Genomic DNA, 228,535 nt, shown 5'->3' with positions numbered 1-228,535 from the left:
TCCAGGCACGCGCGCCGGTGGGCGCGGAGGCCTCCGCCGTGTCCGCGGGCGCGGGCTGCGGCTTCGTACGCGTCACGCTCATGCGATGCGCTCCATGTCGCGGGACCTGCCGTCGCGGACGATGATCTCGCGGTCCGAGTAGGCGGCGACGCGGGCCTCGTGGGTGACGAGGACGACGGCGGCGTGGGTCGAGCGGGCGGCTTCGGTGAGCAGCTCCATGACGCGCTCGCCGTTGAGGGAGTCCAGGGCGCCGGTGGGTTCGTCGGCGAACAGGACGCGGGGGCCGGTGGCCAGGGCACGGGCGACGGCGACGCGCTGGCCCTGTCCGCCGGAGACCTCGCCGGGGCGCTGGCCGGTGAGGTCGTCGACCTCCAGGCGCTCCATCCAGGCACGGGCGGTGGCCTCGGCGGCCTTGCGCTTGGCGCCGTTGAGGCGCAGGGGCAGGGCGACGTTCTCCAGGCAGGTGAGTTCGGGGACGAGCTGGCCGAACTGGAAGACGAAGCCGAAGTCGCTGCGGCGCAGGGAGCTGCGGGCGGCGTCGGACAGGGTGGCGAGGTTCTGTCCCGCGTAGGTGATGGTGCCTTCGTCGGGCGTGACGATGCCGGCGAGGCAGTGCAGGAGGGTCGATTTGCCGGAGCCGGAGGGGCCCATGACGGCGACGACCTCGCCGGGGTGGACGGAGAACTCGGCGCCGTCGAGTGCCTTGGTGGCGCCGTACGTCTTGTGCAGACCGTGGGCGGTCAGGAGGGAGCCGGCGGGGGTCATGGCTTGCGCACCTCCGCGGCGAGCTTGTCCAGGCGGGCGGCGGTGAGTTCGAGCCAGCGCAGGTCCGCTTCGAGGTGGAACAGGGCGTGGTCGCAGATGAGCTGGTCGGCGAGGTCGCCCTTGCGCTTGCGGTCGGTGAGGATGCGCATCATGCGCAGGTGCTCGGCGCGCTGGGTGTCCAGGACCGTGGCGGCGTCGCGCTCGGTGAGCAGCGCGAGAACGACCTTGGTGTAGAGGACGGAATGGAGGTACGGCTCGGGTGCCTCGGGGGTGGCGAGCCAGCGCTGGACATCGGTGACGCCGGCGTCGGTGATGGCGTAGCGCTTGCGTTCCGGGCCGCCGCCGGCCTCGATCCCGTCGACCTCGACCAGGCCGTTCTTCAGGAGCCGGGACATGGTCGAGTAGACCTGTCCGTAGTGCAGCGGCTTGTCGTGCCCGAAGGTGGCGTCGAAGGTGCGCTTGAGGTCGTAGCCGTGCCGTGGGCCGGCCTCGAGAAGTCCCAGAAGGGTGTGACCGATGGACATGCCGGCCACTATACATAGCGGGTATACGTCGTGTGTATAGCCGCTCAGGGGTGGGGTTCCGGGAGGGCTTCGGGGAAAGCGTGAACGGTCCGGGGCGTGTGCCCCGGACCGTTCACTCCGCGTCGCCGCCCGTGGGTCCCTTGGGCGGCCGCCCCCGCCGCGGCAGCGGTCCCGCCGAGCCGGGCAGCCGCCCGGCCTCCGCGAGAGCGCGCCGCAGCAGGAACTCGATCTGCGCGTTCGCCGACCGCAGGTCGTCCCCGGCCCACCGCGCGAGCGCGTCGTACACGAGCGGGTCGAGCCGCAGCAGTACCTGCTTGCGCTGCGGCCGCGACCGGCGTGCGGGCCCCTGAGGTGGCTCCTCGTGCCCCTCGTGCGCCTCGTCGGAGGGGCTCACTGGTAGAGCGTTCCCGTGTTCAGGACCGGCTGGGCGGCGCGGTCCCCGCACAGGACCACGAGCAGATTGCTGACCATGGCCGCCTTGCGCTCCTCGTCGAGCGCCACGAAGTCCTGCTCCGTGATCCGGGCGAGCGCGTCCTCGACCATGCCGACCGCGCCGTCCACGATGAGCCGCCGCGCCGCGACCACGGCGCCCGCCTGCTGGCGCTGGAGCATGGCCGAGGCGATCTCGGGGGCGTACGCGAGGTGCGTGAACCGGGACTCGATGATCTGCACGCCCGCGGTCTCCACGCGCGCGTGGAGCTCGACGGCGAGCTTCTCGGTGATCTCCTCGGCGTTGCCGCGCAGCGAGAGGCCGGCCTCGTCGTGCGCGTCGTAGGGGTACTCGATGGCGATGTGCCGCACGGCGGCCTCGGTCTGCGTGGCGACGAACTCCAGGAAGTTGTCCACCTCGAAGGTGGCCTGCGCCGTGTCCTCGACGCGCCACACGACGACGGCGGCCAGCTCGATCGGGTTGCCATAGGCGTCGTTGACCTTGAGGACGGCCGTCTCGTGGTTGCGTACGCGGGTCGAGATCTTGGTGCGGGACGTCAGTGGGTTCACCCAGCGCAGGCCGTCCTCGCGGATCGTGCCCCGGTAGCGGCCGAAGAGCTGGACGACGCGGGCCTCGCCCGGCGCCACCATGTTCAGCCCGCACATCGCGAAGAACGCGGCTATCGCGACCACGACGCCGAGGACGATCAGCCCCGCCTTCGCGCCGGCCGAGGACAGCGAAGCGCCGGCCGCGATGAGGGCGACGCCCGCGATGAGCCCGATGAGGCCGAGCAGCAGGGCGAGCCCGCCGCCGATGCTGTGGGCGACGACCTCCTTGACGCGCGGCTTGGGCATCTCGGGTACGTCGGCTGTGGTGTCCGTCTCGGACATGAGGGTCCCCGTCCTGTGAGCTGGCGGTTCTCGCGAACCAGGTCTAGCAAAGTGATATCACTTTATCGCGTGCGGCAACCATCTGCACCTCTCGGTCGTCGGTTCCCATGAGACAGGTGCTGATTGTCACGTCCGGAAATGCCCGGATCGGCAGTCTTTTGCCCTTAGGTGCGGTGTTAGCTTCATGAGCTGATTCAGCACCGATGAGTGTGAAGTGCGCACTGTGCGCGCGGACGTGTCAGCGACTAGAAGCGGAGTACCGGGAGCCATGGGTCGAGCGGACGAGAGACGAGCACGGACGCGCGGCGGCGCGCGCCGGGCGGCGCGCGGGGGCTCGTCCACCCGGCGGACGGGTATACGCCGCTTCTTCACCTGGAAGAAGATCGTCGGCACGTTCCTCGGCCTGTGCCTGCTCGGCATGGGCGCGTTCATCGTGCTGTACCTGGTGATCGACGTGCCCGAGGGCAACCCGGACGCGATGCGGCAGAGCAACGTCTACAAGTACAGCGACGGCAAGACCATGGCCCGTGTCGGCCAGGTCAACCGCGAGATCGTCGATCTCTCCGAGGTGCCCCCGGGTGTGCAGCACACCTTCGTCGCCGCTGAGAACAAGACGTTCTACAAGGACAAGGGCATCGACCTGAAGGGCACCGCCCGCGGCGTGATCAACACGGTCACCGGCAAGGGCAAGCAGGGTGGTTCGACGATCACCCAGCAGTACGTGAAGAACTACTACCTCACGCAGGACCAGACCGTCACGCGCAAGCTGAAGGAACTGGTCATCTCGCTGAAGGTGGACCGCAAGAAGTCCAAGGAAGACATCCTCGCGGGCTACATCAACACCAGCTTCTACGGCCGCAGTTCGTGGGGCATCCAGGCCGCCGCCCAGGCCTACTACGGCGTCGATGCCAAGGATCTGAACGTGGAGCAGGGCGCGTATCTGGCTGCGCTCCTCCAGGCCCCGAACCAGTACGACTGGGGCATCGCCTCGGACACCGGCAAGAAGCTCGCCAAGGAGCGCTGGAACTACGTCCTGGACAACATGGTCGACATGCACTGGCTCAGCGCCAGCGAGCGCGAGGGCATGACGTTCCCCAAGCCGAAGGCGCCGAAGGCCGCCGCCGGGCTCGAGGGCCAGGAAGGCTACCTCTACACCGCCGCCAAGGCCGAGGTGATGAAGGACCTGAACCTCACCGAGGCGCAGTTCGACGCGGGCGGCTACACGGTCACCCTCAACATCGACCGCAAGAAGCAGAAGCAGCTGGAGAAGTCGGTCAGGCAGCAGTTGACCGACAACCTGAACCCGAAGAGCAAGAAGGCCGACTCCCGGGTGCAGGCCGGTGCCGCCTCGGTCGACCCGAAGACCGGCAAGGTCCTCGCGCTGTACGGCGGTGAAGGGCTCAGCAAGCACTACGTCAACAACGCGACCCGCCCCGACTACCAGCCGGCCTCCACCTTCAAGCCGCTGATCCTCGCGGCCGCCCTGGAGAACAACGCCACGACGCAGAACGGGCAGTCGATCAAGGCGAGCACGATCTACGACGGCACCAACAGGCGGCCCGTCGTCAGCGATGGGCAGAAGGTCGGCTTCGCCCCGCCGAACGAGGACGACCACAGCTACGGCCCGGTCACCGTGCAGACCGCCATGAACAAGTCCATCAACTCCGTCTTCGCGCAGATGGGCGTCGATGTCGGCATGGACCAGGTCATGGCGACCGCAAAGAAGCTCGGCATGGACGACGCCGACCTCAAGCCGTACCCGGCGCAGACCCTGGGCACCATGGGCGCGAGCCCAATGGAGATGGCCGGTGTCTACGCGACGCTCGACAACCATGGCAAGCAGGTCACTCCGCAGATCGTGAAGTCCGTGTCCAAGCAGGGCCAGGACATCCCGCTGCCGGACGCGATCGGCAACCAGGTGATCAGCCGAGGCGCCGCGGACTCGGTCACCTCGGTCCTGACCGGCGTGGTCGACGACGGTACGGCGAAGACCTCGGTGCGCGACAACCCGGCCCGCGACGGTCAGAAGGTGGCCGGCAAGACCGGTACCTCCGACGACAACAAGTCGGCCTGGTTCACCGGCTACACGCCGGATCTGGTCACCTCGGTGGGCCTGTTCGGCGAGGGTGCGCTGAAGACCTCGGAGGCGGGCGCGCATGTCTCGATGAAGGGCGCCGGCGGTCTGCCCCGCGTCGACGGCGGCAGCTTCCCGGCCCGTATCTGGGCCCAGTACACCTTCAACTCGACCAGCCCCACGGCCGAGTTCGACCTCGACACCGACATGGGTGCGGCCGTCGAGGTGCCGTCCACCCCGCAGGACACCCCGAGTGCCCCGGAGTCCACCCCCGAGGACACCCCGAGCGCCCCGGAGTCCACCCCAGAGGACACTCCGAGTGCCCCGGAGTCGACCCCCGAGTCCACCCCGCCGACCGACGACCCGTCAGGCGGCGTCACGCCCCCGACCGCCCCGTCGTCGCCGACCTTCGGCGTCCCGGAGGACCCGGCCGACTCGGGCAGCAACAAGCCACGCGGCCTGACCGGCTGACTGTGACGCACGCGAGTGGGGCCCGGAACCGTACGGTTCCGGGCCCCACTCGCATGTCCGGGTTCAGGCGGTGCCGTTCCCGTGCGGCAGCTCGAACCACACGACCTTGCCGGTGCTCAGCCGCGTCGCACCCCAGCGCCGCGCCAGCCTGTTCACCAGGTACAGGCCGCGCCCGCCCTCGTCCGTGGCGCGGGCCTGGCGCAGCCGCGGCAGCTGCGGCACGTCGTCGCCGACCTCGCAGCGCAGCACGTCGGTCCGCAGCAGGCGCAGCGTGACGGGCCGGGACGCGTACCGCACGGCGTTCGTCACGACCTCGCTGACAAGGAGCTCCACCGAGTCCGTCAGCTCCTCCAGACCCCACCGGGCGAGCGCGCTGCGCGCCAGACGGCGGGCCCGGCCCGGCGCCGCGTCCTCGGGGTCGAGGAGCCAGTAGGCGACGTCGCTCGGCGCGATCCCGTCGAACCGGGCCGCGAGCAGCGCGATGTCGTCGTCCCGGTCGCCCGGACCGAGCATGTCGAGGACCTCGTCGCACAGCGCCTCGAGCGGCGGCGGATGGTCGGGGCCCGTCAGCTGGGCCGTCGCGGCGAGCCGCTCCCGCAGCTGCTCTATCCCGGTCCACACGTCCCGCAGCCGCGACTCGACCAGACCGTCCGTGTAGAGGAGGAGCGTCGCGCCCGCCGGGGCGTCCAGCTCGACCGCCTCGAAGTCGACGCCGCCGACACCGATGGGGGCGCCCGGCGGGACCCGGAGCACCTCGGCGCGGCCTCCCAGGTGCAGCAGGACCGGCGGCGGGTGGCCCGCGTTGGCGATGGTGATGCGGTGCGAGACCGGGTCGTAGACCGCGTACAGGCAGGTCGCCATGCGGTCGCTGCCGAGGCGCTGGGCCTGCTCGTCCAGATGGTGCAGGACCTCCTGCGGCGGCAGGTCGAGACCGGCGAGGGTCTGCGCGGTCGTGCGCAGCTGACCCATGATCGCGGCGGAGGTCATGGAGTGGCCCATGACGTCGCCCACGACCAGGGCGACGCGGCTGCCGGGCAGCGGGATCGCGTCGTACCAGTCGCCGCCCACGCGCGCGGTCTCCGCGGCCGGCAGATACCGGGACGCGAGGCGCACGCCCGTCGGCCGCGGCAGCGTCTCGGGCAGCATCGTGCGCTGGAGCTCGTCGGCGATGTACGCCTCGCGGCCGTACAGGACGGCCTTGTCGATGCCGAGCGCGCTGTGCGTGGCGAGCTGCCCCGCGACCAGGAGGTCGTCGTTCTCGAACGCGTGGCGCTCGGGGCGGCGCAGGAAGACGACCGCGCCGATCACCCGGCGGCGCCCGCGCAGCGGCGCGAGGATCGCCCGCTGCCCGGTGGGCAGGGCGAGGTCCGGGTCGTCGCCGAGCAGCTCCGGCAGCGCGGCCAGGGCGGCGGGCGAGTCCGCGAAAACGGGCCGTACGCCCCTCAGCACCTCGGCCAGCGCGCCGCCGGTCCGCACCTCGCACAGCTCGGCGGTGACGGGGTCGCCCTGGGCGGTGCCGCCCGCCATCGTGAGGAGTCCGCCGCCGTCGGTGTCCGGGTCCTCGGCGCCCTCCTCGATGAGCCGCAGCCGGTCCGTCCTGCGCAGCCGCAGCACGACGGGCCCGGTGGGCCGCTCGTCGCCGACCGGCAGCGGGTCCCGCAGATACACCAGGATCACGTCGGAGAACGTGGGCACGGAGGCGCGGCACAGACCCATGACGATCTCGTCGAGGTCAATCCCGCGGGCGATCCGCCGGGTCGCGGCACCCACGAAGCGCAGCCGGTCCCCGTCCCGCCGCATCGGGACGGGTGTCCCCGGCGGGCGCGGCTGTCCGCTGCGCCGGTCGGGCGCGGGCCTCGGCCGGTGGGGATCGTCCGGTCCGGCGTCCGACAGGGCGTGTTCGGGCGCGCTCCCACCCGCCCCGGAAGCGGAGCCGGGCTTGCGCCGCCCGGGCACGCCACCGCCACCGCTCTCACGGCGCGGGGGCTCGGGTACGGGTGCCGCGCCGGAGTGCTCGGGCGCGGCGCCGCGCGGTGCGGAGGCACCGGAGGCGGGCGCGCGGCGCGCGGGATCGGCGTCGTCGGCGGACGCGGTCGGTCCGGGGCGCCCCTGAGCGGGGAACGCGTCGGAGGCGCGCCTCAGAGCCCCGCGGGGGTCCGCGGGGGCGGCGGGGCGGGCGGCCGGCCGGCGGCCCTCGTGGGAGGTGGGGTGCTCCGTCACGCGTTTCGAATCCGTCCGTCCTGGGCTGCGCGCCTAACGACGTGCCGCTTCACTTTCCGGCGCGCCGGCAGTTGAAGAACAGCTGGTGTTCGGGTGGTACATCGGTGCTTGCCGGAGCGTACGCGTACGTGTGCTCGCCGGTGATCTCCAGTCCCGCGTCGCGTACGACCTGGCGCAGCTCGTCCCGCAGAAAACCCGATACCCGGATTGTGTGCCCCAGGAACGGAATCTCGGCGTCGTCCAGATCGGCCTCGACCATCGACAGGGCGAGCAGCCCGCCGGGCCGGAGCATCGAGCGCAGCAGCCGCAGCGCCGCGGGGATCTCCGGGCGCGGCAGCATCAGCAGCGTGAAGAAGCAGGTGACGGCGTCGAATTCGCCCAACTCGCCCGCTTCCTGGCCTCGTTCGGGTCTCAGTGACGCGAGGTCCAGCTGGTGGAACTCGGCCTCGGGGACGTTCTTGCGGGCGAGTTCCAGCATGCCGGCCGACAGGTCCACGCCGACCACCGAGTGCCCCGCGTCCGCCAGTTGACGGCTCGTAGGAACTCCCGTGCCGCAGCCCACCTCGAGTATGCGCGAGCCGGGCGCGAGGCCCGCGAGCAGTGTGTCCACCGCGGCCAACTGGCCTTCCTTGTGCGGAAAGGCGTCGTCGTAGCGGGCGCCGATCGCGTCGAAGGCCTCGGCCTGGCCCGTACGGTCGGGCGCCGGGGTCCGGCGGCCATTCCCGTACGTCTCGTAACCCTCGCTGCCGTGACTCACGGTCCCGCCGCCCCTCGATGACCTCGTTGACATCGTGTCAGACCTGCTGCAAGCGCGAAGAGTTGTATGTGTGTGCACTTGCGGAGGACGATCCTACGTTTGAACCACGGGGGCGCATCAAGGGTCTCATGAGGACACATGCGCGGGCGTACGGTCCCAGTCACCCGGAAGGGCGGGAACCGGCCACGACGGATCAGGCCGCCAGTGCTGCCAGCCGTCGGGGAACGGGTGCCCCCAGTCCTCGATCACCTCCACCGCGGCGCGCCCCGCTCTGCGTACGGATTCCGCCTGCGCCGCGCTCATCAGGCCCGCGATCTGCGCCTGCGCGAACTCGTCCTCGTCGTGCCAGCGCCAGGTGCGGTCCGCGTAGACCGACAGGTCGAGGAAGTGGTCCTCGGAGTCCACGCCGCCGGCCCAGCGCACCTGCGGCTGCTCCAGGTTCACGTACCAGTTCCTGAATTGCCAGCCCGGCTCCCAGAACAGCCACACCGACCAGGGCTCGCCGGGGCGCGCCAGCTTCAGGACGCCGGTGCCGAACCACCGGTCGCGCAGCACGGTGCGCGGCTTCGTGTACCGGGTGGCCAGCGGCTCCTCGTGCACCGGCGTGCCGTCGGCCAGGACCGGTTTCACGCACTCGGTGCCGGGTGCCAGCCACACGGCGAGAAGCTCGGCGCTGTCCTCGACGACCGTGACGGGGCGGCAGATGTGGAAGCCGTCCCCGCCGTTCGTCCGGTAACGCCACAGAATCCGGCTGCCGGGCGCCCAGCGCCCGACGCCGCCCTCGGTCTCACCCACCAGAATGCTCGTCCGGTCCGTCATGGACAGATATTAGGTGCACCCGGCATGTGCCGCCGCGGTGCGCGCCACGAATTCGGTCAGTCGCCGAGCGCTGTTACGGGTGCGTCATCCGCAGGACATCCAACGCCTCGTCGAGCTGCTCGACCGTGAGATCGCCGCGCTCCACGTAGCCGCCCTCCAGGACGACCTCGCGGATGGTCCTGCGCTCGGCCAGCGACTTCTTGGCCACCTTCGCGGCCTCCTCGTAGCCGATGTACTTGTTCAGGGGGGTCACCACGGACGGTGACGACTCGGCGTACTCGAGGGCGCGCTCGCGGTTCGCGGTGATGCCGTCGACGGTCCGGTCGGCGAGCAGGCGCGTGACGTTGGCGAGAAGCCTGATCGACTCCAGGACGTTCCTGGCGATGACCGGCAGCATGACGTTGAGCTCGAAGTTCCCCGCGGCGCCCGCGGCGGCGACCGTCGCGTCGTTCCCCGTGACCTGGGCGGCGACCATGAGGACCGCCTCGGGAATGACCGGATTCACCTTGCCCGGCATGATCGACGAGCCCGGCTGGAGGTCGGGCAGGGTGATCTCGGCCAGTCCGGTGCGGGGGCCCGACGCCATCCAGCGCAGATCGTTGGCGATCTTCGTCAGGCCGACGGCGATGGTCCGCAGCTGCCCGCTGGTCTCCACGATGCCGTCGCGCGCGCCCTGTGCCTCGAAGTGGTTGCGCGCCTCGGTCAGCGGCAGACCGGTGGTCCGCGCGACCTCCTCGATGACGGCGGCCGAGAACCCGGGCGGAGTGTTGATCCCCGTGCCCACCGCCGTTCCCCCGAGCGGCAGTTCGGCCAGGCGCGGCAGCGAGGCCCGAAGACGTTCGATGCCGTACGCGACCTGCGCCGCGTATCCGCCGAACTCCTGCCCGAGCGTCACCGGCGTCGCGTCCATGAGGTGCGTACGCCCCGACTTCACGACGTCGGCGAACTCCTCGGCCTTGCGCTCCAGGGCCGCCCGCAGATGGCCGAGCGCCGGGATCAGGTCATGGGTGACGGCGGCGGTGGCCGCGATGTGGATCGACGAGGGGAAGACGTCGTTCGACGACTGGGACGCGTTCACATGGTCGTTCGGGTGGACGTCGCGGCCGAGGCGCTCCGTGGCGAGGGTCGCGAGCACCTCGTTGGTGTTCATGTTGGACGACGTGCCCGAGCCGGTCTGGAAGACGTCCACCGGGAACTGGTCGTCCCAGCGCCCGTCGGCGACCTCGCCTGCCGACTCCGCGATGGCCTGCGCGATGTCCTTGTCCACGACCCCGAGCTCGGCGTTCACATGGGCCGCGGCCGCCTTGATACGGGCGAGCGCCTCGATGTGGGCGCGCTCCAGGCGCTGGCCGGAGACGGGGAAGTTCTCCACCGCCCGCTGCGTCTGGGCCCGCCATTTGGCGTCCGCGGGGACCCGCACCTCGCCCATGGAGTCGTGCTCGATCCGGTATCGGCCGCTGTCGTCGCCGCCGTCATTCATCGCCGTCGTCATCGTCATCCCTTCCGTAAAACGTGAGCACTTGTCTTGTTCTGGCTATTCCCAAGTCTCTTACCCGCCAGTAAATACCTCGGGTAACACCCAAACCGGGGAGGCGTCATGAACGTCCTGCACCGCACCAGACCCAGCATCAGATGCGCCGTCGCCGTTGTCGCGGCGACGGCCGCCGCACTCGTCGGCCTGACCGCGCCGACCGCGTCCGCGGCACCCGCCGCCGCGGCCACCACCCCACTCCCGCCCGACCTCGAGAAGATCCGCGCCGCCGAGGCCACCAAGCTCTACGGGGACCCGGCCGAGCGGCCCCTCGCCGACCGCAGGACCGCCCTCATCTCGCTCGGGGACAGCGAGATCTCGGGGGAGGGCGTCGGGACCTACGAGGCCGGCACGAACGGCCCGGACAACTGGTGTCACCGCTCGCCCGACTCCGCCATCCACCGCACCGGGATCCCGGCCGACGTGACGTACAACGTGTCCTGCTCGGGCGCGTACACCGGCAACATCCGCATCGGCGGCAGCAAGCAGTACGCCGACGAGCTGGTGCAGAGCGACGCTCTCGCCGTCAAGGCGCGCAACACGAAGATAAAGATGATCGTGCTCGTCGCGGGCGCCAACGACGACCTCCAGTTCGGTCCCGTCATGACCGACTGCGTGACCCGCTACCTCACCCTCCAGGGCGCGTGCGAGCCCAAGTACGCGCCGGGCTGGCAGGCCAGAGTCGACGGGCTCGTGCCCAAGGTCGAGTCGACCGTCGCCGACCTGAAGACCGTGATGCGCGGCGCGGGCTACGCCGACAGCGACTACAAGCTCGTCCTCATGGGTTACCCCAGCCCCATCGGCCCCGACATCCACGACAACCCCAACTTCCCCGGCAAGCTGCCCGGCGGCTGTCTCGGCTACGACTCCGACGCCGCCTGGGGCCGCAACGCGGCCGTGCCCGCCTTCGAGCGCGGCATGCGCAGGGCCGCCCAGGAGTCCGGCGCCTTCTACCTCGACAACTCCCGCCTCTTCCAGGGCCACGAGGTCTGCATGGAGGACGCCTGGGCCCGCGGCCTCTACGTGGACGTCTCCAACCCGTTCCCGCCCGACTCCAACTCCGTGCGCCAGTCCTTCCACCCGAACGCACGCGGCCACGGCGCCTTCGCCTCCTGCCTCACCCAGCTCTACAACTCCGGCTACCGGGAAGCAGGTTGCGCCGATTCGGCCGACACCGGCACCCCCAAGCTCTACCAAGGCGGCTGGGACGACGCGTACCGGCCACTCAAGAACGCGGGCACCGGCACATGCGCCGACGCCAAGGGGGGAAGCAGCGCGAACGGCACGGCCGTCATCGGCTGGGACTGCGCGGGGACCCGTAACCAGGGCTGGTGGTACGACACGGCCGGCCGGTCCCTGCACTCCGAACTCACCCAGGACCGCTGCGTGGACGTCCCCGACAGCTCCTACAAGGCGGGCACGGCCCTCATCCTGTGGAACTGCCACGGCGGCGCCAACCAGCAGTTCGTCCGCCAGGGCGACACCCTGCGCCCGGCCGCCTCGACGGGCCTGTGCCTGACCCTCGCCTCGGCGAAGGACAACGTGCGGCTCCAGAACTGCGACGGCTCGGCGGGCCAGCGGTTCGCCTGACCTTTTCGTGGACAGCACAAAGGCCGCCCGTCGCCGTGACGGCGACGGGCGGCCCTACCGGCGTGCGCCAGGTGTCACGCGAGGCCGGGGCCGCGCACGGGGATGCTGGTGAACGTGGGCGCCGGGGCCGGGTCCTTGAAGAAGTCGTTGCCCTTGTCGTCCACGACGACGAACGCCGGGAAGTCCTCGACCTCGATCTTCCAGACCGCCTCCATGCCGAGCTCCTCGTACTCGACGACCTCGACCTTCTTGATGCAGTCCTGCGCCAGACGGGCGGCCGGGCCGCCGATCGAGCCGAGGTAGAAGCCGCCGTGCGCGTTGCACGCGTCGGTGACCTGCTGCGAGCGGTTGCCCTTGGCCAGCATGACCTTCGAGCCGCCCGCCGCCTGGAACTGCTCGACGTAGGAGTCCATGCGGCCGGCCGTCGTCGGACCGAAGGAACCGGACGCGTAACCCTCCGGGGTCTTCGCCGGACCCGCGTAGTACACCGGGTGGTCCTTCAGGTACTGCGGCATGTCCTCGCCCGCGTCCAGGCGCTCCTTGATCTTGGCGTGCGCGATGTCGCGGGCCACGACCAGCGGGCCGGTCAGGGAGAGGCGGGTCTTGACCGGGTACTTCGTCAGCGCGGCGAGGATGTCGTCCATCGGCTGGTTCAGGTCGATCTTCACGACGTCGCCGGCCTCGTCGAGATGCTCGTCCGTCGTGTCCGGCAGGAAGCGCGCCGGGTCCGTCTCCAGCTGCTCCAGGAACACGCCCTCGGCGGTGATCTTCGCGACGGCCTGGCGGTCGGCCGAACAGGACACGGCGATGGCGACCGGGCAGGACGCGCCGTGCCGCGGCAGACGCACCACGCGCACGTCGTGGCAGAAGTACTTGCCGCCGAACTGTGCGCCGATGCCGATCTTCTGCGTCAGCTCGAAGACCTTCTCCTCCAGCTCCTTGTCACGGAAGCCGTGGCCGAGCTCGGAGCCCTCGGCGGGGATCTCGTCCAGGTAGTGCGCGGAGGCGTACTTCGCGGTCTTCAGCGCGTACTCGGCGGACGTGCCGCCGACGACGATCGCCAGGTGGTACGGCGGGCAGGCCGCCGTGCCGAGCGAACGGATCTTCTCCTCCAGGAACTTCATCATCGAGCCCTCGTTGAGGACCGCCTTCGTCTCCTGGTAGAGGAAGGACTTGTTGGCCGAGCCGCCGCCCTTGGCCATGATCAGGAACTTGTAGGCGCCGCCGTCGGTCGCGTACAGCTCGATCTGCGCCGGCAGGTTCGAGCCGGTGTTCTTCTCGTCCCACATGTTCAGCGGGGCCATCTGCGAGTAGCGCAGGTTCAGGTTCTTGTACGCGTCGTAGATGCCGCGCGAGAGGGCCGCCTCGTCGCCGCCCTCCGTGAGCACGTTCTGGCCGCGCTTGCCCATGACGATCGCGGTGCCGGTGTCCTGGCACATCGGGAGCACGCCGGCCGCCGCGATGTTCGCGTTCTTCAGCAGGTCGAGCGCGACGAACTTGTCGTTGCCCGACGCCTCCGGGTCGTCGATGATGCGGCGCAGCTGGGCGAGGTGGGCCGGGCGCAGGTAGTGCTGGATGTCGTGGATCGCCTCTTCGGCGAGCTTGCGCAGCGCCTCCGGCTCGACCTTCAGGAACGTACGGCCGTCCGGCCCCTCGGCGGTCGAGACACCCTCCGTGGTCACCAGGCGATAGGGGGTGGTGTCCTCGCCCTGGGGGAGCAGATCGGTGTACGCGAACTCAGGCATCTCGCCCATTCCTCTTTCGGCCGTTAGCAGCTGGCATCCATTGGCAGCGCCAACCAGCGTAGGACCTGACGGCACGGGCGAACCTGTGAGGTAAGGCTCAGTTCCCGGGGACGCCCCCTAGTCGCGATCTATCGCGTTTGGGTACGCTGGCCCGGTGGACCTTGAGAAGCGCCCCGAGCAGCCCGCGCCGCAGACCGATCTGCGCGCCTCCGACGCCGACCGCGACCGCACCGCGGACATCCTGCGCGAGGCCCTGGCGGAGGGCCGGCTCACGGCGGATGAGCACGCCGAGCGGATCGACGGGGTGTACCGGGCCAAGACCCACGCCGAGCTCGAGCCGCTCGTCAGGGACCTGCCCGGCGCCCTCACCCGGCGCCGCCCAGGGGCTTCCTCGCCGGCTCCGAACCGCCCCGGCACGGGCGCGGTCCCGGCGGTCGCCGACGAGAACCTGGTCGCCGTCTTCAGCACCTCGGCCCGCAAGGGCCGCTGGCGCGTGGGCCGCAGGACTCACGCGTACGCCGTCTTCGGCAACATCGAGATCGACCTCAGCGAGGCGATCTTCGAGTACCAGCAGGTCGTGATCAAGGCGGTCTCCGTCTTCGGGAACGTGGAGGTCCGCGTCCCGGAGAACATCTCGCTGCGCGGCAGCGGCGGCGGCGTCCTCGGCAACTTCGAGGTGGACACCCTCGACTCGGCCGACCCGGACGCGCCCGTGGTCTACGTCGACGGCATCGCGGTCCTCGGCAACATCGAGGCCAAGCCGAAGCGCGGCAAGCGCCTGCGCGATCTGCACGACCGCATGCGCAAACACCTCGACGGCTGACCCGCGCTCGGGGCGACGGACGCACGGCGCAGGCGCGGAGGCCCGGGGCCCGGGAACTCCCGTCCTTCGGAACTCAGTGCATAGGCACGCACACAGCGGGTAGAGGTTGCTGCATCGTCGCTCGCTCGCGAAGCCGTCGTCAGGAGTAGACCGTGCTGCATCCGCCGCATCAGTCCCTGCAGGTCGCCGCCGTCCCCCCGCAGCGGGGGCCAGTGCGAGATCGGGACCAGGACGCCCCGTGGCACACGGAGGCCGTGTGCAGGCGCGACGAAGCCGGCCTTTTCTTCGCCCCTTCCAAGGAGCCGACGGCGGCCCGCCTGTCCCGCGAGGAGGCGGCCAAGCGCGTCTGCGCCCGCTGTCCCGTGATGGTCGAATGCCGCGAGCACGCGCTCCTTCAGCCCGAGCCCTACGGGGTGTGGGGCGGCCTCACCGCCGCCGAGCGCCGTGTGGTCCTCGCCCGCAGGCGCCGACGCGAGGTCGAGCTCCAGAAGGCGACGAGCGCGGTCGACCAGATCCGCGCGGCCGGCTGACGACCCGCCCTCCCGACACGCGAACGGGGCGCCCCTCCGCACAAAGGGGCGCCCCGAACGCGTAAGGGGAAAGAACCTGCCTGGCGCGACCTGCCGGGCGCGACCTACTTGGCGCGGTCGAAGTCGATCGCGCTGTATGCGCGCAGCTTCGACAGCCGGTGCTGCGAGTCGATCTGACGGATCGTGCCCGACTTGGAGCGCATCACCAGCGAGGACGTCGTGGCGCTCTCGGCGCGGTAGCGGACGCCGCGCAGCAGCTCGCCGTCCGTGATGCCGGTGGCGACGAAGAACACGTTCTCGCCCGAGACCAGGTCGTTGGTCGACAGGACCCGGTCCAGGTCGTGGCCCGCGTCGATCGCGCGCTGGCGCTCGGCGTCGTCCTTGGGCCACAGCTTGCCCTGGATGACACCGCCCAGGCACTTGATGGCGCACGCCGAGATGATGCCCTCGGGGGTGCCGCCGATGCCCAGGAGCAGGTCGACGCCGCTGTCCTCGCGCACCGCGAGCACGGAGCCCGCGACATCGCCGTCGGAGATCAGCTTGATCCGGGCGCCGGCCTCGCGGACCTCCTTGATGATGCCCTCGTGGCGCGGCCGGTCCAGGATGACGACCGTGACGTCCTCGGGAGCGGCCCGCTTGGCCTTGGCGATACGGCGGATGTTCACCGCCACCGGGGCGTTGATGTCCACGTAGTCGGCGGCCTCGGGGCCCGCGACCAGCTTGTCCATGTAGAAGACGGCGGACGGGTCGAACATGGTGCCGCGGTCGGCGGCGGCCAGGACCGCGATGGCGTTCGGCATGCCCTTGGCGCAGAGCGTCGTGCCGTCGATCGGGTCCACGGCGATGTCGACCTCGGCGCTCGTGCCGTCGCCGACGCGCTCCCCGTTGTAGAGCATCGGGGCTTCGTCCTTCTCGCCCTCACCGATGACGACGACGCCGTTCATCGAGACGGTGGAGACGAGGGTGCGCATGGCGCGCACGGCGGCGCCGTCCGCCCCGTTCTTGTCGCCGCGGCCGACCCAGCGGCCGGCAGCCATGGCCGCGGCCTCGGTGACGCGGACGAGCTCCAGGGCGAGGTTCCGGTCGGGAGCCTCCGCGGGGACTTCGAGTTCGGACGGCAACTGGTGATGCTCGGTCATCGAGACGCACCTTTCTGATACGACGACGGCCGGATGAGGGTGATGGCCCCGACTCTATCGTCAGGCCGACAAAATGAGCAGAGGGCCCCACGTATGAGCAGACCGGGCCCACGTGCGGTGATCGCTCACGTACCTGCGACGATGGGGGCGTGGCAGGTACCAAAGGCAAGAAGACCGTGGGCAGTCTGGTCCTCTCGATGGGCGCGACCGTCATCGCAGCGGCAGGCATCTACGTGTTCGTCCCGCACGACGACTCCGGCACCCCGCCGGTCAAGCGCGTGGACTATCGCGTGGAGCTGCTGACGGCGCGACGCGCCGCTCCGTACCCGGTGGCGGCGCCCGAGGGGCTCGCGAAGTCCTGGAAGGCGACATCGGTGCGGTTCCAGGGCTCGAACTCCGACGCCTGGCACCTCGGCTTCCACGACGCCGACGGCCAGTACGTGGGCATCGAGCAGTCCACCGAGAAGGCGTCGGCCTTCATCGACCGGACGAGCCAGGGCGCCACGGAGACCAGCGCGACGCAGCGCATCGGCGGCGAGACCTGGCGGCGCTACAAGGGCGACCAGTACGACGCCCTGGTGCTCAAGGCCGACAAGTCGACAACCGTCGTGACCGGTACGGCGTCGTTCGCGCAGCTGGCGAAGATGGCCGAGGCGCTGCGGACGAAGTAGGTGCTTCCGGGATTTCCGTGCAGGGCATCTCGGGCATCCAGAGGATTTCGGCGCATGGGAAAGGCCCCCCGGCTGTTGCCGGGGGGCCTTTCCTTTCGCGTGAAGCGTGCGGGAGCACTCAGACCGTGGTGATGACCTGGTCGTGCTCCAGGCGCGGGGAGCGCGGGAACCAGGCGTCCTCGCCCGGCTTGCCGATGTTGATGACCATCAGCGGGGTGTGGTCGTCGTCCAGGAACTCCTTCTGGACACCGGCGAAGTCGAGGCCGGTCATCGGGCCCGCGGCCAGGCCGGCGGCGCGGACGCCGATGATGAAGTACGCGGCCTGGAGGGTGGCGTTCAGGGCGGCGGCACCCTCACGGGTGGGGCGCTCCGCGAAGAAGACGTCCTTGGCCTGCGGGAAGTGCGGGAACAGCGCCGGGAGCTCCTCGTGGAACTCGTTGTCCGCGGAGAGGATCGCGACCAGCGGGGCGGACGCCGTCTTCGGGCGGTTGCCCTCGGCCATGTGCTGCACGAGGCGCTCGCGGGCCTCGGGGGAGCGGACCAGCGTGATGCGCAGCGGCGACTGGTTGAACGCCGTCGGGCCGAACTTGACCAGGTCGTAGATCGCCTGGACCTGCTCGTCGGTCACCGGCTCGTCGGTGAAGGTGTTCGCGGTGCGGGCCTCGCGGAACAGCAGGTCCTGGGCGGCGGGGTCAAGAACGAGAGACATGGATCAACCTTCTCGATACGTACGTGCTGGGGGTGCGGGCGGTCCGTCGCGACGCTGCGAACGGATCACCCGATGCACACGACAGTACGTCAGCACCGTTTAACTTTCAACCAAAACCGGAACCTCGTGACCTGCTTCACAAAGTCACGATCGCTCCCGCTCGGCTGATCACTGCTTCCCGCCCGCTGATCGTCCGCAGGTCCCGCGGCTCACCCCTCCTCGTCGGCGCCCCCGCCCGGACCGGACTCCGCCAGCGCCGCGTCCAGGCGCGCCCGCGCCCCGTCCAGCCAGCGCCGGCACACCTTCGCCAGCTCCTCGCCGCGCTCCCACAGGGCGAGCGACTCCTCGAGCGACGTGCCGCCCGCCTCGAGCCGCCGGACGACCTCGATCAGCTCGTCCCGCGCCTGCTCGTAGCCGAGCGCGGCCTCGTCGGTCTTCGTGGTCATGCGTTCTCCTGGTTCCCGGTCTCGACCCGTACGTTCCCGTCCTCGGCCCGTACGTGCCCGTTCTCGACCCGTACGGTGAATTCGCCCTCGGCGACCCGCGCCCGCAGTGTCTCGTCCGCCGCCACGTCGTCCGCGGCGCGCACGACGTCGCCGTCGGCCTTCTGCAGCACCGCGTAACCCCGCTTGAGGGTCGCGGCGGGGGACAGGGCCACCACGCGCGCGTGCGTGTGCGACAGCTCCGACTCGGCACGGTCGAGGAGATGTCCGAGCGTGCGCCGGCCGCGCTCGGCCAGCGACGTCACCTGCTCCTCGCGCACCTCGATCATGCGGTGCGGGTCCTCCATGACGGGCCGGGCGAGGGCCTGTCTGAGCCCGCGCTCCTCCCGGTCCACGAACGACTCGACGCTGCGCCGCGCCCGGTCCCGCAGCCACTGCACCCGCTCGTACTCCTCGCCGACGTCCGGCACGACCTTCTTCGCCGCGTCGGTCGGAGTGGAGGCGCGCAGGTCCGCCACGTGGTCGAGGAGCGGGTTGTCCGGCTCGTGGCCGATCGCCGAGACGACCGGCGTACGGCAGGCGGCGACCGCCCGGACCAGCTGCTCGTCCGAGAACGGCAGGAGGTCCTCGACGCTGCCGCCGCCGCGCGCCACGATGATCACGTCGACGTCGTCGAGCGCGTCCAGCTCCTTGACCGCCTGCACCACCTGCGGCACGGCGTGCACGCCCTGGACCGGCACATTGCGCACCTCGAAGCGGACGGCGGGCCAGCGGTGCCGCGCGTTCTCCAGGACGTCCCGCTCGGCGGCCGACGCGCGCCCGCACACGAGCCCGATGAGCTGCGGCAGGAACGGCAGCGCCTTCTTGCGCTCGGGCGCGAAGAGCCCCTCTCCGGCGAGGGTCTTCTTCAACTGCTCCAGTCTGGCCAGCAGTTCACCGACGCCGACCGGTCTGATCTCGGAGGCCCGCAGCGACAGCTGGCCGCGCGGCGCGTACCACTCCGGCTTCGCCTGGACGACGACGCGCGCGCCCTCGCTGACGACGTCCGCGACCGCGTCGAACACCTGCCGGTAGCAGGTGACGCCGACCGAGATGTCGTGCGACGGATCGCGCAGCGTCAGGAACACGACGCCGGCGCCGGGGCGCCGGGACAGCTGGGTGATCTGCCCCTCGACCCACACGGCGCCGAGCCGGTCGATCCACCGCCCGATGAGCCGCGACACTTCCCCGACGGGCAGCGGGGCGTCCGCGGACGTATTCACAGCCATGCCGGTGAGCGTAGCCGCACCCACCGACAACGCTCCGTGACACGAAGGGGTACGCGAAGGGTGTGCGGACTCGGGGCGGGCGCCGGTGCGTGTGCCGTGGCCGGACGCCCCGTCAGGCCACCCGCCCGCCCCGCAGTCCCCTCTGCGCCACCAGCACCACGAGCCCCACCGCCAGCCAGATCGCGCCCACCACCTGGGCCGTGCCCGACGCCTCCACGATCACCGCGACCGTGATGGCCGCGCCGAGCACCGGCACGAGCAGATGCCGCCACCAGCTGAACGTCCCCCCGCCGCGCCGCACCACGAACCAGCCCACCACGCTCGCGTGCAGCAGCACGAACGCCGTGAGAGCGCCGATGTCCACCACGGAGACCAGATGGTCCAGGCCGTCGTCCCTGCGGGCGGCCCAGACCGCCGCGACCAGCGTCACCGCCGCCGCGCACAGCAGCGCGACCCGCGGCACCCCGGAGTCCGTCCGCGCCAGCGCCTTCGGCAGCCGCCGCTCGCGGGCCATCGCGAACAGCAGCCGCCCGGCCGCCGCCTGCCCGGCCAGCGCCGCGAACGCCGCGCCGATCGCCTTGCTGACCGCCACCAGGTCGTGCAGCCACCCGCCGACCGACACGTCGATCGCGTCGTAGAAGGCGGACCCCTGCCTGGCCGGGTCCGCGGCGAGGTCCGCCGACGACACCGGTTCGAGGAGCGCCACGAGATACGTCTGCGCGATGAACAGCACACCCGCGAGCGCCAGACAGAAGAGCACCGCCCGCGCCACCTTCGCCGAGCCGCCCGTGACCTCCTCCGCGAACGACACGATCGCGTCGAAGCCGAGATACGAGAGCACGGCCACGGACACCGCGCCGACGACCGCCGACAGCGCGAACGCGCCCTGTGACCCGTCCCCGGTCAGCGGCGACAGCCAGCCGCGCTCCGCCCCGTCGCGTACGAGTACGACGATCGCCGACCCGAGGAACACGAGCAGCACGACGATCTCCATCGTCAGGACCGCGAAGCCGACCCGGGCCGCCGCCCGCACCCCCCACAGGTTCAGGAGCGTCGTGATGATCACGGCCAGCGCCGTCCACACCCAGCGCGACACCGACGGCACCAGGGCGTTCATCGCGATCCCGGAGAAGAGATAGGCGACCGCCGGGATGAGGAGGTAGTCGAGCATCGCCATCCACCCGGCGACGAACCCCGGCGCCTCACCGAGCCCCACGCGCGCGTAGGTGAAGACAGAGCCGGCCTGCGGGGCGACCCGCACCATCTGCGCGTAGCTGAACGCGGTGAACGCCATCGCGACCGTCGCGACGACGTACACCAGTGCGACGGCGCCGTGCGACCTGGCGTCGAGCGTGCCGAAGATGCCGACCGGGGCCATGGGGGCGATGAACAGGAGCCCGTAGACGACGAGGTCCCGGAATCCGAGGCTGCGCCGCAGCGTCGCTTCCCCGACGGGCGGCGGCCCGTCTTCCCCGGCCGGTGGAGCGGTGTGGGCGGACATCGGGCCTCCCTTTGCCGCGCACGGGGTCGCGCACGGGGTCGCGCACGGGCCTTCAGTCTCGCCAAGCCGTGGATCTTTGACCCGCTGGACACGGCCTTACGATGGTGGACATGACTGCTACGACTGGCCCCCGCCGCGTCCTGCTCGCCGCCCCCCGGGGCTACTGCGCCGGTGTGGACCGTGCCGTGATTGCCGTCGAGAAGGCCCTCGAGCAGTACGGGGCCCCGATCTATGTCCGCCACGAGATCGTCCACAACAAGTACGTCGTGCAGACCCTGGAGAAGAAGGGCGCGATCTTCGTCGAGCGGACCCAGGAGGTCCCCGAGGGCTCCATCGTGATGTTCTCGGCGCACGGCGTCGCGCCCGTCGTCCACGACGAGGCCGCGGCCGGCAAGCTCGCCACCATCGACGCGACCTGCCCGCTCGTCACCAAGGTCCACAAGGAGGCCGTCCGCTTCGCCAAGGAGGACTACGACATCCTCCTGATCGGCCACGAGGGCCACGAAGAGGTCATCGGCACCTCGGGCGAGGCCCCCGACCACATCACGCTGGTCGACGGCCCCGAGGATGTGGCGAACGTGGAGGTGCGGGACGAGTCGAAGGTCGTCTGGCTCTCCCAGACCACGCTCTCCGTGGACGAGACCATGGAGACGGTCGACGCCCTCAAGAGCAAGTTCCCGAACCTGCTCTCGCCGCCCAGCGACGACATCTGCTACGCCACGCAGAACCGCCAGGTCGCGGTGAAGAAGCTGGCCGAGGACGCCGAGCTCGTCATCGTCGTCGGCTCCAAGAACTCCTCCAACTCGATCCGCATGGTCGAGGTCGCCCTGGACGCCGGCGCGCCCGCCGCCCACCTGGTGGACTTCGCCGCCGAGATCGACGAGGCCTGGCTCGAGGGCGTCACGACGGTCGGCCTCACCTCCGGCGCCTCGGTCCCCGACGTACTGGTGGACGGCGTCCTGGAGTGGCTGGCCGAGCGCGGTTACGGCGATGTGGAGACCGTGAAGACCGCCGACGAGTCGATCACCTTCTCCCTGCCGAAGGAACTCCGCCGTGACCTGCGCGCGGAGGCCGCGGCGCTCGCGCAGGACGACTCTTCCGGGAAGTGACGCTGAGCCACTCGTCGTAACGTGGTGCCCATGCAGATCTTCGGCGTGGACATCGGCGGATCAGGGATCAAGGGCGCACCCGTTGACCTGGACCGCGGCGACCTGGCACAGGAACGGTTCAAGGTCCTGACCCCGCACCCGGCCACGCCCGACGGCGTGGCCGACGGGGTGAGGCAGGTCGTGGAGCAGTTCGGCACGCGGCCCGACCGGGTCGGCATCACCTTCCCCGGCGTCGTCACGGGCGGCGCCATGATCCGTACGGCCGCCAACGTCGACAAGTCGTGGATCGACGTCGACGCCCGCGCCCTCCTCGGCGAGCGGCTCGACGGGCTCCCCGTGACGGTCCTTAACGACGCGGACGCGGCCGGCGTCGCCGAGATGCACTTCGGCGCGGGCCGCGGCCGCAAGGGCGTGGTGCTGCTCCTCACCTTCGGCACCGGCATCGGCAGCGCCCTGTTCATCGACGGACAGCTCGTCCCGAACACCGAGCTCGGCCATCTAGAGCTGCACGGCCACGACGCCGAGAAGCACGCCTCGACGAAGGCGAAGGAAGACCACGACCTGAGCTGGGAACACTGGGCACACCGGGTCCGGAAGTACCTGGCGCACGTCGAGATGCTGTTCTCCCCCGAACTGTTCATCATCGGCGGCGGCGTCAGCCGCAAGGCCGACAAGTTCCTGCCCCTGATCAAGGGCATCAAGGCGGAGATCGTCCCGGCGCAGCTGCAGAACAACGCGGGGATCGTGGGGGCGGCGATGGCGGCGGCGCAGCAGAAGTAGCGGGGGTGGCGGGCGCCGGGGACGGGCCGTGCGGCGCCGGGGGACGCGTCTGCCGTAGGCCGGCGGGGGCGGACCGTGGGGCGCCGGGGGACGGGCCAGGCCGTGTGCCGCCGGGGGACGCGTCTGCCGTAGGCCGGCGGGGACGGACCGTGGGGCGCCCGCGGACGCGCTAGGCCGTACGCCGCCTGGGGCGCGGGGCCGACGTCACCTGTCGTCCTGCCGTGCCCGGGGAGCCGGCGCGGGCCTGCGCGAGGGCTCGTCGGCGTGCCGCGCGCCGGGTCATGTGGCGGATGCCGCGCACGGTCACGACGAGTCCGGCGACGAGCGTGCCGCCGTAGAGCCAGCCGGCGTGCATCGCGAGGGCCGTCACCAGCCCCATCACCTGCCCGCCGAACCCGCCCGAGCCGTCGGCCACCGGCAGGATCCCGACGGCGAAGCCGATCGGCACGGCGACGGGGGCGCTCACCAGGTCGGCGCGCCGCACCCACATCGCCGTGAGCGTGCTGACCAGCAGGAACAGCACCCCGTACACGGTGACCGAGCCGCCGAACAGCAGCGCGTCCAGGCAGGCGAGCGTGAACATCGTGGCCGTGCAGAACAGCCCGCTGCCCAGGCCGGTGAGGCGCGGATCGGGGAAGCGGCGCAGCGCGAGGACGAGCGGCGCCGCGGGGCGCGGTGCCGTGCCGCCGCCCTTGCCCGACGCCCGGTACACCGTGCCGGAACCGGACCCGGCGGGGCCGTTGCGTCCGTCGCTGCCGCCCTGCGCCTGCGGGGGGAGCGGGGGCGTGCGGCGGGGCCGGTTCTGCGGCGGAGTGCGACTGGGTTGATCCACCACACCAACTTAGGTCGGGTTATGTGTGGAATCCGCTCCGGGACACGCGGTTTCGCCGACCTTGCCCAAGCGTTCGATACGACGCCGGGGGGTGGCGCGGCACGCCGTAGACTGGGGTGTCCTCCATCCTCACGTACGGGAAGTCGCAACGTGTCGCTCACGATCGGAATCGTCGGCCTGCCGAATGTCGGCAAGTCGACCCTGTTCAACGCCCTGACCAAGAACGACGTGCTGGCGGCCAACTACCCGTTCGCCACGATCGAGCCGAACGTGGGCGTGGTCGGCGTCCCCGACCCCCGCCTCGGCAAGCTCGCGGAGGTCTTCAGCTCCCAGAAGATCCTCCCGGCGACGGTCGACTTCGTCGACATCGCGGGCATCGTGCGCGGCGCTTCCGAGGGTGAGGGCCTGGGCAACAAGTTCCTCGCGAACATCCGCGAGTCGGACGCGATCTGCCAGGTCATCCGCGCCTTCAAGGACGAGAACGTCGTCCACGTCGACGGCAAGGTCTCGCCCAAGGACGACATCGAGACGATCAACACGGAGCTGATCCTCGCGGACCTGCAGTCCGTCGAGAAGCAGGTCCCGCGCCTCCAGAAGGAGTCCCGCCTCCAGAAGGAGAAGGTCGCGGTGCTCGCCGCGGTCGAGGAGGCGCAGAAGATCCTCGAGTCCGGCACGACGCTCTTCGCCGCGGGCATCACCGCCGGCACGGAGAAGGGCCGCCTGCTCCACGAGCTGCACCTCCTCACCACCAAGCCCTTCCTCTACGTGTTCAACGTGGACGAGGACGAGCTGGTCGACGAGGACTTCAAGAACGAGCAGCGCGCCCTGGTCGCCCCCGCCGAGGCCATCTTCCTGAACGCCAAGATCGAGTCGGAGCTGATCGAGCTCGACGACGACGAGGCGCTCGAACTGCTCCAGTCGATGGGCCAGGAAGAGCCCGGCCTGGCCACGCTCGGCCGCGTCGGCTTCGACACCCTCGGCCTCCAGACGTACCTGACGGCGGGCCCGAAGGAAACGCGCGCCTGGACCATCAAGAAGGGCGCCACGGCCCCCGAGGCGGCCGGCGTCATCCACACCGACTTCCAGAAGGGCTTCATCAAGGCGGAGGTCATCTCCTTCGGCGACCTGATGGAGACGGGCTCGGTGGCCGAGGCCCGCGCCAAGGGCAAGGCGCGCATGGAGGGCAAGGACTATGTGATGCAGGACGGGGACGTGGTGGAGTTCCGCTTCAACGTCTGAGCGGGTGAGGTAACACCACCTTGATGACCTGGCAGACATACAGGTCACATGGGGTCGGCTCTTCCGGGAGTCGGCCCCTTGCTGTTTCCCGTGCTGGGACGGTGCTGAGTTCTCTGATGGATCGTCATCCATTGGGCTTTGCCGGAAGCGCTGCGAGCGAAGCCGCAAGGCGCTCTTTCCGCTGATCAAGAAGGCCGGCGAGAGTGGCCGTTCCCAAGGGCATTCTCGTCGTACCTCTTCGGCGTCCGGTGGCGCTGTGCGGTCACCAACTTGCCGGAGCAGCTCGGGCTCAGCCCGGTGAACAGCGGTCTACGGCGGCTCCGATGCCGTACCACGCAGCCGCATCAAGGCCCCCGCCTGGCCTCGACCTGGCGACCAGGTCGCGGCACTTCGTACGGCTCGCCGAGTGCGGTGGCGGTAGCAGGTCGGGGTGGCCGCACTGAGGAACTGTCTCAGACGCGTCCAGCGGCTCACCCAGGGCATAGGTGACGCGATCGGTGAGCTGAAGGAGAAAATACGGGCGCCGGTACGGCGTCGAGCCGGTGATCGACACGACTCCGCTGGAGTGAGGGCATGTACGAGTTCCATGGTTGGTTCGGTATCTCCGAGGACCCGTACGAGGACGACGCGCGGTCTCTGAGGTCGGGCGTCGAGGAGCTGCGCGCACGGATCGGCACGGTCCAGTGGTCCTCCAGCTGCAAGGTCGTGCTCGACGTCTTCAACGGTCTGCCCGTCGTCACCGCCGCCGGACAGACCAACCACAAGGGCTACGAAGCCGAGCAGCTGGACGAACTGGTGGCGTACATCGCGCGCCGCTTCCCCGGCTCGTGGGGGCTGCTCCACGACCGCTCCGACGAAGGCGACCTCCCGAACGCCGACAACGCGTTCCGGGTGCGCGTCATGCGCAGGGGGGGAGTCGAGGAGCGCCTCGATCCCTTCCTCTCGCCGTGCAATCCGGTGATCGAGGACTGAGCCCTACGAGGCCCGCCGGGAGCTCCTCGGGCGAGGGGCCGGACCATGACATGACGCACTGTCCGGCCCCTCGCCCTTCTCCGGCGTCCGCGCCTCCTCCGACGGACGGTCCGCCAATGGTCCGCTCTGCCGTCTCAAGACCGTCGGCGCTCACGGGACCCGGTCCCGGCCCGCTCCGCCAGCCCCGCTCGTTAGGGTCGGTCCTGTGACGCACCCAGTACCGGCCGCCCCGCCCGCCCCCGCGCCCCTGGATCCCCTCGACCGGCGCATCGTTGCCGCCCTGCAGATCGACGGGCGGGCGTCGTGGCGGCGCATCGCGGCCGCGATCGGGGAGCCCGAGCGGAAGGTGGCGCGGCGGGGGCTGCGGTTGCTGGAGAGCGGGGACGTGGCCGTGCGGGGGCTCGTCGTGCGGGGCGAGACCGTGATCCTGCGGATGACCTGCCGGCCGGGGTCGGTGCGGGACGTGGCCGTGGCGGCCGCCCGGCGAGCGGACTGCATCTTCTCGTACGCGCTCGCGGGACCGGTCGACTGTGTGGCCGAACTCCAGTTCCCGCAGGGTCAGTTGGGGCCGCTGATGCTCGACGAGGTGCCCGCGCTGCCCGGCCTCTTCTCGCAGAGCGTGTCGCCGGTGCTGCGGTACTTCAGGACCGTGCACGAGTGGTCGCCGGGGATCCTCGACGCCGGGGAGATCGAGGCGCTCGGCGGGCCGTCCGGGATCGTCGACGAGATCGGGCTGCCGGAGGTGGAGGTGGGGCCCGAGGAGCGGGCGATCCTGGGGGCGCTCGCCGAGGACGGGCGGCGCACCCACGAGGACCTGGCCGCCGTCGCCGGCGTCTCCGTGGCGACCGCCCGCCGCCGCGTCGAGACGCTGACCCGCGAGGGGCATGTGAGCATCCGGGCCGCCGTCGAGCCCGCGCTGCTCGGCCTCCCGGTCGAGGCGCTCCTGTGGATCAGGACCCGGCCCGACGAGGTGGAGAAGGTGGGCAGGCTGCTCGTCGAGTCGCCGCTCGTGCGGTACGCCGCGGTGGTCATGGGCGAACACCAGCTCCTGGTCGACGTGACGCAGCCGTCGAAGGCCGCGCTGTACGAGTTCCTGACCGCCTCGCCCTGGGTGCGGCATGTGGAGGCCGTGCAGTCGCATCTGGTCGTCGAGGCGTTCAAGCGCAGCGGGGTGGAGTTCCCGACGTCCCGCCGCCGACCTTCGTAATGCGACTGAAATATTCACAGTGATGAGACTGGCGTCTTAAAAGTTCATACAGTTTTAGGTGTTGACTGAAAACGTCAGCGCCTTCAGTGTGGTGCAGCACACGCGTCGCCGACTCCGCCCTTGGCCGGCCGCGCCTCTCTGCCCGCTGCCCTAGGACTGCCATGCCCGTTTCCACCGGTTCCGCCGACTCCGGTTCCGCCGCCACCGGCGCCGTCGATTCCGCTCCCGTGCAGGACGAACTCTGCGTACTCGACGCCGTCGACCTCGCGGCGCGCGTCCACCGTGGTGAGCTGTCGGCCCGCGAGATCGTCCAGGCCCACCTCGACCGCATCGAACGCCTCAACCCCGCCGTCAACGCGATCGTCACCCTGGACCCCGAGGGCGCACTCGCCGCGGCCGCCGCCGCCGACGAGCGCCAGGCGCGCGGCGAGGACCTCGGACCGCTGCACGGCCTGCCCATCGCGTTCAAGGACACCCACCTCACCCGCGGCATGCGCACCACGCACGGCTCGCCCCTCTTCGCCGAGCACGTCCCCGACGAGGACGAGCTGCTCGTGCGGCGCATCCAGGACGCGGGCGCCATCCGCATCGGCAAGACCAACGTCCCCGAGTTCGCGGCCGGTTCGCACACGTTCAACCCCGTCTTCGGCGCGACCAGGAACCCGTACGACACGAAGAGGTCGGCGGGCGGCAGCAGCGGCGGGGCCGCGGCCGCGCTCGCCGCCGGGTTCCAGCCGCTCGCCGACGGCAGTGACATGGGCGGCTCCCTGCGCAACCCGGCGTCCTTCTGCAACGTCGTCGGCCTGCGCCCCACCCCCGGCCGCGTCCCCTCGCACCCGGCGGGCAACCTGTGGGAGACCCTCGCCGTCGCCGGGCCGATGGGGCGCACCGTCGCCGACACCGCGCTGCTGCTGTCCGTCATGGCCGGGCCCGACCCGCGTGTCCCGATCTCCCTGGAGGGGCCGGGCGCCGCCTTCCGCGCACCGCTCGGGCGGGACGTGACCGGGCTACGGGTGGCGTTCACGCCCGACCTCGGCGGGCGGGTCGCCGTCGACCGTGACGTGCGCGACGTGTTCGAGCAGCAGGCCGAGGTCTTCGAGGGCCTCGGCTGCGTCGTCGCCGAGGACTGCCCGGACCTGGACGGCGCGGAGGACGTCTTCCGCACGCTGCGCGCCCAGGAGTTCAACCAGGGCCTCGGCGCGCTCCTCGACAGCGACCGCGCCTCCCTGAAGGACAGCCTCGTCTGGAACATCGAGGAGGGGCGGCGCCTGACCGGCGCCGACCTCGCCCGCGCGACCGCCGAGCACGCCCGCATCCACCTCGCGGCCGTCGGATTCTTCGAGCGCTACGACGTCCTGGTCGCGCCCGTCAGCCAGGTCACCCCCTTCGACGTGGAGGCGGAGTACCCGACCGTCATCGAAGGGCAGCCGCAGCACACCTATCTCGACTGGATGCGCTCGGCGTACTTCCTCTCCGTCCTGGGCGCACCCGCCCTCTCCGTACCGGCCGGCTTCACCGGAGCCGGGCTCCCCGTCGGGCTCCAGATCGTCGGCCCGCCCCGCGCCGAGCGGACCGTGCTCGAGGTCGGCGCCGCCTACGAGGCCGCCACCGGGCACGGACGCCGTCGCCCCTCCCTCCCGTAGCCGTACCTTCCGCAGCCGTATGGAGCCCTGATGAGAAAACCGCACGTGATCTGGGCCTTCGTGCCCGTACTGGCTTTCCTCAGCACCCCGTTCCTGCCCTTCGTCAACGGCCCGTACCTCTGGTTCGGCATCCCCTCCGTCCTGGCCTGGTGCCTGCTGTGGACGGCCGGTACGACGGCGTCGCTCGCCCTCGTCGAGCACTTTGCGCACGCCGACAACGAACGCGCCGACCGCGACGACGCCGAGGAGGCCGCCGCATGAACACCACCATGACCATCACTCTCATCGGCATGGTCTCCATCGCCGTCGTCGGGGTGAGCGGGCGCAGACCGCGCAGCGGGGAACTCGGCGAATGGACGGTGGGGAAACGGAAGTTCTCCACCTTCACCACCTGGTTCCTCCAGGCGGGCGAGGCCTTCACGACCTTCAGCTTCCTCGGTCTGGCCGGTATCGCCTTCGGCGGAGGCGTCGCCGCCGCGTTCGCCCTGTGCTACCTCGCGATCAACTTCATCCTCCAGTACTTCACCGCGCCCCGGATGCGTGAACTCGGCCGCAAGGGCGGTTACCTGACGCAGGCGGACTTCTTCGCCGACCGCTACCGCAGCCCCCTGCTCGGCAAGGTCGTCGCCGTCGTCGGCGCGGTCTTCCTGCTGCCGTACCTCCAGCTCCAGATCACCGGGCTCGGGATGATCGTCCAGCTCGCCACCGGCAGCCGCACGGGCGGCAACCTCAGCATGGTTCTCGCGACCGTCCTCACCGTCGCCTTCGTCCTGTGGTCCGGGATCCGCGGCATCGCCCGCGTCGCCTACCTCAAGGACGCCCTGATGATCACCGGGCTCGTGGTGCTGCTCATCGGTGTCGCGGTCTCCGTGCAGGGCGGCATCGGCGGCCTCTTCGAGACCGTACGGGACAGCCACCCGCAACTCCTGACGCTCCATCAGGAGGGTTATGACGCCACGTTCTTCGTCACCGCCGTCATCATCTCCGGCATCGGCGGCGGACTCGGCACCATGGCCCATCTGTGGCCGCCGGTCCTCGCCGCCGTCAGCGGGCGCGCCCTGCGCAAGAACGCCGTCTGGCTGCCGCTCTACCAGATAGCGCTCGGTATCCCGATCATCGTCGGCTTCGCGGGAATCCTCATGGTGAAGCCGGGCTCGCCCGCGAACTCCGTCGCCCTCACCCTCGCGGGCCAGACCCTGCCCGGCTGGCTCGTCGGCGTCGTCGCGGTCGCCGCGGCCTCGGCCGCCATGGTCCCCTCGGCGGCCATCGTCGTGGGCATCTCCAGTCTGCTGTCGCGCAACCTGCTGAGCGCGCGCAACGAACGTACGCAGCTGCGCACCAACCACCTCTGCGTGGTCGCGGCCGCCGCGCTCGCCCTCGTGCTGGGTCTGACCAGGCCCGGACTCCTGTCCGACCTGCTGCTGCTCACCTACGGAGGTCTCACCCAGCTCGCGCCGGCGATCGTCATGGGCCTGGCCAGGAAGGTGCGTCTGGAAGCCGTGCCCGCACTGCTCGGCATCCTGACCGGCGTCGGCGTCCTGATCTGGCTCACCTTCGGGAGCGTGGACGTCGGCACGGTCGACACGGGGCTCATTGCGCTCGTCCCGAACCTGGTGGTGACGACGGTCGCCCAACTCGTGGTGCGGTCCCGCTCCCTGGCCGCCGTGCCGGCCGAGGCCAACTGACCGGCCGCCGGGTGCCGTTGCGCGGTGTGGGGCCGCGCGCGGCGCCCGGCGGTCCAGGGCCTGCCGGTCGGGCGGCAGGCCCTACCTGACCCTCAACTCCTCGACGGGCTCGGGCCTTTCGCCTTTCTCGGTGATACGGACGTAGCGGGCCGCTCGCCCCGGTGCGAAGGCCCGCCAGGACGCCCCGTCGGCCGACGTCGTCACCGCGTACGCGCGCGTGCCCGTGACGTCCACCCCAGAGACCTTCCCCGTCCGGCCGAGGTCGACCGTGAGGGAGGCGTGCGCGGTCGCCGGCTGCCAGGGGGTGACCGGATTGCCGTCCACCGCCGCCTCCGCGTACAGGCCCGGCTCCTCGGACGTCGCCGTCGCGGTGCGGCAGCGGGCCAGGTCGGAGGTGGGTTCGAGGTCGGGGCGCCGGGTGCGCAGGACGAGCCCGCCTCGGTCGACCGTGGCGCGCCCGGTGGGCGTGACGACGGGGAACGGGTCGCCGGCGGTCAGCCTGACCGTCGTACGCTCCGGCCCGATCGCGATGTCGTACGTGCGTCCGCGCCAGGTCAGCCCCCGCAGTGTCACGCCCCTGCCGAGCTGCGGCGGCAGCGACGGGTCCAGGCGCAGGGCGTCCTCCTCCAGGCGCAGACCGGTCAGGCCGTTTGTGAACACCTGGAGGAAGCCGCCCTTCCCGGTCAGGAAGTCCTGAGCGGGCGTGCCCGCGAGCGGGTCACTGGATCCCGCCTTCGTGCCGCGCGCCTCCGAGAACAGCCCGAACGGCTCCCGGAAGAACGGCTTCGAGGCACGCCGCAGGAACGTGTACGTGGCGCAGCCCGGCTCCCCGGCCGACGCGGCGGCCACCGCGTTCACGGAGTCCGTCATCGCGGGCCCGTCCGGGTCGGTGTGCGCGACGTAGTAGTCCAGAGTCGCCGCCGCCGCGCCCTTCGGCATCGGCTTCCAGTCCAGCGGGTACAGCAGCAGGACTGCGTCGGCCTGCTTGATCGTCGAGCCGTTGTAGCCCTCGTACTGGAGGAAGATCTTGCGCTTGGGGTCGTACGGGATGCGGAGCCCGTCGGCGATCGTCGTCCACGCGGCCGGGGGCGCGGAGCCCACGAGGCGGGCGGCGCGGGCGGCGGAGCGCAGGGCCGTGGCCGCGACGGCGTTCGTGTAGACCCCGTCGTCGACGCCGTTGCTGTACTCGTCGGGGCCCGCGACGTCCTTGATGGAGTACGAGCCGTCGGCGTTCTTCGTGACGCGTGAAGTCCAGTACTGGGCAAGTCCCTTGAGCAGCGGCCAGCCGCGCGAGCGCAGCCAGGCGCGGTCGCCCGTGGCCAGGTAGTACTGCCAGGCGGCGAGCGCGATGTCGCCCTGGAGGTGGTTCTGGGTGACGCAGTGCGGCGGGAACCAGCTCTGGCACTCCGTCCACAGGGCGCCGCGGCTCGCGCTGGTCCACGGGTACATGAGGCCCTTGACCGACGTCTTGAGGGCGTTGTCGGCTGCCGCCTCACGCGTGCGGTAGCGGTATTCGAGGACGGGGCGCGCCAGTTCGGGCCGGTCGGCGAGCAGTGCGGGGAACATCCACGTCTCGGCGTCCCAGAAGATCATGCCCGCGTAGGCGTCGCTGGTGAGCCCGGCCGGCGCGACGCTGTCGCGACCGCCGGCGCGCACCGCGGTGAGGAGCCCGTACCGCGCGGCCCGCACCTGCTGCTGGAGCTCGGGCCGGTCCGGCACCTCGATGTCCGACCTCCACAACTTCCGCCAGGCGGCCGTGTGGTGGCGGACGACCTCGTCCCATCCGGCGGTGGCCGCCTGCTGCGAGGCGCGGACGGCCGAGTCGTGCGGGGTGCGGGAGGTGAGAGCCGTGTCCACGCCGACGTATTTGGTGACGGTGTAGGTGCGGCCGGTGCCGACGGGGAAGGTGGCGGACTGATGGTTCGTCAACGTCTCGGTGAGGCTCGCCGTGTGGGTGCGGCCGGGGGCGTCCACAGTGGAGGCGACGACGCCGTTCTCGCGGGTGCCGTCCGTGCGGAAGCCCACCGCCATCGTGCGCTTGCCCGCGGCGCCGCCGCCGGTGGGCGCGATCCGGCGGGCACCGCGGCCGTCGATCCGGTCGGTGACGGTCGCCTCACCGTTCCAGTGCGGCGTGACGCGCAGTCGCACGGCTCCGGTGTGCGGGTGGGCGCGGTCGGTCAGCACGTCGTACGTCAGGTCGGTGCGCCGGCCGTCCTTGTGCGTCCAGGTCAGCGACGTGCGGACGAATCCGCAGCGCAGGCTGAGGGTCTGCCGGTAGTGCGAGACGCGGCTGTCGGGGCCGTACGTCTCGTCGCCCACGGTCAGGTCGAGCGCCGTCCAGTTCGGCAGCGCGGCGATGGCCTCGCGGTGCGCGGTGTTCTCGGGGCCGCGCGCGTAGAGCCCGGCGGCGAACGCCCCGTCGTAGCGCGGCGTGTAGAGCGGCCAGCCGGTCTTGTCGCCGGGCTCGGCGTAGCCCGCGCCGGACGGCGGGACGCGCACGCCGAGATATCCGTTGCCGGTGTACGCGTGATAGGTGTTCGCGGGGTCGATACGGGTGGTGGCCGGGGTCCAGGCGGGGTCACCGGTGCAGGCTGCGGAGGCCCGGGAGGGGGAGCCCGCGGGCACGGGGGCGCGTGCGGGGGCGAGTTGGGCGGGCAGCGGGCCGGGGCCGGGCGTCGCCAGGGCCGCACCCGGTGAGGCGCCGAGCACCGCGAGCGCGAGGAGGACGGTGAGGCGGGCGGGGGATCGGCGGGGTCGGGTCACGCATCCGACGATGCGGGCGGTTGCGGACGGGAGTCGGGCAACCCGCGCCGGAGGTCCCACGGATGGCGGGGGTGTCGCCGCCGCCACCGGTCCCGAGGGTCAGGCGTAAGGATCCCCTTACCCGGAGAAACTCCCTGCGTAAAGGGCTGCGCGCCCGCATGTCATCACTTCGAGTGTTTCTTTGGCCTTCGCTTGCGGCGCACAACCCAGGGTTGCGACGCTGTTGCTGTCTGTCAATCTGACGGGTCGCCATGGGTCTTAGGGAGTGCAGCCAGTGACATTCGGTGAGCAGCCGGCGTATCTGCGCGTCGCGGGTGATCTTCGCAAGAAGATCGTCAATGGATCGCTGCCACCGCACACCCGGCTCCCGTCACAGGCCAGGATCCGCGAGGAGTACGGCGTCTCGGACACCGTCGCCCTCGAAGCCCGCAAGGTGCTGATGGCCGAGGGCCTCGTCGAGGGGCGCTCGGGCTCGGGCACGTACGTGCGCGAGACACCGGTCCCGCGCCGCGTCGCGCGCTCCGGGTACCGGCCGAGCAGCGGCTCCACCCCTTTCAAGCAGGAGCAGGCAGACGAGACGGCGCGCGGCACGTGGGACTCCCGCAGTGAGCAGGTCGAGGCGAGCAGCGCCATCGCCGAGCGCCTCGGTGTCCGCGCCGGTGACCGCGTGATGTGCACGAAGTACGTCTACCGGGACGCGGGGGAGGCCATGATGCTCTCCACTTCCTGGGAACCTCTCACGGTCACGGGACGCACCCCCGTGATGCTCCCCGAGGAGGGCCCTCTCGGCGGCTGCGGCGTCGTCGAGCGCATGGCCGCCATCGACGTGATCGTGGACAACGTGACGGAGGAGGTCGGCGCCCGCCCCGGCCTCGCCGAGGAGCTCATGGCGCTCGGCGGAGTGCCCGGCCACGTCGTTCTCGTCATCCAGCGCACGTACTTCGCGTCGGGCAGACCGGTCGAGACGGCGGACGTCGTCGTCCCCGCCGACCGGTACCGGATCGCATACCACCTGCCGGTGAAGTGACCGATACGCGAACGCCCTGTCCGGGGCGCGTGACGGCGACTTAACCCGCGGCCGCCTGCCGTAACGCCGGGGCAATCACCGGCCGCCCCGCATCGTCATGCGCGGCTCCTAACTTCCGTCCGTACCCGCAATCGGCCGGATGACAGGAACCCTCATGACGGACACGGTCACCCGTGACACAGAGGCAGCCCCGCCGCGGCGCAGCTACGCCAGGCTCGCCGCGGACGAGAGCCGCGAGGACTTCTCGCTGCGCTACGCGCCCCACTCCTACCGGCGTTGGTCCCCGACCATGGTCGCGTCCACCGCGCTCGGCGGCATCGCCTACCTCGCCGACTTCGCGATCGGCGCCTCCATCGTCTTCACGTACGGCTTCACGAGCGGGCTCGCCTCGATCCTGTGCGCGGCGACGATCATCTTCCTGACCGGCATTCCCATCGCCCGCGCCTGCGCCACGTACGGCCTGGACATGGACCTCATCACCCGGGGCGCGGGCTTCGGTTACTTCGGCTCGACGCTCACGTCCCTCATCTACGCCTCGTTCACCTTCATCTTCTTCGCCCTCGAAGGCTCGATCATGGCGCAGGCCATGCACGAGGTCGTCGGACTGCCGCTGCCCGTCGGCTACTTGCTGACCACGCTCATCGTCATCCCGATCGTCTTCCGCGGCATGGGCGCCCTCGCCAAGGTGCAGGCGTGGACGCAGCCGGTCTGGCTCATCGGGCTCGTGCTGCCCTTCGTGATCCTGGCCGTCCACTCGCCGGGCTCCTTCGGCGACTTCACCCGCTTCGGCGGCACGGAGGGCGCGGGCAGCGGCTTCTCCTGGCTCGGCTTCGGTCTCGGCACCGGTGTCGCGCTCTCCCTCATCGCGCAGATCGGCGAGCAGGCCGACTACCTGCGCTTCATGCCGGCCAGGACCGAGCAGAACAGGAAGCGGTGGAATCTGGCCGTTCTCGCGGCCGGACCCGGCTGGGTGATCATCGGCGCCGCCAAGCAACTCGGCGGCGCGCTCCTCGCCTTCGTCGCCCTCGAAGCCGTCGGCAGGACCCACGCGCTGGAACCCGTCGCGCCGCAGGTCGAGGCGCTCAAGCCGTGGCTCGGCTCGGTCGCCCTGCCCGCCGCCGCGCTCTTCGTGGTCGTTTCCCAGATCAAGATCAACGTGACCAACGCCTACAGCGGTTCGCTGTCCTGGTCGAACTTCTTCTCCCGCATCACCCACCGTCACCCGGGCCGCGTCTGGTACATCTTCCTCAACCTCGCCATCGCGCTGACGCTGATGGAGATGAACATGTTCGCGGCCCTGAACAAGCTGCTGGGCTTCTACTCGAACGTGGGCATCGCCTGGATCGCGGCCGTGGCCGCCGACCTCGTCATCAACAAGCGCGTCGGCTGGAGCCCCCGGTACATCGAGTTCAAGCGGGCCTATCTGTATGCCGTGAACCCGGCCGGCTTCGGTGCCATGGCGATCGCGTCGGCCGTCTCGATCCTCGCGTTCTTCGGGGTGTTCGGTGAGTACGCGGAGGCCTTCTCGACGTTCATCGCGGCCGGACTCGCCCTGACCCTCTGCCCGTTGATCGCCTGGGCCACCAAGGGCAGGTACTACCTGGCCAGGCCCAACCCGGTGAACGGCCCCGACGTCGAGGTCGCCGACATCACGGCGACCCACACGTGCAGCGTCTGCGAGACGGCGTACGAACTCCCGGACACCGCGGACTGCCCCGTCCGGTCGGGCCCGATCTGCTCGCTGTGCTGCTCGCTCGACGCGGAGTGCGGCGACGCCTGCCGCAAGGAGCCGCAGGCGGGCCCGGTGCCGATGCCCATGCCGACGGTGCGTACCGGCTGACCGCACGAGCTGTGGAACGTCCAGGGGGCGCACTCTTCGGAGTGCGCCCCCTGCGGATTGGCTGGTTGCGTATCTCTTTGTGCCAATGCGTATCCGCTGTGTGAAGGTCAGGCGTACGCTCGGGCATATGCGGAGTGGGGTTTCCTCAGAAAGCGGGGCGCTGTGCGAGCCGGGGTCGGGGAGTGGAGGGGCGCGATGAACGAGGGCACGACCACGCTTGTGTGGCTCGTCATACGCCAGGACGACAACGGCAACCGCTATCGCGTCGGCCGGTACGCGACCAGGGCGGAAGCCCAGAAGATCGCCGACAGTCTCGACGACCGCGGCCACAAGCAGCTCTACTGGGTCGAGCGCCTCGGTCAGACGCAGAACGGCACCGCGCGCTGACGTTCCCGCCCGCGGCCGTAGGCTCCGGCACATGACTGAACCGACCGTCGTCGTCGCGGCGGCCCTCCAGGAGAGTGGCCGTCTGCTCGCCGCGCGACGCAGTGCGCCCCCCGAGCTCGCGGGCCGCTGGGAACTCCCCGGCGGCAAGGTCGAACCCGGCGAGGACCCGAAGCGGGCTCTCGTGCGGGAATTGCGCGAGGAGCTCGGGATCGCCGCGGAGCTCGTGGCGCCCGTCCCGGGGGAGTGGCCCCTGAAGCCTGGATATGTGCTGCGGGTGTGGACCGCGCGCCTGCTGTCCGGCCGCCCCCGCCCGCTGGAGGACCACGACGAGCTGCGCTGGCTCGGGCCCGACGAGATCTGGTCCGTGGACTGGCTCGATCAGGACGTACCGGCGGTGAAGGCGGTGCTCGCGGCGCGGCGGCCGTGATCCGTCCGGCGGCAGTCCTGTACGTGGTCCCGGTCCTCGTGCCGTCGGCCGCCACCGCCGTGCTGCCGGTTGTGTCAGCCGTCGTACCGTCCGAAATGCTCCGTTGGTGCCGCCCTTCGCGGAGTGTTGGCGTGAGACGGTAGCGCGCACGGTCACCCGGGTATATATCGATTAACCCTATGAAATCGGACGCGATTCGAAGGGGTGGACGGGGTTCTACTGCTGCCTGGGAAGTGATCGGCGTGTTCGACACCGACGGCGACGGGGAGTGCGCCGAGTGGGTCTTCCCCGAGGAACCGGGCACAGTCCGTTCCGCCCGTGCCGCGGTCCGCGGGCAGCTCGGCGACTGGGGCCTCGGTTCGCTCGGCGATGTCACCGAACTGCTCGTCAGTGAGCTGGTGACCAACGCGCTCCGGCACGCTTCCGGCCCCATCGGTGTACGTCTCCTGCGGTCGGCCGAGCCGGCCCACACGCTGCGGGTGGAGGTCTCCGATCCCCTTCCGGATCCGCCGTTGGAGCGCGCCGCGGGGCCGGAGGAGGAAAGCGGGCGGGGGCTCCAGTTGGTCGCGGGGGCGGCGCGCCGGTGGGGGACACGGCCCGCTGACGCGGGCAAGGCTGTCTGGTTCGAACTGTCGCTGCCCGGCCGGCACTGACCGCGGCTGTCGCCGGTGGCCGGAACCTGCGGCCGGAACCGGTGGCGTCGCGCCGATTAAGAGGAACCCTCCCTGGTTAGGAGACAGGGAGCATGCTGATCGGCGAAGGGCCGGCCAGGAAGAAGACACGGGACAGCCGCGGATCTGGTTGTCGTCCTGTTATGTCGGGACGGGCCAAAAAGCGTCGGGACCGTGGTGTGATCGTGAACACCGTGTTGCGCGGCTCCGTAGTGCTGGATACTGCGGGCAGCCGCCCCGGTGACCGGTGCCGGACGCGGTGAGCTGGAGGGGACGGTTCGCGTGAGCGAGATACCAGCGAAGGCCACGTCGTCCGAGGACACCTCGGGCGGGACGGCCGCGCGCGATGCGGCAGGCCCGCTCGGGGCCGGGACGTGGCAGAGCAGTCCGCCCGGCTCCATGTACGACTACATCAAGGTCGCCTCCTTCTCCATCGGCCCGGACGGGCTGATCGACCAGTGGAGCCGGCGCGCGGCGCAGCTCTTCGGCGTCAGTGCGCAGGAAGCCGTGGGCAAGGACCCCATCGAGGCCTTCGTCTCCACGGAGCTGCGCGAGCGCGGCCACCGCAAGATGGCGGAGATTCTCGACGGCGGCGAGTGGACCGGCGTCGTCCCCTTCCGGATGCCCAGGAACCGGACGGCGGGCGCGGGCGGACCGGCGTCCGGCGCGCGCGGTCCGCACGTCCCCGATCCGCATGTGCCCGGTCAGTACGGCCCCGCCCCGTATACGGAGGGGATAGCCGAGGTCTATGTGATGCCGACCGAGACGGAGTCCGGCGAGCACGCCGCCGTCTGCATCGTCGTCGACGTCCGCGCCCTGCGCCGCATCGAGACGGACCTTGCCGCGTCGCAGGCCATTTTCGGCCAATCTCCTTTCGGCTTCCTGCTGTTCGGCACCGACCTGAAGGTGCAGCGGGCCAACCGGCCCTTCGCCGCCGTCTTCGGCGGCCGGGCCGACGACCACCGCGGCCGCACCGTCCACGACTATCTGCCGCGCGGCGAGGCCGACCGCGTCCAGGCCGCGCTGCGCCGCGTGCTGGAGAGCGGCGAGTCCGTCACCGACATGCAGCTCGTCGGGCCCGCGCCCGACTCCGCCGAGCGCCGGCACTGGTCGATCAACCTCTACCGCGTGCACAGCGGGAGCGGCCGGCCCATCGGAGTCGCCGGGCTCGCCACCGACGTCACCCGGCGCCACGCCGCCGCCCGCGAGGCCGCCCACGCCCGCCGCAACCTCGCCCTCCTCAACGAAGCGGGTGCCCGTATCGGCAACTCGCTCGACCTGGAGACCACCGCCCGCGAGCTCCTCGATGTCGTCGTCCCCGGCTTCTGCGACCTCGCCTCCGTCGACCTCTACCAAGGGCTCCTCGCGGGCGACGAGTCGGCGCTCAACAGCCGCAGCCTCGCCGACGGCAGCGCCGAACTGCGCAGGGTCGCCGCCGCGAGCGCCGTCGCCGACGTGCCGTACCTCGAAGCGTCCGGTGGCGACGGCGTCGTCGAGGTCGGGGCCGTCCACCGCTACGCCTTCAACTCGCCCTGCGCGGACGCCCTGCGCACCGCCCGCCCCCAGTTCGTCCCCGCCGCGTCCGGCGGCCTCATCCAGTCCACGCTGGCCGTGCCGATGGTCGCCCACGACACCGTCGTCGGCCTCGCGCGCTTCGCCCGTACGAAGGGCAGCGAGCCCTTCAACGACCGCGACCGCGCCCTCGCCGTCGAACTCGCCGCCCGCGCCGCCGTCTGCATCGACAACGCCCGTCTCTACCGGCGCGAGCACGAGCGGGCCCTGATACTGCAGCGGTCGCTGCTCCCGCCGGACGACCCCGAGGCGTCCGGCCTCGACATCGCCTGCCGTTACCTGCCGGGCAACGCGGCCACCGAGGTCGGCGGTGACTGGTTCGACGTCATCGAGCTGCCGGGGCACAGAACCGCGCTCGTCGTCGGCGACGTCATGGGCCGCGGCCTGCGCGCCGCCGTCGCCATGGGCGAACTGCGCACCGCCGTACGGACCCTGGCCCTCCTCGACCTCGAACCCGCGGAGGTACTCTCCGCGCTCGACGAGATCGCCCGCGGACTCGGCACGCCGGGCAGCCCGTCGTCACCGGCCCCCGGCCCCGGCGGCGGCGTCCAGCAGGCCACCCGCGCCGCCCGAAGAGCCGGCGACGCCGACCTCTCCGAGGTCTACCTCGCCACCTGCGTGTACGCGGTCTACGACGCGGTGACCCGGCGCTGCACCTTCGCCAACGCGGGCCATCTGCCGCCCGTCCTGGTCGAGCCCGGCGAAGGGGCGCTCATGCTCGACGTACCCCCGGGCATGCCGCTCGGCGTCGGCGGGGAGCCCTTCGAGGAGGTCGAGGTCGAACTGCCCGAGGGCTCACTCCTCGCCCTCTACACCGACGGGCTCGTCGAGTCCCGCGACCATCCCCTCGACGAGGGACTCTCCGCGTTCCGCAGCGCCCTGGACGATCCCTCGCCCGCGCTCGAGGACGTCTGCGACCATGTGCTGACCACGCTCGACACCCACCACGGCGAGGACGACATCGCGCTGCTGATGGCTCGCGTACAGGGTCTGCCGGCCGACGCCGTGGGCGACTGGACGCTGCCGCGCGAGCCGCGCTCGGTGGGCCGCGCCCGCGAGTTCACCCGTGCCCAGCTGACCCAGTGGGACCTGGAGCCGCTCGTCGACACGACGGAACTGCTGGTCAGTGAGCTGGTCACCAATGCCCTGCGGTACGGCGAGGGCGAGATCAGGCTGCGCCTCCTGCTCGACCGCACCCTCGTGTGCGAGGTGTGGGACGCGGGCCTCGTCCAGCCGCGCCGCCGCCGGGCGCGCGACACGGACGAGGGCGGCCGCGGGCTTCAGCTCGTCGGTCTGCTCAGCGCCTCCTGGGGCTCGCGCAGGACGCCGCGCGGCAAGACCGTCTGGTTCGAACTCCCGCTGCCGGACGGCGACTCGGCGGCCGTGGACCCGACGGAGGCGCTGCTCAGCCTGTACTGACCGGGCGCGCCGCCTCCCCGTCTCTACGCGGACGTCTTGAGCGCCGCCAGGCGCGCCTCGATCTCGGCCGCGTCGCCGAGGCCCTCCAGCTGCTCGAACTGCGCGTCGAGCGACGAGTCGGCGAGCTCCTGCTTTCCCAGCGCCCTGGCCTCCTCACGGCGCACCTTCTCCTCGAACCGGCTCAGCTCGCTCGTCGGGTCGAGGACGTTGATGTTCCCGGCGGCGTCCATCATCTGGTTCTGGGCCTGCGCCGTCTTCGCGCGCGCCACCAACTGGTCCCGCTTCGACCGGAGTTCGACCAGCTTCGTCTTCATCTGGTCGAGGCCGGACTTCAGCTTTCCGACGACCTCGCTCTGCGCGGCGATCGTCGGTTCGGCGTCCTTCGCCCCCTTCTCCGAGCTCAGCTGCCGCCCGAGCGCCACCTTGGCGAGGTTGTCGAACTTGTCGGCCTCCGCGGCACTGCCCGCCGCCCGCAGTTCGTCGGCCTTCCTGCTCGCGGCGAGCGCCTTGCCGCCCCACTCGGCGGCCGCCTCGACGTCCTCCTTGTGGTCCTGCTCCATCATCCGCAGATTGCCGATGGTCGCCGCGACGGCCTGCTCGGCCTCGGTGATGTTGTCCGAGTAGTCGCGGATCAGCTGGTCGAGCATCTTCTGCGGGTCCTCGGCGCCGTCCAGAAGGGCGTTGATGTTCGCCTTCGCCAGCTGGGTGACGCGGCCGAGAACGGTCTGCTTGGTCATGAGGGTGCTCCTTGTACGAGGGAGATACGTGGGGAACTGGGTGAATGCCGCCGGGTCAGAACCGTCCGCCGCCGCCCCTGCGGCCACGGGTCCCGCCCCCGCCGAAACTCCCCGGACCGCCGCCGCCGAACCCGCCCCCGAAGCCGCCGCCCGTGCCGGACCGCCCGCCGAACCCTCCGCCGGACCGCCCGCCGCCCAGGAGTTCGCCGAGGATGATCCCGCCGAGCACCGCGCCGCCCATGCCCCCTCCGCCGCGCCCGCCCCCACCGCCGTACGGATTCCCGAAGGACCGCACGTCCTGCTCGGCGAGCTGCTGTGCCTGCCGGGCCAGCGCGTCGGCCCGCTGGGCGCCGGCCAGGGCGGCGGCGGGATCCGCCTGCGCCGCCGTCCGTACGTACTCCAGGTGCCGCTGCGCCTCGGCCAGTCGCGTACGGGCCTCGCTGCCCACCGCACCGCGGTGCGTGGTGATGAAGTCCGACGCGGCGCCGACGCTGCTGCGGGCCGTGAGTTCCGCCTGGTCGAGCAGGGAGCGCGCGCGGGCGGTGCCGGACTCGCGTGCGCGGGCCTCGTCCAGGGACGCGTCGAGCGCAGAGTCGGCCTCCTCCACGCGGCGCAGCGCGTCGATCGGGTCGTAGGGGCCGGCGGCCATCTCCTTGCGCACGCGCGCGGCGACGGTCTTCACGCGCGCGACGCGCCCGCGCAGATCGGCCGTGGAGGCGCCCTCGGTCATGCCTTCCAGGATTCCGTGCGCGTCGGCGAGGTCGGTGTCGGACTCGGTGAGCGCGGCCGGCAGCTTCCCGGCGGCCTCGGCCAGTTCCCGGCCCAGCCGGTCGACGGCGTCCACGAAGGTGCCTGCCTGGTCGACGGCCGACTCGGCGGCCCGCAGGAACACCGCGGCCCTGCCGTTGTGGCCCGCGTCGACGCAGCTCCGTGCCTGTCCGAGGTTCGTCGTGGCGAACACCAGCCGGTCCTTGGCCTGCTCGATGTGGCCCGCCACGGAAATCAGTGCGGACGGCGCGTAGCGGGAGCCGAGCGCCGCCAGCGTCTCCTCGGTGGTCGCCGTGCGGGCGGCGAGGTCGCGGGAGGTGAGCTCCGCGTGCGCGAGGGCCTCGGGCGCGGTGCGCTCCAGGGCCCGCAGCCGGTCGAAGTCCGCGGCCTCGGCGTCGAGCCTGCGCCCCGCCTCGGTGCAGCGGCTGATGATCTCGTCCAGCATCTGCCGCTTCGTCGCGTCGTCCTCGGGGTGCGCGTCGTCGAGCTGCTGGCGCAGCCGGAAGGCCGCCGTCACCTCCGACTGGGCATACGCCACCGCCTCGGTGAACGGCTTGACGGCCTCGTCGCCGAACTGCGCGGTGGCGAAGCCGAGTTCCTCCGTGCTCGTGCGGATCGAGTCGTCGCTCTCCACCAGCATCTGCCGGGCCTGCTTGTCCAGCTCGGGCAGCGGCGTGACCTTGGGTCCCGTGCCCCCGCCCCGGCCGCCGCCGGGCGTGGTGCGGGTACGCGTACGCCTCTTGCGGCGGGTGTACGTGAACGCCGCGAGGGCGCCCGCGCCGCCGACCGCGATGAGGGGCAGGGCGAGGTCGGCCGCGCTGGGTTCGGTGTCCGAGCCGGCGGGGTCGGCCGGACCCGGGGTGATCGTGGGGACGGGGACGGGGCGGCCCGCGAGGGTGGCGGAGATGCCGTGGGCCGCGCCGATCGCGGCGCCCGCCCAGTCGTTCCTGCGCAGCGCCGGTTCGATCGCGGTGCGGGCGACATCCTTGAGCTGCGCGTCGGTGAGCCGGGAGTCCGGGTCGACGGAGTAGGCATACTGCCGGTCGTGCGTGGCGACGGTGAGGAGCACGTCGTCGAGGCCGAGGCCGTTCTTGGCGGCCGTGGCGTCGGCCCAGTCCTGGGCGGAGCGGCCGGAGAAGTCGCGTACGTAGACGACGAAGAGCTGGGTGCTGTGCTCGCGGTCGAGCGAGTCGAGGGCCGAGGCGACGCCGGACTCACGGTCGCGGAGGGCGTCCACCTTGTCGGTGATCTGGCCGGTTCTCGACAGGGTGACGGGGTCGTCGGCGCGGGCGGTCGTGGCGGGCAGGAGCGCCCAGCAGAGCGCGAGCACGGCGGCCACGGCCGACCGCGCGGCTATCCGTACCGGACGGGGGCGACTCGGAGGCGGCGTCACAGTTGGGAGCGTATGACCGGATCTGGGGTACCGCGACCGGGATCGGCACGATCCGGTTGTGCCGAATCTGCATTGTTATCGCCGGACCTTCCGGTAAAACCGCTGCTCAACATAGGTTTCCGGCATGGAGAACGGACCCTGGGCCGCGGGCGGCGCGATCAGCGAACCGGAGCTTGTCGTGTCCGGACCGCCGGCCCTCGCGAGCCGCCCCGAGCTCCTGACTGCCTCACGGCGGCGGCGCCCCCTCGGCGCGCTGCTCGTCGGCGCGCTCGCCGCGTCCGCCGTCTGGGGCGCCGGCCTGTACGCGTTCGGCGCGCAGGGCCCCGACCTGAGGGGCTACCGGGTCAGTGACCGCCTCTGCTCCCTCCTCGCGATGCCTCATCTCGCCACGGCCTTCGACCGCGGATCGCGCTGGGAGTCCACGCGGAGCAGCAGCGGGGCGGTGGACACGGCGGACTGCTCGGGGGAGCTGGAACGCAAGGAGGGCACGGGGCGGGCCGCCACCGTCACGGCGTCCATGGTCCTGCACAAGCGGACGGACCCCGGCGCGGAGTTCGACGCGGCGCGCACGACGGCCGCCGAGCGGATCCCGGGCCGGACCGAGGTGCGGACGGCGAAGGGCCTGGGCGACCGGGCGTACACGGTCGTCCATGGCCGCACGGCCACGGTCCACGTCCTGGACGGCGACGCGGAGTTCACCCTGAGCGTCAGCACCGCACCGGCCGGCGGGCGCGTCACCCCGGAGCGGCTGCGGCCGCTCGTGGCGGGCGACATAGGCGCGCTGATGCGCCGGGTGAGCACTCCGTAGCGCCGCGCGGCCTTACGAGGACGACCTCCGCCGGATCTTGTTCCCCAGCCACACCACCGGGTCGTACTTGCGGTCGACCGCTCGTTCCTTCAAGGGGATCAGGGCGTTGTCCGTGATGTGGATGCCCTCCGGGCAGACCTCCGTGCAGCACTTCGTGATGTTGCAGTAGCCGAGGCCGTGGTCCTCCTGGGCCGTGCGCTTGCGGTCGAGGCCGGAGTCCGACGCCGCGTCGAGCGGGTGCATGTCCAGCTCGGCGACCCGCATCAGGAAGCGCGGGCCCGCGAACGCCGCCTTGTTCTCCTCGTGGTCGCGCACCGCATGACAGGTGTCCTGGCACAGGAAGCACTCGATGCACTTACGGAACTCCTGCGAGCGGTCCACGTCCTCCTGCTGCATGCGGTACTCGCCCGGGCCGACCCCGGCGGGCGGGACGAACGCGGGGATCTCGCGGGCCTTCGCGTAGTTGAAGCCGACGTCCGTGACCAGGTCGCGGACCACGGGGAAGGCGCGCAGCGGCGTCACCGTGATGACGTCCTCGCGGTCGAAGACCGACATGCGGGTCATGCACATCAGACGGGGCCGGCCGTTGATCTCCGCCGAGCACGAACCGCACTTGCCCGCCTTGCAGTTCCAGCGGACCGCGAGGTCGGACGCCTGGGTCGCCTGGATCCTGTGGATGATGTCGAGGACGACCTCGCCGTCGTTCACCTCCACGGAGAAGTCCGTCAGGTCGCCGCCCTCGGCGTCCCCGCGCCAGACCCTGAATCGCGCATCGTACGAACTCACTCGTACAGCTCCTCTTCGGCGAGGTACTTGACCAGCTCTTCCTTCTCGAAGAGGGCGAGCAGGTCCGGGCGGATGGGCTCGGTGGTTTCGCGCACGAGGTCGATCTGGCCCCGGACCGGGTCGGTGGCCGCGAGGCCGCCGGTCGGATCGACGAGGCGGCACAGCAGGTTCGTGCGGCGCCAGCGGCGGTCCATCGTCGGGTGGTCCTCGCGGGTGTGGCCGCCGCGCGACTCCGTGCGCTCCAGGGCGGCCCGCGCGATGCACTCGCTGACGAGCAGCATGTTGCGCAGGTCGAGCGAGAGATGCCAGCCGGGGTTGAACTGGCGGTGCCCCTCCACCCCGGCCCGCCGCGCCCGCATCCGCAGCCCGGCGAGCCGGTCGAGCGCCTCGGCCATCTCCTCCTCGCGGCGGATGATGCCGACCAGGTCGTTCATCGCCTGCTGGAGCTCCTGATGGAGCGTGTACGGGTTCTCGGCGACGCCCCCGTCCGCGGGACCCTCCGCGGAGAACGGGCGCAGTGCCTCCGCCGCCGCCGTGTCGACCTGGTCCGCGTCGATGGCCGGGCGCTCGTCGAGCCCGGCCGCGTACTCGGCCGCGTGCAGCCCGGCGCGGCGGCCGAAGACGAGGAGGTCGGAGAGCGAGTTGCCGCCGAGGCGGTTCGAGCCGTGCATGCCGCCCGCCACCTCGCCGGCCGCGAACAGGCCGGGGACGCCGCGCGCCGCCGCCGTGTCCGAGTCGACGGCGATGCCGCCCATCACGTAGTGACAGGTCGGACCGACCTCCATCGGCTCGGCCGTGATGTCGACGTCCGCCAGCTCCTTGAACTGGTGGTACATCGACGGCAGCCGGCGCCGGATGCGGTCGGCCGGCATACGGGTGGAGACGTCGAGGAAGACGCCGCCGTGCGGGGAGCCGCGGCCCGCCTTCACCTCGGAGTTGATGGCGCGCGCCACCTCGTCGCGGGGCAGCAGCTCGGGCGGGCGCCGGTTGTGGTCGGGGTCGTCGTACCAGCGGTCGCCCTCGTCCTCCGACTCGGCGTACTTCTCCTTGAAGACGTCGGGGACGTAGTCGAACATGAACCGCTTGCCCTCGGAGTTGCGCAGGACCCCGCCGTCGCCGCGCACCGACTCCGTGACGAGGATGCCCTTCACCGACGGCGGCCAGACCATGCCCGTCGGATGGAACTGCACGAACTCCATGTTCAGCAGCGGCGCCCCGGCGAGCAGCGCCAGCGCGTGGCCGTCGCCCGTGTACTCCCACGAGTTCGACGTCACCTTGAACGACTTGCCGATCCCGCCCGTCGCCAGCACCACGCTCGGCGCCTCCAGGACGAAGAAGCGGCCGCTCTCGCGCTCGTAGCAGAACGCGCCGGACACGCGGTCGCCCGCGGCGGATCCGCTGTCGGACACAGCCTTGAGCACGCGGGTGACCGTGCACTCCTGGAAGACCTTGAGGCGTGCCTCGTAGTCGCCGAACTCCTTGAAGTCCTCCTGCTGGAGCGCCACGATCTTCTGCTGGAGCGTGCGGATCAGCTCCAGGCCCGTGCGGTCACCGACGTGCGCGAGGCGCGGGTACTCGTGGCCGCCGAAGTTGCGCTGCGAGATCCGGCCGTCCGCCGTCCGGTCGAACAGGGCGCCCCAGGTCTCCAGCTCCCATACGCGGTCCGGTGCTTCGCGCGCGTGCAGCTCGGCCATCCGCCACTGGTTGAGGAACTTGCCGCCGCGCAGTGTGTCGCGGAAGTGGACCTGCCAGCTGTCGCCGGAGTTCACGTTCCCCATGGCCGCGGCGATGCCGCCCTCGGCCATCACGGTGTGCGCCTTGCCGAAGAGGGACTTGCAGATCACGGCCGTACGCGCGCCGCGCTCGCGCGCCTCGATCGCCGCGCGCAGGCCCGCACCGCCCGCCCCCACCACGACGACGTCCCACTGCTGCCGCTCCACTTGAGACATCAGAAGTGCCACCCCATCTAGAAGAAGCGCGGATCGTCGAAGGCGCCGGACGACAGCAGGAACACGTAGAAGTCGGCGAGCGCGACACTGATCAACGACGCCCAGGCGAGCAGCATGTGACGGTCATTCAGCTTCCCGACCCACTGCCACATCCGGTAGCGCACCGGGTGCTTGGAGAAGTGCTTGAGCTTGCCGCCGACGATGTGCCGGCACGAGTGGCAGGACAGGGTGTACGCCCAGATCAGCGTGATGTTCAGGAGGAAGACGAGCGTGCCGAGACCCATGTGGCCCCACGCGTACGTCTCGTCGCGGAACGACAGCACGGTGTCGTACGTGAGGATGCCCGCCACGAGGATCGCCGCGTAGAAGAAGTAGCGGTGGATGTTCTGCAGGATCAGCGGGAAGCGGGTCTCGCCCGTGTACTTCTTGTGCGGCTCGGCGACCGCGCAGGCGGGCGGTGACGCCCAGAACCCGCGGTAGTAGGCCTTCCGGTAGTAGTAGCAGGTCAGCCGGAAGCCGAGCGGGAAGATCAGGATGAGCAGCGCGGGGGACAGGCCCCACCAGCCGCCGAATATCTCCCAGTTGGGGCCCGCGTGCATCGGCCTGCAGTTCTCCGAGATGCACGGGGAGTAGAACGGCGAGACGTACGGCGCGTGGTAGTAGTCCGTGTTCGAGAAGGCCCGCCACGTCGAGTAGACGATGAAGGCGAGCAGTCCCGCGGCGGTACTGGCGGGCGCCAGCCACCAGCGGTCGGTGCGCAGGTGCCCGGACGCGATCGCGGCGCGCGTCCTGTCCCGGACGCCGTGCGCGCCCGCTTGGGGATGGGGTTCCGTGCCGGTGGCCAACGAAGCCTCCGCTCAGAGGGTCAGGGGGCGTGCCGGTCCCGGGCGCCGAGTCCTTCGTCGTCCGAGTCGGTCCAGAGCGAGCTGTCGTACGGGGTGTCGGGGACGGGCACGAGCTCGGGCCGGCGCGGTGGCGGCGGAGCGGCGGCGGCCGCCCGCAGCAGCGCGACGCTCTCGCGCAGATGGTCGGCGTCGGTGCGTACGCGCCGTACGTCGAGGCCGCCGTCGAGCTGCCGCTCCAGGCGCCCCACGGTCCGGCACAGTTCGTCGAGGCAGCGCTCGGCTGCCGCCAAGTCGTCGTTCAGGGTCATGACTTGCCCTCGCTTCCGCTGGTGCGGCGGAGATGCTCATGCGCCTGCGAGTGTCGCGCGTCACATCACGCCTTGTGAAGGGATCTGCGCGGATTGCTGGAGTGCGGGGCTTCGTGCGCCCCCTTCGGGAGTGGCGCTTCGGGCACGGGGCGGTGGGGTTTCGCCGGCGGGCGCGGGGCTGTGGGGGCCTGTCGCTCGGTTCCCCGCGCCCCTGACGGGGCCGTCATTGGGCCGCACGAGTGGGGTTCCGGCACCGCAGCGCCGTGTCGCCGACCGCCTGCGCGACCGGTCCCCTTCAGTGGGGCGATAGATGTGATCAGCTCCATATACCGCCAAACGTGATCAAACCCGGCCCGGTCCTGGCAAGCGGGCGGCCGGGCTAGCCCCGGAGGTACCCGTGATGTCCCATGACGGCGCCACATCTCGCCCCGCCAGGCGTCCCGCGCGGCGTCCCGTCCTGCGCTCGGCCGCGTTCCTCGTGTCGGGGGCGCTCGCGGTGACGGCCCTGGCCGGCTGCAGCTCGGGCGGCGACGAATCAGAGTCCAGCAGTCCGGCCGCCGCCCAGGACATCGCGCCCGCGGCCCGCGGCGACATCGCCGACGGCGGCACCCTGCGCTGGGCGGTCGACGCCCTGCCGGGGACCCTCAATTCCTTCCAGTCCGACGCCGACGCGAGCACGTCCCGCGTCGCCGGGGCCGTGCTGCCCTCGATGTACCGGCTCGACAACCAGGGCAGGGCGGTGCGCGACCCGGACTTCCTGGAGAAGGCCGAGGTCGTCGAGCAAGAGCCCAAGCAGGTCGTCGTGTACAAGCTCAACCAGCAGGCGGTGTGGAGCGACGGCCGCGAGATCGGCGCCGCCGACTTCGCGGCCCAGTGGCGCGCCCTGTCCGGCAAGGACTCCGCGTACTGGACCGCCCACAACGCGGGCTACGACCGCATCGAGAAGATCGAGCGCGGCAAGAACAACCTGGAGGTGCGGGTCACCTTCGCGAAGCCTTACGCGGACTGGCGCTCGCTGTTCTCGCCGCTGTACCCCAAGGACGTCATGGGGACCCCGAACGCCTTCAACGAGGAAGCCCGGCGCACGCTCAAGGTCACCGCCGGCCCCTTCTCGATCAAGGGGATCGACCGCGGCGCCAAGGACATCACGCTGGTGCGCAACCCGCGCTGGTGGGGCCGCCAGGCCAAGCTGGAGCAGCTCGTCCTGCGGGCCGTACCCCTCAAGGACCGCGCCGACGCGCTCGTCGCGGGGAAGGTCGACCTCGCCGCCGTCGACCCGGAGGACGCCTCCCGCATCTCCCTCGCCGACCGCGACAAGGGCACCTCGGGCCCGCTCGCCCACGGCCCCGGCGCGCTCACGCCCGCCCAGGCGATGCGGTCCTGGGCCGTCGCGCACGGCGACGACGAGGACGCGGCCGATGCGGAACTCGACACCCGTGCGAAGACCCGCAAGGTCGTCGACAAGTACAGGAAGGAACAGTCGCGCCTGGGGGACTACGTCGTCCGCAAGTCCCTCGAACCCGCCTTCACGCAGCTCGCGCTCAACGGCTCCGTGGGCCCCCTCGCCGATGAGCGGGTGCGTCGCGCCGTCGCCCGCGCGATCGACCGCAAGAAGCTCGCCGAGGTCGTCCTCAAGCCGCTCGGCCTGCCCGCGCAGCCCGTCGGCAGCCACCTCGCCCTCGCCGGGCAGCAGGCGTACACCGACAGCAGCGGCGCGCTCGGCAGCCAGGACACCAACGAGGCCCGGGCACTGCTCGCGGACGCGGGCTGGGTGTCGGGCGGTCCCGTGAAGAAGGAGGCCGCGACGAGCAAGCCGAAGACGGCCGGCAACGTCTCCGGCAGCGAGGGCAAGAAGAGCAAGGCGGGGCCGGAGGACAAGAAGGGTGCCGCCTCCGACTCGGACGACGGCACGTACATCGTCGGCGAGAGCGACCAGAAGCCGGGCGACCGGCAGCCCCCGCTGCTCGACCCCGGGCGCATCGCCGCCCACCAGTACGCCGCGCTCGTGCGCCAGGCCGACGCGCGGCAGCTGCGCGCGGCCGACAAGGAGAGGAAGCACGCGGATCAGTACGCGAAGGAGGCCGCCCAGGGTGGCGCTCCTGGCGCGTACGCCCCGAAGGGGACGCCCGCGCCCGCCGGTGCTCCCGCCGGGCAGCTCGCCAAGGACGGCAAGCCGCTGACGCTGCGCTTCGTGCTCCCGTCGGGCCCCGGCTCGGACTCGCTGCGCGCGGTCGCCGACCGGATCTCGCAGATGCTGGAGAAGATCGGTATCCGCACGGAGACGTCGAAGGTCGCCGACGCCAGCTACTTCAAGGACCACATCGCGTCCGGGCAGTACGACCTGGCGCTCTACTCGTGGCCCGCGTCGGCCTTCCCGGCCACCGACGCCCGCCCGATCTACGCCAAGCCGGTGCCCGCGGCCGACGGCACGCTCACGGTCGAGCAGAACTACACCCGGGTCGGTACGGACCACATCGACCAGCTCTTCGACCAGGCGATCGGTGAGCTCGACGAGGGGGAGGAGCGCTCCCTGGTCCAGCAGGCCGACGCCCGTATCTGGGCCGCAGCAGGATCGATTCCTCTCTACCAGCGCCCGGAACTCGTGGCCGCCCGTCGCGGCATCGCCAACGCGGGGGCCTTCGGCTTCCAGGAGCCCGACTACGAGGACATCGGCTTCCTGAAGGCGGGTGCGCGGCCGGGTGCCGAGCCGAACGCCTCCGGCAAGGCGAGCTCCTCCGCGAGCCCGGCCGGGAAGCCGTCCGAGTAGCCGTCCGAGAAGTGACGCACATCGCACCCTGAGGGGTCCTGAGGTCCCCTGGGTGATCGTCCCGAAGATCACACAGCTCAGATCTCGCTCAAGTCCCTTGCCCGCCGGTCCCTCCGGCGGGCAAGGTTCGTATCACCACTGACCTGCGGTTTCTCCGGGGCGCCCCCCACGCCTCTCCGCGACGTTCACTCACTGTGCATCCTTGACCCCATGGCCCCAGAAGGCCTCCCCGGCCGAAGCCACGTACGATGGGGTGAGGCCGTGGCGTGTCCAGCCCGGCAGGGCGCGCGTACGAAGAGACGTACGCGCAGCCGTCCACTCACTCCGGGAGTACGCCGCAATATGGCCACGCGCCACGACATCCGTAACGTCGCCATCGTCGCCCACGTCGACCACGGCAAGACCACGCTGGTCGACGCCATGCTCAAGCAGGCAGGCGCCTTCGCGGCGCACGCCGCCGAGTCGCTCGACGACCGCATGATGGACTCGAACGACCTGGAGCGTGAGAAGGGCATCACGATCCTGGCCAAGAACACGGCGGTCAAGTACCACCCGAAGGATGGCGGCGACGCCATCACGATCAACATCATCGACACCCCCGGCCACGCCGACTTCGGTGGTGAGGTCGAGCGCGGCCTGTCGATGGTCGATGCGGTCGTGCTGCTCGTCGACGCGTCCGAGGGCCCGCTGCCGCAGACCCGCTTCGTGCTGCGCAAGGCGCTCTCGGCCAAGATGCCGGTCATCCTGTGCATCAACAAGACGGACCGCCCCGACTCCCGGATCGCCGAGGTCGTCGACGAGACGTACGACCTGTTCCTGGACCTGGACGCGGACGAGGACCAGATCGAGTTCCCGATCGTCTACGCCTGCGCCCGTGACGGCGTCGCCTCGCTGACCAAGCCCGAGGACGGCACCGTCCCGCAGGACAGCGAGAACCTCGAGCCGTTCTTCAACACGATCCTGGCGCACGTCCCGGCCCCGGAGTACGACGAGGAAGCCCCCCTCCAGGCGCACGTCACGAACCTGGACGCCGACAACTTCCTCGGCCGTATCGCGCTCTGCCGTGTCGAGCAGGGCGAGCTGCGCAAGGGACAGACGGTCACGTGGATCAAGCGCGACGGCACCATGTCCAACGTGCGCGTCACCGAGCTCCTCATGACCGAGGCCCTCACCCGCAAGCCGGCCGAGAAGGCGGGCCCGGGCGACATCTGCGCCGTCGCCGGTTTCCCGGACATCATGATCGGCGAGACCCTGGCCGACCCCGAGAACCCGATCGCGCTGCCGCTCATCACGGTCGACGAGCCGGCCATCTCGATGACCATCGGCACCAACACCTCGCCGCTCGTCGGCAAGGGCGGCAAGGGCCACAAGGTCACCGCCCGCCAGGTGAAGGACCGCCTCGACCGCGAGCTGATCGGTAACGTCTCGCTCCGTGTCCTCGACACCGAGCGCCCCGACGCCTGGGAGGTCCAGGGCCGTGGTGAGCTCGCGCTCGCCATCCTGGTCGAGCAGATGCGCCGCGAGGGCTTCGAGCTGACCGTCGGCAAGCCCGAGGTCGTCACCAAGCAGGTCGACGGCAAGACGCACGAGCCGATCGAGCGCATGACGATCGACTCCCCCGAGGAGCACCTCGGCGCGATCACTCAGCTCATGGCGACCCGCAAGGGCCGTATGGAGACCATGACGAACCACGGTTCGGGCTGGATCCGCATGGAGTGGATCGTCCCGTCCCGCGGCCTCATCGGCTTCCGTACGGAGTTCCTCACGCAGACTCGCGGTACCGGTATCGCGCACTCCATCTTCGAGGGCCACGAGCCGTGGTTCGGCGAGCTGCGCACCCGTCACAACGGTTCGCTCGTCGCGGACCGCTCGGGCTCGGTGACCCCCTTCGCGATGGTCAACCTCCAGGAGCGCGGTGTCATCTTCACCGAGGCCGGCACCGAGGTCTACGAAGGCATGATCATCGGCGAGAACTCGCGCGCCGACGACATGGACGTGAACATCACCAAGGAGAAGAAGCTCACCAACATGCGTGCGGCTTCCGCGGACACCACGGAGAACGTGGTGCCCGCCCGCAAGCTCTCGCTCGAGCAGTCCCTGGAGTTCTGCCGCGACGACGAGTGCATCGAGGTGACCCCGGAGACGGTCCGTATCCGTAAGGTCGTCCTGGACCAGAAGCTGCGCGGCCGCGCGGCCTCGAAGGCCAAGAACGGCTGATCCCGAGACAGCCGGGCCCGGGTCCCCTTCGGGGGGCCCGGGCCTTTGTCGTATGTCCTGCGCCAGGAGGTCCGCGCAGGATTTTTTGCAGGATCATCGCCCGCGCCAGGTGGTACTTCACTACCCTCGTGGCATCCTGGACGCGTTCCCGCGCGATCCACGCGCGTTGATTCGCCCGCTGAGAGTCTTCCCACAGCCCTGCGCAAGGGCTCGTGATGTGCAACTCGTTTTCCAGGGCGACCGTCCGGAATCCGGACGTCATTGACCGATAGATGTGTAACGAGTCCGTTTCGCAGGGATCTATCTAGGATCAGTTTGTCCGGATTTTGGGCTAAGTACGCATCAGGTGTGATCGAACCGAGACCAAAACACTGTGGTCGGCCCGATTCTGATGCCAGATAGTTGAGCGCGTAGAGCTCGGGTCAATGGGTCACGCACTGTGGGGAGTGCCGACTCGCGAGCACACTGAGGCACTTTCAATCCTCGCCGTCAGGGGTGTCGGTCAGGTGGCATGTGCCTCCACTTGTAGTGAACAAAAGTGGACTCATGAGGAGGAACCCATGCGAGGTGCCACAAGCGCCATATGGGTCGCGTCGTCCCCGATGGCAGGTACAGGACTCGCGGGCAGTAGTTCCGTGGTCGGCACGGCGCTCAAGCGCCGCGACAGTCTCTGACGGCACGGCCTGCCCGGTCGGGTCAGGTTCCCCCGGGGTGAGTTCACCCCAGTCGTAGCTCAACCGCGCGCATCCGGCCTTGGGTTGCCGTGTACCGCCCGTAGGTCGTCGTACCCCCTGGTGGCAAATCCAGCTGGAGTGGCGTACGCCGTGCGACGGCCGTCGGTCCGGTGCTCCGTCCCACAGGGAGGAGCCCGCCGTGTGCCGACGACCTCCAACACCTGTGAAATGGACGAATCATGACGAGTCCAATCGAGATTGAGGGCGCCGAGACCTCTTCCGCCTTGGACAAGGACAGCGCGCCTCAGGCTGACGCGAAGGAGCCCAAGAAGCTCGAGGGGCGCAGCCCCGGACAGCTGATGTGGCGTCGCTTCAAACGGGACAAGACGGGCGTCATCTCCGCCTTCATCGTTCTGTTCTTCTTCCTGATAGCCGCGCTCGCGCCGGTCATCGCGAAGGTGTACGGCAAGGACCCGTACACCTTCTACGGGCAGGACGACCCCACACTCCTCAACGAGTTCAACCTGCCGGCCGGTCCCAACGGCGGTATCTCGCCCGAGCATTGGTTCGGCATCGACCCGAACTACGGCCGCGACGTGTTCTCGTACCTGCTCTACGGCATGCGTACGTCGCTCTACACGGCGCTGCTCGCCACGATCGGCATCGTCATCGTGGGCGTGCTCATCGGTCTCGTTTCCGGGTACTTCGGCGGCAAGATCGACTACTGGCTCGGGCGGCTGACCGACTTCATGCTCGCCCTGCCCAGCCAGCTGTTCATGGTCGCGGTGATGCCCGTCGTCGTCACGGTGTTCGTGGCGCCCGACGAGGAGACCCCGGTCTACATCCGCTTCCTCGCCATCCTCGGCGTGATGTGGCTCCTCACCTGGATGAGCCTGTCCCGCCTGGTGCGCGCCGTCACGCTCTCCCTGCGTGAGCGCGAGTTCGTGGAGGCGGCGAAGGTCGCGGGCGCCTCGCCCTGGCGGATCATCCGCAAGGAGCTGCTGCCCAACCTGATCACGCCGATCATCGTGCAGGGCACGTACCTGCTCCCCAGCACCATCCTCTCGGTCGCCTTCCTGTCCTTCGTCGGCGTCGGGTATCAGGACCCGACCCCCGACTGGGGCCTGATGTTCGCCACCGGCGCGAACATCTACGAGCAGGACCCGACCTACATGTTCTTCCCGGGTGTCGCCATGGTCGTCTTCTTCGTGGCGTTCAACCTCCTCGGGGACTCCGTCCGGGATGCGTTCGATCCCAAGACGGGCCGCTGAACCCAGCTAATCCCGAGGGGGAGCTGCCACCCGGGCGCCGGCCCACACCGGATGCGCCAGGCAGCACCAAAGGATCACTACTCACAGGCAGGTGGATCTAACTCCATGAGCATCCTTCGTACGCGCACGGCGCAGGCAACGGTCGTCGCGGTGACCGCCGGCGCGCTGGCACTCACCGGCTGCAGCAGTGGCAGCAAGAGCTCCGACAAGCCCGCGGGCAAGTCCCAGAAGGACGCCCTCGCGCAGGCCAAGCCGGTCATCATGGGCACCGCCCAGCAGTCGGTCGGCCCCGCCAAGGAGGTCCCGGGCGCCCGTAAGGGCGGCACCGTGCAGGTCTACCAGGAGACGGACTTCTCCCACCTGGACCCGGGTCAGATCTACGTCTCCGACGGCGGTCTCCTCTCCAAGCTCCTCTACCGTGGCCTGACCACGTACGTCGAGGACGACAAGGGCAACTCCACGGTCGTCGGTGACCTCGCCACCGACGCCGGCAAGTCCTCGGACGGCGGCAAGACCTGGACCTACACGCTGAAGGACGGCGTGAAGGACCAGAACGGCAACGTCATCACGTCGGGCGACATCCGCCACACGTTCGAGCGCCTGTACGCCTCCTTCGAGACGGACGGCCCGAGCTACGTCCAGCAGTGGCTGTCCGGCACGGGCACCAAGTACCGCAAGGCGTACGCCGGTCCGTACAAGGGCAAGCACCTGCCCGACTCGGTCCTCGCGACGCCGGACGACAAGACGATCGTCTTCCACTTCCTGACGCCGCAGACGGACACTCCGCAGGCGATGGCGATGGCCGCCTACTCGGTCGTTCCCGAGAAGACGGACACCAAGGAGAAGTACGACCAGGCGCCCGTCGCCACCGGTCCGTACAAGATCTCGGACTACAAGTCCGGCAAGAGCATGAAGCTGGTCCGCAACACCAACTGGGACGCCAAGACGGACCCGATGCGCCACCAGTACGTCGATGGCTTCAACATCGACTACAACCAGGACAAGGCCACGCAGACCAAGACGATCCTGGCCGACCGTGCCGAGGCCAAGAACGCCATCATGTTCACCGGCCAGATCGACGCCACCCAGCTGCAGAAGATCACCACCGACAAGGCGGTCATGAAGCGCACGGTGCAGGGCTACGCCCCGTACGTGTGGCAGCTGAACTTCAACATGGACCGCGTGAAGGACAAGCGCATCCGTGACGCCATCGCTCTGGCGATGCCGGCCACCGCGGCCGGCCGCGCCGACGGTGGTGCCTACGGCGGCGAGCCCGCGACCAGCCTGATGTCGCCCACCACGCCGGGCTACGACAAGACCTTCGACCCGTTCAACCGGGTGAAGAAGCCGAACGGTGACATCGCCGCGGCGAAGAAGCTGATCGACGAGGCCGGCGCCAAGGGCAAGAAGCTCGTCTACGCGTACGCCAACACCCCGGTGCGTACCACCCAGGCGAACCTCATCATCAACAACCTGAAGAAGATCGGCCTCGACATCCAGAAGAAGGAAGTCGACGCCGCGACCTGGTACGAGCAGATGGGCAAGGTCAAGAACGGCTTTGACCTCTACATGACCGGCTGGGGTCAGGACTGGGCGTCCGGCAACACCGTCTTCCCGCCGTCCTTCGACGGTGCGCAGATCCAGGACGGCGCGTCGAACTACTCGCACACGAACGACAAGCACGTGAACGACGAGATCGCGCGCATCCAGAAGATCACGGACACGGCTGAGGCCGCCAAGGAGTGGGAGAAGCTCTCCCAGTACATCTCCACCAAGATCAACCCGGCTGCCCCGATCTACTACACCAAGGTGTTCCAGATCGCCGGCTCCAACGTCGGTGGCCTGCGGTACTCGACGGTGACGAGCTACACCGACCCGACCGCGGTCTACCTCAAGAAGTAGTCAGTACAAGGCAGTTCCCGGGGATGAGGGCGCGGCGGTGCCCTCATCCCCGGGTCGCCGGCTCCCTCCTGGCCTCCCACCGCCGCCGTCCTGAGAGCAGCTCATTGCCATGCTTCGATTTCTCATACGCCGGACGCTCGGCGCAGCACTCATCCTTTTGCTGATCAGCGCCTTCACGTACTTCATGTACTTCGCCATCCCACAGGACCCGGCGACGCTCGCATGTGGCAAGAACTGCACTCCGGATGCGCTGGCGCTCATTCACAAGAACCTCGGCCTCGACAAGCCGGTCCCCGTGCAGTACTGGGACTACCTCTCCGGCATCTTCGTCGGACGTGACTTCGCGGTGGGCCACTGCTCCGCGCCCTGCTTCGGCGTCTCGTTCCGTAACAACCAGATGGTGTGGGACACCATGATGGACCGTCTCCCGCTGACGGTTTCCCTCACCTTCGGCTCCCTCATCGTCTTCCTGTTCGCCGGTCTCGGCGCCGGCCTGATGGCCGCCCGCTTCCGCGGCACCTGGCTCGACAAGACCTTCAGCGGCGCCTCGCTGGTCACCAGCTCGTTCCAGATCTACTTCATCGGCCCGGTCGTCATGGGTCTCCTGGTCTTCAGCACCGGCTGGCTGGACAAGCCCAAGTACGTGCCGCCGACCCAGGACCCGTGGGGCTGGTTCATGGGCCTGCTGATCCCCTGGATCGTCATGGCCACCATCTTCACGGCCAACTACACCCGTATGGCCCGCTCCTCGATGATCGAGCAGTTGCAGGAAGAGCACGTCCGAGCCGCCAAGGCCAAGGGCATGAGCGCCCGTTATGCCTTCTTCCGCTACGCCTGGCGCGGCTCGCTCATCCCGATCATCACCATCCTGGGCATGGACATCGGCGGTCTGCTCAGCGGTGGCATGGTCACCGAGCTGACCTTCGGCCTCGCCGGCATCGGCCGTCTCGCCCGTGACTCGGTCATCGGCAAGGACCTCCCCGTCCTCATGGGCGTCATGATCCTCAGTGCCGCCTTCATCATCGTCTGCAACATCGTCGTGGACGCTCTGTACGCCGTCGTCGACCCGCGCGTGCGTCTGTCCTAGGAGAACGACCGTGACCACAATCACCAAGACCGAGGACGTCCCGGCCCCCACCGGCGGCGACGCGTTCCTCTCGGTACGCGACCTGAAGGTGCAGTTCTCCACCGAGGACGGCATCGTCAAGGCTGTGGACGGGCTCTCCTTCGACATCGAGCGCGGCAAGACGCTCGGCATCGTCGGTGAGTCGGGCTCCGGCAAGTCGGTGACGAACCTGACCGTGCTCGGCCTGCACAACCGCAAGAGCACCCACGTCGAGGGCGAGATCCTCCTCGAGGGCAAGGAACTGATCACCGCCACCGAGCCCGAGCTCGAAAAGCTCCGCGGCAACAAGATGGCGATGATCTTCCAGGACTCGCTGACCGCCCTGTCCCCGTACTACACGGTGGGCCGGCAGATCTCCGAGCCGTTCCGCAAGCACACCGGGGCCAGCAAGAAGGAGGCCCGGGACCGGGCCATCCAGATGCTGGAGAAGGTGGGCATCCCCCACCCCAAGCAGCGGGTGGACGACTACCCGCACCAGTTCTCCGGCGGTATGCGCCAGCGCGCCATGATCGCCATGTCCCTGGTCTGCAACCCCGACCTGCTGATCGCCGACGAGCCGACCACCGCGCTCGACGTGACCGTCCAGGCGCAGATCCTCGACCTGCTCAAGGACCTCCAGCAGGAGTTCGGCTCCGCGATCATCATGATCACCCACGACCTCGGCGTCGTGGCGAACATGGCCGACGACCTGCTCGTGATGTACGCGGGCCGGGCCGTGGAGCGCGGCTCCGTGCGCGAGGTGCTCAAGTCGCCCGAACACCCCTACACCTGGGGGCTGCTCGGCTCCATGCCGCGCCTCAACTCGGACGTCGACGAACCGCTGCTGCCGATCCCCGGCTCGCCGCCGTCGCTGCTGAACCCGCCGAGCGGCTGCCCCTTCCACCCCCGGTGTGCGTTCACCGACAAGGTGGAAGGCGGCAAGTGCAAGGGCGAAAGGCCCACGCTGCCGGCCGACCGCGGCTCTGCCTGCCACCTGACGGCAGATCAGAAGCAGCAGGTGTTCATCGAGACGATTCAGCCCCGGCTGGGCTGAGCTGAAACCGGCGACTGGGGCATGACCATGAGCGAGAACAACCAGACCACCACGGCGGTCGCGGAAGCGATCCCGCAGCAGCGGGACGCGGACAGCGCACCGCTCCTCCAGGTCAAGGACCTGAAGAAGCACTTCCCGATCAAGGGCGGCTTCCCGATCCGGCGGACCATCGGCGCCGTCAAGGCCGTCGACGGCGTCTCCTTCGACGTCTTCAAGGGCGAGGCCCTGGGTCTCGTCGGCGAGTCCGGCTGCGGCAAGTCGACGACGGGCCGTCTGCTGACCCGCCTGTACGAGCCGACCCACGGCTCGATCACGTACAACGGCCAGGACATCAGCACGGCCAACCGCAAGCAGCTGGCGCCCATCAGGTCCGAGATCCAGATGATCTTCCAGGACCCGTACGCGTCGCTGAACCCGCGTCAGACGGTCGGCTCGATCATCTCCGGGCCGATGGAGATCAACGGCATCAACCCGCCCGGCGGCCGCGAGGCGCGCGTGAGGGAGCTGCTGGAGATCGTCGGCCTGAACCCGGAGCACTACAACCGCTTCCCGCACGAGTTCTCGGGCGGCCAGCGGCAGCGCATCGGCGTGGCCAGGGCCGTGGCCCTCGAGCCGAAGCTGATCGTCGCGGACGAGCCGGTCTCCGCGCTCGACGTGTCGATCCAGGCCCAGGTCGTCAACCTGCTGCAGAAGGTGCAGCGGGAGATGGGCATCGCGTTCGTCTTCATCGCCCACGACCTGGCCATCGTGCGGCACTTCTCGCAGCGCGTCGCGGTGATGTACCTGGGCAAGATCGTGGAGATCGCCGACCGCGACTCGCTCTACAACCGCCCCCGTCACCCGTACACGCACGCGCTGATGTCGGCCGTGCCGGACGCGGACATCGACGCGGTGAAGAAGGAGCGGATCCGCCTGGAGGGCGACGTCCCCTCGCCGATCTCGCCGCCGTCCGGCTGCCGCTTCCGCACCCGGTGCTGGAAGGCGCAGGACAAGTGCGCCACGGAGGAGCCGCCGCTCGTCCAGATCTCCGGGAGCCGCGAGGGTCACCTCACGGCCTGTCACTTCCCGGAGGACCCGACGACGGCGGACCGCGGCGAGGACATCGTGCTCGACCCGGCCCTCGCGGCCCTCGAGGGCGAGTCCGACCAGGACGCCTGACCGTCCACGCCTTGGACCGAGCACGGCCCGTCACCGGTGACCCACCGGTGACGGGCCGTCGGCGTATCCGGGGCCGGCGGTCGTGGCGGCCACGGTGTGGACGATGATCCAGGAACGAGCGGGCGAGGGAGAGGGGCGGCACATGCTGGACGACCTCGGGGCGCGGTGCGCGCGGGCGATGGCGGAGCACGGGTGCCCGTCCGTCTCGGTCGCGGTCGCGGTGCACGGCGAGGTGGCCCTGGCCGAGGCGTACGGGTTCGCGGACACCGGTGCGGGGATCCCGGCCACGACGCGGACCCCGTACGCCCTCGCCTCCGCCACCAAGCCGGTCACGGCCGCGGCGGTCTGCGTGGCGGCCGACGACGGGCTGCTCGACCTGGACGCGCCCGGCCCGCTCGGCGCGACCCCGCGTCAGCTCCTGCGGCACCGGGGCGGGCTCGGCGCGCACTACGACTTCCACTACGGCGAGGAGGGCGAGCCGGCCGTGGACGCGGAGCCGTACACGCGGCTCCTCCGCGCGCCCGGCTCCGGTTTCGAGTACGCGAACCTCGGCTACCGGCTCCTCGGCCGGCTCCTGGAGGAAGCCACCGGGCGGGACCTCGCCGGATACGCCCGGGAGCGGGTCCTCGGGCCGCTGGGGCTCGACGGCTTCCGTATCGCCACGGCCTGCCCGGGAGCCGCGACCCGCTACACCCCCGACGGGCGCCCTTACCCGGAAGGCCTGCGTACCAGCCATCCCGGCGCCACGCTCGGCTGGGCGACGGCCTCCCAGCTCGCCCTCTTCGCCCAGTCCTGGCCGCGGCTCCTGAAGCCGCAGACGGCCGCCGCGGTCCTCGACGCCGTCCCGATCGGCGAGCACCTCGGCTACGGCCTCGGCTGGTGCGTCTCGCGCGGCGAAGGACCCCTTCTGGTGAGCCACGGCGGCGGCATGGGCGGCGTGGCCGCGATGGCGGTGTCAGCGCCGGAACTCGGCCTGTCCGTGGCGGTCCTGACGAACACGACGGCGAAGGCGGCCCGCGACGCGGTCGTCAACCACGTCCTCGGCGAGCTCGTGCCCGGCTTCGCTCCCGAACTGATCTCACCGGTGTTCTCCGTGCCCGCGCACGCCTTCACCCTGAAGGAGGGGGAGTGGGCGGGCCACGCCTCGACACCGGAGGGCGAGGTCCCGCTGCGGCTGCGGATCCTGCCGGGCGCCCGCGCCGAGGTCACCACCGGCGGCGAGACCGCCACCGCCCCCGTCGACGCCACGGCCACCCTCGCGCTGCGCGGCTCCTTCCCCGTACAACTGCCGACCGCCGACGCGAGGGTCAGCAGTCCGGTGCTCGGTCTGGAACTGCGTCCGGACGAGGGGCGGCTGACCGGGGTGGCCCGTGTGTACAAGGAGGGCGACCGGGAGGGGCTGATCGGCAACCTGCTGACCCACCCGTGCGAACTGCGGCTCGTACGGCCCGACTGAGAGTGCGTTACGTGCCTTTACGGACGATATTTGGGCCTAAGTGCCGTAAGGCGCCGACCCAGAAGCACTCCGAGGAGGCAGTCCATGCGTGGAGCCACGCACGCCAAGTGGGCCGTATGCGCGGTGGCCGTCGCTCTCGCTGCGACGGCCTGTGGTGGTGGGGGCAACAGCGGCGGCAGTGGCGGCGACGGCTCAGGGGTCGTCCGTTCGTCCTGGGGTGACCCGCAGAACCCGCTGGAGCCCGCGAACACGAACGAGGTCCAGGGCGGCAAGGTCATGGACATGCTCTTCCGTGGTCTGAAGCGCTACAACTCGAAGACGGGCGCCGCCGAGGACATGCTCGCGGACAAGATCGAGACGACGGACTCGATCAACTTCAAGATCACGGTCAAGGACGGCTGGACGTTCTCCAACGGGGAGAAGGTCACCGCGCAGTCCTTCGTGGACGCCTGGAACTACGGCGCGGACCTGAGGAACAACCAGAAGAACGCCTACTTCTTCGGCCAGATCGACGGCTACGACAAGGTCCACCCCGACTCCGGCACCCCGAGCGCCACCAACCTGTCCGGGCTCAAGGTCACCGGCCCCCTGACCTTCTCGGTCAAGCTCAACCAGAAGTTCTCGCTGTGGCCCGACACCCTCGGCTACGCGGCCTTCGCCCCGCTCCCCAAGGCCTTCTTCGACAACCACGCCGCGTGGGTGAGCAAGCCGATCGGCAACGGCCCGTACACGATCGAGAGCTACACCAAGGGCTCCCAGATGTCCCTGCGCAAGTGGGACGCCTACCCGGGCACCGACAAGGCGCAGAACGGCGGTGTGGACCTGAAGGTCTACACCGACAACAACACGGCGTACACCGACCTGACGGCCGGCAACCTCGACCTCGTCGACGACGTCCCGGCCTCGCAGCTCAAGAACGTCAACGCCGACCTCAACGGCCGGTACATCAACACCCCCGCCGGCATCATCCAGACGCTCGCCTTCCCCTTCTACGACCCCGCGTGGAACAAGGCGGACAGCGACAAGGTCCGCAAGGGCCTGTCGATGGCGATCAACCGCAAGCAGATCACCGAGACGATCTTCCAGAAGACGCGCACCCCGGCCACGGACTGGACCTCGCCGGTCCTCGGCAAGGACGGCGGCTTCCAGGACGGGCTGTGCGGCGACAGCTGCGACTACAACCCCGGCGAGGCCAAGAAGCTGGTCCAGGAGGGCGGCGGCATCCCCGGCGGCCAGGTGAAGATCGGCTACAACGCCGACACCGGCAGCCACAAGGAGTGGGTCGACGCCGTCTGCAACAGCATCAACAACGCGCTGGGCAACGACAAGGCCTGCGTGGGCCTGCCCACCGGCACCTTCGCCGACTTCCGCAACAAGATCACGCAGAAGAAGATGTCGGGCCCGTTCCGCGCCGGATGGCAGATGGACTACCCGCTCATCCAGAACTTCCTGCAGCCGCTGTACTACACCAACGCCTCGTCCAACGACGGCAAGTGGTCCAACAAGGAGTTCGACAAGCTCGTCGACCAGGCCAACGCCGAGTCCGACCGCGCCAAGGCCGTCAAGATCTTCCAGCAGGCCGAGGGCGTCGTCAGGGACAACATGGCGGCCATCCCGCTCTGGTACCAGAACGGCAGCGCCGGCTACTCCGACAAGGTCTCCAACGTCGCCCTCAACCCGTTCAGCGTTCCCGTCTACAACGAGATCAAGGTCAGCTGACGCCCGGGGAGCGGCAGTCCGGTCCTGAAGGGCGGCCGCTCCCCCCGATTCGGGAGCCCGTATGGGTCGTTATGTGATCAGGCGTCTGCTGCAGATGATCCCGGTCTTCTTCGGCGCGACGCTGCTCATCTTCCTGATGGTCAACGTGATGGGCGACCCCATCGCGGGACTGTGCGGCGAAAAGCAGTGCGACCCCGCCACGGCCGCTCAGCTGGAGAAGGAGTTCGGCCTCGACAAGCCCGTCTGGCAGCAATATCTGACGTACATGGGGAACGTCTTCACCGGCGACTTCGGCACCGCGTTCAACGGCCAGAAGGTCACCGAACTGATGGCGGCCGCCTTCCCCGTGACGATCCGCCTGACCATCGTGGCGATCCTCTTCGAGATCGTCATCGGCATCTCGCTCGGCGTCGTCACCGGCCTGCGCCGCGGACGTCCCGTCGACACCACCGTGCTGCTGCTCACCCTGGTCGTCATCTCCGTCCCGACCTTCGTCACCGGTCTGCTCCTCCAGCTCCTGCTCGGCGTCGAGTGGGGGATCATCAAACCCGCGGTGTCCACGGAGGCGACGTTCTCCGAACTGATCGTCCCCGGCCTCGTGCTCGCCTCGGTCTCCCTCGCGTACGTCACCCGGCTCACCAGGACCTCGATCGCCGAGAACCGCCGCGCCGACTACGTCCGTACGGCCATCGCCAAGGGCCTGCCGCGCCGTCGCGTCATCGTCCGGCACCTGCTGCGCAACTCCCTGATCCCCGTCGTCACCTTCATCGGCACCGACATCGGGGCCCTGATGGGCGGCGCCATCGTCACGGAGCGGATCTTCAACATCCACGGCGTCGGCTACCAGCTCTACCAGGGCATCGTCCGGCAGAACACCCAGACCGTCGTCGGCTTCGTGACCGTCCTCGTCCTCGTCTTCCTGACGGCCAACCTGATCGTCGACCTCCTGTACGCCGTACTCGACCCGAGGATCCGCTATGCCTGAACCCGAGCCGCCGGAGCCCTACTCGTCGGGCGGCGGCCTCGTCCCGGAGGACGGAGGAGCCATCGCCGCGACGGGCGCGGGCGGCGCCATGGACCTCGCCACGAGCGAGGGGACGACCCTGGAGCAGCGGCCATCGGCCGCTGCCGGCGGCCCCCTGGGCACGGGACCCGCGGGCAAGCCGAGAAGCCTCTGGTCGGACGCCTGGCGCGATCTGCGCCGCAACCCGATCTTCATCATCTCGGGCCTCGTCATCGTCTTCCTCGTGATCATCTCGATCTGGCCCTCGCTGATCGCCTCCGGCAACCCGCTCTCCTGCAACCTCGCCAAGGCCCAGGAGGGCTCCCAGCCCGGCCACCCCTTCGGCTTCGACGGCCAGGGCTGCGACGTCTACACGCGCACGGTGTACGGCGCCCGCACCTCCGTCACCGTCGGCGTCTGCGCCACCGTCGGCGTCGCCCTGCTCGGCAGCGTCCTCGGCGGACTCGCCGGGTTCTTCGGCGGGGCGTGGGACGCGATCCTGTCCCGCGTCACCGACGTCTTCTTCGCCATCCCCGTCGTGCTCGGCGGCCTGGTGCTCCTGTCCGTGGTCACCAGCTCCACCGTCTGGCCGGTCATCGGGTTCATGGTGCTGCTCGGCTGGCCGCAGCTCTCCCGCATCGCCCGCGGCTCCGTCATCACGGCCAAGCAGAACGACTACGTGCAGGCGGCGCGGGCGCTCGGCGCCTCCAACTCCCGGATGATGCTGCGGCACATCCTGCCCAACGCGATCGCGCCGGTCATCGTCGTCGCCACCATCGCGCTCGGCACGTACATCTCCCTCGAGGCGACGCTCTCGTACCTCGGCGTCGGCCTGAAGCCGCCCACCGTGAGCTGGGGCATCGACATCTCCGCGGCGTCGCAGTACATCCGCAACGCCCCGCACATGCTGCTCTGGCCCGCCGGCGCCCTCGCGATCACCGTGCTCGCGTTCATCATGCTCGGCGACGCGGTGCGCGACGCCCTCGACCCCAAGCTGAGGTAGGCGCCCATGCTGCTCGAAGTGCGCGATCTGCACGTGGAGTTCCGGACGCGCGAAGGGACCGCCAACGCCGTCAACGGCGTCAGTTACACCGTCGACGAGGGCGAGACCCTGGCCGTGCTTGGCGAGTCGGGGTCCGGCAAGTCCGTGACCGCCCAGGCGATCATGGGCATCCTCGACGTCCCGCCCGGCAAGATCAGCGGCGGCGAGATCCTCTTCCAGGGCGCGGACCTCCTCAAGCTCAAGGAGGACGAGCGGCGCAAGATCCGCGGCGCGAAGATGGCGATGATCTTCCAGGACGCGCTCAGCTCCCTCAACCCCGTGCTGTCCGTGGGCGAGCAGCTGGGCGAGATGTTCACCGTCCACAGGGGAATGTCCCGCAAGGACGCCAAGGCCAAGGCCATCGAGCTGATGGACCGCGTCAGGATCCCCGCCGCCAAGGAGCGGGTCGGCCAGTACCCGCACCAGTTCAGCGGCGGCATGCGCCAGCGCATCATGATCGCGATGGCGCTCGCCCTGGAACCGGACCTGATCATCGCCGACGAGCCCACCACCGCCCTCGACGTCACCGTCCAGGCCCAGGTCATGGAGCTGCTCGCCGAACTCCAGCGCGAGCTCAGGATGGGCCTCATCCTCATCACGCACGACCTCGGCGTGGTCGCCGACGTGGCCGACAAGATCGCCGTCATGTACGCGGGCCGCATCGTCGAGACGGCGCCCGTGCGCGAGATCTACAAGGCGCCCGCTCACCCGTACACCAAGGGCCTGCTCGAATCGATCCCGCGCCTGGACCAGAAGGGCCAGGAGCTGTACGCGATCAAGGGCCTGCCGCCCAACCTGATGCGCATCCCGCCGGGCTGCGCCTTCAACCCGCGCTGCCCGATGGCCCAGGACGTGTGCCGCGCGGACGTGCCCCCGCTCTTCGAGGTGAGCCCGACGCGCCGGAGCGCCTGCTACTTCTGGAAGGAGACGCTCGATGGCTGACCTGGCGAAAGAGGCGCACGTCGCCGCCGTGCCGGCCGGTGAGCCGATCCTGGAGGTCAGCGGGCTGGTCAAGCACTATCCGCTCACCCAGGGGATCCTGTTCAAGAAGCAGATCGGCGCGGTCAAGGCCGTCGACGGCGTCGACTTCGTGCTCGGCCGGGGCGAGACCCTCGGCATCGTCGGCGAGTCCGGCTGCGGCAAGTCGACCGTCGCCAAGATGCTGGTCAACCTGGAGCGGCCGACCGCCGGGCAGATCAAGTACAGGGGCGAGGACATCACCAAGCTGTCCGGGCGTGCCCTCAAGGCCGTACGCCGCAACATCCAGATGGTGTTCCAGGACCCGTACACGTCTCTCAACCCGCGCATGACGGTCGGCGACATCATCGGGGAGCCGTACGAGATCCACCCCGAGGTCGCGCCCAAGGGCGACCGGCGCCGCAAGGTGCAGGACCTCCTGGACGTCGTCGGGCTCAACCCGGAGTACATCAACCGGTACCCGCACCAGTTCTCCGGCGGCCAGCGCCAGCGCATCGGCATCGCCCGCGGCCTCGCACTGCGCCCCGAGATCATCGTCGCCGACGAGCCGGTCTCCGCGCTCGACGTCTCCGTGCAGGCGCAGGTCATCAACCTGCTCGACAGCCTCCAGAACGAATTCGACCTCTCGTACGTCTTCATCGCCCACGACCTGTCGATCGTGCGGCACATCTCCGACCGGGTCGGCGTCATGTACCTCGGGCGCATCGTCGAGATCGGGACCGACGAGCAGATCTACGAACACCCCACGCACCCCTACACGCAGGCGCTCCTGTCCGCCGTGCCCGTCCCCGACCCGGAGGCGCGCGAGCACCGCGAGCGGATCATCCTCACCGGCGACGTGCCGTCCCCGGCCAACGTGCCCTCGGGCTGCCGTTTCCGCACCCGCTGCTGGAAGGCGCAGGAGCGGTGCGAACTGGAGGTGCCGGCGCTCGCGGTGCCCGCCGTGTTCCGCATCGGGGACTCGCCGGCGAAGCACGACTCGGCCTGCCACTTCGCCGAGGAGAAACACGTCGTCCCCACCGAGTAGGCGTACGTGTCGCGACAAATGCGCATCAACTTCGTTAACACACAGGCAACTTGACCGTCGCGGCACCGATATACGAACGCGTCAGGCTGAACAGCGTACGGCCGTGCGGGTGCCGTGGACCGGCCGGGGCGCGCCATGTCGCCCCGGCCGGTCGCTTTTCTAGACCAGCCCCAGCGAGCGCTTCAGGAAGTCCACCTGGAGCAGGAGCAGGTTCTCCGCGACCTGCTCCTGCGGCGTCATGTGCGTCACGCCCGACAGCGGCAGCACCTCGTGCGGGCGGCCCGCGGCGAGCAGCGCCGACGACAGCCGCAGGCTGTGCGCCACCACGACGTTGTCGTCGGCCAGGCCGTGCACGATCATCAGCGGCCGGTGCTGCCCCGCCGCCGCGGCCAGACCGTCGTCGGTGACCAGCGAGTTCTTCGCGTACACCTGCGGCGAGGCCTTCGGGTCGCCCAGGTAGCGCTCCGTGTAGTGGGTGTCGTAGAGCCGCCAGTCCGTGACCGGGGCGCCCGCGATGCCCGCGTGGAAGACGTCCGGGCGGCGCAGGACCGCGAGCCCCGCCAGATACCCGCCGTACGACCAGCCGCGGATCGCCACCCGGTTCAGGTCGAACGGGAAGGCGTCGGCCAGCGCGTGCAGCGCCGTGATCTGGTCGTCGAGCGTGAGCGTGAGGTCGTCGCGGACCGCCTTCTCCCGGGCGGGGGAGTGGCCGGGGGTGCCGCGGCCGTCCGCGACGACCACCGCGAAGCCCTGGTCGGCGAACCACTGCGACGTCAGATGCGGATTGTGCGCGGCGAGCACCCGCTGCCCGTGCGGGCCGCCGTACGGGTCGAGCAGCACCGGCAGCGGCCCGTCCCCCTGCTCGTACGAGGAAGGGAGCAGGACGGCGCACGGGATGCCCGCCGCCTCCGTGAGCGTCAGGCGGGGGCTCAGCGAGGGGCGCTCGGCGTGCGAGGTGACCGTCGCGATCTGCTTGCCGTCCCGCATCACCCGCACCCGGGTGCCCGGCTCGTCGGTGCGGGCGGACGCCAGGACGGTCACGCCGCCCGCGCGCACCGCGGAGTGCACGCCCGGCTCGTCCGAGACGCGCTCCACACCCAGCTCGTTGACCCGGTACACATGCACCTCGCCGGTCTCCCGGTCCGGCGCCGCCGAGCCCGCCGACGCCGAGATGAGCACGTCGCTCTCACCCACGTCCAGGACCGCCCGCACATGCAACTGCGGGCCGGTCAGGGGCCGTTCACCGACCGCGAGGACCCGCGCCCCGCCCTCGTCCGCGACCCGCACGAGCTGCCCGCTCGGCGACCACGACGGCACGCCCTGGAACAGCTCCAGCCACTGCCCGTCCTCGTCGGCGTGCACCATCCGCGTCGAACCGTCCTCGACGTTCACCGCGAGATACAGCTCACTGAGCTGGTCACGGGCCTGCACGAGGATCAGCGGCGCCCCGTTGGCCGACCAGTGCACCCGCGCCAGATACGGGTACCTCGCCCGGTCCCACGACACCTCGGTGCGCGAGCCGTCCAGGCCGACGACGAAGAGCCGCACCTCCGCGTTGGGCGTGCCCGCCGCCGGATACGCGTTGCGGGCGGGCTTGCGGTCCGGGTGCGCCGGATCCGCGATCCACCAGCGCCGCACCGCCGCGTCGTCCGCCCGGGCCACCAGGAGCCGGTCCGAGTCGGGCGACCACCAGAAGCCCCGCGAGCGGCCCATCTCCTCGGCCGCGATGAACTCCGCGAGCCCGTACGTGACGGTCGACGTCTCGCCCTCGCCCGGCTCGGCGAGGGCCCGGTCGCCCTCGCCGTCGGCGCCGACGACGCGCAGGGCGCCCCCGGACACGTACGCGACATGGCGGCCGTCCGGCGAGGGGCGCGGGTCGATCAGCGGACCATGACGTGCGGGCTCGCGCAGTTCACGGGTCGTGCCCGCGCGCAGCTCCGCGGTGAACAGCCGCCCCGACAGTGCGAACGCGGCCAGCTCCACGGCCGCGTCCGTCGCGTAGGAGACGATGCCCGCGGCGCCCTCGCGGCTGCGTTCGCGGCGCGAGCGCTCCTCGTCCGACAGGTTCTCCTCGGCGCCGCCGAGCAGGACCCGCGGATCGGCGGCGATCCGCTCCTCGCCGGACGTCACGTCCAGCACCCACAGCGCGTTCGCCCGATCGGTGCCGGACCCGGACCGCAGGAAGGCGACGCGCTCGCCGTCGGGCGCCACCGTGAACGCCCGTGGTGCGCCGAGCGTGAAGCGCTGGGTGCGGGCGTGCTGGCGCGGAAAGGAGAGAGGCTCGGTGGTCATCCCCCGACCCTATGGGGCCGTGCCGTCGTGCGCCCCCCTTGCTGCCATGCACCGACTCATGCGTCGGGACGGATAGTTATGATCCATAGCGCTGCGTGGGTAAGAAACGCTCGGCTACCGCGTGGCGTACGGCAGTTGGACTCGGATCAAGGGAGGTGGACCGCTGTGGCACTCTCGATTTCGGCAGTGGTGCTGTTCGCGATCATCGTCTTCATTCTGATCAGGAAGTCAGGTCTGAAGGCCGGACACGCGATCGTCTGCGTCCTGCTCGGGTTCTACCTCGCCAGCTCCTCGATCGCCCCCACCATCAGCGAGCTCACGACGAACGTCGCGGGCATGATCGGCGGGATCAAGTTCTAGTCGCGCCGTCGGGAGTCCTAGGCTGGGACGCATGACGGAACTGCCCGACCGGCGTCTGCTCCTCGTGCACGCGCACCCCGACGACGAGTCGATCAACAATGGCGCCACCATGGCCAAGTACGCGGCCGACGGTGCCCACGTCACCCTGGTGACCTGCACCCTCGGCGAGGAGGGCGAGGTCATCCCGGACGTTCTCGCGCACCTCGCCCCGGACCGCGAGGACATCCTCGGTCCGCACCGCATCGGCGAGCTCACCGCCGCCATGAAGGAGCTCGGGGTCACCGACCACCGCTTCCTCGGCGGCCCCGGACGCTTCCGCGACTCCGGGATGATGGGCGCCGGGCAGAACGACCGGCCGGGCGCCTTCTGGTCCGCCGACCTGGACGAGGCCGCCGCGTATCTCGTCGAGGTGATCCGCGAGGTCCGTCCCCAGGTCCTCGTCACCTACGACCCGGACGGCGGCTACGGCCACCCCGACCACATCCAGGCCCACCGCGTCGCCATGCGCGCCGCCGAACTCGCGGCCGAGCCCGCGTTCCGCCGGGACCTGGGCGACGTCCACACCGTCGCGAAGATCTACTGGAACCGTGTGCCCAGGTCCGTGGCCGAGGAGCGCTTCCGGTGGCTGGCCGGTGTCCTCGGCTCGACCCCGTACGGGAGCGCGGCCGGGATCGGCGACGTGCCGGGCGTCGTCGACGACGAGCGGGTCACCGCCGAGATCGACGGCCGGGCCTTCGTCGCGGCCAAGACCGCCGCGATGCGCGCCCACGCCACCCAGGTGGAGATCGCACCCGGCGGCGAGCCGGTCTTCGCCCTGTCGAACGGGCTCGCCCAGCCCGTCTTCGACGTGGAGTATTACGAGTTGGCGCGCGGCGAGGCAGAGACGCCGTACGAGACGGACCTGTTCGCGGGAGTGGTGGCGTGATGAGTGGCGCAGACAAGTCGGGCAACCCGGCCAAGTCCGGCCGCCCGCGGGCGTCGAGCGGCACCGCGACGCCCGCGGGCGGCCCGCCCGTCCGGCCGGCGGCGACCGGCCTCGACGGCGGGCACATCGCCGTGCTGGCCGGGCTCCTCGTGCTCGGCGCGCTCGTCGGTGTGGCCGGATCCCTCGTCCAAGGCGGCCTGTTCCCGGGCGGGTTGCTGCTCGCGCTGCTCGGCGCGGCCGGCGCGTTCCTCGGCGGGGCACGGGCGACGGGCACCAGGGGAGGGGCCGTCGCACCCGCCGTGGGCTGGGCCGTCGCGGTCATCCTGCTCACGGCGAGCCGGCCCGAGGGCGACTTCCTCTTCGGCGCGGGAACCGGCTCCTACCTGTTCCTTCTCGGCGGGATGGCCGTCGCTGTGATGTGCGCCACCCTTGGTCTGTCGCGGCAACCACCGGGGCCCGCCGCCCGACTTGGGAAGTGACGTACCACTTCGGCCTGTGCCCCGCACAGGTTTCGTCGGCGGTCACCGGATGCGTTCCGGCCGCGGCCAGTATGGTGGTGCGCGCCGCCGAGCAGCCCGCGTGAGGTCGAGACGGGCGGCGGAGCCAACCGGGAGAACCTGCTTTGAGCCGTGAAACTGACAGTTCGTCCTCCGGGCCCCAGGGGCGCGGCGGTGCCGCGTACCCCTCGGGGACGCCTCCGTACGGCACCCCCGCCCAGGGCGCCGGTCCCGGCGACGGCGCGCCCGGCGATGCCGGGCAGCCCGCCGAAGGCCGGCCGGTCCCCGAGGAACGCAAGACGGAGACCACGCTGACGACGCGGATCCGGATCAACATCCCCGGATCGCGCCCCATCCCGCCCGTCGTGATGCGCACGCCCATGAGCGACGTGGACGCGGGACCCGCCACCCCGGACCCGGCCGCCGCGCCGGCCCCGGCACCTCAGCCCCCCGCCGCCCCCGCTCCCCGGACCCCTCCTTCGGGTGACGGCCAGGGCGCACCGGCAGCGGAGGAGAAGACGAGCAGCTGGTTCGCGCCGCGCAAGTCGGGCGCCCCCCAGGGGAGCGCGTCCGCCTCCGGCAGTCCGGCCCCGGGCAACTCCGGCGCGGTGCCAGGCCAGTCGGGCGGCTCCGGCGCCTTCGACGTGTCCGGCGCGGTCGCGGCCGGGCCGCTCGGCGACACCGCGTCGCACGGCCGCCCGCCACAGCCCGGGAACCCCGGCGACCCGCACCGCGGCGACCTGCCGTACTTCGCCGGGAACGCCGACGGCTCGGGCCCCGGCGTCCCCCCGCGCGGCCCTTCGGGCCCGACCACGGGACCCGCCGGCGGCGACAGCCCCATGGCGCGTCCCGGCGGACCTGTCGGTGGCCCTCCCGGCGGTCAGCGGCCGCCGCAGATGAGCGACGACACCGCGATCCTCACGCCGCAGAAGCCCGCGCCCGAGCCGGGCCAGGGCGGCCATGTCTCGGGCGAGACGCTCACCAGCGGTATCCCGGTCGTCCCGCCGGGCCTCGGTGGACCGAACGCGCCGTTCGCCCCCGGCGGCCCGCGTCCCGAAGGACCGCTGCCGCACACCCCGCCGAAGCTCCCCGACCCGGTCGGCCAGAGCGCCCCGGCCGCGCCCCGCAAGAAGAAGGGCCGCAACAAGCTCGTCCTCGCCGGCGCGGGCGTCGTGGGCCTCGCGGGTGTCGCGTACGGCGCCGGTCTGCTGATGAACCACTCGGACGTGCCCAAGAACACGACCGTGCTCGGCGTCGACATCGGCGGCGGCACCCGTGACGAGGCCGCGGCCAAGCTCGACACCGCGTTCGGCAAGCGCACCACCGACCCGCTCCAGCTCTCGGTCGACGGCAAGTCCGTGCCGCTCAGGCCGGACCAGGCGGGTCTGAGCCTGGACAGCACGGCGACGGTGGCGGCGGCCGCGGGCAGCGACTACAACCCGGTCTCCGTGATCGGCTCGCTGTTCGGCAACGAGCGCGTCGTGGAGCCGGTCATGCCCGTCGACGAGGAGAAGCTGCAGGCCGCCCTCGATCGGGCCGCCGGCGGCGCCGAGTCCGGCGACGGCACGATCAAGTTCGTCCCCGGCAAGGCCATCGCCGTGTACGGCAAAACGGGCAAGGGCATCGACGTCGCCCGGTCCTCCTCGTCCGTGGAGGAGGCGTACCGCACCCATGTGGAGACGGGCGCCTCGCGGCCCGTGCCGATGGCGACGACGACCCGCAAGCCGACCGTCCCGAACGCCGAGGTCGACCGGATGATGAAGGAGTTCGCGGAGCCGGCCATGTCCGCGAACGTCGTCATCAAGGCGGGCAACGCACAGATCCCGTTCGGCCCCGCCAAGTCACTGCCGCAGATCCTCAGCGTCAAGGCCATCGACGGCAAGCTCGTCGACTACTACGACAAGGACGCCCTGAAGAAGCTCTACGGCAACACGTTCGACGGCATCCTCATCACGCGCGGCACCGGCAAGAAGACGCCGGTGACGCCCGAGGACGTCATCGGCGTGATGCGGCAGGCCCTCAAGGGCAAGACGCCCGCCGAGCGCACCGGGGTCATCGAGACCAACCCGGGATAACCGGCACGCACGTCACACACCGGGCGGGTCCCTTCACGGGGGCCCGCCCGCCGTGCTGCCGCCCGCGGACATGACATCTGTCATCCCGGACTCCGGCCTCCCGACACTGCCGGGCACCCGACCCCGCCCGCCACCATGGGTTCCATGACAACGACAGCACAGGCCACCGGGGTGGTCAGCTTCGAGCGGGTGAGCAAGAGCTACGGGGACGTCAGGGCCGTGGACGGGCTCACCCTCGATCTGCACCCGGGCGAGACCGTCGCCCTCCTCGGCCCGAACGGCGCGGGCAAGTCGACCACCCTCGACCTCCTCCTCGGCCTGCGCCCGGCCGACACCGGCACCGTCCGTGTCTTCGGCACCAGCCCCCGCGACGCGATCGTCCAGGGCCGCGTCGGCGCCATGCTGCAGAGCGGCGGCCTGATGGACGAGGTCACCGTGGCCGAGCTCGTGAAGCTCGCCTGCGCCCTGCACCCCAAGCCGTACAAGCCGGGCGAGGTGATGTCCCGGGCGGGCATCGCGCAGATCGCCGACCGCAAGGTCAACAAGCTCTCCGGCGGCCAGGAGCAGCGCGTGCGCTTCGCCCTCGCCACCGCCGGGGCCAACGACCTCATCGTGCTCGACGAGCCGACCACCGGCATGGACGTCTCGGCCCGCCAGGCGTTCTGGGCCACGATGCGCGAACAGGCCGACCAGGGCCGCACGGTCCTCTTCGCCACGCACTACCTGGAGGAGGCCGACGCGATCGCCGACCGCGTCCTCGTCCTGCACCGCGGCCGCCTCCTCGCCGACGGCACCGCCGCCGAGATCAAGGCCAGGGCGGGTGCCCGCAAGGTCGCCTTCGACCTGGAGGGCTACATCGACGAACAGGCCCTGCGCGCCCTGCCGTTCCTCACCACCCTCGACGTGTCGGGCCGCACCGTCCGCCTCCAGTCGAGCGACGCCGACGCCACCGTGCACGCCCTGTACGGACTCGGTGTCTACCCCCGCAACCTGGAGGTCGCGGGCCTCGGCCTGGAGCAGGCCTTCGTAGCCATCACCACGGCCGAGGAGGCCAGGACGTCATGAACAGCCTGATCAAGCTCGAGATCACCCGAGCCCTGCGCAACAAGAAGTTCCTGTTCTTCTCCGTCGTCTACCCGTCGGTCCTGTTCCTGCTCATCGCGGGCAGCTCCGACAGCTCGACCATGGTCGACGGCACCGGCCTGAACCTCGCCGCGTTCATGATGGTGTCGATGGCGTCCTTCGGCGCCCTGACGGCCGTCCTCATGGGCAACAGCGAGCGCATCGCCAAGGAGCGCGAGAGCGGCTGGGTGCGCCAGCTGCGCCTGACGACGCTCCCCGGGCGCGGCTACGTCCTCGCCAAGACCGCCGGCGCCGCCGTGGTCAGCCTGCCGTCCATCGTCGTCGTCTTCGTCGTGGCGGCCGTCACCAAGGGCGTACGGCTCGACGCCTGGCAGTGGCTCGCCCTCGTCGTCGCGATCTGGGCCGGCAGCCTGTGCTTCGCCGCGCTCGGCGTCGCCATCGGCTACCTCGCGACCGGCGACGCCGTCCGCCCCATCACGATGATCGTCTACTTCGGCCTGTCGATCCTGGGCGGCCTGTGGTTCCCCTCGACCGGCTTCCCGCAGTGGCTCAGCGACATCGCGTCCTGGCTGCCCACACACGCGTACGCTGCCCTCGGCCAGGCCATCGAGCTGGGCAACGCCCCGCACGGCAAGGACGTCACGCTGATCGTCGCCTACTTCCTGGTCTTCGCCGGCGGCGCGGCCTGGCTGTACCGGAAGGACACCCTGAAGGCGTGAACGCCATGACGTCGGACGAGATCAGGCTCACCGGCATGGGGCAGCCGCCCCGCAACCACCGTGAGGCCCTGCGCAAGCTGCTGTGGATCGGCATCTGGCTGGTCTTCATGGCGGATCCGATCGACGACCTCGTCAACGGCGGCCACACGGCCTGGGCCACCGCGCTCGGCTGGCTCGGCCTGGTCGCCTTCATCGGTGTCTACCTGGCGCTCGTCTTCCGCCACACGGCCCGCGCCATGCGCCTGGGGCGGCTGGCCGCGATCCTCGGGGCACTCGCCGCGGTCGCCGTCGTCATGTCCCTCACGCTCGGCGCCCCCTGGCTCGTCCTGTTCGTGTACGTCTCCGTGTCCTGCGGGGCGGTGCTGCCCATGCGGTACGCCCGCTGGACGATCGTCGCGGTCACGGCCGCGATGGTCCTCCTCGGGGTCCCGCTCGGCCGCGGCTGGGACCTCGGCCTGGTCGTCCCCGCCCTCCTCGGCGGCTTCGCGATGACGGGCGTACGGCAGCTCGTGCGCACGACCGTCGAACTGCGCAGGGCGCGCGCCACCGTCGCCCAGCTCGCGGCCAACGAGGAGCGCCTGCGCCTCGCCCGGGACCTGCACGACCTCCTCGGCCACTCGCTCTCCCTGATCACGCTCAAGAGCGAGCTCGCCGGGCGCATGCTCCCCGAGCACCCCGAGAAGGCGGCCCAGCAGGTCGCCGACATCGAGCAGGTCAGCCGCCAGGCACTCGTCGACGTCCGGGAGGCCGTCACCGGCTACCGGCGCGCCCGCCTCGGCGCCGAACTGGCCGGAGCGCGCGCCGCGCTGGCCGCCGCCGGCATCGAGGCCGAGGTCCCCGCGGACGCGCCCGACGACCTGCCCGCCGAACAGGAGGCCGCCCTCGCCTGGACCCTGCGCGAGGCCGTCACCAACGCCGTACGGCACAGCGGCGCCCACCGCTGCACGGTCGGCATCGCCCGCCGCCAGACCCTGGACGGCCCCGTCATGGAGCTCAGGGTGGAGGACGACGGGGCCGGCGCCGCGGCGGGCGGCAGCGGCGTACCCGGCAACGGCCTGACGGGCCTGCGCGAACGCGTGGAGGGCGTCGGCGGCACCCTGGAGGCGGCGCCCGTACGGGACCGCGGGTTCCTGCTGGTGGCCCGGGTGCCCGTCGGCTCCGTAGGATCCGCCGCATGAGCGCTCAGATCAAGGTCCTGCTCGCGGAGGACCAGTCGATGGTGCGGGAGGCCCTCGCGGCGCTCCTCGGCCTCGAACCCGACATCGAGGTCGTCGCCCAGGTGGCGCGCGGCGACGAGGTGCTGGAGGCGGCCCGCGCACACGCCCCCGACGTGGCGCTCCTGGACATCGAGATGCCCGGCATGACCGGCATCGAGGCCGCCGCCCAGCTCAGCGAGCACCTGCCCGCCCTCAAGGTCGTCGTCCTCACCACGTTCGGCCGCCCCGGCTATCTCCGTACGGCGATGGAGTCCGGCGCCCATGCGTTCCTCGTCAAGGACGCCCCCGCGGCCCAACTCGCCGAAGCCGTACGCAAGGTGCTCGCCGGCGAGCGTGTCATCGACCCCACCCTCGCGGCCGCCGCGCTCGCCGGGGGCGCCAACCCGCTGACCGACCGCGAACGCGAGATCCTGCGCGCGGCGGCCGACGGCTCGACCAACGCCGAGCTGGCGGCGGCCCTGCACCTGTCGCAGGGCACGGTCCGCAACTACCTCTCGACGGCCATCCAGAAGCTCGCCGTGCGCAACAGGGCGGAGGCGGTACGGATCGCCCGCGAGAAGGGCTGGCTGTAGCCGGTCAGTTGAGCATCGCCCGGGCCGCCCGCGCCTGCGCGCGCACCGTTTTGGCGGCGGTGGCGTCCACGGCGCCCACCACATCCGCGTACGCGTCCAGCTCCGCCGCCCCCGCGAGGAAGTCCCCGCTGCGGACGAGGAGTTGGGCCCGCTCGTAGCGCAGCCGGGCCGGGTGCGCGGGCAGCAGCAGCGACAGCTCGACCGCCCACAGCGCCACGTCCGACCGCTCCGGCCGCGCGGCCGCCCACGCGCCGATGTTGTTCAGGATCCGCAGCACGACATCCAGCGGATCGGCCGGTTGCAGCATCGCCGCGTTCAGCGGCGCCCCCGTCGCACCGGCCACGAGCAGCTCCGCGTCCGCGCCGGTCAGCACCCGGCCCCCGTCGAACGGGTCGGCGAGCACCTGATCCTGCGCGGGCCCGAAGCCGACCACGAAGTGCCCCGGCAGCGCCACCCCGTACACCGGCGCCCCCGCCCGCCGCGCGACCTCCATCCACACCACCGACAACAGGATCGGCAGGCCCCGCCTGCGCCGCACCACCTCGTGCAGGAGCGACGACTCCAGACGCTCGTAGTCGCCCGGCGTGCCACGGAAACCACAGCGGGCACCCAGCAGCTCGGCCAGCGCCGTCGCCCACGCCAGCGGCCCGCCGGGCCGGAACGGCACCTGCCCGGCGAGCCGGTCGAGGTCCATCTGGACCGCGTCCATACCGGCCTCGTCGAGCGAGCCGTCCGCCTCGGCGGCCACCAGCAGGCACAGCTGCGACAGATCGGGCCGCTCCGCCCGCGCCTCCTCGGCGAACCGCCGGCGCAGCTCCTCGGAGCGGGGTGAGATGTGGGGGGACATACGTGCCTCGCTCAGTGTCCGGCCGGGTTCGGGTCCCGGTCCGGGTCCGGGTGCGGTTCCGGTGCGCGGTAGTGGTGGTACGCGTGGTGCGCGGCGAATCCCAGCCGCCCGTACAGCGCCTGAGCCCCCCCGTTGTCCGCCTCCACCTGGAGCCAGGCCGCCGACGCGCCCTCCTCCAGTGCGCGCCGCGAGAGCGCCGTCATCACGGCGGACGCCAGGCCCTGGCGCCGCCGTGACGGAGCCACCTCGACCGCCGCGAAACCGGCCCACCGCCCGTCCACGACGCACCGCCCGATCGCGTCGGGCTCCCCGCCCTCGCCCGGCACGGTCGCGAACCACACGGAAGGCCCGGCGGTCAGCACCTTCAGGGCCACCTCGCTCGCGCCCTTGCGCTGGTACCGGCCGAGCCACGCCTCGCCCGGCTCCCGCGTCAGCTCGACCCCGGCGCCCAGGTCCACGCCGTCCGCGACCGGCGCGAGCCCGCCGACCCACATCTCCGCGCTGACCTCACGCACCCACGCCCGCGCCTCCAGCTCCGCGCACAGCAGCTCCTGCGTGCCCTCGGCGCCGGTCGCGGTCTGGATGTACGCGGGCAGTCCGCGCCGCTCGTACCAGGCACGGACACGGGAGAGCGCCTCGTCGAGGGGGAGCCCCGGATCACCCAGTGGCAGCACCGAATTGGCCCGCCGGGTGAACCCGGAGGCGGCCCGCAGCTCCCAGTCGCCGAGCCGCTCGCTCTCCACCGGCTGCCACGCGCGCGCGGCCACCCGCGCCAGCTCCTCGTACGACGCGGCGGGCCCCCGGCGCCGGGCGGGCGCGGCCGGCACGACCTTCCCCGCGACCAGTGACGATTCCGGAATCCGGACCTGCTCGCCACCCCGCTTTGTGATGAGCAGCACACCCGCGTTCCACGATGTGAGAACTCCGACCGTGTCGGTGAACTTCCCACCCTGCGAGCCGCCCTCGGTCAGCCGCCGCACAGACACACGTTTTCCCACGTCAGAGGCCGTCAAGCGAACCTCGAGCCGTCCGCCCGCAGTGAATTCCACAGCTCCGTCCACCCCTCCTGTTCGGATCATGCCCAGGAACGGAGATACTAGGTGCGGGCATCGACGACGCCGCGCTCCCGCGCGCCACGCGGACGGAGCCGCAGATCGGCCCGCCGCGCCCTATCGAGGAGGAACGACAGCGTGACCTACGTCATCGCGCAGCCTTGTGTCGACGTGAAGGACAAGGCGTGCATCGAGGAGTGCCCGGTCGACTGCATCTACGAGGGCTCCCGGTCCTTGTACATCCACCCGGACGAATGCGTCGACTGTGGAGCCTGTGAGCCGGTCTGCCCGGTCGAGGCGATCTTCTACGAGGACGACACTCCCGAAGAGTGGAAGGACTACTACAAGGCGAACGTCGAGTTCTTCGACGAGCTCGGTTCGCCCGGCGGCGCCAGCAAGCTCGGCCTGATCGAGCGCGACCACGCCTTCATCGCCGCGCTTCCGCCGCAGAACCAGTAAGCGGGCCGCATATCGCGCCGCCCCGGTCCCGTACGGCACGCCCGCCGTACGGGACCGAGGCGTTTGCCCAAGTGCGCAGCATGTACGAAAGAAGTGAGCCAGGTGTCCGCAGTCTCCGACCGCCTTCCCACGTTCCCCTGGGACAAGCTCGAGCCGTACAAGAAGACGGCCGCCGCCCATGAGGGCGGGATCGTCGACCTCTCCGTCGGCACACCGGTCGACCCGGTGCCCGAGCTGATCCAGAAAGCGCTGATCGCGGCCGCGGACTCGCCGGGCTATCCCACGGTGTGGGGCACGCCCGAGCTGCGGGACGCCCTCGTGGGCTGGAGCGAGCGGCGCCTCGGCGCGCGCGGGTTCACCCACCACAACGTCCTGCCGATCGTCGGCTCCAAGGAGCTCGTGGCCTGGCTCCCGACGCAGCTGGGCCTCGGCCCCGGAGACAAGGTCGCCTACCCGCGCCTGGCCTACCCGACGTACGAGGTCGGCGCCCGCCTCGCCCGCGCGGACCACGTCGCGTACGACGACCCCACGGAGCTCGACCCGACCGGGATCAAGCTCCTGTGGCTCAACTCGCCCTCGAACCCGACCGGTCGCGTCCTGTCCAAGGACGAACTGACCCGGATCGTCGCCTGGGCACGCGAGCACGGCATCCTCATCTTCTCCGACGAGTGCTACATCGAGCTGGGCTGGGAGGCAGACCCGGTATCGGTCCTGCACCCGGACGTCTGCGGCGGCTCGTACGAGGGGATCGTGTCGGTCCACTCGCTCTCGAAGCGGTCGAACCTCGCCGGCTACCGGGCCGCCTTCCTGGCCGGTGACGCCGCCGTCCTCGGCGACCTGCTCCAGATCCGCAAGCACGGCGGCATGATGACGTCCGCCCCGACGCAGGCAGCCGTCGTCGCGGCGCTCGGCGACGACGAGCACGTACAGGAGCAGCGCGGGCGCTACGCGGCCCGCCGCGCGGCCCTGCGCGACGCCCTGGTCGAGCACGGCTTCCGTATCGAGCACAGCGAGGCGAGCCTCTACCTGTGGGCCACGCGCGACGAGTCCTGCTGGGACACCGTGGCGCATCTGGCGGAGCTGGGGATCCTGGTCGCGCCCGGCGACTTCTACGGTCCCGCGGGCGACCGGTTCGTCCGCGTGGCGCTGACGGCGAGCGACGAGCGCGTGGCCGCGGCGGTCGAGCGCCTGAGTCAGGGCGCCTGAGCCACGGCGTCTGAGTCAGGGCGGCTGAGCTGGGTGTCCGAGTCACTGCTCACGGCACAGCGAAGGGGGCGGGGAGCCTGTCGTCACAGGCTCCCCGCCCCCTTTCACTCTTGCTGCCTGCCGGATGCTCAGCCGAGCGGCAGGCCCTGCGTCGGCAGCTCGCCCGTGGCGGGGAGAGCGCCGGTGGGCAGGCCGCTGCCGAGGGAGTCGGTCGGGATGCCGCTGTGGGTGGCCGCGCCCGTGGTCTTGCCGACCACGTCACCGGCGCTGCCCGCGACGTCACCGGCCGCCTTCTGGGCGGCGGGGGTGACCGTCTTGGCGCTCCGGCCCACGGCCTTGCCCGCGGTCGGCACGGCCTTCTTCACGGCCTTGCTGCCCGCGTCACCGGCGAGGCCGCTGACGTTCTTGGCGGCGCCGTCGACGGTGTTGCCGACGTTCGCGCCGTCGAGCGCGGTGAGGCCGCCCACGTTCGGGGTGGCCGGGAGGTCTACGGCGCTCGCGGATCCGGCCGCTCCGACCACGGGAGCCGCTCCCGCTGCGATCAGCAGCGCGGCACGGGCGATCCGGCGGGTCAGGGGGAGGGACATTGATGCTCCTTAGACGGGAGAGAACGGTGGTGTCAGGCGCCGGGTGCCCGGCGCTCGGACGCAGTGACTACCGCTCGAAGGTCGCGAAGGTTTCGCTCCCGTAACGTAAAGAGTTGGCAATGTGTCGCATTATCATCTGCGGCGAAAAACGGGCAAACGGCACGCACTCCGCGAGGTCGTAAAGCGCCTACGTCCCTTTGCCCGCAAGGGATTTCCGCATATGCCCACGGGGTCTGCGAAGAACCGTGCGGGACGTCGCCCCCGGATGACGTACATCGCCCGATCGAGCTATCAACCGCACTACTGCGCGGTGACGATCCGGACCTCTCGGAGGCCCTTGCCGGCCCCCGCCGCGGCCTGCGCCGCCGCCCCGCTCCACGTGCCGCCGGCGTCGCCCGCGGTCCAGTCGCGGCCCGCGTAGGACACCCGCTCGATGTGCAGGGCCGACGAGTTGGCCACCGCCCAGTGCGCCAGCTCCCAGCCGCGCTGCTGCTCCCCGCCCTCGGCCGAGTCCATCGTGGCGGGCACCGGTACGGTCACGTCGTGCCTGCCCGCGCCGGCCGCCGACGACAGCTCGCGCCCGAAGTCACGCACCAGCGCCGCCCGCACCTTCGCCGGATCGCCCGGCTTCCTGATCTCCGTGCCGCTCGGCCGGCCCTCGCAGGTCAGCGACGCACCCGCCCGGCCGGTCAGCGCCGCGGCGAGCAGCGTGGCGTCCGGCTCGTGCTTCGCGTACGCCTGCGGATAGCCGCTGCGCTGGACCCGTTGCGCGGCGACGGTCAGGGGCAGCCGCGAATAGCCCGGGATCTTGTCCAGATGCTCGTAGAACCGCCCCGCCGCGTACACCGGGTCCATGATCTGTGCCTGCGTGCCCCAGCCCTCCGACGGGCGCTGCTGGAACAGGCCCAGCGAGTCGCGGTCGCCGTGATGGATGTTCCGCAGGCCCGACTCCTGGAGCGCGGTCGCGAGGGCGATCGTGACGGCGCGCTCGGGCATGCCGCGCGAGGTGCCGACGGCCGAGATCGTCGCCGCGTTCACCGCCTGCTCGGAGGTGAACTCGTAGGACGCGCCGTCGCCGTTCCCCGACACGACCGTGCAGCGCGGGGCCGGTCTGCCGCCCGAGACGTACTGGACCACCAGATACGCGGCGACAGCGAGCAGCACCACGACGGCCGCTCCGATACGGAGGAGACGGCCGCGCCGGACGAGGGTGGGGGGCTCAGGCACGCGTCAAAGGTACTGGAGGCCACCGACAGGGCCCGCGGCCGCCGGGCATTAGGGTCGACGCCATGGACCTCACCGCCCTTGACCTCACGCGGGACGCCGCGCTGCTCACCGCCCAGCTGGTCGACTTCGCGTCGCCGAGCGGGCAGGAGAAGCCCCTCGCCGACGCCATCGAGACGGCCCTGCGCGCCCTGCCGCACCTCACGGTCGACCGGTACGGCAACAACATCGTCGCGCGGACGAACCTGGGGCGCGCCGAGCGCGTCATTCTCGCCGGGCACATCGACACGGTCCCGATCGCCGACAACGTCCCCTCGCGCCTCGACGAGGACGGCGTCCTGTGGGGCTGCGGCACCAGCGACATGAAGTCGGGCGTCGCGGTCCAGCTGCGCATCGCGCAGACCGTCACCGAGCCCAACCGCGACCTCACGTTCGTCTTCTACGACAACGAAGAGGTCGCCGCCCACCTCAACGGTCTGGGACATGTGGCCGAGGCCCACCCCGACTGGCTGGAGGGCGACTTCGCGATCCTCCTGGAGGGCACCGACGGCGAGGTCGAGGGCGGCTGCCAGGGCACCCTGCGCGTCATCCTGACGACCAAGGGCGAGCGGGCGCACTCCGCGCGCGCGTGGATGGGCTCCAACGCCGTCCACAAGGCCGCCCCCATCCTCGAACGCCTCGCCGCGTACGAGCCCCGCAAGCCCGTCGTCGACGGACTCCGGTTCCACGAGGGCCTCAACGCCGTGCGCATCGAGGGCGGCGTCGCCACCAACGTCATCCCCGACGCCTGCTCCGTCACCGTCAACTTCCGCTACGCGCCCGACCGCAGCCCCGAGGAGGCCGAGGCCTTCGTCCGGGACTTCTTCGCCGGCTGCGACATCGACGACTACGTGGTCGACGACCACACCGGCGGCGCGCGCCCCGGCCTCGACCACCCGGCCGCCGCCGCCTTCATGGCGGCCGTCGGCGGCAAGGCCCGCCCCAAGTTCGGCTGGACGGACGTCTCCCGGTTCAGCGCGCTCGGCGTCCCCGCCGTGAACTACGGCCCCGGCGACCCGATCTTCGCCCACAAGAGGGACGAGCACGTGGACACCCGCAAGATCCTCGCCGCCGAGGAACGCCTGCGCTCCTGGCTCACGGCCTGACACTCCGAGGTCCCCCGCGCGTAACCCGCGTAGACCTACCCTTGCTGCACGTACGCAGTGGAGGGAGCAGCGAATGAGCAACCCCGAGGGCAGGAAGCGTCCCAAGGAGCAGCGGCTCGGCCCGGTGATCCGTCGCCGCGACCAGGTCCAGCCGGGCACCACCGACCAGCGCCTCCTCGACTCCGAAGGTCCCTCCGAGTGGGTGCACACCGACCCCTGGCGGGTCCTGCGCATCCAGTCGGAGTTCATCGAGGGTTTCGGCACGCTCGCCGAACTCCCGCCCGCCATCAGCGTGTTCGGCTCGGCCCGTACGCAGACGGACTCGCCGGAGTACGCGGCCGGAGTCGCCATCGGCAAGGCGCTCGTCGAGGCCGGGTTCGCGGTCATCACGGGCGGCGGCCCCGGCGCGATGCAGGCCGCGAACCAGGGCGCCGTCGAGGCCAAGGGCATCTCCGTGGGCCTCGGCATCGAGCTGCCCTTCGAACAGGGCCTCAACCAGTACGTCGACCTCGGCCTGAACTTCCGCTACTTCTTCGTCCGCAAGACGATGTTCGTGAAGTACGCACAGGGCTTCGTGGTCCTGCCGGGCGGCCTCGGCACCCTGGACGAGCTGTTCGAGGCACTCACTCTCGTCCAGACCACGAAGGTCACGCGCTTCCCGATCGTCCTCTTCGGAACGCAGTACTGGAGCGGCCTGGTCGACTGGCTGAAGAACACCGTCATCGCCCAGGGCAAGGCCTCCGAGGCCGACCTGCTCCTGTTCCACGTCACGGACGACGTGGAAGAGGCGATCTCCCTCGTGACCAAGGAAGTCGGCAAGTAAGGCCCTGAGGACAGGCGCCTACGCGAGCCCTCGGCGGGCGACCGCCGGGGGCCGGTGGCCGGCGATGGTGGCCACCATGTCGAGCACCTGCCTGGTCTCGGCCACCTCGTGGACCCGGTACACCTGAGCGCCCAGCCACGCCGACACCGCCGTCGTCGCCAGGGTCCCGATCACGCGCTCCTTGACCGGCCTGTCGAGCGTCTCGCCGACGAAGTCCTTGTTCGACAGGGACACCAGGACCGGCCAGCCCGTCTCCACCATCTCGCCCAGCCTGCGCGTCGCCTCCAGGCTGTGCCGGGTGTTCTTGCCGAAGTCGTGCCCCGGGTCGATGAGCACCGACTCGCGCGGCACCCCCAGCGCCACGGCCCGCTCGGCGAGCCCCACCGTCACGTCGAGGATGTCCGCCATCACGTCGTCGTAGGCGACCCGGTGCGGGCGCGTACGCGGCTCGGCGCCGCCCGCGTGCGTGCAGACCAGGCCCTTCCCGTAACGTGCCGCGACCTCCGCCAGCTTGGGGTCGACGCCGCCCCATGCGTCGTTCAGGACATCGGCGCCGGCCTCGCAGACCGCCTCGCCCACGTCGTGCCGCCAGGTGTCGACGCTGATGACGACGTCCGGGAAGCGGCGGCGCACCTCGGCCACGAAGCCGACCGTGCGGCGCGCCTCCTCCTGCGCGCTCACCTCGTCGCCGGGGCCCGCCTTGACCCCGCCGATGTCGATGATCGCGGCGCCCTCCGCCACGGCCTGTTCGACCCGGGTGAGCGCGGGCTCGTCGTGGAACGTCGAGCCCTGGTCGTAGAACGAGTCAGGGGTCCGGTTGACGATCGCCATGATCACCGGCTCGTGTGCGCCGAACTCGCGCGGGCCAAGCCTGAGCATCCCCTGTGACTCTCCTTGTGGCAGCTGTGAAACCTGTCGACCGGTCGCCTGCGACCTTAACTGTCACACCCTCATGGCACGATCGGACCCTGACAGTTTCCGGACCGGGATCGGGACCGGATCCGGGCTCCGAGCCAGGGGACAGCGAAGATGGTCATGTTCTTGTTTCTGGTCGTCGCGCTCGTCGTGGTCGTCGGCGCGGTGACGCTCGCCGTGCTCGGCGGCGGCGAGAGCGGGGCGCTCCCGGAGGCGCCGCCCGAGCAGTTCGCCGACCCGCTGCCCTACGACCGGCCGGTCGGCCGCGCCGACGTGGAGGCCCTGCGCCTGCCCGTCGCGCTGCGTGGCTACCGCATGGCGGAGGTGGACGACGCCCTCGGACGGCTCGGCGCCGAGCTCGCCGAGCGGGACCAGCGCATCGCCGACCTGGAGACCGCCCTGTCGGGGGCGCGGGCCCAGCTGCGACCCCAGGGACCCGGTTTCGGCCGATACCCCGGAGAGGACCACCAGTGAGCGACGAGATCGCAGGCGGCGCCGTACCGGGCCCGGACGGGGCGCTGCGCTGCCCGTGGGGCCTGTCCACCGAGGACTACGTGACGTATCACGACGAGGAGTGGGGCCGCCCCGTCCACGGCGACGACGCGCTGTTCGAGCGGGTCTCCCTGGAGGCGTTCCAGTCCGGCCTGTCCTGGATCACGATCCTGCGTCGCCGCGAGGGCTTCCGCGCCGCGTTCGCCGGGTTCAAGATCTCCGACGTGGCCGCGTTCACGGACACCGACCGCGAGCGGCTCCTCGCCGACGAGGGCATCATCCGCAACCGCGCCAAGATCGACGCGACGCTGGCCAACGCGCGCGTGCTCGCCGACTGGCCCGAGGGCGAGCTGGACACCCTGATCTGGTCGCACGCCCCTGACCCGGCCGCCCGCCCGGCGCCGCGCGTCATCGGCGACGTCCCCGCGATCACGGACGAGTCGACGGCTCTGTCCAAGGCGCTCAAGAAGCGCGGCCTGCGCTTCGTCGGCCCGACGACGGCGTACGCGCTCATGCAGGCCTGCGGCCTGGTCAACGACCACCTGGTGGACTGCGTGGCCCGCAAGCGCTGAGGGCGGGCCTCAGGCACGCTGCGGGCCGCGCACGCGTCCTACCGGCCCAGGTACTTGGGCTTCTCCTTGGCGATGAACGCCTGGACCGCGATGGCGTGGTCCTCCGACGCGCCCGCCCTCGACTGGAGTTCGTCCTCCTTGTCGAGGGACTCGTCCAGGGTGTGACCCGCCGCGAAGGCGAGGGACTCCTTCAGCGCCGCGTACGCCAGCGTCGGACCCTCGGCCAGCGAAAGCGCCAGCTTCCGTGCCTCCTCGGCCAGTTCGGCGGCGGGCACGACCCGGTTCGCGATCCCGAGTTCGTACGCCTCCTGCGCCTTCACCGTGCGCGGGAACAGCAGCAGGTCGGCGGCGCGCCCGGGGCCCACGACGCGCGGCAGTGTCCAGGAGACACCCGAGTCCGCGGTCAGGGCGACGCCCGCGAAGGACGTGTTGAAGGCCGCCGTGTCCGAGACGATCCGGTAGTCGGCGGCGAGCGCGAAGCCGAAACCGGCCCCGGCGGCCACACCGTTGACCGCGGCCACGACGGGCTTGGGCATCTGCGTCAGGGCCCGCAGGATCGGGTTGTAGTGCTCGCGCACGGTGTTCATGGTGCTGCCCGTGCCCGCCTCGCGGTCGGCCATCAGGGAGCCCACGTGCTCCTTCAGGTCCTGGCCCACACAGAACGCCCGGTCACCGGCGGCGGTGAGCAGCACGGCCCGTACCGCACCGTCCGCCGCGGCCGCCTGCGCCGCGTCCCGGAAGGCGACCTTGGACTCGGTGTTCATCGCGTTCATCGCCTCGGGGCGATTGAGCGTGATGGTCGCGAGCCCGTCGCTCACCTCGTAGAGAACGCTGTCGGCCATGGATTCCCTCCAACTGATGCGGCTCGGTCGTCGTCAGTGCTCAGCATGACGGAGATCACGGTCCTCGACGGGGCCCGCGCATGTGACCTGCGTCAAAGAAATTTGTCCCGAGGGAGTCGTGAAGGAGGCGCAGTATCGCAGCCACATCGCCGAATTGAGTGGTTTTGCACAAGCGCGTTGTGCAAGCGATGCGGACCGAAGTTGGTCATCGGGTCCCGCGATGCGGGATAATGGCCAAGAAGCAATGTGTTCGATGCCGGTGACACCTGGGTTGTCGGCTGCGATGAGCTGGTTTCAGGAAGGGGAACGAGCATGGCGGCCATGAAGCCGCGGACGGGCGACGGCCCGCTCGAGGTGACCAAGGAGGGGCGGGGCATCGTCATGCGCGTTCCGCTCGAAGGCGGCGGTCGGCTTGTCGTCGAGCTGACTCCGGACGAGGCCGATGCACTCGGCGATGCCCTCAAGAAGGTCGTCGGCTGACGCGGAAGCGACCATACCTGTCGACTGCCCCGGTACCGCCAGCGGTACCGGGGCAGTCGTATATCCGCAGGTCAGATAGCGTTCGGAAGCATTTTTCCAAGGGGCTCGGTACGCGGCGTCAGCGCTTGACGGCGCAGAGCAGCCCGTCGCCGACCGGGAGCAGCGAGGGCACCAGATCCTGCGCCTCGCGCACCGCCCGCAGCAGCTCCCGCATCCGCAGGACCTCTACCGGCTGGGGGCCCGAATCGACCGTCCGGCCGTCGGCGAAGACGCCCTCGAAACAGACGAGCCCGCCAGGTCGCAACAGGCGCAACGATTCAGCGAGGTAGTCGAGGCACTCGGTGCGGTCGCCGTCGCAGAAGACGAGGTCGTACCCGCTGTCAGCGAGCCGGGGCAGCACGTCGAGGGCACGTCCGGGGATGAAACGCGCCCGATTGCTCGCGAATCCTGCGGCGCGGAACGCCTGCCGGGCGAACTGCTGCCGCTCCGGCTCCGGATCCACCGTGGTCAGGACGCCGTCGGGCCGCATGCCGTGCAGCAGGTGGATTCCGGACACCCCGGTTCCCGTGCCGATCTCGGCCACCGCCTTGGCGCCCACGGTGGCAGCGAGCATCCGCAGCGCGGCGCCCGCGCCGGGTGACACCGGGCGGGTGCCGGCCTCACGGGCCCGGTCCCGGGCCCAGCGCAGCGCGTCGTCCTCGGCGACAAAGGCGTCGGCGAACGCCCAGCTCGTCTGCCGGTTGCCGGTAATGGCCCTCTCCTGTCCCCGTGGTTGCCTGCGCGTGACTGTATCCGTTGGTGGCGGGAACTCGCAGATGGGACCGGGCGTTTAAGGGGGCAGGGGAAAACGGAGTGGGGAAGAGCGCGGGGGTGGCCGGTGGACCGACAGAGCAATCAGCGCAGGCGAGGCGCCCGGCGCCCTCAGGCAAATCTCAGTAAAAACACTTATCCGGAGCTAACGGGCGAGGTGGCTATGGTAGGGGCTCCACTGGACACCACCAGAGCCGATAGGGGAGGTGCGGCTGCGCCTGTGGATCGGGGAGGAGTGCTGCGGCGCTTTCTCAGGTCGGCGGGTGAGCCGAAATCCGTGACCAACACTGCTGACCGTTCCAACGCCGCCCGCTCCGCGCAGACCGCGACCTTCGCCGCTGATGCGGAATCGCAGGCGTGGACTCCCCCGACCTGGGAGGAGATCGTCAGCACGCACAGCGGCCGGGTCTACCGCCTCGCCTACCGCCTGACGGGTAACCAGCACGACGCCGAGGACCTCACACAGGAAGTCTTCGTCCGCGTCTTCCGCTCGCTGTCGACGTACACGCCCGGCACCTTCGAGGGCTGGCTGCACCGCATCACCACGAACCTCTTCCTCGACATGGTGCGCCGCAAGCAGCGCATCCGCTTCGACGCCCTCGGCGACGACGCGGCCGAGCGCCTGCCGAGCCGCGAGCCGTCGCCGCAGCAGGTCTTCCACGACACGCATTTCGACGCGGACGTCCAGCAGGCGCTGGACACCCTCGCGCCCGAGTTCCGCGCGGCCGTCGTCCTGTGCGACATCGAGGGCCTCTCGTACGAGGAGATCGCCGCGACCCTGGGCGTCAAGCTCGGCACGGTCCGCAGCCGGATCCACCGCGGTCGCTCACAGCTGCGCAAGGCCCTGCAGCACCGGTCGCCGGAGGCCCGCGCCGAGCGTCGCTCGCTCGCGACCACGGGCGTTCCCGCGCTTGGAGGAGGGGGCGCGACCGCGTGAGTGGATCACGTCCGGACCCCGCCGAGCGGCTGCTCTCCGAGCATCATCTGGGAGACCGGCTCGCCGCCCTCGTCGACGGCGAGCTGGGACATGACGCCCGCGAGCGGGGACTCGCCCATCTGGCCACCTGTCCGAAGTGCAAGGCCGAGGCCGACGCGCAGCGGCGGCTGAAGAGTGTCTTCGCCGAGGCGGCACCGCCGCCCCCCAGCGAGAGTTTCCTGGCACGCCTCCAGGGGCTCCCCGGAGGAGGTGACGACTCACACGGCGGCGGCACCCCGTTCGGCGGGGGAGGACTCGGCGGCAGAGGCTTCGGGAACGGAGTCTTCGGAGTAGACCCCGAACCCTTCGGCTACGCCCCGGCCGGCCGCCACAACGCACTGCTCGCCAGTGCCCCGGCCGCGGAGCGCGGCTTCCGCATCCATGAGGTCGGCCGCGGTGACAGCGACCGCGCGGCCTCGCGCGGGCGCCGTTTCGCGTTCGCCGCCGCCGGTGCGGTGTCGTTGGCCGCGATCGCGCTCGGCGGCGTCTCCACCGGCGTTCCCGCCGACTCGGGCGGTGACGTCCGGGGCGGCGGTTCGGGCAGCAACGCGACACCGCTGCGCACCCAGAGCGCCGGCGTGGCCGCAGCGGCCGAGTCGCAGCGCCGCCGGAACCTGTCACCGATGCTCGGACAGCGGGCGGGCGGCGCGCTGAACGCGCCGGTCGCCGCCACCGAGTCGGGCGCCCCCCTGCTGTCCGGCATGGCCACGCAGCCGGGTGCGCAGAGCGCCGTCTACCCGCTCGCGGCCCCGCTCCTCAGCGGGCCGCGGACGCTGTCTCCACTGATACGTCCCGTCGCATCCGTCCCCGCCGTGCCCCGGTCCGGCGTCGGCACCGCTTTCGAAAGCCCTGGGCCGGGCCCGGAGTCCAGCCCTGGGTCAAGTCTCGCGGCGGCCCCCGCGGCGTCGTCCTCCGGCACGCCCACGGCCTCCGCCCGCTGACCCTGCCCTCTGCGCGCCGGTCCGCGAACCTGGTTGAATCCATGGTGAGCGGCCGCGCCCGCCGGGCGATCCCGGGGTGCGGCGCGGAGGGGCGGTCCGACTGGGGCGATCGCCGTGTGGCTGCCCGCGGGTCGTTGCCGCGGGCCAGGTGTGGGGAGAGCGGCGGAACATGGACGAGGGGAAGCCCACGAAGGCGAAGTGGTGGAGCCGCCCCCGGCCGACCGGGGGCGCTCCGCGCGACGACGGGGACTTCGAGCTGGCCGAGCCGGCGCCCGCGCCCGTGGTGCCGGCCTCAGGAGACGTGCCCGACGCCGCAGAGCTCCTCGCCGGGAACGGTGAGGGCGCGGCTGACGGGGCGTCGGTTGCGGGCACGGGCGCCGATGAGCGTTCCCGTGACAGCTCCGCCGTTGCCGATGTGGTGACGACTGAACCTCCCGGTGGTCCCGCGCAGGCGGCCGGTGCCGTGGCGGGCGGAGCTGAACCGGAGCAGGTGGCTGGTGCCGTGGTGGGCGGGGCCGCATCTGCGCAGGATGCCGGTGCCCTTGTCGCCGAGGGATCCGCTGGGGCACCCGGTGAAGTCGTGACGGTTGATCAGGGATCCGTGCAGCAGACGCGGCCGCGCCCTCTGCATGCGCCGGACCCCTACGGCACGCCGCCTTACGGTGAGCCCGGGCCCTGGGCGCCCGCGCCGCCGGTCCAGCATCCGGCCGCCGCCACGCCCGCGCAGGGCACGGCCATGCCGTCCCCGGCCCACGGCACGGCCATGCCGCCGGAGCACGGCACCCCGCCGCCGTACGCCGGCGGACCGATGACCCACGCCGCCCCGTACGCCCCGCACCCGGCGGATCAGGCACCGGTGCCCGTCGAACAGCAGGCCCACCACGCGGCCCCGCCGCTCGCGGGCGGCTCGGCGGGGCCCGGGACGGCACCGGGCGGACCCGGCTTCAACCCGCCCCCGCCCGGAGGGCCCTGGCAGCGGTACGACCCCTGGAACGCGCCCGCGCCCGCGGGCGAGCAGCGGCGCGGGACCAAGAGGGGGCGGCGCCTGCTCGTTGCCTGGACCGCCGTGGTCGCGCTCGTCGCGGGCGGGATCGGCGGCCTCGTCGGCACGTATCTGGAGCGCGACGGCTCGTCCGCCGACGTGGAACTGCCGCAGGCCGGCGCCGAGTCCGTGAAGCGCGACCCCGGCAGCATCGCCGGTATCGCGGCCCGGGCCCTGCCCGGCGTCGTCACGATCCACGTCAGCGGTTCCGACGCCCAGGACACCGGCACCGGCTTCGTCCTCGACTCCCAGGGCCACATCCTCACCAACAACCACGTGGTCGAACCGGCCGGCAGCAGCGGCGACATATCGGTCACCTTCAGCGGAGGTGAGACCGCCAAGGCCGAGGTGATCGGCCGCGACTCCGGCTACGACCTCGCCGTCGTCAAGGTCACCGGCGTACGCGGGCTCAAGCCCCTCGCCCTCGGCAACTCGGAGAACGTCCAAGTCGGAGACCCCGTCGTGGCCATAGGCGCGCCCTTCGACCTGGCCAACACGGTGACCTCCGGGATCATCAGCGCCAAGGAGCGGCCCATCACGGCCGGCGGCGAGAAGGGCGACGGCAGCGACGTCAGCTACGTCGACGCGCTCCAGACCGACGCGCCCATCAACCCGGGCAACTCGGGCGGCCCGCTGGTCGATGCGCAGGGCCGCGTCATCGGGATCAACAGCGCCATCCGGTCTGCCGACAGCGGCTCGGGCCTGGAGGGCGGCCAGGCAGGCTCGATCGGCCTCGGTTTCGCCATCCCCATCAACCAGGGCAAGCGCGTCGCCGAGGAGCTGATCAACACGGGCCGCGCTACCCACCCTGTGATCGGCGTCACGCTCGACATGGACTACGCGGGTGATGGAGCCCGTGTCGCGACGAAGGGCAACAACGGCGGTTCGCCGGTGAATCCGGGCGGTCCCGGTGCCAAGGCCGGGATCGAGGGCGGCGACGTCGTCACCGCGGTGGACGGGGCGCGTGTCCACTCCGCCGAGGAACTCATCGTCAAGATCCGGTCCCACCGGCCCGAGGACCACCTGGCCCTGACCGTGGAACGGGACGGCAAGGAGCGCGAGGTCACCCTCGTCCTGGGCTCGGCGGACGGCAGCTGACCGTGCGACCGGCGGTGCGCGACAGCGTCCCGCCGCGGTCCCGCCCCGCCCCGAGGGGGCCGGGGCGGGACCTTGGTGGGACGACCGGCGGCAAGCGCTTGTGCGACGGCTGAGCCCAGACGTAGCCCAGTGGCTACCGGACGGACAGCAACGCCGGGTACCGTGGACCCGGTCCGGAACCCGGAAGACCTGCCACGGAGACCAGCTGCGGGCCTGAGGACACGCTAGGAGCGCAAGGTGTTCAACGACATAGGCCCACTCGAGCTGCTGACGCTCGTCGTCCTCGCGGTGCTCGTCTTCGGCCCGGACAAGCTGCCGAAGGTCATCCAGGACGTGACGCGCACGATCCGTAAGATCCGCGAGTTCTCGGACAGCGCCAAGCGGGACATCCGCGAGGAACTGGGCCCGGAGTTCAAGGACTTCGATTTCGAGGACCTCAACCCGAAGACGTTCATCCGCAAGCAGCTGGACAACGACGAACTCGGGCTCAAGGAGATCCGCAACGGCTTCGACCTGAAGAAGGAGATGGCCGAGGTCACGGAGGCGGTGCAGAGCGCGGACGAGGCACCGTCCGGCTCCGGGGCCGTCGCCGCGTCGTCCGGTTCGGCTCCCGCCAAGATCGACATGCAGAAGAAGCCGGAGAAGCCGGCGGCGGACGACCACCCGCCGTACGACGCCGACGCGACCTGAGGCGTTCCGGCTCGCTGCACCGCGCCCCGGCGACCCGCCCCGCGCACCTGCCGTAACCCGGGGTCGTGTACCCGGGTGTGGCATCCTGCCTTGTTGTTGCGCGGATCGGTGGCGAGACGCCCGAGGGGGGTGGGCCGCCGCGGTCCGACTGAGCGAGGAGGCGGCCGGGTACATGGAGACGACGAGTCGGGTAGGCGCGCAGGCGCCCGCGGCGGAAGGGACCCCCGAGGTCCTGACGGCCCGGCGCACGGTCGACGGCTACCTGCTGGCGCCCTTCCCCTGGTACGGCCTCGACGAGGCATACACGGGGCCGCGGCGGCTGATGCAGGTCGGCACCTCGGCGGAGGGCGCCGTGGAGCACGGTTCCATCGGGCACGGCGACGAGCCCACCTTGCGGAGCGAGGGCACGGAGGACAAGGAGCGGTTCGCGGTCGTCGTGACCGTGGCGGCCAGCCCCGTCCGGCGCAGCGCCGACGGCACGGGTGTCCTGGAGGCGACCTCGGTCTCCTCGGCGGCCTGGCTCGCCGGGGTCGGCCTGCTCAACGTCACGTGGCCGGGGCAGATGGACCACACCCTGCGCGACGACTGGCTGGACCAGCAGACCGAGACGGCGTGGGTCCTCGCGGACGATCTCGAGGGCGCGGACTGGACGATGCTGTCCCTGCCGGTGGACGGCGTCCCGACGCCGTTCCACTACCGGGAGTCGGAGTTCGGCTGGGTCCTCGCCGGGTCGACGCAGGAGGGCGTGCACCTGGGGGCGTACGGGCGCGGCATGAGTGCGTACGGTCTGGGCTTCTCGATGATCAAGGACATCGGCGCCTACGAGGCGTAGAGGGTTCCGGATACGCCGATGGGGCACGGTCGCGATGACCGTGCCCCATCGGCGTGATCCCTGAGGGTCAGAACTTGTTGCGCGGGGTGATTCCCAGCGACATGCCCGACAGGCCGCGCTGGCGGCCGCCCAGCTTGCCGGCGATGGCGCGCAGGGCCGAGCCCGCGGGGGAGTCGGGGTCGGAGAGGACCACCGGCTTGCCCTCGTCGCCGCCCTCGCGCAGCCGGACGTCGATCGGGATGGAGCCGAGCACCGGCACGTTCGCCCCGGTCGTCCTCGTGAGGCCCTCGGCGACGCGCTCGCCGCCGCCCGTGCCGAACACGTCGACCATCTCGTCGCAGTGCGGGCAGGGCAGGCCCGCCATGTTCTCGACGACGCCGACGATCTTCTGGTGGGTCTGGACGGCGATGGAGCCGGCGCGCTCGGCGACCTCGGCCGCCGCCTGCTGAGGCGTCGTGACGACGAGGATCTCCGCGTTCGGGACGAGCTGAGCGACGGAGATCGCGATGTCGCCCGTGCCCGGCGGCAGGTCGAGGAGCAGGACGTCCAGGTCGCCCCAGAAGACGTCGGCGAGGAACTGCTGGAGCGCGCGGTGCAGCATCGGGCCGCGCCACACGACCGGCGCGTTGCCCGGGGTGAACATGCCGATCGAGATGACCTTCACGCCGTTCGCGGACGGCGGCATGATCATGTTCTCGACCTGGGTGGGACGTCCCTCGGCGCCCAGCATGCGCGGCACGCTGTGGCCGTAGATGTCGGCGTCCACGACGCCGACCTTCAGGCCGTCGGCGGCCATCGCGGCCGCGAGGTTCACCGTCACCGAGGACTTGCCGACGCCGCCCTTGCCGGACGCCACCGCGTACACCCGGGTCAGTGAGCCGGGCTTGGCGAAGGGCACCTCACGCTCGGCCGTGCCGCCGCGCAGCGCCGCGGCGAGCTCCTTGCGCTGCTCGTCGCCCATCACGTCCAGCGTGACGTCGACGCGCGTGACGCCCTCGACGGCAGCGACCGCGTCGGTCACGTTCTTCGTGATGGTCTCGCGCATGGGGCAGCCGGAGACGGTGAGGTACACGGTGACCGCGACCGTGCCATCCGCGCCGATCTCCACCGATTTGACCATCCCCAGCTCGGTGATGGGTCGCTGGATCTCGGGGTCGTTCACCGTCGCCAGTGCTTCGCGCACCGCGTCTTCCGTAGCCATACGCCGATAGTACGGCGCGGTAACCCTTGTCCGGAAAGCCCTGTCAGCGGTCGTCTACGTCACGTCTGTGACCTGCGTCGGACGCGGAGCGGGCCGGGAAGGTGACCCGCTGGTCCTCCAGCTCCTTGAGCAGGTCCTGGAGCTCGGAGCGGATCCAGTCGCGGGTGGCGACCTCTCCGAGGCCCATCCGCAGGGCGGCGACCTCGCGGCTGAGGTACTCGGTGTCGGCGATGGAGCGCTCGTTCTGCTTGCGGTCCTGTTCGAGGTTGACCTTGTCCCGGTCGTCCTGCCGGTTCTGCGCGAGCAGGATGAGCGGAGCGGCGTACGAGGCCTGGAGCGAGAGCATCAGGGTCAGGAAGATGAACGGGTATTGGTCGAAGCGCAGGCTGCTCGGCGCGGAGACGTTCCACACCACCCACGCGATGATGATCACCGTCATCCAGACGATGAACCGGCCCGTCCCCAGGAAGCGGGCGATCCGTTCCGAGAGCCGCCCGAAGGCCTCCGGGTCGTAGTCGGGCAGCAGCTTGCGGCGCGGGGGGCGCGGCACGTCGAGCCGGAAGCGCGGCGCCCGCGCGCCCTCGGGGCGGCCGTCCCGCTCGCGCTCAGCGGGCGCCATGGTCCACCTCCGCGTCGGCCAGGTGGAACTCCTGCTCGCGCCAGTCCTCCGGCAGCATGTGGTCGAGGACGTCGTCCACGGTGACCGCGCCGAGCAGCGAACCGCTCTCGTCGACGACGGGCGCCGCCACCATGTCGTACGTCGCGAAGAACCCGGCGACGACCGGGAGCGCGGCGGACGGCGCGAGGGTCTGGAGGTCCTCGTCGAGCATCGAGGACACCAGCGTGTACGGGGGGTCGCGCAGCAGCCGCTGGAAGTGCACCGTGCCGAGGTACTTGCCGGTGGGCGTCTCGTCGGGCGGCCGGCACACGTACACCTGCGCGGCCAGCGCGGGGGAGAGGTCGGGGTTGCGGACCCGGGCCAGCGCGTCGGCGACGGTCGCGTCGGGCCGCAGCACGATCGGTTCGGTCGTCATCAGACCGCCCGCGGTGTTGTCCTCGTACGCCATCAGCCGCCGCACGTCGGCCGCGTCCGAGGGCTGCATCAGCGCGAGCAGCCGCTCCTTGTCGTCCTCGGGCAGCTCGCCGAGCAGGTCGGCGGCGTCGTCCGGGTCCATCTCCTCCAGGACGTCGGCGGCGCGCTCCTCCTTCAGCTTGCCGAGGATCTCGATCTGGTCGTCCTCGGGCAGCTCCTCGAGGACGTCCGCGAGGCGCTCGTTCGTGAGGGCCGACGCGACCTCGGCCCGGCGCTTGGGGGAGAGGTGGTGCAGGACGTTGGCGAGGTCGGCCGGGCGCAGCTGCTCGAACGTGGCGAGGAGGTTCTCGGCGCCCTGCCCGTGCTCCTCCAGCGAGAACCCGTCGACGGCCGACCAGTCGACGGTGAGCGTCTCCCCCTTGGCGCGGCGGAACGCGCCGGCGCTCTTGCCCTTGCGTACGAAGACCCGGTCGATCTCCCAGTCCCTGCGGGCCGGCAGCTGCTGCACGGAGACGTCCAGGACCGTCACCTCCTCACCGGACCCGACGAGCCGCACCCGCCGGTCGAGCATCTCGCCGAGGACGAGCCGCTCGGTGGGCCGCTGCTCGAAGCGCCGCACGTTCAGTACGCCGGTGGTGATGACCTGGCCGGACTCGATGCCGGTCACGCGGGTCATCGGCAGGAAGATGCGGCGCCGGGTGGAGAGCTCCACGACGAGCCCGAGCAGCCGGGGCGGGCGGCGGCCGACGCGCAGCATGGCGACGAGATCGCGGACGCGCCCCACCATGTCGCCGTTGGGGTCGAAGACGGCGATGCCGGAGAGATGCGAGACGAAGATCCGGGGGGCGCCTGCCGCCATGCGCCGCGCCTCCTTTACATCCTCATGTGTCCTGAAGGTGTGCTTCAGGCTAGCCCGTCCCGGTCCCGTGCGCCTTTGCGCTGCGTCCGGACGGACTGGCTCCGTTCACCGCAGGTGACACGGGTACGCTGCCGTTCTGCCGCCGAGCAAGACGTCGTACGAGAGGTAGCGCGAGCCGTGACCGTACTTCCCCTGGCCCGCCGTTCCCCTGGGATCTTTCTGGTGGGAGTGATGTGCCTCGGGCTCGCGGCATGCGGCGGCGAGGATCCGGACGCGGGCACGAACGGCGTCGCCAAACTGACCGCCCCGAAGATCCAGGGCCGCACCGTCAAGGCCGCCCAGGGAGCCGGGGCCGTCCACCTGTCCGGCACGGTCGTCAGCAGCGGGCACACGTACAAGATCGACATGCGGCTCAAGGACGAGGGCGGCACGGGATCCGTCACGACGGGCGGCCGGACCTTCCAGTTGCTGCGGGTCAAGGAACATCTGTTCCTGAAGGCCGACGCGGACTTCTGGACGCACCAGGACAGCAAGGGCTCGGGCGGCACCGCGCACGGGGGCACGGCCGCCGCGGCGGACAAGCTCGACGGCAAGTACGTCAAGGTCCCGCAGGGCGACCCGGCCTACAAACGTCTGAGCGGCTTCACCGTCAAGGGCGCGCTCCTGGACGGACTGCTCACCCTGCACGGCAAGGTGGAGAAGGGTGACCGGGGTTCGGCGGGCGGCGTACGCACGGTCGAACTCACCGGCGACAAGGGCGCCGGCGGCACCCTCGACGTCTCCCTCGAGGGAACCCCGTACCCGCTGCGCCTGGAGCGCGCGGGCGGCGCCGGCACACTCCAACTCACCGACTGGGGCAAGGACTTCACGCTCCGCGAGCCGGGCAAGGGCGACACGGTGGACTACGGGGCCCAGCTCCCGGCGTCCTGAGTCACCGAGGGCCGGCTCGCCCTACTTCCCGCGCCGCTTGCGGCGGAGCAGGAGGTGGGGGAGCGCCGCGGGGGCCTCGCGACGGGTGGTCGCGGTCGTGGCGAGGGGCGCCGCGGCAAGCGCCTCGGACGACGGCGCGACCGTGGTCCCCGTCGGCTCCAGGCGGAGCACCCGGCACTCGTGTGCCCAGCGCTCCGGCATCGCCTCGCCGTCCGGCGCGTTCAGGCGCTTGCCCTTCAGCTCGGCGACGGCCGCCTCCCACCCCTCGGAGTGCGGGGCGAGCTCGACGACCCTGGCCGTCCAGCCCACGAGGCGCCCGCCCTTGTCCTTGCTGCGCACGGTGACGGTCGCCGCCCCGCCGTCGGTGAGGCCGGGCAGCGGCTGCTCACCGGGCCCGTCGCCGACCAGGTTCGCCGCGCCCTCGTGCCACACGTGCCACAGGGCGCGCTCGGGGCCCGAGGCGCCCCGTACCCAGATGAGGCCGGACTTCTTGGTGGCCTCCTCGACGAGGGCTCGGTCCATCAACGCGGAGCCCGTCGAGGGGTGGTCGGGAGAGGGGCTGGCCTGATCCGTCATGGGCGCCAGCCTAGAGCCTGTCCTTCGGCCGTTCAGAGCCACCCGTTCCGCTTCAGGATGCGGTGGATCGCGAAACAGGCGCCCACCGTGACGCCGAGGACGAGCGGGTAGCCGAACCGCCAGTGGAGCTCCGGCATGTGCTCGAAGTTCATGCCGTACACGCCACAGACCATCGTCGGTACGGCGATGATCGCCGCCCAGGACGTGATCTTGCGCATGTCCTCGTTCTGCGCGACGGACGCCTGCGCGAGGTTGGCCTGGAGGATGGAGTTGAGCAGTTCGTCGAAGCCGACGACCTGCTCCTGCACGCGCGCGAGGTGGTCGGCGACGTCACGGAAGTACTTCTGGATGTCCGGGTCGACGAGCCGCATCGGCCGCTCGCTCAGCAGCTGCATGGGCCGCTGGAGCGGAGCCACCGCCCGCTTGAACTCGAGGACCTCACGCTTGAGCTGGTAGATCCGCCCGGCGTCCGTGCCCCGCGGAGCGCCCTTGCCCGTCTGCGAGAAGACGTCCGTCTCGACCTCGTCGATGTCGTCCTGCATCGCGTCGGCGACGGCGAGATATCCGTCGACGACGTGGTCCGCGATGGCGTGCAGAACGGCGGACGGGCCCTTGGCGAGCAGCTCGGGGTCGTCCTGGAGCCGGTGCCGCAGCGCCCGCAGCGAGCCCTGGCCGCCGTGCCGGACGGTGATGAAGAAGTCCCGGCCGGTGAAGCACATCACCTCGCCGGTTTCCACGACCTCGCTCGTCGCGGTGAGTTCGGCGTGCTCCACGTAGTGGATGGTCTTGAAGACGGTGAACAGGGTGTCGTCGTAGCGCTCCAGCTTGGGGCGCTGGTGGGCGTGCACGGCGTCCTCGACGGCGAGGGGGTGGAGCCCGAACTCGGCGGCGATACCCGCGAATTCGGACTCGGTCGGCTCGTGCAGACCGATCCAGGCGAAGCCGCCGTCGCGGCGCGCCTTGAGGATCGCGCCGCCGGGCGTCAGGCAGTCGCTGTCGTGGACGCGGGCGCCGTCGCGGTAGACGGCGCAGTCGACGACGGCGGTGGACGTCGACGGGTCGCGGGTCGTGTCGTACGGGGCTGACGTGCTGCCGGTCTCGCGCGGCGCGGGGCGGACGGCGGCACGCAGGTCACGGATCATCGACATGGGCAGGCTCCTTCGCGGGAGGGAGCCGCCGGTGGCCATACGGGTCGGCGCTAACCGGAATGAGGACGTCCTGACTGCGGATCCTGTGTGCACGTCCACAAAGCGGGGAGCACCGCACCGGCGCGGTGGCGGCTTCGCTACTGATTCAGATCAGGCGGAAACGAAGTGCTCTTCCGTGGTGCGCAGACAGACTCGAGCGTGCGCGGAAAGCCGGAAAAATACGGCTCAGTGGCCGGAAGAGCGGGTGGTACTGCACGGTCGACTTCGGTCCATTGCAGCCCCACCTCCTCCAGCCGGTCCCCCGTGAGGGACGACGTCTCATCCCTCGCAGGGGACGCATGTAGGTCACGGGCTCGAAAGCAACGCTTGGCGTGCTGCCCCGACCAGCGGCCAAGACTATCAGCCGACTGAAGAAGCGAGCCCACCCTTTACCCATTGGATGCGAGTTCTATGCTCGCGGCATGGGAGATGTTCTTGCTCTGGTCGAGGCCCGGCTGCGTACGGCCCTCGGTGAACCGGACGCGCGCGCCGCGGTCACGTTCCTCGGCACCGACCGCATCGAGGTACTGCGCTTCACTGACGTGGCGGACACCGGCCTCGTGCGCTACGCCACGCTCGGTATGTCGGCCGCCCCCATGGCCGACCCGACGTCCGCGCTCGCCGACCCGCTCAAGGGCCCGCGCGCGGAACTCGTGCTGTCGGTGCGTCCCGGTCGCGCCGACACCGACAAGGTGCTGCGCCCGCTCGCCGTGCTCGCCGCGTCACCGCAGGTCGAGGGGGTCGTTGTGGCCGCGGGCGCCTCGCTCGACGTGGGTGAACCCCTGTGGCCCGGCGCCCCGTTCACGTCGGTGCTCGTCGCGGAGTCCGGGGGCCTCGTGGAGGATCTGGAACTGGACGATCCGCTGGATCCCGTACGGTTCCTGCCGCTGCTGCCGATGACGCAGAACGAAGCGGCGTGGAAGCGGGTGCACGGCGCGGCCGCCCTGCAGGAGAAGTGGCTGGACAGCGGAACGGACCTGCGCGATCCGCTGCGCAGGTCCGTGTCCCTGGATCCGTAGGGGTCAGTTCGCGAAGACGGAGATCCCGTCCTCGCCGGCGTGCTGCGGCGCCAGTTCCTCGGCCTCGTGGGTGAGCGCGCTCCTGCGCACCCACACGACGCCCGCGCCGAGCAGCGCCGTGACCGCGGCGACCACGAAGGGGATGTGGATGTCGGTCCACTCCTCGATCTTCGGCGCGAAGTACGGGGCGGCCGCGGCGGCGAACCAGCGCACGAAGTTGTAGCCGGCGCTCGCCACGGGCCGCGGCGCGTCCGAGACGCCGAGCGCGAGCTCCGTGTACACGGTGTTGTTCACGCCGATGAAGGCGCCGGAGACGATCGTGCAGACGATGGCGGCGGTGTGGCCTCCGTACCCGAGGACCAGCACGTCGGCGGCGAGCAGGACCAGCGAGCCGCCGAGCACCTTGAGCGACCCGAAGCGGGCCTGCATGCGCGGCGCGACGATCACCGAGAAGAACGCGAGCAGCACGCCCCAGGCGAAGAAGACCGCGCCCGACTTGTACGGGGTCATGTTCAGGACGAACGGCGTGAAGGCCAGCATCGTGAAGAACGTGTAGTTGTAGAAGAAGGCGGAGGCGGCGGCCGAGGCGAGCCCGCCGTGGCCGAGCGCCTTGATCGGGTCGAGGATCGAGGTCTTCCTCGCGGGCCTGGGCTGTTCCTTCAGGAAGGCCGTGATGCAGAGGAAGCCGATGGCCATCAGGACCGCGGTGCCGAAGAACGGGTAGCGCCAGCTGGCGTTGCCCAGCAGCGCGCCGACCAGCGGGCCGCAGGCCATGCCGAGGCCGAGCGCGGACTCGTAGAGCAGGATCGCGGCGGCCGAGCCGCCGGCCGCGGCGCCGACGATGACGGCGAGGGCCGTCGAGACGAACAGCGCGTTGCCGAGGCCCCATCCTGCGCGGAATCCGACGAGCTCACCGACGGAGCCCGAGGTGCCGGCCAGCGCGGCGAAGACCACGACGAGAGCGAGCCCCGCGAGGAGCGTCTTCTTGCCGCCGATCCGGCTGGAGACGAACCCGGTCACGAGCATCGCGACGGCGGTGATCAGGAAGTACGAGGTGAAGAGCAGGGAGACCTGGCCGGGCGTCGCCTCGAGGCCCTTGGCGATGGAGGGCAGGATCGGGTCGACGAGGCCGATGCCCATGAAGGCGACGACGGATGCCCCGGCGGTCGCCCAGACCGCCTTCGGCTGACGCAGCAGGCTGGTGGCCCCCGCGTCCGATGTGTCCCCTTCGGCGGGACCTCCCGCACTTCCGGTACTGCTGTGGCTCATGCCGGTTCCTCGCATTCGTGTGTCGTTCGCGCGGTGCCGTTCGGGTGGCGCCGTTCGCGCGGAGACCGCTCGTGATCGCCGGCGACCGTGAGCGATCGTTGGCGTATGCACATAATAAATTAGCTCGGCTAACTAATGCAAGATACATCTAGTTTTTCCGGGGAGGTCCCGCAAGACCCCGCCCTCGGACGGGTGATCGTCCTTGACGGACCGGGAGACGGGGAGGACCGTTGGTCCCTATGAGGGGCGAACCCAGTTGCCCGAAGTGTGGTGGCCGGGTCAGGGCTCCCGGCCTTTTCTCCGACTCCTGGCAGTGCGACGTGCACGGGACGGTGCATCCGCTGCAGCCCGTGATCCCGCCCAGCGTCGAGGCGCTCAGCGTCGTCGCGCACCGCGCCCAGGTGCCGGTGTGGATGCCCTGGCCGCTGCCTGTCGGCTGGCTGTTCACCGGAGTGGCCAGCGCGGGTGACGACCGCACGGGCGGCAAGGCGACCGCGGTGGCGTGCTCGGGTCCCGGGCCGCTCGGCGGCGTGGGGGAGATGCTGCTCGTCGCGGAGGAGCTCGGCGTAGGCCTCGGCGCCCGGTACGCGGGCATCGGCGGCCCCGACCCCGGCCCGCACATGAACGTCGAGAAGCCACCCCAGGCCAAGGTCCTGGCCGCCGGGCGCCCGACCCCGATGTGGCACGTCTCCGGCACCCCCGACGACCGCGCGGTCTTCGCGGGCGAGGCGCGCGGCCTGTGGGTGTGGGCGATCGTGTGGCCCGAGCAGACCGGGCTCCTGATGTACGACGAGCTGGTCCTGACCGACCTGCGCGACGTGGGCGCCGAGGTCGACATGGTGCCCTGCGGCGCGCTGTCGCCGCGCATCTTGACGTAAGGGGTCATCCGGGGAGACGACGGTGACGGGATCGCTCCGGATCGCCGTTATCCTTGAGCGTCCCCTTCCGTCCGTTCAGAGCCTGGAGTACGCGCGTGCGCATCGATCTGCACACCCACTCCACCGCTTCCGACGGCACGGACACCCCGGCCGAGCTGGTCCGTAACGCGGCCGCCGCCGGTCTGGACGTCGTCGCGCTCACCGACCACGACACGAGCCGCGGGTACGCGGAGGCCGTCGCCGCACTGCCGGCCGGACTCACGCTCGTCACCGGCGCCGAACTCTCCTGCCGCCTCGACGGCGTGGGCCTGCACATGCTGGCCTACCTCTTCGACCCCGACGAGCCCGAGCTGCTGAGCGAGCGCGAGCTCGTACGGGACGACCGGGTGCCGCGCGCGCAGGGCATGGTCACCAAGCTCCAGGACCTCGGCGTGCCCGTGACCTGGGAGCAGGTCGCCCGCATCGCCGGCGACGGGTCCGTCGGCCGCCCGCACGTCGCGGAGGCCCTCGTCGAACTCGGCGTCGTCGGATCCGTCTCCGACGCCTTCACGCCCGACTGGCTCGCCGACGGCGGCCGTGCGTATGTCGGCAAGCACGAGCTCGACCCCTTCGACGCGATCCGCCTCGTCAAGGCCGCGGGCGGGGTCACCGTCTTCGCGCACCCGGCGGCCGCCAAGCGCGGGCAGGTCGTGCCCGAGTCGGCGATCGCCGACCTCGCCGCGGCCGGACTCGACGGCATCGAGACCGACCACATGGACCACGAACCGGCCACGCGGGCCCGCCTGCGCGGTCTCGCCGCCGACCTCGGCCTCCTGGTCACGGGCTCCTCCGACTACCACGGCAGCCGGAAGACCTGCGTGCTCGGCGAGTTCACCACCGACCCCGAGGTGTACGGGGAGATCACGCGCCGGGCGACCGGGGCGTTCCCCGTGCCCGGAGCCGGCGGAACCACCGCGTAGCCGCGCCCTGCCGCGATCCGGCGGGCCGCTCCCTTCATGCCCCGGTGCGGGCTCACGCACCGCACCCCCACGCACGACGCGTCCCGGCTGATCCCGCGGACCCCACTCGCAAGGCCACACCCCGTGTTTGATGTCGCTGTCTTCGGATCCCTTTTTCTCACGCTATTCGTGATTATGGACCCCCCTGGGATCACCCCGATCTTCCTCGCGCTGACCGCGGGCCGGCCCGCCAAGGTGCAGAAGCGGATGGCCTTCCAGGCCGTCTGTGTCGCCTTCGGCGTCATCGCGGTCTTCGGCCTGTTGGGTCACCAGATCCTCGACTACCTGCATGTCTCCGTCCCCGCGCTCATGATCGCGGGCGGGCTGCTGCTGCTCCTCATCGCGCTCGACCTGCTCACGGGCAAGACCGACGAGCCGAAGCAGACCAAGGACGTGAACGTCGCGCTGGTGCCGCTCGGCATGCCGCTGCTCGCGGGTCCCGGCGCGATCGTGTCCGTCATCCTCGCGGTGCAGAAGGCGGACAGCGCCGCGACGCAGGTATCGGTGTGGATGGCGATCGTCGCCATCCATGTCGTCCTGTGGTTCGTGATGCGCTACTCGCTGCTGATCATCCGCGTCATCAAGGACGGCGGCGTGGTCCTGGTGACGCGCCTCGCGGGCATGATGCTCTCCGCGATCGCCGTCCAGCAGATCATCAACGGGGTGACCCAGGTGATCCAGGGCTCCTGAGGGCCCCGGACCCTCGCCGGGTACGCAAAAGAGCCCCCGTACGGATGTCGTACGGGGGCTCTGAAGCGTGTTATTCGATTACGTACGGTGTATCAGGAGTCGTCGTCGCGTTACGAGGCCGGCGACTCGGCCGGGCGGATGTAGAGGCGCTGCCCGGTGGCAGCCGCCTGCTGAACGATCCGGTTGACGGAGGCGGCGTCCACGACAGTGCTGTCCACGGCGGTTCCGTCGACATCGTCGAGTCGCATGATTTCGAAGCGCATAACCGCTTCTCCCTTCGTCTGGTCATCCTCCTGGAGGAGAACTACTGGCACGGGACAAGAGTCTTGCCCCGTCGTACGGCCAGGCGGTTGCCTGACCGTTAAGAGTGGATTGCGTGGCTTCAATGCCCCGCGTTCTGTAGGGATCAACGAGTTGCCCCCAGCAAACATTCCCTACGCTAAGGAAATTTTTCGCGAGGCTAATTACCCTCGGGTAGCGGGACCAGTTGTGTTCGCAGCGTGACGGCCGTGACAATGGGCCACATATGAACGACGACCTGACGGCCATCCGCGCGGAGCTCGACCGTACGAACGAGCTGCTCAAGCGCATGCTCGCCGAAGTGGCCAAGACCCCGTCCACCCACGCGATCTTCGTGGACGCCGGATACCTCTACGCCGCCGCCGGCCGCCTGGTCACCGGGACCGAGGACCGCAGGGCCTTCGACCTCGACGCCGAAGGCATCGTCGACGCTTTCATCGACAAGGCCCGCACGATCTTCGCGGACAGCCGGCTGCTGCGCGTCTACTGGTACGACGGTGCCCGGCGCCGCATCCACACGAACGAACAGCAGTCGATCGCCGAGCTGCCCGACGTCAAGGTCAGGCTCGGCAACCTCAACGCCCACAACCAGCAGAAGGGCGTCGACTCCCTGATCCGCACGGACCTGGAGTCGCTCGCCCGGCACCGCGCCATCAGTGACGCCGCGCTCGTCGGCGGGGACGAGGACCTCGTCTCAGCGGTCGAGGCGGCGCAGGGCTACGGCGCACGCGTCCACCTGTGGGGCATCGAGGCACCCGAGGGTCGCAACCAGGCGGACCCGCTCCTGTGGGAGGTCGACAGCCAGCGCACGTTCGACCTGGCGTTCTTCAAGCCGTACGTGTCCCGGCGCACCACCGCGGCGACGTACGAGAGCGCGGGCACGCCCCGCCCCTCGCGGGAGGACGTGCGTTTCGTCGGTGCGCAGATCGCCGCGAAGTGGCTCGCCGCGCGTGGCAGGGAGTCACTGGTGGAGCTGCTGCCGGGGCACCCTTATCTGCCCGGGCCCGTCGACCAGGAGCTGCTGGTCGAGGCGGAGGCGCTGCTGCAGTACTCGCTGCGGGGGCAGTCCGATCTGCGGCGCGCCCTGCGGGACGGCTTCTGGGGCCACCTCCAGGCGCAGTACTAGGACCGCGCCCTCCGGGCTAGACCACCGGCGGGTGCAGGTCCCAGAACGCGGCCAGGGCCGCCGCGGTCTCCTGGGGGCGGTCCGTGTTCGGGGAGTGCTCCGCGCCCGCGACGACGGTCCTGCGGGCCGAGAGGCGTACGGCCATGGAGTCGAGGAGCTGCACCGGCCAGGTGTCGTCGCGCTCGCCCGACAGCACGTGCTTGGGCAGCCGGACGGCCGCCAGCTCGTCGACCAGGTCCGGTTCCGTGCACAGCTGGCGGCCGGTCGCGATGAGCTGGGCCGGGCTGTTGAGCAGCCAGCGGTGCCGCAGGGCGGCGGCGTCGTCCGCGCCCGCTCCGGGGGTGTCCGTCTCCTCCGGCGCGTCGAGCGCCTGTATCGCGTCCCAGACCCGCGCCATGTCGAGCACGGCGAGTGCGTCCCGCAGCAGCTTGACCCGCTCCTGCTGCGACGGCGAGATCTGGGCCGGGCCCGAGGACATGAGGGTGAGCGAGGCGAACGGCGTCGCGTCGACGAGCACGGCCGCCCGGGCGATCTGACCGCCCAGCGAATGCCCCACGAGATGCAGCGGCGTCCCGTCGTCCACGACGGCCGCCTGCGCGAGCACATCGCGGGCCAACTCCCGCTGTGCGTAAGGGGATTCGTCGTCCAGGGGCCCCGTCGACTCGTACTGCCCCCGCCCGTCCACGGCGACCGTGCGGTACCCGGCGGCGGCGAGCGGCACGTGCAGGGCGATGAAGTCCTCCTTGCTGCCGGTGAACCCGGGCAGCAGGAGCGCGGTACCGGTGTGGCCGGCGTCCTGCGGACCGGCACTGATGGCGGCGAAGTCGCCGCGCTCGGTCCGAAGAGCGTGGGCGACGGCGCCGGGCGGCGGGGCGAAAGCGGGAGGCCGACTCATGCGACGAGGCTAACCGCAGTGCCGCCGCGGGTCATTCGGGGACGGGGCGGCCTCTCCGCGACCTCCGTGACCGCGAACGCCGATGGCCCGGCCCCGCTTTCGCGGGCGCCGGGCCATCGGCTTGCTCCGTGGTCCTGCTCAGCTCTCCGTCGGCTCCGCGGCCTTGCGGGTGCGGCGGCGGGGCTTGGCGGGCGCCTCCTCGGCGGCCGCGTCGACGGTCGCCTTGGGGGCGGCGGCCTTGCGCGTGCGCTTCGGCTTCGTCTCCGTGACCTCGGCGGCCGCGTCGGCGGTCGCCTTGGGGGCGGCGGCCTTACGGGTGCGCTTCGGCTTGGTCTCGGCGACCTCGGCGGCCTCGACGGTGTCCGCGACGGCCTCGGCCTTGGGCGCGGCCTTGCGGGTGCGCTTGGGCTTGGTCTCCGCGGGAGCCTCGACCGGCTCGGCGGTCGCCTTGGGCGCGGCGGCCTTACGGGTGCGCTTCGGCTTGGTCTCGGCGGCCTCGACGGTGTCCGCGACGGCCTCGGCCTTGGGCGCGGCCTTGCGGGTGCGCTTGGGCTTGGTCTCCGCGGGAGCCTCGACCGGCTCGACGGCCTCCACCGTGTCCACCACGGCCTCCGCGGCCTTGCGGGTGCGGCGGCGCGGCCTCGGGACCGTCGCCTCGACTGTCTCGGCGACCTCCTCGGCAGCGGCCTTGGGGGCGGCGGCCTTACGGGTGCGCTTCGGCTTCGTCTCGGCGACCGCGGGCGCCTCGACCGTGTCGGCGACAACCTCGGCCGTCGCGACGGCGACGGTCTTGACGACGGCCTCCGGCGCGGCGCCCGAACGGGTGCGACGGCGACGGCGCGGCGTACGCGGCTCCACCACCGTGGCGTCCACGGCCTCGGAGGCGGCGACCGCCTCGGCCGGAGCCGTCCTCGGCTCGTTCACCGTCGGCGCGGCCACCGGCTCGCCGTTACGGATGCGGCGACGGCGACGCGGCGTCGTACGCGCCGGACGCGGCTCGCGCTCCTGGACGGGAGCCGGAGTGGCGGCCGTACGGCCACCACGCCCACCGCGCCCGCCACGGCCACCGGTCTCACCGAGGTCCTCGACCTTTTCGGCGGCGAGGCCGGCCCGGGTGCGCTCGGAGCGCGGCAGCACGCCCTTCGTGCCGGCGGGGATGTTCAGCTCCTCGTACAGGTGCGGAGACGACGAGTACGTCTCGACCGGGTCGGGGAACTTCAGGTCCAGCGCCTTGTTGATCAGCTGCCAGCGCGGGATGTCGTCCCAGTCGACCAGCGTGATCGCGATGCCCTTGGCGCCCGCGCGGCCGGTACGGCCGATGCGGTGCAGGTACGTTTTCTCGTCCTCGGGGGACTGGTAGTTGATGACGTGCGTCACACCCTCGACGTCGATGCCGCGAGCGGCGACGTCGGTGCAGACGAGCACGTCCACCTTGCCGTTGCGGAACGCCCGCAGGGCCTGCTCACGCGCGCCCTGGCCGAGGTCGCCGTGGACGGCGCCGGACGCGAAGCCGCGCTGCTGCAGCTGGTCGGCGATGTCGGCGGCGGTCCGCTTCGTACGGCAGAAGATCATCGCGAGCCCGCGGCCTTCGGCCTGCAGGATGCGCGCGACCATCTCCGGCTTGTCCATGTTGTGCGCGCGGTAGACGTGCTGCGAGGTGTTCGCGACCGTCGCGCCCTCGCCGTCGGGCGACGTGGCGCGGATGTGCGTCGGCTGCGACATGTAGCGACGGGCCAGGCCGATGACGGCGCCGGGCATCGTCGCGGAGAACAGCATCGTCTGGCGCTTGGCCGGAAGCATGTTGATGATCTTCTCGACGTCGGGCAGGAAGCCCAGGTCGAGCATCTCGTCGGCCTCGTCGAGGACGAGGGACTTGACGTGCTTCAGGTTGAGCTTCTTCTGGCCCGCGAGGTCGAGGAGACGGCCCGGGGTGCCGACGACGACGTCGATGCCCTTCTTGAGGGCCTCGACCTGCGGCTCGTAGGCACGCCCGCCGTATATGGCGAGGACGCGCACGTTGCGCACCTTGCCGGCCGTCAGCAGGTCGTTCGTGACCTGCTGGCACAGCTCACGGGTGGGGACGACTACGAGCGCCTGCGGGGCGTCGGTCAGCTGCTCGGGCTGCGCCCGGCCCGCCTCGACGTCCGCGGGGACGGTGACGCGCTCGAGGAGCGGAAGCCCGAAGCCGAGCGTCTTGCCGGTGCCGGTCTTGGCCTGGCCGATGACGTCGGTGCCGGAGAGCGCTACGGGGAGCGTCATCTCCTGGATGGGAAAGGGATTGATGATGCCGACGGCCTCGAGGGCCTCGGCGGTCTCGGGGAGGATCCCGAGCTCTCGGAACGTGGAAAGCTGCTGCGTAGTCAGGGTGTTGCCTCTTCTGTGAGACGCGGTGCGAGGCGAACGCGGGGGTCGTGACCGTGCCTTGATCGCCGGTCGCCAGCGAGAGGCGGGCGGGCCGGGTGACGCGGGACCACTGCCGACGCTCGAGCGCTCGTGCCGCTGAGGGATTCCCTCCTCATGCCGTACGCCGTGTGACGTACCGCCCGGAGGGCTGTCGGGTCGGAGCCGATCGGGCCACCGACCGGGCATCCTCATTCATGAAGCCCGTCGAAAACGCGTACAAACAGACACGTAAAAGTTCTGCTCGTACCCGGCGGGCTCTTTACCACCATACCCCGGAATCGCGCATGTGCGATGGCCGAATTGGTCACGTAGTCGTCGTCACAGTGATTGACCAGGGACTTCCGAGCGGCGGTCGGCGGGCTATTGTGCGCTTCATGGAGACGCCTGACACCGCCGCAGCCGACGAACCCACCGGAATCGCCGCCCAGGACTGGGCGAAGGCATCCGTCGACCCTCATTACCGCGCCGCGGTCGTGGACCTGCTCGGCGCACTCGCGTACGGAGAGCTGGCCGCATTCGAGCGGCTCGCCGAGGACGCGAAGCTGGCGCCGACGCTCGGCGACAAGGCCGAGCTCGCGAAAATGGCGTCCGCCGAATTCCACCACTTCGAGCAACTGCGCGACCGGCTCTCGGCGATCGGCGTCGAGCCGACCGAGGCGATGGAGCCCTTTGTCGCCGCGCTCGACGGCTTCCACAAGCAGACCGCGCCGTCGGACTGGCTGGAAGGTCTGGTCAAGGCGTACGTCGGCGACTCGATCGCCAGTGACTTCTACCGCGAGGTCGCGGCCCGGCTCGACTCGGACACCCGCTCCCTCGTCCTCGCGGTCCTCGACGACACCGGGCACGCCAGCTTCGCCGTGGAGAAGGTGCGGGCCGCGATCGAGGCCGAGCCGCGCGTGGGCGGCCGGCTCGCGCTGTGGGCCCGCCGCCTGATGGGCGAGGCGCTCTCGCAGTCGCAGCGGGTCGTCGCCGACCGGGACGCCCTGTCGACGATGCTCGTCGGCGGCGTGGCCGACGGGTTCGACCTCGCGGAGGTCGGCCGGATGTTCTCGCGGATCACCGAGGCGCACACCAAGCGGATGGCCGCGCTGGGGCTCGCGGCCTGAGGCGGCTTCACCGCCGGCCGGTCACCGTCCGGGGTCTTGCGCTCTGCCGCGATGTCGTCGGAGGAGAGGCCCTAGGCCGGCGCTGACCGGCGGACCCGGGCTGAGGGGCGCAGCAGCAGCGACAGGGACGCCACCGCCACGACGACCGCTCCGGCGAGGGTGGCGAGGGCGTGGCCGGAGCCGAGCGCGGTGTGGGTCAGAAATGCCCCGAAGAGCGCACCCGCGATTCCTGTCGGCAGTACGAGCGCCCGGGGCGGGAGCCGGCGGGGCAGGCGGACAGTCGCGGCCCAGGCAAGGCCGAGGCCGAGCAGGGCGGAGCCGAGCGCTTCCAGGAGCATTGTGTGAGGTCCCTCCCGCATTGGCCGTGGTGCAAATCGGTCTTGACCGGTGTACCCCCGGGCCGCGGAATGCAATCCTCCCCGTATGGGTTCGCTGTGCCCGCCCTGTGAGGGGCGCGGCGTCGCTGACCGGCGGGGAAACAGACACGGGAAAGGCCCGGTGGCATCCGCCACCGGGCCTTTCCCGTATGTCTTTCGTGCCGCCGTGCGCGGGGCTCTACACGGGGCCGAAGCCCACCTTGCGCACCGTCGGCTCACCGATCTCCACGTACGCCAGGCGCTCGGCCGGCACCAGGACCTTGCGGCCGTGCTCGTCCACGAGAGTCAGCAGCTGCACCTTGCCGGACAGTGCCTCGGACACCGCGCTCTCGACTTCCTCGGCGGTCTGGCCGCTCTCCAGAACGATCTCGCGGGGCGTGTGCTGCACGCCGATCTTGACCTCCACGGCCTTGTCCCTCCGACGATCCGTGATGTGCGCGGACGACCGCGCCGTACCCAGCACACATTAGCCCGGTGAGGGGACGTACCCGGCGTCGATGCTGCACGCCAGTAGCGAACAAGACCGTGGACCGCCGTGCGCCGCGCCTCGTCAGTGGTGGTCGGTGCCGTGCAGCGGGAAGCCGGCGATGCCGCGCCAGGCCAGGGACGTCAGGAGCGTCACGGCCTTGTCGCGCGGGATCTGCGACCGGCTGGAGAGCCAGTAGCGCGCCACGACCTGCGATACGCCGCCCAGACCGACGGCGAGCAGCATCGACTCGTCCTTCGACAGGCCGGTGTCCTCGGCGATCACGTCGGAGATCGCCTCCGCGCACTGCAGGCTGACGCGGTCCACGCGCTCGCGCACCGCGGGCTCGTTCGTCAGGTCCGACTCGAAGACCAGGCGGAACGCGCCGCCCTCGTCCTCGACGTAGGCGAAGTACGCGTCCATCGTGGCCGCGACCCGCTGCTTGTTGTCGGACGTGGAGGCCAGCGCCGTGCGCACGGCCAGGAGAAGCGCCTCGCAGTGCTGGTCGAGCAAGGCCAAATAGAGGTCGAGCTTGCCGGGGAAGTGCTGGTAGAGCACCGGCTTGCTGACGCCCGCGCGCTCCGCGATGTCATCCATGGCCGCCGCGTGATAGCCCTGCGCGACAAATACCTCCTGGGCCGCGCCCAGAAGCTGGTTACGTCGGGCACGGCGCGGCAGGCGCGTGCCCCGAGGGCGCGCTGCCTCTGTCTGCTCGATGGCTGTCACGCCGCCTCCCAAGATTGTCCGTGTGCGGTGTGCGCCGCTCCGCCATCGTACTTTTCGGTAACCCTGGTGTGCGCGGTGCGAGGGCACAATTTCACGGACCGGACAGCTATGAAAACCGTCCGCATACGGGCAAATACGGGCAGGTCATCGATAGTCGTCCTCGTCCAGATCCACTACGCGGGCCTGTTCGGCACGGTCCGCCTCGTTCGCGGCGTCCGGGTCGGCGTCCGCCGGAGGGTCGTCCCGGTGCGGCGAGAGTTCCGTGAGCTGCTCGGCCGCGTCCGCCTCGGGGGCCTCGACGCCGAACTCCGCGTCGTCCTCCTGTTGCTCGAAGGTGTCAGGGTCGGATGGGTCGACCTTCATGGCGGCTCCCTTCCCTCATGTGTCCTCGTGCGTCCTCATGTGGGCGGGTGCCCAGATCCGAGCGTAGGAGACACCGGAAAGGGGCGCGATGCGATCTGTGACGGCGAACACACGATCCAGTGCGTGATCGTCTCGTAACATATCCCGCATGTCTTCGACCGAGTCGCCGCGCGTGCCTGCCGCCTTCGCAGCCGCGGCGCCCAAGCCGGGCACCGTCCGGGTCGCGGAGGGCGAGCGGCTCGACTCGGTCGGCCTGCCGGGGCTCTCGCTCACGATCCGCTCCCGCCCCGGCACCCGCGCGGGACTGCCGCCCGCCCTGTACGTGCACGGCCTCGGCGGCTCCTCGCAGAACTGGTCGGCCCTGATGCCGCTCCTCGAGGACGTCGTCGACGGTGAGGCGCTCGACCTGCCCGGCTTCGGTGACTCGCCGCCGCCGGACGACGGCGACTACTCGGTGACCGGGCACGCCCGCGCCGTCATCCGGCACCTCGACGCGGCGGGCCGCGGGCCCGTCCATCTCGTCGGCAACTCCCTCGGCGGGGCGATCTCGACGCGGGTCGCGGCCGTACGGCCCGATCTCGTCCGCACCCTCACCCTCGTCTCGCCCGCGCTGCCCGAGATCCGCGTGCAGCGCACGGCGGTGCCGACCGCACTGCTTGCCGTACCGGGCGTGGCCTCGCTCTTCACCCGCCTCAGCAAGGACTGGACCGCCGAACAGCGGGTGCGCGGCGTCACAGCACTCTGTTACGGGGATCCCGGCCGGGTCACTCCCGAGGGGTACCGGGCCGCCGTGGAGGAGATGGAGCGGCGGCTTCAACTGCCGTATTTCTGGGACGCGATGACCCGTTCGGCGCGTGGCGTGGTGAACGCGTACACCCTGGGCGGGCAGCATGGGCTGTGGCGTCAGGCCGAACGTGTCCTCGCGCCCACGCTCCTCGTCTACGGTGGACGCGATCAGCTCGTGTCCTACCGGATGGCGGCGCGGGCCGCGCGGACGTTCCGTTCCTCGCGGCTCCTGACGCTGCCGGACGCGGGACACGTGGCGATGATGGAGTATCCGGAGACGGTCGCCACGGCGATGCGTGAACTCCTCGCGGACGCGGGGGGATCGACCGAGAGCGACGAGACGAGCGGGCGGGGAGCTGAGGCGGCGAGTGGGACGGCATAGCCGCCGGGGGCCGGCACCGGCACCGTTGGACGACACAGAGGCGGCCGGGGCACCGGTCTCCGCAGGCCACGGGCGCCGCAGGCGCGGCGCCCCCGATGTCCCACGTCCCACCACGCCGGGACCCCAGGCGCAGCAGGGCGCTCCGCGCGGGCAGGCGCAGCCGGGACCGGCCCCGTACCGTGGCGGGCCGCCGAACGCCGGGCCGCCGCGTGGGTTCTCCGAGGCGACGCCCGCACACGGCTTCCCCCAGGCCACTCCGCCGCGCGGTTTCCCGCAGGCGGCTCCGCCGCAGGGTCCCACCACGCGTGGGTTCTCCGAGGCGACCCCCGCACATGGCTTTCCGCAGGCGACCCCGCCGCACGGTTTCCCGGCGGCGCAGGGGACCCCGGCTCATGGTTCGCCCCGTGTGACGCCCTCCCACGGATTCCCGCAGGGCACGCCCGCGCACGGCGTTCCGCATGTGCGTGGTGGGCACCCTGAGCAGACCGAGGGGGGCGCCCGGGGTGAGACCCGCATGGGCGTCGGCTACGCGGCCGCGCCGGTCGTGCCCGCGCCGCGGAGCAGGCCGCGGCAGGACTACGTGGACGCGTTCGCCCCGCCCGCCCGTCCCTCCGACCCGTACGGCGCTGTCACCGACTGGGACGCGGAGGGCGGCGAGCCCGGCGCGTCCGCCGCGGTGTCCGCCGAGGACGAGGAGCCGGGTGACAAACGGGGCAAGGGCCGTACGTACACCGGCATCGCGGCCGCCGCCGTGACCACCGTGCTCGCCGTCGTCGTCGCCGGGCACGTCGTCCAGGGGCGTGGCGACGCGGCCGACGCCCACGCGCAGTCCGCGGCCGGGCCCGGCCGGCGGTCGACGGCCGGTTCGGCGTCCCGTTCGGACGACCGGGCCACCCCCAGGGGCAAGGCGCGGCCCGTCACCCCGCTGACGTACGACCAGAAGATGGGCAAGACGTATCCCCTGTCCGCCAAGCTCAAGGGTTCCGGGAAGTTCACCGCGGTGCCCGGGTTCGACAAGGCGCCGGGCAAGGGAGAGAAGTTCCGGTACCGGATCGACGTCGAGAACGGGCTCGGGCTCGACGGCGCGCTTTTCGCCCAGGCCGTGCAGAAGACTCTGAACGACGACCGCAGTTGGGCCCACGGCGGCGGCAGGACTTTCGAGCGGATTTCCTCTGGAAAGCCCGATTTCGTGATTACGCTGGCCAGTCCGGGGACCACCGGCGTCTGGTGCGAGAAATCCGGGCTCGACACGACCGAGGACAATGTGTCCTGCGACTCCGCCGCCACCGACCGCGTCATGATCAACGCCTATCGGTGGGCGCAGGGGTCGACGACGTACGGGAACAAGATCTATCTGTACCGGCAGATGCTCATCAACCACGAGGTCGGGCACCGGCTCGGGTTCAACCATGTGACCTGCACGAAGAACGGCGCGCTCGCGCCCGTCATGCAGCAGCAGACCAAGTTCCTGACCTTCGACGGAATCACCTGCAAGCCCAACCCCTGGGCCTTTCCCAAGAGTTGAGCCGCAGGGGCAAGAGGGGGCAGGGGCCGCTTTGACATCCGGCGAAAGTTCGTTCATATTTCTCCGCATGTCGCACCGCCACGCACCCTCGCGCACCGCCATTGAGCTCACGCTCATCGGCGTGACCGCGCTGTGCGTCGCCGACGTGCACTGTTGCTGACGCCCGCCCCTGGCGTGCCGCGTCGCATTTAATCTCTCCTTTCCGGTGTCCACCCTTATTTCTTCTCAGGGTTTCCGGTTTCGCCGTTTCCGGCTGTCGACGTGCCTCGGGCGAGTTCTCACATTTCCCTGCCTGCCCTCTGCTGCCCACCGCAGCGCACATTCCCCAAGGGGTCGATTTCCGATGCGTCAACCGTCCGTCATAGCGCGCCGCGTGGCCGCCGCATCCGTCAGCGTGGTCCTCGCCGCCGGCGCCGCCGCCTGCGCCGGGCCCGAGGCCGGCGACGCAGGGGGGAGCTCCGACGCCAAGCCGCAGAAGGGCGGCACCCTCACCGTCCTCAACTCCAACCCGCAGTCCGACTTCGACCCGGCGCGGCTCTACACCTCCGGCGGCGGCAACGTCCCCTCGCTCGTCTTCCGCACGCTGACCACCCGCAACCGCGAGGACGGCGCAGCGGGCGCGAAGGTCGTCCCCGACCTCGCCACCGACCTGGGCAAGCCCAGCAAGAACGCGACCGTGTGGACGTACACCCTGAAGAAGGGCGTCACCTACGAGGACGGCTCGCCCATCACGTCCGCCGACATCAAGTACGGCATCGAGCGGTCCTTCGCCGCCGAACTCTCCGGCGGCGCACCGTACTTGAGGGACTGGCTGATCGGTGGCGCCGACTACCAGGGCCCGTACAAGGACAAGAAGGGCCTCGACTCGATCGAGACCCCGGACGCGCGGACCATCGTCTTCCACCTGAACAAGCCCGAGGGCGAGTTCCCCTACCTGGCCACGCAGACGCAGTTCACGCCCGTGCCCAAGGCCAAGGACACCGGCACGAAGTACGAGGAGCACCCCGTCTCGTCCGGCCCGTACAAGATCGTCAAGAACGAGAACGACGGCGAGCGGCTCGTCCTGGAGCGCAACACGCACTGGTCCGCGACCACCGACGAGGAGCGCAAGGCCTACCCGGACCGGATCGACGTCCGTTCCGGTCTCGACTCCTCCGTCATCAACCAGCGGCTCTCCGCAGGTCAGGGCGCCGACGCCGCCGCGGTCACCACCGACACCAACCTCGGCCCCGCCGAACTCGCCAAGGTCAGCGGCGACCAGAAGCTCGCTGCCCGCGTCGGCACCGGTCACTTCGGCTACACGAACTACATCGCCTTCAACCCGAAGGTGAAGCCGTTCGGCAACCCGAAGGTGCGCCAGGCCATCGCCACCGCCGTCGACCGCTCGTCGGTGATCAACGCGGCCGGCGGATCCTCGCTCGCCCAGGCCGCGACGACCTACCTGCCGAACCAGAAGTCCTTCGGCTACACCGCGTACGACCACTTCCCGGCCGGCGCCTCGGGCAACGCGCAGAAGGCCAAGGAGCTGCTCGAGGAAGCCGGCTACAAGAAGGGCCTGACGGTCACCCTCACGCACTCCAACGCCAAGGACTTCGAGACCAGCCCGGAGATCGCCACCGCCCTCCAGGACGCCCTGAAGAAGGCCGGCATCACCGTCAAGCTCCAGGGCCTGGAGGCGAACGACTACTCGGACACGATCCACAGCGCCAAGAAGGAGCCCGGCTTCTTCCTCGCGCACTGGGGAGCCGACTGGCCCTCCGGCGGTCCGTTCCTCGCCCCGATCTTCGACGGCCGGCAGATCGTCAAGGACGGCGCGAACTTCAACACCGGCTTCCTCGACGACAAGTCCGTCAACGACGAGATCGACTCGATCAACAAGTTGACCGACCTCGACGCCGCCGCCAAGCGCTGGGGTGCACTGGACAAGAAGATCGGGGAGCAGGCACTGACCGTGCCGCTGTTCCACCCCGTGTACAAGCGCCTGTACGGACCGGACGTCAAGAACATCGTCATCAGCGACTGGACCGGCGTGCTCGACATCTCGCAGGTCTCGGTGAAGTGACGCGATGACCGAGGCACTCGTGGCCTCGGAGACCGCAGGGGCGGACGCCGTCACGGCGTCCGCCCCCGTCTCCGGAGCCCGTCAGTTCTGGCGGCGCCTGCGCGCGCAGCGCGCCGCCCTCGTCGCGGCGGCCGTCGTCGCCCTGCTCGTCCTGATCGCGCTCGGGGCCCCGCTCCTCGCGCTGATCGAGGGCCAGGACCCGAACACGTACCACCCCCACCTCATCGACTCCGCGCGCGGCGGCGTGCCCGTCGGCGCGTTCGGCGGGGCCGGCGGCGAGCACTGGCTCGGCGTCGAACCGCAGACCGGACGCGACCTGTTCACCCGCCTCGTCTACGGAGCCCGGGTCTCCCTCGGCGTCGCGCTCGCCGCCACCGTCGTCCAGGTGTTCATCGGCGTCACCGTCGGCATCACGGCCGGGCTCGGCAACCGCTGGGTCGACCAGATCCTCAGCCGTGCCACCGACGTCATCGTCGCGCTGCCCCTGATGATCCTCGCGCTCGCCCTGATGGCGATCGTCCCGGGCGGCTTTCCCCGGCCCGTCCTCGTCGCCCTCGTGATCGGGCTCGTGGCCTGGGGCGGCACCGCGAAGATCGTGCGCGCCCAGACCATCACCCTCAAGGAACGCGACTTCGTGGCCGCGGCCCGGCTCAGCGGCTGGCCCACCTGGCAGATCGCCCGCCGCGAACTCCTCCCCTCGCTCGCCGCGCCCGTCATCACGTACGCGTCCCTGCTCGTCCCGACGAACGTCACCGTCGAGGCGGCCCTCTCGTTCCTCGGCGTCGGCGTCAAACCGCCCACACCCTCCTGGGGACAGATGCTCACCGCCGCCGACGTCTGGTACCAGGCCGCACCGCAGTACCTACTGCTGCCCGCAGGCGCGCTCTTCGTGACCGTGCTCGCGCTCACCGTCCTCGGCGACGGCGTGCGCACCGCGCTCGACCCGCGCGCCGCGTCCCGCCTGCGCATCGGCACGGGCCGCAGGCGGGAGGCCGACGCATGACCGGCTTCCTGCTGCGCAGGGCGATCGGCGCCGCCGTCACCCTGCTCGCCATCTCCGTGATCGTCTACGTCGTCTTCTACGCCGCCCCCGGCAACGTCGCCCAGATCAGCTGCGGCCCCCGCTGCTCGCCCGCCCAAGTGCAGCAGGTCGCCGACCAGTTGAGGCTCGACGACCCGCTGTACCTGCGCTACTGGCACTTCCTCCAGGGCATCTTCGCCGGACAGGACTTCTCCACCGGCACCGCCGTCCAGCACTGCGACGCCCCCTGCCTAGGCTTCTCGTACCAGACCGACCAGCAGGTCACACAGCTGATCCTCACCAAGCTGCCCGCCACCGCCTCGCTCGCGCTCGGCGCCATGGTGCTGTGGCTGATCCTCGGCGTCGGCACCGGCGTCCTGTCCGCATGGCGGCGCGGCCGTCCCACGGAGCGGATCCTCACCGGCATCACCCTCGCCGGCACGGCCACACCCGTCTTCGTCATCGGCCTGCTGCTGATGATCGTCGTCTGCGGACAGCTCCAGTGGCTGCCCTTCCCGCAGTACGTGCCCTTCACCGACGACCCCGAACAGTGGGCGTGGAACCTGCTCCTGCCCTGGCTGTCGCTCGCCCTCATCGAGGCCGCCAAGTACGCGCGCCTCACCCGCGCCTCCATGCTGGAGACCCTCGCCGAGGACCACGTGCGCACCTTCCGCGCCTACGGGGTCGGCGAACGCTCCATCATCGGACGGCACGCCCTGCGCGGCGCCGTCGCCCCCGTCATCGCCCTGAACGCCAACGACTTCGGCTCCATGTTCGGCGGCGCCGTGCTCAGCGAGACCCTGTTCGGCATCCCCGGGCTCGGCCGCGAGCTCGTGCACGCCGTCAACGTCGTCGACCTGCCGGTCGTCGTCGGCATGGTCCTCGTCACGGGCTTCTTCGTCGTACTCGCCAATGCCGTCGCGGACGTCCTGTACGCGGTGGCCGACCGACGGGTGGTCCTGTCATGAGCCTCGTCGAAGTGGACGCGCTCACCGTCGAGTTCGGGGACCTGCGGGCCGTCGACACGCTCTCCTTCCGCCTGGAGGAGGGCGCGGCGCTCGGGATCGTCGGCGAGTCCGGCTCCGGCAAGAGCACGGTCGCCTCCGCGCTCCTCGGCCTCCACCGGGGGACCGGCGCGCGCGTCACCGGATCCGTGCGGGTCGCCGGCACCGACGTGCAGGAAGCCGACGGCGAGGCCCTGCGGCGACTGCGGGGCGGGACGGCCGCGATGGTCTTCCAGGACCCGCTGTCCTCCCTCGACCCGTACTACGCCGTCGGCGACCAGATCGCCGAGGTGTACCGCGCGCACTCCAGGGCGTCCCGGCGCGCCGCACGCGCGCGTGCCGTGGAGGTGCTCGACCGCGTCGGCATCCCCGACGCCGCCCGCCGCGCGCGCTCACGCCCCCACGAGTTCAGCGGCGGCATGCGCCAGCGCGCCCTGATCGCCATGGCCCTGGCCTGCGAACCCGCCCTCCTCGTCGCCGACGAACCGACCACCGCCCTCGATGTCACCGTCCAGGCGCAGATCCTCGACCTGCTGCACGGACTGCGCGAGGAGACCGGCATGGGCCTCGTCCTCGTCACCCACGACGTGGGCGTCGCCGCCGAGAGCGTCGACGACATCCTCGTCATGCGCCACGGCCGCGCCGTCGAACGCGGAGCCGTCGCCGACGTGCTGGGCGCACCCTCCGCCGTGTACACGAAGGAACTGCTCGGCGCCGTCCCCCGCGTCGACGCGGCACGCCCGCAGCGCCCGGACGCGACGGGTGACGTCCTGCTCGAAGCGGTCGACCTGCGACGGGAGTTCGGGCGCGGCAAGCGTGCCTTCGCCGCCGTCGACGGGGTCTCCCTGACCGTGCGCCGGGGCGAGACCCTCGGAATCGTGGGCGAGAGCGGCAGCGGCAAGACCACGCTCGGGCGGATGCTCGTCGGGCTCCTCGAACCGACGTCCGGGCAGGTGCTCCTTTCAGGGGCGCGCGCCGACACGGGCGTGCAGATGGTGTTCCAGGACCCCGTCTCCTCCCTCAACCCCCGCCGCAGCGTGGGGGAGTCCGTCGCCGACCCGCTGCGGGCGCGCGGCGACAGGGAGGTGCGCGGCCGGGTCGAGGAACTCCTGGAACGCGTCGGGCTCGACCCGGCGCACTACGGGCGCTACCCGCACGAGTTCAGCGGCGGCCAGCGCCAGCGCGTCGGGATCGCCCGCGCGCTCGCCGCCGAACCGCGCATCATCGTGTGCGACGAAGCCGTCTCCGCCCTCGACGTCACGACCCAGGCCCAGGTCACCGGCCTGCTGCGGGAACTCCAGGACGAGCTGGGCCTCGCCCTCGTCTTCATCGCCCACGACCTCGCCGTCGTCCGCCAGGTCAGCGACCGGGTCGCCGTCATGCGCAAGGGACGCGTCGTCGAGTACGGCACCGTGGACGAGGTCTACGGAGCGCCACAGGACCCGTACACCCGGCAGCTGCTCGCCGCCGTGCCGGCGCTCGATCCGGCCGTCGCCGCGCGACGGCGCTCCGCCCGCAGGGAGCTGGCCGCAGCATGACATTCCGTGACCGAATGGGCGTGTAGCGCGACAGAACGCTACCCGTGCGGGAAAGTTACGGCCGTTCACCCCTTTTGGTGGCGTGATGGACAACCGTCCATCACGCCACCGGCATGTCCGCATACGTTCGTCCCGCTGAGCCGCCGGACCAACGGCGGCTCCCCAGACGGGAGATCGGGGGTGTGCTCGTGCGCATCGGACTGCTTACGGAGGGTGGCTATCCGTATGTGAGCGGTGAGGCCAGACTCTGGTGCGACCGGCTCGTGCGCGGGCTCGAGCAGCACGAGTTCGACCTCTACGCGCTCAGCCGCAGCCAGGACCAGGAGGACCGCGGCTGGATCGAACTGCCGCCGCAGGTCAGCCGGGTGCGCACCGCGCCGATGTGGACCGCCGACGACGACAGCACCGGCTACGGGCGCCGCGCCAGGCGACGCTTCGCCGACGCGTACGCGGAGCTGGCCACGGCCGTCTGCACCGGGGCTTCCCCCGACACCACCGGCCTCGCGGGTGCGCCCGCCGCCTCCGCCGGCACCGAGGCGGACCGTTTCGGCAACGCGCTCTACGCCCTCGCCGAACTCGCCCGCGACGAAGGCGGACTCGTCGGCGCCCTGCGCTCCGAAACCGCCGTGCGCACACTGGAGCGCGCCTGCCGCGCACCGGGCGCCCTGCGCGCGGCCCGCGCCGCCCGCGTCCCCGACCTCCTCGCCGTCGCCGGACAGATCGAACGCGCCCTGCGCCCGCTCTCCCTCGACTGGTACGGAGACGACGGCCTCGGCTCGGTCGACCTGTGCCACGCCACCTCCGGCGGCCCCGCCGCCCTCCCCGGACTCGTCGCCCGCCACTTCTCCGGCGTCCCCCTCCTCGTCACCGAGTACGGCGTACAGCTGCGGGCCCACTACATCGCGGCCTCGGACGCCGAACTCAGCGCCCCCGTACGGGCGATGCTCGCCGCATTCCACGGCCGCCTCGCCGCCGAGACCTACCGGCAGGCCGCGATCATCACCCCCGGCAACACCCACGCCCGGCGCTGGCAGGAGCGGTGCGGCGCCGACCGCGCGAGACTGCGTACCGTCCACCCCGGCATGGAGGCCTCCCGCTTCGCCGAGATCGGCGAGCGCGAGGAGCCGGGCGAGCCCGGCACCCTCGTCTGGGTCGGCCGCATCGAACCCTCCAAGGACCTGATCTCCCTCCTCCACGCCTTCGCGGAGATCCGCAAGGAGGAGCCCAAGGCCCGCCTGCGCCTCGTCGGAGCGCCTGCCGAGGGACCCGACGCCGCCGCCTACCTCGCCCACTGCAAGGCACTCGCCGCCCAGCTCTTCCCCGACGAGGCGGAGGGCGCCCACGCGATGGGCGACAACCCGGTCTCCTTCGAGGAGATCGGCGGGCCCGAGACGCCCGACCTCGCGGACGCGTACGCCGCCGGGAGCGTCGTCGTCCTGTCGAGCATCGTCGAGGGGTTCCCCATCAGCCTCGTCGAGGCGATGTTCTGCGGACGCGCGACGGTCTCGACCGACGCGGGCGCGGTCGTCGAGGTCATCGGCGGCACCGGCCTGGTGGTCCCGCCGCGCAATCCGCGGGCACTCGCCGAGGCGTGTGTGTCGCTGCTGCGTGACCCGGGGCGCCGTGAACGGCTCGGCGCCGCCGCGCGGGCACGAGCGCTCGAACTCTTCACCGTCGAGCAGAACATCACGGCATTTCACGGCATTTACCTGGAGATCGTCTCCCACTGCCCCGTGCGCCGTGAAGCCGTGGACGACGCGGGCGAACCCCTGCCCTTCGCCAACCCCCCGGAGGCCCATGTGCCGGGCCGCTGGACCGCACCGACGAGCGAGTCGGGCGGAGGCTTCGGCACGTGGCTGGCGGGGCGCTCCGCTTCTGGGAGCGCGCCCAGCTGGGCGGGGACGGAGGGGGAGGCGGCTGCCCCGGGGGGCGGCGCCGGAGCTGTGGGTGCGGCTGGGTGTATCGGCTCGGGCGGTGGCGTCGGCGTTGGTTCGGGTGGTGGCGGGGAGCGGCCGGCCGGTGCGCAAGGCCAGTTGGCCGGGGCCTTTCCCGGTGGGGAGGGGGACGCGTGAGCGGGCAGGGGGCGGGCGAGACGGTCGTGGGCGCGGGCCTGGACGCGCCGCAGGTGCCGGGTGGCGCGGATGCGTGGGGTGCGGGGTCGCAGGAGGCGCTGGGGGAGCCGGGGCCGGGTGCTGAGCCGGGGCCGGCCCGGGGGTCGAAGCCTGGGTCGGGTGGCGGGTCGGGGTCGGAAGTCGGGGCGGGGCTGGGTACCGAGCCGATTGCGGGGTCGGGTGCTGAGCCGGTTACGGGTTCGGGTGCTGAGTCCGAATCTGAGCGGCGTGCGGAGCCGGAGCCGGAGGCTGGACCGGAATCTGAGCGGCGTGCGGTGCTGGAGCCGGAGGCTGGACCGGTATCGGGGCGGCGTGCGGAGCCGGAGGCTGGACCGGTATCGGGGCGGCGTGCGGAGCCGGAGCCGGAGGGTGAGCCGAGGTTTCTGGCCCTTGGGCTCGACCCCGCCGCGGCCGATGAAGCGCTGTTGACCGAACCCCCGGCCTGGCGCGCCACCGCCACCGCCGCCGCTTCGACGGGCAGCCCGCTCCCCGACGTGCCACCCTCTCCGCCGTCCACCCCTCCCGGCAGCCTCGCCAACCCCGGAAGCCCGGCCAAGGCCGACGAGGCCGGCGTCGGCAGCCGCCGCCGTACCGGCGTGGACCCAGTGAAAGCGCTGATGCACCGGCACCGCGAGCTGTGCGAGCGCGCCGTCGACGCCCTGGAGATCGCCGCCGGTCTGGAGGCCCACGGCGTGACCGACCGGACCGCCGCCCGCTTCCGGCACCGCGACGTCTTCTCGCTCGCCGAAGAGATGTACGCACGTGTGCCCCGCGACAGCGACATCGAACCGGAAACCCGGCACGCCGTATCCGCCACGCCGCGCGGCCGGCGCCCCGTCTGGGCCGTCCTCGCACTGCTGCCCGGCACGCTGGGCGCCCTCACCCTCGTCGGACTCGACCTCACCGGCGGACGAGTGCGACTCGCGGTCGGGGCCGTCGGCGTGCTCGCCGTCTCCGCCGCACTCCGCGCGGCCCTGAGCCGGGGCCCGCTGCGCGCCACCGCCCACCCAGTGCCCGCCACCCGCGCCTGGACCTGCTGGCTCCTCGCCTACGCGCTCCTCGGTGACGGACTCCTGAGCGCCGCCGTGGCGGGCGGTCCCGACGAGGCCTGGGCACCCGCCACCGCCCCGCTCCTCGCCCTCGCCCTCGCCGTCGCGCCCGGCGCCTGGTGCGCCCGACTCTTCGGCGCCGTGGCCCGCCGCAGGCTCGCCTCCAGCCGGGGCCTCGAAGAGTTCGCCGCCTCGGTACGCCCCCTCCTCCTCGGGGTCTTCGCGCTCTTCCTGTGTGCGCTGTGGACCCTCATCGGGGTGATCGCCGCGGTACTCGGCCAGGACGCCGCATACGCCGGTGCCGGAACGCTCGGCGCACTCCTGCTGCTCGCCCGCCTGCTCATGGCGCACGGCCGCACCCATGCCCCCGCCGTCGTCCTCGGCGCAGCCGCCGCAGCCGAGGTGCTCGCGGTCTGCACGGTGTTCGCCGGCCGCCTCCCGGGCTGCGGCTTCCTCGCCGTCCCCGTAGAGACGGCCGTCGACACCTGGGGGCCCGGCTCCGTACCCGGCCTGGCCTGCGGCGCCGCCGCGCTCACCCTCCTCTTCCACGCGGCCCGCACTCTCACCAGGGCCTCCGCCCACGCGCCCACGGACACCACTCCGTGACCGCGTCCGACGCCGTACGACCACACGAAGCGGCCCGCCGGCCGCTCCCCTCCCGCGGGGCCGACACCGCGGGCCTTCCGAAGACCCACGGCAACACCCCTAAGGAGAACGCGAGATGACCACCCCTCCCCCCGGAGGCCCCGGGCCATCCAGACACCCCGGGCGCCCAGGACTTCCCGGAGAGCCCGGAGAGCCCGGAGAGCTCACTCAGGGAGCCGCCCGATGAGGGTGCTGCTGATCGGAGCCAACGGATATCTCGGCCGCTTCGTAGCCGACCGCCTCCTTGCCGACCCCGCCGTGCAGCTCACCGCACTCGGCAGGGGGGACGACGCGGACGTACGGTTCGACCTCGCCACCGGAAGCCCGGGCGCACTGACCCGCTTCCTCGACGCGGTCCACCCCGGAGTCGTCATCAACTGCGCGGGAGCCACCCGCGGCGGCGCCCGCGACCTCACCCGCCACAACACCGTCGCCGTCGCCACCATCTGCGAGGCACTGCGGCGCAGCGGCTGCGGCGCCCGCCTCGTCCAGATCGGCTGCGGCGCCGAGTATGGGCCCTCGCAGCCCGGCTCCTCCACCGCCGAGGACGCCGTGCCGAGGCCCGGCGGACCGTACGGCGTGAGCAAACTCGCCGCGACGGAACTCGTCCTCGGCTCCGGCCTCGACGCCGTCGTCCTGCGGGTGTTCTCCCCGGCCGGACCCGGCACCCCCGCCGGCTCACCCCTCGGCCGTCTCGCCGAGGCCATGCGCCGCGCCATGCAGTCCGGCGACGGCGAACTCAAGCTCGGCGGACTCGGCGCGCAGCGCGACTTCATCGACGTACGCGACGTGGCACGCGCCGTCCACGCCGCCTCGCTCTCCGCCGCGCAGGGCGTCATCAACATCGGCTCGGGCCGTGCCGTCCGGCTGCGGGACGCGGCGTCCGTTCTCGCCCGCGTCGCCGGCTTCGGCGGCGCGCTCCACGAGCTCGACTCACCCGGCGGCCCCGTCCGCCCGACGCTCGGCCACCCCCGCTCCGACCCCGACCACGTGGCACCCGCCGCGTACCCGTACCCGGACGGCTGCGGCAGCTGGCAGCAGGCCGACGTGCGCACCGCACGCGACCGGCTCGGCTGGCGCCCCCGCATCAACCTCGAGGAATCACTCGCCGACATCTGGATGGAAGCGGCATGCCGTATCTGACCCCCACCGCCCCCGGGACCGCGAGCACCGACATACGGCTCGGATTCGGCATCCCCGGCTACGCACACCCCCTCATGGCGCCCGTCGAATGGGCCGAACTCACCCGCCCCGGCACCCCCTTGCACTGGGTCGTCCTGAACGTGGCGGACGGACCCGGGGCCCGCCCCGACCCGCACTGCCTCGAAGCCGCGGGCAGGCTGCGCAACCGGGACGTACGGGTCCTCGGCCACCTCGATCTCACCTACGGCGCCCGTTCGTTCGGCGAGGTCGTCTCCGACGCCCACCGCTATCTCGACTGGTACCGCGTCGACGGGTTCTCCCTCGGCCGCTGCCCGACCGAGCGGGCGGCCCTCCCCGAGGTCCGCCGCATCGTCACCACGCTGCGCGCCCTGTGCGCGGACGCCCACATCGTCCTCGGGCACGGCACCCACCCGTACCCGGGATACGCCGAGACCGCCGACCAGTTGGTGACCTTCTCCGGGCCGTGGAGCGACTACCGCTGGTCCCAGGTCGCCGAGTGGACCGCCGACTACCCGCCCGAGCGCTTCTGCCACTTCGTGCACGGCGTACCCCGCGGGCACCTCGACGAGGCGTTGCGCATCGCCCGCTGGCAGGGCGCGGGGACGATCTACTTCACCGACCGCACGGACCGGGGCGGCGCCGCCGATCCCTGGGAGGCCATGCCCGGGTACTGGGACGACATCGTCTCGCGGGTCGGAACGGGTGTCTCGGAATGAAGAGGGGCGTGGCAGTGTTGACGCAAGAACCACTGTTCCGAAATGACGATCAACGGAGCCCCCGTGTCGCTGCCACCCCTGGTAGAGCCAGCTGCTGAGCTCACCGTAGACGAGGTCCGCAGGTACTCCCGCCACCTGATCATCCCCGATGTCGGGATGGACGGGCAGAAGCGGCTGAAGAACGCCAAGGTGCTCGCCGTGGGTGCGGGCGGCCTCGGTTCGCCGGCGCTCATGTACCTGGCCGCGGCCGGTGTGGGCACGCTCGGCATCGTCGAGTTCGACGAGGTCGACGAGTCGAACCTCCAGCGCCAGATCATCCACAGCCAGGCCGACATCGGCCGCTCCAAGGCCGAGTCCGCCAAGGACTCCGTCCTCGGCATCAACCCGTACGTGAACGTGATCCTCCACGAAGAGCGGCTCGAGGCCGAGAACGTGATGGACATCTTCAGCCAGTACGACCTGATCGTCGACGGCACGGACAACTTCGCGACCCGCTACCTGGTCAACGACGCGTGCGTGCTGCTCAACAAGCCGTACGTGTGGGGCTCGATCTACCGCTTCGACGGCCAGGCCTCGGTCTTCTGGTCCGAGCACGGCCCGTGCTACCGCTGCCTCTACCCGGAGCCCCCGCCCCCCGGCATGGTCCCCTCCTGTGCCGAGGGCGGTGTCCTGGGCGTGCTGTGCGCGTCCATCGGCTCCATCCAGGTCACCGAGGCGATCAAGGTCCTCGCGGGTGTCGGCGAGCCGCTCGTCGGCCGCCTGATGATCTACGACGCCCTGGAGATGCAGTACCGCCAGGTCAAGGTCCGCAAGGACCCCGACTGCGCGGTCTGCGGTCCGAACGCGACCGTCACCGAGCTCATCGACTACGAGGCCTTCTGCGGCGTCGTGTCCGAGGAGGCCCAGGAGGCGGCGGCCGGCTCGACGATCACTCCCAAGCAGCTCAAGGAGTGGATCGACGACGGCGAGAACATCGAGATCATCGACGTCCGTGAGCCGAACGAGTACGAGATCGTCTCGATTCCCGGCGCTCGGCTGATCCCGAAGAACGAGTTCCTCATGGGCACCGCCCTGGAGAGCCTCCCGCAGGACAAGAAGATCGTCTTGCATTGCAAGACGGGTGTCCGCAGTGCGGAAGTCCTCGCCGTCCTGAAGTCCGCGGGCTTCTCGGACGCCGTGCACGTCGGCGGCGGCGTGATCGGCTGGGTCAACCAGATCGAGCCCGAGAAGCCGGTCTACTAGACCGCCCGCCGGCCCGTGCGGCCGGCCACGGGTGAGCTTTGCCGAACGGGTCCCGCGCCTCGCGTGCGGGGCCCGTTCGTCATGGAGCGCCGCACAGGGCGCCGGACGGAGCGCCGCGTCGGCGTCCGCGTCCGCGTCAGGAGCAGACCTTCCCGTCGCGCGGTATTCGGCCCTCCAGCAGATAGCCGTTCACCGTCGAGTCGACGCAGGTGGACCCGCTGCCGTATGCGCCGTGACCCTCGCCCTTCCAGGTGAGTTCGACGCCGACACCCTTGCCGAGCTCGTCCGCCATCCGGCGGGCGCCCTCGTACGGGGTCGCCGGGTCGCCCGTGTTCCCCACGACGAGGATCGGGGCGGCGCCCGGCGCGCTCACCTCGGGCGTCGCGTACTGGCCCGGCTCCGGCCAGTCGTGGCACCAGCCCGCAGTGTCCCAGGCCATGAACTCCCCGAAGACGGGCGAGATCTCGCGGAACGACGCGAGCCGCTTCTTCGCATCCGTCGGCGTCGGCCGCTCCTTGTCGTCGAGGCAGGAGATCGCCCGCTGTGAGTGGCTCTGCGAGCTGTAATGCCCTGAGGGACTCCGCTCGTTGTACGCGTCGGCCAGGGCGAGCAGCGCCGTCCCGTCTCCCTTCTCCGCCGCCGCGAGGCCACGCGTCAGCGCGGGCCAACTGCTCTGGCTGTACAGGGTGACGGTGATGCCGATCGTCGCGAGCGACTGGTTGAGCTCGCGGCCGCCCGAGGTCCGCAGCGGCTTCGCGTCGATCCGCTTCAGCAGGGCGGCGATCTTCCGGGACCCCTGGGCCGGGTCCTGGCCGGTGGACTTGAGGTAGTTGTCGAGGGCGCGCTGGAAGCCCCTCGTCTGGTTCTCGGCGTGGCCCACGGTGTCCGCGGCCGGGTCGACCACGGCGTCCAGGACGAGCCGCCCCACCTTGCCGGGGAACAAGTGCGCGTACACGCCGCCCAGTTGGGTCCCGTACGAGACGCCCATGTAGTGCAGCTTGTCGTCGCCGAGCGCCTGGCGCGCCAGGTCCATGTCGCGGGCCGTCTCGTCCGTCGACACGTGCCCGAGCAGCTTGCCGGCCTGCCGGGCGCAGCCCGCGCCGAAGGCGGCGGCGTCCTTGAAGTACGCCCGCTCCTCGGCGGGGGTGTCCGGCGTGAGGTCGACGGACTCGGCGCCCTGGATCGCCTTGTCGTCGCGGCAGCGCACACCCTCGCTCGCGCCGACGCCGCGCGGGTCGAAGCTCACCAGGTCGTAGTGCTCGCGCAGCTTCGCGTAGTCCGGCGCGAAGGCGGGCAGCATCGAGACTCCGGAGCCGCCCGGCCCGCCGAAGTTGAACAAGAGCGAGCCGGAACGTCCGCTCCCGCCCGTGGACCTGGCGCGGATGAGGGCGACGCCGATGGTCTCCCCGCCCGGCTTCGCGTAGTCGAGCGGCGCCTTCAGCGTCGAGCACTGCCAGTCGGAGCCGGGCGCGGGGCCGTCGTCGGTGGCCTTGCAGCGGCCCCAGTCGAGCCGCTGAGACGTGAGCGCGGCGGGCAGCGCGGGCAGCGTGCCGGCGCGCCCGGTCTTGTCCGAGCCCCGCGGTGACGAGGGCGACGAGCGCGGTGGCTGCGTGCGCCCCTTCCCCTCGCCGTGCCCGGCCTTGTCTCCCGACCCGCCGCAGCCCGCGGCGGCACCGGCCACCAGCAGCCCCGCGGCCAGCAACGCGAACGAACGAACATGACGCGACACAGGCACCCCCCTGGCGATCCCCCTCGCCTGCCTCCGATCCGAAGACAGTCAGACCATCCTAGGCAGCGCCTCTGACAATCATCCGCGGCAGCGCGTCAGCGACAGCCGGGCGGGCGAGCCGAACAGGCCTACGCCCGCCGCTACTTGCAGATTGTGCCCGCCGTCGGCACGGTCCCGTTCAGCAGATAGCCGTCCACAGCGCCTCGCACACACTTGTTCCCGCTGTCGTACGAACCGTGCCCCTGGCCCTCGTACGTGAGTTCCACCCCGACACCCTTGCCGAGCGCGTCGACCATCTTCCTCGCGCCTTCGTACGGGGTGGCCGGGTCGCCCGTGTTGCCCACGACGAGGATCGGCGCCGAGCCGGGCGCGCTCACGTCGGGGTGGTCCGCGGCGCCGGGGACCGCCCATTCCGTGCAACTGAGCATGCCCCACGCGAGATAGTCGCCGAACAGGGGAGATGCGGCGCGGAACTCGGGGAGCTTCGACCTGACGTATGCCGGCGTGTAGCGGGGCTTGTCGTCGGCGCAGTTGACGGAGACGTTGGCCGCCTGGATGTTGCTGTACTGGCCGTCCTCGTTACGGCCGTTCATGGAGTCCGAGAGGAGCATGAGGATCTGGCCGTCGCCCTCGTAGGCCTGGACGAGACCCTCGGTGAGGTACTCCCAGAAGTCCTTGGAGTACAGCGACTGCGCGATGCCGTTCGTCGCGGCGGTCTGCGTCAGCCGGCGCGGGTAGACGCCGGGGATCGGTTTGGAGTCCAGGTCCTTGAGCAGCTTCGCGATCTTGGCCTTGACCTGCTCGGGGGTGTCGCCGACCGGGCAGTCCTCGACTTTGGAGGTGCAGTCCTTCGCGTAGTTGTCGAGGGCGAGCTGGAAGCCCTTGGCCTGGCCGAGCGAGCTCTCCTCGGAGTTCTGGGTGGGGTCGACGACGCCGTCGAAGACGGCACGGCCCACGTTCTTGGGGAACAAGTGGGCGTACACGCCGCCCAGTTCGGTGCCGTACGAGATCCCGAAGTAGTGCAGCTGGTCGTCGCCGAGCACCTGCCACATCAGGTTCATGTCGCGGGCCGCGTCCGTCGTCGCGACGTGCGGGATGACCGTCCCGGAGTTCCTCTCGCAAGCGTCGTTGAACTGGGTGATGTTGCCCACGAGCTCCTTCGTCTCGGCGGGGTTGTCGGGCATGGCGTCCTGCTGGAAGTACTTGTCGAGCTGCTTGTTGTCCTCGCACTTCACGCCGTCGCTGCGGCCGACGCCGCGCGGGTCGAAACTCACCAGGTCGTAGCGGGTGCGCAGGTTCGTGTACTCGTTGCCGAACGCGGGCAGCGTGGTGACTCCGGATCCGCCCGGTCCGCCGAAGTTGAAGATGAGCGATCCGATGCGCTTGTCCTTGTCGCCGGTGGACTTGGCGCGGATGAGCGCGATGCCGATCGTGTCGCCCTTGGGCTTGGCCCAGTCGAGGGGCGCCTTCATGGTGGCGCACTGCCAGGTGGCGCCGCCGGGCAGCGGGGACGGCGCGGGTCCGCCGCCCTCCGACTCCGAGGGTGCGGGGCAGTCCTTCCAGCTGAGGTTCTGGGACGTCAGGTCCGTGTCCTTGGGGTCGCTGCTGCACGCCGCCAGGGCGGAGGCCATGAGGAGGACGGCGGCGACCAGGGCAGCGGCACGCGGCCGGGACGGATTGGGCATGTATCCATCCTGCGGCGACGGCTCACGAGGCGCTCGGGGCGGGGGCCGTGCGGGTGAGCGACGGCCGCTGCGCGGGAGGGCTTCGCGAAGAGCCCACCCGGAAGCGCGTCCTTTCAGGGTGCCCTTCCGAAAACCTGCTCCTACAGAGGGCGCCCTTCCGTAACGCGCACCTACAGGGAGCACTCCCGGAAACGTGTCCCTACAGGGAGCACTCCCGAAAACCTGCCCCTACAGGGAGCCCCTCCGGGAGAGGTGGTTGAAGAAGAGCCAACCCGGCAGCACCGGTACCCACAGCGTCAGGAGCCGGTAGAGCAGCACGGCCGGGGCCGCGACCTCCTTGGGCAGCCCGACCGCGATGAGGCCGACCGTCAGGGTCGCCTCGACCGCGCCCACGCCGCCGGGCGTCGGCGCGGCGGAACCGAGCGCGTTGCCCGCGAGGAACACGACCGCGACGCTGGCCAGGCTGAGCGTCGTCGACTCGTCCCCGAAGGCGCGGATCGACGCGTCCAGGCACATCACGAAGCAGGCCGTCAGGAGGAGCATGCCGCCGATGCCGGTGATCAGCTTCTGCGGCCGCTGGAGCACGTCCAGCATGCGCGGCACGACGCCGGCGAACAGGGACCGTACGCGCGTGACGACGAACTTCCGCAGGAACGGGATCGACGTGACCACGAGCACGAGGACCGCGACGGTCAGCAGGCCCGCGATGACCGTCCGGGACGGCGACAGGGACGGGGTCTTCTCCGTTCCGGTCAGATAGCCGAAGGTCAGCAGCATCATGATGTGGGCGCCCAGGCCGAAGAGCTGGGAGGCGCCGACGCTGGCCACCGCGAGCCCTGGGCGCACGCCCGCGCGTTGCAGGAAGCGGGTGTTCAGCGCCACACCGCCGACGGCGGCAGGAGCCACGATCTTCACGAACGAACCGGCGACCTGGGCAGCGACCGTCCGCAGGAACGGCACCCGCTCCGGCACGAAACCGAGCAGACTCATCGCGGCGGCGAAGTAGCTCAGCGCCGAGAACAGGACGGCGGCGGCGACCCAGCCCCACTCGGCCTGGTCGAACAGCGTGCCGAACTCGATGTGGGTGAGCTGCGACAGCAGGAAGTACGCGCCGATGGCGCCCGCGATGAAGCTCACGAGGGTGCGCGGTTTGACGCGCTCCAGGCGGGCCGGCTCGACGGGTGCCTGCGGCCGGATGCGGAGCACCTGGTGGCGGATCTGGGTGAGGAGATCCTCCTCGCGCGCTTCGTCCAGGGCCTCGTCGATGGCCTTCTTCTCGGCCTGTCGCTCGGCCTTCTCCGCTTGCCGCTCGGCTTTCTCGGTCTGCCGTTCGACCTTCGCGGAGGTTTTGGCCGACGGGGGCGTGATCCGCTCGGCGACCGTCTTCGGGGAGGGCGTTTTCTCGGTGGCCCCCTCCGTAGGCGTCGATTCCTCGGCGGGGGAGGGCTCGGCGAGGGAGGCCTCGTCCAGGCGGGCCTGCTTCGCCCTGCGCGACGCCTCGAGCACGGCCTCGCGCTCGCGTTCGGAACGCTCCCTGCCGAGCTTGCGCAGTGTCGAGCGCGTCGTACGGCTCAGGGCGATGGGCTGGAGCAGTGGCAGGCAGTCGGCGATCGCGTCGGGGCCGAGCACTCCGACGGCGGACGCCACCGCCCGCTCGGCGCCCACACGAAGGCCCAGCGTGGCCAGGAGCTGCGCGATGTCCATGCGCAGGATCAGATCGCCGGACGCGATCTCGCCGCCGCGCAGATCCGTCAGGATCACCGTGCCGGAACGATCCACCAGAATCGCGTCGCTGGTGAGCCGCCGATGGGCGATACGCCGCGACTGGAGCGCCTGCACCTGGTGCCAGGTGTCGCGCAGCAGCCCGTCGGTGATCTCCTCGTCCGGCACCGAGTCCAGCGAACGGCCGCCCGTGTGCTCGTACACGAGCATCACCGCGTCGGGTCCGAGCTCGGACGTCGCGATCAGCTTCGGTGCGTTGGCCCCGGCCGCGATCGCCGCGTACGCGAGGAGCGCCTCCTGCTCCAGCGCCTGGCGCAGGGACTGGAGACTGCGGCCCGTGGTGATCCCGCGCAGCGTCAGCCGGCGCCACACGCGGTAGAAGAAGCCCTGCGCCTGCTGTTCTCGGTCGACGATGGTGACGTCGAGTGGGGGACCGTCCTCCAGGGTGACGAAGTAGCGCCGCCCTCTGTCGCCGTTCTCCGAGGCACCCTCGTGGGCCTCTTCGCGGGCCGCGCTCACCGGGTGGAAGCCGACGTGCCGCAGGCCCGCGAGGAGCGTCTGGCCAGTGGGCCGCACGTTCGGTGAACCGACCGCGTAGAGCGTGCCGTAGGCGACGGTCCAGCCGATGAGGACCGTCAGGATGATCGAGAACGGTGTCGTGTAGCCGGTGACCAGCATCGCGAACGCGTCGAGCAGCAGCACCACCCACAGCACCACGCGCCAGCGTGGTCTGCGGGACATCCCGACGGCCGTCATGTAGGCGATGACGGGCGCCAGATAGCCGTGCACCGGATCGGTCAGCGCATGGATGTCGCCCGGCGACGGGCGGGTGAGGGCGTCCTGGATCGACCCCGGGGCGCCCTGGGCGACCCACAGGTCCGTCGCGAGCGTCACCCCGTGCGCGAGGACGGCCGCGAGAACACCGTCGGCGATCCGCAGCCCGTCGCGTTTGATCAGCCGCTCGATCGCGAAGGCGACCGGGACGAGGAGGATCGCGATGCTCGACGCGAGCCCCGCGAACTTGATCATGAGGTCGGGAGCGGCGCCGGTGCCCTTGCTGATGTCCTGCTGAAGACCCGACGTCGTGCCGTGGGCGAAGGCGGCGATCGACAGGAGTACGGCGATCGCGAGAACGCCCACCAGCAGACGCATCAGGTCGGAGGGGCGGTGCACGCGCGCGGGGAGGAGCGGTTCGTCGCCCTCCACCCGCTCGGAGTGCGCCTCGGCGTCGATGCACTCCGGGTCGACGAGAGGGACCTCGGCCCGCTCGGGCCCGGCTCCCGCGGTCTTCTCGGGAGTGGCCTCCGCGGCCTTCATGGTCTTCTCGGATACGTCTCCCGCGGGCGCCTCGGCCGGTCGGCCGAGGCGTTCGGTCACGGGGGAGTGGTCGGCCTCGTCGCTGTCCGGGCGCGCCGAAGCCCCAGAGGTGCCCTCCGCCTTATCGGGATGCACGCCCTGCCGCTCCGTCGATTCTTCTTGATCTCGTATCACCGGTCACCGCCCGCACGATGGTGGCACGTCCCACTGACACAGGGGGGCATCAGGGTGCGATGCGGGGGAGCAAAGTATCCCGCAACCACGGATTCGTGCCTCTTCATACGCCTTTCCACGCCCCGTGATCAGGCGGTCACAGTGTCGGTGGGGTGCGGCAGGATGGGCCGGATGAGCGAGGAGAGCGGTACGGCGGCAGAGCTGCCGGAGTACGCGGAGCGGGTGCTCGAGGTCGCGGAGCTGATCCCGCCCGGGCGCGTCATGACCTACGGGGACGTCGCCGAATGGCTCGGCGAGGGCGGCCCGCGCCAGGTCGGCCGCGTGATGGCCCTCTACGGGGGAGCCGTTCCGTGGTGGCGCGTCGTGCGCTCGGACGGCGTGCTGCTGCCCGGCCACGAACTGGACGCCATGGCGCACTACCGCGCGGAGAGCACCCCCCTGCGCGAAGCCTCCCGCACGTCCGAGGGACACATCCCGCGCCTCGACATGAGGCACGCGCGATGGGACGGCGGGGAACGCGCGGAATCTCACACCTGACAACTCCCGCCATCGCGTCCCCGCACGAGCGGCCTGTGGCCCGTAAGGGGGAAACGGGGCGAGAGGGGCACTCCGCCGCCATCGCGTACGTTCGTGAATCGCGGCACACCCGTGCCGCACGGGACCCGGGGGACCCGACGGAAGCCCGGCTTCCGCCACACTCGACGGCGTAGCGTCGACGGCGCGCACCTCCCTCACCCCGCAGCCACCGCCCCGCTCGGACGGCCGGCCGCCTCCCCGTTCCCCCAGCACACCCACCAGGACCAGCGATCCACGTGAGCTCCTCTTCCTCCACCCGGAACCTGTCGCACCGCCAGGTACGACAGGGGACCCCCGGCGCGTACCGACTGGTGCGTACCCCGCCGGCCCCGGTGGACCCCCCTCGTCTGGACGCACGGCAGCGCGCGGTGGTTGACCACGTGCACGGCCCGCTGCTCGTCCTCGCGGGACCGGGCACGGGCAAGACGACCACGCTCGTCGAGGCCGTCGCCGCACGCATCGCCAAAGGCACCGACCCCGAGCGCATCCTGGTCCTCACCTTCAGCCGCAAGGCAGCCGTCGAACTGCGCGACCGGATGGCCCTGCGCATCGGCGCCGCCCACGCACCACAGGCCACCACGTTCCACTCGTTCTGCTACGCCCTCGTCCGTGCCCACCAGGACGCCGGCCTCTTCGCGGAACCCCTGCGCCTGCTGTCCGGACCCGAACAGGACGTCGCCGTACGCGAACTGCTCGCCGGCCAGATCGACCTGGAGCAGGCCGGCCTCGCCCATGTCCGCTGGCCCGACGAACTGCGGGCCTGCCTGACCACCCGAGGCTTCGCCGACGAGGTACGCGCCGTCCTCGCCCGCAGCCGTGAACTGGGCCTCGGACCGGCCGCACTCGACGCCTTCGCCCGCCGCATCGGCCGCCCCGACTGGAAGGCCGCCGCCACCTTCCTCGCCGAATACCTCGACGTCCTCGACCTGCACGGCGTCCTCGACTACGCCGAACTCGTCCACCGCGCGGTCCTCCTCGCCCACCGCACCCCCGTCGCCGACGAACTCGCCACGCGCTACGACGCCGTCTTCGTCGACGAATACCAGGACACCGACCCGGCCCAGGTGCGGCTGCTGCACGCCCTCGCCGGCGACGGCCGCACCCTGCTCGCCTTCGGAGACCCCGACCAGTCGATCTACACGTTCCGCGGCGCCGACGTGAACGGCATCCTCGAATTCCCCGACCAGTTCCCCCGCGCCGACAAAAGCCCCGCCCCCGTAGAGGTCCTCACGACGTCCCGCCGCTCCGGAGCGCACCTCCTCGACGCCACCCGCCGCATCACCCGGCGCATGCCCCTGACCCGGCTGCCCGCCGACAAGGTCCGCGCCCACCGCGAGCTGACCCCCGCGCGGGACGGCGGCCGCGTCGAGGCCTACACGTACCCGACCTCCGGCACCGAACTCGACAACATCGCGGACATCCTGCGCCGCGCCCACCTCGAGGACGGCATCCCCTGGAACGACATGGCCGTCCTCGTCCGCGCCGGCACCCGCTCCATCCCCGCGATCCGCCGCACCCTCACCGCCGCGGGCGTCCCCCTCGACATCGACGGCGACGACCTGCCCCTGCGCCACGAACCGGCCGTCACGCCCCTGCTGACCGCACTCAGGGCCGTCGCCCTCAGCGTCGCGCAGGACACCCCCGAACCCGACGACGACCAGGACCGGGAACCGCCCGTCTGGCTCGACACCGAGACCGCCCTCACCCTCCTCGCCTCACCCCTCGCCGGCATGGACGCCGCCGACCTGCGCCGCCTCGGCCGCGCCCTGCGCGAGGAGGAACGCACCGCCGGCAACCACCTGCCGCCGCCGTCCGACGAACTCCTCGCACGCGCCCTGGCCCAGCCCGAACGCCTCACCGCCCACGACCCCGCCCACGCCCGCGGCGCCCAGCGCCTCGGCGCACTGCTGCGCGCGGCCCGCGAAACCCTCACCTCCGGAGGCACCGCCGAAGAAGCCCTCTGGCAGCTGTGGAACGGCACCTCCTGGCCCCAGCGCCTGGAACGCGCCGCCCGCCGCGGCGGTGCCGCGGGACGCAACGCGGACCGCGACCTCGACGCCGTATGCGCCCTGTTCGCGACCGCCTCCCGCGCCGAGGAACGCACCGGAGGCCGCGGCGCCCTCAACTTCCTCGAAGAGGTCGAAGCCCAGGACATCGCCGCCGACACCCTCGCCGGACGCGCCGTACGCCCCGACGCCGTACGCCTCATGACCGCCCACCGCTCCAAGGGCCTCGAATGGCGCCTCGTCGTCGTCGCCGGCGTACAGGAAGGCCTGTGGCCCGACCTGCGCCGCCGTGGCTCCCTCCTCGAAGCCGACCGCATCGGACGCGACGGCCTCGCCGAACCCCTCACCCCCGGAGCGCTCCTCTCCGAAGAGCGCCGCCTGTTCTACGTAGCCACCACGCGCGCGCGTGAACGCCTCGTCGTCACCGCGGTCAAGGCACCCGCCGACGACGGCGACCAGCCGTCCCGCTTCCTCACCGAACTCGGCGTCGACCCCCAGGACGTCACCGGCCGCCCGCGCCGCCCCCTGTCCGTCGCCGCGCTCGTCGCCGAACTGCGCGCCACGACCGTCGACCCACGCGCCTCCGACACGCTGCGCGACGCCGCCGCCCGCCGCCTCGCCCGCCTCGCCGCCCTCACCGACGACGACGGACGCCCCCTCGTACCGTCCGCGCACCCCTACCGCTGGTGGGGCATGGACGACCCCACCGAGAGCAGAATCCCCCTGCGCGACCGCGACCAGCCCGTCGTCCTCTCCGGAAGCGCCCTCGACCAGCTCGCCAACACCTGCTCCCTGCAGTGGTTCCTCGGCCGCGAGGTCAAGGCCGACGCCCCCGCCACCGCCGCCCAGGGCTTCGGGAACGTCGTCCACGTCCTCGCCGACGAGGTCGCCTCCGGACGCACCCCGGCCGATCTCGCCGTCCTCATGGAACGCCTCGACTCGGTCTGGGACGCCCTCGCCTTCGACGCCCCCTGGAAGTCGGCCCAGGAGAAGGAGCACGCGCGCGTGGCGCTCGAACGCTTCCTTCGCTGGCACGTCGACTCCAGCCGCGTGCGCACCCCCGTAGCCAGCGAACACCCCTTCGACGTCACCCTCGAAGCGGGCTCCTACGAAGTCCGCATCCGTGGCTCCATGGACCGCGTCGAGCGCGACACCGAAGGCCGTGCCTACGTAGTCGACTTCAAGACCGGCAAGCACGCCCCCTCCGCCGCCGACGTCGCCCGCCACCCCCAGCTCGCCGTCTACCAGCTCGCCGTGCGCGAGGGCGCCGTCGACGAAGCCTTCGACGGCGAACGCCCCGAACCCGGCGGCGCCGAACTCGTCCAGCTGCGCCAGGGAGCCGCCAAGAAGGACGGCGGCGACACCCTCCCCAAGGTGCAGGCGCAACAGCCCCTCGGCGAACCCGGGGAAGGCGAGGGGGAGGGAGCGTGGGTCGGCGACCTCCTCGCCACCGCCGCCGGCAAGGTGCTCGACGAACGCTTCACCCCCACCACCGGACAGCACTGCACCCACTGCGCGTTCCGCGCCTCGTGCAGCGCCCGCCCCGAGGGCAAACACGTCGTCGAGTGACGCGCGCCTCCACCGCGCCGGGTACCGGCGACCTGCGCATCGACCTCCGGACGCCGCGTGACGTGCGCCTCCAGCGGACCGGGTGCCCAACGACGTGCGCATCCGACCGCTCCGGACGCCGCGTCCCAGCAACGTGCGCATCCGGTGCTCCGGACGCCGCGTGACGTGCGCCTCCACCAGATCGGTCCGGCGCTGTCAGCGGGGCCGGTTAGCCTCGATGAGGTGACCACACGCCTCACCGACCCCGAGCAGCTCAAGGAGCTCCTCGGGATCCCGTTCACCCCGGAGCAGACGGCCTGCATCACCGCGTCGCCCGCCCCGCAGGTGATCGTGGCCGGAGCCGGCTCCGGCAAGACGACGGTCATGGCCGCCCGCGTCGTATGGCTCGTCGGCACCGGCCAGGTCGCGCCGGAACAGGTCCTCGGCCTCACCTTCACGAACAAGGCCGCCGGCGAACTCGCCGAGCGCGTCCGCAAAGCACTGATCAAGGCAGGCGTCACCGACCCCGACGCCATCGACCCGGACAACCCCCCGGGCGAGCCCGTGATCTCCACGTACCACGCCTTCGCCGGCCGCCTCCTCACCGACCACGGCCTGCGCATCGGCCTCGAACCCACCGCACGCCTCCTCGCCGACGCCACCCGCTTCCAGCTCGCCGCCCGCGTCCTGCGCGAGGCCCCCGGCCCCTACCCGGCCCTCACCCGCTCCTTCGCCGACCTCGTCAGCGACCTCCTCACCCTCGACGGCGAGCTCGCCGAACACCTCGTCCGGCCCGACGAACTGCGCGCCTACGACACCCGACTCCTGCACACCCTCGAAGGCCGCAAACTCACCAACGCCGACCTGCGCAAGGTCCCCGAGGCCGCCGCCGCCCGCCTCGACCTCACCGGCCTCGTCACCCGGTACCGCGAAGCCAAGCGCGCCCGCGACCTCCTCGACTTCGGCGACCAGATCGCCCTCTCCGCCACCCTCGCCCGCACCCGCCCCGAGGTCGGCGCCATCCTCCGCGACGAGTTCCGCGTCGTCCTCCTCGACGAGTACCAGGACACCTCCGTCGCCCAGCGGATCCTCCTGGCCGGCCTCTTCGGAGAGGGCACCGGCCACCCCGTGACCGCCGTCGGCGACCCCTGCCAGGCGATCTACGGCTGGCGCGGCGCCTCCGTCGCCAACCTCGACGACTTCCCCGAACACTTCGCCGACACCGACGGCCGCCCCGCCACCCGCTTCTCCCTCAGCGAGAACCGCCGCAGCGGCGGCCGCCTCCTCGAACTCGCCAACGGCCTCGCCCAGCCGCTGCGCGCACTCCACGCGGGCGTGGAAGCCCTGCGCCCCGCCCCCGGCGCCGAACGCGACGGCATCGTCCGCTGCGCCCTCCTGCGCACCCACGCCGAGGAGATCGACTGGCTCGGCGACTCCCTCGCCCACCTCGTACGCACCGGCACCGCCCCCGGCGAGATCGCCGTCCTGTGCCGCACCGCGACCGACTTCGCCGCCATCCAGGGCGCCCTCGTCGCACGCGACATCCCCGTAGAGGTCGTCGGCCTCTCCGGCCTCCTCCACCTCCCCGAGGTCGCCGACCTCGTCGCCGTCTGCGAAGTCCTCCAGGACCCCGGCGCCAACGCCTCACTGGTCCGCCTCCTGACCGGCCCCCGCTGGCGCATCGGCCCCCGCGACCTCGCCCTCCTCGGCCGCCGCGCCCGCCTCCTCGTCGCCCACGCGCGCGGGGGCGACGACGATCCCGACCGCCGCCTCGCCGAAGCCGTCGAGGGGACCGACCCCTCCGAAGTGATATCGCTCGCCGACGCCCTCGACACGTTCCTGGAAACCCCCCTCGACGAACAGGGCGACGACAGGCTGCCCTTCTCACCCGAGGCACGCGTACGCTTCGCGCGCCTCGCCACCGAACTGCGCGACCTGCGCCGCTCACTCGCCGACCCGCTGATGGACGTACTCCACCGCGTCCTCGCCGTCACCGGCCTCGAAGTCGAACTCGCCGCCTCACCGCACGCCCTGGCCGCCCGCCGTCGCGAGACCCTCTCCAACTTTCTCGACATCGCCGCCTCGTTCGCCGCGAACGACAGCTCCGCGAGCCTCCTCGCCTTCCTCGGCTTCCTGCGCACCGCCGCCCAGTACGAGAAGGGCCTCGACAACGCGCTCCCCGGCGGCGAGAACACCGTGAAGGTGCTCACCGCCCACAAGTCCAAGGGCCTGGAATGGGACGTCGTCGCCGTCCCCGGCCTCGTCACCGGCACGTTCCCCAGCGCCCAGGGCCGCGAGAAATGGACCGCCCAGAGCAAGGTCCTGCCGCACGAACTGCGCGGCGACGCCGCCACACTGCCCGACATCGAAGCGTGGGACTCCAAGGGCATGAAGGCCTTCCACGAAGAGATGAAGGAACACCAGCGCACCGAGGAACTCCGCCTCGGCTACGTCACCTACACCCGCCCCCGCACCCTCCTCCTCGGCTCGGGCCACTGGTGGGGCCCCGCCCAGAAGCGCCCCCGCGGCCCCTCCGACTTCCTCCAGGCGCTGTACGACCACTGCGCCGCCGGACACGGGGAGATCGAGGCCTGGGCCGACGAACCCGAGGAGGACGAGGAGAACCCCGCGCTCCAGGAGGCATCCGCCGAGCACGCGTGGCCGCTCCCGCTCGACGACGAGGCCATGGCGCGCCGCCGCGCGGCCGCGGCCACGGTGCTGGCCCACCTCGAAACCCCGGCCGACGCCGACGCCCACTCCCACGAGAACGGCCACCCGGTCACGTACACCGACCCGGACTGGCCGGCCCCGCCGGACGAAGAGGCGCTCTACGAAGACGAGCCCCTCTACGAAGACGAGCCTCTTTATGAAGAGGGCGATTTCGTCGGCTCACCTGAGGACGGCCCCGGACCGGACTGGGACGAATGGGATGACTGGGACGCGCTGCCCCGCGCACGCCCCACGCTCCCGCACCCGACCGGCACCCCCGCGCACGAGCAGCCCGCTGTCGATGCCCCGCACAGCGACCCGCACTCACACCCGGACGACGCCCGACCCACGCGTGGCGCCCCGCACACGCCCGCGCACAACGCCTCGCACACGCCCACGCACCCCCTGGCCGCCATCCCGCACCCCACCACGCCCCAGGACGCCGACACCCGCCCCCACTCCGCCCCGGCACCCACCGGCGCCGCCCCGACCGTCCCCCCGGAGCGCCACCGGCCCACTCCGGAGGAGACCCGCACACTCGCCTCCTGGGACCGCGACCTCGACGCCCTCACCGGCGAACTCCTGCGCTCCCGCCAGGCCGTCCGCGACGTCCCCCTCCCCACCACCCTCACCGCCTCCCAGCTCCTGCACCTCGCCGCCGACCCCGACGGCTTCGCCCAGGAACTGGCCCGCCCCATGCCCCGCCCGCCCCAGCCCGCCGCCCGCCGCGGCACCCGCTTCCACGCCTGGGTCGAATCCCGCTTCGAAGAGCTCCGCCTGCCCATGCTCGACCCCGAAGAGCTCCCCGGCAGCGAAGCCGACATCGCCGACGAACGCGACCTCGAAGCCCTCAAGGAAGCCTTCGACAGCACGCCCTACGCCGACCGCACCCCGTACCGCGTCGAAACGCCCTTCCAGCTCGCCATCGCGGGCCGCGTCATCCGCGGTCGCATCGACGCCGTCTACAAAGAAGGCGAAGGCGACGACACCACGTACGAGATCGTCGACTGGAAGACCACCCGCGGCCGCACCGCCGACCCCCTCCAGCTCGCCGTCTACCGACTCGCCTGGGCCGAGCAGCACGGCCTCGCGCCCGAGGCGGTCAAGGCGACGTTCGTCTACGTACGCGACGGCGAGACCGTCACCCCCCGCGACCTCCCCGGACGCGCCGAAATGGAGCGCCTCCTTCTCGAAGACCCCACCCCCGGCCCCGGCGACCGGAGAGCACCGGAACCACCGCACCAGCACGCTCCGGCGGACGGATAGGCTCGGGACCATGAGCAAGCCCGTTGACAACGCCGTCAGCACCGTCCGTGCGTACATCGAGACCCACCACGACGCGTTCCTCCAGGACCTCGCCGAGTGGCTCCGCATCCCGTCCGTGTCGGCCCAGCCCGACCACGCACCCGACGTGCGCCGCAGCGCCGACTGGCTTGCCGCGAAACTCCGGGAGACCGGCTTCCCCACCACCGAGGTCTGGGAGACACCCGGCGCCCCCGCCGTCTTCGCCGACTGGCCCTCCGACGACCCGCACGCCCCCACCGTCCTCGTCTACGGGCACCACGACGTCCAGCCCGCGGCCCGCGAGGACGGCTGGAACACCGACCCCTTCGAACCCGTCGTCATCGGAAACCGCCTCCACGCGCGCGGAGCGGCCGACGACAAGGGACAGGTGTTCTTCCACACACTCGGCGTCCGCGCCCACCTCGCCGCCACCGGCCGCACCACCCCCGCCGTCCACCTCAAGCTCCTCGTGGAGGGCGAAGAGGAATCCGGCTCCCCCCACTTCCGCGCCCTCGTCGAGCAGCACAGGGACCGCCTCACCGCAGACGCCGTGATCGTCTCCGACACCGGCATGTGGTCCGAGGACACCCCCACCGTCTGCACCGGAATGCGCGGCCTCGCCGACTGCGAGATCGAACTCCACGGCCCCGACCAGGACATCCACTCCGGATCCTTCGGCGGCGCAGTCCCCAACCCCGCCACCGCCGCCGCCCGCCTCGTCGCAGCCCTCCACGACGACCACGCGCGCGTGGCCGTCCCCGGCTTCTACGACGGCATCACCCCCCTCACCGACCGCGAACGGGAACTCTTCGCCGAGCTCCCCTTCGACGAAGCCCAATGGCTGCGCACCGCCAAGTCGCACGCCACCCACGGAGAGGCCGGCCACACCACCCTCGAACGGATCTGGGCCCGCCCCACCGCCGAGGTCAACGGCATCGGAGGCGGCTACCAAGGCCCCGGCGGCAAAACCATCGTCCCCGCCTCAGCCACGCTGAAGCTGTCTTTCCGCCTCGTCGCCGGACAGGACCCCGACCACGTGGAAAAGGCCGTCACCGACTGGGTCGCCCAACAGCTCCCCGCCGGCATCCGCCACACCATCACCTTCGGCGCCGCCACCCGCCCCTGCCTCACCCCCCTCGACCACCCCGCCCTCCAGTCCGTCGTCCGCGCCATGAACCTCGCCTTCGACCAGAAGATCCGCTTCACGCGCGAAGGAGGCTCCGGCCCCGCCGCCGACCTCCAGGACGTCCTCGACGCACCCGTCCTTTTCCTCGGCATCTCCGTCCCCTCCGACGGCTGGCACGCACCCAACGAGAAAGTCGAACTCGACCTCCTCAAAAAGGGCGTCGAAACAGCCGCCCACCTGTGGGGCGACCTCGCGGAGAACTGGCGCGATGCACACTGAGCCACCCCACCCGCCACACCCCGCACCCGCCCAGCCGAACCGTCCCGCCGAAACACCCATTCCATCGGGGGAGTTGGAAGCACCCGTGACCACCTGGACCGACCGCACAGCCGACCGTCCGCTCTCGCTCTCCGCACCCAGCGGCATCGACCGCGCCGCAAACCACCGCCTCGACGAAGCCTGGCTCGCCGCAGCCTGGAGCCACCCCACCACCCGCGTCTTCGTGGTCTCCGGCGGACAGGTCCTCATCGACGAGACGCCGGACGGCGCCACCGAACTGGTCATGACCCCGTCCTTCGAAGCGCCCCTCACCGAAGCCCACCGCTACTTCCTGGGCACCGACGACGACGGCGTCAGCTACTTCGCCCTCCAGAAGGACACCCTCCCCGGCCGCATCGACCAGTCCGCGCGCCCCGCCGGCCTGCGCGAAGCCGGACTCCTCCTGTCCCCCCGGGACGCCGGCCTCATGGTGCACGCCGTCGCCCTCGAGAACTGGCAGCGCCTGCACCGCTTCTGCTCCCGCTGCGGCGAACGCACCGTCATCGCCGCCGCGGGCCACATCCGCCGCTGCCAGGCCTGCGGAGCCGAGCACTACCCCCGCACCGACCCCGCAGTGATCATGCTCGTCACGGACGAAGAGGACCGCGCACTCCTCGGCCGCCAGGTCCACTGGCCCGAAGGCCGCTTCTCCACCCTCGCCGGCTTCGTCGAACCCGGAGAGTCCATCGAGCAGTCCGTACGCCGCGAAGTCTTCGAAGAAGCCGGAGTCGTCGTCGGCCCCGACGTCGAATACGTCGCCAGCCAGCCCTGGCCGTTCCCCTCCAGCCTCATGCTCGGCTTCATGGCCCGCGCCACCTCGTCCGAGATCAACGTCGACGGCGAAGAAATCCACGAAGCCCGCTGGTTCTCCCGCGAAGACCTGCGCGCCGCATTCGAGTCCGGAGAGGTCATGCCCCCCTACGGAATCTCGATCGCGGCCCGCCTCATCGAACTCTGGTACGGCAAGCCCCTCCCCAAGCCCGGCGACGCCGTATAACCCCGCCCGATCTGACCTGACCCGGCCCGGTCAGCTCCGGCCTGACCGGGCCAGGCGCCCACCCTCGGTCAGGTCGGGCAGGGCATCCGCTGAGACGGGCGGATGACCGAGCTGAACGGGACTGAGCCCCAAGAGCTCGAACGCGTCAACGCGAAGTGACCAGGAATCCAGGAACGCAGAAGACCCCCGCCGAAGCGGGGGCCGGTCTGTATGAAGAAGCGATCAGGCGGCGCCGGTCAGCGCCTGCTTGACCTGCGCAAGGCTCGGGTTCGTCATGACGACCTCAGCCCCACCGTTCGCCGGAACGATCTGAACAGTCGGAACCGTCTGGTTTCCGCCGTTCGCCTTCTCGACGAACGCCGCCGAATCCGGGTCGTGCTCGATGTTGACCTCGTTGTACTCGATGCCCTCGCGGTCCATCTGGCCCTTCAGCCGACGGCAGTAGCCGCACCACGTCGTGCTGTACATCGTCACAGTCCCCGGCATGTTCCTCATGCTCCTTCACGGCTCGGAATGCTTGTTCGCAATGAGTCGAACGCAAGCGACCCGGCCACCATTCCCGACCCCGGCCGAGCCTCCGCCACCGCCCACGCATGCGCCCCGTCCACCGCCCACACATGACGCCCATCACACCCGCAGACGTGACACGCACCGCATTAATACGACTGCACCCGCCCCCTGTGGACAACGCGACGCACCCGCCCCCACCAACCTGGCAGCATGGCGGGGTGACAGCAGCAACGCACTCCACCCTCTTCCCGCAGGTTCCGGACACGGCCGACGCGGTGCTCGACGGGCTCGACCCCGAACAGCGCGCCGTCGCCACCGCCCTGCACGGACCGGTGTGCGTCCTCGCCGGCGCGGGCACAGGCAAGACCCGCGCCATCACCCACCGCATCGCCTACGGCGTCCGCTCCGGCATCCTCCAGCCCAACAGCATCCTCGCCGTCACCTTCACCAACCGCGCAGCAGGCGAAATGCGCGGCCGCCTCCGCCACCTCGGCGCCGGCGGAGTCCAGGCCCGCACCTTCCACGCCGCGGCCCTGCGCCAGCTCCAGTTCTTCTGGCCCAAAGCAGTCGGCGGCGAACTGCCCCGCATCGTCGACCGCAAGATCCAACTCGTCGCCGACGCGGCCGCCGCCTGCCGCATCCGCCTCGAGCGCGGCGAGCTCCGCGACGTCACGGCCGAAATCGAGTGGTCCAAAGTCACCCAGACCGTCCCCGCCGACTACGCAGCAGCAGCCGCCAAAACCGGACGCCTCACCCCCCGCAACAACGCCGAGACCGCCCAGATCTACGCCACCTACGAAACGCTCAAGCGCGACCGCGGCCTCATCGACTTCGAAGACGTCCTCCTGCTCACCGTCGGCATCCTCCAGGACCGCCACGACATCGCCGAACAGGTCCGCTCCCAGTACCAGCACTTCGTGGTCGACGAATACCAGGACGTCAGCCCCCTCCAGCAGCGACTCCTCGAACTCTGGCTCGGCGACCGCGACAACCTCTGCGTCGTCGGCGACGCCAGCCAGACCATCTACTCCTTCACCGGAGCCACCCCCGACCACCTCCTCAACTTCCGCACCCGCCACCCCAACGCCACCGTCGTCAAACTCGTCCGCGACTACCGCTCGACCCCCCAGGTCGTCCACCTCGCCAACACCCTCCTCTCCCACGCCCGAGGCCGCGCCGCCGAACACCGCCTCGAACTCATCTCCCAAAGGGACCGAGGACCAGAACCCGCCTACACGGACTACGCCGACGAACCCACCGAAGCCGAAGGCACCGCCCACCGCATCCGCGCCCTCATCGACAACGGCGTCTCCGCCGGCGAAATCGCCATCCTGTTCCGCACCAACGGACAGTCCGAGATCTACGAGCAAGCCCTCGCCGACGCCGGCATCCCCTACCAGCTCCGCGGAGCAGAACGCTTCTTCGAACGCGCGGAAGTACGCAAAGCCGGCCACGCCCTCCGCAGCGCCGCCCGCTTCGGAAACAACGACTCCCTCCTCGACGACGCCGTCGACCTGCCCTCCCAGGTCCGCGCCGTCCTCTCCGGCGAAGGCTGGACCAGCCAACCCCCGGACGGCTCCGGAGCCGTCCGTGAACGCTGGGAATCCCTCGCCGCCCTCGTACGCCTCGCCGAGGACTTCGCCAGCGCCAAACCCACCGCCACCCTCACCGACCTCGTCACCGAACTCGACGAACGCGCCGCCGCCCAGCACGCACCCACCGTCGAAGGCGTCACCCTCGCCTCCCTGCACGCCGCCAAAGGCCTCGAATGGGACGCCGTCTTCCTCGTCGGTCTCGCCGAAGGCATGATGCCGATCACGTACGCCAAGACCGATGAACAGATCGAGGAAGAACGCCGCCTCCTCTACGTCGGCGTCACCCGGGCCCGCCACCACCTCAACCTGTCCTGGGCCCTCTCCCGCTCACCCGGCGGCCGCCCCAACCGCCGCCCCAGCCGCTTCCTGGACGGCATCCGGCCAGGCACCTCAGGAGCCACGGCCCGCAACACGAGCACCGGACAAGGCGGCATCGAACACGGCACGCCGACGACGCCCCGCACCACCACCGGACCCGTCCGACGCCGCACCGCCCGAACCGTCGCCCGCTGCCACGTCTGCGGACGCACCCTCACCGACGCCGGCGAGATGAAACTCATGCGCTGCGAGGACTGCCCCTCCGACATGGACGAGGGCCTCTACGAGCGACTCCGCGACTGGCGCGCCGACCAGGCACAACAGCTCGGACAGCCCGCCTTCTGCGTCTTCACCGACAAGACCCTCGTCGCCATCGCCGAAGCCATGCCCGAAGACGCGGCCCAACTCGCCCGCATCCCCGGCGTCGGCATGCGCAAGCTCAACCGGTTCGGCACCGACGTGCTCACCATCTGCGGAGGTGGGGCCCCAGATGCGGGCGTTGGAGGAGTCGACGAGGACGACTGATGCAAACTCGTCGAAAAAATAGTTTGCGCATGCCCCAGCAATCCCCATAGGTTCTTAAGCACGGGAACAGCGCCTCTTCTCCGAGGCACTGGTTCCGTGCTGTACTAAAGCCGTCGGACCGGTTCACGCCGGTCCCAGAGACGCCGAGAGGAGGCGAATTCCAGTGATCAGCATCAACGCCAGCTTCATCAGCACCGCCAAAATGACCGATCGCTCGGTCGTCGCTTCCTGCCTGCTCGGTTTCTCGAACCTGGGCACCGGTGCGTCCGGCATTCCCGCCGCCCGTCCGGAGTCCTTCCTGTCTCTCGCCGACCTTCCCGTCCGCGAGAGCAATGAGCGACCGACCAAGGCACCGGAAGCAGTAGCAACGGCACAGGCCCAGGCCTATGCCTTTGCGGCGGCCGGTGCCGGATCCCGGAAGCAGACGACGCACCACCACACGATGTGGGCCTTCCGTGGGCTCGAACCCTGGAGTGATCCAGCCTGATCTTCGATCAGGCCGGCGCCTTCAGGGCCGCGGAACCCCACCCGGGATCCGCGGCCCTTCTGTTTTGCCCGCACGGGACAACAGAACGAAGGGGCCTCGGGACAAGAAAAGACCCGGTACCACCGCCACCCGGCCCACAGGCCGGAACGACCAGACGAGGAAGACAACACCGTGCAACTCGAAGCGCACGCCCCGTCAGTACCGCCTTCAGACACTCTCCCCCCGCCCGGTCTCACGGAGGACTCCACCTTGAACCCCCTGACTACGCTCACCGCGCTCGACGACGCCATCGAGAACCTCGGCGTACCCGTCCCCTGCCGTGCCTACGACCCCGAGGTCTTCTTCGCGGAGTCGCCGGCGGACGTCGAGTACGCCAAGTCCCTCTGCCGCACCTGCCCGCTCGTCGAGGCCTGCCTCGCCGGCGCCAAGGAGCGGCGTGAGCCCTGGGGCGTCTGGGGCGGCGAGCTGTTCGTCCAGGGCGTCGTCGTAGCCCGGAAGCGGCCGCGTGGCCGCCCGCGCAAGAACCCGGTCGCGGCATGAACGCACGAGGAACGATCGACCGCCCCCTGACGCACGACCCCCAGAAGCAGGCCCCGATGAAGCCGTCCACCAGCGAGCCCACCGGCTCTGCGACCCCAGACTTCACCACCACCGACGCGAACGACTCGCGCCAGAACAGGACCCGAGAGATGCAACTCATCCCAGAAGCGCTGGCTCGTGCGCATATGCACGAGCAGCTGCGCTCCGCCGAGGCCGAACGCCGCGCACTGCGCCTGGCAACGGCCCGCCGGATGCAGCGCCGCGCCGAGCGCGCATCACTGCGCGCCCGCCGCGCGCTCGCCATGGCGGTCATGCAGTGACCCACCCCGCGGGGGCCGATCCACAACGGACCGGCCCCCGCGGTGCGTTGCCCCACACCCTCGGAAGACGGAGATATCGTCACCATGTGACGTCTCATCCTGACGGCGGCTCAGCGCAGCGACCCGAGCCCGAACCCGGCACCATCGTGTGCGCCCTCTGTGGCACCACCGCCCAGGGCACCCCGCCGACCTGGACCTACTCAGTGGAGAACGGGACCGGTCGGCACTACTGCGACCGCTGCGCCCGGGAGAACCTGCCGGCTATTGAGGGGCGGCTCGATTCGGAGTGGTGGTGAGCTTCGGGAGGGCAGTCCTGGGGGGCTTCCCTCCCCCCCCCGCCCCCTCCCCACCCACCCCCAATTTTTGATCACGCCTCAGCAGCCGAGGCGCCCTCGATCGTCCCCGCACCCTCGGTCGGCCCCGCGCTCGCGACTGCTTCCGCGGTGATGTCTTCAACCGTGCCGACGGCCGTGCCGACCGCCCTGCCCTCGGCCGTGCCGACGGCCGTGTCCTCGGTCGCGTCGTCGGTTGTCCTGCCGGCCGTGCCCTCGATCGTGCCGTGAGCCACGGCGCCTGCCGTCTCGTCGTCCGGCTCCTCGTCGGCCGCCAGGAAGCCCGGTAGCCACCTCTCCAGTTCGTCCCGTAGCCGTACCGTCGCGCCGAGTTGGCACAGGACTCCGATGGTGCTGAGGGTCACGCGATGTATCAGGAGGTAGGAGGGCGGCAGGTTCAGCTGCTTGCCGAGCTGGTGGGCGGGGGAGCGGAGGTCGGCGATGCGTGCGGCCTGGCTGCGCATCCAGCCGCGGGTGAAGGTGAACTCGTCGACCAGGGCCGGCTCGATGATCGGCAGCAGGTACGCGAGCACCGCGTCGGGGTCGAGGTCGATCGTCTCCTTGACGAAGCCCTCGGTGCGCAGCAGTTCGTAGACCGCTTCCGCGTTGCCCGCCAGGGTCATACGCAGTGAGGTGCCGATGGTCTCGGGGAGGCCGCCGGGGAGCCGGTCCACGGTGCCGAAGTCGAGCACTCCCAGTCGCCAGCCGTCCTTCTCGTCGGGCAGCAGCCGGAAGTTTCCCGGGTGCGGATCGGCGTGGAGCAGGCTGGTGCGGGCCGGGCCCGAGAACAGGAAGCGGGCGAGGAGCTGTCCTGCCCGGTCCCGTTGCTCGTCGGTGCCGTCGATGATCACCTCGGAGAGCGGTGTTCCGTCTATCCATTCGGTGATGAGGACCTGGTCGCACTGGTGCACCACGTCGGGTACGTGCACATCGGGATCGTCGGCGAACTCTTCCGCGCAGGCCCGTTGGGCCTGTGCCTCCAGCCCGTAGTCGAGTTCTTCGGACACCCGGTCGCGTAGTTCCGTGATGAGCGGCTTGATGTCCATGCCGGGGATCAGGGGGCCGAGGAGGCGGGCGAAGCGGCCGAGTTGGTTCAGGTCGGACAGCAGGGCCTCGCCGGCTCCTGGGTACTGCACCTTGACGGCGACCTCGCGGCCGTCGTGCCAGATGGCGCGGTGGACCTGCCCTATCGATGCGGCTGCCGCGGGCTTGTCCTCGAACTCCTGGAAGTTCTCCAGCCAGTCGTCGCCGAGCCGTTCCGCGAGGACGGCGTGGACCGTCTTGGTGGGCATCGGGGGCGCGGCTTCCTGGAGTTTGGTCAGCGCGGCGCGGTACGGGCCCGCGACCTCCTCGGGGAGGGCGGATTCGAAGACGGACATGGCCTGCCCGAACTTCATGGCGCCGCCCTTGAGCTCTCCGAGAACCTTGAAGAGCTGGTCCGCCGTGCGCTGTTGCAGTTCCCGCCCGACGATCTCGGCCGACTTCCCGCCGATCCGTTTGCCTAGGCCCCAGGTCGCGCGCCCGGCGAAGCCGAGTGGCAGCGCGGCCAGTTTGGCAGTACGGGTTACCGCCTTCCGGGGAAGATCAGACATGCGCCCCTCCAAGTCCCAGCCTGCCGTGCCGCCAGTGGCGGTTACCCGGCCATTGTGTCGTGCTGCTCTCCGCCCCCGGAGGTCTGCTCCCCCTTACTTCTCCCACCTGCTCCGCATGAGCAGTCCGGATGCGCCCATACCGGGCGGGCGTGCCAGTCGAGTCCGGGAGCCGACGCCTCCCAGCGCGCGCCGGTGCTGGACGGCAGTTCGCCGTCGAGGAAGGCCAGTGCGTGTGCTGCCGTGAGTCCGGCAACGGCCGTGGCGAGCGCCAGGTCGCATGCGGGTACCTGGAGTTGACGTCCGGAACGCCATTGGGCGAGCAGCCGGGGCCAGGTCGGGTCGCGGTCCGTGCGGTCCAGCGAGAGGCAGCCGGCGCAGGCGGTGCCGCCGGGCAGTACCAAGGGGCCCACGACTCCGGTGGCTTCGACCACTCCGGCGTAGAGGTGGGGTGTGCCCGAGGCGATGAGTTCTTCGGCGGCCACAGGGTCGGGGGTGTGGGCGGACAGGCCGTCGCGCGGGGCGATGATCACGAGGGAGAGGGCCGGTTCCTCGGCCGGGGGCAGGGCTTGGCTCTCTGAGGGGGATGAGGGGAGGGCTTGGGACGGGGGTGGGCCGGAGCGGCGGTCGGGGCGGGGTGGGCGGTCGGGGGCGGCCTTGCGTACGGCTCGGTACGCGGCCGTGTCACGGCGTTCTCCGACGGACTCGACGGGGAGTCCGCCCGGGGCGACGTCCCACGGTTCGACGCAGCCCCCGTCGCGCACGTCGACGTGGCCGACGCCGGCGGCGGACAGGACGGACGCGATGACGGTCCCGACACGGCCGGTTCCCCGGACCTGGATCCGCATGCTGCGGCGGGCCGCCAACTTCTTTGCTCCTGCGGCTGGTTCGGGGGACAGGACGGTGAGGGCCGCGAGGTCGGGGCGGAGTCGGTCGAGGACTCCTTGGCGCTTGCGGAGCGCGTCGAATGCCGGGCCGCCGCCGGTGGCGTCGTCGAGCAGCCCGGCCCTGGTCAGCCGATGGAGCAGGGCGTCGACATGGCCGTCGGGGAGTCCCAGCCGGCGGCCTTCGTCGCGTAGAAGAGCCACGCCGCGGGTTCCGTCGAGGAGGGTGAGGAAGGTGCCGGTCGCGGTGTCGACCGGGCCGAGTACGACGGCGTGAGCGGGTGCCACGCCGAACTGGACGGTGTTGAGGTCGCGCCAGCCGCGTCGCAGCGCCGGTTTCAGGATCGGATGCGTGGCTGTCCGATGCGTGGCTGTCGGTGGTGTAGTGCCCATCTGTTCCCCCGTGATGCGCCTGTGTTCTCGCTCTGGTGGTCAAGTCGAGGTTGGTGAACCTTGCGGAGTTGGTGACGTGAGTGGGGTCCGGAATTCGGGTGGTGTGCCGGTCGATTGCCAGGATGCACGGCGGGGGGGAATCCGTGTGAAAAGTTATCCACAGGGGGTGGGTGTTAGTCGTATAAATCGCGCGGGAGGGGCGCGGGGCCGCACCGAAGACTCCCGGAGGCGGGACTTCCCCTATGCGTAGCGGGTAACGTCGGGGCGTGCCCGCCGACCCACTGCACCGTGCCACGAACACGCAGCGCAGCACGACCAGCCCGCCGCCGAGCGGCCCGAGGGCGAGCGCGGTGGAGGTCCGCAGGAGCGCCCGGCGACGCCGGACGGTCTCCGCGTATCGCGAGGGTGACCGGACCGTCGTCCTCATTCCGGCCCGTATGTCGGAGGCCGAGGAGAAGCGCTGGGTCAACGTCATGCTCGACAAGCTGGCCGCGCAGGAGAGCAAGCGGGTCCTGGGGGACGCGGAGCTCGCCGAGCGGGCGGAGCGGCTGTCCGAGCAGTGCTTCGAAGGCCGGGCCCGTCCCACGTCCGTGCGCTGGGTGACGAATCAGAACACGCGTTGGGGGTCGTGCACGCCGTCCGAGGGCAGCATCCGGCTGTCGCACCGGCTGCAGGGAATGCCGGAGTACGTCGTCGACTACGTACTCGTACACGAGTTGGCGCATCTGCTGGTGCCGGGGCACGGGCCGCGGTTCTGGCGTCTCCTTGAGGCGTATCCGCGCACGGAGCGGGCGCGGGGCTATCTCGAGGGTGTCGTCGCGGCCGACCGTCTGCCGCACCTGCCGGCCGCCCGCGAAGAGTGACTGCGGAGGAATGACCGCACAGGAGTGAACGTCCGGGCCCGGCCTGACCGTCCGTCGCCCCTTCGCTGATTCCGCCCGCCAGGTGCCCGTTGTGTACCAGGGCTGTACCGGCTGCCGCCGCTGTCGGCGTGAGCGGTTAGCCTGACGCGACGTATTCACCTTCGGGATGGGGGACGGTCGTTACGTATGGCCAGGGAATTCCAACGCGGCCACAAGGCCAGGATCAGTGACCTCACCGCGGGCACCGATCTGTACGTAGGCGTGCAGATCACGGGGCCCGGGCTGACCTTCGACATCAGCTGCTTCGGTCTTGACGCCGACGAACGGCTCTCGGACGACCGGTATTTCGTCTTCTTCAACCAGCCGAAGTCGCCCGAGGAGTCGATTCAGCTTCTCGGTGCGCAGGCCGGCGACAGCGAGTCCTTCCGCGTCACCCTCGACCGGATCCCGGCGAACATCCAGAAGCTCTCGTTCACCGCGACGATCGACGGTGCGGGACAGATGTCGCAGATCGCCCCCGGATACGTACGGATCGTCGCGGGTGGCGAAGAGGTCGCCCGCTATTCGTTCAACGGCACGGAGTTCTCGACCGAACGTGCCGTGATGCTGGGCGACTTCTATCTGAAGGACGTCTGGCGGTTCGCGGCCGTCGGGCAGGGCTTCGACGGTGGACTCGACGCGCTGCTGAAGAACTTCGGCGGTGAGGTCGCCGAGGAGGAGCCCGCCGCCGCGCCGCCGCAGCAGTCCGGTGCGCCGTCGTTCGCGCCGCCCGCGCAGGCCGCGGCGCCACCCGCGTTCGGCGCGCCCGCGACGCCCGCGCCCGCGCAGCAGGGATACGCGCCGCCGCAGGGAGCCACGCCGCCGCCCGCGCCCGCCCCGGCCCCGCCGCCGGTGCACGCCGCGCCGACGATCATCGCGCCGCTGGCCACACCGCCCGGCACCATGCAGCCGCCGGCCGCGCCCACCCCGCACGCGCCGCCCATCGGACAGGTGCCCGGTCAGACCGCGCCCCCGCCGCCGGGCTACGGTCAGCCGACCGCGCCTCCCGGCTACGGGCAGCAGCCCCAGGCGCCGACCCCGCCGCCGGGCTACGGTCAGCCGACCGCGCCTCCCGGCTACGGGCAGCAGCCGCCCGGTCAGTTCCCCGGCCAGCAGGGCGCTCCGTCGCCGTACGGGGCACCTCAGGGTGTGCCGCAGGGCGGAGGTGCTCCCGGTGTCGCCGCCGCGCTCTCGGCGTTCCGCGAGGCGCCCACCGGTCAGCGGTGGACCCTGCAGAACAAGAAGCTGATCCGCGTCGACCTCGGCGCCAGCGACCAGCCGGTGCTCGCCCGTCAGGGCAGCATGGTGCTCTATCAGGGCAAGGTCGAGTTCAGTTACAAGGGCGCGGGCTTCGCCGGCCGGATCGTGGGCAACGCGACCGGCCAGGAGATGCAGCTGATGCGCTGCACCGGCCGCGGCCAGGTCTTCCTCGCGGAAGAGGCCACACATCTGCACCCCATCGAGCTCCAGGGCGACGCGATCTGCGTATCAGCGGAGAGCGTGCTGGCGTTCGACGAGAGCCTCCAGCACGAGGTGCGCCGGATCGAGGGGCACGGCATTCCCGGCGGCGCCCTGTTCGTCATGCAGTTCCAGGGCACGGGCACGGTCGTCGTCAAGACGCACGGCACGCCCGTCGTGCTGCCCGTGACACCGACGACGTTCGCCGACTGCAACGCGGTCGTCGCCTGGTCGGCCGCCGCGCAGGCGATCGTGTCCAGCCAGGTGCGCATGCGCTACAACGCCTACCCGGGACACAGCGGGGAGAGCGTGAACCTCCAGTTCCGGGGTGCGCCAGGGAACTTCATCGTCGTCCAGCCGTTCGAGGTCTGAGGGAGCCCGTCATGAACCAGCCGCTCGCGGGCTACGCCCCGACCCCGGTAGCCGCCCGCATGGAGAACCACGGCGCCAACATGCTCAAGGTCGCCATGCAGACCGGCAACGACCTCCTCGCGCGCGTGGGCTCGATGGTCGCCTACGAAGGGTTCGTCCAGTACGAGCCCAACCCGCCCGCCGTCCGCCAGATCGCCCGCGACTGGATCACCGGCGAGGGCGCGCCCCTGATGAAGGCCACCGGAGACGGCATCCTGTACCTCGCCGACTACGGAGCCGAGATCGTCGTCATCAACCTCGGCGGCGACTCGATCTCGGTGAACGGCACGAATCTGCTCGCCTTCGACGCGCACCTCCAGTGGGGCGTCGAGCGCGTCAAGGGCCTCGCCAAGTTCGCCGGCCAGGGCCTGTGGAACATCAAGATCTCCGGGCAGGGCTATGTCGCCCTCACGTCCCGGGGCACCCCCATCGTCGTCGATTGCGGCCGCGGCGAGGACGAGACGTACGTCGACCCGGACGCGCTGATCGCCTGGTCCCCGAACCTCAAGGTGAAGGGCAAGCGCAGCTTCAAGGCCGGCTCGCTCATCGGGCGCGGCAGCGGCGAGGCCTACCAGATGGGCTTCTCCGGGGAAGGCATCGTCGTCGTACAGCCCAGTGAGGACAGCACCGACCGCCTCCGAGTCCGGGGCTGAGGGGGAACGGAACACCATGCAGAGCCCGCTTTTCGCGCACTCCGCGCAGCAGACCCAGGAGCGTTACGCCGTCCAGAACCCGCAGATGCTGCAGGTCACCCTGGAAGGCCACGACGACATCCTCGCCCGCAAGGGCGCCATGGTCGCCTATCAGGGGCTTGTCGAGTTCGACGGCGAGATCCAGACCTCCGGTCAGCGGCGCGCCCGCGCCAGCACCGGTGAGGGCCTGGACCTGATGCGCTGCCACGGGCAGGGCACCGTCTATCTCGCCAATCTCGCCCAGTACATCCATGTGGTGGAGGTCGAGCAGGACGGTCTGACCGTGGACAGCAGTTACGTCCTCGCGCTCGACTCCTCGCTCAGCTACCAGGTCGTCGCCGTCGACAGCCAGTACGGCATCTCCGGCTCCGGCAAGTACCAGCTCAACATCACCGGGCGCGGCAAGGTCGCCCTGATGACGTCGGGGCAGCCGCTGATGCTCCAGGTCACCCCGGACCGCTACGTCAACGCCGACGCGGACGCGATCGTCGCCTGGTCCAACGGCCTGCGCGTGCAGATGCAGGCCCAGACGCACTCCTCCGGAGTGTGGCGGCGCCGCGGCAACACGGGGGAGGGCTGGGAGCTCAGCTTCATGGGCCAGGGGTACGCCCTCGTGCAGCCCAGCGAGCTGCTGCCCCCGCAGAACGCGGTGATCGGCCAGGGCCTCGGCGCCCAGTACGGCATGGGCCAGCAGGGTGCCCGCGGCCAGAACCAGGGCAACGTCTGGAGCTGATCCCTGAAGAACAGCCATGAGGCATGTGTAAGGGGCGGCCACCGCGGTGGCCGCCCCTTACACATGCCCATTCACAATCGGGCGCGCGTCGCCTCCACCAGGCGCACGACGGACTCGTCCGCCACATCCGCGACCTGGTCGTACGGGAACCAGCGCAGATCGAGTGACTCGTCACTGATGGCGGCAACCGCGTCGGCGGGAGCGAGAGCCGCGTACTGCGTGTCGAGATGCCGCGTGCACGGTCCCGGGATGGGATGCCGGTCGAGCCGCACGGGGCCGCCCGGCAGGAGCGTGAGCCCAGGAATGCCGGACTCCTCGGTCGCCTCCCGCAGCGCGGCGTCGGCGAGCGTCAGGTCACCCGGCTCGCAGTGGCCGCCCATCTGCAGCCACATCTGGAGCTTCTTGTGCAGCGTCAGCAGCACCCGCCCGCGGGACGGGTCGACGACCAGCGCGCTCGCCGTCAGATGCCCGTCCGTGCAGGCCTTCCACATGCCGTCCTCGGGATGGGCCGAGAGGTGGTCCAGGTACGCCTGGCGCAGCTCCGGCTGGCCCTCGTAGGCCTTCAGTACGAGGACCGCGTCGTCGTGCAGCGTCACTTGCCCTCGTCGTCCTTGGAGTCGCCCTCGGGACCGTCCGCGGGACCGTCGCCCTTGGAGTCGTCCTCCTTGGAGAGGTTCGGCTTGTCCAGGCCGCCGCGCGCCGCCTCCCCGAGCATCTTGTCGATCTCGGAGAAGTCCAGCTGCTCGCGGTGCACGAAGCCGTCCGGGTCGTCGAGGTCCGAGGCCGTCGGCAGCATGTCCGGGTGCGCCCACAGGCCGTCGCGCCCGTCCACACCGCGCGCGTCCGTCAGCGAGGCCCACAGCCGCGAGGCGTCCCGCAGACGGCGCGGACGCAGCTCCAGGCCGATCAGCGTGGCGAACGTCTGCTCCGCGGGGCCACCGGTCGCCCGGCGGCGGCGCAGCGTCTCACGGAGCGCGTCGGCCGACGACAGGCGCGGCTTCGCGGCCGCGTGGACCACGGCGTCGACCCAGCCCTCGACGAGCGCGAGAGCGGTCTCCAGGCGGGCCAGGGCGGCCTTCTGCTCCGGAGTGTCCTCCGGCTGGAACATGCCCTGCTGAAGGGCCTCCTGCAGCTGCTCCGGGTTCTGCGGGTCGAGCTGGCCGACCGCGTCCTCCAGCTTCGCCGTGTCGACCTTGATGCCGCGCGCGTACCCCTCGACCGCGCCGAACAGGTGCGAACGCAGCCACGGCACGTGCGAGAAGAGCCGCTGGTGGGCGGCCTCGCGCAGCGCCAGGTAGAGCCGCACCTCCTCCTTGGGGATGCCGAGGTCCTTGCCGAACGCCTCGATGTTCCCCGGCAGGAGCGCCGCCTTGCCGGCCGGGCCGAGCGGCAGACCGATGTCGGTCGAGCCGACGACCTCGCCCGCGAGGACGCCCACGGCCTGCCCGATCTGCGAGCCGAACATGGCGCCGCCCATGGAGCGCATCATCCCGATGAGCGGGCCGGCCATGGCCTGCATCTCCTCGGGAAGGACGTCGCCCATGGCCAGGCCGACACGCTCGGCGACCGGGTCGACGAGTTCCTTCCACACCGGGAGGGTCGCCTCGACCCACTCGGCGCGGCTCCACGCCACCGCGGACCCGGCGCCCGACGGCAGCGACGTCGCGTCGTCGAGCCACAGGTCGGCGAGGCGCACGGCCTCCTCGACCTGCGAGCGCTCGGCGGGGCCGACACTCGCGTCCTTGGTGCCGTCTGCGGTGCCCTGGGAGACCGTCTGACGGGCGATGTCCTTGGCCATCTCCCAGTTCACCGGGCCGCCCTCGTACGAGAGCATCTGGCCGAGCTGCTGGAAGGCGGCTCCCAGGTCATTGGGGTTCAGGGAACCGAACATCGCGGCGAACGGGTTTTCCCCGCCGCCCGCGCCGGGCAGCCCTCCGAAACCGAAGGGGTTGGCAGGGCCCTGACCGCCACCGCCCTGCTGATCCTTCTTCTTGCCCTCGTCGCCGTCGTCCGGCTCCTCCGGCGGAAGGCCGAATCCGAATGGGGTGTCACTCACGGGATTCCTCGGCTGGTAAGGCCACCGGTTCTGTCCCGGCGGCGTTTGCCCGACTACACACCCAGCGTAGACACCGTGGCGCGATCGGGCCTCGGTGCTCCGCCGACTCATGGCCTGCGGCAGGATGGATGCCTCCTGGTACGTACGCGTCATACACGTACGTACTGAATACAACCGCTGGAGACGCCCGGTGAGTTCCCCAGATCCACAGGTTCGCGCAGCGCGAAACCCTTCGACCAGTTCCGGTGGGCGCGGCCCCGTCGTCGCGGTCACCGGTGCCGCCTCCGGCGTCGGCGCGCTCCTCACCGAGCGCCTCGCCGCATCCGACGAGATCAAGCAGGTCCTGGCCATCGACGAGCGGCGCGGCGAATGCGCGTCCGCGACCTGGCACATCCTGGACGTGCGTGACCCGGCGATCGCGGAGAAGCTGCGCGGCGCGGACGTCGTCGTGCATCTCGCGCTCGACCTCGACCTGGAGACCGACCCCGCCGCCCGTACGGCGTACAACGTGCGCGGCACCCAGACGGTGCTCACCGCCGCGGCCGCCGCCGGCGTGCACCGTGTCGTCCTGTGCACCTCGGCGATGGTCTACGGAGCGCTCGAGGACAACGAACTGCCGCTCTCCGAGGACGCCGAACTGCGGGCGACCGCGGAGGCCACCGGCGTCGGCGATCTCCTGGAGGTCGAGCGGCTCGCCCGCCGCGCGCCGCGCGCCCACCCGGGACTCAATGTGACCGTGGTCCGCCCCGCCACCCTCGTCGGCGGCACCGACACCGCCCTGACCAGGTACTTCGAGTCGCCGAGGCTCCTCGTCGTGGCGGGATCCCGGCCCGCCTGGCAGTTCTGCCACGTCGAGGACCTGTGCAGCGCCCTCGAGTACGCCGTCCTGGAGAAGGCCGAAGGGGAACTCGCCGTCGGCTGCGACGGCTGGCTGGAGCAGGAGGAGGTCGAGGAGCTCAGCGGGATCCGCCGCATGGAGCTGCCCTCGGCGGTCGCCCTGGGCGCCGCCGCCCGGCTTCACCGGATCGGGCTCACCCCGTCCCCCGCCGGCGACCTCGCGTACACGATGTACCCCTGGGTGGTCAGCGTGAGCCGGCTGCACGACGCGGGATGGCGCCCCCAGTGGACCAACGAGGAGGTCCTCGCCGAACTCCTCGAAGAGGTCGCCGGACGGCACACCGTCGCGGGCCGCCGCCTCGGACGCAAGGACGCGACCGCCGCCGGAGCGGCCGGAGCCACCGTGGCCCTGCTCGGTGCGGCCGCCGTCGTGCGCCGGGCCCGCAAGGCCAGGCGCAGGATCTGACGCCCCGCCCCGGCGGGCTGCCGGACCGGCGCTCCCTGTAGGAGGCTCCAACCCACTACGCGCGCGTGCCGGTGGAAAGCGCTATTCCGTGCCGGTGGCCGCGTACGGCACCATGACCTCATGGCACGCACCACGAACGACCACCCCGGAGAGCAGCCGGCGCAGGACCCCATCCGGCTCATCGCGATCCGCGACACGCCCTTGTCCGTGGACGAGGTGTTCCGGGCCGTCGGGGAGGACGCGGCGGGCGGAACGACGCTGTTCGTGGGGACGGTGCGCAATCACGACGGCGGCGCCGACGTCGACGCGCTCGGGTACTCGTGCCACCCCTCCGCCGAGGCCGAGATGCGGACCGTCGCCGAGAAGGTCGTCGCCCAGTACCCGGTGCGCGCGCTCGCGGCCGTCCACCGGGTGGGCGATCTGGCGGTCGGCGACATCGCGGTCGTCGTCGCCGTGTCCTGCCCGCACCGCGGCGAGGCCTTCGAGGCCTGCCGCAAGCTGATCGACGACCTCAAGCACGAGGTACCCATCTGGAAGCACCAGAAGTTCTCGGACGGCACCGAGGAGTGGGTCGGCGCCTGCTGACCTCCCGGACCCCGGCCACGATCCCCGCCTTCGCCCACACGGGCGGTTCCGGTTGCGTAACCGCACCCCGGCGGCGAGCGTTGACGCAGTGGATGGTTAATCTGCTGATCAGTCAGTTGTAATGGCTCACGGGTCGGAGGTCCGGCATGGCGGCGCTCTTGTGGCTGCTCATTCCGCTTGTCGCAGCGGTCGGCGCCGGTTTGTGGGGCAGTTGGGCCGCACGGAACCGCAAGACCGGCGACGTGACGGAACTCAACGGGTACGCCCGCTTCCGCGAGGCGATGGAACGCGCGCACACCGGGACGGAAACGGATCACCTCGCCCCGGCTGCCGACTCGCCGTCCGGAGTCGAGTCCCGGACGGACGCCCCAGCGGTGCACTGACAGACCGGTCCCGTACTGTCGTTCCATGCCACGCCGCACCGCGACGATGCTCGCCTCGACCCTGATGCTGATCGCGCTGCTCTGCGCGGGAGTGCTCATCAAAGTTCCGTACGCGGAGATGACCCCGGGACCGACGGTCAACACGCTCGGGGACCACGACGGCGAGCCGGTGCTCCAGATCTCCGGCCGCAAGACGTACCCGACGACCGGTCACCTCAACATGACGACGGTCCGGGTCACGAGCGCCGACTACAACATGAACCTCGTCTCGGCGGTCTACGGCTGGCTCGCGCACGACAGCATCGTCGTGCCGCACGCCACGCTCTACCCCGACGGCAAGACCGAGCAGCAGTCCTCGCAGGAGAACGCCGAGGAGTTCAGCCAGTCCCAGGAGAGCGCCAAGGTCGCCGCCCTGAACGAGCTGAAGATCCCCGTGAAGTCCTGGGTGATCGTCCAGTCGGTCATCAAGGGCAGCCCCTCCGAGGGACGGCTGCACGCCGGTGACGTGATCAAGGCCGTCGACGGCGTCAAGGTCGAGAAGCCGGCCGACGTCGCGAAGCTCGTCACCAAGCACAAGCCGGGCGAGGACGTCTCCTTCACGATCGTGCCCGTCAAGGACGCGGCCGCCGCCGAGAAGGAGGGCAAGGAGGCCACCCGCACGCGGAACGTCACGGTCACCACGGACAAGGCCAAGGACGGCCGTGCGATCGTCGGCATCCAGGCCGGCACCGATCACACGTTTCCGTTCGCCATCGACATCAAGCTCGCCGACGTCGGCGGCCCCAGCGCCGGACTGATGTTCGCACTCGGCATTGTCGACAAGCTGACGCCCGAGGACCTGACCGGCGGCAAGTTCGTGGCCGGTACGGGCACCATCGACGACGACGGCAAAGTCGGCCCGATCGGCGGCATCCAGATGAAGACCGTCGGCGCCCGCGGCAAGGGCGCGCGCTACTTCCTGACCCCGAAGGACAACTGCGCCGAGGCGGCCAAGGACGTCCCGGGCGGACTCACCCTCGTCAAGGTCAACACCATCGACGACGCGATGGACGCGCTCAAGGACATCCGTTCGGGCAACACCGCCGACCTGCCGAAGTGCACGGTCAAGGGGTGACACGAGGTTCATGAAAGGGGGCGCCGCACACCGTGCGGCGCCCCCTCCGTGCAGTGAGGGTGTTACTCCGCGAACGTCGCCGCGAGGGCCTCGGCCAGGCCCGGGACCAGGTCCGACCCGGTGAGGACCTCGGTGGGGGAGTCCTTCTCGCGCAGGCGCAGCGCCGACTCGCGCGCACCGTCACGCAGCACCGCGACCGTCATCCGGACCTCCTGACGGCCCGGGTGCTTCGCCACCCACCGGGCGAGCTCCGCCTCACCGAGGCCCTCCGGAACGGAGGCCTCCGCGGACGGCGGCAGCATCAGCCGCTCCACCGTCAGGGCGCAGCCGACCACCGGGTCGGGCCAGGCGATGGTGCCGAGGAACTCGTCGAGCGGCTTGTCGGCGGGCACCTCGTCCTGCTCGATCGGGGTGAAGGCCGCGGCCTCCTGCTCGCCGTCCAGGCCGAGCTGGGCCGCGAGGCCGGGTTCCTGGGCCCGCAGGCGGGCGGTGTCGACGAGGGCGAAGAGGCGGGCGGGCTGGTCCCAGCCGAGGCCGGAGGCGTACTCGTCGATCTCGAGTACGGCCCGGGTGAGCGGGCTGGCTGCCATGGGAGTGTTGGACATGGTCACAATCCTGCCTCGTTAGTACCCGGAACCGGGAACTGAGTAAAGCGTGAGTAAGTTGCATAGGTGATGGGTCCGCGATCACGGGGGCCTGACCGATCGATTTCGAACTTTTCGAGGTGCGCACCTTGGCTTTCCAGATGCCGGACCGCGGCGGAGGCCCGACGGGGCCACGGATGAGAGTGGGCCGACCGTCCCGGCGAGTCCGTTCCCTGCTCATGACGCTCGGCGTCCTTGCCGTGCTGGGCATGGCGTTCGTCATGTTCGCAGGGTTCTGGACCGACTGGCTCTGGTACCGATCGGTCAATTACTCGTCCGTCTTCACGACCACCCTGTGGACGAAGATCGGGCTGTTCTTCGTCTTCGGGCTGCTGATGGCGATCGCTGTCGGGCTGAACATCTGGCTCGCGCACCGGCTGCGGCCCCCGCTGAGCGCCATGTCGATGGAGCAGCAGAGCCTCGACCGGTACCGCATGAGCATCGCGCCGTACAAGAAGTGGCTGCTGGTCGGCATCACGGCGCTGGTCGGCCTCATCGCGGGCGCCTCCGCCGCCACCCAGTGGCGCACGTGGCTGATGTGGGTGAACGGCGTGCCGTTCCACCAGAAGGACCCCCAGTTCCACCTCGACGTGGCCTTCTACGCGTTCGACCTGCCGTGGTTCCGGTTCCTGCTCGGCTTCGGCTTCGCGGCGACGATCCTCTCCCTGATCTCGGCCGCGCTGACCCACTACCTGTACGGCGGGCTGCGGATCACCAGCCCCGGCGCGCGCGCCACCGCCGCGGCCACCGGCCATCTCTCCGTGCTGCTCGGCGTGTTCGTGGCCCTCAAGGCGGTCGCGTACTGGCTCGACCGGTACGGGCTCGCGGTGAAGTCCAGCGACTTCAAGGCGACGGACAACTGGACGGGCCTGCGGTACGTCGACGCGAACGCGTATCTGCCCGCCAAGACCATCCTGTTCTGCATCGCCGCGATCTGCGCCGTGCTGTTCTTCGCGACGCTGTGGCGGCGCACCTGGCAGCTGCCCGTCATCGGCTTCGGCCTGATGGTGCTCTCCGCGATCCTGATCGGCGGCCTGTACCCGGCCATCGTGCAGAAGTTCCAGGTGCAGCCGAACGAGCAGTCCAAGGAAGCCCCGTACATCGAGAAGAACATCGAGGCGACCCGCAAGGCGTACGGGATCGCCGGGGTGTCCCCCGTGGACTACACCGGCAAGGGCACGGTCAAGGACTCCAAGAAGCAGCGCACGGACGCCGACTCGGCGGCCAGCTACCGGGTCAACGATCCGAACGTGGTCTCGCCGACGTTCCAGCAGCTGGAGCAGGAGCGGAAGTACTACCAGTTCCCGAAGACCCTCGACGTCGACCGCTACAAGGGCCAGGACACCGTCATCGGCCTGCGTGAGCTCAACCTCGCGGGCGTCGAGAAGCGGAACTGGATCAACGACCACTTCACCTACACGCACGGCTTCGGAGCGGTCGCGGCCAAGGGCACGCAGACCGACCCGGACTCCCCGGGCGCGCCCCTGTTCACCGAGTCGGGCCTGCCCGCCGGCGGCACCCTGGGCTCGTACCAGCAGCGGATCTACTACGGCGAGAAGACCCGCCAGTACTCGATCGTCGGCGGGCCCCAGAAGGAGCTCGACTACGAGCAGGACGACGGCACCCAGAAGACCACGAGCTACAGCGGCGAGGGCGGCGTCGGACTCTCCAACCCGATCACCCGCGCCGCGTACGCGGTGTCCTTCAGCGAGCCGCAGATCCTGTACTCGGGAGCCATCGGCGAGGGCTCGAAGATCCTTTACAACCGCACGCCCAAGGAGCGCGTCGAGGCGGTAGCCCCCTGGCTGACGATCGACGGCGACGCGTACCCGGCGGTCGTCAAGGGCAAGATCCAGTGGGTCGTCGACGCGTACACGACGTCGAACGGATACCCGTACGCGTCCCGTACGACGCTCGGTGACACGACGGCCGACTCCCTCAACGAGGGCGACAACCAGCGCGCGGTGGTGGCCCAGCAGAACCAGGTCAACTACATCCGCAACTCGGTGAAGGCCACCGTCGACGCCTACGACGGCACGGTGAAGCTGTACACGTGGGACGACAAGGACCCGGTCCTCAAGACCTGGAAGAAGGCGTTCCCCGGCACGGTCGAGCCCAAGAGCGCGATCCCGCAGGCGCTCAAGGACCATCTGCGGTACCCGCAGGACATGTTCAAGGTGCAGCGCGAACTGCTGTCCCTGTACCACGTCACGGACTCCGACCAGTTCTACAACGCGTCCGATGCGTGGCAGGTCCCGAACGACCCGACGAAGAAGGACAACAGCGCGGTCCCGCCGTACTACCTGTCCATGAAGATGCCGGGCCAGAGCGACCAGCAGTTCTCGCTGACGACGACGTTCACCCCGAGCGGGCGCCCCAACCTGCGCGCGTTCATGGCGGTCGACGCCGATGCCACCAGCAAGGACTACGGGACGATAAGACTGCTGCGGGTCACCGAGGACAAGGTCTACGGCCCCGAACAGGTGCAGAACAAGCTCAACTCCCTGTCTTCCGTGGCGAACTTCGTCCGCGACATGAAGGGCGCCGACTCGACGGTCCTGTATGGCAATCTGCTGACGGTGCCGCTCGACAAGGGCTTCCTGTACGTCGAGCCGATCTACGCACAGGGGCGCAACGCGGAGTATCCGCTGCTGCGCAAGGTCGCGGTCTCCTACGGCGACAGAACGGGATTCGCCGACAACCTCGGGGACGCGCTGAACCAGGCGTTCGGCGTGGACGGCGCGCAGCCCGCCGAGCCGGAGAAGCCCGGTGGCGACACCACGAAGCCACCGGAGAACTCCACCGTCAAGGAAGCCCTCGCGGACGCCGAGAAGGCCTTCGAGGACGGCCAGGCCGCCATGAAGAAGGGCGACCTGCACGCCTACGCCGACGCGCAGGACAAGCTGGAGGAGGCCCTCCAGCGTGCCGAGAAGGCCCAGTCCGCGGCCGACAAGGCGGCCGGCGACGGCAAGGGCGGGGACAAGAGCGCCGACAAGTCCAGCGACAAGAGCGCTGATCAGAGCGCCGACAAGGACAGTGGGGGCTCGAGCAGCTGAGCGAAGACCCACCTCGCGCCGTGGTACGGTTTGAACACAACGGCGCGGGGTGGAGCAGCTCGGTAGCTCGCTGGGCTCATAACCCAGAGGTCGCAGGTTCAAATCCTGTCCCCGCTACTGAAGACGAAGGCCCGGATCCTGATCTTTCAGGATCCGGGCCTTCGTCGTGTGCGTGGGAACCGTCTGTACGTGCGAAGCGTGCCTCTCCCGGGGGTAGTTGAGGTTTTCGTGTTTCACTTATCTCTCTGTGGGCATGTCGACAAAACGCTGTAGTGACCTCACTGGCTGCGGTATACCAGGTGTACCCAGGTTGCAGGTGGTGCGACGATGGACGTTATGGGGGACAAGGCAACTCTGTTGGAGACAGGGCGGTTTGTGCAGCCGGCCGACCGGGAGGAACCCGGGGCGGCCGCAGAGGAAGAACGCCATCGGCCGGCCGCCGAGTCCGGCGACGTCGAGGCGATGAGTGTCCTCGGAGCCATGCTGCTGCGCCGCGGTGACCTCGACGGAGCCGAGCCCCAGCTGCGCGCTGCCACCGCCGCGGGCGACCGCGCCGCCGCCAACAACCTCGGTGTCCTGCTGCACCAGCGCGGTTACGCGGACGAGGCCGCCGGCTGGTGGCGCATCGCCGCCGTCGCCGGATCCGCCCCCGCCGCGCACGCGCTCGGCCGCCACCACCGCGAGCGCGGCGACGAGCCCGCCGCCGAGTACTGGCTGCGGCAGTCCGCCGAACAGGGCCACGCCCTCGGCGCGTACGCGCTGGCCGACCTCCTCGAACACCGCAGCGATGTCGGCGCCGAGCGCTGGATGCGCGCCGCCGCCGAGCACGGCCATCGCGAGGCCGCCTACCGGCTCGCCCGCACCCTCGACCGGCGTGCCGCACAGGAGCGTCCCGAGGGAGCGCTGCGTGGTGCGCCCGCGCCCGCCGACGACAGCGACGCCCCCGGCGACGCGACCGCGACCGGCGCCCGCAGGAAGCTGCCCGCGGCCGCGGAGGCCGAACAGTGGTACCGCCAGGCCGCCGCGCGCGGACACCGCCGTGCCGCCCTGCACCTCGGAGCGATCCTGGAGAAGCGCGGCGAGCTCAAGGAGGCCGGCCGCTGGTACCTGAACTCCGCGAAGGACGGCGAGCCCCGCGCCGCCTGCGCGCTCGGCTTCCTGCTGCGCGACGCCGGTGACGAGGAGAGCGCCGGGGTCTGGTGGCTGCGCGCCGCCCAGGAGGGCGACGGCAACGCTGCCAACGCGCTCGGCGCGCTGCACGCCCAGCGCGGCGAGACCCAGACCGCCGAGCGTTGGTACCGCGCCGCCATGGACGCGGGCGACATCAACGGCGCGTACAACCTCGGCCTGCTCTGCGCCGAGCAGGGCCGCACCGCGCAGGCCGACCAGTGGTACCGGCGTGCCGCGTACGCGGGCCACCGCGAGGCGGCGAACGCGCTGGCCGTGCTGCTTCTCCAGGGCGGCGACGCGGCGGGCGCCGAGCCGTGGTTCTCCAAGGCCGCCGAGGCGGGCAGCGTGGACGCCGCCTTCAACCTCGGCATCCTGTACGCCGGCCGGGACGACGAGGGCGCCGCCCTCCAGTGGTACGAGCGGGCCGCGGCGGGCGGGCACACCGAGGCCGCGCTCCAGGCCGGGATCGCCCGGCTGCGGGACGGCGACGAGCGGGACGCCGAGCGGCATCTGCGGTGCGCCGCAGGCGGGGGCAGCGCGGAGGGCGCGTACCGCCTGGCCACGGTCCTCGACGCGCGGCAGCCCCCGGTCGGGCCCCCCGCGCTCGGCGAGTGCGTCAGTGAGCGCGCCGAGTGCGAGGAGTGGTACGAGCGGGCCGCCGAGCAGGGGCACCGGCGCGCGCAGGTGCGCGTCGGGATGCTGGCCGCGGCGCGGGGCGACATCGTCTGCGCGGCGCGCTGGTACCGCGAGGCCGCGGAGGCGGGCTCGCGCAACGGTGCGTTCAACCTGGGGCTGCTGCTCGCCCGCGAGGGGAGCGAGCCGGAGGCCGCGCTGTGGTGGACGCGCGCGGCCGACGCCGGTCACGGGCGCGCGGCGCTGCGGCTCGCGCTGCTGTGCGCGCGCCGCGGCGACCTCGTCGAGGGGCAGCGGTGGGCGCACCGGGCGGTGGAGCTCGGTCCGGCCGAGGTGGCCGAGCGGGCCGGGCGGTTGCGGGACGCACTGCGGTCGGAGCTGTCCGCGTAGCGGAGGCCACATCGGGGTGCGGCGGGGTCCGGACGGGCCCCGCCGCACCCCGTTTCGCCGGCCTTTTCCGCCTGTTCGCACCCGTGCAGGCCAGGCGCCGGAAGGGATTTGCGCTGGTCGGGGGCGGTCGCGTAGAGTCGTGTTTACCGACGCGGGGTGGAGCAGCTCGGTAGCTCGCTGGGCTCATAACCCAGAGGTCGCAGGTTCAAATCCTGTCCCCGCTACTGAAGGTCTGAGGCCCGAAACCAATGGTTTCGGGCCTCAGCTCTGTTTCCGGCCGGGTGAGCCCGGGGTCACGGCTTGTGGCCCACCGCCTCCCCGTACAGCGCCCGGTCCACGACCTTGTCCTCCGGAAGCGGGTCCCCCTTGGAGACGCCGGCCGCACGGTACGCGGCCTGGAGCCGGTCCGTCGTGCCTGCCCTGATCTCCCAGTCCATCCGCAGCGACGGCGTCGACTCCAGTACGGCCTTGTCGGTCTTCAGGAGCCCGGCGAGGTCGGCGACGAACGCCGGGTCCTTCTTGTAGTCGCCCGCGAAGTACGTGTTGACCGTGCGGATGTACGCGCGCAGCAGCGCGACCCCGGCGTCCGGGTCCTCCTTGAGGAGCTTCGGGCCGAACAGGAGACCGCCGAGGGGTTCGCCGAGCGGCTGACCGCCCAGGAACGCGTACCGCTTGTCGCCGTCGACCTTGCGCCACACCGGGTCGAGCAGCCATGCCGAGTCGACCCCGCCGTTCTGGAGCGCGGTCAGGACGTCGGCCGAGCCCAGCTGCTGGAACTGGATCTTGTCAAGGCCGCCGCCGTGCTTCTTCAGCGCCTTGTCCATGGGGTACGAGATGACCGAGCCCTTGCCGATCATCGTGCCGAGCCTGCGTCCGGCCATCGGGACGTGGTCCGGGCTCTGCCCCTTCTTCAGTCGCACCCACATACCGCTCTTGGACTTCGGGTCCGGGGAGAAGTTCCCGGCGACCCACTTGATGTCGAAGCCGCCGCTGACGCCGTTCATCACCGCGGCCTCGGGCGCCGCCCACTGTGCGTCGATGTCCCCCTTGGCCAGCAGCGGGAGCGCGTCCGGGGTCGGCAGGACCTTCAGGGTGACGTCGAGACCCTCCTTCTTGAACTCGCCCTTCTGTACGGCCAGTTCGAGCGGGGCCACGTACTCGGCGCTCAGGGTGCCGGTCGCGATGGTGAGCTTGCGGGTCTTCGTGAGCTTCACCGGGGCCGGGGTGCCCTTGTCGCAGCGGGCGGGTGCGCGGTCGGCGGCCAGGTCCGACGGATCGGTCCAGCCGGTCTTCCCGCAGCCCGCCACCGCCTTGACCGTGCGGGGCTTCGCGGCCGTGTCCGGCGAGGAGTCGCTGTTGCCGCCGCAGCCGGCCGAGGCGAGCAGGGTGCCGGTCGCGAGCAGGGTCGTACAGACGAGTCTGGTGCGCATGGATTCTCCGTACGGGAAGGGGCGGTGGAGGTCAGGACTGGCCGCGGCCGCGGTCGCGCGGAGCCCACGGGGTGAGCAGCCGGCCCGCGATGCGCACCAGTTCGGAGAAGACGACGCCGAGCACGGCGACACAGACGATGCCGACGAACATCACGTCGTTCTGGAAGAGGGCGCGGGCGTCGAAGATCAGGTGGCCGAGGCCGTTCGTGGCCGCGATCTGCTCCGAGGCGACGATCACGAGGACCGCGACGCCCGCGGCGATGCGGGCGCCGACCAGGACCGCGGGCAGCGACGCGGGCAGCAGGACGTGCCGGAACATCTGCCACGGAGAGGCGCCGAAGACCTGGCCGGCGTCCCGGTGGCCGGAGGGGACGGCGAGCACCGCCGCCATCGTGGAGATCCAGACGAAGAAGAAGACGGTCGCGGCGACCAGCGCGATCTGCGGGCCCTCGCCCAGGCCGAACATGTTCAGGAAGATCGGCAGCAGGGCCAGCTTCGGGACGACGTAGAGGGCGTCCAGCATGGGTTCGAGGGCGGCGCGGACGACGGAGAGCGAGCCCATCAGGAGGCCGAGGGCGTATCCGGTGACGGTGCCGATCGCGTATCCGGCGAGCACGCGCTTGAGGGTGGCCCACACGTCCGGCCACAGGTCGCCGTCCGCGGCGCGGTGCCAGCCGTCGACGAGGATCGTGGACGGCGCCGGGTAGACGCGGTCGTCGATCCACGCCTGGGTGGCGGCGAGCTGCCACAGCAGGACCAGGACGAGAGGGACGGCGACGGCGAGCGAGAGTTCGAGGGCGCGGCGCCTGCGGTGGGTGCGGGCGGGGTGCAGCTCCTGTGGGCCCGGCCGTCTCACCAGGAGCGTCGTGTCTTCCTTCGGGGCGGTCGTCGTCATGCCGGGACCACCTCGTCGCGCCGTACCTCGCCCCGCAGCAGATCCCACAACTCGCCTTTCAGGGCGGTGAATTCGGGCGTCGAGCGGATGTCGCCGGTGCGCGGCCGGGCGAACGGCGGGCGGCGCTCGGCGATGATGCGGCCCGGCCGCGCCGACATCACGAGGACGCGGTCGCCCAGCACGATCGCCTCTTCCAGGCTGTGGGTGATGAAGAGGGTGGTGGTGCGGGTGGTCTGGGTGAGGTCGAGGAGCTCGTCCTGGAGGATCGTGCGCAGCTGGGCGTCGAGGGCCGCGAACGGCTCGTCCATGAGGAGGATCTCGGGCTCCACGGCGAGCGCGCGGGCGATGGCGACGCGCTGGCGCATGCCGCCGGACAGCGCGGACGGATAGGCGTCCGCGAAGTCGGCGAGGCCCATGCGGGTGAGCCAGTCGGTGGCGCGGGCGTCTGCCTCTTTGCGGGGGACCTTCTGGATGTCGAGGCCGAAGCGGACGTTGGCCAGGACCGTCTTCCAGTCGTAGATCCCGTAGTCCTGGAAGATCATCGCGGCCGGGCGGGCGCTGTCGGTGCGGATGGCCAGCTCACCGGCGGTCGGGCGCAGCAGACCGGCGGCGATGCGCAGGAGGGTGGACTTCCCGCAGCCGGAGGGGCCGACCACGCAGGTGAACTCGCCGGAGGCGATGGTGAGGTCGAGGGGGCCGAGGGCCGCCACCGTGCGGTGGCCTCGGCCGAAGGACCGGGTGAGCGTGCGGGCCTGGAGTTTGGGGTGCGGATCTCCCACGGTTTCCCTCCCGGGGTGCGGTGGAGGTGGGCGCCGCCGACGATATGACGGGTCGTCAGATTGGGGAAGGGGGCGGGTTGTTGAGATGCGTACCAAAGGGGTGCGCGAAACGGGCACGCGAAGAGGGCCCGCACCGTTCGGTGCGGGCCCTCTTCGGAGGATTCGTGTGCGCTACGCCGTCGCGCAGTTCGGGCAGACGCCCCGGTACGTCACCTCGACGTCCGAGATCGTGAAGCCGAAGCGCTCGGAGTCGGGGAGGTCGGTGAGGGGGTTGCCGCTCGGGTGGACGTCCCGGATCGCGCCGCACCGGGCGCAGACCAGGTGCTGGTGCGGGCGGTGCGCGTTCGGGTCGTAGCGCTTGGCCCGCTTGTCCGTGGCGACCTCGATGACCTCACCGAGGGAGACCATCTCGCCGAGTGTGTTGTAGACGGTCGCCCGGGAGATCTCGGGGAGCTTGGCGACGGCGCGGGCGTGCACCTCATCGGCCGTCAGGTGTACGTGGTCCCCGTCGAGGACCTCGGCCACGACGCGCCGCTGTGCGGTCATACGCCATCCGCGTCCGCGCAGTCGTTCCAACAGGTCACTCATGAGGGCCAGCCTAACAGGCGGGGGGACCAGGTCCCGAACGGGTGTGACTTTGGAAGTCTACTTGACTTAGACATTGTCCATTGTAGGATCGGGAACGGCTTTGGCCAAGGGACAGGACTTGCAGCAGATGAGGGCGCGGCAAAAGCCGCTCCAGTGGAGCCGGTGCTTGCACCGGGGCAGGAGGCGCACGTGACGTCGCAGGGACCGCTCACCACGGAGGCCGGCGCGCCGGTCGCCGACAACCAGAACAGCGAGACCGCGGGCGTCGGCGGGCCTGTCCTGGTCCAGGACCAGGCGCTGCTCGAGAAGCTCGCGCACTTCAACCGCGAGCGCATCCCGGAGCGCATCGTGCACGCCCGCGGCGCGGGTGCGTACGGCACGTTCACGCTGACCCGGGACGTCTCGCAGTGGACGCGGGCCAAGTTCCTCTCCGAGGTCGGCAAGCAGACCGAGACGTTCCTGCGGTTCTCCACCGTCGCCGGCAGCCTCGGCTCCGCGGACGCCGTGCGTGACCCCCGCGGCTTCGCGCTGAAGTTCTACACGGAGGAGGGGAACTACGACCTCGTCGGTAACAACACTCCGGTGTTCTTCATCAAGGACGCCATCAAGTTCCCCGACTTCATCCACACGCAGAAGCGCGACCCGTACACGGGCTCGCAGGAGGCCGACAACGTGTGGGACTTCTGGGGCATGAGCCCCGAGTCGACGCACCAGGTCACCTGGCTCTTCGGCGACCGCGGCATCCCGGCGACGCTGCGCCACATGAACGGGTACGGCTCGCACACGTATCAGTGGAACAACGAGGCCGGCGAGGTCTTCTGGGTCAAGTACCACTTCAAGACCGACCAGGGGATCAAGAACCTCACCGCCGGGGAGGCCGCGAAGCTCGCCGGTGAGGACCCGGACTCGCACCAGCGCGACCTGCGCGAGGCCATCGAGCGCGGCGAGTTCCCGTCCTGGACCGTGCAGGTCCAGATCATGCCGGCGGCCGACGCGGCGAACTACCGCTTCAACCCGTTCGACCTCACCAAGGTCTGGCCGCACGAGGACTACCCGGCGATCGAGATCGGCAAGCTGGAGCTCAACCGCAACCCGGAGAACATCTTCGCCGAGGTCGAGCAGTCCATCTTCAGCCCCGCGCACTTCGTGCCGGGCATCGGCCCCTCGCCCGACAAGATGCTCCAGGGCCGCCTCTTCGCGTACGGCGACGCGCACCGCTACCGCGTCGGCATCAACGCCGACCACCTGCCGGTGAACCGTCCGCACGCCACCGAGGCGCGCACCAACTCCCGTGACGGCTACCTGTACGACGGCCGCCACAAGGGCGGGAAGAACTACGAGCCGAACTCCTTCGGCGGCCCGTTCCAGACGGACCGGCCGCTGTGGGTGTCGACGCCGGTCACCGGCGGCACCGGCAACCACGAGGCTCCCTCGCACGTCGAGGACGACGACTTCGTGCAGGCGGGCGACCTCTACCGCCTGATGTCCGAGGACGAGAAGGCCCGCCTGATCGAGAACCTCGCCGGCAACATCGCGGGCGTCTCCCGCGACGACATCGCCGAGCGCGCGATCGGCAACTTCCGCCGGGCGGACGGTGACTTCGGCAAGCGCCTCGAGGCCGCGGTCCAGGCCCTTCGCGGCTGACCGGGACGCTTGACGCAGGCAGAGGGCCGGCTCCCTTCGGGGGCCGGCCCTCTTGTGTGCCCGACGCGAGGTCCTAGTTCACCAGCGTCGTCGACCGGCGCCGGGCCGGGGCCCAGCAGCGGATGATGTCGCGGACCGACACGATGCCGACCGGCTCCTGGTCGTCGAGCACGATGAGATGCCGGAAGCCGCCGTGGGCCATGGCCTCGGCGGCCTCCTGGAGCGTCCACGCCGGGGCGGCGAAGACGACGTCGGTCGTGGTGTGGGTGCCGGCGGTCTCTTGGTCGGGGTTCTGGCCGAGGCCGAGTGAGTTGAGGATGTCGCGCTCGGTCAGAATGCCGATTCCGCAGGTGTCGGGGTCGAGGACGACCGCCGCGCCGACGCGGCGCTCGGACATCAGCCGGGCCGACCTGCGCAGCGTGTGGGCGGGGCCGATGGTGAGGACCACCGTGCTCATGGCGTCGCGGACGAGCATGGGCGTGAGCCACCTCCTTGGTGAATCCGCGACCTCCGGGATGCCGAAGGATTGCCTCCGGTCCCGACCTGGAGAACGGATTCACAAGTTCACAAGTGGGGGGACTCTCAGAGTCGCAGCCGTTCGGCCCGTCAACAAGGGGGCGCGGAAGGTCCGTTGCGCCGCTACGGTGCTTCCGCACGCCGTAGCGGCGGGACACTCACGTCTGCAGGTAGCTCAGGAGCTCGCCGTGGAGCAGGCCGTTCGACGCCGCCGCGTTGCCGCTGTGCGGGCCGTGTCGCCCGTCGAGGCCGGTGAAGACGCCGCCCGCCTCCGTCACGATGATCGCGTTCGCCGCCATGTCCCACAGGGAGAGCTCCGGCTCCGCCGCCATGTCGACCGAGCCCTCGGCGACCATCATGTACGGCCAGAAGTCGCCGTAACCGCGCGTGCGCCACACCGCGCGCGTGAGGTCGAGGAAGCCGTCGAGCCGGCCCTGCTCCTCCCAGCCGCTCAGCGAGGAGTAGGCGAACGACGCGTCCGCGAGGCGCCCGACCTTCGAGACGTGCAGGCGCGAGGCCGACGTCAGACTGCGGCCCGTGAAGGCGCCCGCACCCTTCGCCGCCCACCAGCGGCGGCCGAGCGCCGGCGCGGAGACGACACCGACCACCGGCTGGTAGCCGCCCTCGCCCGCCTCCATCAGCGAGATGAGCGTCGCCCAGACCGGCACGCCGCGTACGTAGTTCTTGGTGCCGTCGATCGGGTCGACGACCCAGCGGCGCGGGCCCGTGCCCTCGATCCCGTACTCCTCGCCGAGGATCGCGTCCCGTGGCCGTGCCCGCTTGAGCTGACCGCGGATGAGCTCCTCCGCGGCCTTGTCGGCCTCGCTCACCGGCGTCATGTCCGGCTTGGTCTCGACCTTCAGGTCGAGGGCCTTGAACCGGTCCATGGTGGCCGCGTCGGCGGCGTCCGCGAGGACGTGGGCGAGACGCAGATCATCGTGATAGTCGGGCATGGGTGAACAGTATCGATCGAGGTCGGTCCGGGGCCACAGGGCGCCGGGCCCGGCGGCTCGCGAGGGCTATTGACAGGGCACACGGGCGCGTCAACCCTGGCGGTTGAGCCGCTACGGCGTGGGGAGGCGACGATGCCCACAGCGCGGGAGTCCTTGCTCGACGCGGCCGGTACGGCGCTGGCCGGGCGCCCCTGGTCCCTGGTGCGCATGATCGACGTGGCGGCCGTCGCCGGGGTGTCCCGGCAGACCCTCTACAACGAGTTCGGTACCAAGGACGGGCTCGCGCGCGCCCTCGTCCGGCGCGAGGCCGACGCCTATCTGGCCGGCGTCGACCGCGCCCTGAAGGAGGCCGGGATCGAGGCCGTCGCCGAGTGGACCGTCACCGCGGCCGACTCCAGCGCACTCGTGAGGGCCGTGCTCACCGGCTGCTGGGGCGAGCGGCTGCCCGCCCCGGTGCCCGGCGGGGTGCCCTCGTCGTCCACCGTGCCCGCACAGCGGCGGGCCGACGGGCCGCTCCCTGGTCCCGGCGACCTGGTGAAGCTGGTCCGCGAGCGGGCCGCGGCCGCGCTCCGTTCGGCGGGGCGGCCGAGGGCGGAGGCGGACCAGCTGGCCCGCGACTGCGAACTGGCCGTCCGGCTCGCGCTGTCCTGCCTGCTCGCCCCCGTCGGCGAGGGCGGCATCACGCGCCTCGTGCGGGACGCGCTGCCTCATCACCGGCAACGAGCAGGGTGAACGGCCCGCCGGAGAAGCCGTGTTGAGGGCGCGCGGCCTCGCGAGGGCCGCCCCCTGTCAGTTCAGTGCGCCGATCCCGACAGCTGGAGCCCGATCACGCCGACGATCACGAACGAGATCGAGACGAGCTTGAGGGTGGAGACCAGGTCGTCGAGGAAGACCATGCCGTAGATCGCGGTGCCCGCGGCGCCGATGCCCGTCCACACCGCGTACGCGGGACCCACGTCGAGCTTGCGCAGGGCGAGCGTGAGGAGGCCGAAGCTGCCGAGGGCGAAGCAGCAGAACGCGATCGTCGGCCAGAGGCGGGTGAAGCCGTGCGAGAGCTTCAGGCAGACCGCGAAGCCGGTCTCGAGAATCCCCGCCACGATGACCAGCAGCCACGCCATGTGCTTGCCTCCAGCATCTTCGACTTCCGTGACCGCTTCGTACGGTTTCGATCTTGCGTCCGGCTTGGTGCGATTATGCACTTACCGTCGCGGGGCGGTCGCAAACAACGCTGAGGTCAGTCGCCCTCGCGCCGCTCCCTCGTGGCGAGCAGCCGCCGCAGTGAGTACAGACGCGCGGGATCGGCCTGTCCCTGCTCGACCCACTCGTCGAGCGCGCAGTCCGGCTCGTCGTGGCTGCAGGCGCGCGGACAGTTCTCCGTGCCCGGCTCCAGGTCGGGGAAGGCGTGGATGACGCGGGACGGGTCGACGTAGTGCAGACCGAAGGAGCGCACGCCCGGGGTGTCGATCACCCAGCCGTGATCGTCGGGCAGCGGCAGCGCGAGCGCGGACGTCGTGGTGTGCCGGCCGCGGCCCGTGACCGCGTTGACATGGCCCGTCGTACGCCGGCTGCCCTTCGGCACCAGCGCGTTCACCAGCGTCGTCTTGCCGACGCCGGAGTGACCGACGAACACGGTGATCTTGCCGTCGAGCTGCTCGCGCACCCTGGCGACCGCCGCCCCGCTCTCCAGCTCGTCCCGGCTCGTGACGACATAGGGGACGCCCAGCGCCCCGTACATCTCCAGGAGTTTGTCCGGCGGGTCGAGGTCCGACTTGGTCAGGACCAGGAGCGGGTCGAGGCCGCTGTCGTACGCGGCGACGAGGCACCGGTCGATCATGCGCGGGCGCGGCTCAGGGTCCGCGAGGGCCGTGACGATGGCCAGCTGGTCGGCGTTGGCGACGACCACGCGCTCGTACGGGTCGTCGTCGTCGGCCGTGCGGCGCAGGACGGAGGTGCGCTCCCCGATGCGGACGATGCGCGCGAGGGTGTCCTTCTTGCCGGACAGATCCCCGACGACGGACACCTGGTCGCCGACCACGGCCGCCTTGCGGCCCAGCTCGCGGGCCTTCATCGCGGTGACCGGGATGTCGTCGATGAGGACGGTGAGGCGCCCGCGGTCCACGGTCAGGACCATGCCGTCAGCGGCGTCCTCGTGCTTCGGGCGGATGTTCGTGCGCGGGCGGTTGCCCTTGCGGTTGGGGCGGACGCGGATGTCGTCCTCGTCGGGGTTCTTGCCGTAGCGGCGCATGATCTCGATCCGCCCGTCAGTTCCCCAGCATCCCGGCCCACAGGTCGGGGAAGTCGGGCAGGGTCTTGGCGGTCGTCCCCACGTTCTCGATCTCCACGCCCGGCACGGCGAGGCCGATGATCGCGCCCGCGGTGGCCATGCGGTGGTCGTCGTAGGTGTGGAAGATCCCGCCGTGCAGGCGGCGCGGCCGGATGTGCAGGCCGTCGGCGGTCTCGGTGACGTCGCCGCCGAGCTCGTTGATCTCCTTGGTGAGCGCGGCCAGGCGGTCCGTCTCGTGCAGACGCAGGTGCGCCACGCCCCGCAGCGTGGAGGGGGAGTCGGCGAGGGCCGCGACGGCCGCGATGCCGGGCGTCAGCTCCCCGACCTCGCTCAGGTCCACGTCGATGCCGTGGACGGAGCCGGAACCGGTGAACTCGAGCCCCTGCTCGGTCAGTTCGCAGGAGCCGCCCATCAGAGTGAAGATCTCGCGCAGCCGGTCGCCGGGCTGCGTCGTGCGCTCCGGCCAGTCGGGGACGATGACCTTGCCGCCGGTGACGAGGGCCGCGGCCAGGAACGGCTGGGCGTTCGACAGGTCGGGCTCCACCGTCAGATCGCGGCCGAGCAGTGCGCCCGACGTGACCCGCCAGACGTTCGGCTCGCCGCCGGACTCCGGGGTGTCGACCTGGGCGCCGACCGTGCGCAGCATGTCGACGGTCATCCGGATGTGCGGCATCGAGGGCAGCGGGCCGCCGACGTGGCGCACCTCCACCCCCTGGTTGAAGCGCGGCGCGGACAGCAGGAGGGCGCTGACGAACTGCGACGAGGAGGACGCGTCGATCTCGACCCGGCCGCCGTCGAGGGCGCCGCCGCCGTGCACCGTCATCGGGAGCGAGCCGCGGTTGTCGTCGTCGATCCGGGCGCCGAGCACGCGCAGCGCGTCGATCACGCCGTTCAGCGGCCGCTCGTACGAACGGGGGTCTCCGTCGAAGCGCACCGGGCCGTCGGCGAGCGCCGCGACCGGGGGCAGGAAGCGCATCACCGTGCCGGCGTTGCCCACGTCGACCGTGGCCGGGCCGCGCAGCCCCGAGGGGATCACGCGCCAGGCCTCGCCGGAACCGTCCGGGCCCACGCCCTCCTCGATGCCGACGCCCATGGCGCGCAGGGCGGCCGCCATCAGGAGCGTGTCGCGCGAGCGCAGCGGGCGGCGCAGCCAGCCCGGCTCGGCGGCGAGCGCGGCCAGGACGAGCGCGCGGTTGGTGACCGACTTCGACCCCGGCACATGGACCGTCGCGAAGACGGGGCCGCTCGCGTGCGGGGCGGGCCAGAGAGAGGTGTGCGCGGGGGTTTCGGTCATGCCTTTACTTTAGTGGGCTCAGGCGATGGGGCCGGATCACGAGCCCCCGCCCCGCCGAGCAGGGGGTCACAGTCCGAGCAGCCAGCGGCCCCCGCCGAGCAGTGAGCACACCGAGACGGCGTGGAAGAAGAACAGCCACATCCCGGCCGGCACGTGCGTGAGCCGCGACAGCTGGTCCGCGTCCGAGTCGCCGGCCCCGCCCCGCCTGCGCTTGCTCTGCAGCTCGAACGCGGGCCGTACGCCGCCCAGGAGCAGGAACCACACGACGACGTACGCGAAGGCGGCCTGGACCTGCGGCCCCGCCAGCCAGGACACGAGCACGAAGGTGCCGCCGGTCAGGATCACGGTCAGCGCGCCGTACGCGTTCCTGATCATCACGAGCAGCGCCACGAGCAGGGCCGTGGCCAGCCACAGGAGGGCCGTGATGTGTCCCGCGGCGAGCAGCGCGGCGCCGCCGAGGCCGAGGAGCGGGGGAGCGGTGTAGCCGGCGGCCGCGGTCAGGATCATGCCGAGGCCCGACGGCTTGCCGCGGCTGACGGTGAGGCCGCTGGTGTCGGAGTGCAGCCTGATGCCGTCGAGACGGCGCCCGCTGAGCAGGGCCACGATGCCGTGCCCGCCCTCGTGGGCGATGGTGATCGCGTTGCGGGAGAGCCGCCATATGTTGTGCGGGACGACCGCGGCGAGCGCGACCGCCACTGTGGCGAACACCACCCACTGGTCGGGGTCGGACTGGCTGCCGAAGACCCGGTCCCACAGGTCGGCGGCGCCGGTACTCGCGTTGACGTACATGGTTGGAGCGGCTCCCTCTGGCGGGCCAGTATCTGGCACTGTGGCACGTATGTGCGGACGGTATGCATCGAGTCGTAGGCCCGAGGATCTCGCAGGAATCTTTGAGATCGAGAAGTGGGAGCCCGAAGAGACCCTCGCGCCCGACTTCAACGTGGCCCCGACCAAGGAGGTCTACGCGGTACTCGACCGCCCTGTGAAGGACGCGGCCGACCGGAATCCGGTTCGCCAGCTGCGCACTCTCAAGTGGGGCCTCGTGCCGTCGTGGTCGAAGACCCCCGAGGGCGGCGCCCGGATGATCAACGCCCGCGCCGAGACGGTGTCCGAGAAGCCCTCGTACCGCCGCGCCTTCTCCAGCCGCCGCTGCATCCTGCCCGCCGACGGCTACTACGAGTGGGTCACCGGGGTCGGCGAGCGCGACCTGGAGGTCGAGGGCAAGAAGAAGCGGCCGCGCAAGCAGCCCTACTTCGTCACGCCCGCCGACGGCTCCGTCTTCGCGATGGCGGGCCTGTACGAGTTCTGGCGCGACCGCACCCTGCCCGACGAGCACCCCCTCGCCTGGTGGGTGACCTGCACCGTCATCACCACCGAGGCGGAGACCGCGCCGCTCGCCGTCGCGCCCGACGAGGGGCCCCGCTCGCTCTTCGACATCCACCCCCGGATGCCGCTCATGCTCACCCCGGACCGGTGGGACGCCTGGCTCGACCCGGCCCGCACCGACGTCGACGACCTGAAGTCCCTGCTCGCGCCGCCGCCGGAGGGCCTGATGCGGGCGTACCCCGTGTCGACGTCGGTCAGCAACGTGCGCAACAACGGTCCGGAGCTGCTCAAGGAGCTGGAGGGGCCCGAGGAGGGCACACTCTTCTGACGTGACCAAGAACACGACCGCGAACGCCGCCGAGCCCACCGCCAGGACCGAGACCGTCGCGACCGGCGCCGGCGAAGCGCGCGTCACCTGGCATCCGGCCCCCGCGAAGCAGGCCCGGCTCGTCCTGGCCCTCAGCCATGGCGCCGGTGGCGGCATCGAGGCGCGCGACCTGAAGGCCGTCGCCGCCGAGCTGCCCGCCCACGGTGTGACCGTCGCCCTCGTCGAGCAGCCGTGGCGGGTGGCCGGCAAGAAGGTGGCACCCGCACCGAAGACCCTGGACATCGGCTGGCGCGGGGTGTGGCCCGCGCTGGAGAAGCCGGGGCTGCCGGTCGTCTCGGGCGGGCGCAGCGCGGGCGCGCGCGTGGCGTGCCGCACGGCCCAGGAGCTCGGCGCGGCCGCCGTCCTCGCCCTGAGCTTCCCGCTCCACCCGCCTGGCCGCCCCGAGAAGTCCCGCGCCGACGAACTGCTCGGCGCCGGGGTCCCCACCCTCGTCGTCCAGGGCGGCAACGACCCCTTCGGCAAGCCCGCCGAATTCCCCGGCTCCACCGCGTACGAACTCGTCGAAATCCCGTACGGGGACCATGGATTCGCGGTGCCGAAGCGGGCGGACATCGGCCAGGACGAGGCCCTCGCGCTCATCGTGGACGCCGTCGTCAAGTGGGCCGGATCACTCGCGTGACCCCCGGGAATGTTGGGGCCCGGACCTCTGTTGTCCGGAACAGACGGTACGAGAGTGCTGTCGAAGACTTGCGAGAAGTCACTTGTTGTCACGAGTGCTGACGAGAGGAAGTCCGCCGCATGGGTTCGACCATCTGCCCGAGCCGCAGCAGCGCCACTGACCTGGAGTGGAGCGTGCTGCACGCGGCGAAGAGCGCCCCCATTCGGACGGCGGGCGGACAAGATCGCCAGGCCGCTCCGACCGAGGGTCGTCTATTCTCCGATTCGAGTGGGGTCTCCTTCGGCCCCGCCACGTCGTTGGAGGAGGTGGGTCCGGTCACTGGCACCGACGCAGGGACCGAACACGGGCAGGCGGAAGAGCCCGAGGAGACCGCCGCGGAGCGCAGTCTGCGCTTCGAGCGTGACGCGCTCACGTTCCTCGACCAGATGTACTCGGCCGCGCTGCGCATGACGCGCAATCCGGCCGACGCCGAGGACCTGGTGCAGGAGACCTACGCGAAGGCGTACGCGTCGTTCCACCAGTTCCGTGAGGGCACGAACCTCAAGGCGTGGCTGTACCGCATCCTCACGAACACCTTCATCAACTCGTACCGCAAGAAGCAGCGCGAGCCCCAGCGCAGTGCCGCCGAGGAGATCGAGGACTGGCAGCTGGCGCGTGCCGAGTCGCACATGTCGACCGGCCTGCGGTCCGCCGAGTCGCAGGCGCTCGACCACCTGCCCGACTCGGACGTGAAGTCGGCGCTCCAGGCGATCCCCGAGGAGTTCCGGATCGCGGTCTATCTCGCCGACGTAGAGGGCTTTGCGTACAAGGAGATCGCGGACATCATGGGGACACCCATCGGGACGGTGATGTCCCGGCTCCACCGGGGCCGTCGCCAGCTGCGCGGCATGCTCGAGGACTACGCCCGCGACCGCGGACTGGTCCCGGCCGGCGCCGGAGAGTCGAACGAAGCGAAAGGCTCGGGCTCATGAGCTGCGGAGAGCCGCACGAGACGGATTGCAGTGAAGTCCTCGACCATCTCTACGAGTTCCTCGATCACGAGATGCCGGACAGCGACTGCACGAAGTTCGAGACGCACTTCGAGGAGTGCAGTCCGTGCCTGGAGAAGTACGGCCTCGAGCAGGCCGTGAAGAAGCTGGTCAAGCGGTGCTGCGGCCAGGACGACGTACCGAGCGACCTGCGGTCGAAGGTCATGGGCCGCATCGACCTGATCCGGTCCGGGCAGGCCGTGCCCGACCAGGACGTGACGGCGTCGGCTCCCAAGCTGCGGGAAGCCTGAGACCACGGCCGCGAGGCCGAGCGGTGACGAGCGGGACGTGACGGCGCTACGTCACGTCCCGCCGCTGTTCCCCGCCCCCGTCACCCGAATGTGCTAATCCCCCGTCGGGTGTCCCGGGCAATCCTCGCGATGCCGCCCGCGCGCCCCGCCCACCGCTCTATTCTCCGGAACCTGAAGCGGGATCACGGGCAGGGGGGTCGGTATGCGCACGGTTCCGCCAGTGGCCCTCGGCTATGTCCTGTGCGCGGCCGGCGGCGCCCTCGCGTGCCTGGCACCCGCCGCGGGTCCGGCCACACCGTGGCCCGCCGTCGGACTCCTCGCCGTCCTCTACACGGGATGCGAGAACGCGGGCCAGTGCCGCGTGATCGGGCGGCGCGTGCCCAGGGGCATGGGCACCTTCTTCCCCGTCCTGCTCGCCGGAGCGTTCCTCCTGCCGCCCGCGGCGGCCGCACTCGTCGCCGTGCCCGGAGCGCTCGCCGCGAGGACGGACCGGCGCCCGGCCGGCCTGCGCCGCGTCTGGCGCGCCGCCCAGCTCGCCCTCGCCACCTGGGCCGCCGCCCGCGTCCACGGAGCGCTCGGTGGCACCGCGGCCGTGTCCGCGCCCCACTTCCCGTACGCGCTCGTGCCCGCCGGAGCGGCCGTCCTGGTCTTCTGCGCCGCCCTCGCCCTGCTCGACGGCGGCATCCTCGCCACCGCCGAACGCGTCCCGCTGCGCGCCGCCTGGCGCGGCCTCTTCCCGCGCGCCCTCGGACCCGTCGCCGTGCACGGCCTCGCGGGCCTCATGATGGCCGTCCTGTGGCGCAGCCCGTACGGCCCTTTCGCCGCGCTCCTCGTGCTGCTGCCGATGTACATCTCCTGCTGGGTGTTCGCCCAGTACCACCGTGAGCGCGCCGCCCACCAGGAGACGATCCGGGCCCTCGTGCAGGCCGTCGACATCAAGGACGGGTACACACGCGGCCACAGCGAGCGGGTCGGCCGGGCGTCCATGATGATCGCCCGCGAACTCGGCATGGCGGACGAGCGCGCCGAGGTCCTGCGGTTCGCCGGGATCCTGCACGACGTCGGCAAACTCGGCGTACCGACCCGCCTGTTGCGCAAGGACGGGCCGCTGACCCCCGAGGAGCGGCGCATCATCGAACTGCACCCCGAGTACGGGCACGAGATGGTGCGCGGGATCGGGTTCCTCGGGGAGGCGCGGGCGGCGATCCTGCATCACCACGAGCGGATGGACGGCAGCGGGTACCCCTACGGGCTCACGGGGGCGCAGATCCCGGAGTTCGCGCGGGTCGTGGCGGTGGCGGACGCGTTCGACGCGATGACGTCCACACGGTCCTACTCGCGGGCCCGGCCCGTCGACGTCGCGCTCGCCGAGCTGTCCCGGTGTGCGGGCGCGCAGTTCGATCCGCAGATGGTCGGGGCGCTGGTGCGGGCGCTCGGGCGGCACGGGTGGCACCCCGCCGTGACCGCGGACGAGGCCGCCGCACAGGTGCCCGGGTCCCGCGTCGCGCGGCGGGCGGCGCCGCGGTGACGTGGACGCGGTCCCCGGGTCCGGGAAGCGGCCGGGCGCGCACCACGGTCGCGGCCGTCCAGGGCCTCGCCGTCGTGCTCACCGCCGCCGCCCTCGGTGCCACCGTGTGGAACGGCGTCGAGGAGCCCGGGACGGCGCTCGCCTTCGGCGTGCTCATAGCCGTCGGTGAGCTCGCCCGCTGGGGGGCACCGGGAGGGGACCGGGAGCCCGCGCCTCTGGGGTTTGCCGGCGCGCTCGCGTACGCACTCCTCGGGGAGACGGCCGGACAGGCGACGCATCACGGAGCGCTCCAGGTCGTCGCCGTCTGCGTCGCGGCCGCACTCGTCGGCTCCGTACCGCACCTCGCCCTCGGGCACGGCCCGTCCGCGGACCACATGGCGCGGCGAGTCCTGACCGTCGCCTTCGCCGCCGTCTGCTTCCAACCCCTGTACAACCGGGGCAGGTTCGGCGCCTGGCTCGGTGACGGCGCGGCCTACGCGCTGCTGCTCGTCGGGCTGCTCGTCCTGACCGCGCTGTGCGACGCCGTCCTCGCCGCGGCCACGGCACACGCCCGTACCGGCTGGCCGTTCGGGCCGCTGCTCAGGGACGAACTGCGGGCCATGATCGGCATCGGCTCCGCGGTGTGCGCCACCGGCGCCGTCATCGCCCTCGCCGTGGCCGTCGCCGGACTGTGGGCGCTGCCCGTCTTCTGCCTGCCCCTGTTCCTGACCCAGCTCGCGTTCCGCCGGTACGCCGCCGTGCGGACCACGTACCGGCAGACGATCACCTCGCTGGCCCGCGCCACCGAGATCGCCGGGTACACACCCCAGGGCCACGCCCTGCGCGTGGCGGCGCTCAGCCGCGCCGTGGGCCGTGAGCTGGGACTCTCCGAGCCCGACCTCACCGTCCTGGAGTACGCGGCCCTCATGCACGACATCGGGCAGCTGTCCCTCGTCGACCCGGTGGCCGACGGCGCCACCGCCGCCCTGCCCGCCCAGGAGCAGCGCCGCATCGCTCTGCTAGGCGGGGCCGTCGTGCGCCAGACGGGCGTGGACGCGGAGGTCGCCGTCGTCGTCGAGCGCCAGGCCGACCCCTACCGTGAGCAGCCCCTCACCGCGCGCATCGTCCGCACCGCCAACGCATACGACGAGATGGCCCGGGGAGAAGGCCCCCAGGGCCCCCTCACCGCCTTGGAGCGGCTGCGTCTGGCCACAGGGCGCGACTACCAGCCCGATGTGGTGGAATCCCTGGCCAGGGTCGTGTCGAGGGGCGGGGTGACCCTGCCCCCGGCTGGGTAACCCATGGGTAATGAGCGGCTGTCCGGCCGTACGTGGTTGGATGCGAAGAAGAGGATGTCCGGGGGCTCAGGCCCCGGCCGTGCTCCTTGGGGGAAGGCCCCCCGAGGGCACCGTCCCCCGGACCGACAGGCGGGAATGCAGGCGGGAATCGTGAGGATCTTCGGCAAGGGACGGCACCGGCCCTCCGCCTCATGGCGGCAGGCCACCGATCGGGCGTTCACGCTCATCGGCGACGGCCGGTACGAGGACGCCGGGGCCCTGCTCACCCGGGCCGCCGACCTCGAGCCGTGGCTGTCGGAGTCCTGGTTCAACCTCGCGCTGCTGCACAAGTTCCGGCACGACTGGGAGCAGGCCCGGGCCGCGGGCCTGCGCGCGGTGGCCCTCCTGGACCGCGAGAGCGGCGCCCCCGACTGGTGGAACGTGGGCATCGCGGCCACCGCCCTGCAGGACTGGCCGCTCGCACGGCGGGCCTGGCAGGCGTACGGACTGAAGGTGCCGGGCGGTGCGACCGCCGCCGGTGAGCCGACCGGCATGGACCTGGGCAGTGCCGCGGTACGGCTGTCGCCGGAGGGCGAGGCCGAGGTGGTGTGGGGGCGCAGGCTGGACCCCGCCCGCATGGAGGTCCTGTCCATTCCGCTGCCGTCCTCCGGGCGCCGCTGGGGCGAGGTCGTGCTGCACGACGGAGTGCCCCACGGGGAGCGGACGACGGCCGCCGGGCACTCGTACCCCGTCTTCGACGAGATCGAGCTGTGGGCGCCCTCGCCGGTACCGACCTGGGTCGTCCTCCTGGAGGCCGCGACCGAGGCCGACCGGGACGCCCTGGAGCAGCTCGCCTCCGACGCCGGTTTCGCCGCCGAGGACTGGTCGTCCTCCGTGCGGCTGCTGTGCCGGATGTGCTCCGAGTCGCGGATGCCGTCCGACGAGGGCGACGGCCGGCACCTGGATCCGCACGACCACAGCGAGCCCGGACATCCCGGGCCGCTCGGCCACCGCACGGACGGCCAGCTGTGGGTGCCCGAGCGCGAGTGCGGCGTCGCCGCGCCCGCGTCGCTCGTGCGAGGGCTGCTCGACGGCTGGGTCGCGGACAGCCCGGACTCCAGGGACTGGCGGGACCTTGAAGAGGTCTGCTGACCGCTCCCCGTAGGCTGTACCCCGGAAAATTTGTCGCAGCAGGTACCGGAAGGCGTACGTCGGACATGGCGCAGCAGGACACCGAGCACGAGCACGCCGGAGTGCTCCCCGTGGACGACGAGGGCTTCGTCCTCGACACCGAGGACAACGCCGCCCGCGAGGAGGCCGCCGTCGCGCGCGGCACGTCGCGGCCGATCACCGTCGTCGGGAACCCCGTCCTGCACAAGGAGTGCAAGGATGTCACCGAGTTCGGCGACGAGCTCGCGCAGCTGGTCGACGACATGTTCGCCAGCCAGCGCACCGCGGAGGGCGTGGGCCTCGCCGCCAACCAGATCGGCGTCGACCTGAAGGTCTTCGTCTACGACTGCCCCGACGACGACGGTGCGCGCCACACCGGCGTGGTCTGCAACCCGGTGCTCCAGGAGCTGCCCGCGGACCAGCGCCGCCTCGACGACTCGAACGAGGGCTGCCTGTCCGTGCCGACGGCGTACGCGCCGCTCGCGCGTCCCGACTACGCGGTGGTGACCGGGCAGGACGAGAAGGGCAACCCGATCAAGGTCCGCGGCACCGGCTACTTCGCGCGCTGCCTCCAGCACGAGACGGACCACCTGTACGGGTACCTGTACATCGACCGCCTCTCCAAGCGCGAGCGCAAGGACGCACTGAAGCAGATGGCCGAGGGCACTGCGCGCTACGAGGTCGTCCCCAACGACTGAGTGGGAAGGGCCCGTTGGGGCCCGAGTGCACCGAGTGACACGCGAGCGGCGTCCGGCCAGACCTCCAACTGGCCGGGCGCCGCTCGCGTGTTCGGGGGCCGGACCGCCCCGGCGGTCAGGTGTACGAACCGGACCGGCCGCGGGTGATCCAGAATCAGTCATCTAAGGGGATTTTTCCGGCGGGCGGGGGGAGTGAGGGGAGCAAATCCGTTCCCAGAACGGTCAGTTGTAGTGCTGAATAGAAAGTGCGGGGATACGCAACGGCGCGCGCCCGGCACAGCACAGGGGCGCATGCCACCAGGCGGCTGAGAGGGGTTTGTTCGTGCCTGCTTTCTCACACAGCACTTCACGGACTCGGGTGCAGACACAGACACAGACGCAGACAGCGGTCCCACCGGCGCTGGCACTACCGGTGATCGAGGAGGCGTTTCCTCGCAACCTGCATCCGTATTGGCCGAAGCTTCAGGAGAAGACGCGGTCCTGGCTGCTCCAAAAACGACTCATGCCGGCCGACAAGGTGGAGAAATATGCCGATGGCCTGTGCTACACCGACCTCATGGCGGGCTACTACATAGGAGCCCCCGACGACCTCCTCTCCGCGATTTGCGACTACAGCGCGTGGTTCTTCGTCTGGGACGACCGCCACGACCGCGACGTGATCCACGGCCGGGCCGGCGCCTGGCGGCGCCTCGCCGTCCAGCTCCACGCGGCACTCGAGGCACCCCAGCTCCATCTGCACCACAGGGACCCGCTGGTGGCCGCATTCGCCGACAGCATCGTCCGGCTGAACGGCTCCCTCACCCGTTCATGGAACGCCCGGTTCGCCCGCCACTTCCACGTGGTGATCGACGCGTACGACCAGGAATTCCGGAACCGGACCTCGGGAACGGTGCCCACGGTCGAGGAGTACATCGAACTCCGAAGGAACACCTTCGCGCACTGGATATGGCTCGACCTCCTGGAGCCGACCGCGCAGTACGAGCTCCCCGAATGGGTGCTCGAAAGCCCCGCCTACCGGCGGGCCGCGCTCGCGTGCCAGGATTTCGCCGCCTGGTACAACGACCTCTGCTCACTGCCCAAGGAACTCGCGGGTGATGAACTCCACAATCTCGGGATAAGCCTCATCCAGCACGAGGGACTTTCCCTCGAAGAGGCCGTGGAAGAAGTCCGCAGAAGGGTTCGCGGATGCATTGCCGAATTCCTGGACGCCGAGCCCGAAGTTCTGCGGATGGCGGACGAGGCGGCCGACGGGACTTTAGCGGGAGAGAGCCTCGCGGTGGCACTCAGGTCATGCGTCTCCAATATGCGGAACTGGTTCAGTTCCGTGTACTGGTTCCACCACGAGTCGGGCCGCTATCAGGTGGACAGCTGGGACGACCGCGCCACTCCTCCGTACATCAGCGATCAGGCAGGTGACGCATGACCGTCGAATCGGCAGAATCCTCGGTTCCGGCCGTCGCGGAGCCCGGTGAGCGGCGCACGCCGCCGTACGCCGGCGGCGGCGCGCCCCTCCTCGGGCACGCCTGGAACCTCGTGCGCGACCCTCTCGCCTTCGTCGCGGGACTGCGCGGCCACGGCGACCTGGTCCGCATCAGGCTCGGCCCGAAGACGGCGTACGCGGTCTGCGACCCCGACCTCGTGGCCGCGCTCCTCAAGAGCCCCGACTACATGGTCGGCGGCCCCCTCTGGGACACGCTCGGAGTGCTCCTCGGCAAGGGCGTGGCGACCAGCAACGGCCCCATGCACCGGCGCCAGCGGCGCACCATCCAGCCCGCGTTCAGGACGGACCGCATCGCCGACCACGCGACCGTGATGGAGGAGGAGGCGCGCGCCATGGCGGCGCGCTGGAAGCCCGGCGACACGGTCGACATCGGCGCCGAGGTGTTCCGCACAGCGGTCCGCATCGTCGCCCGCTCCGTCCTGCACGTCGACTCGGTCGACGAGCGCGCCGACCGGCTCAGCTCCTCGCTGCACACGGTCTTCAGCGGTCTGTACCGGCGCATGGTCCTGTCCGTCGGACCCTTCTACCGGCTGCCGCTTCCGGCCAATCGCCGATTCGAGCGGGCGTTGGCCGATTTGCATCGGCTGGTGGACGAGATCATTGCCGAGCGGCGCGCATCCGGAGTCAATCCGGGCGACCTGCTCGCGGCATTGCTCGGCGCCGAGGACGAGAATGGCGAAACGGTCGGCGAGCAGGAGGTGCACGACCAAGTCGTCTCGCTCGTCGTGGCCGGCGCGGAGAATGTCGCGTCGACCCTCACGTGGACGTTCCAGCTCCTCGCGGAACACCCGGGGCAGGAAAGGAGGTTGCACGACGAGGTTGAATCCGTGACGGATGGCCGCCCCGTCGCATTCGCCGACCTCAAGGGCCTAATCCACACGCGCAATGTCATCACGGAGGCGATGCGCATACGGCCCGCCGTATGGATATTGACGCGGCAGGCCGCCGTCGATACCGAGCTCGGCGGCTATCACATTCCGGCCGGTGCCGACATCGTCTACAGCCCGTATGCGATGCAGCGCGATCCGCGGTCCTTCCGTGACCATCTGGAGTTCGACCCCGACCGCTGGCTTCCGGAACGCGCCGCGGAAAGCCGGCAGAGCGCGATGATGCCGTTCAGCGTCGGCAACCGGAAGTGCCCCGGCGATCACTTCAGCATGGCCGAACTGGCCATCATCCTGGCCACGGTGACGCCCCGCTGGCGGCTGGTTCCGGTCGCGGAGACGGACACCACGGCCCGCATCGGGATCACGCTCCAGCCCAAGCGGGCGCTGCTGCGGGTGGAGGAGCGTGGGTAGCCGCGGCGCTGTCGGACGCGCGGGAGGCCGGTCCGCCGGCTCCCCGCGCGCCCGGCCCGATCCGAACGAAAGGCCCTAGGCCGCGGACCGTACGCGGAACGTGCGCCGGAAGGCGTTGGGCGTCGTGCCCAGCGCCTTCATGAACTGATGCCGCATCGCCGCCGCGTTGCCGAACCCGGCCCGCCCGGCGATCGACTCCACCGTCTCGTCCGTCTGCTCCAGCAACTCCTGGGCCAGCAGCACTCGTTGGCGGAGCAGCCAGCGGTACGGCGTCGTGCCCGTCTCCTGCTGGAAGCGGCGCGCGAAGGTGCGCGGCGACATATGGGCGCGCGCCGCGAGCTCCTCGACCGTGAGCGTCTCGTCCAGATGCGCCTCCATCCACGCCAGCACGCTTCCCACGGTGTCGCAGGGAGTGACGGGCAGCGGGCGCTCCACGTACTGGGCCTGCCCGCCGTCGCGGTGCGGCGGGACCACCATGCGGCGCGCGATGGCGTTGGCGACCTCGGAGCCGTGCTCCGTGCGGACGATGTGCAGGCAGGCGTCGATGCCGGCGGCGGTACCCGCCGAGGTGATGACCGGCCCCTCGTCGACGTACAGGACGTCGGGGTCGACGCGGGTGCGCGGGAAGGCGACGGCGAGTTCGTGCGCGTACCGCCAGTGCACGGCGCACCGGCGGCCGTCGAGGAGTCCGGCCTCGCCGAGCACGAACACCCCCGAGCAGACGCTGAGGACCCGCGCGCCCCGGTCGACGGCCCTGCGCAGCGCGTCGAGCAGCTCGGGAGGGTAGCCCTCGCGGACGCGGCCCGCCGCGGGGACGGCGATGAGGTCGGCCTCCTCGAGCCGCTCCAGGCCGAACGGGGTGGAGACCGTCATGCCCGGTACATGGGTGGCCAGGTCGGGCCCTTCGGCGGACACGGCCGCGAAGTCGTACACGGGCAGCCCGGCATCGCCGCGGTCGAGGCCGAACACCTCGCAGATCACGCCGAGTTCGAAGGGATGCACACCGTCGAGCAGCACTGCGGCCACGTTCTTCAGCATGCCGTCCAGTGTGCCCCAGGCTTGGCAGTAATTCGAGGGTCAGTGACAGTCCTGCCACTGCCGGATGCGTCCGCGGGGGACGAGAGTGGAGGACATGAACACAGCGATGAACTACCTCACCGTCCTCTTCGTCTTCCTCCTCCTGGCCGCCCCGTCCCTGTACGGGATCGCCAACGACCGCCGGATCGACCGGCAGCTCCGGCAGGCGCGGCGGGACGCCGAACGCCCGTCCCGCCGCGCCGAGTTCACGACCGTCGCCTAGAGATCCCGACCGGAGATCCGGCCGGAGGTCCCGGCCTAGAAGTCCTCGTCGAACCCGACCGAGCCCTCGACCGCGACCTGGTACGCCGACGGCCTGCGCTCGAAGAAGTTCGTCAGTTCCTGGACGCCCTGGAGCTCCATGAAGGAGAAGGGGTTCTCCGAGCCGTAGACCGGCGCGAAGCCGAGGCGCTGGAGGCGCTGGTCGGCGACGCACTCCAGGTACTGGCGCATCGAGTCGGTGTTCATGCCGGGCAGGCCGTCACCGCACAGGTCGCGGGCGAACTGGAGCTCGGCCTCGACCGCCTCGCGCAGCATCGCGGTGACCTGCTCCTGGAGCCGGTCGTCGAACAGTTCCGGCTCCTCCTTGCGGACGGTGTCGACGACCTCGAACGCGAACGACATGTGCATCGTCTCGTCGCGGAACACCCAGTTGGTGCCGGTCGCGAGCCCGTGCAGCAGGCCGCGGCTGCGGAACCAGTACACGTAGGCGAACGCCCCGTAGAAGAACAGGCCCTCGATGCACGCGGCGAAGCAGATCAGGTTGAGGAGGAAGCGGCGGCGGTCCGCCTTCGTCTCCAGGCGGTCCAGCTTCTCGACCGAATCCATCCACTTGAAGCAGAACTCGGCCTTCTCGCGGATGGAGGGGATCTCCTCGACCGCGTCGAACGCGGCCGCGCGGTCCTCCGGGTCCGGGAGGTAGGTGTCCAGGAGGGTCAGGTAGAACTGGACGTGCACGGCCTCCTCGAACAGCTGGCGCGACAGGTACAGGCGCGCCTCGGGGGAGTTGATGTGCTTGTACAGCGTCAGGACCAGGTTGTTCGAGACGATCGAGTCACCCGTCGCGAAGAACGCGACCAGCCGGCCGATCATGTGCTGCTCGCCCGGCGACAGCTTCGCGAGGTCGGCGACGTCCGAGTGGAGGTCGACCTCCTCGACGGTCCAGGTGTTCTTGATCGCGTCCCGGTAGCGCTCGTAGAAGTCCGGGTAGCGCATGGGACGCAGGGTCAGCTCGAAGCCCGGGTCGAGCAGGTTCTTGTTCTCGCTGGTCATTACTGGCAGGCCTCGCAGGACTCGGGGTTTTCGAGGGAGCAGGCGACGGCCTCGGGGTCGGCGGCCTGCTGCGCGGGAATGGGGGCGGCGGACGCCGCGCGGGCGATCCGCGTCGCCGGGCGTGAGCGCAGGTAGTACGTCGTCTTGAGACCCGACTTCCAGGCGTACGCGTACATCGACGAGAGCTTGCCGATGGTGGGCGTCTCCAGGAACAGGTTCAGGGACTGCGCCTGGTCGAGGAACGGCGTACGGGCCGCCGCCATGTCGATGAGGCCGCGCTGCGGGATCTCCCACGCGGTGCGGTACAGCTCGCGCACCTCGGCCGGGATCCAGCCGAAGCCCTGCACGGAACCGCTGGACTCGCGCAGCGCCTCGCGGGTCTGCGCGTCCCACACGCCGAGGCGCTTGAGCTCCTGGACCAGGTAGGAGTTGACCTGGAGGAACTCCCCGGACAGCGTCTCGCGCTTGAACAGGTTGGAGACCTGCGGCTCGATGCACTCGTAGACGCCCGCGATGGAGGCGATCGTGGCGGTGGGCGCGATGGCGAGGAGCAGGGAGTTGCGCATGCCCGTGGCGGCGATGCGCTCGCGCAGCGCGGCCCAGCGCTCCGGCCAGGCCGGCTCGACGCCGTAGTGGTCGGGGTGCAGTACGCCGCGCGCGGTGCGGGTCTTCTCCCACGCGGGCAGGGGCCCGTTGCGTTCGGCGAGGTCGGCGGACGCCTCGTACGCGGCGAGCATGATGCGCTCGGCGATCCGCGTGGACAGGGCCTTCGCCTCGGGGGAGTCGAAGGGCAGCTTCAGCTGGAAGAAGACGTCCTGGAGGCCCATCGCGCCGAGGCCCACCGGGCGCCACTTGGCGTTGGAGCGGCCGGCCTGCTCGCTCGGATAGAAGTTGATGTCGACGACGCGGTCGAGGAACGTGACGGCCGTGCGGACGGTCTCGTCGAGGCGCTCCCAGTCGATCTCCCCGCCGTCGGCTCCCTGCCGCACGAAGGCGCCGAGGTTGACCGAGCCCAGGTTGCAGACCGCGGTCTCGCCGTCGTCCGTGACCTCGAGGATCTCGGTGCACAGGTTCGAGGAGTGGACGACGTTGCCGCGCTCCGCCGTCTGGTTGGCGGTGCGGTTGGCGGCGTCCTTGAACGTCAGCCAGCCGTTGCCGGTCTGCGCCAGGGTGCGCATCATGCGGCCGTACAGCTCGCGGGCGGGCATCGTCTTCTGCGCGAGCCCGGCGGCCTCCGCCGCGCGGTACGCGGTGTCGAACTCCTCGCCCCACAGGTCGACGAGGTCGGGCACGTCGGACGGCGAGAAGAGCGACCACGTGCCGTCGTCGGCGACGCGGCGCATGAACTCGTCGGGGATCCAGTGCGCGAGGTTGAGGTTGTGGGTGCGCCGGGCGTCCTCGCCGGTGTTGTCCCGCAGCTCCAGGAACTCCTCGATGTCGGAGTGCCACGTCTCCAGGTAGACGGCCGCGGCGCCCTTGCGCCGGCCGCCCTGATTCACCGCCGCGACGGACGCGTCGAGGGTCTTCAGGAACGGCACGATGCCGTTGGAGTGCCCGTTCGTGCCGCGGATCAGCGAACCGCGCGAGCGGATCCGCGAGTACGAGAGTCCGATGCCGCCCGCGTGCTTGGAGAGCCGCGCGACCTGGTGGTAGCGGTCGTAGATGGAGTCCAGCTCGTCGAGGGGCGAGTCGAGGAGGTAGCAGGACGACATCTGCGGGTGGCGGGTGCCGGAGTTGAAGAGCGTCGGCGACGACGGCAGATAGTCGAGGCGGCTCATCAGGCGGTACAGGGAGGCGACTTCGTCGAGCGCGCGGACCGAGTCGTCCTCGGCGAGGCCGCACGCGACGCGCAGCATGAAGTGCTGCGGGGTCTCGACGACCTGCCGGGTGATCGGGTGGCGCAGCAGATAGCGGCTGTGCAGGGTGCGCAGTCCGAAGTAGCCGAAGCGGTCGTCGGCGCCCTCGGTGACGGAGGCGGTGACGAGCGCGTCGAGGCGCTCGGCGTGCAGCGTCACGAAGTCGTACGTGCGGTCGGCGATCAGGCCCTCGCGGTGGCCCACCGCGACGGACTCGGAGAACGAGGTGACGCCCTGCGACGCGGCCTCGTCGGCGATGCTGATCGTCAGGAGCCTGGCGGCCAGCCGCGAGTACGCCGGGTCGTCGGAGATGAGGCCCGCGGCGGCCTCGGTGGCCAGGGAGCGCAGTTCGGCGGTGGCGCCGGAGTCCGCCACCGCGGACCTGCCGCGCAGCGCGGCGGCGGCGACCTTGCCCGGGTCGGTGTCCGGGAGGTCGGCGGTCAGTTCGGTCAGGGTGCGCAGCAGCGCGGTTCCCGGAGCGTCGTGCTGCTCGGGGTTCCCTGCCAGCTCTGAGGCCGGTTCGGCGGGCGCGATGGTCACGTGGGGCTCTCCCTCGCTCGGCTCTGGGCCTGACGGGGAGGAGGGCACGGGGGCATGGCGGGACCCGCGTCACCGGCCCACTCCACGAGACCCGGACGTCGTCATCCCGGGCCGGACGGCTCGGGCAGGCTGTCGACAGGTCCTCGGACTCGCGTATGCGTGCATACGTACACCGTTGCGGGACAGTTCCGGACTTGCACCGGATTCCCCTGCGGCGACAGCGAGCATGAGCATACATCTTGTGCCGGGCTCGGATGGCAGCCCCACATCTTGTGTCGAATAGGGTTGTGGTCGAACTGGTGGCCTAGCAGGGGGAGGCACGGGTGCGGGTGCGGGGAGCGGGCTGTGCCGCGGTACTGCTGATGCTGGTCGCCGGATGCGGGGGCGCCGGGGACAGTGGGTCCGGGCAGCGGGGTGAGGGCGGGAGCGAGGGCGGGAGCCGGCAGCCGTCGGCGTCCGGCGTCGACGGTACGGCGGATCCCGCGAAGGTCTTCACGGGCGCCGAGTTGGGCGCCGCCCTCCTTCCGGCCGAGGCCGTCGGCAAGGGCGCGAAGGCGTACGAGCTCTACCTGGGACTCTTCGATCAGGGTTCCGGGGGAGGCGACTGGAGCACCTGCGCGGCGGGTCGGGACGCGCGCGGGGAACTGTTTCGCATGCGGGGCGCCAGCGCCGAGCGGACGTTCCGTCCGGACCCCGCGGCGGTGGGCGACGACGACCCCTTCGTCCACGAGCGCCTGGTCTCGATGCCGGCCGCGCGGGCCGGGCGCTATCTCGAACTGCGCCGCGAGCTCCACGAGGCGTGCGCCCGCGTCACCGTCGACACCGACGGCGCACCCGTCGAGGAGCACCACGAGGTCCGGCCGCTGCCGGACCTGGGCGACGAGGCGGTCCTGGAGACCACACGGACCACGGGCGGCGACGAGTACGACGGGAGTGCGCACTACGAGGTCGAACTGCGGGTCGGCGGCGTCCTCGTGATCGTGGGGGCGGGCACGGACAGGGACCTGACGCTCTCGTCGGCCGCGGAGGCGGCGCGGCGGGTCGGGAAGGACCTCTACGGAGCCTCGTGAACCCCGGGTACGGCCACGGGCCGCCGGAGGGATCCGGCGGCCCGTTGTGCCGTATTCGGGGGGAGTCGGGTCAGTGCCCGCCGGTGCCCGCCGTCGCCTCCGGCAGCTTCTTCAGGACGCCCGGGTCGCCGGCGTCCGCCGTGTAGTCCGCCGCGGACGTCTCGTCGACGCCCTCAGGGGCCTTCAGCGCCTTCAGGACGAAGGTGAGGACCACCGTGACCACCACGTTCATGACGAACGCCGTGAGGCCGATGTAGCCGATCTCGCCGATGCCCGGGATCTCCTTGGCGCTGCCGCCGAAGTGCTTCTGCGTCGGCGACGCGACCCCGTACGCGGCGAGCGTGCCGTAGACCATGCCGACCGCCCAGCCGGCGAGCAGCGCCCAGCGGTGGAACCAGCGGGTGAACAGGCCGCCGACGAGGGCCGGCATGGTCTGGAGGATCCAGATGCCGCCCAGGAGCTGGAAGTTGATCGCGACGGTCTTGTCCATGGTGAGGACGAAGGCGAGCGCGCCGACCTTCACGAGGAGCGACACCAGCTTGGAGACCTTGGTCTCCTGCTCGGGCGTCGCGTCCGGCTTGATGAAGTCCTTGTAGATGTTGCGCGTGAACAGGTTCGCCGCGGCGATGGACATGATCGCGGCGGGCACGAGCGCGCCGATGCCGATGGCCGCGAACGCGACGCCCGTGAACCAGTCGGGGAACATGTCCTCGAAGAGCTGCGGGATCGCCAGCTGTCCGTTCTGCACCTTGATCCCGGCCGCGATCGCCATGAAGCCGAGCAGCGCGAGCAGGCCCAGCATCAGGGAGTACAGGGGCAGGATGGTGGTGTTGCGGCGGATCACGTTGCGGCTGCGCGAGGACAGCGTCGCCGTGATCGAGTGCGGGTACATGAAGAGCGCCAGCGCCGAGCCGAGGGCCAGCGTCGCGTACGTCCACTGCCCGGCCGGTGCCGGGGCGAGCGATCCGACCGGCTTGCCCGTCGCGGGGTTGGGTGTCGCGAACTTCTCGTTCGCCGCGTGGAAGATGGCGTCGAAGCCGCCCAGCTTGATCGGGATGTAGATGATCGCGACGGCGATGACGAGGTAGATCAGGCCGTCCTTGACGAACGCGATCAGGGCGGGGGCCCGCAGACCCGACGAGTACGTGTACGCGGCGAGCACCGCGAACGCGATGAGCAGCGGCAGGTCCTTGATGAACCAGTTGGTCGACTCGTCGCCGCCGACGCCCATGACGTCCAGGACGGCCTGGATGCCGACGAGTTGGAGCGCGATGTACGGCATCGTGGCGAGGATGCCGGTGACGGCGACGGCGAGGGACAGGCCCTTGGAGCCGAAGCGGCCGCGCACGAAGTCGGAGGTCGTCACATAGCCGTGCTTGTGCGACACCGACCACAGACGCGGCAGGAAGGTGAAGATCAGCGGGTAGACGAGGATCGTGTAGGGCACGGCGAAGAAGCCGGAGGCACCGGCCGCGTAGATCGCCGCCGGGACGGCCACGAAGGTGTACGCGGTGTAGAGGTCGCCGCCGAGCAGGAACCAGGTGACCCAGGTGCCGAACGACCGTCCGCCCAGGCCCCATTCGTCGAGGCTCTGCTCGTTGTCGGCCCTGCGCCAGCGCGCGGCCAGGAAGCCCATGGCCGTGACGGCGATGAAGAAGAAGATGAAGACGCCGAGTGCGACGCCGTTGACTCCGCCGTTCATGCCTGCCCACCCGTCTTCCGGGCGCGCTGGTCACGCTGCCACAGCTTGTACGCGATCATCGTCAGCGCCGTGGAGATGAGGACCCACAGCATCTGGTACCAGTAGAAGAACGGAATACCGATGAAGGTCGGGTCGACCTTTGCGTAGGAGCCGACCCAGAGCATCGCCACGAACGGCGCGACGAGGCACAGGGCAATGATCACTCGCACCGGTGTGACCACCGGCCGTTTCACTTCAGGCACATCCGACATACGGCGGTCCGTCCCCTCGCTGCTCCCGCTTATCTCATGCTTAACGTGGCGGAAATCTAGGCGACGATCTCGTCGTATGGAACCCCTGTCCGGATAACGGACAATGCGTGGCCGACATGCCGTTCATGTGCCGACTCGTCGGTCGGCGCAAGTGGATTCGCGTACGGCGCCCGTCAGTCCGTCGGGCGCTTGAGACGGGCCACGAACTTGTAGCGGTCGCCCCGGTACACCGAGCGCACCCACTCGACGGGCTGTCCCGTGCCGTCCAGGGAGTGCCGCGACAGCATCAGCATGGGCAGACCCACGTCCGTGCCGAGCAGGCCCGCCTCGCGCGGGGTGGCGAGGGACGTCTCGATGGTCTCCTCGGCCTCGGCCAGGCGCACGCCGTAGACCTCGGCCAGCGCCGTGTACAGGGACGTGTACTTGACCAGGGAGCGGCGCAGCGCGGGGAAGCGCTTGGCCGACAGATGCGTCGTCTCGATGGCCATCGGCTCGCCGCTCGCGAGGCGGAGCCGCTCGATGCGCAGGACGCGGCCGCCCGCCGTGATGTCGAGGAGCCCGGCGAGGGTATCGTCGGCGGTCACGTAGCCGATGTCCAGGAGCTGCGACGTGGGTTCCAGGCCCTGGGCGCGCATGTCCTCGGTGTACGAGGTCAGTTGCAGCGCCTGCGAGACCTTGGGCTTGGCGACGAACGTCCCCTTGCCCTGGATGCGCTCGAGCCGGCCCTCGACGACCAGTTCCTGAAGGGCCTGGCGCACGGTCGTGCGGGAGGTGTCGAACTCGGAGGCGAGGGTGCGCTCGGGCGGGACCGGGGTGCCCGGGGGCAGCGTCTCGGTCATGTCCAGCAAGTGCCGCTTCAGGCGGTAGTACTTGGGCACGCGCGCGGTGCGGCCCGCTGCGGGTGCCTCCGCCGTCGTGGCGCCGCCCGCATCGGTTCCGTTGCTGCCCGCATGGGTGCCCATGGTCCGCCTTCCCGGCTCCTGTGGTGCTGCCGTCACCGGCTCCTCCGTCTGTCGCGGCTCACATCGTGGCACGGCCCTCCCCGGGGGTGCCGTGCTCCCTCAGGTGTCGGTCCGATAACGGACGTGACAGCCCTTCTTATACACCCTTGACACCCCTAAAGGTCTAGGCCAAGCTCCGGGTACTGGTCTACACCATTAAAGACCAGGTCCCAGTCCCACGTGCAGTACCACGTCGAGTTTGTTGTGTTCGTCGTATCCGTCGTCGTGGGCGGGGGGTTGCTGGCATCCCTGAGGAGGGTGACGTGAAGCGCAGGCTCATTGCGGCTATCGGTGTCGCGGGCATGTTGGTTTCGATCGCGGCTTGTGGCAGTGGTGATGACGGCGGCAAGGACAAGAAGGCCGGCGCCGACGGCTACAAGGGCCAGACGCTGACCGTGTGGGCCATGGACGGCTCGACGCCGGACACCTGGCAGAAGGACGTCACGGCGGCCTTCGAGAAGAAGACCGGCGCGAAGCTGAAGATCGAGATCCAGCAGTGGAACGGCATCCAGCAGAAGCTGACCACCGCCCTGTCCGAGGAGAACCCGCCCGACGTCTTCGAGGTCGGCAACACGCAGACCCCCGCCTACGCCAAGACCGGCGGCCTCGCCGACCTCTCCGACCTCAAGTCCTCGGTCGGTGCCGACTGGGCCGAGTCGATGAACAAGTCCGCGGTCTCGGACGGCAAGCAGTACGCCGCCCCGTGGTTCGTCGTGAACCGCGTCGTCATCTACAACAAGAAGATCTGGGCCGACGCCGGCATCAAGGACACCCCCAAGACGCGCGACGAGTTCTACAAGGACCTCCAGACCATCGGCAAGAAGACGGACGCGGAGCCGATCTACCTGCCCGGGCAGAACTGGTACCACTTCGTCGGCCTGACCATCGGTGAGGGCGCCGAGCTCGTCAAGAAGGACGGCGACACGTACGTCTCCAACCTGGGTGACCCCAAGGTCGCCGCCGCCATGGAGACGTACAAGAAGTTCCAGGCCCTGTCCAAGGCTCCCAAGGACAAGGACGAGGCCACCCCGCAGCAGGCCGAGGTCTTCGCCAAGGGCAAGACCGGCTCCTTCATCGGCATGGGCTGGGAGTCCGCCCTCGCCATCAAGGCCAACCCGAAGATCGAGAAGGAGATCGGCTACTTCACCGTCCCGGGTGTCTCGGCCGACAAGCCCGAGGGCGTCTTCCTCGGCGGCTCCAACCTGGCCGTCGCCGCGGGCAGCAAGAAGCAGGACCTCGCCAAGGAGTTCCTGAAGCTCGCGCTCTCCGACAAGTTCGAGGGCCAGCTCGCCAAGGAAGGCGGCGTGATCCCCAACAAGGAGGCGCTGCAGTCCAACCTCAAGGGCAACGCGGCCGCCGAGGCCGCCGCTCCCGCCGCGGCCGGCGGCGGCACCACCCCGCTGATCCCGGAGTGGGCCCCGGTCGAGAACGCGCCCAACCCGATCAAGACCTACATGACCGCGGTGCTGAAGGGTAAGTCCCCGGCCGCCGCCGCCAAGCAGGTCGAGGCCGAGTTCAACAAGCGCCTCTCGCAGAAGCAGTAAGGCAGCAAAAGGCCCCGCGGGGACGGAGAGCGCCGGCAGGCCCTCCGCCCCCGCGGGGTCCACGGTGTCCCGGCAGGCCCAGAAAAGAGATGGCGAGCATGACCGTGCAGACCGAACGGCCGCCCTCCGGTCCGGCGGAGGTCCGGAAAGCGGACGGCGGGGGATCCGGCGGACCGAGAAAGCAGGCCCGCGCACGGGCCGGGGCCCTCACGCCCTATCTGCTGCTGCTTCCCGCGGTCGCGGCCACCGTGCTGCTCCTCGGCTGGCCGCTGCTCAAGGACGGGCTCCTGTCGTTCCAGAACCTCAACATGGGACAGCTGATCCAGCATGTCACCGAGTGGAACGGCTTCGACAACTACCAAGAAGTACTGACCAGTTCGGACTTCTGGCGGGTGACCGGACGCTCCATCGTCTTCACCCTCGTCAACGCCATCCTGATCATGGTGATCGGCACCCTCGTCGGTCTGCTCCTAGCCCGGCTCGGCAAGCGCATGCGCGTCCTGCTCCTCGTCGGGCTCGTGCTCGCCTGGGCGATGCCCGTCGTCGCCGCGACCACCGTCTACCAGTGGCTGTTCGCGGAGCGCTTCGGCGTCGTCAACTGGGTCCTCGACAAGCTCGGCTGGCACTCCATGGCCGACTACAGCTGGACCGGCAGCCAGATGTCGACGTTCTTCGTCGTCACCGTGCTGATCGTCTGGATGTCGATCCCGTTCGTCGCGATCAACCTCTACGCCGCGACGACCACCATCCCCAAGGAGCTCTACGAAGCCGCGTCCCTCGACGGCGCCGGCCCCTGGAAGAGCTTCCTCTCGGTCACCCTGCCGTATCTGCGGCCCTTCCTCTACGCGACGACGTTCCTCGAGATCATCTGGGTCTTCAAGGCGTTCGTCCAGGTCTTCACGATCAACGGCGGCGGCCCCGACCGGCTCACCGAGATCCTGCCCGTGTACGCGTACATCGAGGGCGTCGGCAACCAGCACTTCGGCATGGGCGCGGCGATCGCCGTCCTGACGATCCTGATCCTGCTCGTGCTGACCGCCTACTACCTCCGGATCGTACTCAAGCAAGAGGAGGACGAGCTGTGAAGCGCTCTGCTTCGTCGACGTTCCGCCGCGCCTGGCCCAACGTGACGGCCGTGATCCTGTTCATCGGCTTCGTCTTCCCCGTCTACTGGATGTTCGCGACGGCGCTCAAGCCGACCGGCGACATCATCAGCGAGAACCCCGTCTGGTTCCCGACCGACATCACGTTCGAGCACTTCAGGACGGCGATCGGCGCCGACAACTTCTGGACGCTGGTGCGCAACTCGGTCACCGTGACCGTGCTCGCCGTCGTCTTCTCGCTGGTGATCGGCCTGGCCGCGTCGTTCGCCCTCGCACGGATGCGGTTCAAGGGCCGCCGCGGTTTCGTCATCGGGTTCATGCTGGCCCAGATGGCGCCCTGGGAAGTCATGGTCATCGCGATCTACATGATCGTGCGCGACGCGTCGATGCTGAACAGCCTCGTCCCGCTGACCCTCTTCTACATGGTGATGATCCTGCCCTTCACCCTCCTCACGCTGCGCGGCTTCGTCGCCGCCGTGCCCAGGGAGCTGGAGGAGTCCGCGATGGTCGACGGCTGCACCCGTATGCAGGCCTTCCGCAGGGTGATCCTGCCGCTGCTCGCGCCCGGCCTGATGTCGACCTCGATGTTCGGCTTCATCACCGCCTGGAACGAGTTCCCGATGGTCCTCGTCCTCAACAAGTCGCCCGAGGCGCAGACGCTGCCGCTGTGGCTCTCCAGCTTCCAGACGGCCTTCGGCGACGACTGGGGTGCGACCATGGCCGCGTCCTCGCTCTTCGCGATCCCGATCCTGATCCTCTTCGTCTTCCTGCAGCGCAGGGCCGTCAGCGGCCTCACCGACGGCGCCGTGAAGGGATAACACCGCCAGATGACGACACTCACCGCACGCGGCACCGACACCCTCACCCGGGACGCGCTCACCGTCCTCCAGCCCGGCTTCACCGGCACCAGCGCCCCCGACTGGCTGCTGCGCCGGCTCGGCGAGGGCCTCGCCTCCGTCGGCCTGTTCGGCCGGAACATCGCCTCGCCCGAGCAACTGACCGCCCTGACCGCCCAGTTGCGGGCCGAGCGCGACGACGTCCTGGTCGCCATCGACGAGGAGGGCGGTGACGTCACCCGACTGGAGGTGCGCTCCGGCTCCTCGTTCCCCGGCAACCACGCCCTGGGCGCGGTCGACGACGTGGAGCTCACCCGGTCCGTCGCCGCCGAACTCGGCCGCCGCCTGGCCGCCTGCGGCGTCAACCTCAACTGGGCCCCGTCCGCGGACGTCAACTCCAACCCGGCCAACCCCGTCATCGGCGTACGGTCCTTCGGCGCCGACACCGGCCTCGTCTCCCGCCACACCGCCGCGTACGTCACCGGCCTGCAGTCCGCGGGCGTCGCCGCCTGCACCAAGCACTTCCCCGGCCACGGAGACACCGCCGTCGACTCGCACCACGACATGCCGCGCATCGACGTGGGCCTCGACGTCCTCCACGAGCGTGAACTCGCCCCGTTCCGCGCGGCGATCGCGGCCGGCACGCGCGCGGTGATGAGCGCCCACATCCTCGTGCCCGCCCTGGACCCGGACCGCCCCGCCACCCTCTCGCGCCGCATCCTGACCGGCCTGCTCCGCGAGGAACTGGGGTACGAAGGGCTGATCGTCACCGACGGCATGGAGATGCAGGCCATCTCCGCCACGTACGGCATCGAGCGCGGCAGCGTCCTCGCCATCGCGGCCGGCGCCGACGCCATCTGTGTCGGCGGCGGGCTCGCCGACGACGACACGGTCCTGCGGCTGCGCGACGCTCTCGTCGCCGCGGTGCACGCGGGGGACCTGCCCGAGGAGCGGCTCGCCGACGCCGCGGCGCGGGTGCGTTCGCTCGCCCGGTGGACCTCGGAGCCGGGCGCGGCCGCGCACGCGGGGGGCGCGCCCGACTCCGGGATCGGCCTGGTCGCGGCGCGGCGGGCGGTGACCGTCACGCGCGGTGAGCACGCAGCCCCCGTCACCGAGGCGCCGTACGTCGCCGCCTTCACGCCCGTCGCCAACATCGCCGTCGGCGACGAGACGCCGTGGGGTGTCGCCGCCGAACTGGAGCGGCTGCTGCCCGGCACGGAGACCGGCAGCTTCTCCGGCGCGGACGCGGGCGCCGCCGCCCTCGCCGCGGCGGGGGACCGCCGCATCGTCGCCGTGGTCCGCGACGCCCACCGCCACGCGTGGATGGCTCAGTCGCTGGACACGCTCCTCGAGGCCCGCCCCGACACGGTCGTGGTCGAGATGGGCGTACCGCAGGCGCCGCCGCAGGGCGCCCTGCACGTGGCGACACACGGCGCGGCCCGGGTGTGCGGTCTGGCGGCCGCCGAGGTGATCGTCGCCGGGTGAGCCGAGCGTCCCTCCCAGGGGCGCCGCCGCTCGCGCGGACGGCAGACATGAAGGTGCCGGTCACCCCCGGTGAGGGGTGACCGGCACCTTCATGTCTGCCCGGACTCGCTTACAGCCCCTGCCAAGCGGGCTTGTTCGCGTACGTGTGCCGGAAGTAATCGGAGAGCTTGAGCTTGGACGCCGCCCCCTCGTCGACGACGACCGTCGCGTGCGGGTGCAGCTGGAGCGCCGACGCCGGCACCACGGAGGCCACCGGTCCCTCGACGGTCGCCGCCACGGCGTCCGCCTTGCCCTCGCCGGTGGCGAGCAGCACCAGATGCCGCGCCTCCAGGATCGTGCCGATGCCCTGCGTGATGACGTGGCGCGGCACCTGGTCGAGGTCGCCGTCGAAGAAGCGCGCGTTGTCCGCGATGGTCTGCTGGGTCAGCGTCTTGATCCGCGTACGGGAGGCGATCGACGAGCACGGCTCGTTGAAGCCGATGTGTCCGTCGGTGCCGATGCCGAGCAGCTGGAGGTCCACACCGCCGGCGGCGGCGAGCGCCTTGTCGTACGCCTCGCAGGCCGCCTGCACGTCCTCGGCGCTGCCGTCCGGGCCCATGAAGGAGCCCTCGCTCAGGCCGAGCGGCTCGACGACCTCGCGCAGCACGGTCGCCCGGTAGGACTCGGGGTGTCCGGTCGGCAGTCCCACGTACTCGTCGAGCTGGGCGATACGGGCCTTCGACGCGTCGACCTCGCCGCCGCCGACCTTGGCGGCCAGCGCCTCGTAGATGGGCAGCGGGGTCGAGCCGGTGGCCACACCGAGCAGGGCGTCGGGCTTGCGGCGCAGCAGCTGGGCCATCGCCTCGGCGATGAGCTCGCCGCCTGCCTTGGCGTCCGGGACGATCACAACTTCCACGCTGGGCCTGCCGATCTGGTCGAGGATGGGGTGCTGCGCATGTGGTATAGACCAATCTAGCAGAGGATGCCCGGCCGGTCACGGGGCGTACGCCCCCGTCCGACCATGCTCGGCGCTCCCCGAGCCGACGGCACCTCGAAGCCGCCACGCCCGGACCCGCTGACGCGGGCGAGCGCCCGCGTCAGCCCCCAGAGTGGAACCGAGCGTGCACAGGAGGAGCCCGGCCGGCCCCGCCCGCCGCACCCGCGACCGCCCCTCCGGAGGAGTCCACATGACCGCCACCCCGTCGGCCCCGAAGAGCGAGCAGCCGGGCCGGATCATGGCCCGCGAGATGGCCGAGCAGCCCGCGGTGCTGCGCCGCCTCCTCGACACCGGCGCTCCCCGCATCCACGAGGTGGCCCGGCTGGTCGTGGCGCAGGCGCCCCGCTTCGTCCTGCTCACCGCCCGCGGCACCTCAGACAACGCCGCCCTCTACGCGAAGTACCTGCTGGAGATCCAGCTCGGGATGCCGTGCGGCCTGGCCTCCATGTCCACCACGACGGCGTACGGCGCCCGGCCCGACCTGCGCGACGTGCTGGCCGTCACCGTCAGTCAGTCGGGCGGCTCGCCCGACCTGGTCGCCTCCACGAAGGCGGCCCGCGCGGCCGGCGCGATCACCCTCGCGGTGACCAACAACCCGGACTCACCGCTCGCCGCCGTCTCCGAGCACCACATCGACATCATGGCGGGCCCGGAGAAGGCGCTCCCGGCCACCAAGACGTACACCGCGTCCCTGCTCGCGCTCTACCTCTTCGTCGAGGGACTGCGCGGCGGCGACGGCTCGCCCGCCGGTGTGCTGCCCGGCCTCGCCCAGCAGCTCCTGGACCGCCAGGACGAGGTGCGCACCCTCGCCTCCCGCTACCGCTTCGCGAACCGCATGGTGATCACCTCGCGCGGTTACGGCTATCCGACCGCCAAGGAGGCCGCCCTCAAACTCATGGAGACCAGCTACATCCCGGCCCTGTCCTACTCGGGCGCCGACCTGCTGCACGGCCCGCTCGCCATGGTCGACAACATCTCACCGGTCATCGCCGTCGTCACGGACGGCAAGGGCGGCAGCATGCTCCAGCCCGTGCTCGACCGGCTGCGCGGCCGCGGCGCCGACCTCGTCGTCATCGGCCCCAGGGCGCAGGTGGACCAGGCATCGGCAGGGTTCGTCCTGCCGACCGAGGGCGTCGCGGAGGAGGTCCAGCCGGTCCTGGAGATCATCCCGCTTCAGCTCCTCGCGTACGAGGTCACCATCGCCCGTGGCCAGGACCCGGACGCCCCGAGGGCGCTGGCGAAGGTGACGGAGACGCACTGACTCCCGCTCTGCTTCGGCACCCGCTCTTCTCTAGCGCCCGCTATAGAATTCGCGGATGGCGACCAAGCAGCGCGGACGGCCCCGCTCCTTCGACCGGGACGCCGCCCTGGAGAAGGCGATGCACGCCTTCTGGGAACACGGCTACGAGGCGACGACGGTCGCCGACCTGACCCGGGCCATGGATATCGGCGCCCCCAGCCTCTACGCGGCCTTCGGCGACAAGAAGACACTGTTCGACGAGGTCGTCAGGTTCTACAGCGCCGCGCACGCCTCGTTCGGGGAGCGCGCCTGCGCCGAGGAGCCCACGGCCCGCGCCGCGCTGGCCCGCCTGCTCCACGAGGCCGCGGCCGCGTTCACGCGCCCCGGCCTGCCGCACGGCTGCCTGGTCGTCCACGCGGCGGCCAACTGCACCACGCCGGGGATCGAGGACGGCCTGCGCGACCGGCGGCAGGCGGATATCGCCGCTTTCGAGACCCGAATTCGTGCGGGTATCGCGGAAGGGGAGCTTCCGTCCGACACGGACGCGGCGGCTCTGGCACGCTATACAGGGGCGGTCTTCCAGGGGATGTCCCAGCAGGCCCGCGACGGCGCGAGCCGGAGCGATCTCGAGTCACTCGCCGACCTGGCGATGGCGGCCTGGCCCGCGGCCGCGAAAGCGGATACGAAGAGACAACAACAAACATCGTCCAACGCGTAGACATGACAGAATGGTCTAGTCCACAATGCGATGGTAAAGCCTCCGTCCTCCCCGCACAGGAGGACGGACCGAGGAACCGGCGCTCTCTGCCCTGACTGCGGCGGGTCCTCACATGGCCGACGGGACCGCACACCCGACGGCTGTTGCAACTCCGGGCTGCGGTGCCGGGAGGGCTGAGGGTCCCTCCCAGGCGCCGCGGCCCGCGGGTGTCTTCGGGCCGGAACCCGCCAGGTACCCTCGGCTCCGTGCCCTCCATGAACGACCTCGTACGCCAGCACACGGCCCTCGGTGACTCCGACCTCGAGTGGCTGCATCTGCTGGTCTCGGAGTGGCAGCTGCTCTCCGACCTGTCCTTCGCCGACCTCGTGCTGTGGGTTCCCACGCTCGACGGCACCCGTTACGTCTCCGTGGCGCAGATGCGGCCCAACACCGGCCCCACCTCGTACCAGGACGACATGGTCGGCCATCTCGTCCCGCGCGGCCGCCGCCCCCTTCTGGACGCCGCCCTCGATGAGGGCCGCATCGTCCGCGAGGGCGACCCCGAGTGGCGCGAGGAGGTCCCGGTACGGGTCGAGTCCATCCCCGTACGCAGGGAAGGGCGCGTCCTCGGTGTGATCGCCCGCAACACGAACCTGCTCACGGTCCGTACCCCCTCCCGCCTCGAACTGACCTATCTCCAGTCGGCCTCCGACCTCGCCCAGATGATCGCGGCCGGGTCGTTCCCGTTCCCGGGTCAGCAGGTCGACATGGACGCCTCCCCGCGCGTCGGCGACGGCCTCATCCGCCTCGACGCGGACGGCGTCGTCCAGTACGCGTCGCCGAACGCGCTCTCCGCGTACCACCGGCTCGGCTTCTCCGCCGACCTGGTCGGGCACCACCTCGGCCGGACGACGGCCGAACTCGCCCCGTCGCGCGGCCCGGTGGACGAGGCGCTCGCCAAGGTGGCCAGCGGCTGGGCGCCGCGCGAGTTCGAGATCGAGGGGGAGGAGGGGTCGATCCAGCTCCGCGCGATCCCCCTCAAGCCCAAGGGCACCCGGATCGGTTCCCTCGTCCTCCTGCGCGACGTCACCGAACTGCGCCGCCGCGAGCGGGAGTTGATCACCAAGGACGCGACCATCCGGGAGATCCACCACCGGGTGAAGAACAACCTCCAGACCGTCGCCGCCCTGTTGCGCCTCCAGGCCCGCCGCATCGACTCCGACAGCGGTCGCGAGGCCCTGGAGGAAGCGGTGCGCCGCGTCGGCTCGATCGCCATCGTCCACGAGACGCTCTCCCAGAACCTGGACGAGCGCGTGGAGTTCGACGAGATCGCCGACCGGGTCCTCGCCATGGTCGCGGAGATCTCACCGGGCGTGGTCACGGGCCGGCGTACCGGCCGCTTCGGCATCCTGGACGCGGAGGTCGCGACGCCGCTGTCGATGGTCCTCACCGAGGTCCTGCAGAACGCCCTGGAGCACGGCTTCCGTCAGGGCGACACCGGCACGGTCGAGGTCTCGGCGGTGCGCGGCGGCACCACCAAGGACGCCCGCCTCCTGATCACCGTCACCGACGACGGCGTGGGCCTGCCCGAGGGCTTCGACCCGAAGCGCGCCGGCAACCTGGGCCTGCAGATCGTACGCACTCTGGTCGAGGGTGAGTTGAGTGGATCGTTCGACATGGTTCCGGCGCCCGGCCGCGGCACACGGGTCGTCCTCGACATCCCGGTGACCGCCGACAAGTAGCCCGGCCCGGCGCCGGGCCGCCCGCGCCGGGCAAACCGACACAGCCGCAAACGCCAGTGAGCCCCGGACCGTTCGGTCCGGGGCTCACTGTTCGCGTTGCCCGGTTCTACATCCCGGGCGGAGCCTGGGTGGAGCATCGGGGGTACTGCGCGCTGCGGCTCGGGGGCGGGAGTTGCGTACTCGCTGTACGCGCCGCCGGGCTCAGGCTCGTGGGGGGCGTGGGCGTCAGGCGCTGGCCTGGCGAGCACGGTTGCGGGCGGCGCGACGCTTCATTGCGCGGCGCTCGTCCTCGCTGAGGCCACCCCAGACGCCGGAGTCCTGGCCGGACTCGAGCGCCCACTGCAGGCACTGCTCCATGACGGGGCAGCGGCGGCAGACGGCCTTGGCTTCCTCGATCTGCAGCAGCGCAGGACCGGTGTTGCCGATAGGGAAGAAGAGCTCGGGGTCTTCTTCGCGGCAAACGGCGTTGTGACGCCAGTCCATGGCTGCTACCTCTCCTTGGTATTACGTGCTGGTTGCTTGTGAATGTGAACGCTTTCACGAATCCCCCGACAACGGAAGGGACTTTCGTCACATCTGCGACGATGTCCTGTGGTGTTGAGGAGGGGGTTCGGGCTCTCTGTGGGGCCGATGTTGCGGGCCGTCCCGAGCGCCATGTAGAGATTCGCAAACCTCGGCGGCGGATACAACCCCTTCAGGAAAGTTTTTTTTGATTCCTCGGTGTCGGCTAGGTCACAGCCGTACTTCCATGGGGTGGATCCTGGCCCAAACGTTCGAGATAAAGGACTTTGGGCTCTTCCACTCACACAATCACACGCAGTGCACGGCGTACGCCTGTGAACGTCACGCTCGTTCGCAGCCCCAGGTGGTCACCGTCCATCTGGAGGGGCAGGGGGACCTTCGATTGCAAGGTGAAGTCGGTCAGGTCGTGCAGCGTCACGGCGTTCTTCCCGTGGGGTCCCCGGACGGGTGACGAGGTCAGCAGCTGAGTGCCGTAACGGGCCACTGAGGGAGCGGACAATTTCTTGAGTCCCAGCACGTCAAGGCCGGTGTCGAAGGACGCCTGAGGGGACGCGTAGAGCGGCCTGTTCCCCAGATATGACCATGGGGAGGTATTGCAGACTATGGACAGGACCAGATCCGTGACGGGGTTCTCACCCGGCCGGTCCAGTGTGATCGCGCCGTGCCGGCGGTCGTGCTCACCGAGGAACTGACGTACGACCTGACGCAAATAGAGCGCGTGTGTCGATCGCTTTCCGCGTTCGCGTTGCTGTTCGACCCGGCCGATGACGCCTCCGTCGAAGCCGAGACCGGCACAGAACGTGAACCACCGGGACGGGGCGGCCTCGTCCGGCGTGCCCGGCGTGCCGCCCGCGCGGCCGAGACCCACCGTGCGCTCCCGGCCCTCGCGCAGAGCGTCGAGCAGGGCGCCCGTCGCCTCCACCGCGTCGTTCGGCAGGCCGAGGGCGCGGGCGAAGACATTGGTGGAGCCGCCGGGGACGACGGCGAGGCGGGGGAGGCGGTCCGGGGCGGGGCCGTGGTGCAGCAGGCCGTTCACGACCTCGTTGACCGTGCCGTCGCCGCCGAGGGCCACGACCAGCTCGATGTCCTTGCTCTCCGCGGCCTGCCGGCCGAGGTCCCTGGCGTGCCCGCGGTACTCCGTGGTGATCGCCTCGAGCTTCATCTCGCTCGCGAGCGCGTGGATCAGTACGTCACGCGTACGCGCACTGGTGGTGGTTGCCGCCGGATTGACCACAAGAAGTGCACGCATGCGAAGCAGGGTACCTACCGGGTGGTACTCGGCCCAGACCGAGGTAGGAGTCGGGTAAGAAACCGGGGCCGCCGCGGGCCCACCCGGGGCGGCCCGGAGGTACGGGCCGAGGGCTACCCTGCTTGGGTGACCTCAGAGCAGAACCCCAGCCCCGAAGACGCCGCGACCACCGACGACGGCCCGCGCCCCGGACGGCTGACCGCGGCCGCCGCGCTGGCCGGTCTCGAGGGGGCCGCCCTGCTCGTGGGCGGCGTCTCCATGCTCGTCATGGGTCTCGCGGGTCACCCCGACAACCCCGAGCAGGCCGTGACCGGCGGTGTCACGCTCGCCGTCCTCGCGCTGCTGCCGCTGATCGCGGCGCGCGGGCTGCTGAAGCGGCGCAGCTGGAGCCGGGGGCCCGCGATCATCACGCAGATCATGGCGCTCCCGGTCGCCTACACGCTGCTCCAGGCCGAGAGCGTGATGATCCCGGGCGGGATCGCGCTAGCCGTCGTCGCGGTGACGGCGCTGGTGCTCCTGGTGAACCCGGCCACGACCCGGGCGCTCGGCATCACGACTCCGGGCGCCGCGGGCGACGTAACGGGCCAGAAGTAGCCGGCCCGTACGTCGCGGAGCTCACTCCTCGGGGCTCACTCCTCGACGAGGAGCTTCTCGCGCAGCTGGGCCAGAGTGCGGGCCAGCAGGCGCGAGACGTGCATCTGGGAGATGCCGACCTCCTGCGCGATCTGCGACTGCGTCATGTTCCCGAAGAAGCGAAGAAGCAGGATCCGCTTCTCGCGCGGCGGCAGGTCCTCCAGGAGCGGCTTGAGGGACTCGCGGTACTCGACGCCCTCCAGCGCCTCGTCCTCGGATCCCAGTGTGTCCGCCACGGCAGGCGACTCGTCGTCCGTGTCCGGGACGTCCAGGGACAGCGTGGAGTACGCGTTGGCCGACTCCAGGCCCTCCAGGACCTCCTCCTCCGAGATCGCCAGCTTCTCGGCGAGCTCGTGGACCGTGGGGGAGCGGCCGTGCAGCTGGGACAGCTCGGCCGTCGCCGTCGTCAGCGCGAGACGCAGCTCCTGAAGTCGCCGCGGGACGCGCACCGCCCAGCCCTTGTCGCGGAAGTGGCGCTTGATCTCACCGACGACCGTCGGCGTCGCGTACGTGGAGAACTCCACGCCGCGCTCCGGGTCGAAGCGGTCCACCGACTTGATCAGGCCGATCGTGGCGACCTGGGTCAGGTCGTCGAGCGGCTCGCCGCGGTTGCGGAAGCGGCGGGCCAGGTGCTCGACGAGCGGCAGATGCATACGGACCAGCTGATTGCGCAGGTCCGCGTACTCGGGGCTGCCGTCCGTCAGGGTGCGCAGCTCGATGAACATCAGCCGTGCGCCGCTGCGGTCCCGCGGATCGTGCGTGCGCTGCTGGTCACCGTGTCGCTCGTGCTCGCTCATCCATCCCGCCCGTCGCGCGTCCGGTCCTGCGGAGATCTTCTCCCCGCCGGCCGGCTCTGCCTGCTCCGACGCATCGGCCACCGCCGGCGGACCCGGCCGTTCGAGGTCCGCGGGGTCCTCCGGGTGCGGCCGGGCCTGCTGTTCGGGGATGCCCTCGGCAAGCCGCCGCATCCCGTCCCCGCCGTCGGCCGGGAGGTCCTGTGTGCCGTGCTTCTCGTCCCGCACCGGCCCGTCCCCGTTCGTCACGCCGGCCCGGGACCCGCGCCGCGCTGTTTGTAGAGGCTGATCGAGACGGTGTTGTCGTCGGCGACCGTGGAGTCCACCTTGCCCGCGAGGGCCGACAGCACAGTCCAGGCGAAGGTGTCGCGCTCCGGGGCGCGGCCGTCGGTGGTGGGCGCCGAGACCGTCACCTCCAGCGAGTCGTCGACGAGCCGGAAGATGCAGCTGAGCACCGAGCCGGGCACGGCCTGCTGGAGCAGGATCGCGCACGCCTCGTCGACAGCGATGCGGAGGTCCTCGATCTCGTCGAGGGTGAAGTCCAAACGCGCCGCGAGGCCGGCCGTGGCCGTCCGCAGCACCGACAGGTAGGCACCCGCAGCCGGCAGCCGGACTTCTACGAAGTCCTGATTCCCGGGCTCGCCTGCGATCTGGGACACCCTCACCTCCATGGTGGTACAAGCACTTTCGGGCTCCGGAGGGTACGTCCCCCGGGTGACGCGCTACGTGTTCAGCGGTGACGCTACCGCGCACCCAAGTCTTCTGTCCCGGGGACCCCCGGCCCGTTGGTGTCACTCATAGTAAGCCTATGAGTACGGACAGTGGCTAGAGGGTGTGCGGACTCAATTGGAAAGAGCGGGCGCCGGGTTGACGTACCCAGGCCTCGCACGGTCGAACCGCAAACCGGCGCGGTCCTCAGACGAGCAGGTTGTCCACGAAGCACCAGCGCCAGCTCTCGCCGGGCTCGAACGTCCGGATCACCGCGTGGCCCGACTCGTTGAAGTGCTGCGTCGCGTGCTTCATGGGCGAGGAGTCGCAGCAGCCCACGTGCCCGCATTCCAGACAGAGCCGCAGCTGCACGGGGTGGCTGCCGGCCGCGAGGCACTCCGGGCAGGTGTCGCTCAGGGGCGCGGGTTCGGGGTGAGGCAGCGCGTCGACGTGCGGGCACTCGTTCATGATTGTCAGGTTACGACGGGCGGCGGCGTGGCGGACTGTGGAGGGACGGGTTGATGGACGTATTGCCCCTGGTGGCACTGATCGCGGCGAGCGCGGCGGTCGCGGGGGCCGCGCGCCGGACGCCGGTCCCCGCGCCGCTGCTGCTCGTCGCGGTCGGACTCGTGGCGTCGTATCTGCCCGGGGTGCCGCAGTACACGCTCGACCCGCACATCGTGCTGCCGCTCATCCTGCCCCCGCTGCTGCACACCGCGGCCCTGGAGAGCTCGTACCTCGATCTGCGGGCCAATGTCAGGCCGGTGGCGCTGCTCTCCGTCGGGTACGTGCTGTTCGCGACCGTCGCCGTCGGCTGGCTCGCGTACGAACTGATCCCCGATCTGCCGCTGACGGCCGCGCTGGTGCTGGGTGCGGTGATCGCCCCGCCGGACGCGGTCGCCGCGACGGCCATCGCGCGCAAGGTGGGGCTGCCCGCGCGGATCACGACGATCCTCCAGGGCGAGTCCCTGGTGAACGACGCCACCGCGATCACCGCCTACAAGGTGGCGCTGGCCGCCGCGGTCGGGGAGGGCGCGAGCTGGGCGGGCGGGATCAGGGAGTTCCTGGTGGCGTCGGTCGGCGGCGTCGGCGTCGGGCTCGTCCTGATGGTGCCGCTGCACTGGCTGCGGACGCACCTGAAGGAGGCGATCCTCCAGAACACGCTCTCCCTGCTCATCCCGTTCGTCGCCTACGCGGCCGCCGAGCAGGTCGGCGCTTCCGGAGTGCTCGCCGTGGTCACGGTCGCCCTCTATCTGGGGCACCGCTCCTGGCAGGTCGACTTCGAGACTCGGCTCCAGGAGGCCGCCGTGTGGAAGGTGGTCGCCTTCATCCTGGAGTCGGCGGTCTTCGCGCTCATCGGACTCCAGCTGCCCGTCGTCCTCAAGGACCTCGGCGAGTACAGCGTCGGGGAGGCCCTCGGGTACGCCGTCGCGGTCTTCGTGCTCGTCGTGGTGATGCGCTTCGTGTGGTCGTATCCGGCGACCTACGTGCCCTGGTGGCTGTCGGCGCGGATCAGGGAGCGGGAACGGGACAGCGACTGGCGGCGGCCGCTCGTGGTGAGCTGGGCCGGGATGCGCGGTGTCGTGTCGCTCGCGATCGCCTTCTCGATCCCGGTGTTCGTCGACGACGGGAGCCGTTTCCCCGCTCGCAACCTGGTCCTGTTCCTGACGTTCACGACGGTGATCGGAACCCTCGTCGTGCAAGGGCTCTCGCTGCCCTGGCTGATCAGGATCCTGAAGTTGCCGGGACGCGACACGCAGGCCGAGACGCTCGCCGAGGCGCAGGCGCAGAACGCCGCTTCCCGGGCCGCCGAGGAGCGCGTGAACGAGCTGATGGAGGACGAGCGCAACTGTCTGCCCGCGCCTTTGGAGGACCGGCTGCGGACCGTCCTGGAGCGTCGTCGCAACTCTGTGTGGGAACGGCTCGGCCACGCCAACCCGGTGACGGGGGAGTCCGCCGACGACACCTATCGCCGCCTCACGCGGGAGGCCATCGCGGCCGAGCGGGAGGTCTTCGTACGGATGCGGGACGAGCGGCGGATCGACGACGAGATGATGCGCACGCTGCTGCGCAAGCTCGACCTGGAGGAGGCGGCGGCCTACCGGGAGGTCGGCGACTGACCGGCCCGCTACGGGGAGGGCGTTCCCGTGACGACGGCCATGAGCCGGGTGCCCGGCGCGAACGCGCCCTCCTCGGTGAGGGTGAGGAGCCCGTACAGGAGCTTGGCCACATAGAGGCGCTCGACGGGCAGGCCGTGACGCTGCTCGAAGTCCTCGGCGAAGGCGAGGAGGGCGGGGGTGGTGCGGCCGTAGCCGCCGCAGTGGAAGCGCTCGTCCAGGGACCAGTCGCCCCGCGGACCGCCGAACGCCGCCTTCTGGAGGGTGCGTATCTCGTCGCCGAGGAAGCCGCCCTTCAGGACGGGTATGCCGAGTGCTCGCTGCCCCTCGCCGAGGCCGGCGGCGAGGCCGGCGAGCGTGCCGCCCGTGCCGCAGGCGACGCCCACCACGCCGGCGGTCTCTCGCAGCTCCTGCCCGAGTTCCGCGCAGCCGCGGACGGCCTCGGCGTTGCTGCCGCCCTCGGGGACGACGTAGGGCGTGTCACCGTCGCGCGGCGCCACCTCGCGCAGGATGCGCGCGAGGGTGGCCGGATCCCGCTTCTCCCGGTACGTCGTCCGGTCGACGAAGTGCAGGCGCATGCCGTCGTCCGCGCAGCGCGCGAGAGAGGCGTTCAGGGGCTGCCCCGCGAGTTCCTGGCCCCTGACGACGCCGATGGTCCGCAGGCCCAGGAGGCGGCCCGCGGCGGCCGTGGCGCGCAGGTGGTTGGAGTAGGCACCGCCGAACGTGAGCAGTGTGCCGTGGCCCGCGGCGGTGGCCGCCGCCAGGTTCGGGGCCAGCTTGCGCCACTTGTTGCCGGGCAGGTCGGGGTGGATGAGGTCGTCGCGCTTGAGCAGGAGCCGCACCCCGTGCCGGTGGAACCGGTCGTCGGCGACCGGCTCCACCGGCGAGGGCAGCCGGGGGTGCAGGGGCGGGCGCGGGACGTGCGGGGTCACCTGCTCATTGTGCAGGTGGGAGGGCACGGGCCGCGTGCGGAGGGCGCCTACTTGAGCCGGTCGCGGATGCGCCCCCGCATCGAGGCCATCGTGAAGCCGCGCGGGTCGACCTTGCCCGGCTGCCACTCCAGGTGGCCGATCACCGAGCGCTCCGTCCAGCCGTGATGGCGGCACACCGCGGCCGCCGCCCGCTCGATGGCCTCCAGCTGCGCGGCGGGCCAGGGGTCCTCGCCGTCGCCGAGGTTCTCGCACTCGAAGCCGTAGAAGTGGCGGTTGCCGTCCGTGTTCGCCTCGTTGTCGTGGGGCAGCGCCTTCTCCGCGACGACCGCCCGCAGCACGTCGTCGTCGCCCAGACCCGCGTGGTTGGCCCGGCCGTAGCCGACGAGGTGGACGCGGCCGTCCTTCGTGATGACGCCGTGGCACAGCGGCCCCGGCAGGTCCGCGCGCCCCTTCCGGCAGAGCTCGACGGTCTGCTCGCTGCCCGACGTCACGGTGTGGTGGATCATCACGCCGTTCACCGGGCCCCAGGGGCCCTTGTGGTTGCGGTTGTGGTGTCTCCAGTCACCGACCTCGACCACCGTCAGGCCTTCACGGCTGAGGGCGGCCAGGAAGCTGCTCGCGGACATGGGTGGGGACATGGCCGCCTCCTTCGCGGGGTGCGACGGAAGCGGGGCGCGTCCGTCTTGTACGCCGCTTGTACCCGAACCGGCCCACCGGAACTACTTGTTCGCATCGCGTGCGAGCCGTTCCGGTCATCGCGGGATGTTCCGGTCAGGGGGAGGCAGGCATGCAGGCGTACGTGCCTGCGTGCTACGTGCGGTCGGGCAAGAGGCGGTGCGGCGGTCTCAGCTCCGCAGGAAGCCGTCCCCGTGTTCCGCGACGTGGTGCTCCAGGGCCGCGACCGCGGCCTGGGTCGCCTCGGGAGTGCCGGTGCCCTTCCGCTCCGCGTAGTAAGCGGCGCCCAGCTTCTTCAGGAGGTCGCCGCCCGCCCGCTGCGCCTGCACCTCGTCCAGCTTCTGCTTGCCCTGCGTGAGTCCTCGCTGCGCCTGCTCCTTGGCGCGGTCCAGGAAGCCTGTCATTGCTGTCTCCCGTCATCGGTGCCTCGGTGTATCGGTTGAACGCCCGCCGGGATCATGAAGTTCCGCCGAGTTCCCCGTCGGAAGTTCCCTACCCGGAAAATCGGGCATCGTGCCCCGTCCACTCTCACCCAACCCCGCTCGTTTGTGTAATGGCGTGGCCACAATGTGTGCTGGAAGTGTTGTCGCCGCAGGTCAGTTCTTGATCGGGAGGCATAGCCCATGTCGGTAGGCGAAGAGGTCCGCACGGAGCAGGCCGGGCCGCAGCAGAGTCTCGGCACATCCGCCGCGCGGAATCTGGCCACCACCACCAAGTCCGCGCCACAGATGCAGGAGATCAGCTCCCGGTGGCTGCTGCGGATGCTGCCCTGGGTGAACGTGCAGGGCGGCACGTACCGGGTGAACCGGCGGCTCAGCTACTCGGTCGGCGACGGACGCGTGACGTTCGTGAAGACCGGAGACCGGGTGCGGGTCATCCCGGCGGAGCTCGGCGAACTGCCGGTGCTGCGGGACTACGGGGACCAGGAGGTGCTCGAGGAGCTCGCGGTGCGGTGCCGGCAGCGGGAGTACGCGCCGGGTGAGCGGCTCGCCTCGTTCGGCAGCCCCGCGGACGAGGTGTTCCTGCTCGCCCACGGCAAGGTCGAGAAGATCGGCACCGGCCCCTACGGGGACGACGCGGTCCTCGGGGTCCTGGCCGACGGGGCGTACTTCGGCGAGCAGGCGCTGCTCGACCCGGATGCCATCTGGGAGTACACGGCGCGCGCCGTGACCGCGTGCACCGTGCTCGCGCTGCCCCGCCAGGATCTGGAGCAGGTCGCGGAGCGCTCCGAGAGCCTGGCCGGGCATCTGGGGGCGCTGCGGTCCGTCCCGGAGCAGCGGGCGAACAAGTTCGGCGAGAAGCAGATCGACGTCTCCGCCGGCCACGTCGGCGAGGCGGTGCTCCCGGGTACGTACGTCGACTACGACGCGGCACCGCGCGAGTACGAGCTGAGCGTCGCCCAGACCGTCCTGCGCATCCACTCGCGCGTGGCGGACCTGTACAACCAGCCGATGAACCAGACGGAGCACCAGCTCCGGCTCACCGTCGAGGCGTTGAAGGAGCGCCAGGAGCACGAGCTCATCAACAACAGGGAGTTCGGCCTGCTCAACAACTGCGAGTACGACCAGCGGCTCCAGCCGCACGACGGCGTGCCGAGCCCGGACGACATGGACGAGCTGCTCAGCCGCCGCCGGGGATCGAAGCTGTTCCTCGCCCACCCGCGCGCCATCGCCGCGTTCGGCCGCGAGTGCAACAAGCGGGGGCTCGTCCCGGAGTCCATCGACGTGGGGGGCAGTCGCATCCCGACCTGGCGCGGGGTGCCGATCTTCCCGAGCAACAAGATCCCCGTGTCCGACGCGCGCACGACGTCGATCATCTGTATGCGTACCGGCGAGGAGGAGCAGGGCATCATCGGCCTCCAGCAGGCGGGCATCCCGGACGAGATCGAGCCGAGCCTGTCGGTGCGGTTCATGGGCATCAGCGAGCAGGCGATCATCTCGTACCTGGTGACGACGTACTACTCGGCGGCGGTGCTCGTGCCGGACGCGCTCGGCGTCCTGGAGAACGTCGAGATCGGCAGGTGGCGTTGAAGCTCAAGTCGCAGACGGAGCAGTCCATAGCGCCGCGGCAGCAAGGGGGACCGGGCGGACGGGACGGAGGGATGGCCGCGGACGGTCAGGAAGCGGCGGTGATCCTGGCGCAGGCCAGGGCACAGGTCGACCCGGAGCTGCGCAGGGCCGTGGAGAGCCTGCCCACGTCTTTGCGCCGCATCGCGCGCTACCACTTCGGGTGGGAGCAGGCGGACGGCACCACGGCCGCGGGGCACGCGGGCAAGGCCATCAGGCCGGCGCTCGTCCTCGCGGCGGTACGGGCGCTGGGGGGCGCTCCGGAGCTCGCGGTACGGGCGGCGGCGGCCGTGGAACTCGTCCACAACTTCACGCTCCTGCACGACGACGTCATGGACCGGGACACCACGCGCAGGCACCGGCCGACCGCGTGGGCCGTCTTCGGGGAAGCCGGCGCGATCCTGGCGGGCGACGCGCTCCAGGCGCTCGCGCAGCGGCTGCTCGCCGAGGACCAGCACCCGGCGGCCCGGCCGGCGGCGGCCCGGATCGCGGCCTGTGTGATGGAGCTGTGCGAGGGCCAGGTCGCCGATGTCGCCCTGGAGACGCGCGAACCGGAGCGGGTCACGCTGGACGAGTGCCTCGTCGTGGCGGAGGCGAAGACGGGTGCGCTGCTCGGCTGCGCCTGCGCGGTCGGGGGGCTGTACGCGGGGGCCGGAGAGGAGGAGGTCGCGGCCCTCGACGGGTTCGGCAGGCAGGCCGGGCTCGCGTTCCAGCTGATCGACGACGTCATAGGGATCTGGGGGGATCCGGCCCGTACGGGCAAGGCGGCGGGCGCCGATCTCGCGGTGCGCAAGAAGTCGCTGCCGGTGGTGGCGGCGCTGGCCTCGGGCACGCCCGAAGCCGGTGAACTGGCCGCGCTCTACGGGGTCCTGGGGCCGGAGGACGGCCCGCCGGAGGAGGGGGAGCTGGAGGCCATGGCGCTGGTCGTCGAGCGCGCCGGGGGGCGCGACTGGGCGCAGCTGCACGCGGCGGACCGGATGTCCCGGGCGGTGCACCAGCTGTCCAGGGCGGTTCCGGCACCGGAGGCCGCGGACGGACTGCTGTCGCTGGCCGAGTTCGTGACGCGGCGCAGCTACTAGGGGGAATCCATCAGCAGGGGAGAGGAGTTGAACTGACGGCGGGCCCCGCACTCCGGGAGGAGCGAGGGGCCCGTACCCGCGTGCGGAACCGATCGCCTAGGCTGCAGCGGGCCGACGCGTGGCGGCCGACCGGCGCAGGGACACGGCCCGTTGAGGCGGGCCGCGACGTGAGGGGGCGGGCCATGGGCGTGGCGATCCGGAGGGCCACGGAGGGCGATCGGGCAGACCTTGTGCGGCTGCTCGACGAGGCGTTCATGGACGACCCGGTGAGCGGCTGGGTCTTCCCCGAGCCGGCACACCGGCGCCGCAGGCACGCCGGTCTCATGGCGGCCTTCATCGACATCTCGCTGAGCGAGGGGTACGTCGACATCACCGAGGACGGCGCCGCGGCCGCCCTCTGGCTGTCGGTGCCGGCCCGGCCGGACGGGGCGGGCGGCCCGGACGAGGGTGACGACGGCCCGGCGCAGCTGCGCGCCGCCGTGGACCCGGACAACGAACGGGTCGAGGAGATCGGCCTGTTGACCTCCGGGATCCATCCCCGCCACCGCGCGCACGAGTACCTGTGGATGATCGCCGTCGACCCGGCGCGACAGGGCCAGGGCCTCGGCACCGCGCTGATGGAGCCCGTCCTCGACCGCTGCGACCGCGAGGGCGTGGCGTCGTATCTGGAGGCGAGCAGCGACCGCAGCCGTGTGCTGTACGAGCGGCTCGGCTTCGTGTGCACCGGCAGCGGGATCGCGCTGCCGGACGGGCCGACGATGTGGCCCATGTGGCGTGACCCGCAGGTGAGTTGAGCTCCGGCCGTCAGGGTGCGAGCGGCTGCTCCTGGGGCACGATCGTGCGGACGATCCGGTCCATCAGCCCCTCGGGGACGCTCACGCCGGGCACGGCGCCGTCCAGCATTCCCGGCATCGTCAGGTGTTCCAGGATGAGCCCCAGCGCGGCGAGGTAGAGCACGGTCACCGTCTCCGCGCCGCCGGGGAGCCCGGACTCGGTGTGGAACGAGATCCCGAAGTCCAGGTCGCCGCGGAGCGACTTCATGAGGGACGCCCGCAGTTCCGGCCTGCGCCCCGCCTCGAGGCGCATCTCCATCATGGCCAGATAGCCCGTGCGGTCGCGCTGGGCGCGGCCCAGCAGATCGTGCATGAACGCGGCGACCAGCTCGCGGTCCCGCGGCCGCTCAAGGAGTTCCGCGACCACCGCCGGGTCCGGGGCCAGCCGCTCGTGCAGCCACGCGTCGATCTGGTGCAGCAGGTCGTCCCGGCTGGTGAAGTAGTTCGACGACGTGCCCGTGGGGACGGCCGCCGCCGCGTCCACCGCGCGGAAGGTCAGGCCGCGCGCGCCCTCGGCCGCGAGCACCTCCACCGCGGCGTCCACCAGGGCCACCCTGCGCTCCGCGTTCCGTGCCATCTGTGCGCTCCCTCTGACCGGAGATCCGGAAGTCCGCCGAATCGGATATCCGCATCCTCTTGCAACCACTACAGATGAAGCACTATAACTGCAGTTGTTCGAGCGGGGTCACGGCTTCGGAGTCACGGCTCCGGACGGAGCCACCGGCGCCGAAGCCCGTACGACGGCCCGCCCGAACACCTCTGTCACCTGCGGAAAGAGACCCACTTGCGAAAGCTCACGTACTTCGTCGCCGTGTCGATCGACGGTTTCATCGGCCGCCCCGACGGAGACGCGAACGCCTTCATGCCCTTCGTGGACGAGGAGTTCCTCGAGTTCCTCACGACCGAGTACCCCGAGACCATCTCGGCGGAGGGCCGGCGGATCCTCGGCCTGGAGCACCTGGCCAACAAGCGGTTCGACACCGTCATCCAGGGCCGGGCCAGCTACCAGCTCGGCCTCGACGCCGGTCTGACCAGCCCGTACGGGCACCTGCGCGAGTACGTCGCGGCGCGCTCGATCGAGAAGTCCCCCGACCCGAACGTGGAGATCGTCGCCGAGGACGTCGTCGGCAAGGTCCGTGAACTGAAGGCGGAGGACGGTGAGTTCGACATCTGGCTGTGCGGCGGCGCGACGCTCGCCGGTGTGCTCGCCGACGAGGTGGACGAGCTCGTGATCAAGACGTACCCGCTGGTGTTCGGCTCGGGCATGCCGATGTTCGGGTCCGGCTTCGCGATCGGAGAGTTCGCCCTGGAGGAGAACCGGACGTTCGGCAACGGCGTGATCGTGCGGACGTACAGCAGGAAGAGGCAGGGGCTCCCCGGCTAGAATTTTTCTCCGGTGCGGTGTCGAGGACGCTGCTGCCGCTCCGACGTCTCCAGTGAAGCCGCCCGCGCCCGGCGGGCGGCTTGGCCGAAGGAGCGCAGAGCCATGAAGTATCTGATGATGGTCACGGGCACCCAGCTCGACTACGAAGCCATGGCGGGCAAGGCGTCCGAGGGCAATCCGGCCTGGGGCGAGAAGGACATCCAGACGATGTTCGCCCACATGCAGAAGATCAACGACGACCTCGCCGAGACCGGCGAGATGCTCGCCGGTGAAGGTCTGGCGGAGCCCGCGAAGACCCGGTTCGTCACGCCGGACGCGCAGGGGCGGCCCGTCATCAGTGACGGCCCCTACGGGGAGACGAAGGAGCTGCTCGCCGGTTTCTGGATCCTCGAGTGCGAGAACCTCGACCGCGTCACCGAGATCGCCGAGCGCGTGGCCGAGTGCCCCGCCCCCGCGGGCGCGCCCGCCCGCCCCGTCGTGATCCGCCCCATCCTGGACAGCGGTGGCGACCTTTGCTGACCGCGTCGACCGAGGACCTGCTGCGCCGCCACGCGCCGCAGGTCCTCGGCGCGCTGGTCCGCCGCTACGGACACTTCGACGCGGCCGAGGACGCCGTCCAGGAGGCGCTGCTCGCCGCCGCACGCCAGTGGCCCGAAGCCGGGGTGCCCGACAATCCGCGCGGTTGGCTCATCAAGGTCGCCTCGCGCCGCCTCGTCGACGCTCTGCGCAGTGACGACGCGCGGCGCAGGCGTGAGGAGGCGGACGCCGCGCTCACCCCGCGCGACGCGTTCACGGCCCCGCCGCCCGGCGAGAGCCGTGCCCCCTCCGAGGACGACACCCTCACCCTGCTCCACCTGTGCTGCCACCCCGATCTGACGCCCGCCGCCCAGGTCGCCCTCACCCTGCGCGCCGTCGGCGGCCTCACGACCGCCGAGATCGCCCGCGCCCACCTGGTCCCCGAGCCGACGATGGCGCAGCGCATCAGCCGCGCCAAGCAGCGCGTACGAGGCGTGCGGTTCCGCCTGCCCGAGGACTGGCGGGAGCGGCTGCCCGCCGTGCTCCAGATCCTCTACCTGATCTTCAACGAGGGGTATACGGCCACGTCGGGGCCCCAGTTGCAGCGCGCCGACCTGGCCCGCGAGGCGATCCGGCTGACCCGGGCCGTGCGGGCGCTGCTGCCCGGCGACAGCGAGGTCGCGGGGCTGCTCGCCCTCATGCTGCTGACCGACGCGCGCCGCGCCGCCCGCACCGACGCGGCGGGCGAACTGGTCCGCCTCGACGAACAGGACCGCGCCCTGTGGGACCGCGCCGAGATCGACGAGGGCGTCGCGCTGGTCGCCCTCGCCCTCCCGCGCGGACCGGTCGGCCCGTATCAACTCCAGGCGGCCATCGCCGCGTTGCACGACGAGGCGGCGAGCGCCGAGGACACCGACTGGCCGCAGATCCTCGCCCTGTACGACCTGCTCGTGCTGGCCGTGCCCGAGGGGGAGGCGATGGCCGCGCTCGGCCGGGCCGTCGCCGTCGCCATGGTGCACGGCCCCGCGGCGGGCCTGGCGGAGACGGACAAGCTGGCGGACGCCCTCGGCGGGCACCACCGGCTCGCCGCCGTCCGGGGCCACCTCCTGGAGCTGGCCGGGGACCGCGACGCCGCGCGGGCGGCCTATCAGGAGGCGGCGGGCGGCACGCTCAGCCGCCCGGAGCAGCGCTACCTCCGGCTGCGTGCGGCCCGGCTCGGCTGAGGCGGGCCGCTTCGGCCGAGGGGCGGTACCGGCCCGAGTGATCGGCTCGTAGGTTGGTGCGCATGACCGAACTCCTGCACATCACCGAGCGCTCCCTGTGGGACGCGGCCCGCGCGTCCGGCGCCTACGAGATGTCCACACGCGGCAGGACCCTCGCCGAGGAGGGCTTCATCCACTGCTCGCTGGCGCATCAGCTGCGGGGGGTCGCCGACTTCCTGTACGGCGCGTACGACGGGCCCGACGAGCTGGTGGTGCTGGTCATCGACAGCGAGCGGGTGCCCGCGCCGGTCCGGTTCGAGGCGCCGGAGCCGGGTGCCGACGAATTCCCGCACATCTACGGGCCGTTGCCGGTCGAGGCCGTCACCGAGGTGCGGCACTGGGGCGGTGGGCGGGTCCGCTGAGGTCCCCACGGCCCGCCCGTCAGTCGGACGGGAGTTCGGATCCGGAAGCGGCTCGCCTCCGGACAGGGACGGGTCGGCGCGAGCCGGCCGAGGGGGTTCGGGGTCGCCCTGGAGAAGGCGGCCAGGAAGGACCAGCCGATGCGGCGCGTGCTCAAGGCCTGGTCGCAGTGCGTCGTGGACAAGGGCTCGAGCGGTACGCCACCCCTGACCGCGCCTTCCGTGACGCGGCGTGGAAGCGCGACGGCGGGGGCGGCACCTCGCCTGCGCGGCGCGAGCTGAACACGGCCGGGGTGTGGTGGTCCGTGCTGTCCGTGGAGCGGCGGGCGGACCTCGCGCGCCACAGGTCCGCGTACGCGTCGGCGTGGCGGGGCCAGGAGACGGTGCGGGACACCATGCGCGAGGCGCTCGCCACCACGTAACGGGACTACGGTTCCCTTAAGGCTCTCCGCTCTGCTACGTTTGGCGTGCCTTAACGGGAATGCAGAACCATTTAAGGAGTGCCTCCATGTCGGCGCCCACGCACACCGCCCCCGCCCCGGCCGTCGCACCGTCCCCACGCATGACGGCCCGCCAGAAGCTCGTCCTCACCCTCCTCCTCGGCGCCCAGTTCATGATCGCCGTGGACTTCTCGATCCTGAACGTCGCGCTGCCCGTCGTCGGCGAGGGGCTCGGCTTCCCGCTCTCCCGTCTCCAGTGGATCGCCACGTCGTTCGCGCTCGCCGCCGCCGGGTTCACGCTCCTCTTCGGCCGCGTGGCCGACCTCGTGGGCCGCAAGCGGCTGTTCCTCGCCGGCATGGCGGTCCTCGGCGTCTCCTCCCTCCTGGGCGGCCTCGCCACCTCGCCCGAAGTCCTGCTCGTGGCAAGGGTGTTGCAGGGGCTCGCGACCGCGGCCGTCACCCCGGCCGGGCTCGCCCTCCTGACCACCGCCTTCAAGGAGGGTCCGCTGCGCGAACGCGCCCTCGGCCTCAACGGTGCCCTGATGTCCGCAGGGTTCACCGCGGGCGCCATCCTCGGCGGGCTCCTCACCGACCTGCTCTCCTGGCGCTGGGCCTTCTTCGTCAACGTCCCCGTCGCGGCCCTCGTCCTCGTCCTCGCCCCGTCCGTCATCACCGACTCGCGCCCGGACCGCCGCCCGCGCCTCGACGTACCGGGCGCCGCGACCGTCACCGGCGGACTCCTGCTCCTCGTCTACGGGCTCACGCAGGCCGGCGAGACCGGCTGGGGCGCCCCCGCGACCCTGGTCGCGCTCCTCTCCGGAGCCGCGCTCCTCGTCGCCTTCCGGTTCGTCGAGAAGCGGGCCGCCGCGCCCCTCGTCCCGCTCCACATCCTCAAGCGGCGCACCGTGATCTGGGGCAACGCGGCCGGGCTCATCGCCTTCGTCACCGAGACGTCCCTCGTCTTCCTGCTCACGCTCTACCTCCAGGAAGTCCTCGGCTACTCGCCGCTCGCGACCGGGCTCGCCTTCGGCGTCCTCGGACTCGGCACCGTGATCGGCGGCACGCTCGGCGGCCGCGCCGTCGGACGCCTCGGCAACCGGACCACGATCGTCCTCGGCGGCGCCGTCCAGGCCGTGGCCACGCTCGCCCTGGTGGCGCTCGGCACGTCGGGGGTCTGGATCTGGCTGCTCCTCGCGGCCACGTTCGTCGGGGGCGTCGGCAACATGCTGGTGATCGTCGGCTTCATGGTGACGGCCACGTCCGGGCTGCCCGACGAGGAGCAGGGCCTCGCCACCGGCCTCGCGACCATGACCCAGCAGGTCGGCATCACCCTGGGCATCCCGGTGATGAGCGCGATCGCCACGGCCCGCATGGGCGGGGCGAGCGGTCCGGACTCGGTCCTGTCCGGAGTCTCCACGGCCGTACTCGTCAACTCCCTCCTGGTGGCCGCGGGTTCGGTGCTCGCCGCACTGTTCCTCGCGCCCCGGCGACCGCGTGACAGGGCGGACGCCTGAGCACCCGGCCCTGCATGATGGGGCCATGCCCGACCACACGGAGAACACAGCCGCCGCACCGGCCCTCCCGGTGGCCGTCGACCAGGACGCGCTCCTCGCCCTCGCCGACGGCCACCACGCGCGCGCCGTACGCCCGTTGGGCAGCGGTGAGCACGGCGGTCACCTCGTCAAGTCGTACGCCGTCGAGGCGCCGGGGCGCACGGTGACGGAGCGGGACGTCGCCGCGGTCATGCCGCTCGTCGGCGCCCACCTGGCGCTCGGCGCCGTCCGGGGCTCGCTCGGCCTCGCCGTGGTCCTGCTGCACGCGGGGGGAGACGGGGACTACGTCCTCGTCCACACCTGGATCGAGGGCCACATGTCCGACCTGGCGGTCTTCACCGGACCCGCGGGCCACCCGGAACTGCTGCGGCCCGGCCGCACCGGCCTCGCGCCCTGCGTCTGGGAGGCGGCCGTGCTCGCCCACGAGCGCACCGCGTTCACCCGCCATGTCCTCGACGGCGAAGGCCCCCTCCGCGACCGCCTCGCCGCCTGGTCCGCGGACGTCACGAAGGAGGACGCCCGGTGACCGACGCACAGGTGAGCGTGCGGCACGCCCGCCCCGGCGACCTGCCCGAAGTGGCCCGGCTCGCCGCGGAACACGCCGCGTACGAGAAGGCGGACCCGCCGGCACCCGGCCTCGCCGACCGGCTCCACACGCTCCTGTTCAGCACCGCCACGCCCCGCCTGCGCTGTCTGGTCGCGGAGCCCGCCGACGGCACACTCGTCGGCTACGCGACCTGCGAGCCCGCGATCTCCACCTGGGACGGGTGCGAGTACCTCCACATGGACTGCCTGTACCTCCGCCCCGGCCACCGCGGACTCGGCCTCGGACCGCTCCTCATGGACGCCGTGGCCGCGGAGGCGCGAGCGCTCGGGATCGCCGAGATCCAGTGGCAGACGCCGGTCTGGAACGACGGGGCGATCCGCTTCTACCGGCGCCTGGGCGCCCGCGAGAAGGACAAGCTCCGTTTCAGCCGGCCGTCTTCGTCAGGCCCCGTCGGCCAGTAGCCCCCGCAGCGAGTCCGCCATCGCCGCCACGAACGTGTCCCGTGTGCCCGCGTCGACCAGATCCAGGGACAGATACGGATTGAGGTCCTCCAGCTCGACCAGGAGCAGCTCGCCCTCCGGCGTGCGGCACGCGTCCACGCGCTGAATGCCGTGACCGATGGTGTTCCAGTCGACGAACTTCTGCGCGAACTCCCGGTCGGCGTCGGTGGGTTCGTACGGTTCGAGGACCCACCGCTCCTCCGGCCGCGGCGCGTACAGGGCGTACTGGAGAGTGCGGTCGACGAAGTAGAACGACACCTCGTACCGGAAGCGGATCCGCGGCTGGACGAGGATGCCGTCGAACTCCAGGCCGGACAGCGCCTCGCGGCCGACGAACTCGAGACCGATGGAGTCGGCGCCGAGCAGCGGCTTGACCACGTACTCGTCCGCCTCGGGCAGCAGAGGGAGATCGGCGGCGCGGGCGACGGTCGGGATGACGGGATACCCGGCCGTGGTCAGGTCGAGCAGATAGCCCTTGCCCGCCATGTCGGCCTTCCCCGACAGCGCGTTGTAGACCCGCACCCCGCGCGCGAGCGCCTGCTCACGGAACGCGTCGTAGGCGGCCTGGTAGTGCAGCACGGGCCCGCTGTTGCGCACGACGACCGCGTCGAAGCCGTCCATCAGCGCGGCCGCGTCCAGCGGATGGCACAGCGCCACGTCGAACTGCTCGCGCAGCCGCGCCGAGAGGGCTATGTCCTCGTCGCAGTAGCGGCGGCCACGGGCCGGGTACGCGAGGTCGGTGACGTAGAGGATGCGGGGGCGACGCGAGTGGTCCATCCGGGGGACGCTACCCGAGCGGCCCGCAGACGCCGACAGCACCCGGCTCCGCTCGGACGCCGGGTGCCGTCGGACAGATGACGCGAAGGCGCCTGGCCGTCTTCGTCGACGTGGCGTGCTTGGTTGCAGGCGAGACCATATCGAGTGAGCATATGGCTGGTATTTTGTGTTCATGGCCGCTGACGTTCCTCACCAAGACGCCGCCGCGCGGGCGACTGATCGCCCTGGGGACACGTCCCCCTTCGCTCTCGGTCTGCTGCTGCGCCGGGCGCACTGGCGCGCGGCCACGGTGATGACCGAGGCGCTCAGGCCGCTCGGCATCGAGCTGAGGCATTTCGCCGTGCTGGTCGAGGTGGTCAACCACGGGCCCATGGTGCAGCGGGATCTGGCGGCTGCGACGGGGTCGGACAAGGCCGGAATCATGCGGGTCGTGGACGACCTGGAGCGCAAGGGGCTGGCGGTGCGCAAGGCCGTTCCGGGGGACCGGCGGGCGCGGGCGGTGGAGATCACGCCTCAGGGGCTCGAACTTTTCGACGCGGCCCACGCGGCGGCGGAACCACTGGCCGAGCGCCTGGTCCTCGAACTGGGGCCCGGCGAGTCCGCGCAGCTGACAGATCTGCTGACGCGGATCGCCTATCCCGAGGGCGGGGGCGCGTAAGCACCGCCGCGGCCGGCCCCGCGTCGAGGCGTCGCCCTCACCGTCGGAGAGGTTCAGGCACCCAGGGCGCCGTGTGACGCCCTGGGTGGGCCGCCGCACGGCGTCCACGGGGCCGGGGGTTACGCGGCGAGGCGCTCCGCGAGTTCCTTGGCCTTGGCGGTCGCGTCCTCGAATGCGCGCCGGCGGGAAGCCTCGTAGAGGGGGACCAGTTCGGACATGGCCGGGTTGCGGGGTGCCATCGTGAGTTCCGGGACGATGAAGTCGAGGTCCAGGCCGAGGGTGCCGGTGAAGACGGCCTCCAGGTAGTTCTGTACGAACTCGTAGTTCTCGCGCGGGGTGCCCGGCGCGTAGGAGCCGCCGCGGCTGGCGACGACGATGGCGGGTGTGCCCTGGGCGGAGGGGGTCTCGCCCGCCGTGCGGCCGAGCAGGAGCACGTTGTCCAGCCAGGCCTTGAGGGTCGACGGGATCGAGTAGTTGTACATGGGCGCGCCGATCAGGACGGCGTCCGCCTGCTCCAGCTCCTCGATGAGCTTCACGCGCGCGGCAAACGCGGCGGACTGCTCCGGGGTGCGCTCGGACGGAGCGGCATAACCGGCGGACCAGGCGTCGGCGGTGATGTGCGGGACAGGGTTCGCGGCGAGGTCGCGGTAGATCACCGTGCCCTGCGGGTGCTGCTCCTCCCAGCTCTTGCGGAAGGCGGCCGTGACCGAACGGGACGAGGACGCCTCACCGGGGAAAACGGACGAGTCGATGTGCAGCAGTGTGGCCATGGACTTTCTCCAAAGATCCAAAGAACGGTGCCAGAGGCGGGGAACCAAGGGCCGGGGATTCGTGCCCGATGATAGTTGCATACGAGATAGTGTTGATTGATACCATCGTGAGCGTAACGAAGATGGACCCGTTGGCCAGGTGAAGGAAGGCGATCATGGACGTCTATGAGGCGGTCACGAGCCGACGGGCGGTGCGCGGGTTCACCGACCGGCCTGTCCCGAGGCCGGTGCTGGAGCGCGTGCTGTCGG

The 228,535-nt window shown here is 71.0% G+C and carries 208 protein-coding genes, 2 tRNA genes and 1 riboswitch (2 of these 211 cut by a window edge); of the genes, 129 read left to right on the top strand and 81 right to left on the bottom strand.

The window, feature by feature from the left end:
• The 5 genes from OHO83_RS18735 to OHO83_RS18715 all read right to left on the bottom strand — a co-directional run.
• Positions 1-82, bottom strand: partial view of an FtsX-like permease family protein gene (locus OHO83_RS18735; RefSeq protein ID WP_266673715.1) — the 5' portion only. It extends 2,324 nt beyond the left edge of the window; 82 of the gene's 2,406 nt are visible here — the first part of the coding sequence; it begins with the start codon at positions 80-82; its stop codon lies beyond the left edge, outside the window.
• Entirely contained in the window at positions 79-765 is a 687-nt protein-coding gene (locus OHO83_RS18730; protein ID WP_266673717.1) for an ABC transporter ATP-binding protein, read from the bottom strand. The genes OHO83_RS18735 and OHO83_RS18730 overlap by 4 nt, the downstream gene beginning before the upstream one ends.
• Positions 762-1,289, bottom strand: coding sequence for a PadR family transcriptional regulator (locus OHO83_RS18725; protein ID WP_266673719.1), 528 nt, complete (start codon positions 1,287-1,289; stop codon positions 762-764). The genes OHO83_RS18730 and OHO83_RS18725 overlap by 4 nt, the downstream gene beginning before the upstream one ends.
• A gap of 112 nt (positions 1,290-1,401) precedes the next feature.
• A complete protein-coding gene (locus OHO83_RS18720) occupies positions 1,402-1,683 on the bottom strand; it encodes a hypothetical protein (RefSeq protein WP_266673721.1) in 282 nt (93 codons plus the stop codon).
• Complete coding sequence (locus OHO83_RS18715; RefSeq protein WP_266673723.1) at positions 1,680-2,609, bottom strand: SPFH domain-containing protein; 930 nt, start codon at positions 2,607-2,609, stop codon at positions 1,680-1,682. Before OHO83_RS18715 ends, OHO83_RS18720 begins: the two co-directional genes overlap by 4 nt.
• Positions 2,610-2,877: 268 nt before the next feature.
• Between OHO83_RS18715 and OHO83_RS18710 the strand changes: the two genes are divergently transcribed.
• Positions 2,878-5,154 carry a transglycosylase domain-containing protein gene (locus OHO83_RS18710; protein WP_266673725.1) on the top strand — a complete coding sequence of 759 codons (2,277 nt, stop codon included), beginning with the start codon at positions 2,878-2,880 and terminating at the stop codon, positions 5,152-5,154.
• Between the two features lie 63 nt (positions 5,155-5,217).
• Here the strand turns inward: OHO83_RS18710 and OHO83_RS18705 are convergent, their stop codons facing one another.
• The 4 genes from OHO83_RS18705 to OHO83_RS18690 form a co-directional block, all read right to left on the bottom strand.
• Entirely contained in the window at positions 5,218-7,374 is a 2,157-nt protein-coding gene (locus OHO83_RS18705) for a SpoIIE family protein phosphatase (RefSeq protein WP_266673727.1), read from the bottom strand.
• Between the two features lie 49 nt (positions 7,375-7,423).
• Positions 7,424-8,164: a class I SAM-dependent DNA methyltransferase gene (locus OHO83_RS18700; RefSeq protein WP_389567639.1), complete on the bottom strand. Its 741-nt coding sequence runs from the start codon at positions 8,162-8,164 to the stop codon at positions 7,424-7,426.
• Positions 8,165-8,257: 93 nt separating this feature from the next.
• Entirely contained in the window at positions 8,258-8,950 is a 693-nt protein-coding gene (gene fomD / locus OHO83_RS18695; RefSeq protein ID WP_266673731.1) for a cytidylyl-2-hydroxypropylphosphonate hydrolase, read from the bottom strand.
• Between the two features lie 73 nt (positions 8,951-9,023).
• On the bottom strand, positions 9,024-10,430 hold the full coding sequence (locus OHO83_RS18690) for a class II fumarate hydratase (RefSeq protein ID WP_266676600.1): 1,407 nt from the start codon (positions 10,428-10,430) through the stop codon (positions 9,024-9,026).
• A 117-nt stretch (positions 10,431-10,547) separates the two neighbouring features.
• Between OHO83_RS18690 and OHO83_RS18685 the strand changes: the two genes are divergently transcribed.
• Positions 10,548-12,071, top strand: coding sequence for a ricin-type beta-trefoil lectin domain protein (locus tag OHO83_RS18685; RefSeq protein ID WP_443066054.1), 1,524 nt, complete (start codon positions 10,548-10,550; stop codon positions 12,069-12,071).
• A 74-nt stretch (positions 12,072-12,145) separates the two neighbouring features.
• Here the strand turns inward: OHO83_RS18685 and OHO83_RS18680 are convergent, their stop codons facing one another.
• Positions 12,146-13,816, bottom strand: a complete 1,671-nt coding sequence (locus OHO83_RS18680; protein WP_266673733.1) for a fumarate hydratase — start codon at positions 13,814-13,816, stop codon at positions 12,146-12,148.
• 154 nt (positions 13,817-13,970) lie between these two features.
• On the opposite strand from OHO83_RS18680, the gene OHO83_RS18675 reads away from it, so the two are divergent.
• Both OHO83_RS18675 and OHO83_RS18670 read left to right on the top strand, forming a co-directional pair.
• Positions 13,971-14,639 (top strand): DUF1707 SHOCT-like domain-containing protein, encoded by a 669-nt coding sequence (locus OHO83_RS18675; protein ID WP_266673735.1) that lies wholly within the window; start codon positions 13,971-13,973, stop codon positions 14,637-14,639.
• Positions 14,640-14,791: 152 nt separating this feature from the next.
• Positions 14,792-15,169: a WhiB family transcriptional regulator gene (locus OHO83_RS18670; RefSeq protein WP_266673737.1), complete on the top strand. Its 378-nt coding sequence runs from the start codon at positions 14,792-14,794 to the stop codon at positions 15,167-15,169.
• A gap of 104 nt (positions 15,170-15,273) precedes the next feature.
• Here the strand turns inward: OHO83_RS18670 and glpX are convergent, their stop codons facing one another.
• Positions 15,274-16,308, bottom strand: coding sequence for a class II fructose-bisphosphatase (gene glpX / locus OHO83_RS18665; protein ID WP_266560607.1), 1,035 nt, complete (start codon positions 16,306-16,308; stop codon positions 15,274-15,276).
• 149 nt (positions 16,309-16,457) lie between these two features.
• On the opposite strand from glpX, the gene OHO83_RS18660 reads away from it, so the two are divergent.
• Positions 16,458-16,979: a DUF4245 domain-containing protein gene (locus OHO83_RS18660; protein WP_266673739.1), complete on the top strand. Its 522-nt coding sequence runs from the start codon at positions 16,458-16,460 to the stop codon at positions 16,977-16,979.
• Between the two features lie 118 nt (positions 16,980-17,097).
• Here the strand turns inward: OHO83_RS18660 and OHO83_RS18655 are convergent, their stop codons facing one another.
• The 4 genes from OHO83_RS18655 to OHO83_RS18640 form a co-directional block, all read right to left on the bottom strand.
• Positions 17,098-17,688: a malonic semialdehyde reductase gene (locus tag OHO83_RS18655; protein WP_266673741.1), complete on the bottom strand. Its 591-nt coding sequence runs from the start codon at positions 17,686-17,688 to the stop codon at positions 17,098-17,100.
• 209 nt (positions 17,689-17,897) lie between these two features.
• A complete protein-coding gene (locus tag OHO83_RS18650; RefSeq protein WP_266673743.1) occupies positions 17,898-18,134 on the bottom strand; it encodes an exodeoxyribonuclease VII small subunit in 237 nt (78 codons plus the stop codon).
• Positions 18,131-19,399, bottom strand: a complete 1,269-nt coding sequence (gene xseA / locus OHO83_RS18645; protein WP_266673745.1) for an exodeoxyribonuclease VII large subunit — start codon at positions 19,397-19,399, stop codon at positions 18,131-18,133. Before xseA ends, OHO83_RS18650 begins: the two co-directional genes overlap by 4 nt.
• A 112-nt stretch (positions 19,400-19,511) precedes the next feature.
• Positions 19,512-20,900, bottom strand: a complete 1,389-nt coding sequence (locus OHO83_RS18640; protein WP_266673747.1) for an APC family permease — start codon at positions 20,898-20,900, stop codon at positions 19,512-19,514.
• A gap of 110 nt (positions 20,901-21,010) precedes the next feature.
• Between OHO83_RS18640 and OHO83_RS18635 the strand changes: the two genes are divergently transcribed.
• Positions 21,011-22,009, top strand: a complete 999-nt coding sequence (locus OHO83_RS18635) for a 4-hydroxy-3-methylbut-2-enyl diphosphate reductase (RefSeq protein ID WP_389567650.1) — start codon at positions 21,011-21,013, stop codon at positions 22,007-22,009.
• Positions 22,010-22,039: 30 nt separating this feature from the next.
• Positions 22,040-22,789, top strand: coding sequence for a polyphosphate--glucose phosphotransferase (ppgK, locus tag OHO83_RS18630; protein WP_266673751.1), 750 nt, complete (start codon positions 22,040-22,042; stop codon positions 22,787-22,789).
• Positions 22,790-22,958: 169 nt separating this feature from the next.
• Here ppgK and OHO83_RS18625 read toward each other — a convergent pair whose 3' ends face one another.
• Positions 22,959-23,621 carry a DUF6542 domain-containing protein gene (locus OHO83_RS18625; protein ID WP_443066053.1) on the bottom strand — a complete coding sequence of 221 codons (663 nt, stop codon included), beginning with the start codon at positions 23,619-23,621 and terminating at the stop codon, positions 22,959-22,961.
• Positions 23,622-23,771: 150 nt separating this feature from the next.
• Here OHO83_RS18625 and ychF point away from each other — a divergent pair, with 150 nt between their 5' ends.
• The 6 genes from ychF (at position 23,772) to OHO83_RS18595 (ending at position 30,367) form a co-directional block, all read left to right on the top strand.
• The gene (ychF, locus tag OHO83_RS18620) at positions 23,772-24,860 is read left to right on the top strand and encodes a redox-regulated ATPase YchF (RefSeq protein WP_266673753.1); all 1,089 of its coding nucleotides are present in this window, start codon (positions 23,772-23,774) and stop codon (positions 24,858-24,860) included.
• 573 nt (positions 24,861-25,433) lie between these two features.
• Positions 25,434-25,832 (top strand): Imm7 family immunity protein, encoded by a 399-nt coding sequence (locus OHO83_RS18615; RefSeq protein WP_266673755.1) that lies wholly within the window; start codon positions 25,434-25,436, stop codon positions 25,830-25,832.
• A 205-nt stretch (positions 25,833-26,037) separates the two neighbouring features.
• Positions 26,038-27,039: an AsnC family transcriptional regulator gene (locus OHO83_RS18610; protein ID WP_266673757.1), complete on the top strand. Its 1,002-nt coding sequence runs from the start codon at positions 26,038-26,040 to the stop codon at positions 27,037-27,039.
• Between the two features lie 161 nt (positions 27,040-27,200).
• Positions 27,201-28,682, top strand: coding sequence for an amidase (locus OHO83_RS18605; RefSeq protein WP_266673759.1), 1,482 nt, complete (start codon positions 27,201-27,203; stop codon positions 28,680-28,682).
• Positions 28,683-28,712: 30 nt separating this feature from the next.
• Positions 28,713-28,943: a hypothetical protein gene (locus OHO83_RS18600; RefSeq protein WP_266673761.1), complete on the top strand. Its 231-nt coding sequence runs from the start codon at positions 28,713-28,715 to the stop codon at positions 28,941-28,943.
• Entirely contained in the window at positions 28,940-30,367 is a 1,428-nt protein-coding gene (locus OHO83_RS18595) for a sodium:solute symporter family transporter (protein ID WP_266673763.1), read from the top strand. The genes OHO83_RS18600 and OHO83_RS18595 overlap by 4 nt, the downstream gene beginning before the upstream one ends.
• 81 nt (positions 30,368-30,448) lie before the next feature.
• On the opposite strand, the gene OHO83_RS18590 is transcribed toward OHO83_RS18595, so the two are convergent.
• On the bottom strand, positions 30,449-33,130 hold the full coding sequence (locus OHO83_RS18590) for a glycosyl hydrolase family 65 protein (RefSeq protein ID WP_266673765.1): 2,682 nt from the start codon (positions 33,128-33,130) through the stop codon (positions 30,449-30,451).
• Positions 33,131-33,404: 274 nt separating this feature from the next.
• Here OHO83_RS18590 and OHO83_RS18585 point away from each other — a divergent pair, with 274 nt between their 5' ends.
• The 6 genes from OHO83_RS18585 (at position 33,405) to OHO83_RS18560 (ending at position 40,473) form a co-directional block, all read left to right on the top strand.
• A complete protein-coding gene (locus OHO83_RS18585; protein ID WP_266673767.1) occupies positions 33,405-34,157 on the top strand; it encodes a GntR family transcriptional regulator in 753 nt (250 codons plus the stop codon).
• Between the two features lie 154 nt (positions 34,158-34,311).
• Positions 34,312-35,997, top strand: a complete 1,686-nt coding sequence (locus tag OHO83_RS18580; protein ID WP_266673769.1) for a purine-cytosine permease family protein — start codon at positions 34,312-34,314, stop codon at positions 35,995-35,997.
• Positions 35,998-36,192: 195 nt separating this feature from the next.
• A complete protein-coding gene (locus tag OHO83_RS18575) occupies positions 36,193-36,384 on the top strand; it encodes an SPOR domain-containing protein (protein WP_266673771.1) in 192 nt (63 codons plus the stop codon).
• 31 nt (positions 36,385-36,415) lie between these two features.
• Entirely contained in the window at positions 36,416-36,811 is a 396-nt protein-coding gene (locus tag OHO83_RS18570) for a (deoxy)nucleoside triphosphate pyrophosphohydrolase (protein WP_266673773.1), read from the top strand.
• Positions 36,812-36,990: 179 nt separating this feature from the next.
• Positions 36,991-37,464 (top strand): ATP-binding protein, encoded by a 474-nt coding sequence (locus OHO83_RS18565; RefSeq protein WP_266673775.1) that lies wholly within the window; start codon positions 36,991-36,993, stop codon positions 37,462-37,464.
• A gap of 300 nt (positions 37,465-37,764) precedes the next feature.
• Positions 37,765-40,473: a SpoIIE family protein phosphatase gene (locus tag OHO83_RS18560; protein ID WP_266673777.1), complete on the top strand. Its 2,709-nt coding sequence runs from the start codon at positions 37,765-37,767 to the stop codon at positions 40,471-40,473.
• Positions 40,474-40,496: 23 nt separating this feature from the next.
• On the opposite strand, the gene OHO83_RS18555 is transcribed toward OHO83_RS18560, so the two are convergent.
• The gene (locus tag OHO83_RS18555; protein ID WP_266673779.1) at positions 40,497-41,210 is read right to left on the bottom strand and encodes a PspA/IM30 family protein; all 714 of its coding nucleotides are present in this window, start codon (positions 41,208-41,210) and stop codon (positions 40,497-40,499) included.
• A 55-nt stretch (positions 41,211-41,265) separates the two neighbouring features.
• Complete coding sequence (locus OHO83_RS18550) at positions 41,266-43,371, bottom strand: TPM domain-containing protein (RefSeq protein ID WP_266673781.1); 2,106 nt, start codon at positions 43,369-43,371, stop codon at positions 41,266-41,268.
• Between the two features lie 124 nt (positions 43,372-43,495).
• On the opposite strand from OHO83_RS18550, the gene OHO83_RS18545 reads away from it, so the two are divergent.
• Positions 43,496-44,179: a hypothetical protein gene (locus OHO83_RS18545; RefSeq protein WP_266673783.1), complete on the top strand. Its 684-nt coding sequence runs from the start codon at positions 43,496-43,498 to the stop codon at positions 44,177-44,179.
• Between the two features lie 12 nt (positions 44,180-44,191).
• On the opposite strand, the gene OHO83_RS18540 is transcribed toward OHO83_RS18545, so the two are convergent.
• From OHO83_RS18540 to OHO83_RS18525, 4 genes are read right to left on the bottom strand one after another with little or no spacing between them, the layout of a single operon-like run.
• Positions 44,192-44,965 carry a succinate dehydrogenase/fumarate reductase iron-sulfur subunit gene (locus tag OHO83_RS18540; protein ID WP_116510382.1) on the bottom strand — a complete coding sequence of 258 codons (774 nt, stop codon included), beginning with the start codon at positions 44,963-44,965 and terminating at the stop codon, positions 44,192-44,194.
• Complete coding sequence (locus OHO83_RS18535; protein WP_266673786.1) at positions 44,962-46,914, bottom strand: fumarate reductase/succinate dehydrogenase flavoprotein subunit; 1,953 nt, start codon at positions 46,912-46,914, stop codon at positions 44,962-44,964. The genes OHO83_RS18540 and OHO83_RS18535 overlap by 4 nt, the downstream gene beginning before the upstream one ends.
• 17 nt (positions 46,915-46,931) lie before the next feature.
• Complete coding sequence (locus tag OHO83_RS18530; RefSeq protein ID WP_266673788.1) at positions 46,932-47,759, bottom strand: hypothetical protein; 828 nt, start codon at positions 47,757-47,759, stop codon at positions 46,932-46,934.
• A 20-nt stretch (positions 47,760-47,779) separates the two neighbouring features.
• Positions 47,780-48,067, bottom strand: a complete 288-nt coding sequence (locus OHO83_RS18525) for a hypothetical protein (RefSeq protein ID WP_266560558.1) — start codon at positions 48,065-48,067, stop codon at positions 47,780-47,782.
• Positions 48,068-48,467: 400 nt separating this feature from the next.
• On the opposite strand from OHO83_RS18525, the gene OHO83_RS18520 reads away from it, so the two are divergent.
• The 13 genes from OHO83_RS18520 (at position 48,468) to OHO83_RS18460 (ending at position 67,440) form a co-directional block, all read left to right on the top strand.
• On the top strand, positions 48,468-50,834 hold the full coding sequence (locus OHO83_RS18520; RefSeq protein ID WP_266676606.1) for an ABC transporter family substrate-binding protein: 2,367 nt from the start codon (positions 48,468-48,470) through the stop codon (positions 50,832-50,834).
• Between the two features lie 342 nt (positions 50,835-51,176).
• Positions 51,177-53,051, top strand: coding sequence for a translational GTPase TypA (gene typA, locus OHO83_RS18515; protein WP_266673790.1), 1,875 nt, complete (start codon positions 51,177-51,179; stop codon positions 53,049-53,051).
• Between the two features lie 913 nt (positions 53,052-53,964).
• Positions 53,965-54,996, top strand: coding sequence for an ABC transporter permease (locus OHO83_RS18510; protein WP_266673792.1), 1,032 nt, complete (start codon positions 53,965-53,967; stop codon positions 54,994-54,996).
• A gap of 105 nt (positions 54,997-55,101) precedes the next feature.
• Positions 55,102-56,898 (top strand): ABC transporter substrate-binding protein, encoded by a 1,797-nt coding sequence (locus OHO83_RS18505; RefSeq protein ID WP_266673794.1) that lies wholly within the window; start codon positions 55,102-55,104, stop codon positions 56,896-56,898.
• A 109-nt stretch (positions 56,899-57,007) separates the two neighbouring features.
• Positions 57,008-57,985 carry an ABC transporter permease gene (locus OHO83_RS18500; RefSeq protein ID WP_266673796.1) on the top strand — a complete coding sequence of 326 codons (978 nt, stop codon included), beginning with the start codon at positions 57,008-57,010 and terminating at the stop codon, positions 57,983-57,985.
• A gap of 10 nt (positions 57,986-57,995) precedes the next feature.
• Entirely contained in the window at positions 57,996-59,057 is a 1,062-nt protein-coding gene (locus OHO83_RS18495) for an ABC transporter ATP-binding protein (RefSeq protein WP_266673798.1), read from the top strand.
• Between the two features lie 27 nt (positions 59,058-59,084).
• Complete coding sequence (locus tag OHO83_RS18490; protein WP_266673799.1) at positions 59,085-60,215, top strand: ABC transporter ATP-binding protein; 1,131 nt, start codon at positions 59,085-59,087, stop codon at positions 60,213-60,215.
• Between the two features lie 103 nt (positions 60,216-60,318).
• Positions 60,319-61,671, top strand: coding sequence for a serine hydrolase domain-containing protein (locus OHO83_RS18485; protein ID WP_330279635.1), 1,353 nt, complete (start codon positions 60,319-60,321; stop codon positions 61,669-61,671).
• A gap of 84 nt (positions 61,672-61,755) precedes the next feature.
• Positions 61,756-63,390 (top strand): peptide ABC transporter substrate-binding protein, encoded by a 1,635-nt coding sequence (locus tag OHO83_RS18480; RefSeq protein ID WP_266673801.1) that lies wholly within the window; start codon positions 61,756-61,758, stop codon positions 63,388-63,390.
• 61 nt (positions 63,391-63,451) lie between these two features.
• Entirely contained in the window at positions 63,452-64,375 is a 924-nt protein-coding gene (locus OHO83_RS18475; protein WP_266673802.1) for an ABC transporter permease, read from the top strand.
• On the top strand, positions 64,368-65,396 hold the full coding sequence (locus OHO83_RS18470; RefSeq protein WP_389567687.1) for an ABC transporter permease: 1,029 nt from the start codon (positions 64,368-64,370) through the stop codon (positions 65,394-65,396). Before OHO83_RS18475 ends, OHO83_RS18470 begins: the two co-directional genes overlap by 8 nt.
• Before the next feature lie 6 nt (positions 65,397-65,402).
• Positions 65,403-66,377 carry an ABC transporter ATP-binding protein gene (locus OHO83_RS18465; protein WP_266673804.1) on the top strand — a complete coding sequence of 325 codons (975 nt, stop codon included), beginning with the start codon at positions 65,403-65,405 and terminating at the stop codon, positions 66,375-66,377.
• Positions 66,370-67,440 carry an ABC transporter ATP-binding protein gene (locus OHO83_RS18460; protein ID WP_266673806.1) on the top strand — a complete coding sequence of 357 codons (1,071 nt, stop codon included), beginning with the start codon at positions 66,370-66,372 and terminating at the stop codon, positions 67,438-67,440. Before OHO83_RS18465 ends, OHO83_RS18460 begins: the two co-directional genes overlap by 8 nt.
• A 159-nt stretch (positions 67,441-67,599) precedes the next feature.
• On the opposite strand, the gene OHO83_RS18455 is transcribed toward OHO83_RS18460, so the two are convergent.
• A complete protein-coding gene (locus tag OHO83_RS18455; RefSeq protein WP_266673808.1) occupies positions 67,600-69,732 on the bottom strand; it encodes a S9 family peptidase in 2,133 nt (710 codons plus the stop codon).
• 165 nt (positions 69,733-69,897) lie between these two features.
• On the opposite strand from OHO83_RS18455, the gene OHO83_RS18450 reads away from it, so the two are divergent.
• From OHO83_RS18450 to OHO83_RS18415, 8 genes are all read left to right on the top strand, one after another.
• Entirely contained in the window at positions 69,898-70,092 is a 195-nt protein-coding gene (locus OHO83_RS18450; RefSeq protein WP_100596611.1) for a hypothetical protein, read from the top strand.
• Between the two features lie 31 nt (positions 70,093-70,123).
• Positions 70,124-71,017: an N-acetyl-1-D-myo-inositol-2-amino-2-deoxy-alpha-D-glucopyranoside deacetylase gene (mshB, locus tag OHO83_RS18445; RefSeq protein WP_266673810.1), complete on the top strand. Its 894-nt coding sequence runs from the start codon at positions 70,124-70,126 to the stop codon at positions 71,015-71,017.
• Positions 71,017-71,496 (top strand): DUF6113 family protein, encoded by a 480-nt coding sequence (locus tag OHO83_RS18440; RefSeq protein WP_266673812.1) that lies wholly within the window; start codon positions 71,017-71,019, stop codon positions 71,494-71,496. The genes mshB and OHO83_RS18440 overlap by 1 nt, the downstream gene beginning before the upstream one ends.
• 143 nt (positions 71,497-71,639) lie before the next feature.
• Positions 71,640-73,589, top strand: a complete 1,950-nt coding sequence (locus OHO83_RS18435; RefSeq protein ID WP_266673814.1) for a hypothetical protein — start codon at positions 71,640-71,642, stop codon at positions 73,587-73,589.
• 144 nt (positions 73,590-73,733) lie between these two features.
• Positions 73,734-74,654 (top strand): ABC transporter ATP-binding protein, encoded by a 921-nt coding sequence (locus tag OHO83_RS18430; RefSeq protein WP_266673816.1) that lies wholly within the window; start codon positions 73,734-73,736, stop codon positions 74,652-74,654.
• Positions 74,651-75,391, top strand: a complete 741-nt coding sequence (locus OHO83_RS18425) for an ABC transporter permease (RefSeq protein WP_266673817.1) — start codon at positions 74,651-74,653, stop codon at positions 75,389-75,391. Before OHO83_RS18430 ends, OHO83_RS18425 begins: the two co-directional genes overlap by 4 nt.
• Positions 75,392-75,396: 5 nt before the next feature.
• Positions 75,397-76,569, top strand: a complete 1,173-nt coding sequence (locus tag OHO83_RS18420; protein WP_266676610.1) for a sensor histidine kinase — start codon at positions 75,397-75,399, stop codon at positions 76,567-76,569.
• The gene (locus OHO83_RS18415; RefSeq protein WP_266673820.1) at positions 76,566-77,180 is read left to right on the top strand and encodes a response regulator transcription factor; all 615 of its coding nucleotides are present in this window, start codon (positions 76,566-76,568) and stop codon (positions 77,178-77,180) included. Before OHO83_RS18420 ends, OHO83_RS18415 begins: the two co-directional genes overlap by 4 nt.
• Positions 77,181-77,184: 4 nt before the next feature.
• On the opposite strand, the gene OHO83_RS18410 is transcribed toward OHO83_RS18415, so the two are convergent.
• Positions 77,185-78,027, bottom strand: coding sequence for a transglutaminase-like domain-containing protein (locus OHO83_RS18410; protein ID WP_266673822.1), 843 nt, complete (start codon positions 78,025-78,027; stop codon positions 77,185-77,187).
• An 11-nt stretch (positions 78,028-78,038) separates the two neighbouring features.
• Complete coding sequence (locus tag OHO83_RS18405; protein WP_266673824.1) at positions 78,039-79,076, bottom strand: GNAT family N-acetyltransferase; 1,038 nt, start codon at positions 79,074-79,076, stop codon at positions 78,039-78,041.
• A gap of 141 nt (positions 79,077-79,217) precedes the next feature.
• Between OHO83_RS18405 and fdxA the strand changes: the two genes are divergently transcribed.
• Entirely contained in the window at positions 79,218-79,538 is a 321-nt protein-coding gene (fdxA, locus tag OHO83_RS18400; protein ID WP_030573070.1) for a ferredoxin, read from the top strand.
• A 102-nt stretch (positions 79,539-79,640) separates the two neighbouring features.
• A complete protein-coding gene (locus tag OHO83_RS18395) occupies positions 79,641-80,744 on the top strand; it encodes a bifunctional succinyldiaminopimelate transaminase/glutamate-prephenate aminotransferase (protein ID WP_266673826.1) in 1,104 nt (367 codons plus the stop codon).
• Positions 80,745-80,872: 128 nt separating this feature from the next.
• Here the strand turns inward: OHO83_RS18395 and OHO83_RS18390 are convergent, their stop codons facing one another.
• A complete protein-coding gene (locus OHO83_RS18390) occupies positions 80,873-81,331 on the bottom strand; it encodes an ATP-binding protein (RefSeq protein ID WP_266673828.1) in 459 nt (152 codons plus the stop codon).
• 300 nt (positions 81,332-81,631) lie between these two features.
• Entirely contained in the window at positions 81,632-82,558 is a 927-nt protein-coding gene (locus OHO83_RS18385) for a heavy metal transporter (RefSeq protein ID WP_266673830.1), read from the bottom strand.
• 62 nt (positions 82,559-82,620) lie between these two features.
• Here OHO83_RS18385 and dapE point away from each other — a divergent pair, with 62 nt between their 5' ends.
• Both dapE and OHO83_RS18375 read left to right on the top strand, forming a co-directional pair.
• A complete protein-coding gene (gene dapE, locus OHO83_RS18380) occupies positions 82,621-83,700 on the top strand; it encodes a succinyl-diaminopimelate desuccinylase (RefSeq protein WP_266673832.1) in 1,080 nt (359 codons plus the stop codon).
• Positions 83,701-83,773: 73 nt separating this feature from the next.
• Positions 83,774-84,523 (top strand): TIGR00730 family Rossman fold protein, encoded by a 750-nt coding sequence (locus tag OHO83_RS18375; RefSeq protein WP_266560504.1) that lies wholly within the window; start codon positions 83,774-83,776, stop codon positions 84,521-84,523.
• Positions 84,524-84,541: 18 nt separating this feature from the next.
• Here the strand turns inward: OHO83_RS18375 and folP are convergent, their stop codons facing one another.
• A complete protein-coding gene (gene folP / locus OHO83_RS18370; RefSeq protein ID WP_100596624.1) occupies positions 84,542-85,402 on the bottom strand; it encodes a dihydropteroate synthase in 861 nt (286 codons plus the stop codon).
• A 150-nt stretch (positions 85,403-85,552) separates the two neighbouring features.
• On the opposite strand from folP, the gene OHO83_RS18365 reads away from it, so the two are divergent.
• Together OHO83_RS18365 and OHO83_RS18360 are read left to right on the top strand one after the other, a co-directional pair.
• Entirely contained in the window at positions 85,553-85,912 is a 360-nt protein-coding gene (locus tag OHO83_RS18365; RefSeq protein ID WP_266673834.1) for a DivIVA domain-containing protein, read from the top strand.
• Positions 85,913-85,920: 8 nt separating this feature from the next.
• Positions 85,921-86,502, top strand: coding sequence for a DNA-3-methyladenine glycosylase I (locus OHO83_RS18360; protein WP_323187004.1), 582 nt, complete (start codon positions 85,921-85,923; stop codon positions 86,500-86,502).
• A 38-nt stretch (positions 86,503-86,540) separates the two neighbouring features.
• Here the strand turns inward: OHO83_RS18360 and OHO83_RS18355 are convergent, their stop codons facing one another.
• The gene (locus OHO83_RS18355; RefSeq protein ID WP_266673835.1) at positions 86,541-87,344 is read right to left on the bottom strand and encodes an enoyl-CoA hydratase/isomerase family protein; all 804 of its coding nucleotides are present in this window, start codon (positions 87,342-87,344) and stop codon (positions 86,541-86,543) included.
• 312 nt (positions 87,345-87,656) lie between these two features.
• Between OHO83_RS18355 and OHO83_RS18350 the strand changes: the two genes are divergently transcribed.
• Positions 87,657-87,824: a DUF3117 domain-containing protein gene (locus tag OHO83_RS18350; protein WP_003966491.1), complete on the top strand. Its 168-nt coding sequence runs from the start codon at positions 87,657-87,659 to the stop codon at positions 87,822-87,824.
• 118 nt (positions 87,825-87,942) lie between these two features.
• On the opposite strand, the gene OHO83_RS18345 is transcribed toward OHO83_RS18350, so the two are convergent.
• Positions 87,943-88,641, bottom strand: a complete 699-nt coding sequence (locus OHO83_RS18345; RefSeq protein WP_116510313.1) for an O-methyltransferase — start codon at positions 88,639-88,641, stop codon at positions 87,943-87,945.
• 156 nt (positions 88,642-88,797) lie between these two features.
• Here OHO83_RS18345 and sigE point away from each other — a divergent pair, with 156 nt between their 5' ends.
• From sigE to OHO83_RS18320, 5 genes are all read left to right on the top strand, one after another.
• A complete protein-coding gene (gene sigE, locus OHO83_RS18340) occupies positions 88,798-89,571 on the top strand; it encodes an RNA polymerase sigma factor SigE (RefSeq protein ID WP_266676613.1) in 774 nt (257 codons plus the stop codon).
• Complete coding sequence (locus OHO83_RS18335; protein ID WP_266673836.1) at positions 89,568-90,551, top strand: zf-HC2 domain-containing protein; 984 nt, start codon at positions 89,568-89,570, stop codon at positions 90,549-90,551. Before sigE ends, OHO83_RS18335 begins: the two co-directional genes overlap by 4 nt.
• Positions 90,552-90,720: 169 nt before the next feature.
• A complete protein-coding gene (locus OHO83_RS18330; RefSeq protein ID WP_330279634.1) occupies positions 90,721-92,691 on the top strand; it encodes a S1C family serine protease in 1,971 nt (656 codons plus the stop codon).
• 237 nt (positions 92,692-92,928) lie between these two features.
• Entirely contained in the window at positions 92,929-93,381 is a 453-nt protein-coding gene (locus OHO83_RS18325) for a sec-independent translocase (protein ID WP_266673842.1), read from the top strand.
• Positions 93,382-93,553: 172 nt separating this feature from the next.
• Positions 93,554-94,213 (top strand): hypothetical protein, encoded by a 660-nt coding sequence (locus tag OHO83_RS18320; protein WP_266673844.1) that lies wholly within the window; start codon positions 93,554-93,556, stop codon positions 94,211-94,213.
• A gap of 67 nt (positions 94,214-94,280) precedes the next feature.
• Here OHO83_RS18320 and OHO83_RS18315 read toward each other — a convergent pair whose 3' ends face one another.
• The 3 genes from OHO83_RS18315 to OHO83_RS18305 are packed head-to-tail and all read right to left on the bottom strand — an operon-like array spanning position 94,281 to position 97,306.
• Entirely contained in the window at positions 94,281-95,414 is a 1,134-nt protein-coding gene (locus OHO83_RS18315; protein ID WP_266673846.1) for an Mrp/NBP35 family ATP-binding protein, read from the bottom strand.
• Positions 95,415-95,457: 43 nt separating this feature from the next.
• Positions 95,458-96,033, bottom strand: coding sequence for a DUF1003 domain-containing protein (locus OHO83_RS18310; RefSeq protein WP_266673848.1), 576 nt, complete (start codon positions 96,031-96,033; stop codon positions 95,458-95,460).
• Positions 96,020-97,306 carry a magnesium transporter MgtE N-terminal domain-containing protein gene (locus OHO83_RS18305; protein WP_266673850.1) on the bottom strand — a complete coding sequence of 429 codons (1,287 nt, stop codon included), beginning with the start codon at positions 97,304-97,306 and terminating at the stop codon, positions 96,020-96,022. Before OHO83_RS18305 ends, OHO83_RS18310 begins: the two co-directional genes overlap by 14 nt.
• A gap of 177 nt (positions 97,307-97,483) precedes the next feature.
• Here OHO83_RS18305 and OHO83_RS18300 point away from each other — a divergent pair, with 177 nt between their 5' ends.
• A complete protein-coding gene (locus tag OHO83_RS18300) occupies positions 97,484-98,236 on the top strand; it encodes a hypothetical protein (RefSeq protein WP_405635392.1) in 753 nt (250 codons plus the stop codon).
• Positions 98,237-98,257: 21 nt separating this feature from the next.
• On the opposite strand, the gene OHO83_RS18295 is transcribed toward OHO83_RS18300, so the two are convergent.
• A complete protein-coding gene (locus tag OHO83_RS18295) occupies positions 98,258-98,812 on the bottom strand; it encodes a hypothetical protein (protein ID WP_266673852.1) in 555 nt (184 codons plus the stop codon).
• A gap of 32 nt (positions 98,813-98,844) precedes the next feature.
• On the bottom strand, positions 98,845-99,960 hold the full coding sequence (locus OHO83_RS18290) for a magnesium and cobalt transport protein CorA (RefSeq protein ID WP_116510290.1): 1,116 nt from the start codon (positions 99,958-99,960) through the stop codon (positions 98,845-98,847).
• 461 nt (positions 99,961-100,421) lie between these two features.
• Here OHO83_RS18290 and OHO83_RS18285 point away from each other — a divergent pair, with 461 nt between their 5' ends.
• Positions 100,422-101,018 carry a suppressor of fused domain protein gene (locus OHO83_RS18285; protein WP_266673854.1) on the top strand — a complete coding sequence of 199 codons (597 nt, stop codon included), beginning with the start codon at positions 100,422-100,424 and terminating at the stop codon, positions 101,016-101,018.
• 3 nt (positions 101,019-101,021) lie between these two features.
• Here the strand turns inward: OHO83_RS18285 and OHO83_RS18280 are convergent, their stop codons facing one another.
• Complete coding sequence (locus OHO83_RS18280; protein WP_266673856.1) at positions 101,022-102,287, bottom strand: MFS transporter; 1,266 nt, start codon at positions 102,285-102,287, stop codon at positions 101,022-101,024.
• Positions 102,288-102,526: 239 nt separating this feature from the next.
• Here OHO83_RS18280 and OHO83_RS18275 point away from each other — a divergent pair, with 239 nt between their 5' ends.
• The 3 genes from OHO83_RS18275 to OHO83_RS18265 all read left to right on the top strand — a co-directional run bounded on the left by OHO83_RS18275 (position 102,527) and on the right by OHO83_RS18265 (position 104,853).
• Positions 102,527-103,165 (top strand): DUF6758 family protein, encoded by a 639-nt coding sequence (locus OHO83_RS18275; protein WP_266673858.1) that lies wholly within the window; start codon positions 102,527-102,529, stop codon positions 103,163-103,165.
• A 95-nt stretch (positions 103,166-103,260) separates the two neighbouring features.
• Complete coding sequence (locus tag OHO83_RS18270; protein ID WP_266673860.1) at positions 103,261-104,124, top strand: PHP domain-containing protein; 864 nt, start codon at positions 103,261-103,263, stop codon at positions 104,122-104,124.
• 123 nt (positions 104,125-104,247) lie between these two features.
• Positions 104,248-104,853 carry a MarC family protein gene (locus OHO83_RS18265; protein WP_266673862.1) on the top strand — a complete coding sequence of 202 codons (606 nt, stop codon included), beginning with the start codon at positions 104,248-104,250 and terminating at the stop codon, positions 104,851-104,853.
• Between the two features lie 110 nt (positions 104,854-104,963).
• Here the strand turns inward: OHO83_RS18265 and OHO83_RS18260 are convergent, their stop codons facing one another.
• Positions 104,964-105,116, bottom strand: a complete 153-nt coding sequence (locus OHO83_RS18260) for a hypothetical protein (RefSeq protein WP_266673864.1) — start codon at positions 105,114-105,116, stop codon at positions 104,964-104,966.
• A gap of 263 nt (positions 105,117-105,379) precedes the next feature.
• On the opposite strand from OHO83_RS18260, the gene OHO83_RS18255 reads away from it, so the two are divergent.
• Complete coding sequence (locus OHO83_RS18255; protein ID WP_266673866.1) at positions 105,380-106,279, top strand: NYN domain-containing protein; 900 nt, start codon at positions 105,380-105,382, stop codon at positions 106,277-106,279.
• A gap of 16 nt (positions 106,280-106,295) precedes the next feature.
• On the opposite strand, the gene OHO83_RS18250 is transcribed toward OHO83_RS18255, so the two are convergent.
• The gene (locus OHO83_RS18250) at positions 106,296-107,174 is read right to left on the bottom strand and encodes an alpha/beta fold hydrolase (protein ID WP_266673868.1); all 879 of its coding nucleotides are present in this window, start codon (positions 107,172-107,174) and stop codon (positions 106,296-106,298) included.
• 138 nt (positions 107,175-107,312) lie between these two features.
• Positions 107,313-109,433, bottom strand: a complete 2,121-nt coding sequence (locus tag OHO83_RS18245; protein WP_443066052.1) for a DEAD/DEAH box helicase — start codon at positions 109,431-109,433, stop codon at positions 107,313-107,315.
• A gap of 518 nt (positions 109,434-109,951) precedes the next feature.
• Between OHO83_RS18245 and OHO83_RS18240 the strand changes: the two genes are divergently transcribed.
• Positions 109,952-110,683: a ferritin-like fold-containing protein gene (locus tag OHO83_RS18240; protein ID WP_116513430.1), complete on the top strand. Its 732-nt coding sequence runs from the start codon at positions 109,952-109,954 to the stop codon at positions 110,681-110,683.
• A gap of 71 nt (positions 110,684-110,754) precedes the next feature.
• Here the strand turns inward: OHO83_RS18240 and OHO83_RS18235 are convergent, their stop codons facing one another.
• From OHO83_RS18235 to OHO83_RS18220, 4 genes are all read right to left on the bottom strand, one after another.
• Entirely contained in the window at positions 110,755-111,021 is a 267-nt protein-coding gene (locus OHO83_RS18235) for a hypothetical protein (protein WP_266673870.1), read from the bottom strand.
• Between the two features lie 217 nt (positions 111,022-111,238).
• On the bottom strand, positions 111,239-111,466 hold the full coding sequence (locus OHO83_RS18230) for a DUF3107 domain-containing protein (protein ID WP_206302077.1): 228 nt from the start codon (positions 111,464-111,466) through the stop codon (positions 111,239-111,241).
• Positions 111,467-111,610: 144 nt separating this feature from the next.
• The gene (locus OHO83_RS18225) at positions 111,611-112,252 is read right to left on the bottom strand and encodes a TetR/AcrR family transcriptional regulator (protein WP_266673871.1); all 642 of its coding nucleotides are present in this window, start codon (positions 112,250-112,252) and stop codon (positions 111,611-111,613) included.
• Between the two features lie 144 nt (positions 112,253-112,396).
• Positions 112,397-112,615 (bottom strand): hypothetical protein, encoded by a 219-nt coding sequence (locus tag OHO83_RS18220; protein WP_266673872.1) that lies wholly within the window; start codon positions 112,613-112,615, stop codon positions 112,397-112,399.
• A 148-nt stretch (positions 112,616-112,763) separates the two neighbouring features.
• Between OHO83_RS18220 and OHO83_RS18215 the strand changes: the two genes are divergently transcribed.
• The 12 genes from OHO83_RS18215 (at position 112,764) to moeZ (ending at position 127,860) form a co-directional block, all read left to right on the top strand.
• Complete coding sequence (locus OHO83_RS18215; protein ID WP_266673874.1) at positions 112,764-113,783, top strand: alpha/beta fold hydrolase; 1,020 nt, start codon at positions 112,764-112,766, stop codon at positions 113,781-113,783.
• Positions 113,770-115,308, top strand: a complete 1,539-nt coding sequence (locus OHO83_RS18210) for a DUF3152 domain-containing protein (protein ID WP_266673876.1) — start codon at positions 113,770-113,772, stop codon at positions 115,306-115,308. The genes OHO83_RS18215 and OHO83_RS18210 overlap by 14 nt, the downstream gene beginning before the upstream one ends.
• Before the next feature lie 67 nt (positions 115,309-115,375).
• Positions 115,376-115,468, top strand: a complete 93-nt coding sequence (locus OHO83_RS18205; RefSeq protein WP_323182959.1) for an Ms4533A family Cys-rich leader peptide — start codon at positions 115,376-115,378, stop codon at positions 115,466-115,468.
• Between the two features lie 183 nt (positions 115,469-115,651).
• Entirely contained in the window at positions 115,652-117,370 is a 1,719-nt protein-coding gene (locus OHO83_RS18200; RefSeq protein ID WP_266673878.1) for an ABC transporter substrate-binding protein, read from the top strand.
• Positions 117,371-117,374: 4 nt separating this feature from the next.
• Positions 117,375-118,373: an ABC transporter permease gene (locus OHO83_RS18195; protein ID WP_266673880.1), complete on the top strand. Its 999-nt coding sequence runs from the start codon at positions 117,375-117,377 to the stop codon at positions 118,371-118,373.
• Positions 118,370-119,359, top strand: a complete 990-nt coding sequence (locus OHO83_RS18190; RefSeq protein WP_266673882.1) for an ABC transporter permease — start codon at positions 118,370-118,372, stop codon at positions 119,357-119,359. The genes OHO83_RS18195 and OHO83_RS18190 overlap by 4 nt, the downstream gene beginning before the upstream one ends.
• On the top strand, positions 119,356-120,933 hold the full coding sequence (locus tag OHO83_RS18185) for a dipeptide ABC transporter ATP-binding protein (protein ID WP_266673884.1): 1,578 nt from the start codon (positions 119,356-119,358) through the stop codon (positions 120,931-120,933). Before OHO83_RS18190 ends, OHO83_RS18185 begins: the two co-directional genes overlap by 4 nt.
• A 188-nt stretch (positions 120,934-121,121) precedes the next feature.
• Positions 121,122-123,005: a DUF3492 domain-containing protein gene (locus OHO83_RS18180; RefSeq protein WP_266673886.1), complete on the top strand. Its 1,884-nt coding sequence runs from the start codon at positions 121,122-121,124 to the stop codon at positions 123,003-123,005.
• Between the two features lie 464 nt (positions 123,006-123,469).
• Positions 123,470-124,699, top strand: coding sequence for a hypothetical protein (locus tag OHO83_RS18175; protein ID WP_266673888.1), 1,230 nt, complete (start codon positions 123,470-123,472; stop codon positions 124,697-124,699).
• A gap of 222 nt (positions 124,700-124,921) precedes the next feature.
• Positions 124,922-125,881 carry an NAD-dependent epimerase/dehydratase family protein gene (locus OHO83_RS18170; RefSeq protein WP_116510264.1) on the top strand — a complete coding sequence of 320 codons (960 nt, stop codon included), beginning with the start codon at positions 124,922-124,924 and terminating at the stop codon, positions 125,879-125,881.
• Positions 125,869-126,618 (top strand): spherulation-specific family 4 protein, encoded by a 750-nt coding sequence (locus tag OHO83_RS18165; protein ID WP_266673890.1) that lies wholly within the window; start codon positions 125,869-125,871, stop codon positions 126,616-126,618. Before OHO83_RS18170 ends, OHO83_RS18165 begins: the two co-directional genes overlap by 13 nt.
• A 63-nt stretch (positions 126,619-126,681) precedes the next feature.
• Positions 126,682-127,860 carry an adenylyltransferase/sulfurtransferase MoeZ gene (gene moeZ, locus OHO83_RS18160; RefSeq protein WP_116513428.1) on the top strand — a complete coding sequence of 393 codons (1,179 nt, stop codon included), beginning with the start codon at positions 126,682-126,684 and terminating at the stop codon, positions 127,858-127,860.
• A 136-nt stretch (positions 127,861-127,996) separates the two neighbouring features.
• On the opposite strand, the gene OHO83_RS18155 is transcribed toward moeZ, so the two are convergent.
• The 3 genes from OHO83_RS18155 to OHO83_RS18145 all read right to left on the bottom strand — a co-directional run bounded on the left by OHO83_RS18155 (position 127,997) and on the right by OHO83_RS18145 (position 134,487).
• Positions 127,997-129,589, bottom strand: a complete 1,593-nt coding sequence (locus OHO83_RS18155) for an alpha/beta hydrolase (protein ID WP_266673892.1) — start codon at positions 129,587-129,589, stop codon at positions 127,997-127,999.
• A 140-nt stretch (positions 129,590-129,729) separates the two neighbouring features.
• Positions 129,730-131,274, bottom strand: coding sequence for an alpha/beta hydrolase (locus OHO83_RS18150; protein ID WP_266673894.1), 1,545 nt, complete (start codon positions 131,272-131,274; stop codon positions 129,730-129,732).
• A gap of 228 nt (positions 131,275-131,502) precedes the next feature.
• Positions 131,503-134,487 carry a lysylphosphatidylglycerol synthase domain-containing protein gene (locus tag OHO83_RS18145; RefSeq protein ID WP_443066051.1) on the bottom strand — a complete coding sequence of 995 codons (2,985 nt, stop codon included), beginning with the start codon at positions 134,485-134,487 and terminating at the stop codon, positions 131,503-131,505.
• 162 nt (positions 134,488-134,649) lie between these two features.
• Here OHO83_RS18145 and OHO83_RS18140 point away from each other — a divergent pair, with 162 nt between their 5' ends.
• The 5 genes from OHO83_RS18140 to nudC all read left to right on the top strand — a co-directional run bounded on the left by OHO83_RS18140 (position 134,650) and on the right by nudC (position 145,051).
• A complete protein-coding gene (locus tag OHO83_RS18140; protein ID WP_382477212.1) occupies positions 134,650-135,024 on the top strand; it encodes an MGMT family protein in 375 nt (124 codons plus the stop codon).
• Between the two features lie 275 nt (positions 135,025-135,299).
• Entirely contained in the window at positions 135,300-138,638 is a 3,339-nt protein-coding gene (locus tag OHO83_RS18135; protein WP_266673898.1) for an ATP-dependent helicase, read from the top strand.
• A 222-nt stretch (positions 138,639-138,860) separates the two neighbouring features.
• The gene (locus OHO83_RS18130) at positions 138,861-142,592 is read left to right on the top strand and encodes a UvrD-helicase domain-containing protein (protein WP_266673900.1); all 3,732 of its coding nucleotides are present in this window, start codon (positions 138,861-138,863) and stop codon (positions 142,590-142,592) included.
• A gap of 10 nt (positions 142,593-142,602) precedes the next feature.
• A complete protein-coding gene (locus OHO83_RS18125; protein WP_266673902.1) occupies positions 142,603-144,015 on the top strand; it encodes a dipeptidase in 1,413 nt (470 codons plus the stop codon).
• Positions 144,016-144,100: 85 nt separating this feature from the next.
• Complete coding sequence (nudC, locus tag OHO83_RS18120; protein ID WP_266673904.1) at positions 144,101-145,051, top strand: NAD(+) diphosphatase; 951 nt, start codon at positions 144,101-144,103, stop codon at positions 145,049-145,051.
• Positions 145,052-145,273: 222 nt separating this feature from the next.
• Here nudC and OHO83_RS18115 read toward each other — a convergent pair whose 3' ends face one another.
• Entirely contained in the window at positions 145,274-145,537 is a 264-nt protein-coding gene (locus OHO83_RS18115) for a mycoredoxin (protein WP_266673906.1), read from the bottom strand.
• A gap of 242 nt (positions 145,538-145,779) precedes the next feature.
• Here OHO83_RS18115 and OHO83_RS18110 point away from each other — a divergent pair, with 242 nt between their 5' ends.
• The 4 genes from OHO83_RS18110 to OHO83_RS18095 all read left to right on the top strand — a co-directional run bounded on the left by OHO83_RS18110 (position 145,780) and on the right by OHO83_RS18095 (position 149,346).
• Positions 145,780-147,999 (top strand): ATP-dependent DNA helicase UvrD2, encoded by a 2,220-nt coding sequence (locus OHO83_RS18110; protein WP_266673908.1) that lies wholly within the window; start codon positions 145,780-145,782, stop codon positions 147,997-147,999.
• Between the two features lie 163 nt (positions 148,000-148,162).
• On the top strand, positions 148,163-148,486 hold the full coding sequence (locus tag OHO83_RS18105; RefSeq protein ID WP_100596669.1) for a hypothetical protein: 324 nt from the start codon (positions 148,163-148,165) through the stop codon (positions 148,484-148,486).
• Positions 148,487-148,657: 171 nt separating this feature from the next.
• Positions 148,658-149,026, top strand: a complete 369-nt coding sequence (locus OHO83_RS18100) for a WhiB family transcriptional regulator (RefSeq protein ID WP_227297115.1) — start codon at positions 148,658-148,660, stop codon at positions 149,024-149,026.
• Entirely contained in the window at positions 149,023-149,346 is a 324-nt protein-coding gene (locus tag OHO83_RS18095; RefSeq protein WP_116510236.1) for a hypothetical protein, read from the top strand. The genes OHO83_RS18100 and OHO83_RS18095 overlap by 4 nt, the downstream gene beginning before the upstream one ends.
• Before the next feature lie 367 nt (positions 149,347-149,713).
• On the opposite strand, the gene OHO83_RS18090 is transcribed toward OHO83_RS18095, so the two are convergent.
• Both OHO83_RS18090 and OHO83_RS18085 read right to left on the bottom strand, forming a co-directional pair.
• On the bottom strand, positions 149,714-151,270 hold the full coding sequence (locus OHO83_RS18090; RefSeq protein ID WP_266673912.1) for an ABC1 kinase family protein: 1,557 nt from the start codon (positions 151,268-151,270) through the stop codon (positions 149,714-149,716).
• 41 nt (positions 151,271-151,311) lie between these two features.
• A complete protein-coding gene (locus OHO83_RS18085; RefSeq protein WP_266673914.1) occupies positions 151,312-152,544 on the bottom strand; it encodes a ThiF family adenylyltransferase in 1,233 nt (410 codons plus the stop codon).
• 266 nt (positions 152,545-152,810) lie between these two features.
• Here OHO83_RS18085 and OHO83_RS18080 point away from each other — a divergent pair, with 266 nt between their 5' ends.
• From OHO83_RS18080 to OHO83_RS18065, 4 genes are all read left to right on the top strand, one after another.
• Positions 152,811-153,407 (top strand): M48 metallopeptidase family protein, encoded by a 597-nt coding sequence (locus tag OHO83_RS18080; RefSeq protein WP_116510229.1) that lies wholly within the window; start codon positions 152,811-152,813, stop codon positions 153,405-153,407.
• A 186-nt stretch (positions 153,408-153,593) separates the two neighbouring features.
• The gene (locus tag OHO83_RS18075) at positions 153,594-155,276 is read left to right on the top strand and encodes a TerD family protein (protein ID WP_266673916.1); all 1,683 of its coding nucleotides are present in this window, start codon (positions 153,594-153,596) and stop codon (positions 155,274-155,276) included.
• Positions 155,277-155,287: 11 nt separating this feature from the next.
• The gene (locus tag OHO83_RS18070) at positions 155,288-155,968 is read left to right on the top strand and encodes an AIM24 family protein (RefSeq protein ID WP_266673918.1); all 681 of its coding nucleotides are present in this window, start codon (positions 155,288-155,290) and stop codon (positions 155,966-155,968) included.
• Between the two features lie 16 nt (positions 155,969-155,984).
• Positions 155,985-156,740: an AIM24 family protein gene (locus tag OHO83_RS18065; protein WP_266673920.1), complete on the top strand. Its 756-nt coding sequence runs from the start codon at positions 155,985-155,987 to the stop codon at positions 156,738-156,740.
• A 71-nt stretch (positions 156,741-156,811) separates the two neighbouring features.
• Here the strand turns inward: OHO83_RS18065 and OHO83_RS18060 are convergent, their stop codons facing one another.
• Together OHO83_RS18060 and OHO83_RS18055 are read right to left on the bottom strand one after the other, a co-directional pair.
• Entirely contained in the window at positions 156,812-157,336 is a 525-nt protein-coding gene (locus OHO83_RS18060; RefSeq protein WP_227297121.1) for an NUDIX hydrolase, read from the bottom strand.
• Positions 157,333-158,796, bottom strand: coding sequence for a zinc-dependent metalloprotease (locus OHO83_RS18055; protein WP_266673922.1), 1,464 nt, complete (start codon positions 158,794-158,796; stop codon positions 157,333-157,335). The genes OHO83_RS18060 and OHO83_RS18055 overlap by 4 nt, the downstream gene beginning before the upstream one ends.
• Positions 158,797-158,986: 190 nt before the next feature.
• Here OHO83_RS18055 and OHO83_RS18050 point away from each other — a divergent pair, with 190 nt between their 5' ends.
• The 4 genes from OHO83_RS18050 to OHO83_RS18035 all read left to right on the top strand — a co-directional run bounded on the left by OHO83_RS18050 (position 158,987) and on the right by OHO83_RS18035 (position 162,181).
• Positions 158,987-160,099, top strand: a complete 1,113-nt coding sequence (locus OHO83_RS18050; RefSeq protein WP_266673924.1) for an SDR family oxidoreductase — start codon at positions 158,987-158,989, stop codon at positions 160,097-160,099.
• 120 nt (positions 160,100-160,219) lie between these two features.
• Positions 160,220-160,684, top strand: a complete 465-nt coding sequence (locus OHO83_RS18045) for a molybdenum cofactor biosynthesis protein MoaE (protein ID WP_266673926.1) — start codon at positions 160,220-160,222, stop codon at positions 160,682-160,684.
• Positions 160,685-160,830: 146 nt separating this feature from the next.
• Positions 160,831-161,067 (top strand): hypothetical protein, encoded by a 237-nt coding sequence (locus OHO83_RS18040; protein WP_266673928.1) that lies wholly within the window; start codon positions 160,831-160,833, stop codon positions 161,065-161,067.
• 25 nt (positions 161,068-161,092) lie between these two features.
• Positions 161,093-162,181 (top strand): YlbL family protein, encoded by a 1,089-nt coding sequence (locus tag OHO83_RS18035; protein ID WP_266673930.1) that lies wholly within the window; start codon positions 161,093-161,095, stop codon positions 162,179-162,181.
• Between the two features lie 62 nt (positions 162,182-162,243).
• Here the strand turns inward: OHO83_RS18035 and OHO83_RS18030 are convergent, their stop codons facing one another.
• Positions 162,244-162,786, bottom strand: a complete 543-nt coding sequence (locus OHO83_RS18030; RefSeq protein WP_266673932.1) for a PPA1309 family protein — start codon at positions 162,784-162,786, stop codon at positions 162,244-162,246.
• Positions 162,787-162,926: 140 nt separating this feature from the next.
• Between OHO83_RS18030 and OHO83_RS18025 the strand changes: the two genes are divergently transcribed.
• The 4 genes from OHO83_RS18025 (at position 162,927) to OHO83_RS18010 (ending at position 168,298) form a co-directional block, all read left to right on the top strand.
• Positions 162,927-165,881, top strand: coding sequence for a UPF0182 family membrane protein (locus tag OHO83_RS18025; protein ID WP_266676616.1), 2,955 nt, complete (start codon positions 162,927-162,929; stop codon positions 165,879-165,881).
• Positions 165,882-165,924: 43 nt separating this feature from the next.
• Positions 165,925-165,998, top strand: a tRNA-Met gene (locus tag OHO83_RS18020).
• Positions 165,999-166,208: 210 nt separating this feature from the next.
• Positions 166,209-168,074 (top strand): tetratricopeptide repeat protein, encoded by a 1,866-nt coding sequence (locus tag OHO83_RS18015; protein WP_266673934.1) that lies wholly within the window; start codon positions 166,209-166,211, stop codon positions 168,072-168,074.
• Positions 168,075-168,224: 150 nt separating this feature from the next.
• A tRNA-Met gene (locus tag OHO83_RS18010) sits at positions 168,225-168,298 on the top strand.
• Positions 168,299-168,367: 69 nt separating this feature from the next.
• On the opposite strand, the gene OHO83_RS18005 is transcribed toward OHO83_RS18010, so the two are convergent.
• The 4 genes from OHO83_RS18005 to OHO83_RS17990 all read right to left on the bottom strand — a co-directional run bounded on the left by OHO83_RS18005 (position 168,368) and on the right by OHO83_RS17990 (position 171,766).
• Positions 168,368-169,504, bottom strand: a complete 1,137-nt coding sequence (locus OHO83_RS18005) for an ABC transporter substrate-binding protein (protein ID WP_266673936.1) — start codon at positions 169,502-169,504, stop codon at positions 168,368-168,370.
• A gap of 31 nt (positions 169,505-169,535) precedes the next feature.
• Positions 169,536-170,399 carry an ABC transporter permease gene (locus OHO83_RS18000; RefSeq protein ID WP_266673938.1) on the bottom strand — a complete coding sequence of 288 codons (864 nt, stop codon included), beginning with the start codon at positions 170,397-170,399 and terminating at the stop codon, positions 169,536-169,538.
• Positions 170,396-171,178 carry an ABC transporter ATP-binding protein gene (locus OHO83_RS17995; RefSeq protein ID WP_266673940.1) on the bottom strand — a complete coding sequence of 261 codons (783 nt, stop codon included), beginning with the start codon at positions 171,176-171,178 and terminating at the stop codon, positions 170,396-170,398. The genes OHO83_RS18000 and OHO83_RS17995 overlap by 4 nt, the downstream gene beginning before the upstream one ends.
• A 171-nt stretch (positions 171,179-171,349) precedes the next feature.
• Positions 171,350-171,766 carry a Fur family transcriptional regulator gene (locus OHO83_RS17990; protein ID WP_266673942.1) on the bottom strand — a complete coding sequence of 139 codons (417 nt, stop codon included), beginning with the start codon at positions 171,764-171,766 and terminating at the stop codon, positions 171,350-171,352.
• Between the two features lie 162 nt (positions 171,767-171,928).
• Here OHO83_RS17990 and OHO83_RS17985 point away from each other — a divergent pair, with 162 nt between their 5' ends.
• Positions 171,929-173,410 carry a catalase gene (locus OHO83_RS17985; RefSeq protein ID WP_323186916.1) on the top strand — a complete coding sequence of 494 codons (1,482 nt, stop codon included), beginning with the start codon at positions 171,929-171,931 and terminating at the stop codon, positions 173,408-173,410.
• A 73-nt stretch (positions 173,411-173,483) separates the two neighbouring features.
• On the opposite strand, the gene OHO83_RS17980 is transcribed toward OHO83_RS17985, so the two are convergent.
• Together OHO83_RS17980 and hisN are read right to left on the bottom strand one after the other, a co-directional pair.
• Positions 173,484-173,885: a CBS domain-containing protein gene (locus tag OHO83_RS17980; RefSeq protein WP_266673946.1), complete on the bottom strand. Its 402-nt coding sequence runs from the start codon at positions 173,883-173,885 to the stop codon at positions 173,484-173,486.
• A 199-nt stretch (positions 173,886-174,084) separates the two neighbouring features.
• A complete protein-coding gene (hisN, locus tag OHO83_RS17975) occupies positions 174,085-174,879 on the bottom strand; it encodes a histidinol-phosphatase (RefSeq protein ID WP_266673948.1) in 795 nt (264 codons plus the stop codon).
• Between the two features lie 132 nt (positions 174,880-175,011).
• Between hisN and OHO83_RS17970 the strand changes: the two genes are divergently transcribed.
• Positions 175,012-175,611, top strand: coding sequence for a TetR/AcrR family transcriptional regulator (locus OHO83_RS17970; RefSeq protein WP_266673950.1), 600 nt, complete (start codon positions 175,012-175,014; stop codon positions 175,609-175,611).
• A gap of 62 nt (positions 175,612-175,673) precedes the next feature.
• On the opposite strand, the gene OHO83_RS17965 is transcribed toward OHO83_RS17970, so the two are convergent.
• The 4 genes from OHO83_RS17965 to OHO83_RS17950 form a co-directional block, all read right to left on the bottom strand.
• Positions 175,674-175,997 carry a DMT family transporter gene (locus OHO83_RS17965; protein ID WP_266673952.1) on the bottom strand — a complete coding sequence of 108 codons (324 nt, stop codon included), beginning with the start codon at positions 175,995-175,997 and terminating at the stop codon, positions 175,674-175,676.
• Between the two features lie 116 nt (positions 175,998-176,113).
• Positions 176,114-177,124 (bottom strand): ribosome small subunit-dependent GTPase A, encoded by a 1,011-nt coding sequence (gene rsgA, locus OHO83_RS17960; protein WP_266673954.1) that lies wholly within the window; start codon positions 177,122-177,124, stop codon positions 176,114-176,116.
• 16 nt (positions 177,125-177,140) lie between these two features.
• Positions 177,141-178,457 (bottom strand): 3-phosphoshikimate 1-carboxyvinyltransferase, encoded by a 1,317-nt coding sequence (gene aroA, locus OHO83_RS17955; RefSeq protein WP_266673956.1) that lies wholly within the window; start codon positions 178,455-178,457, stop codon positions 177,141-177,143.
• Between the two features lie 66 nt (positions 178,458-178,523).
• On the bottom strand, positions 178,524-179,246 hold the full coding sequence (locus OHO83_RS17950; RefSeq protein ID WP_266673958.1) for a M50 family metallopeptidase: 723 nt from the start codon (positions 179,244-179,246) through the stop codon (positions 178,524-178,526).
• 49 nt (positions 179,247-179,295) lie between these two features.
• On the opposite strand from OHO83_RS17950, the gene OHO83_RS17945 reads away from it, so the two are divergent.
• The 10 genes from OHO83_RS17945 (at position 179,296) to OHO83_RS17900 (ending at position 189,520) form a co-directional block, all read left to right on the top strand.
• Entirely contained in the window at positions 179,296-180,111 is an 816-nt protein-coding gene (locus tag OHO83_RS17945) for an SOS response-associated peptidase (RefSeq protein ID WP_266673960.1), read from the top strand.
• Between the two features lies 1 nt (position 180,112).
• Complete coding sequence (locus OHO83_RS17940) at positions 180,113-180,790, top strand: alpha/beta hydrolase family protein (protein ID WP_266673962.1); 678 nt, start codon at positions 180,113-180,115, stop codon at positions 180,788-180,790.
• Between the two features lie 305 nt (positions 180,791-181,095).
• Positions 181,096-181,761, top strand: coding sequence for an RNA polymerase sigma factor SigR (gene sigR, locus OHO83_RS17935; RefSeq protein WP_199841903.1), 666 nt, complete (start codon positions 181,096-181,098; stop codon positions 181,759-181,761).
• Entirely contained in the window at positions 181,758-182,069 is a 312-nt protein-coding gene (gene rsrA, locus OHO83_RS17930; RefSeq protein ID WP_116510175.1) for a mycothiol system anti-sigma-R factor, read from the top strand. Before sigR ends, rsrA begins: the two co-directional genes overlap by 4 nt.
• A 202-nt stretch (positions 182,070-182,271) precedes the next feature.
• Positions 182,272-183,597, top strand: a complete 1,326-nt coding sequence (locus OHO83_RS17925) for an HD-GYP domain-containing protein (protein WP_266673965.1) — start codon at positions 182,272-182,274, stop codon at positions 183,595-183,597.
• A 74-nt stretch (positions 183,598-183,671) separates the two neighbouring features.
• Positions 183,672-184,874, top strand: coding sequence for an HD-GYP domain-containing protein (locus tag OHO83_RS17920; RefSeq protein WP_266676617.1), 1,203 nt, complete (start codon positions 183,672-183,674; stop codon positions 184,872-184,874).
• A gap of 150 nt (positions 184,875-185,024) precedes the next feature.
• Entirely contained in the window at positions 185,025-186,005 is a 981-nt protein-coding gene (locus OHO83_RS17915; protein WP_266560298.1) for a tetratricopeptide repeat protein, read from the top strand.
• 65 nt (positions 186,006-186,070) lie between these two features.
• Complete coding sequence (gene def / locus OHO83_RS17910; RefSeq protein WP_266673967.1) at positions 186,071-186,721, top strand: peptide deformylase; 651 nt, start codon at positions 186,071-186,073, stop codon at positions 186,719-186,721.
• Between the two features lie 322 nt (positions 186,722-187,043).
• A complete protein-coding gene (gene cyc1, locus OHO83_RS17905) occupies positions 187,044-188,144 on the top strand; it encodes an epi-isozizaene synthase (protein ID WP_389572204.1) in 1,101 nt (366 codons plus the stop codon).
• Positions 188,141-189,520, top strand: coding sequence for a bifunctional albaflavenone monooxygenase/terpene synthase (locus OHO83_RS17900; RefSeq protein ID WP_266673969.1), 1,380 nt, complete (start codon positions 188,141-188,143; stop codon positions 189,518-189,520). Before cyc1 ends, OHO83_RS17900 begins: the two co-directional genes overlap by 4 nt.
• Before the next feature lie 75 nt (positions 189,521-189,595).
• Here OHO83_RS17900 and OHO83_RS17895 read toward each other — a convergent pair whose 3' ends face one another.
• Complete coding sequence (locus OHO83_RS17895; protein WP_266673971.1) at positions 189,596-190,558, bottom strand: GlxA family transcriptional regulator; 963 nt, start codon at positions 190,556-190,558, stop codon at positions 189,596-189,598.
• A 94-nt stretch (positions 190,559-190,652) separates the two neighbouring features.
• Here OHO83_RS17895 and OHO83_RS17890 point away from each other — a divergent pair, with 94 nt between their 5' ends.
• Entirely contained in the window at positions 190,653-190,820 is a 168-nt protein-coding gene (locus OHO83_RS17890; protein ID WP_266673973.1) for a hypothetical protein, read from the top strand.
• Between the two features lie 35 nt (positions 190,821-190,855).
• Here the strand turns inward: OHO83_RS17890 and OHO83_RS17885 are convergent, their stop codons facing one another.
• Positions 190,856-191,869 (bottom strand): ribonucleotide-diphosphate reductase subunit beta, encoded by a 1,014-nt coding sequence (locus OHO83_RS17885; protein ID WP_266673975.1) that lies wholly within the window; start codon positions 191,867-191,869, stop codon positions 190,856-190,858.
• Positions 191,869-194,265, bottom strand: coding sequence for a ribonucleoside-diphosphate reductase subunit alpha (locus tag OHO83_RS17880; protein ID WP_266673977.1), 2,397 nt, complete (start codon positions 194,263-194,265; stop codon positions 191,869-191,871). The genes OHO83_RS17885 and OHO83_RS17880 overlap by 1 nt, the downstream gene beginning before the upstream one ends.
• Before the next feature lie 117 nt (positions 194,266-194,382).
• Positions 194,383-194,499: riboswitch (cobalamin riboswitch) on the bottom strand.
• An 89-nt stretch (positions 194,500-194,588) separates the two neighbouring features.
• On the opposite strand from OHO83_RS17880, the gene OHO83_RS17875 reads away from it, so the two are divergent.
• Entirely contained in the window at positions 194,589-195,335 is a 747-nt protein-coding gene (locus OHO83_RS17875; RefSeq protein ID WP_266673979.1) for a hypothetical protein, read from the top strand.
• A gap of 70 nt (positions 195,336-195,405) precedes the next feature.
• Here OHO83_RS17875 and mctP read toward each other — a convergent pair whose 3' ends face one another.
• The 3 genes from mctP to OHO83_RS17860 all read right to left on the bottom strand — a co-directional run bounded on the left by mctP (position 195,406) and on the right by OHO83_RS17860 (position 198,250).
• On the bottom strand, positions 195,406-197,037 hold the full coding sequence (mctP, locus tag OHO83_RS17870; RefSeq protein ID WP_266673981.1) for a monocarboxylate uptake permease MctP: 1,632 nt from the start codon (positions 197,035-197,037) through the stop codon (positions 195,406-195,408).
• Positions 197,034-197,288: a DUF3311 domain-containing protein gene (locus OHO83_RS17865; protein ID WP_266673983.1), complete on the bottom strand. Its 255-nt coding sequence runs from the start codon at positions 197,286-197,288 to the stop codon at positions 197,034-197,036. Before OHO83_RS17865 ends, mctP begins: the two co-directional genes overlap by 4 nt.
• A gap of 173 nt (positions 197,289-197,461) precedes the next feature.
• Positions 197,462-198,250: a GntR family transcriptional regulator gene (locus OHO83_RS17860; RefSeq protein ID WP_266676621.1), complete on the bottom strand. Its 789-nt coding sequence runs from the start codon at positions 198,248-198,250 to the stop codon at positions 197,462-197,464.
• A gap of 302 nt (positions 198,251-198,552) precedes the next feature.
• Here OHO83_RS17860 and OHO83_RS17855 point away from each other — a divergent pair, with 302 nt between their 5' ends.
• The 4 genes from OHO83_RS17855 (at position 198,553) to OHO83_RS17840 (ending at position 203,257) form a co-directional block, all read left to right on the top strand.
• Positions 198,553-199,833 carry an extracellular solute-binding protein gene (locus OHO83_RS17855; RefSeq protein WP_266673985.1) on the top strand — a complete coding sequence of 427 codons (1,281 nt, stop codon included), beginning with the start codon at positions 198,553-198,555 and terminating at the stop codon, positions 199,831-199,833.
• A 98-nt stretch (positions 199,834-199,931) separates the two neighbouring features.
• A complete protein-coding gene (locus OHO83_RS17850) occupies positions 199,932-200,918 on the top strand; it encodes a carbohydrate ABC transporter permease (RefSeq protein WP_266673987.1) in 987 nt (328 codons plus the stop codon).
• Positions 200,915-201,754 (top strand): carbohydrate ABC transporter permease, encoded by an 840-nt coding sequence (locus tag OHO83_RS17845; RefSeq protein ID WP_266673989.1) that lies wholly within the window; start codon positions 200,915-200,917, stop codon positions 201,752-201,754. Before OHO83_RS17850 ends, OHO83_RS17845 begins: the two co-directional genes overlap by 4 nt.
• Before the next feature lie 9 nt (positions 201,755-201,763).
• Entirely contained in the window at positions 201,764-203,257 is a 1,494-nt protein-coding gene (locus OHO83_RS17840) for a glycoside hydrolase family 3 protein (protein ID WP_266673991.1), read from the top strand.
• A gap of 109 nt (positions 203,258-203,366) precedes the next feature.
• Here the strand turns inward: OHO83_RS17840 and nagB are convergent, their stop codons facing one another.
• Positions 203,367-204,152 carry a glucosamine-6-phosphate deaminase gene (gene nagB / locus OHO83_RS17835; protein WP_266673993.1) on the bottom strand — a complete coding sequence of 262 codons (786 nt, stop codon included), beginning with the start codon at positions 204,150-204,152 and terminating at the stop codon, positions 203,367-203,369.
• Between the two features lie 271 nt (positions 204,153-204,423).
• Between nagB and OHO83_RS17830 the strand changes: the two genes are divergently transcribed.
• From OHO83_RS17830 to OHO83_RS17820, 3 genes are all read left to right on the top strand, one after another.
• A complete protein-coding gene (locus tag OHO83_RS17830; protein ID WP_266673995.1) occupies positions 204,424-205,494 on the top strand; it encodes an SIS domain-containing protein in 1,071 nt (356 codons plus the stop codon).
• A gap of 55 nt (positions 205,495-205,549) precedes the next feature.
• Positions 205,550-206,191 carry a TetR/AcrR family transcriptional regulator gene (locus tag OHO83_RS17825; protein WP_266673997.1) on the top strand — a complete coding sequence of 214 codons (642 nt, stop codon included), beginning with the start codon at positions 205,550-205,552 and terminating at the stop codon, positions 206,189-206,191.
• Between the two features lie 254 nt (positions 206,192-206,445).
• Positions 206,446-207,912 carry a sensor histidine kinase gene (locus OHO83_RS17820; protein ID WP_165914730.1) on the top strand — a complete coding sequence of 489 codons (1,467 nt, stop codon included), beginning with the start codon at positions 206,446-206,448 and terminating at the stop codon, positions 207,910-207,912.
• Between the two features lie 225 nt (positions 207,913-208,137).
• Here OHO83_RS17820 and OHO83_RS17815 read toward each other — a convergent pair whose 3' ends face one another.
• The gene (locus OHO83_RS17815; RefSeq protein ID WP_016639615.1) at positions 208,138-208,395 is read right to left on the bottom strand and encodes a WhiB family transcriptional regulator; all 258 of its coding nucleotides are present in this window, start codon (positions 208,393-208,395) and stop codon (positions 208,138-208,140) included.
• Between the two features lie 319 nt (positions 208,396-208,714).
• Positions 208,715-209,683 (bottom strand): diacylglycerol/lipid kinase family protein, encoded by a 969-nt coding sequence (locus OHO83_RS17810; RefSeq protein ID WP_266673999.1) that lies wholly within the window; start codon positions 209,681-209,683, stop codon positions 208,715-208,717.
• A 126-nt stretch (positions 209,684-209,809) separates the two neighbouring features.
• On the opposite strand from OHO83_RS17810, the gene OHO83_RS17805 reads away from it, so the two are divergent.
• On the top strand, positions 209,810-210,277 hold the full coding sequence (locus OHO83_RS17805; RefSeq protein ID WP_266674001.1) for a hypothetical protein: 468 nt from the start codon (positions 209,810-209,812) through the stop codon (positions 210,275-210,277).
• Positions 210,278-210,312: 35 nt separating this feature from the next.
• On the opposite strand, the gene OHO83_RS17800 is transcribed toward OHO83_RS17805, so the two are convergent.
• From OHO83_RS17800 to OHO83_RS17790, 3 genes are all read right to left on the bottom strand, one after another.
• On the bottom strand, positions 210,313-211,359 hold the full coding sequence (locus OHO83_RS17800) for an RNA polymerase sigma factor SigF (RefSeq protein ID WP_266674003.1): 1,047 nt from the start codon (positions 211,357-211,359) through the stop codon (positions 210,313-210,315).
• On the bottom strand, positions 211,356-211,769 hold the full coding sequence (locus tag OHO83_RS17795) for an anti-sigma regulatory factor (protein ID WP_266674005.1): 414 nt from the start codon (positions 211,767-211,769) through the stop codon (positions 211,356-211,358). The genes OHO83_RS17800 and OHO83_RS17795 overlap by 4 nt, the downstream gene beginning before the upstream one ends.
• Positions 211,770-212,025: 256 nt before the next feature.
• Complete coding sequence (locus OHO83_RS17790) at positions 212,026-212,286, bottom strand: UBP-type zinc finger domain-containing protein (RefSeq protein WP_266674007.1); 261 nt, start codon at positions 212,284-212,286, stop codon at positions 212,026-212,028.
• 53 nt (positions 212,287-212,339) lie between these two features.
• Between OHO83_RS17790 and OHO83_RS17785 the strand changes: the two genes are divergently transcribed.
• A complete protein-coding gene (locus OHO83_RS17785; protein ID WP_266674009.1) occupies positions 212,340-213,938 on the top strand; it encodes a Na+/H+ antiporter in 1,599 nt (532 codons plus the stop codon).
• A gap of 8 nt (positions 213,939-213,946) precedes the next feature.
• Here the strand turns inward: OHO83_RS17785 and OHO83_RS17780 are convergent, their stop codons facing one another.
• The 3 genes from OHO83_RS17780 to OHO83_RS17770 all read right to left on the bottom strand — a co-directional run bounded on the left by OHO83_RS17780 (position 213,947) and on the right by OHO83_RS17770 (position 215,946).
• Positions 213,947-214,867 carry a 1-aminocyclopropane-1-carboxylate deaminase/D-cysteine desulfhydrase gene (locus tag OHO83_RS17780; protein WP_266674011.1) on the bottom strand — a complete coding sequence of 307 codons (921 nt, stop codon included), beginning with the start codon at positions 214,865-214,867 and terminating at the stop codon, positions 213,947-213,949.
• A gap of 47 nt (positions 214,868-214,914) precedes the next feature.
• Positions 214,915-215,505: an N-acetylmuramoyl-L-alanine amidase gene (locus tag OHO83_RS17775; protein WP_266674013.1), complete on the bottom strand. Its 591-nt coding sequence runs from the start codon at positions 215,503-215,505 to the stop codon at positions 214,915-214,917.
• 207 nt (positions 215,506-215,712) lie between these two features.
• The gene (locus OHO83_RS17770; protein WP_266674015.1) at positions 215,713-215,946 is read right to left on the bottom strand and encodes a hypothetical protein; all 234 of its coding nucleotides are present in this window, start codon (positions 215,944-215,946) and stop codon (positions 215,713-215,715) included.
• Positions 215,947-216,165: 219 nt separating this feature from the next.
• Between OHO83_RS17770 and OHO83_RS17765 the strand changes: the two genes are divergently transcribed.
• The 3 genes from OHO83_RS17765 to OHO83_RS17755 all read left to right on the top strand — a co-directional run bounded on the left by OHO83_RS17765 (position 216,166) and on the right by OHO83_RS17755 (position 219,481).
• On the top strand, positions 216,166-217,572 hold the full coding sequence (locus tag OHO83_RS17765) for a family 2B encapsulin nanocompartment shell protein (protein ID WP_266674016.1): 1,407 nt from the start codon (positions 216,166-216,168) through the stop codon (positions 217,570-217,572).
• A 71-nt stretch (positions 217,573-217,643) separates the two neighbouring features.
• A complete protein-coding gene (locus tag OHO83_RS17760) occupies positions 217,644-218,687 on the top strand; it encodes a family 2 encapsulin nanocompartment cargo protein polyprenyl transferase (RefSeq protein WP_266674018.1) in 1,044 nt (347 codons plus the stop codon).
• Between the two features lie 182 nt (positions 218,688-218,869).
• Positions 218,870-219,481 carry a GNAT family N-acetyltransferase gene (locus OHO83_RS17755; RefSeq protein WP_266674020.1) on the top strand — a complete coding sequence of 204 codons (612 nt, stop codon included), beginning with the start codon at positions 218,870-218,872 and terminating at the stop codon, positions 219,479-219,481.
• Positions 219,482-219,491: 10 nt separating this feature from the next.
• On the opposite strand, the gene OHO83_RS17750 is transcribed toward OHO83_RS17755, so the two are convergent.
• The gene (locus OHO83_RS17750) at positions 219,492-220,097 is read right to left on the bottom strand and encodes a TetR/AcrR family transcriptional regulator (RefSeq protein WP_266674022.1); all 606 of its coding nucleotides are present in this window, start codon (positions 220,095-220,097) and stop codon (positions 219,492-219,494) included.
• 207 nt (positions 220,098-220,304) lie between these two features.
• On the opposite strand from OHO83_RS17750, the gene OHO83_RS17745 reads away from it, so the two are divergent.
• From OHO83_RS17745 to OHO83_RS17710, 8 genes are all read left to right on the top strand, one after another.
• Positions 220,305-220,904, top strand: a complete 600-nt coding sequence (locus tag OHO83_RS17745; protein ID WP_266674024.1) for a dihydrofolate reductase family protein — start codon at positions 220,305-220,307, stop codon at positions 220,902-220,904.
• A 102-nt stretch (positions 220,905-221,006) separates the two neighbouring features.
• Entirely contained in the window at positions 221,007-221,423 is a 417-nt protein-coding gene (locus OHO83_RS17740) for a YciI family protein (protein WP_266674026.1), read from the top strand.
• Positions 221,417-222,643 carry an RNA polymerase sigma factor gene (locus tag OHO83_RS17735; protein WP_266674028.1) on the top strand — a complete coding sequence of 409 codons (1,227 nt, stop codon included), beginning with the start codon at positions 221,417-221,419 and terminating at the stop codon, positions 222,641-222,643. The genes OHO83_RS17740 and OHO83_RS17735 overlap by 7 nt, the downstream gene beginning before the upstream one ends.
• 62 nt (positions 222,644-222,705) lie before the next feature.
• Positions 222,706-223,044 carry a DUF952 domain-containing protein gene (locus OHO83_RS17730; protein ID WP_266674030.1) on the top strand — a complete coding sequence of 113 codons (339 nt, stop codon included), beginning with the start codon at positions 222,706-222,708 and terminating at the stop codon, positions 223,042-223,044.
• Between the two features lie 167 nt (positions 223,045-223,211).
• A complete protein-coding gene (locus OHO83_RS17725; RefSeq protein ID WP_266674031.1) occupies positions 223,212-223,463 on the top strand; it encodes a hypothetical protein in 252 nt (83 codons plus the stop codon).
• A gap of 86 nt (positions 223,464-223,549) precedes the next feature.
• A complete protein-coding gene (locus OHO83_RS17720; protein WP_266674033.1) occupies positions 223,550-224,995 on the top strand; it encodes an MFS transporter in 1,446 nt (481 codons plus the stop codon).
• A gap of 25 nt (positions 224,996-225,020) precedes the next feature.
• Positions 225,021-225,560 carry a hypothetical protein gene (locus OHO83_RS17715; protein ID WP_266674034.1) on the top strand — a complete coding sequence of 180 codons (540 nt, stop codon included), beginning with the start codon at positions 225,021-225,023 and terminating at the stop codon, positions 225,558-225,560.
• Complete coding sequence (locus OHO83_RS17710; RefSeq protein ID WP_266674035.1) at positions 225,557-226,042, top strand: GNAT family N-acetyltransferase; 486 nt, start codon at positions 225,557-225,559, stop codon at positions 226,040-226,042. The genes OHO83_RS17715 and OHO83_RS17710 overlap by 4 nt, the downstream gene beginning before the upstream one ends.
• Here OHO83_RS17710 and OHO83_RS17705 read toward each other — a convergent pair.
• The gene (locus OHO83_RS17705) at positions 226,022-226,858 is read right to left on the bottom strand and encodes a hypothetical protein (protein WP_266674037.1); all 837 of its coding nucleotides are present in this window, start codon (positions 226,856-226,858) and stop codon (positions 226,022-226,024) included. The two genes, OHO83_RS17710 and OHO83_RS17705, sit on opposite strands and share 21 nt — an antisense overlap.
• 172 nt (positions 226,859-227,030) lie before the next feature.
• Here OHO83_RS17705 and OHO83_RS17700 point away from each other — a divergent pair, with 172 nt between their 5' ends.
• Entirely contained in the window at positions 227,031-227,516 is a 486-nt protein-coding gene (locus tag OHO83_RS17700) for a MarR family winged helix-turn-helix transcriptional regulator (protein WP_266674039.1), read from the top strand.
• A gap of 119 nt (positions 227,517-227,635) precedes the next feature.
• On the opposite strand, the gene OHO83_RS17695 is transcribed toward OHO83_RS17700, so the two are convergent.
• Positions 227,636-228,286: an FMN-dependent NADH-azoreductase gene (locus tag OHO83_RS17695; protein ID WP_266674041.1), complete on the bottom strand. Its 651-nt coding sequence runs from the start codon at positions 228,284-228,286 to the stop codon at positions 227,636-227,638.
• Positions 228,287-228,441: 155 nt separating this feature from the next.
• Between OHO83_RS17695 and OHO83_RS17690 the strand changes: the two genes are divergently transcribed.
• Positions 228,442-228,535, top strand: the start of a protein-coding gene (locus tag OHO83_RS17690; protein WP_266674043.1) for a nitroreductase. 575 nt of this gene lie beyond the right edge of the window; only the first 94 of its 669 coding nucleotides appear in the window; it begins with the start codon at positions 228,442-228,444; the stop codon falls past the right edge of the window.

The organism is Streptomyces sp. NBC_00569 (genome assembly GCF_036345255.1).
Taxonomy (GTDB): domain Bacteria; phylum Actinomycetota; class Actinomycetes; order Streptomycetales; family Streptomycetaceae; genus Streptomyces.
Note: the sequence above shows the minus strand (reverse complement) of the source record. Positions and strands in the feature narration are given on the sequence as shown.

Bases quoted from the DNA above. Each gene is read 5' to 3' on its own strand.
- typA (WP_266673790.1), top strand. From the start codon at position 51,177: ATGGCCACGCGCCACGACATCCGTAACGTCGCCATCGTCGCCCACGTC.
- folP (WP_100596624.1), bottom strand. From the start codon at position 85,402: ATGCTCAGGCTTGGCCCGCGCGAGTTCGGCGCACACGAGCCGGTGATC.
- OHO83_RS18580 (WP_266673769.1), top strand. From the start codon at position 34,312: ATGACGGACACGGTCACCCGTGACACAGAGGCAGCCCCGCCGCGGCGC.
- OHO83_RS18280 (WP_266673856.1), bottom strand. From the start codon at position 102,287: ATGAGCCACAGCAGTACCGGAAGTGCGGGAGGTCCCGCCGAAGGGGAC.
- OHO83_RS18165 (WP_266673890.1), top strand. From the start codon at position 125,869: ATGCCGTATCTGACCCCCACCGCCCCCGGGACCGCGAGCACCGACATA.
- OHO83_RS17945 (WP_266673960.1), top strand. From the start codon at position 179,296: ATGTGCGGACGGTATGCATCGAGTCGTAGGCCCGAGGATCTCGCAGGA.
- OHO83_RS18500 (WP_266673796.1), top strand. From the start codon at position 57,008: ATGCTTCGATTTCTCATACGCCGGACGCTCGGCGCAGCACTCATCCTT.
- OHO83_RS18090 (WP_266673912.1), bottom strand. From the start codon at position 151,270: ATGTCTGATCTTCCCCGGAAGGCGGTAACCCGTACTGCCAAACTGGCC.
- mctP (WP_266673981.1), bottom strand. From the start codon at position 197,037: ATGAACGGCGGAGTCAACGGCGTCGCACTCGGCGTCTTCATCTTCTTC.
- OHO83_RS18005 (WP_266673936.1), bottom strand. From the start codon at position 169,504: ATGCGCACCAGACTCGTCTGTACGACCCTGCTCGCGACCGGCACCCTG.
- OHO83_RS18315 (WP_266673846.1), bottom strand. From the start codon at position 95,414: ATGGCTACGGAAGACGCGGTGCGCGAAGCACTGGCGACGGTGAACGAC.
- OHO83_RS17830 (WP_266673995.1), top strand. From the start codon at position 204,424: ATGACCGCCACCCCGTCGGCCCCGAAGAGCGAGCAGCCGGGCCGGATC.
- OHO83_RS18420 (WP_266676610.1), top strand. From the start codon at position 75,397: ATGACGTCGGACGAGATCAGGCTCACCGGCATGGGGCAGCCGCCCCGC.
- OHO83_RS18680 (WP_266673733.1), bottom strand. From the start codon at position 13,816: ATGCCTGAGTTCGCGTACACCGATCTGCTCCCCCAGGGCGAGGACACC.
- OHO83_RS18240 (WP_116513430.1), top strand. From the start codon at position 109,952: ATGGAGACGCCTGACACCGCCGCAGCCGACGAACCCACCGGAATCGCC.
- OHO83_RS18430 (WP_266673816.1), top strand. From the start codon at position 73,734: ATGACAACGACAGCACAGGCCACCGGGGTGGTCAGCTTCGAGCGGGTG.
- OHO83_RS18275 (WP_266673858.1), top strand. From the start codon at position 102,527: ATGAGGGGCGAACCCAGTTGCCCGAAGTGTGGTGGCCGGGTCAGGGCT.
- OHO83_RS17925 (WP_266673965.1), top strand. From the start codon at position 182,272: ATGCGCACGGTTCCGCCAGTGGCCCTCGGCTATGTCCTGTGCGCGGCC.
- hisN (WP_266673948.1), bottom strand. From the start codon at position 174,879: ATGCCCGACTATCACGATGATCTGCGTCTCGCCCACGTCCTCGCGGAC.
- OHO83_RS17740 (WP_266674026.1), top strand. From the start codon at position 221,007: ATGAAGTATCTGATGATGGTCACGGGCACCCAGCTCGACTACGAAGCC.
- OHO83_RS17705 (WP_266674037.1), bottom strand. From the start codon at position 226,858: ATGGACCACTCGCGTCGCCCCCGCATCCTCTACGTCACCGACCTCGCG.
- OHO83_RS18480 (WP_266673801.1), top strand. From the start codon at position 61,756: ATGCGTGGAGCCACGCACGCCAAGTGGGCCGTATGCGCGGTGGCCGTC.
- OHO83_RS18290 (WP_116510290.1), bottom strand. From the start codon at position 99,960: ATGTCGATGATCCGTGACCTGCGTGCCGCCGTCCGCCCCGCGCCGCGC.
- OHO83_RS18510 (WP_266673792.1), top strand. From the start codon at position 53,965: ATGACGAGTCCAATCGAGATTGAGGGCGCCGAGACCTCTTCCGCCTTG.
- OHO83_RS18485 (WP_330279635.1), top strand. From the start codon at position 60,319: ATGATCCAGGAACGAGCGGGCGAGGGAGAGGGGCGGCACATGCTGGAC.
- OHO83_RS17755 (WP_266674020.1), top strand. From the start codon at position 218,870: ATGGGCGTGGCGATCCGGAGGGCCACGGAGGGCGATCGGGCAGACCTT.
- OHO83_RS17760 (WP_266674018.1), top strand. From the start codon at position 217,644: ATGGCCGCGGACGGTCAGGAAGCGGCGGTGATCCTGGCGCAGGCCAGG.
- OHO83_RS18565 (WP_266673775.1), top strand. From the start codon at position 36,991: ATGAAATCGGACGCGATTCGAAGGGGTGGACGGGGTTCTACTGCTGCC.
- rsrA (WP_116510175.1), top strand. From the start codon at position 181,758: ATGAGCTGCGGAGAGCCGCACGAGACGGATTGCAGTGAAGTCCTCGAC.
- OHO83_RS18125 (WP_266673902.1), top strand. From the start codon at position 142,603: ATGAGCAAGCCCGTTGACAACGCCGTCAGCACCGTCCGTGCGTACATC.
- OHO83_RS18070 (WP_266673918.1), top strand. From the start codon at position 155,288: ATGAACCAGCCGCTCGCGGGCTACGCCCCGACCCCGGTAGCCGCCCGC.
- OHO83_RS18605 (WP_266673759.1), top strand. From the start codon at position 27,201: ATGCCCGTTTCCACCGGTTCCGCCGACTCCGGTTCCGCCGCCACCGGC.
- OHO83_RS18600 (WP_266673761.1), top strand. From the start codon at position 28,713: ATGAGAAAACCGCACGTGATCTGGGCCTTCGTGCCCGTACTGGCTTTC.
- OHO83_RS18595 (WP_266673763.1), top strand. From the start codon at position 28,940: ATGAACACCACCATGACCATCACTCTCATCGGCATGGTCTCCATCGCC.
- OHO83_RS18575 (WP_266673771.1), top strand. From the start codon at position 36,193: ATGAACGAGGGCACGACCACGCTTGTGTGGCTCGTCATACGCCAGGAC.
- OHO83_RS17775 (WP_266674013.1), bottom strand. From the start codon at position 215,505: ATGTCCCCACCCATGTCCGCGAGCAGCTTCCTGGCCGCCCTCAGCCGT.
- OHO83_RS17785 (WP_266674009.1), top strand. From the start codon at position 212,340: ATGGACGTATTGCCCCTGGTGGCACTGATCGCGGCGAGCGCGGCGGTC.
- OHO83_RS18710 (WP_266673725.1), top strand. From the start codon at position 2,878: ATGGGTCGAGCGGACGAGAGACGAGCACGGACGCGCGGCGGCGCGCGC.
- OHO83_RS17990 (WP_266673942.1), bottom strand. From the start codon at position 171,766: ATGAGTGACCTGTTGGAACGACTGCGCGGACGCGGATGGCGTATGACC.
- OHO83_RS18190 (WP_266673882.1), top strand. From the start codon at position 118,370: ATGACCGGCTTCCTGCTGCGCAGGGCGATCGGCGCCGCCGTCACCCTG.
- OHO83_RS17890 (WP_266673973.1), top strand. From the start codon at position 190,653: ATGAACACAGCGATGAACTACCTCACCGTCCTCTTCGTCTTCCTCCTC.
- def (WP_266673967.1), top strand. From the start codon at position 186,071: ATGGCGCAGCAGGACACCGAGCACGAGCACGCCGGAGTGCTCCCCGTG.
- OHO83_RS18075 (WP_266673916.1), top strand. From the start codon at position 153,594: ATGGCCAGGGAATTCCAACGCGGCCACAAGGCCAGGATCAGTGACCTC.
- OHO83_RS18320 (WP_266673844.1), top strand. From the start codon at position 93,554: ATGGAGACGACGAGTCGGGTAGGCGCGCAGGCGCCCGCGGCGGAAGGG.
- OHO83_RS18215 (WP_266673874.1), top strand. From the start codon at position 112,764: ATGTCTTCGACCGAGTCGCCGCGCGTGCCTGCCGCCTTCGCAGCCGCG.
- OHO83_RS18465 (WP_266673804.1), top strand. From the start codon at position 65,403: ATGCTGCTCGAAGTGCGCGATCTGCACGTGGAGTTCCGGACGCGCGAA.
- OHO83_RS18640 (WP_266673747.1), bottom strand. From the start codon at position 20,900: ATGTCCGCCCACACCGCTCCACCGGCCGGGGAAGACGGGCCGCCGCCC.
- OHO83_RS18475 (WP_266673802.1), top strand. From the start codon at position 63,452: ATGGGTCGTTATGTGATCAGGCGTCTGCTGCAGATGATCCCGGTCTTC.
- OHO83_RS18085 (WP_266673914.1), bottom strand. From the start codon at position 152,544: ATGGGCACTACACCACCGACAGCCACGCATCGGACAGCCACGCATCCG.
- OHO83_RS18200 (WP_266673878.1), top strand. From the start codon at position 115,652: ATGCGTCAACCGTCCGTCATAGCGCGCCGCGTGGCCGCCGCATCCGTC.
- sigE (WP_266676613.1), top strand. From the start codon at position 88,798: ATGGTAGGGGCTCCACTGGACACCACCAGAGCCGATAGGGGAGGTGCG.
- OHO83_RS18045 (WP_266673926.1), top strand. From the start codon at position 160,220: ATGGCACGCACCACGAACGACCACCCCGGAGAGCAGCCGGCGCAGGAC.
- OHO83_RS18025 (WP_266676616.1), top strand. From the start codon at position 162,927: ATGCCGGACCGCGGCGGAGGCCCGACGGGGCCACGGATGAGAGTGGGC.
- OHO83_RS18505 (WP_266673794.1), top strand. From the start codon at position 55,102: ATGAGCATCCTTCGTACGCGCACGGCGCAGGCAACGGTCGTCGCGGTG.
- OHO83_RS18635 (WP_389567650.1), top strand. From the start codon at position 21,011: ATGACTGCTACGACTGGCCCCCGCCGCGTCCTGCTCGCCGCCCCCCGG.
- OHO83_RS18000 (WP_266673938.1), bottom strand. From the start codon at position 170,399: ATGACGACGACCGCCCCGAAGGAAGACACGACGCTCCTGGTGAGACGG.
- OHO83_RS18310 (WP_266673848.1), bottom strand. From the start codon at position 96,033: ATGGCGCCCGCTGAGCGCGAGCGGGACGGCCGCCCCGAGGGCGCGCGG.
- OHO83_RS17765 (WP_266674016.1), top strand. From the start codon at position 216,166: ATGTCGGTAGGCGAAGAGGTCCGCACGGAGCAGGCCGGGCCGCAGCAG.
- OHO83_RS18035 (WP_266673930.1), top strand. From the start codon at position 161,093: ATGCCACGCCGCACCGCGACGATGCTCGCCTCGACCCTGATGCTGATC.
- glpX (WP_266560607.1), bottom strand. From the start codon at position 16,308: ATGACCGAGCATCACCAGTTGCCGTCCGAACTCGAAGTCCCCGCGGAG.
- OHO83_RS17860 (WP_266676621.1), bottom strand. From the start codon at position 198,250: ATGGGCACCCATGCGGGCAGCAACGGAACCGATGCGGGCGGCGCCACG.
- OHO83_RS17950 (WP_266673958.1), bottom strand. From the start codon at position 179,246: ATGTACGTCAACGCGAGTACCGGCGCCGCCGACCTGTGGGACCGGGTC.
- dapE (WP_266673832.1), top strand. From the start codon at position 82,621: ATGGACCTCACCGCCCTTGACCTCACGCGGGACGCCGCGCTGCTCACC.
- fomD (WP_266673731.1), bottom strand. From the start codon at position 8,950: ATGACGGACCGGACGAGCATTCTGGTGGGTGAGACCGAGGGCGGCGTC.
- OHO83_RS18095 (WP_116510236.1), top strand. From the start codon at position 149,023: ATGAACGCACGAGGAACGATCGACCGCCCCCTGACGCACGACCCCCAG.
- OHO83_RS18390 (WP_266673828.1), bottom strand. From the start codon at position 81,331: ATGTCCCTCCCCCTGACCCGCCGGATCGCCCGTGCCGCGCTGCTGATC.
- OHO83_RS18470 (WP_389567687.1), top strand. From the start codon at position 64,368: ATGCCTGAACCCGAGCCGCCGGAGCCCTACTCGTCGGGCGGCGGCCTC.
- OHO83_RS17815 (WP_016639615.1), bottom strand. From the start codon at position 208,395: ATGGACTGGCGTCACAACGCCGTTTGCCGCGAAGAAGACCCCGAGCTC.
- OHO83_RS17790 (WP_266674007.1), bottom strand. From the start codon at position 212,286: ATGAACGAGTGCCCGCACGTCGACGCGCTGCCTCACCCCGAACCCGCG.
- OHO83_RS18410 (WP_266673822.1), bottom strand. From the start codon at position 78,027: ATGTCCCCCCACATCTCACCCCGCTCCGAGGAGCTGCGCCGGCGGTTC.
- OHO83_RS18525 (WP_266560558.1), bottom strand. From the start codon at position 48,067: ATGACCCTGAACGACGACTTGGCGGCAGCCGAGCGCTGCCTCGACGAA.
- OHO83_RS17865 (WP_266673983.1), bottom strand. From the start codon at position 197,288: ATGTCGGATGTGCCTGAAGTGAAACGGCCGGTGGTCACACCGGTGCGA.
- OHO83_RS18195 (WP_266673880.1), top strand. From the start codon at position 117,375: ATGACCGAGGCACTCGTGGCCTCGGAGACCGCAGGGGCGGACGCCGTC.
- OHO83_RS18555 (WP_266673779.1), bottom strand. From the start codon at position 41,210: ATGACCAAGCAGACCGTTCTCGGCCGCGTCACCCAGCTGGCGAAGGCG.
- OHO83_RS17965 (WP_266673952.1), bottom strand. From the start codon at position 175,997: ATGGCGTGGCTGCTGGTCATCGTGGCGGGGATTCTCGAGACCGGCTTC.
- OHO83_RS18355 (WP_266673835.1), bottom strand. From the start codon at position 87,344: ATGGCCGACAGCGTTCTCTACGAGGTGAGCGACGGGCTCGCGACCATC.
- OHO83_RS18015 (WP_266673934.1), top strand. From the start codon at position 166,209: ATGGACGTTATGGGGGACAAGGCAACTCTGTTGGAGACAGGGCGGTTT.
- ppgK (WP_266673751.1), top strand. From the start codon at position 22,040: ATGCAGATCTTCGGCGTGGACATCGGCGGATCAGGGATCAAGGGCGCA.
- OHO83_RS18140 (WP_382477212.1), top strand. From the start codon at position 134,650: ATGGGCCGGATGAGCGAGGAGAGCGGTACGGCGGCAGAGCTGCCGGAG.
- OHO83_RS18330 (WP_330279634.1), top strand. From the start codon at position 90,721: ATGGACGAGGGGAAGCCCACGAAGGCGAAGTGGTGGAGCCGCCCCCGG.
- OHO83_RS18690 (WP_266676600.1), bottom strand. From the start codon at position 10,430: ATGAATGACGGCGGCGACGACAGCGGCCGATACCGGATCGAGCACGAC.
- OHO83_RS18030 (WP_266673932.1), bottom strand. From the start codon at position 162,786: ATGTCCAACACTCCCATGGCAGCCAGCCCGCTCACCCGGGCCGTACTC.
- rsgA (WP_266673954.1), bottom strand. From the start codon at position 177,124: ATGCGCCGCTACGGCAAGAACCCCGACGAGGACGACATCCGCGTCCGC.
- OHO83_RS18040 (WP_266673928.1), top strand. From the start codon at position 160,831: ATGGCGGCGCTCTTGTGGCTGCTCATTCCGCTTGTCGCAGCGGTCGGC.
- OHO83_RS18715 (WP_266673723.1), bottom strand. From the start codon at position 2,609: ATGTCCGAGACGGACACCACAGCCGACGTACCCGAGATGCCCAAGCCG.
- OHO83_RS18305 (WP_266673850.1), bottom strand. From the start codon at position 97,306: ATGGCGGCAGGCGCCCCCCGGATCTTCGTCTCGCATCTCTCCGGCATC.
- OHO83_RS17825 (WP_266673997.1), top strand. From the start codon at position 205,550: ATGGCGACCAAGCAGCGCGGACGGCCCCGCTCCTTCGACCGGGACGCC.
- OHO83_RS18415 (WP_266673820.1), top strand. From the start codon at position 76,566: ATGAGCGCTCAGATCAAGGTCCTGCTCGCGGAGGACCAGTCGATGGTG.
- OHO83_RS18700 (WP_389567639.1), bottom strand. From the start codon at position 8,164: ATGTCAACGAGGTCATCGAGGGGCGGCGGGACCGTGAGTCACGGCAGC.
- OHO83_RS18245 (WP_443066052.1), bottom strand. From the start codon at position 109,433: ATGACGCTCCCCGTAGCGCTCTCCGGCACCGACGTCATCGGCCAGGCC.
- xseA (WP_266673745.1), bottom strand. From the start codon at position 19,399: ATGGCTGTGAATACGTCCGCGGACGCCCCGCTGCCCGTCGGGGAAGTG.
- OHO83_RS17980 (WP_266673946.1), bottom strand. From the start codon at position 173,885: ATGCTCGTCCGCGACGCCATGAGCACGGTGGTCCTCACCATCGGCCCC.
- OHO83_RS18255 (WP_266673866.1), top strand. From the start codon at position 105,380: ATGAACGACGACCTGACGGCCATCCGCGCGGAGCTCGACCGTACGAAC.
- OHO83_RS17900 (WP_266673969.1), top strand. From the start codon at position 188,141: ATGACCGTCGAATCGGCAGAATCCTCGGTTCCGGCCGTCGCGGAGCCC.
- mshB (WP_266673810.1), top strand. From the start codon at position 70,124: ATGACGGAACTGCCCGACCGGCGTCTGCTCCTCGTGCACGCGCACCCC.
- OHO83_RS18685 (WP_443066054.1), top strand. From the start codon at position 10,548: ATGAACGTCCTGCACCGCACCAGACCCAGCATCAGATGCGCCGTCGCC.
- OHO83_RS18570 (WP_266673773.1), top strand. From the start codon at position 36,416: ATGACTGAACCGACCGTCGTCGTCGCGGCGGCCCTCCAGGAGAGTGGC.
- aroA (WP_266673956.1), bottom strand. From the start codon at position 178,457: ATGACCGAAACCCCCGCGCACACCTCTCTCTGGCCCGCCCCGCACGCG.
- OHO83_RS18375 (WP_266560504.1), top strand. From the start codon at position 83,774: ATGAGCAACCCCGAGGGCAGGAAGCGTCCCAAGGAGCAGCGGCTCGGC.
- OHO83_RS18655 (WP_266673741.1), bottom strand. From the start codon at position 17,688: ATGTCTCTCGTTCTTGACCCCGCCGCCCAGGACCTGCTGTTCCGCGAG.
- OHO83_RS17970 (WP_266673950.1), top strand. From the start codon at position 175,012: ATGCCCACAGCGCGGGAGTCCTTGCTCGACGCGGCCGGTACGGCGCTG.
- OHO83_RS18285 (WP_266673854.1), top strand. From the start codon at position 100,422: ATGGGAGATGTTCTTGCTCTGGTCGAGGCCCGGCTGCGTACGGCCCTC.
- OHO83_RS17715 (WP_266674034.1), top strand. From the start codon at position 225,021: ATGCCCGACCACACGGAGAACACAGCCGCCGCACCGGCCCTCCCGGTG.
- OHO83_RS18455 (WP_266673808.1), bottom strand. From the start codon at position 69,732: ATGACCACCGAGCCTCTCTCCTTTCCGCGCCAGCACGCCCGCACCCAG.
- OHO83_RS18250 (WP_266673868.1), bottom strand. From the start codon at position 107,174: ATGAGTCGGCCTCCCGCTTTCGCCCCGCCGCCCGGCGCCGTCGCCCAC.
- OHO83_RS17810 (WP_266673999.1), bottom strand. From the start codon at position 209,683: ATGCGTGCACTTCTTGTGGTCAATCCGGCGGCAACCACCACCAGTGCG.
- OHO83_RS18235 (WP_266673870.1), bottom strand. From the start codon at position 111,021: ATGCTCCTGGAAGCGCTCGGCTCCGCCCTGCTCGGCCTCGGCCTTGCC.
- OHO83_RS17730 (WP_266674030.1), top strand. From the start codon at position 222,706: ATGACCGAACTCCTGCACATCACCGAGCGCTCCCTGTGGGACGCGGCC.
- OHO83_RS18260 (WP_266673864.1), bottom strand. From the start codon at position 105,116: ATGCGCTTCGAAATCATGCGACTCGACGATGTCGACGGAACCGCCGTG.
- OHO83_RS18545 (WP_266673783.1), top strand. From the start codon at position 43,496: ATGGAGAACGGACCCTGGGCCGCGGGCGGCGCGATCAGCGAACCGGAG.
- OHO83_RS18185 (WP_266673884.1), top strand. From the start codon at position 119,356: ATGAGCCTCGTCGAAGTGGACGCGCTCACCGTCGAGTTCGGGGACCTG.
- OHO83_RS18490 (WP_266673799.1), top strand. From the start codon at position 59,085: ATGAGCGAGAACAACCAGACCACCACGGCGGTCGCGGAAGCGATCCCG.
- OHO83_RS18115 (WP_266673906.1), bottom strand. From the start codon at position 145,537: ATGCCGGGGACTGTGACGATGTACAGCACGACGTGGTGCGGCTACTGC.
- OHO83_RS18460 (WP_266673806.1), top strand. From the start codon at position 66,370: ATGGCTGACCTGGCGAAAGAGGCGCACGTCGCCGCCGTGCCGGCCGGT.
- OHO83_RS18520 (WP_266676606.1), top strand. From the start codon at position 48,468: ATGTCCCATGACGGCGCCACATCTCGCCCCGCCAGGCGTCCCGCGCGG.
- OHO83_RS18205 (WP_323182959.1), top strand. From the start codon at position 115,376: ATGTCGCACCGCCACGCACCCTCGCGCACCGCCATTGAGCTCACGCTC.
- OHO83_RS18425 (WP_266673817.1), top strand. From the start codon at position 74,651: ATGAACAGCCTGATCAAGCTCGAGATCACCCGAGCCCTGCGCAACAAG.
- OHO83_RS18295 (WP_266673852.1), bottom strand. From the start codon at position 98,812: ATGACGGATCAGGCCAGCCCCTCTCCCGACCACCCCTCGACGGGCTCC.
- OHO83_RS17695 (WP_266674041.1), bottom strand. From the start codon at position 228,286: ATGGCCACACTGCTGCACATCGACTCGTCCGTTTTCCCCGGTGAGGCG.
- OHO83_RS17895 (WP_266673971.1), bottom strand. From the start codon at position 190,558: ATGCTGAAGAACGTGGCCGCAGTGCTGCTCGACGGTGTGCATCCCTTC.
- OHO83_RS18725 (WP_266673719.1), bottom strand. From the start codon at position 1,289: ATGTCCATCGGTCACACCCTTCTGGGACTTCTCGAGGCCGGCCCACGG.
- OHO83_RS18365 (WP_266673834.1), top strand. From the start codon at position 85,553: ATGGTCATGTTCTTGTTTCTGGTCGTCGCGCTCGTCGTGGTCGTCGGC.
- OHO83_RS17850 (WP_266673987.1), top strand. From the start codon at position 199,932: ATGACCGTGCAGACCGAACGGCCGCCCTCCGGTCCGGCGGAGGTCCGG.
- OHO83_RS18170 (WP_116510264.1), top strand. From the start codon at position 124,922: ATGAGGGTGCTGCTGATCGGAGCCAACGGATATCTCGGCCGCTTCGTA.
- OHO83_RS18065 (WP_266673920.1), top strand. From the start codon at position 155,985: ATGCAGAGCCCGCTTTTCGCGCACTCCGCGCAGCAGACCCAGGAGCGT.
- OHO83_RS17750 (WP_266674022.1), bottom strand. From the start codon at position 220,097: ATGGCACGGAACGCGGAGCGCAGGGTGGCCCTGGTGGACGCCGCGGTG.
- OHO83_RS18350 (WP_003966491.1), top strand. From the start codon at position 87,657: ATGGCGGCCATGAAGCCGCGGACGGGCGACGGCCCGCTCGAGGTGACC.
- OHO83_RS17700 (WP_266674039.1), top strand. From the start codon at position 227,031: ATGGCCGCTGACGTTCCTCACCAAGACGCCGCCGCGCGGGCGACTGAT.
- OHO83_RS18220 (WP_266673872.1), bottom strand. From the start codon at position 112,615: ATGAAGGTCGACCCATCCGACCCTGACACCTTCGAGCAACAGGAGGAC.
- OHO83_RS18650 (WP_266673743.1), bottom strand. From the start codon at position 18,134: ATGACCACGAAGACCGACGAGGCCGCGCTCGGCTACGAGCAGGCGCGG.
- OHO83_RS17885 (WP_266673975.1), bottom strand. From the start codon at position 191,869: ATGACCAGCGAGAACAAGAACCTGCTCGACCCGGGCTTCGAGCTGACC.
- OHO83_RS17720 (WP_266674033.1), top strand. From the start codon at position 223,550: ATGTCGGCGCCCACGCACACCGCCCCCGCCCCGGCCGTCGCACCGTCC.
- OHO83_RS18150 (WP_266673894.1), bottom strand. From the start codon at position 131,274: ATGCCCAATCCGTCCCGGCCGCGTGCCGCTGCCCTGGTCGCCGCCGTC.
- OHO83_RS18730 (WP_266673717.1), bottom strand. From the start codon at position 765: ATGACCCCCGCCGGCTCCCTCCTGACCGCCCACGGTCTGCACAAGACG.
- OHO83_RS18615 (WP_266673755.1), top strand. From the start codon at position 25,434: ATGTACGAGTTCCATGGTTGGTTCGGTATCTCCGAGGACCCGTACGAG.
- OHO83_RS18535 (WP_266673786.1), bottom strand. From the start codon at position 46,914: ATGTCTCAAGTGGAGCGGCAGCAGTGGGACGTCGTCGTGGTGGGGGCG.
- OHO83_RS17820 (WP_165914730.1), top strand. From the start codon at position 206,446: ATGAACGACCTCGTACGCCAGCACACGGCCCTCGGTGACTCCGACCTC.
- OHO83_RS17770 (WP_266674015.1), bottom strand. From the start codon at position 215,946: ATGACAGGCTTCCTGGACCGCGCCAAGGAGCAGGCGCAGCGAGGACTC.
- OHO83_RS18440 (WP_266673812.1), top strand. From the start codon at position 71,017: ATGAGTGGCGCAGACAAGTCGGGCAACCCGGCCAAGTCCGGCCGCCCG.
- OHO83_RS17840 (WP_266673991.1), top strand. From the start codon at position 201,764: ATGACGACACTCACCGCACGCGGCACCGACACCCTCACCCGGGACGCG.